The following is a 162,735-nucleotide window of genomic DNA, read 5'->3' as shown; positions in this document are numbered from 1 at the left end:
CGCCACCGAAACGCTCGGCGCCGATCTTGGTCAGTGCGGCGGTCAGCGTGGTCTTGCCGTGGTCAACGTGACCGATGGTGCCGACGTTAACGTGCGGCTTGGTGCGTTCAAACTTACCCTTTGCCATTGTATTAAATCCTAAAAAGTGAAATCAAAAATCGGAAAACCGGAAATGTTCTGACTGTCTGAGATTTGGGGACGCCGGCGTATTTTTCAATCTGCGGCGCCCCCTTTACTCATTCAGTCTTCGACATTACTTCTTCAGAGCGGATTCGGCGATGTTGGCCGGTGCTTCTGCGTAATGGTCGAATTCCATGGTGAAGGTGGCGCGGCCTTGCGACATCGAGCGCAGCGTCGTGGCGTAGCCGAACATTTCACCCAGTGGGATCATCGCGTTGATGACCTTACCCGACGGGCTGTCGTCCTGACCCTGCAGAATGCCGCGACGACGTGACACGTCGCCCATCACGTCACCCAGGTAATCTTCGGGGGTAACGATCTCGACCTTCATGATCGGTTCCAGCAGGACCGGGCTGGCCTTGTTGAAGCCATCCTTGAAGCCCATCGAACCGGCGATCTTGAACGCCATTTCCGAGGAGTCGACTTCGTGGTACGAGCCGTCGAACAGCTTGACCTTGATGTCAACGATCGGGTAGCCGGCCAGAATACCGTTGGCCATGGCTTCCTGAATACCCTTGTCAACGGCCGGGATGTATTCCTTCGGAACCACACCGCCAACGATGGCGTTCTCGAACACGTAACCGGCACCCGGTTCCTGCGGTTCGATTTCGAGCCAAACGTGACCGAACTGACCCTTACCACCCGACTGACGGACGAACTTGCCTTCGGTCTTGACGGCCTTGCGGATCGTTTCGCGGTAAGCAACTTGCGGCTTGCCGACGTTGGCTTCAACGTTGAACTCGCGCTTCATGCGGTCGACGATGATGTCCAAGTGCAGCTCGCCCATGCCGGCGATGATGGTCTGACCCGATTCTTCGTCGGTGCGGACGCGGAACGAAGGATCTTCCTGAGCCAGACGGCCCAGAGCCAGACCCATCTTTTCCTGGTCGGACTTGGTCTTCGGTTCGACAGCCATCGAGATCACCGGTTCCGGGAACGTCATGCGTTCCAGAGTGATGATCGAGTCCTGAGCACACAAGGTGTCACCGGTGGTGACGTCCTTCAGGCCCACGGCGGCAGCGATGTCACCGGCGCGAACTTCCTTGATTTCTTCGCGGTTGTTCGCGTGCATCTGCAGGATGCGGCCAACACGTTCCTTACGCGACTTGACCGGGTTGTACACCTGGTCGCCGCTGTTCAGCACGCCCGAGTAAACGCGGAAGAAGGTCAGCGAACCCACGAACGGGTCGGTCATGATCTTGAATGCCAGAGCCGAGAACGGTTCGGTATCCGAAGCCTTGCGCGAATCTTCTTTTTCGTTGTCGTCGATGCCCTGCACCGGCGGACGGTCAGCCGGCGACGGCAGCAGGTTGATCACGCCGTCGAGCATGGCTTGCACGCCCTTGTTCTTGAATGCGGTACCGCAGAACACCGGCACGATTTCAACGTTCAGCGTGCGCAGACGCAGACCGGAAATGATTTCGGCTTCTTCGAGGTCGCCGGTTTCCAGATACTTGTCCATCAGCTCTTCGCTGGCTTCAGCGGCAGCTTCAACCATGAAGCTACGGGCTTCGGTGGCCTTCTCGACCAGTTCAGCCGGGATGTCCTTGTATTCGAATTTGGTACCTTGCGAAGCGACGTCCCATTCGATGGCCTTCATCTTCAGCAGATCGACCACGCCTTCGAAACCGTCTTCAGCGCCGATTGGCACTTGCATCGGCACGGCGTAAGCGCCCAGACGCGACTTCAGCTGTTCGACAACGTTGTAGAAGCTGGCACCGGTACGGTCCATCTTGTTGACGAAGGCCATACGCGGCACCTGGTACTTGTTGGCCTGGCGCCAGACGGTTTCCGACTGCGGTTGCACGCCGCCGACGGCACACAGCACGAACACGGCGCCGTCGAGCACGCGCAGCGAGCGTTCGACTTCGATGGTGAAGTCAACGTGGCCGGGGGTGTCAATGATGTTCAGACGGTGTTCCGGCAGGGACTTGTCCATGCCCTTCCAGAATGCAGTCGTCGCAGCAGACGTAATGGTGATGCCGCGTTCCTGTTCCTGTTCCATCCAGTCCATGGTGGCAGCACCTTCGTGCACTTCACCGATCTTGTGGCTAACGCCGGTGTAGAACAGGATGCGCTCGGACGTGGTGGTCTTGCCGGCATCGATGTGAGCCATGATGCCGAAGTTACGGTAGCGTTCAATTGGTGTGGTACGGGCCACGGGGAACCTTCCAGTTTGTATTGGGTTTGGGTTTCAAGGCCGCCCCGCGCACGGTGCGCAGGACGGCATTGAAGGTTTTGCAACGACCGCTGATTACCAGCGGAAGTGCGCGAAGGCCTTGTTGGCCTCAGCCATACGGTGCGTTTCTTCGCGCTTCTTGATGGCGCCGCCGCGGTTTTCCGAGGCGTCCAGCAGTTCAGCAGCGAGCTTACGCGGCATCGAATTTTCACCGCGCTTGCGGGCCGATTCGATCAGCCAGCGCATGGCCAGAGCCATACGACGCGACGCGCGCACTTCGACCGGTACCTGATAGGTGGCACCGCCGACGCGACGCGACTTGACTTCGACGGTCGGAGCGACGTTATCAAGCGCCTTTTCAACCAGTTCGAGAGCATTGCTGTTCTTGGCTTCGATGACGTCCATAGCGCCGTAGACGATCTTTTCAGCGATCGACTTCTTACCGGACTTCATGACCATGTTGATGAAACGGGCGATCGTCTCGCTACCGTGCTTGGGATCCGGCAGGATCGAACGCTGTGGGGCGGAACCTTTACGCGACATTTTGCGTACCTTTTATTTGAATTTGATGAAACGGGAAACCTGCAAGAGGCGCTGCCTGCACTGGCCGGTGGGCCACCGCGCCAGGCGGCGCGCGAAATGCAGGTATTAGGCCTTCGGACGCTTGGCGCCGTACTTGGAACGGCGTTGGCGACGCTTAGCGACACCGGCGGCGTCGAGCGAACCGCGGACGGTGTGGTAACGCACACCCGGCAGATCCTTGACACGGCCGCCGCGGATCAGGACCACGCTGTGTTCCTGCAGGTTGTGGCCTTCGCCACCGATGTACGAAATGACTTCGTAACCGTTGGTGAGACGCACCTTGGCCACCTTACGCATAGCCGAGTTCGGCTTCTTGGGGGTGGTGGTGTAAACGCGGGTGCAGACGCCGCGACGTTGCGGGCAGTTCGCCAGTGCCGGCGAAGTGCTCTTGTAGGTTTCAGGGGTACGCGGCTTGCGGACCAGCTGATTAATCGTTGCCATGGTTACCTATGTGCTCTGATAAAGAAAAAAGAAGGTTTGTTTGGATCCTGCTGTCAGCAAAGACATCAGGCTCCGAGGGTAAAGCGAAAAACTGAAAAGCAAAAAGAGGACAGCCTGCGACGGGCCTCTTGGGCCTGCAAGCTAGTCCTTATTCCCGTGCTCGGGACACCCGAAGGCAGCCAAACACAGGGGAAAACGGCGATCCCGCCAATCCATTGGTCCCAACACGCGGCAAGTCCGTTTAGCCGCTTTTGGTGATCTGGGGTGGCCCGAAATCCGTTCGGATCCACCGCGAGGCCACATTCTATCAGAAAATCTAGGGCTGCGCACGTTCCCGGCGCATCGCCTGCTTGGCGCGGTAGTGGTCCTGGGTGGCCACGTACAGGGTTTTGGTCACCCTGGAATAGACCGTGTGCCCGTCCCGATCCGTCAAATCGGTCACCTTTTCCCACAGAATCTCACCCTGCTCCGCCACTTGCGCTCGAATTTCGCTCAATTCGGCCTCGGAGTAAATGAAATTGGCGACCACGTCATTATAGGCAGGCCGACGGAACCGGATCGTGGCCTCCTTGTCCCAGACCACATAGTCATCGCCCAGGATGCGCAGCAGTTGGACCATGGGAATCGGATCCACCGCAGAAAACAGGCTGCCTCCGAAAATCGACCCGACATAGTTCCGGTTTTTCCAGCTGATAGGCAGCTCGACGTGGACGCGGTGCAGGTCCGGCGTCACGTCGGTAATGCGGGCCGTGGTCCGGCGGAACATGGGCGACAGATTGAAGCCCCACTTGAATAAGGTGGCGGGTTCAAAATGGCGCTCAAGCGCTCCCATGATGGCACGGTAGTTCATACTTCCATTCGGGTTCGTACGGTTTGAGTATTGTACCTTTCGCCCAAAGAAAAAGGCCACCGGATTCGGTGGCCTTCTCTTTGACGGACAGTTCGAGGATTACTCTTCGATGATGCTGTCGATGCCGTTATCGGCGACATCTTCCTCGATCATCATGATCTCGGCGGTGTCGGCGACGGGTGCATCGCTGTCATCCACTGCAGCCATGTCGTTGAGGTCGATCATCTCTTCGACAATTTCGCTGGCGGGGGTAGCGGACAGTACGTCGAGGTCGGCATCGCTGAAGCCCAGCGTGGTCGTCTTCTGACGGGCCTTGTGATACGCCAAGCCGGTACCGGCCGGAATCAGACGGCCGACGATGACGTTTTCCTTCAGGCCGCGCAGGGTGTCGCGGGTGCCGCGGACAGCCGCTTCGGTCAGCACGCGGGTCGTTTCCTGGAACGATGCCGCCGAGATGAACGATTCGGTTGCCAGCGAGGCCTTAGTGATACCCAGCAGGACCGGCAGGAACTTGGCCGGGGTTTCGTTCCGGGACACTAGCTTGGCGTTCTCTTCGACAACGCGCTGACGTTCAAGCTGTTCACCGGCAAAGTACTTGGACTCGCCCTGATTGGTGATTTCAACCTTGCGCAGCATCTGACGCACAATCACTTCGATGTGCTTGTCGTTGATCTTCACGCCCTGCAGACGGTACACGTCCTGGATTTCCTTGGTCAGGTACACGGCCAGCGGTTCGACGCCGAGCAGACGCAGGATGTCCTGCGGTGCGGGTTCGCCGTCCACCAGAGTGTCGCCCTTGGTCACGTGTTCGCCTTCGAACACGACGACTTGGCGGTACTTCGGAATCAGTTCTTCGTAATCTTCACCATCGGCAGGCTTGATGATCAGACGCTGCTTACCCTTGGTGTCCTTACCGAAGCTGACGACGCCGGAGATTTCAGCCAGGATGGCCGCATCCTTCGGACGACGGGCTTCGAACAGGTCGGCAACGCGCGGCAGACCACCGGTGATGTCGCGGGTCTTCGAAGCTTCCTGCGGGATCTTGGCGACCACGTCACCCACGTTCACCGGAGCGCCGTCGGCCAGGTTTACGACCGACTTCGGCGGCAGCAGATACTGAGCCGGCAGATCGGTGCCCGGGATGTTCAGATCGTTGCCCTTCTTGTCCACGATGCGGACGGTCGGACGCAGATCCTTGCCTTGCGAACCACGACGCTTCGGATCGGTGATTTCACGCGAGCTCATACCGGTCAGGTCATCGACCTTCTCGGACACGGTCACGCCGTCGACAAAGTCAACGAAGCGGATGAAGCCTTCGACTTCGGAAACGATCGGGTGGTTATGCGGATCCCAGGTCGCGATGGTCTGACCGGCAGTGACCTTAGCGCCTTCCTTGACGGACAGCGAGGCGCCGTAAGCGATCTTGTAACGCTCGCGTTCACGGCCGTGATCATCGAGCACCGAGACTTCGCCCGAGCGCGACACGGCAACCAGGTTGCCCTTGGTCTGTTCGACGAACTTGCAGTTTTCGCTGAACTTGACGCTACCGGTCGTCTTGATGGTGATGTTATCGATTGCAGCAGCACGCGATGCGGCACCACCGATGTGGAAGGTCCGCATGGTCAGCTGCGTACCCGGTTCACCGATGGACTGTGCGGCGACGACGCCGACGGCTTCACCATGGTTGACCAGATGGCCGCGGGCCAGATCACGACCGTAGCAATGTGCGCAGACGCCAAAGTCGGCTTCACACGAAATGGTCGAACGGACCTTGATCGACTGCACACCGGCGTCTTCGAGGACCTGCACCCACTGCTCGTCGAGCAGCGTGTTGCGGGTAACAATCGGATCCACCGTATCGCCCGGCAGGAACACGTCCTCGGCCACAACGCGGCCCAGCACGCGATCGCGCAGCGGCTCGACGACGTCACCGCCTTCGACGATCGGGGTCATGGTCAGACCGTGTTCGGTACCGCAGTCGTCCTGCGTGATCACGACGTCCTGTGCCACGTCCACCAGACGACGGGTCAGGTAACCCGAGTTCGCCGTCTTGAGCGCGGTATCGGCCAGACCCTTACGGGCACCGTGGGTCGAGATGAAGTACTGAAGAACGTTCAGACCCTCGCGGAAGTTCGCGGTAATCGGCGTTTCAATGATCGAACCGTCCGGCTTGGCCATCAGGCCGCGCATACCGGCGAGCTGACGGATCTGAGCCTGCGAACCACGGGCGCCCGAGTCGGCCATGATGTAAATGGAATTCATGGACTTCTGGTCGATGGTTTCGCCTGCTGCGTTCTCAACCTTTTCAGTACCGATGGTTTCCATCATCGCCTTGGCGATGCGTTCGTTGGTACGCGACCAGATATCGACGACCTTGTTGTAGCGTTCGCCGCTGGTCACCAGACCGCCCTGATACTGTTCCTGGATGTCCAGCACTTCGCTTTCGGCTTCGGCCAGAATCGAGGTCTTTTCGTCCGGGATGATCATGTCATCAATACCGATGGACACGCCGGCGCGGGTTGCATAGGCAAAGCCCGTGTACATCAGCTGGTCGGCAAACACCACGGTGTCCTTCAGACCCAGACGGCGGTAGCACGAGTTGATCAGACGCGAGATGTTCTTCTTGGTCAGTTCAACGTTAGCCAGTTCGAACGGCAGACCCTTCGGCAGGATTTCCTGCAGCAAGGCGCGACCGACAGTGGTATCCACCACCGAGGTCTTTTCGGAACGTTCACCGTTTTCGTCAATGACGGTTTCGGTGATACGGACCTTACACATCGCATGCAGTTCAACGGCGCGGTTGTCGTAGGCACGCTTGACTTCGGACAGATTGGCGAAGGCCATGCCCTCACCCTTCTTGTTCACCAGCGCACGGGTCATGTAGTACAGACCCAGCACCACGTCCTGCGACGGCACGATGATCGGCTCACCGTTAGCAGGCGACAGGATGTTGTTCGATGCCATCATCAGCGCACGGGCTTCGAGCTGTGCCTCGAGCGACAGCGGCACGTGAACGGCCATCTGGTCACCGTCGAAGTCGGCGTTGAATGCAGTACACACCAGCGGATGCAGCTGGATGGCCTTGCCTTCAATCAGGACCGGTTCGAACGCCTGGATACCCAGACGGTGAAGGGTCGGCGCACGGTTCAGCAGCACCGGGTGTTCACGGATGACCTCTTCGAGGATGTCCCATACCACCGGCTCTTCGCGTTCCACCATCTTCTTGGCGGCCTTGATCGTCGAAGCGAGATCACGCTGCTGCAGCTTGGCAAAGATAAAGGGCTTGAACAGTTCCAGCGCCATCTTCTTGGGTAGACCGCACTGATGCAGCTTGAGGTACGGACCGACTACGATGACCGAACGGCCCGAGTAGTCAACGCGTTTGCCGAGCAGGTTCTGACGGAAGCGGCCTTGCTTGCCCTTGATCATGTCGGCCAGCGACTTGAGCGGACGCTTGTTGGTGCCGGTGATGGCACGACCGCGTCGGCCGTTATCCATCAGGGCATCGACGGATTCCTGCAGCATGCGCTTTTCGTTGCGCACGATGATTTCCGGCGCATTGAGTTCAAGCAGGCGACGCAGACGGTTATTACGGTTGATGACGCGACGGTACAGATCGTTCAGATCCGACGTTGCGAAACGGCCACCGTCAAGCGGAACCAGCGGACGCAGATCCGGCGGCAGCACCGGCAGCACGGTCAGCACCATCCACTCCGGCTTGTTGCCGGATTCGATAAACGCTTCGATCAGCTTGATGCGCTTAGTAAGGCGCTTCAGTTTGGTTTCCGAACCGGTCGTGGCGATTTCTTCGCGCAGACGGATCATCTCCGACGGCAGATCAATCGAGCGCAGCAGGTCGTAAACAGCCTCGGCACCCATGGCGGCATCGAACTGACCCTGATGTTCCGCGCGAGCCTTGAGGTATTCCTCTTCGTTCAGCAGCTGACCGCGTTCCAGATCGGTCATCTTGGGATCGGTGACGACGAACGCTTCGAAGTACAGGATCTTTTCGATATCGCGCAGCGTCATATCCAGCATCAGACCCATGCGCGACGGCAGGGACTTGAGGAACCAGATATGAGCAACCGGCGAAGCCAGGTCAATGTGACCCATGCGTTCACGACGGACTTTGGCCAGTGCGACTTCGGTACCGCATTTCTCGCACTTGACGCCGCGATGCTTCAGTCGCTTGTACTTGCCGCACAGGCATTCGTAGTCCTTGATCGGACCGAAGATGGCGGCACAGAACAGACCGTCACGTTCCGGCTTGAAGGTACGGTAGTTGATGGTTTCCGGCTTTTTGACTTCGCCGTAGGACCACGACTGGATCTGTTCCGGCGAGGCCAGCGCAATCTTGATCGAGTCGAACTCGAGCGACTGGCGCGCCGGTTGGTACATCTTTAGCAAATCTTTCATTTCTTATCTCCGGATGGAGTGAAGTTGGACGTGGAGGGACCGGAAGGCGATTACGCGCCTTCCAGCTCCATGTCGATGCCGAGCGACTGGATTTCCTTACGCAGGACGTTAAAGGACTCCGGCACACCCGCCACGGTTTCGTACTCGCCGTCCACGATGTTCTTGTACATCTGGTTGCGGCCGGTCACGTCGTCGGACTTGACCGTGAGCATTTCCTGCAGCGTATAGGCTGCACCGTAAGCTTCGAGTGCCCAGACTTCCATTTCGCCGAAGCGCTGACCGCCGAACTGCGCCTTGCCACCCAGCGGCTGCTGCGTGACGAGCGAGTACGGACCGGTCGAACGGGCGTGCATCTTGTCGTCGACCAAGTGGTTCAGCTTGAGCATGTGCATGTAGCCAACAGTGACCGGGCGGTCGAAGGCTTCACCGGTGCGGCCGTCATACAGCGTGGTCTGACCACCGGTCGGCAATTCGGCCAGTTCGAGCATGCGCTTGATTTCGGCTTCGTTGGCACCGTCGAACACCGGCGTTGCCATCGGCACGCCGTCGGTCAGGTTGCCTGCCAGCACCAGCAGTTCCTCGTCCGTAAACGAGCTCAGATCCACACGCGTGCCGTGATCGGCCTTGTCGTGGTTGTAGATGTCGTTGAGGTACGAACGCAGTTCCTTGATGTTGGCGTTGTCACGCAGCATGCGATCGATCTTGCGACCCAGACCCTTTGCGGCCCAGCCCAGGTGAACTTCGAGCACCTGACCGATGTTCATCCGCGACGGCACGCCGAGCGGATTCAGCACCACGTCGACGGTCTGACCGTCGGCCATGTACGGCATGTCCTGCACCGGAACGATGGTGGACACGACACCCTTGTTACCGTGGCGGCCGGCCATCTTGTCACCCGGTTGGATGCGACGCTTGACGGCCAGGAACACCTTGACCATCTTGAGCACGCCCGGTGCCAGATCGTCACCTTGCATGATCTTGCCGCGCTTCACTTCCTTGCGGTTTTCGAACTCGGCCTTGTGGGCGTCGAGTTGAGCCTGTGCGGTTTCGAGAGCTTCGGCAGCCGACTCGTCCTTCATGCGGAACGAGAACCAGTCCTTTTGAGCAACTTGGTCCAGAGTCAGCGACGACAGGGTTTCACCCTTCTTGACGCCGTTACCGCCGTTGACCACCTTGCCCAGCAGCTGCGAGCGCAGACGGGCAAAAATGGCGGCCTCGAGGATGCGGTACTGATCGTCGAAGTCCTTGTTGACCCGAACGATTTCATCGTGCTGGATCTTCTTGGCGCGTTCGTCACGATCAACGCCATCGCGGGTAAAGACCTGCACGTCAATGACGACGCCGTCCATGCCGGGCGGAACGCGCAGCGAGCTGTCCTTAACGTCCGATGCCTTTTCACCGAAGATGGCACGCAGCAGCTTTTCTTCCGGGGTCAGTTGCGACTCGCCCTTCGGCGTGACCTTACCGACCAGAATGTCACCGGCACGCACTTCGGCACCGATGTACACCACGCCCGACTGATCCAGACGGTTCAGTGCAGACTCGGCGACATTCGGGATGTCGGCGGTGATTTCTTCGGAACCGAGCTTGGTGTCGCGAGCTTGAACGGTCAGTTCTTCGATGTGGATGGTGGTGTAACGGTCTTCCTGGACGACGCGTTCCGACAGCAGGATCGAGTCTTCGAAGTTGTAACCGTTCCAGGGCATGAACGCGACCAGCATGTTCTGACCCAGAGCCAATTCACCGATATCGGTCGAGGGACCGTCGGCCAGCACATCGCCGCGTTCGATCCTGTCGCCCACTTTAACCAGAGGAGTCTGGTTGATACAGGTGTTCTGGTTCGAACGGGTGTACTTGATCAGGTTGTAGATGTCGACGCCGGCGTCGTTACCGCCGGTCAGCTCAGGTTCGTTGACCTTGACCACGATACGGGCAGCGTCAATCTGCTCGACTACACCGCCACGCAGCGCATTCACGGTCACACCGGAGTCACGTGCCACGGCACGTTCAATACCGGTACCAACCAGCGGCTTCTGCGAACGCAGCGTCGGCACAGCCTGGCGTTGCATGTTGGCGCCCATCAATGCACGGTTGGCGTCGTCGTGCTCCAGGAACGGAACCAATGCAGCAGCGACCGAAACGGTCTGCATCGGCGAGACGTCCATGTAGTCGATTTCGCTTGGCGGCTTGAGCAGGAATTCACCCTGATAGCGGCAGTCAACGAACGGAGCGGTGATCTTACCCTTGCCGTCTTGCGGGGCGAAGGCCTGTGCAATCACGTACTCGTTTTCTTCGATGGCGGACAGATATTCGATCTGATCCGTGACCTTGCCGTCGATCACCTTGCGGTACGGGGTTTCAAGGAAGCCGTACTTGTTGGTACGAGCGTACACAGCCAGCGAGTTGATCAGGCCGATGTTCGGACCTTCGGGGGTTTCGATCGTACACACGCGGCCGTAATGGGTCGGGTGCACGTCGCGCACTTCGAAGCCTGCGCGTTCGCGGGTCAGACCGCCCGGGCCCAGAGCCGAGACGCGGCGCTTGTGAGTCACTTCGGACAGCGGGTTGTTCTGGTCCATGAACTGCGACAGCTGCGAGGAGCCGAAGAATTCCTTCATGGAAGCCGCAACCGGCTTGGCGTTGATCAGTTCCTGCGGAGTCAGACCTTCGGATTCGGCCATGGACAGACGTTCCTTGACGGCACGTTCGACACGGACCAGACCGACTCGGAAGGTGTTTTCGGCCATTTCACCGACCGAACGCACACGGCGGTTGCCGAGGTGGTCGATATCGTCGACGACGCCGCGACCGTTACGGATCTCGGACAGAGCCCTAATGACTTCGAGGATGTCGGAGCGATCGCCGAACTCTTCGCGCAGAGCAACGCTTTCTGCATCCTTGCGGTCAGCAAAGTACTTGGCGTCATACAGAACCGAAGCGCCTTCGGTCTCTTTACGACCCAGGCGACGGTTGAACTTCATGCGACCGACGCCCGACAGGTCGTAGCGATCGAAGGTGAAGAACAGATTGTGGAACAGGTTCTGTGCAGCATCCTTAGTCGGCGGCTCGCCCGGACGCATCATGCGGTAGATTTCGACCAGCGCATCGGTTTGCGTGCGAGTGGTGTCGGCGCGCAGCGTGGTGGAGATGTACGGGCCGCGGTCCAGATCGTTGGTCCAGATGGTACCGACGGTTTCGATGCCGGCCTTGCGGAACTTTTCGATCAGTTCAGGCGTGATTTCATCGTTCGCGCGGGCCAGCTCTTCGCCGGATGCGGTATCAACGACATCGTGCGACAGGATGCGACCGAACACGAACTCATCGGGCACGGCCAGGGCATCAATGCCCGATTCCTGCAGTTGCTTGACGTGACGGGCGGTGATGCGCTTGCCCGATTCGACGATGATGGTCTTGCCGTCGACGATATCGAAATCAAGGGTTTCGCCGCGCAGACGTTCCGGCACGACTTCCCACTGGACGCCACCTTCGGCGTTGATGTGGAAGGCGTTGATTTCGAAGAAGGCATTGAGCATTTCTTCGTTGGTGTAGCCCAGAGCGCGAAGCAGCACGGTCACTGGCAGCTTGCGGCGACGGTCGATACGGGTGTACAGGCCATCCTTGGGGTCGAATTCGAAGTCGAGCCACGAACCGCGGTAGGGAATAATACGGGCCGAGTACAGCACCTTGCCGGAGCTGTGGGTCTTGCCGCGATCGTGATCGAAGAACACGCCCGGCGAACGGTGCAGCTGCGACACGATGACGCGCTCAGTACCGTTGACGATGAAGGTGCCGTTGTCGGTCATGAGCGGAATTTCGCCCATGTAGACTTCCTGCTCCTTGACGTACTTGATCTGCTTGCTCGACGATTCGCGATCGTAGATGACCAGTTTGACCTTGACCTTCAGCGGGGCGCCGTAGGACAGACCACGGGTACGGCATTCGCGCTCGTCGAATGCAGGTTCACCCAGGGAGTAACCGGCGTATTCGAGCGCGGCATTGCCGCTGTACGAAACGATGGGAAATACGGACCTGAGCGCGGCGTGTAGACCTTTGTCTTCGCGCGCTTCGGGATTTTTGCCGCTCTGCAGGAATTCGCGATACGAATCGACCTGGATAGCGAGTAGGAAGGGGACTTCGAGAATAGAGCCGCGTTTGCCGAAATCCTTGCGGATGCGCTTCTTCTCGGTGAAAGAATACGTCGTCATGGGAGTTGATGCCTCGGTATTTGAATTCAAATTTTGGTGCCACTAACACAAGCGGATGGTCGCTGATATTGCCGGCATCAGCACGCCCTCTCCCACTACCACGACGCTTGTCCTGTTTTACAAAATCACGGTGTTGCCTTAAACGACCAAAGGCCAGGGGCGAAAGCCCCTAGCCTTGGCATGCCAGCACGCCCCCCGGATAACCGGGGAGCGCGAGGCCGGTACAGCATTACTTGAGTTCGACAACCGCACCAGCGGCTTCGAGTTCTTTCTTGAACTTCTCGGCATCTTCCTTCGAAGCGCCTTCCTTGACGACTTGCGGTGCAGCTTCGACCATGTCCTTGGCTTCTTTGAGGCCCAGACCGGTGATGCCGCGGACGGCCTTGATGACTTCAACCTTCTTCGCGCCGGCTTCCTTGAGGACGACGTTGAATTCGGTTTGTTCTTCGACGGCTGCAGCAGCGGCCGGGCCAGCTGCCATGACGACCGGAGCTGCGGCGGTGACGCCGAAGTGGTCTTCCATGGCCTTGACCAGTTCCATGACTTCCATCAGCGACTTGGCGCCGATGGCTTCGATGATTTGTTCGTTCGAAAGGGACATTGTATTTACCTTTGGAAATTGCTTATTGAGTGATGTGGATGAAGGCGGGACCGATTATTCGGCTGCCTTTTCCTCGGTCGTTTCTGCGGCAGCTTCAGCAGCAGGAGCGTCGGCAGCGGCTTCAGCAGCCGGTGCGTCTTCCTGTGCCGGAGCGGCGACGGCGCCACCTTCTTCGAGCTTGTCGCCGATAGCCTTGACCACGCGTGCAACGCGGGTAGCCGGTTCGACAAGTACCGAAAGGAGCATCGACAGTGCCTGATCGCGGGTCGGCAGCGAAGCCAGAACTTCGACATGCGAAGCCGGATACGCGGTACCGCCAACCACCACAAACTTGGCGATCAGCTTGTCGTTGCCCTTGGCGAATTCCTTAATCACGCGGCCTGCTGCGCCCGGTTCTTCAGTCGAGAACGCGTACAGCAGCGGTCCGACCATGGAGTCCTTTACGACTTCATAATCGGTGCCTTCGACAGCGCGAGCAGCGAGGGTGTTCTTGATGACTTTCAAGAACACGCCTTCTTCGCGAGCCTTTTTACGCATAGCGGTCAATTGCTCAACCGTGGTGCCTGCGTATTCGGCGGCGATGAGGGAATGTGCCTTGGCAGCGACGTCAGCCACTTGGGCGACGACGTCTTGTTTTTGAGAGAAATTAAGAGCCATTGCTTCCTCCTATATGAACTCCGCTCACGGCTCCTGCCGCTTGCGGTCCAGATCGACATCCGTCCTGGACATCGGGGGCTTTGAAACCCCACTGGTGGCACCTTTCAGAAAGTATTCCGGAAGGGCGACCATCTACGCCGGCTCACCTTGCGGTGGATTAAGCAGCAGCTGGGTCTACGACGGCGAATCCTTGCCAAATGGAGCATCCTGCCCGTCGTCGTTGACTTTGCTACCGCGCCTGCGGTCTTTGATGACTCACCCGGGCTGAAGCCCGAGTGGCGCCTTCAAAATTGGTTTACAGCGGTATTACTTGAACGACAGCGACGACTGGTCGACGATGACGCCCGGGCCCATCGTCGAGGAGATCGAGACCTTTTGCAGGTATTGACCCTTGGACGTGGCCGGCTTGGCCTTGACCAAGTCGGCGAGCAGCGCATTCAGGTTTTCCTTCAGGCGCTCGTCGGCGAAGTCAGCCTTGCCGATGGTGCAGTGAATGATGCCGGCCTTGTCGGTACGGTAACGGACCTGACCGCCCTTGGCGTTCTTGACAGCTTCGCCCACGTTCGGGGAAACGGTGCCCACCTTCGGGTTCGGCATCAGGCCGCGCGGACCGAGAACGGTGCCGAGCTTACCGACGACGCGCATGGCATCGGGGGTTGCAATAACGACGTCATAGTTCAGATCGCCGCCTTGCATTTTTTCTGCCAGATCGTCCATACCGACGACGTCGGCACCTGCAGCCAGAGCCTCTTCGGCCTTGGCGCCGGCCGGAGCAAACACGGCAACGCGAACGGTCTTGCCGGTGCCTTGCGGCAGCACGGTCGAACCGCGGACTTGCTGATCCGACTTCTTGGCATCGACGCCCAGACGGACGGCAACGTCAACGGATTCAACAAACTTAGCCTTGGTGGCGGTCTTGATGATTTGGATGGCATCGTCGAACGAGTACGACTTGCCGGGTTCCACAGCGGCCTTGATGGCCTTAATACGCTTGGTTTGTGCCATTGTTCAGTCCTCAGCCTTCAACCGTCAGGCCCATCGAGCGGGCAGTGCCGGCGATCGTGCGAACGCCTGCTTCGATTTCAGCCGCCGTCAGGTCGGCTTCCTTTTGCTTCACGATTTCTTCGAGCTGGGCGCGGGTCACCTTACCCACCTTTTCGGTGTTCGGGCGCTTGGAGCCCGAGGTGACACCTGCAGCCTTTTTCAGCAGCACCGCAGCCGGGGTCGACTTGGTGATGAAGGTGAAGGTACGGTCGGAATAAGCCGTGATGATGACCGGAACGGGCAGACCCGGTTCCAGCTTTTGCGTAGCCGCATTAAAGGCCTTGCAGAATTCCATGATGTTCAGGCCGCGTTGGCCCAGTGCCGGACCAACCGGCGGCGACGGGTTGGCTTGACCCGCCTTGACTTGCAGCTTGATATAGCCAATGACTTTCTTTGCCATTTGATTACTCTCTCCGGGTGAAACGCCTTAAAAACAAGGCTCCCCATCGGTTTCCGGGAAGGATCCGCGTCCCGGCATCACGGTTACAACTCCTGACATTTACGAAGGCAAAATGGCCCCGAGGCGACGCAAATCGCCCCAAACGGAGTCAGGGAGTTCGATATTATGCCCCAATTATCACCATTGTTCAAGCTCCTATTCACCACCCTTTTATGAACCGAATTCCGGTTCCAGGCGGAAATCTAATGACTCTTCAACAAATCAGGGCACGAGTAGAGGGCGGCATCACCTCGGTCGGCGCCACTCTGCCAAAAAAACCGGCGACCCTGAGGCCGCCGACTTTTTTGATTTTTGATTTTTGATTTTCGTTTTACCGAAAAGGCCGTCAGGCCTTTTCGACTTGTCCGAATTCCAGCTCGACCGGCGTGGAACGGCCGAAAATCAGTACGGCCACGGTCAGGCGGGACTTGTCGTAATCGATACGCTCGACCACACCGTTGAAGTCGTTGAACGGGCCTTCGACCACTCGGATCATCTCGCCGGGTTCGAACAGCACCTTGGGACGCGGCTTTTCAACACCTTCCTGCACGCGCTGCAGAATGACGTCGGCCTCTTCGTCCGAGATTGGCAGCGGGTTATCAGCGGTACCGCCGATAAAGCCCATGACCTTAGGGGTTTCCTTGATCAAGTGCCAGGATTCGTTGTCAATGCGCGGAATGCCCGAGTCATCGGTAACGGCAATCTGTACCAGCACATAACCGGGGAAGAATTTGCGCTCGCTGCGACGCTTTTGGCCCGAACGCATTTCCATGACTTCTTCAGTCGGGACCAGTACGTCGCCGAAGCGGTCCTGCATTTCAGCGCGTTCGATGCGCTCTTTAAGGGCGCGTTGCACCGACTTTTCAAAGCCGGAATAGGCATGCACCACGAACCAGCGCTTGTTGATCGAATCGTTCATTGACTCAGGAATCTCCGTATGTTTCGAGGGCTTAGCCGCCCAGCACCAGCTTGACGGTTTGCGAAATAATCAGGTCGAAGGCGGCCAGCAGCAAGCTGATTACGGCCACGGCGATGACCACAACCCAGGTGGTTTGCATGGCCTGCTGACGCGTCGGGCGGACCATCTTGCGCAGTTCAAAACGCGTCTCCTTAAGGAAGACGCGAGTGCGCGGGCCAAGGCTCGAGGTCAGGTAGACCAGAGCGGCCAGCACGATACCGCCGATGGACATGAGCAGACGCAGGAACTTGTTAGGCACCTGCGGCTCGTAATAGTTGTAGGCAAAAATGCCGGCAGCCACCAGAGCCACGGCCAGGACCAGCTTGACCCAATCGAGCGGGGACAGCTTAGTACCGGAGGATTTGACGAGTGTGTTCATTGAACGCGTCCAAAAATACTCAAACAAAACGAGCGCGCCACATACACTGCGTCGCGCTCCGCAAAATGGCACGCCAGGAGGGACTCGAACCCCCAACCTGCGGTTTTGGAGACCGCTGCTCTGCCAATTGAGCTACTGGCGTGTAGGCATAACCTCAATAAATAAGTGCGTCCTTGCGGCGCGCCTTGCCCATTAAGGGTTCGATAGTTTAACTGATCGTTCGGGCAAATGAAAGACCGAGCCGATCAACTATAGGGCATGCACCACGAAGGCCACCACAGCGCCCCGGTCCGCGCCAAGGCGGATTTCGGCATCGCCCGTCGCCTGCAACAGCCCCACTGCCCCCTGCGCCACCGGCAGGTCGCCAAGGACACCGTCACCCTGCAGCGCCAGCAAGCCCAGCACATCACCGGCTTTGATCCTCCGTGTGACCGGGCCAGGTAGCGTTTCGGCCTGCACTTGCACGCGCTCACGGCGACCCATCAGGTTCAGATCCCACGATGGTGGGGCGTCGACCTGGCCTTCGAACGGAATACCGCCGTCAAATGCCAGCGCCTGCAGGGGCTGCAAGGTCACATCGGCGCCGCCGCCGCGCAGACGCAAGGTGCCCGGCCCGAGAAACGTCAGCACGCGATCAATCCCGTCGAAGGCGGAAAAAGGGCCGTCCCCGTCCAGGCGCGCCATGGACAGGCGCCAATCCCAATCGTCACCGGCCACGCGCTCCAGCCCGCGGCCGCGAAAGATGTCGAGCGTAATGCCGCCTCCGTTTTTCCACGGAATGGGCACAAAGGAATCAGTGGGGAGCAGCACAGTGGAATACACGATACGGTCCTAACGCCACACGGCGTAAAATGAAGGCAAGTTCATCGTAAGGATACCAACCGTGGATTCCGCTCAAATTAGTGCCTTTGTCGATCGCAAATGGGACGAGGAAATCGTGCCGCAACTGATCGAGTACATCGCCATCCCTAACAAGTCGCCCATGTTCGACAAGGACTGGGTCGCCAACGGCCACATGGACCGCGCGGTGGACCTGATGACCGGTTGGGCCAAGGCGCAGAACATTGAGGGCATGCAACTCGAGGTGGTCCGTCTCGAAGGCCGCACGCCGCTGATTTTTATCGAGATTCCTGCGGCCAACGGCGGTAGCGACACCGATCCGGTCCTGCTGTACGGCCACTTGGACAAGCAGCCGGAAATGACCGGTTGGGATGAAGATCTCGGTCCATGGAAGCCGGTACTCAAGGGCGACAAACTGTACGGCCGCGGGGGCGCGGATGACGGCTATGCCATCTACGGCTCGCTGACCTCGATCATGGCCTTGCGCGATCAGGGTCTGGCCCACAACCGCTGCGTCATCCTGATCGAAGCCTGCGAAGAATCCGGCTCCTATGACTTGCCGGCGTATGTCGATTATCTGGCGCCGCGCATCGGCAAGCCGTCACTGGTGGTGTGTCTCGATTCGGGTTGCGGCAACTACGATCAACTGTGGTGCACGACTTCACTGCGCGGCCTGACCGGCGGCAATCTCGACGTGCAAGTGCTCGAAGAAGGCGTGCACTCCGGTGATGCATCGGGCGTGGTGCCCTCTTCGTTCCGTATTCTGCGCGACTTGCTGTCACGCATCGAAGACAGTGAAACCGGCAGGGTTCTTCTCAAGGAGCTGCATGCCGAAGTGCCGGCCGAACGCATGGTGCAGGCCCGTCGTGCCGCCGAAGTGCTCGACACCGCGGTCTACGGCAAGTTCCCGATGGTCGACGGTCTCAAGCCCATGAACGATGAGCTGCTGGAACTGGTGCTCAATCGCACCTGGCGTCCGGCCCTGTCGGTCACCGGTATCGATGGCATGCCGCCGCTCGAATCTGCCGGCAACGTGTTGCGTCCGCATACCGCCGTCAAACTGTCGATGCGCTTGCCGCCCACTGCCGACGGTGCAACTGCCGGTGAGGCCATGAAGACCGCCTTGCTGAAAGATCCGCCGTACGGCGCCAAGGTCACTCTCGAGCTCGAAAAGGCATCGAGCGGCTGGAATGCACCGGCCATGTCCGAGTGGCTCAGCACCGCCATCGACGATGCATCGCAAGCGACGTTCAAGCAACCCGCCATGTACATGGGCGAAGGCGGCTCGATTCCCTTTATGGGCATGCTCGGCGAGAAGTTCCCGGGTGCCCAGTTCATGATCACCGGTGTGCTGGGACCGCACAGCAATGCGCACGGTCCCAATGAGTTCCTGCACATCCCGATGGGCAAGCGCGTTACCGCCTGCGTGTCCCATGTGGTGGGCCGTCATGCCAAGGCCAGCGCCGACGGTCTGACCGTCGGCGTTGCGGTCGCTGCCGACAGCGGTACGCGACATGGCGATCACGGTTGCTGCTGACTTGCAAATCAGTAATCAAACCGTTGTACTCTAAGCCAGTTGTTCCCTAACCTTTCAAGCGGAGTCAAACAAGCATGAGCATTATTGCAACGATCGTCGGCGGCGCCATCATTGGTGCGGTGGCACGCATGGTCAAGCCGGGCGCAGACCCGATGGGCTGGATCATGACCATCCTGTTCGGCATCGCCGGTGCCTTTATCGGCAGCTACATCGCTCACGGCGGTCTGTGGGGCTGGCTGGTTGCCGTCGTCATTACGGTCGCCCTGCTGTTTGGTTGGGATGCACTCAAGCGCCGCGGCGTCTGATTGCAACACCCCGCCACAGCAAAAGCCCCGGTCCGGTACCGGGGCTTTTTCGTTCTAAAATGAGCTCCTATGACCGCCGACTCGCCCGCCTCCACCGACTTGCGCGCCGATGCACGCAATGCCTTCGCCCGCAACGCCACCGGCAATCCGGAACTGCAACTGGAGCGTGCCTCCATGGATGCCGGTTTTCGCAGTTACTGGCGCGCTGATGATCGCGGCACGTCCATCATCGTTATGGACTCGCCGCCCGACAAAGAAGACGTCAAGCCGTGGCTGATCATTCGCGACCAGCTGGACAATGCCGGCGTGCGCGTCCCGCAAGTACGGGCACGTGATATTGAGGGCGGCTTCCTGCTGCTCGAAGACCTCGGCACGCAGACGATGCTGCAGGCAATCGATTCGCTCGACGTCGACACCTGGTTTGAACGGGCGATTGACCAGCTGCTGAAAATCCAGGCAATGCCGGTGCCGGCGGGATTGCCCTCGTACGATGAAGAACTGCTCAGCCGTGAGCTGCGTCTGTTTGACGAATGGTATCTGGGTCGTCATCTGGGGCTGTCCCCGGACTGCGGCACCATGGAGTCGCTGGATCTGGTGTATCGCCGTCTGATGGATCAGATCCTGCAGCAGCCACGTTCGGTAGTGCATCGGGATTTCATGCCGCGCAACCTGATGCCTGCGGGTGATGAGTTGGCTGTTCTTGATTTTCAGGATGCGGTGCACGGTCCGATCGCGTACGATCCGCTGTCGCTGTTCAAGGACGCGTTTATCTCGTGGCCCGAACAGTTCAGCGAGTCGCACTGGCAGCGGTATCACCAGCGCGCCTTGGCAGCCGGCTTGCCGATCCGTGCGGACTACAACGAGTTCCGCAAAGACCTGGACTACATCGGCATTCAACGTCATCTCAAAGTGATGGGCATCTTTGCGCGTCTGTGTCACCGTGACGGCAAGCCAAAGTATCTGACGGACGCACCGCGTTTCGTCGCATATCTCGATCAGGCCGTGCCGAAGTATCCGGAGCTGGAACCGCTGCAGCAAGTGCTCGACCGACTGGTCAAGCCGTCGCTAGCGGCATCGGTCTAAACCCATGCAGGCACTGATTTTTGCGGCGGGTCTGGGTGAGCGCATGCGTCCGCTTACCAATCACACGGCCAAGCCGCTGTTGCCGGTCGGTGGTAAGCCGCTGATCGAATGGCATCTCGACAACTTGAGCGCCATGGGCGTGTCCGATGTCGTGATCAACATCTCCTGGTTGGCCGAGCAGTTCGAACCGGCCCTGGGTAACGGTGATCGTTGGGGTTTACGCCTGCATTACAGCCACGAACCGTATCCACCGCTGGAAACCGGCGGCGGCATGCTCAATGCCTGGCGTCTGCTCGATCCGACGCAGCCCTTGCTGGCCATCAATGGCGATGTGTGGACCGACTTCGCCTTCGGCGCGCTTGCAGCGCTTGAACCGGGTCAGCTAGCGCAGTTGGTGATGGTCGACAACCCGGTCCACAACGCCGGCGGTGATTTTCACTTCAACGGAAATGGTGTATTGAGCAGCGAAGGCGATCCGCGCCTGACCTTTGCGGGCATCGGCCGGTATCACCCCGAGCTGTTTGCAGACTGGTCAGCGTATGCAGAACCGACCGGTCGCGCAGCCGATGACCTGCCGCGCTTTAAGCTGGCGCCATTGCTGCGCAGCGCGATGCAAAAGGGCTTAGTGCGTGGCCAGCATCATGCAGGACGGTGGACTGATGTCGGTACGCCGGAGCGACTGGCCGAACTCGACACGCAGTTGCGCGGTTAGAACGCCTTAGCGCAGCTGATCGCCAATCGTTTCGCGCACAAACGGCAGGGTTAACTTCTTCTTGTGCACGGACGAAGCGTGATCGAGTTGTCGCCACAGCCCCATCAGCACTGTTAAACGGCGATCTGCGCGGGTCAGCAGCCAATCCAATGCGGCCTCATCGAACTCAAGGCCTTGCGACTGAGCACGTAGACGTAAGACTTCGCGGCGGCCCTCATCGCCCAGCATCTGCAAGGGCACGCGCACGGCCGCATTGAGGCGCGACACCAGATCCGGCAAGCCGATTCCCAACTCGGCCGGTGATCGTTGAGACGCCAGCAGCACACTGGCGCCGCGTGCACGCGCATGATTCAACAGATGAAACAGCGCGACCTGTCCGTTCGAGTCATCGGCCAGACTTCCTAACTCGTCGATCGCGATGAGTTGCGCGTCTTCTGCCGCAGCCAGAGCATGTTCCGCGTGACCGCCGACCGCATTGAGCGCGACGTATGCGACGCGCTTGGATAGCTGCCGCGCACCGTGACAGGCCGCCAACAGCAGATGCGTCTTGCCGGTATCGGCCGCGCCCTGCAGCAGACAGACCGTCGGTTGCACTAATGCGTCCTGCACCACCGCCAACGCCGTTGCGCCGGTCGGCGTCACGAACGTCGCAAAGCGCTGCTCCGGCTGGAAACGCAAATTCAGAGGGATCTGGGCCGCAACGCCCGGAGACTTATCCGACATCAGACTCGTTACGGATGACCTCGGACAACGCGTGCGGATTGGCCAGGACGATGGAGGTCTCGGCCTCGTCCTCGCCGCGGTACAGATCGCTCTGTACGTAGCGCTCGTGCGCATAGCGCAGCAGCACGTTGGCAACGGCAGCAACCGGCAGCGCCAGCAGCATGCCGACAAATCCGAACAGTTGACCACCTGCCAGCACGGCAAAAATGACCGCCACTTGGGACAGACCGATGCGGTCACCGACCAGGCGCGGCGTCAGGAAATAGCTTTCGATCACTTGCCCGATACCGAACACGATCAGCACATACATCACATGCTGGACATCACCGTACTGCACCAACGCCGCCAGGACGCCCAGAATGATGCCGCTAGTCGGACCGAGATACGGTACAAAGGTGGCCAGTCCGGCAATGATGCCGATCAGAAGACCCAGACTGATGCCGGCCATCCACAGCCCTGCACCGTACAGCACCCCCAGAATCGCCATCACCAGGAACTGTCCGCGCAAAAAGCCGCTCAGCACGGCCGACGATTCGCGCGCCAGACGGTCTACGGTTTCAATATGTTCGCGCGGCACCAGTGATGCGATCTTGGTGACGAGTAAATCCCAGTCGCGCAGGTAAAAGAAGGTCAGAATCGGAATCAGCACAAGGTTGCCGACCATCATCGCAACGGCAAAACCCGAGGTAGTCACATACTGCAGTACGGTACCCGCAAATGAACCGGCGGTCGACCAATGCTGACGCAGCATTTCGATCAGATGATCCATATCAAGGGTCGAACGGAGCCGCAAACCCGTCTTGGCATCTATCCATGGCAGCAAGGTCTTGTCGAACCAGGCTTTGTAGGTGGGCAGTGCATCGATCAGATAGACAACCTGCCGCTGCAGCATGGGCAACAGCAGCAGCACCAGGAACAGCGCCAGGAAGCACATCACCAGCGTCACGATCGTGACGCCCTGATTGCGTGTGCGGCCCTTGGCTTCGAGCCAGTCAACCACCGGATCGCCGAGCCAGCCGAGCATGGCGGCGACGATAAACGGCACCAGAATCGGCGAGAGCAGATACAGCAGCGTCAGAATGGCGACCGCAATTGCCACCCACTGCAGACGTTGCAGAAACTGCGCAATGATGGCCAGCGAATTGCGGGCGTGGGGTGATGGCATGGTCGTTAGAATTCTTGGCCGGTATTGGCCGGTGGTTTAGTTTCGGTCGGGGCAGGTGTACCGCCGCTGGCGCCCTTGGTCCCTGCTGCGGGTGTTGCCGATTTCGACTCGACAGGTTTCGTGTCAGCCGGTTTGCTATCACTCGAAGCCGGTGGCACCCGCGCCGCCGGTTGCTGCATGACGCGGGTCGCACCGCTTTGCAGGCCCTGCAACGCGATGGCTGCGCGCAGCGCCGACGGATCGCCCTGATAGGTGATCTCAACCGTCACGCCAGCGGGCGTAGTGGCTACCGTCATCACCGACTTCACTCCATCAATAGCGTTCAGTTTACCCATCAGCACCGAGTAATCGGCACTGTTTTGAATGCCTGTGAACGACTCGCGTACAACGCTGACGCCGGGCGCGGCTGCAGCCGTTTCGGTTTGCTGATCTTCTGCACCTAGGCGCGCCTTTTCGGCTTCCATCTCGGCAAGCTGCTCTTCGGTCAACGGTGGCGGTTCCGGCGGACGACCTGCAATCGCATAACGGCGAATTAGCGCATCGGCAGAACCGTTGCCACCATCAGCCATCACCTCGAACGGATCCGTACCCTCGCTCGACCACTCGCGCAACTTGGTCCCGCGATCCATGAAGGTCCAATCGGCCTTCCAGCCATCGCCGCTGCGACGCATGACGCCGATCAGTTGCGTGTCACCGACATAAGCCGCTGACGCCGCGGAGACCGCACGCCAATCCTTGCGCAAAATGGCGCCGGTCAGAACCTTTTCTGCGGCATTGCCCTTGGGCAGCACAATCCGAATGCCGCGATACAGTCCGCGATCAAGCAAGGCATGCGCTGCACTGCGCTCGCGATAGCTGACCAGTCGCGGGCTCTTTTTGCCGTCATCAACCACCAGCCAGGCTAGCGGTTGCTGCCGCGGCTCCGGCCAGATTTGCAGCCCTACCCGTTTAGCCAGCGCGCGCACCCGATCGGGATAGAACTCCACAATCATGTTGGTACCGAACGAAGGAATCCCCGCCGCGTTCAGTCCCTCTTTCTGGACAAAATCACTGCTCTTGACCAACGAACGTGCCTGCTTGAGCTCCGGACCCAGGTACGGTCGCGACTTGACGCCCGGGTCGCCGGAAACGCGTTCCAGCACCTGCAGCAGCGCACGCGCCGTGCCATTGAGCGTGTCGCCGGGGCTTTGACTCTTAACGCGCACTTCGGCGGTGTACAGCGGATCGGCGGCTGCGGCAAGGAGCGGCAGTACCGACAGCACTACGCCCAGCAGCAGGCCGCGCAAGGAACGGAAACGGAGATTTGGAATGTGCATCAAGGGCCGAATAGTTGGCAGTTCTCTGCAAATGATGCCCCAAAACGGCGCAAGCCGTCACCTGTAGCACCCCTGCGCAGCAGGTCATTGCTAAAATGAAGGCCCCTCCTACCGCCGTGACTGCCCGTGAGCCCGACCGATTCCACCTCTATGACGTACAAGGATGCCGGCGTGGACATTGATGCAGGCAATGCCCTGGTCGAGCGGATCAAACCCTTAGTTAAGCGGAGTTTCCGTCCCGAAGTCATGGGCGGACTCGGTGGTTTTGGCGCCATGTTCGATCTGAGCGGCAAATACCGCGAGCCGGTTCTGGTCTCCGGCACCGACGGCGTGGGCACCAAACTGAAACTGGCGCATCAGCTGAACCGCCATGACACCATCGGGATTGACCTGGTGGCCATGTGCGTCAACGATGTGCTGGTCCAAGGCGCCGAACCCCTGTTCTTTCTCGATTACTTTGCCACCGGCAAGCTCGATGTCGATACCGCCGCCGCAGTGGTTGGCGGCATTGCCGAAGGCTGCATCCGGTCCGGTTGCGCCCTGATCGGTGGTGAGACGGCCGAAATGCCCGACATGTATGCCCCGGGCGAATACGACCTGGCCGGCTTCTGCGTCAGTGCCGTCGAAAAATCCCGCATCCTTGATGGCTCGCGCGTCCAACAGGGCGATGTGCTGATTGGCCTGGCATCAAGTGGCCCGCATTCGAACGGATACTCGCTGATTCGTCGCATTGTAGATCGCGCCGGTGTCACTGCCGAATCGACCCTGTCCGATGGCCGCAAGGTGCTCGACGCGCTGATGGAACCGACGCGTCTGTACGTCAAGCCGATTCTGGCCGCTTTGCAGCAGTTCAATCGTGACGAAGATGGCCAAGGCGATATTCACGCCATGGCGCATGTCACCGGTGGTGGCCTGACCGAAAACATCATCCGCGTGGTCCCCGATGGCCTCGGCCTGGAGTTGTCCAAGGCTTCGCTAACTCTGCCGCCGGTCTTTGCCTGGCTGCAGGAACAGGGCCAAGTGCAGGACGCTGAAATGTGGCGCACCTTCAATTGCGGCGTTGGCTTCGTCCTGATCGTCAAACCGGAACAGGCAGCCGCCGTTGAACAGTGGTGCAGCGATCAGGTGTTGGAACCGCGTCGGGTTGGTGTCGTCACCGACAACGCTGCAACGGATCTGCACGACCGCGTCGTTTACCGCTGAGATCCGGCAGATGACGGCTCGCACTGCTCCGCTGCGCTTAGCCGTCCTGGCGTCCGGGCGCGGTAGCAACCTGCAGGCCATTCTCGATGCCATCGAACAGGATCGCCTGCACGCGCAAGTGGTCGGCGTGTTCAGCGACAAGCCCAACGCCAATGCACTACGCCTCGCGCATGAACGGGCCATCCCGGCGCAGTATGTTGACCCGCTGGCGTATGCCGACCGCAGTGCCTTCGACACGGCATTGTTTGCCCGGGTAGACGAGTGTGAGCCCGATCTGATTGTCTGCGCCGGATTCATGCGCATTCTCTCTCCGGCTGTGGTCGAAGCGCACGCGGGCCGCATGATCAACATTCATCCGTCCTTGCTGCCTAGACACAAAGGCCTGCGCACACATCGGCAGGCGCTGGCAAGTGGCGATTCGGAACATGGTGCCAGCGTGCATCTGGTCACGGCCGAACTCGATGGCGGACCGGTGCTGGCACAGGCGCGTATCTGCATTGACAGTGACGATACCGAGGAGTCGTTGGCCGCAAGAGTCCTGCGTGTAGAGCACCCTTTGCTGATTGCGTGCCTGAACGAATGGCAAAGAGGATACTTCCGATATGCCGCGCCACAGCTGCTATACAGGGAGCGCGTGCTGGAATGTCCACTTGACTATGAATACGACTCGGATTCCCCACTCGCCCCTTTTTAAAGGCAGCCGGAGTAACACCATGCGCAACACCTTGCGAATTGCTTTATCGCTGGCGGTACTGGCGCTGCCTGCGGCCGCCATCGCGCAATCCCAGGTCGCCCTGCCAACGCAGACCACCGCCGATGTCTCGGCCGTGGCCCCGCAAGGCCATGCGCTGACGCCGTTCGTGGCGCAGTACAAAGTGGTGCGCGGTGGCGTCAGTTTGGGTCAGGCCACCCTGCAAGTGCATCCTACCCAAGGTAACCGCTGGCAGGCCGATCTGCGCATGCGCGGAACCGGCGTCATGTCGCTGGTCGGCATCCATATCGACAGCAGCTCCGTATTTGACCTGGTGGGCGAACGGTTCCGGCCGATTTCGCAGGCTACTACGCGACGCGCCAGTCTGTTCGGCAGCAAGCAAGCCGTGGGCATCTATGACTGGACGGCACGCACCGCCAAGTGGAGCGGTGACGTCAAAGAGGCACGCCGTCGTCCGGTCGCGCTCCAGGACGGCGATCTCAACGGCCTGCTGATCAATCTTGCCGTCGTCCGCGATGCGCGACCGGGTGCCGCCTTGAGCTATCGCTTCGTGGACGAAGGCCGTGTCCGCAACCACCGGTACCGCGTCGCTTCGGCTCCCGAGGTGATCACAGTAAATGGCCTTGAATATCAGACCTACCGCGTTACCCGCACCGATGCCGGTCACACCAGTGACGAAACCGTGCTGTGGGTAGTGCCGGGCGGTGACACGCCGATCCGCATGCTGCAGCGTGAAGACGGCAAAGACATGTACGACCTACAATTGCTTGAGTATCAAAAAGGAGCGACGCCATGACGCGCAACCTCAAATCCCTGACCCTGATGGCCGGTTTGGCCGCCACGCTGATCGCCGCGCCTGCAGTGGCCGCCGTATCAACGGTGAATGCCAACTACAAAGCCAACTATATGGGCATGAGTGCCACCGGTAGGATTTCGGTGAGTGCTATGGGTGGCAACAAATACAAGTCCACGCTGAGTGTATCCAACGCGCTCGGGTTCACTTCGCAGGTCACCGTGTTCGACGAAGCGCACGGCACGCTGCGGCCGCTTAGCAGCACCGACTCGAACAAGTTCATGGGCAAAAAGTCCGACGTCAAAGCCAACTACGACTGGAACGGTGGCGTGGCCCGTTGGGACGGTGACGATCTGTCGCCTGAGAAAAAGGGACCGGCGCGGATGCAAGCCGGCGACATGGATGCCCTGCTGCTGAATCTCGCCATCGTGCGTGACTTCGCGGAAGGCCGCCCTTTGACCTATCGCATGCTAGAAAACGGCAAGGCCTCGACCTTGCGCTTTACTCCTGCCGGCAAGGAAACGGTCACCATTGGCGGCAAGACGGTGACTGCCACCAAACTGGTTGGCAGCGGCACCAAGTCGCTTACGGTTTGGGCCGCACCCGGTTATTCGGTGCCGGTCAAGATCGTCAAGGCGATCGACATGGGCAAGCTGACGCTCACCCTGTCTTCGGTCAACTGAGTTTCGCTCCCGCTGTCAGTCGACTCGGCGGATCGTAGCGCCCAGTCCTGACAGCTTGGCTTCGATGTTTTCGTAGCCGCGGTCCAGGTGATAAATACGGTCGACGAGCGTATCGCCGTCGGCCACCAGACCGGCCAGAATCAGCGACGCCGAGGCGCGCAGGTCCGTTGCCATGACCGGTGCAGCGCTGAGCTGCTCCACCCCGCGCACGATGGCCGTATGGCCATCTACACGAATGTCAGCGCCCAGGCGCTGCAGTTCGCTGACATGCATGAAGCGGTTTTCAAAGATGTTCTCGCGGATCACGCCGGCACCTTCTGCGATGCAGTTCAACGCCATGAACTGGGCCTGCATGTCAGTCGGGAATGCCGGATGCGGTGCGGTGGTGATGTCCACTGCCTTAGGACGCTTGCCGCGCATATCCAGATGGATGCGATCGCCGTCAACGGTGACCTCTGCGCCGGCTTCACGCAATTTATCCAGCACTGCATCCATCGTTTCCGGACGCGAGTTGACCGTGGTAATCGAGCCGCGGCTCATGGCCGCCGCAACCAGAAAGGTGCCGCATTCAATGCGATCGGCGACCACATCGTGCGTGGCGGCGTGCAATCGCTCGACACCGTGAATTTCAATGCGCGGCGTGCCGTGGCCAAAAATGTTGGCTCCCATAGCAATCAGGCAGTCGGCCAGATCGACAATTTCCGGTTCCATCGCGGAGTTATCGAGCACCGTGGTGCCTTCGGCCAGTACGGCGGCCATTAACGCGTTTTCCGTGGCGCCGACCGAAACGATTTCAAACGTGTGATGCGCACCCTTCAGGCGATCACCGCGGGTCTTGGCCTTGATAAAGCCGTGCTCCACGGTCACATCGGCACCCAATGACTGCATAGCCTTGATGTGCAGATCAACCGGCCGCGAGCCGATTGCGCAACCGCCCGGCAGAGACACTTCGGCCTGACCGTAACGGGCCAGCAACGGCCCCAGCACCAGCACGGAGGCGCGCATGGTCTTGACCAGCTCGTACGGTGCCACATGCGAATTGACTGTCGAAGCGTTGACCGTCACCTCGCTGTCAGGGCCGCTGCCAAACCGCTCGGGGTCATAGCTGACGGTAGCGCCGAGACCTTCGAGTACTTTCTTGGTGGTCTTGACGTCGTGCAGGTTCGGCACGTTGCGAAGTGTGACCGGTTCGTCGGTCAGCAAGGTGGCGCACAAAATCGGCAGGACGGCGTTTTTGGCGCCGGAGATCAGCACTTCGCCGTGGAGAGGACCGTTGCCGGTGACCAGAATCTTTTGCATGTAGGGATATCCTTGCCCGGAATGGGGGAAAATCAGGCGGCTTCGCCGGCCTCTGCGGGAGTCAGCGTCTTTAGGGCCAGCGCATGAATCTCGTTGCCCATTCGCGTTCCCAACGTAGCGTAGACCATGCGGTGACGTGTCAGTGGCAATTTGCCCTGAAAGGCATCACAGATGACTGTGGCCTCAAAGTGGACCCCGTCATCGCCGCTGACCGTGGCCCGGGCGGACGGCAGTCCGGTTTCGATCAGGGACTTGATTTCCGCTGGATTCACGTAATGGCCTAAAACTTCGTAGAATGAACGGATTAGATTAGCCCAAAAAGGACGCTTTCGCCGAATGGCCAAGCTTGCGGACGCCGCAATGGCATCGAATGCACCGGATTTGCTGGCCACCGCTCGGCGCGTCTTCGCGATTGAGATCGGCGGCTTGCAGGCCAATTCCGATCGCCTCAACGGCGATTTTGAACAGGCCTGCCGGCTGATCCTGGCCTGCCGTGGCCGCGTGGTCTGCCTGGGTATGGGCAAATCCGGCCATATTGCACGCAAAATCGCCGCCACTCTGGCCAGCACCGGCACGCCCGCCTTCTTTGTTCACCCCGCCGAGGCAGGTCATGGCGATCTGGGCATGATCACCGACCAGGACGTCGTACTGGCTCTGTCGTATTCGGGCGAGTCCGATGAGATCCTGATGCTGCTGCCGGTACTAAAGCGCCAGGGCAACCCGCTGATCGCCATGACCGGGCGTCCGTCGTCCTCGATGGCGCAAGCCGCTACGGTCCATTTGGACACCAGCGTGCCCGAGGAGGCCTGCCCGCTGCATCTGGCCCCTACCGCCAGCACCACGGCCGCCTTAGCCATGGGCGATGCGCTAGCCGTCACCCTGCTCGAAGCCCGCGGCTTTACCGCCGACGACTTTGCGCGCTCGCACCCCGCCGGTGCCCTGGGTCGCCGCCTGCTGCTGCACATTACCGATGTCATGCATTCGGGCGCCGCTGTACCGCGCGTGCTGCCCTCGGCCACCGTGTCGGAGGCACTGGTCGAAATCAGCTCCAAACGCCTGGGCCTGACAGCCGTGGTCGACACACAGGACCGTCTGCTAGGCCTGTTTACCGACGGCGACCTGCGCCGCACGCTCGATGACGATGCAGTCGATCTACGCAGCACGCCCATCGAACGGGTGATGACGCGCTCGCCCAAGACCATCCGCTCCGATGCGCTCGCCTCCGAGGCTGCTCAGTTGATGGAATCCCATAAAATCTCCGGTTTACTGGTTGTCGATAAGGACCAGCGCGTCGTCGGCGCCTTGAACATTCACGATCTGTTGCGCGCCCGTGTAGTCTGATGAACGACATGAACTCCGATTTCTCCCCCACCGTCAACGCCTACATGAGCCAAGCTGTCAAGGATCGCGCCGCGCGCATCCGGCTGGCCTGCTTCGATGTCGACGGCACCCTGACCGATGGCCGCCTGATCTTTGACAGCCAAGGCCACGAGCTCAAGGCTTTTCATGCACACGACGGCCAAGGCCTGGTTCTGCTGCAGCGTGCGGGTGTCACAGTGGCCTTCGTTACGGCACGCGTCTCGGCCGTAGTAGAACGCCGCGCCCGCGAGCTGGGTGTCACCCAAGTGCATTTAGGCGCCAAGGACAAACTGGCGACGGTCCGCAAACTGGCCGATGAAATGGGCATCGGGCTCGATCAGGTGGCCTTTATGGGCGACGACGTTCCGGACCTGCGCGCCATGCGCGAGATCGGCCTGTCGGTAGCCCCGGCCGATGCCCACCGTTGGACCTTAGAGGCCGCCACTTGGCGCACCACCCTACCGGCCGGTCGCGGCGCCGCGCGCGAGCTGTGCGATCTGATCCTCGAATCTCAGGGCCAAGTCGAGACATTGCTCAATGGCATCGTTCAAGCCGACAGCAATGTGGATCCGACGCATGTGGCGCCGTTCGTGGTGCCCGAATCGACCGGAGCATCGGCATGAAATTCAACTGGCGCGTCTTAGTCACATTGCTACTGGTTGTCTTTGGCATTGCGGCCACATACAACCTGCTGACGCGCGGCAAGGTCAACACGACCGTGACCTCCACCGGCGGACTGCCCGACTACGTGCTGTCGGATTTCGAACTGGTGGCCCTCGATGCCACCGGCCAAGAGGCATTCACCGTGCGCGCACCCTCGCTAGTACGCGATGAACTCGATCAGCACTTGGACCTGAAAACGCCGGTGTTCCGCATCCCGCCGAGCGCCAAGGGCGGTTATGCCGTTTGGGATGTCATTTCCGAGACCGCCTGGGTCGGCAGCGACAATCAGGAGATCCGCCTGCGCGGCAAGGTGGTGGCCAACACCAAAACGCGCGACGGCAAGCTGCTCAAGGTCAGCACCGAGCAGCTGAACGTATTCCCCGAGAAACAACTGGCTGTTGCCCCTGTTTTGGCGACGGTTAACCAACCCGGACTTACAATCACGGGTCAGAACGGGCTGGAAGCGGAAATGCAAACCCAGCGCGTGACATTTAGAACAATGAGGGCTCACTATAATGGCCGTTAAGGCAATCAACAAGACCGCCGCCGTTGCGGTTGCACTGTCGGGTCTGCTGCTGGCAGGTTCGGCGTGGGCACGCTCGTCGGACCGCAATCAGCCCATCGACATCTCCGCCGATGCCGGCGTGATGGAACAGGCCGCCGGTAAGCCCAGCATCGTCACGGGTAACGTGGTGATCACGCAGGGCTCACTGGTGATCAACTCGTCCAAGGGCACGGTCTACTCCAACGACGGCGATGTCAGCCGTGTGATCCTGACCGGCTCTCCCGTTCGTCTGCAGCAAACGCAGGACAACGGCGATCCGCTGACCGTCAACGCATCGCAAGCGGACTACAACTTGAACACCGATATCGTGGTGCTGACCGGTAACGTTCGCATTTCGCAACCGAGCGGGAACCTGTCTGCCCCGTCGGCCACCTACAACATGTCCACCGGCCGTTTTGTGTCGCAGGCATCGAGCACCGGCGGCCGCGTCAAGATGCGGTTCGTTCCCAAGAGCAATCGCGGAGGCTAAGGCATGCTCGTCGCACAAGGATTGCGCAAGTCCTATCGCAACCGCGAAATCGTCAAGGATTTCGGGCTGACACTGGATGCCGGCGAAGTGGTCGGTCTGCTGGGCCCCAACGGTGCCGGCAAGACCACCTGTTTCTACATGATTGTCGGACTGGTGCCTGCCGATGCCGGCAGCATCGTGCTCGACGGCAACGACATCAGCAACGAGCCCATGTATATGCGCTCCAAGTTCGGTGTCGGTTATCTGCCGCAGGAGCCGTCGGTATTCCGCAAGCTCAGTGTGCGCGACAACATCCGTCTGGTGCTGGAACTGCGAGATGATCTCGATGCCGCAGGACGTGATCGTGAGCTCAACGAACTGCTCGAGGAACTGCAGATTATTCATGTCGCAGATCAGGCGGGTGCGTCGCTGTCCGGCGGTGAACGTCGTCGTGTTGAAATTGCCCGCGCACTGGCCGGCAAGCCGCGTCTGATGCTGCTCGATGAACCCTTCGCCGGTGTGGATCCCATTTCCATCGGTGAAATTCAGCGCATTATTACGCATCTCAAGAATCGCGGCATTGGCGTACTGATTACCGACCACAACGTGCGCGAAACGCTGGGCATCTGTGATCGCGCATACATTTTGTCCGAAGGCCTGGTCCTGGCACAGGGTTCACCGGATTCGCTGCTGGCCAATCCCGATGTGCGCCGTGTGTATCTGGGCGAAACCTTCCGCCTGTAAGCCCGCTCACAATGCGGCTGAACTCCGCCCTGCCGATTCCTCTTCGGCGGGGCTTGTTTTTTTGTACTGAAGTGCCATTCTGTAAGTGTGTCCACAACCGAACAGGAGTAGCTCATGCGTCTGGATATTCATGGCAGCGGCATCGATGTAACAGATGCGATTCGCGACTACGTCAACTCCAAGTTCGAGCGACTCAAGAGGCATTCCGATAAATTGCTCAGCGCCCGCGTTGAACTGCGTGTGGACAAGCAACTGCAAAAGGCCGAATCCAACCTCCATATCGCCGGCAAGGATTTTCATGCCGATTCCGAGGGTCAGGATCTGTACGCTGCCATTGATTTGCTTGCAGACAAGCTCGATCGGCTGATCATTAAACATAAGGAAAAGCAGCTCGACATTTCCCGTCGCAGTGAGGGTCTCGGCCGCGCCATTGATTTGTAGTTCCCGAACTGCAGTTTCATCGGTAGAATGAGGGTCACACGCCGCGATCGGATTGTGACCCTTCTATGAGTGAGTTTCATGCCAGCGTCACTGCCGGCGAAATCTTCGAACGGCAAAAGGAGCGCCTGCAGTTAGTTTGGGCAGCAGGGCGCTCCGGTGCGTTCCGCATCATTGAGTCCACCGACTCCAAATCGCGTCGGCCGTCGCTGGCGGGGTACCTCAATATCATCTATCCCAATCGGGTCCAGATCCTGGGCACCGAGGAACTGGCGTGGCTCGACAGTCTGGATTCGCGCCAACGCTGGGAGACCATCCAGAAAATCATCCATTTCGAGCCGGCTGCACTGATCATCTCCAAGAATCAGGTCGCGCCTTCGGACCTGGTGGAGGCGGCCGAGGAATCCAACACTCCTTTGTGGGTCTCAAGCCAGCGCGGTCATGAGCTGCTCAATCAACTGCAGTATCGGTTGGCGCGCGAGCTGGCACCGCGCATCAGCCTGCATGGTGTCTTCATGGAGATTCATTCGATCGGTGTATTGATTACCGGCGAGTCCGGCTCCGGCAAGAGCGAGCTGGCGCTGGAGCTTATCACGCGCGGTCATCGCCTGGTTGCCGACGACATGCCGGAATTCACCCAGATTGCACCCGATGTGCTGGATGGCACCTGCCCTGAAATGCTGCAGGACCTGATCGAAGTGCGCGGCTTAGGGGTGCTCAATATCCGCCAGATGTTCGGTGATACCTCGGTCAAGAAGAACAAGTACCTGCGACTGATCGTGCACTTGGCCAAGCCAACGACCGAGGTACCGGCCGCCGGTATGGAGCGACTGATCGGTGACAATGCCACGCGCCGCATCCTCGAGCTCGACGTACCGATGATTACCCTGCCCGTGATGCCCGGCCGCAATCTGGCGGTTCTGACCGAATCGGCGGCCAGACTGCACGCCCTGCGCATGAAGGGTATCAATCCTGCAATTGCGTTCGTCGCGCGTCACTCGCAACTGCTCAAGGACAATCGGGCATGAGTACTTCGGCGACCGGCCTGCAGAAGCTAGTGGTGATCAGTGGCTTATCCGGTGCCGGCAAGTCCGTTGCACTGCGCACCTTCGAGGACCTTGGCTACTACTGCGTCGACAACCTGCCGGCCGAATTACTGCCTGCGTTTCTGTCCACATTCGATAACGAGGATCTCACCCGCACGACCTCGCTCGCCGTGGGCATTGATGCCCGCAGTCGCTATGGCCAGTCACGCAATCTGGCGCAATCCCTGCAGGAACTGCGCACCGGCGATCTGGACATGCGCGTTGTGTTTTTCGACTGCAGCGAGCAGGTGCTGCTCCAGCGCTTTGCCGACACCCGCCGTCGCCATCCGCTCAGCAACAGCGGCCTGCCGCTACTCGACGCCATTCGCGAAGAGGCCCGCATGCTGGCACCGGTTCGTGAGATCGCCGACATGGTGCTGGACACGAGCCACCACAACGTGCATCGCCTGCGGCGCGATCTGCTCTCGCATTTCAGCTCCAACGAGGTGGGCAACGTCACCTTGCTGTTCGAATCCTTCGCCTACCGTCACGGCATTCCGGGCGAGGCCGATTTCGTATTCGATGCCCGCGGCCTGAGCAATCCGCACTGGGATCCGGAGTTGCGCGCAATGACCGGTCGCGATCCGCGTGTTATTGAATATCTCAATGCGCAGGACGAGGTCCAACTGTTTACACAGCAGGTCCGCGACTTGCTGGATTCGTGGCTGCCGCGTTTGGCCCGCGACTCCACGCGCAGTTACATCACGGTGGCGTTCGGCTGCAGCGGCGGCAAACACCGCTCGGTTTATCTGGCCGAACATTTTGCGGCCTGGGCCCGCGACAGGCACTGGCCGGACGTGGCAGTGAATCACCGCGAAATTGAATGATCACTTCGCCATCGGATTTCCATAATTACCTGTTATCGTTTTTGTAATGAGTGTCGGTGTTCTGATGGTGACGCACCCCGGGGTGGGGCCCGCCCTCCTCCAGGTCGTCCAACGTATGTTCCCTAATCTGCCGCTGCCGGTTGGCGCGGTGGAGATCGGTTATGACGGCACTGCCGAGCAAATGCTGCCGCTGGCTTCTGCGGCCATGCGCAAGGTCGATCAGGGCGACGGCGTCCTGTTGCTGGTGGATCTGTATGGCTCCACTCCGAGCAACGTGGCCCGTCAGCTGCAGCAGATCAGTACGCGCTGCCGGCGTGTGTCCGCACTCAATCTGCCCATGCTGTTGCGGGTGCTCAACTACCCGGAACTGGATTTAGAGGGCCTGCAGGCCATGGCCGCGCAGGGCGGAAGAATTGGAATTGTCCTGGATGACGCATAGGAACGCTGAATGATCGAAACCAAACTCACCGTTTCCAACCAGCTGGGGCTGCATGCCCGCGCCACGGCTAAGCTGGTTCAGCTGCTGGCACCGGCACAGAGTGCCTGCACACTCATCGCCAAAGGGCGTGAGGTCAACGCCAAAAGCATCATGGGTGTCATGTTGCTGGCGGCCGGTCTGGGCACCGAGGTTCTGTTCCGCGCCGATGGCCCCGATGAACACGAGGTCTCGGCCGCCGTTGCGGATCTGTTCAACCGCAAGTTTGACGAAGAACAGTGACGGACTGACGGATGCGCTACGAATTTCAGGGTATCGGTGCTTCACGCGGAACGGCGCTTGGCCGCGCGCGCGTGCGACTGCCGCACGCCCTGGATGTCGAAGAGACCCATATTGATCCCTCACAGGTCGAGGCAGAGATCACTCGCCTGCACGAGGCCATCGCCTTTGTTAAAAAGGAAATGGATGATCTGCGCGCCCGCCTGACCGGCGCTCTGATCAAGGAAATGGGCGAGTTTCTGGATCTGCATGCGCTCATGCTTGATGATCCGGAGCTGCTCGCCAGCCTGGACCGGCTGATTCGAACCCGCCACATCATGGCCGACTATGCCCTGCGACTGCAGCGCGACAAGGTCACGCAAGTGTTTGCGGCCATGGACGATCCCTACTTGCGCGCGCGGGTGGATGATATTGACCAGGTCATCGGTCGTATTCATGCCGCCCTGCACCGCGATACGCACCTTATCGAAGGCAAGACCGGCGAAATTCTAGTTGCCGAGAACATTGCGCCTGCTGAGATTCCGCAATTGCTTGAGCAAGGCGTGATTGCAGTCGTCACGACGCAAGGCAGCGCGCTGTCACACTCGGCGATCCTAGCCCGTTCCTCGCACCTGCCGCTAATCGTCTCGACGCCCGGCATTTTACCTAAGATCAACGATGGCGATGCGCTAATTATCGACGGCGCCAGTGGCCTCGTGATCCTGGAGCCCAACGCCGCCGACCTCAAGCATCACCGCTCCCGCGAAGCCGCCTATGCGCGCGAGCAGAAACAACTGCATCGCCTTCGTCGCGTCCCTACACGCACGCTCGATGACGTCGAGATTCGCCTCTCTGCCAATGCCGAGTCGCCCGAAGACGTCACCGAATCGCACGCTCAGGGCGCCACCGGCATCGGCTTGTACCGCACGGAATTTCTGTTCCTGCAACGCAATGAATTACCTACCGAAGACGAGCAGTTCCGCGCCTACCGCGATGTCGTGCTGGGCATGGCGGGTCGTCCGGTCACGGTCCGCACCTTGGATCTTGGCGCCGACAAGGCCGATCGCACCGGCCTGGCCTTACGCAACGAACCCAATCCGGCCCTGGGTCTGCGCGGTATCCGCTTGAGCATGTCCCGCAGGGGCATCCTCGAGACGCAGCTGCGCGCCCTGCTTCGAGCCAGCGGTTATGGCCCATTGCGGATTCTCACTCCAATGATCTCCTCCCGCGAGGAAGTCATGTTCATGCGTCGCGAAGTGCGCCGTGTGCACCGCGCCCTCAAGGCCGAAGGCCATGCCGTTGCCGACACCGTGCCGCTCGGAGCCATGATCGAAGTCCCCTCGGCCGCAATCGCACTGTCTACGTTTGTGCGCGATGTAGACTTTATGGCCATTGGCACCAACGATCTCGTGCAGTATCTGCTGGCCGTTGATCGCAACAACGATGCCCTGGCCTCCATGCTGACGCCATTGCATCCGGCCGTTCTGCGCCTTTTGCACCATTGCATTACGCTGGCCGACCGCAACCGGCGTCCCTTGAGCGTTTGCGGCGAAATGGCCGGCGATACGCAGTTCACGCGTCTGTTGCTAGCCTTGGGACTGCGCGAGTTCTCGCTACACCCTTCGACTTTACTCAGTGTACGCAAGCGGATTCGTGAGACCGATCTGGGGGCACTGATGCAAACCGCTCCCGCCCTGTTGCGTGCCCGCTCCATGCGTTCCATTGAACGCTGGGTCGAACGCGCCGACTGATTCTGCAGCAGTAAAGCGTGGGCTCGCAGACGTCACCGTCTGTATGAGTCGATGACGCGTTGTCACGGCCTCGCATCAATTGATGAGTAAAGGGGTTCACGGCTCGCACCGATCAGGGGATAATGGTACGAATTGCTCCGAGGTCTCCGCATGGCCGAAATGATCCGCCAGGACAAAACCGCACGCCAGTTGCGTCTGCTTTCGGACGCAATCGACAGCGGCCGCCTTGGCCCGGTCAAGCGCATGGTGCAGACCCTGTCGCCGGCGGAAATCGGCAACCTGCTCGAATCCATGCCGCCGCACAAGCGCAACGTGCTGTGGGGCCTGGTCGACCCTGAGGACGACGGTGAGGTTCTGCTACACGTAGGTGATGAGGTTCGTGAGGGCCTGATCGCCGACATGGACCAGGACGAACTGGTCGCCGCCGTCGAAGATCTCGATATTGATGACCTTGCCGATCTGGTCGAGGATCTGCCCGACGCCGTCATCAACGAGGTGGTCCGCTCCATGGACCGTGATGACCGCGAACGTCTGGAGCAAGTACTCTCCTACGACGAAGACACGGCCGGCCGCCTGATGAATCCGGACGTGGTGACGGTTCGCGCCGACACCACCATTGATGTAGTGCTGCGCTATCTGCGTCTGCGCGGCGAACTGCCGGATCATACCGACTACCTGTTCGTGGTCTCCAAGCGTCACCAGTACATGGGCCGTATCTCGGTCGCTTCGCTGCTGACCTCGGATCCCAATACGCCCATCAACAAGCTGATTGACGATGCGCAGCCGGCTATCGACGTCAATGAGTCCTCGACCGAAGTTGCCCGCCAGTTCTCCGACCATGACTGGGTGTCGGCGCCGGTTGTTGACGACGGCAACGTCCTGCTCGGCCGGATCACCATCGATGACGTGGTGGACATCATCCGCGAAGAAGCCGAACACCAGGCTTTGAGCGCAGCGGGTCTCGATGAAGACGAAGATATGTTCTCGCCGGTTCATAAGGCGTTCCGCCGTCGTCTGATCTGGTTGACCGTCAATCTCGGCACTGCCTTTTTGGCGGCATCGGTGGTTGATCAGTTCTCGCCCACGATCGAAAAAATCGTTGCTCTCGCTGTGCTGATGCCGATTGTGGCCGGTATGGGCGGCAACTCCGGTACGCAGGTACTGACACTGATGGTTCGCGGTCTGGCGCTAGGTCAGATCGGCGCATCCAACGTTTGGTTCCTGCTACGCAAGGAGTTGTCTGTCGCGCTGATCAACGGACTGGCTCTAGGCGTGTTTCTCGGTGTGATCGTACTGATCTGGTTCCATCAGCCCATGCTGTCGCTGGTGATCGGTTGCGCATTACTGTTCAACGTGCTCACGTCTGCTGCCGGCGGCGTGCTGGTGCCCTTGGCCCTGAAACGCATGGGTTTTGATCCGGCGCTGGCCGGTGGCGTGCTGCTCACCACACTCACCGACACGATGGGCTTTTTGGGATTCCTGGGCCTGGCGACACTGATCCTTACCTAAGGACCTGAAGAACGCCTCACCGTGCCTTAGTGCACCGCGAGCGGCTTGGTCAGTAAGGCTTCCATTACGGCCGACCGCATTGCGACACCATTGGCCACCTGCCGCAGAATCAGCGCCTGCGGGCCATCGGCCACTTCATCGGTAATTTCGACACCACGGTTAATCGGACCGGGGTGCAGCACGACCGCATCGGGCCTTGCATAGGCCAGTCGCTTGGCAGTGAGGCCGTACTGCTCGTGATAATCCTTGAGGGATTCGACCAGCCCTTCTTCCATGCGTTCGCGTTGCAGACGCAGCATCATGACGGCATCAACGCCATCGAGCGCGGCATCCAAATCGTGGGTGACGGTGAAGCCGTCGAGAATAGCATCGTCCATGGGCAGCAGCGTGCGCGGACCGCAGATGCGCACATCGGTAGCGCCCAATGCACGCAGTGCATGCAGATCGGAACGGGCGACACGCGAATGCGCAATATCACCGACCAGTGCGATTCGCATCCCGGAAAAATCGTGGCCCTTAGCCTGGCGCAAGGTCAGCATATCCAGCAAGCCTTGCGTCGGATGGTTGGAGCAGCCATCGCCCGCATTGATGATGGCCGTCTGCGGACCGGCAATGTTTGCCAGCGCCTGTGCGCAGCCGTCTTCGCGATGGCGGATGACGAAACCGCGCACACCCATGGCTTCGATGTTGCGAAAGGTATCAGCTGCCGTTTCGCCCTTAGTGGTCGAGGAATTGGCGGCCTCGAAATTGAGAACCTCGGCACCGAGCTGCTGCGCCGCGAGCTGAAAGCTCAAGCGAGTGCGCGTAGAGGGTTCGAAAAACAGGGTGCAGACTCCAACGCCCTGCAAGGGCTGATAGAGGTATTTGCCGTCGACAAATTCCTGAGCGCGATCCATGAGGCCATTCAGGGTCTCCGCCGACAGCCCCTCAAGGCTCAACAAGTGGCGGAGAGGTGTGCGGATATCAACAGTCATGACGGGCTCGGTGCAGGCGAATCGACTGAAGCTGATTCTATCATGTGGCCTAGGAATCGCCTTGCGACTGCAGCTCGACTCCGTCTTGCGGTGACGCGAGCCAGCGATCCAGAATCACCGCAGCGGCCCAGGCATCGAGCAGTTCGGCATCTTGCCGCTTGGCATTACCCCCGGCGCGACTGGCAGCAAAACGCTGCGCGGCCTCGATCGAGCTGGTGCGCTCATCCATCATCACAACGGGCTTTTTGAAGCGCGTAACCAGATCCTGCGCAAATCGTCGCGCGCGTTGTCGCGACGGCTGATCGCCACCGTCGATGGTCAGCGGATCCCCCACCACGAATCCGGCAGGGCGCCATTCCCTGACCCATTTCTCGCATTGCTGCCAGTCGGGGCCGGCTGCATGCACCATGACCACGCCAATGGGTTTACTGCCCTCGCCGAAGGCGCTGCCGACAGCGACGCCGATACGGCGCGCACCGACATCGAACGACATCACGGGGCGAGTGGGATCCAGACTCATGCGTGACCTGCGTAATCGGTGAGACGCGACAGGTCGACGCCGATGCGACCCGCTGCGGCCTGCCAGCGCAACTCGGGCGGCGTTTCGAACAGCAAGTTGGCATCCGCAGGCGCGGTGAGCCACACGTTGTCCATCAGTTCCTGTTCGAGCTGTCCGGGTGCCCACGCGGCGCACCCTAAAGCAATCAGTGCGTTCTTTGGCCCATCGCCTTTACCCAAGGCCTCGAGCACTTCGCGCGAGGTGGTGAGAAAAAGATGCTCGCTGATCTGCAGTGAGGAGTCCCACGCGAGACCGCCATCGTGCAGTACAAAACCGCGCTCGGTATGCACCGGCCCGCCTTGCATGACCATGCGCGCGCGCAGTTCGGCATCGTGCGACCGAATGCCGAGCTGATCAAACACCTCGCCCACGTTGAGTTCCGCCGGGCGATTGATAATCAGACCCAGCGCGCCATCGGCATCCTGCTGACAGATCAGGGTGACGCTACGCTCAAATACGCCCATGTCCTCGATGTTGGGCAAGGCAATCAGGCACTGGTTCAGCAATTGATTGGTGTCGGTGCTCATGTCATGCCATCGCGCAGGAGTTCATTTCATTATACGAACGCTTGGATACAATGAGACCATGGAATCGAACTCGCAATTGCAACGGCAGTGGGCCGACGTTCAAGCGCAGATCGCTGAGCGTGCAGCTGTGCGTTCTCCGACTCGGCCGGCGCAACTGGTTGCCGTATCCAAGACCCGATCCGCGGCAGAGATTGAACAGCTGCTACAGGCCGGTCAACGCGATTTCGGTGAGAACTACGTGCAGGAGGCAACTGCCAAAATCTGCGCGTTACGCAGTTCGGCCCCGACGCCGGTCTGGCATCTGATCGGCCATCTGCAATCCAACAAAGCCGAACAGGCAGCGCAGCTCTTCGACTGGATACATACTGTCGATCGTCCTAAGTTGCTGGCGCCGTTATCGCGTGGCCGACTCGCGCATGGCGGTGAACCGCTCAATGTACTGATTCAGGTCAACATTGACGATGACGACGCCAAACACGGTTGTGCCCCTGCCGATGTGCCCGCCTTGGCCGAAGCCATCCTGGCAACGCCTGCACTGCGGTGGCGCGGCCTGATGACCATTGGCCGTCAGCACGAACAATCCGACGATGCACGCGCTACCTTCCGGCAAATGAAATCGCTGTTCGATTCGCTGCAAATTCAAGATCCGCAGATCGACACCTTGTCGATGGGCATGAGCGGCGACTACCTGCAAGCCATTGACGAAGGCGCGACGATGCTACGCGTCGGTTCCGCAATCTTTGGCATGCGCCCGATAAAGGATTCTCCATGACGGACACTGCATTCCCCGCTAGCCTTGCGTTTATCGGCGGCGGCAACATGGCCCGCTCGCTGATTGGCGGCCTGCTCAAGAACGGCATGCCCGGCGATCGCATCCACGTTGCCGATCCCAACGAATCCACGCGCGCAGCACTGGCTACTGACTTTGGCGTGCACACACATGCCACAGCCGCAGACGCTGCATTGCAAGCCGAATGCTGGTTACTGGCGGTCAAACCGCAGGTCATGGATAGCGTGTGCGACTCTCTGCGCGATGCCGTTGCACAGCGACAACCTCTGGTGATCTCGATTGCGGCAGGCATTCCGTTGCAGCGCCTGCGTCAACACCTGGGCGAAGGCGCTGCCATCGTCCGCACCATGCCCAACACGCCGGCATTAATCGGTCTCGGTGCCACCGGCATGTTTGCCGCCGACGATGTGAGTGCATCGCAACGCGCACAGGCCCAAGCCGTGATGCAAAGCGCCGGTCTCGTCGAGTGGATCGCAGACGAATCCCTGATGGATGCGGTCACCGCCGTTTCCGGTAGCGGGCCGGCCTATGTGTTTTTACTGGCCGAAGCGATGGCCGATGCCGCGCAGTCGCTTGGACTGCCGCGCGAGACCGCGATTGCACTAGCCAATCAGACGCTGCTGGGTGCAGCGCATCTGCTGTCCGAGTCCACTGATGCCGATGCGGCCACACTGCGCCAACGGGTCACCTCACCCAATGGCACTACTCAGGCAGCTATCGAGAGCTTTGAGCGCGATGCGTTTCGCGACATCGTGCAACGCGCACTGACCGCGGCGCGTGACCGCGGTATCGAACTCGCTGCCGGTTAAATCAGCTGCCGAGATCGGTAAAAATACCGACGGCCAGCTCTGCCCAGATATAAAGCAGCAGCAGACCCATACCCACGGCAAGCAGCGTGCGATATTGCCGCGGCACCTTGCGCGCAATCAGCACAAACAGACTGCCCATTCCGAACAGCAGCACCGCCATGACGGCAAAATCGAAGCCGGTCCAGTTGACCTCCGGTGTGAACTGCATGGCGATCAGCGGCACGGACAGCAACAGGCTCGTGGCCAGGGCTAACCAGCCAAATACAGTGTTGCGCTCTAGCAAGGGCGAAGCGGTGGTGGACATAAATTCGATTCCGGTCGTTCAATGGAGGGGATGGCCTCCTCAGCGTAGCACCGGCAATGGCCCGCGGCGCAGTGACGGTAGTCATGCTTAAAGCATTACTTGAACCACGCCGGGCAAGTGCAAATCTCAACTGGAGCGACAGCAAAGGCGTGTACTGACTCGGTTGACCTTGACCCTTACGAGTGTCCCAATGCCTTCCATGAACGTCAATTCCCTGCTCGATGGCGATACCCTCTGGCGCGGCCACTCGCCGCACCATGGCCCGGATCGCGGCATGGCAGACCGGGTCGCCCGGCAGCCCACCGGTTATGCGGCGCTGGATACCGTCTTGCCTCGCGGCGGCTGGCCCGATCAGGCCCTGAGCGAGATTCTGTTCGGGGCCGATGGGGTCGGTGAAATCCGCCTGCTCTGGCCCACGCTGGCGCGCCTGACGCAGACCGCCGCCGGGCGTCCCGTGGTGCTGATCGCACCGCCCTACATTCCCTATGCGCCCGCCTGGCAGGCCGCCGGCATTGATCTCCGCCACTTGCAGGTTGTCCAGGCCCCCAACTCCACCGAGGCGCTCTGGGCCGCCGAGCAATGCCTGCGCTCGGGCGCGTGCAGCGCCGTCCTGTGCTGGCCGCACAAGGCCGATGATCGCGCCCTGCGCCGACTGCAGGTGGCCGCTCAAACCGGACAGGCCTTAGGTTTTGTGTTCCGTGATCAGCGCGAGTCGCGCAACCCCTCGCCCGCCGCACTGCGCTTACAGATCAGTAGTGAACTGTCGGGCCCCAAGGTGCGCATCCTCAAGTGTCGCGGGGGCACTCCGCCCGCCAATGCCATCCCTCTAAATCCGCAATCTCAGCCGACATTGCGTGTTGCCGCCGTCTGATTACGGGATCGTCTCCATGCACTGGGCCTGTCTCTATTTGCCGCATCTGGCTCTCGATGCGGTACTCCGTAACCACCCCGATCCGGAGCGACCACTGGTGCTGGTCACCGGTCCGACGCAAAAGCGCGTCTTGGCTGCGGTCAACCCGGCAGCACAGGCAGCGGGCTTGCGCCCCGGCATGGGGCTGGCATCGGCGCAGGCCATCGTCGCCGACTTCGGCTGCGTCGAGTACGACCCGGCGCAGGCCGAGCACTGGCGACAGTTCCTGGCGGCATGGGCCTACCGGTTCAGTTCACAGGTCTGCACGGCCTTCGATCAGGCCATTGTGCTCGAGGTCGAGGGCAGCCTGCGTCTGTTTGGTCCCTGGCCTCGGCTCCGTTCGCGCCTGCGTGATGAGCTACAGCAGCTGGGGTTTCGCCATCATCTGGTCGCCGCACCCAATCCGTTTGCAGCGCGTGTACTGGCCAACGCGCATGCCGACTTTGCCGTGGGCGATGGCCACCTGCACTCCGCCTTGGGACAATTGCCGCTGGAACACGCAGGGCTCGATCCGGCGGTGGTCGAGTCCCTGTCGCGAATGGGCCTACGCCGCCTGCAGCAGGTGCTGGATTTGCCGCGCCCGTCCTTGGCCAAACGGTTTTCGTCGGCCTTGCTGCACCATCTCGATGAACTGCTCGGCACCCGCGAGACCCCTCTGACTTTTTACCGCCCGCCCGATCGTTTCGATCTGCGCATGGAGTTCGATCACGAGATCGAATCGTCTCAGGCGCTGCTGTTTCCGTTGCGGCGTCTCACCGGCGATCTGGCTGCTTATCTGGCAGGGCGCGATGGCGGCGTCCAGCACTTCGACATTCTGCTCGAGCATGAAAGCGTACCGGCCACACCCGTACGAGTCGGCCTGCTGAGCCCGCAACGAGAGTCCGCCGCGTTATTCGAGTTCTCCAAGGGGCGCCTAGAGGCGGCCCGTGTACCGGCGCCGGTGCGCGGCATGCGGCTGGTTGCCAATGAACTGCCGCCGTTCGTACCCGCCTCTCGCGACCTGTTCGATCTACGGCCGGCGCAGGCCATCGGTTGGGATGCTCTGCTGGAACGCCTGCGTGCTCGCCTAGGCGATGAGTCGGTGTGCCGCCTCACACCCTTCCCCGATCACCGCCCCGAACAGGCCTGGCGCTCACGGGTGCGCGAGAGCGACCCACACTACCCGACTACCGATGCCGCGGCCATACCCGCGCGTCCGGCGTGGCTGTTGCAGCAACCCGTACTGCTACGCGATACGCGAGTCGAATACCTCAACGGCCCCGAACGCATCGAGAGCGGCTGGTGGGATGGCGATGGGATTCGTCGTGATTACTACCGCGTACGGACTTCACAGGGTCAGCAGGCGTGGGTGTGGTGTCCCGCGGGCATGCAACCCGGCGCCGACGGTTTCGGCTTCATGCTCCACGGCTGGTTTGCTTAGGTGCCAAGCTACGCGACACCGACTGCAGATCTTCTACCGCGCGACGGCGTGCCTTAGGCGACTTGACGGAGCCCGGCAGCCTGCTCAACCAATGGCTGTTCGGGCCATGACCACCACGGCGGGCCGCGGATAGACGACGCGTGGTGGGCAGAGGTACAAGGGACAGCACACGAATCGCTTCCTCCAACTGTGGAGTGGAGGAGAACACGAAGACAAAGCCCTGCGACTCGATACACAGCAGCGGAAACCCTTTGGCCCCATCCGGAACAGGTGCCGGCGGTGAGTATTGCGTGGCCGCGCTCCACACTTCGCCCTCGGCTTCTACGTGAACCCAGTAGGCCATGGGGGCGGTGCGCCAGTGGGCAGTGTGTTCGACCCAGTGCCGCGGCAATCGCTTCAACCCAGGACCTCGGGATTAAGCTGCCAAACCGAGTAATTGAGTGCGCAAGCAAAACTGACCCACAGCAAATACGGAATGAGCAGCGCACCGGCCAATGGTCTGATACGCCAGAAGGCGACTAGCGTTGCCGCAATCAATGTCCAGAGCACCAGAATGTCAGCAAAGGCTAAGCCTCCACGATGCCATCCAAAGAACAGCCAGCTCCATAGCGCGTTGAGCGCAAGTTGCACTAGAAACAGCAGGAGCGCAGTTTTGGCTGCGCGAAAGCCGCCAACCCGCCAAACCAGCCATGCGGCGACACCCATCAGGGCGTACAGCACAGTCCAGACCGGGCCAAAGAGATAGCCCGGCGGTGCCCAATCGGGGCGAACGATCTGCGCATAGAACGGTGCCGCCCGGACCGACGCGGCGCCACCGATTGCTGCGGTGACAAAGCTGACCAGGAGCCATCCTGCAAGGCCAATGATCTGCTTTTGTTTTGTTAGCGGTGCCATACGAATCTCCGATTGTTGTGTTGCTTAACGCTGCATCCTTGAGATTTGCGGTCCCTGATCATTCATGGTTGTGAGACATCCCGCATTGAATGGAGCTCTCATCATAGACCGAAACGAATGCGATTCCGGCGTTGCCTTCGGCACTGAGAATGAGATCTGCCGACGGTGCCGACTATGCGCATCGGACTTAGTCGAACGCAATGAAAATACTGCAATTTGCGCGTAAAACCGCGCTGCGACCGCCCGGATCGGCGCCATTTTTTTTAACTGTTGACGCGCCAGCCCGTGCATTTGCCCAATAGGCACTGAGAACCAGGCTGGCTGCCACGATCGTGAACTACGCGGAACTGCACTGCCTGTCGGCGTTCAGTTTTCAGCGCGGCGCATCGACCGCCAAGGAACTGTTCGCGCGGGCTAAACAAATCGGATACCACGCACTGGCAGTGACAGACGAATGCACACTGGCAGGGATCGTGCGCGCGTGGGAGGCAGCGCGTGAGCATCAGGTGCCGCTGATTGTCGGCAGTGAGATTCGCATCGAAGGCGGCCCCAAGCTGGTCGTGCTGGTTCGCAATCTGCAAGGTTACGAGACGCTCTCGCAGCTAATCACTGTTGCGCGTCGTCGCGCCCCGAAAGGCGAATACCGCAGTCTGTCGTCGGACTATGTAGCCACCGCCTGCCGTCAAGGTCTGATCGCACTTTGGGTCCCGGACGACCATGCAAGCGCTGCGCAGCAGCGTGAACACGCGCAGTGGATCCTGGATACCTTCGGCGACTCGGCATGGCTCAGCGTGCAGCTGCATCGCGGGCCCGATGATGCGACGCGCTGCGCGAGACTGCTCGAGCTGGCCAGGCAGATGCAGATGCCGGCCGTCGCTTCGGGCGATGTGCACATGCATGTACGGGCACGACGCGCGCTGCAGGATACGCTGACGGCGATTCGTCATCACTGCACACTGACACAAGCGGGTGCGTATCTGTTTCCCAATGGCGAGCGGCATCTGCGTACTAAACAGGCCTTGAGCAATATCTATCCGCACGATTTGCTGGCTGAAACTGTGCGTGTTGCCGAGCTATGCACGGCCTTCGATCTGGGCCAGTTGCGCTATGAATATCCGCAGGAGCTGGTGCCGGCCAATAGCACACCTTCGCAATGGCTGCGGACCCTGGTGCTGCAGGGGGCGCGCGAGCGTTGGCCTGCAGGAATCGACGAGCAGACTCAGCAGCAGATTGAGCACGAGCTGGCTGTCATCGCGCAGATGCGCTACGAGCCGTATTTTCTGACGGTGCATGACATTGTGCGGTTTGCGCGCTCGCGCCAGATTCTCTGTCAGGGTCGCGGTTCGGCCGCCAACTCGGTGGTGTGTTATGCGTTGGGCGTTACCGCCATTGATCCGGTACGCATGGGCATGCTGTTTGAGCGTTTCATCTCCGCCGAGCGTAATGAGCCGCCCGACATTGACATCGACTTTGAACACGAGCGCCGCGAAGAAGTATTGCAGTACGTGTTCAATCGGTACGGGCGTGAGCGGGCCGCGCTCACTGCAGTCGTGGCGCATTATCGGGGCCGCAGTGCCATTCGCGATGTCGCCAAGACATTGGGCATGGCGCCCGATCAGGTCAATGCACTCGCTTCGACCATGGATCGGTGGGGCGGTCATGCACCGGTCGATGAATATCTGCGGGAAAAAGGCTTTGATCCCGAGACGCCGCTGATGCGGCGGATCATCAGCCTGACCGTCGAGCTGATCGATTTTCCGCGGCATTTGTCGCAGCATCCGGGCGGGTTCGTGATTTCCGAGCGGCCGTTGAGCACCTTGGTGCCCACCGAGAATGCGGCTATGGATGATCGCACCATCATCCAGTGGGACAAGGACGATCTCGACACCATGGGTCTGCTCAAAGTCGATTGCCTGGCCCTGGGCATGTTGACGGCAATTCGTAAAACGTTGGATTGCCTGCGTCGTTATGGCGAATGCGATCTCGACCTGGCGAGCGTGCCTTCGGAATGTGCGCAGACCTACGACATGATCTGCAAGGCCGATACCGTGGGCGTGTTCCAGATTGAGTCGCGTGCGCAGATGGCCATGTTGCCGCGCTTACGTCCGCGTTGCTATTACGACCTGGTCGTCGAGGTGGCTATCGTTCGACCGGGACCCATTGTCGGGCAGATGGTGCACCCGTATTTGCGGCGACGGCAGGGGCTGGAACCGATTACCTATCCGCCCGCTTTGCGCTCGGTGTTTGAGCGGACACTGGGCGTGCCCCTGTTTCAGGAGCAGGTGATGCAGTTGGCCATTCTCGGTGCGGGTTATACGCCGGGCGAGGCCGATGCGTTGCGGCGCTCGATGGCGGCATGGAAACGGCGCGGCGGTCTGGAACCGCATCGGGAGCGCTTATTGCAGGGATTTTTGCGTAATGGCTATACGGCCGAATACGCCGAGGGCATCTTTACGCAAATCCAGGGCTTTGGCGAATACGGGTTCCCGGAATCACATGCCGCCTCGTTTGCATTGCTCACCTACATAAGTTCCTGGCTAAAGTGCCATTACCCCGCGCACTTTGCCTGCGAGCTGATCAACTCGTGGCCGCTGGGTTTCTACACGCCCGATCAGGTGCTGCAGGATGTGCGTCGTCACGATGTCGCCGTGCTGCCTGTCGATGCCTTGCATAGCGATTGGGACTGCACCATTGAACGTCACGAAGGCCGAGCGGCGATCCGCCTCGGCTGGCGCATGGTCTCGGGGTTCCGGCAGGAGGTGGCGGAGACCCTGATGGCGCAGCGGTCCGTGCGTGCGTTCGATTCGGTTGAGGATCTTTCGTTGCGTTGCGGTCTGGATGCGCGGCATCGTGCCCTGCTGGCCGATGCGGGTGCGCTGCGCAGTCTGGCCGGGCATCGCCATCGGGCGCAATGGGCGGTGGCAGGCATCGAATCGTCGCGGCCCTTATTGGTCAGCGTCGATGCGCAGGCCGATGCCGATGTGCATTCCGTCGCCTTGCCGGCACCAACGATCAGCCAGGATCTGCTGCGCGATTACGCCAGTACCGGCACCACGCTGGGGCCGCATCCGCTGTCGCTGGTACGCCCTGCACTGCGCGCTCGTCGGTTCCGCAGTGCCGTGGAGCTCGAGACCGCGCGTCACGGCCAACTGGTGCATGTCGGCGGACTGGTGACCGTCAAGCAGCGGCCGTATACAGCGGCCGGGGTCACCTTCGTCACGCTCGAGGACGAGACCGGCACGATCAACATCGTGATCTGGAAGGATCTGGCGTTGCAGCAGCGGCGCGTACTCGCAGAGTCGCGGTTGCTGCTGGTGCATGGGCGTGCCGAGCAGGTCCATGGTGTACGTCACGTCATCGCCGGGCGGCTGGAAAATGGCGACGCGCTGCTCGGTGCGCTTCATGCCGTGGTCGCCGACGGCCGCGAGTACCGGTGAGGAGCAAAAAAATGGGGACGGAGGGAATTAATTTTTCTTAACAAATGAATTCGCTGGCGCCAAAGCGCCGTGCATTTGTTAAGAAAAATTAATTCCCTCCGTCCCCATTTTTGATAATCCGGCGCAGGGCAGCGAGGCCGTCCGTCAGCGCGGCGGGGCCAGGCTGCAGAATCTCCACGGATTTGATTTCATGCAGGCGCCCGTTGCGCACCGCCGCGATCTGATCAAAGCCAGGACGCGCCGCCACCTGCTCCGGCCGGAACTTCTTGCCGCACCACGACCCGATGATGATGTCGGGATTGGCCGCCACGACCCGCGAACCGTCGGCCATGATCCGCCCCTTCGCCAGCGACTCCTGCGCCAGATCCGGAAAGATGTCATCGCCACCCGCGATGCGGATAAGCTCGGCGACCCACTGAATCCCGCTGATCATCGGCTCATCCCATTCCTCGAAATAGACCGAAGGACGAGCCAGCCCACGCGACGCATCCAGGGCTACATCGGCCGCCACCGCGTCAAGCCCCGCACGCAACGCATCCACGTACGCCTGCGCCTTCAGCGGCACACCCACCAGCGCGCCGAGCCGCAGAATGTAATCGAGAATGCCTTCGACCGAACGATGATTGGCGATCCAGACCTCGACACCACGCCGCACCAGCTCCGCCGCGATATCGGCCTGAATATCCGAAAATCCGATCGCAAAATCGGGCTGCAGCGCCATGATCTTGTCAATCTTGGCCGAAGTGAATGCCGACACTTTGGGTTTCTCGCGCCGCGCAATCGAAGGCCGCACCGTAAAGCCGCTAATCCCCACGATCCGATCCTGCTCACCTAATGCGTAGAGCGTCTCGGTCGGCTCCTCGGTGAGACAGACGATGCGGCGCGGACCGCTCACGGGAACAGCAACGTCTTGGACCAGTCGCCCGAATTCGCATCGCGCACATAATGCCAACGCTCGTGCAGACGGAACTCGCCGGCGTACCAGACCTCGATCGCGTTCGGCTCGATACGGAAACCGGTCCAACGCGGCGGACGCGGAACGTCCATGCCATCAAAGCGCGACTCGACTTCGGAACAGGCTTCGTCGAATGCCTCGCGACTGGCCAGGGGCTCCGACTGATGCGAAGCCCACGCACCGATCTGTGAACCGCGCGGACGCGACGCGAAATACGCATCGGCCTCGGCATCACTAACGACGCTCACGCGGCCTTCGACACGATACTGCACACCCAAACCGATCCGCGGCCAATGAAACAGCAGCGCGGCATGCGGATTGGCGATCAGCTCGCGGCCCTTGCGCCCATCGAGATGCGTGTAAAACACGAAACCGCGCTCGTCGTGTGCCTTTAACAGCACGGTACGCAGCGAAGGAATCCCCTGCGCATCCGCGGTGGCCACATACATGGCGGTGGAGTCCGGCTCGCCGACGGCGGCCGCTTCGGCCTGCAGACGATCAAACGCGGCGAGGGCTTCTAGATACAGAGGATGGCTGCTCATGCGCTCATTGTAAGCGCGAAATACAAAACCCCCGCGACCGGTCGGCAGCGGGGGCGAAGTCGAACTGAAACCGGAAACTACAGACGCAAATCAGTCGACGACAAAGGTGATGCGCAGATTGACATGCCAGGTGGCGACGGAGCCATCGGCGTTGGTGACAACCTTTTGCTCGGCAATCCATGCGCCCTTGATGTTCTTGACCGTCTCGGCCACTTTCAGCAGGCCCTTACGTACGGCATCTTCAACACCGATTTCGGACGACGACGAGACCTCGATTACTTTTGCTACGGACATGGAATGCTCCTGACTAGTGGTGAACTTGAATTCGATGAGACTGCAGCCAATTGCCGCACCCTGAATTCCACACTACGCTGCAGGCTGTTAAAGTCCTTTGCATAGCCGATCAAATTTCCGTTATGACAGCCCCCTCCTCCATTGTTCTGGTCGGCCCGACCGGTGCCGGCAAATCCAGCATCGGCCGACTGCTTGCCCAGGCCCTGCAATGGCGCTTTACGGATCTAGACCGCGAGATCGAGAGTCGCGTCGGCGTCTGCATTTCCACCCTGTTTACGCAAGGCAACGAAGCGTATTTCCGCGAGCAGGAACATCTGGCGTTGCGCGACACCATCGCCACGCCGGCACAAGTTCTGGCCACCGGTGCCGGTTGCGTCGTACGCGAAGAAAATCGCAAGTTGCTGCACAACGCCTACGTCGTGCATTTACAGGTGCCGCTAGCGAGCCAACTGAAGCGTCTGCAGTGCGATCGTTCACGCCCGTTACTGCAATCAGAGAACCGCGAACAGATTCTGCAGGAGATGGCCCGTATCCGCGCACCGTACTACGCCGAAGTCGCCGACCTGACCTTCTGCAATGACGGCCACCAATCGCCACGGAGCGCATGCGCTAAGCTCCTGACTCAAATCAAGCAGAACTGGCATGACTGAACACACCACCATTCGAGTTGACGGCCCGCGGCCCTATACCGTCACCGTCGGAGCCGAGCTGCTGCGCAACGCCACCACTTGGCAACTGCAGAGCGCCAAACAGTTTGCGCTGATTACCGATCACCACGTCGGCCCCTTGTATCTCAAGGCCGTGCACGAAGGCCTGACCGCCGCTCACCCCGATGCACAGATCCTGAGCCTCACGCTCGACGCCGGCGAAGCCAGCAAGAACTGGCAGCAACTGGGCAACGTACTCGAACAACTGGCCGATGCCGGCATGCGCCGCGATGCGGTGGTGCTTGCACTTGGCGGCGGAGTGATCGGCGACTTGGCCGGACTTGCGGCCGCACTGTGGATGCGCGGTATTGATTGCATTCAAGTGCCCACCAGCTTGCTGGCGATGGTCGACTCCAGTGTCGGCGGCAAGACCGCGGTGGACTTGCCCCACGGCAAAAATCTGATCGGCGCATTTCATCCGCCGCGACATGTAATCGCCGACGTCGCGACACTGACCACCCTGCCCGCACGCGAGTTTGCTGCCGGCATGGCCGAGGTGATCAAGTACGGCGCTGCCTTCGACCGTGAATTTATGCAGTGGCTGCAGCAGCATGCGGCAGAAATCACAGCACGCGATGCCGCTACCCTGACCGAACTGGTCGCACGCTGCATCCGCTACAAAGCCGCCATCGTTGCACGCGATCCGACCGAACGCGGCGAGCGGGCCTTGCTCAATTTCGGCCACACTTTTGGCCATGCGCTCGAAGTGATGGCCGGCTACGGTGACGCCCTGCTTCACGGTGAAGCCGTGGCCATCGGCATGGTCCAAGCGGCCCGCCACAGCGAATCGGCATTGCAGTTGCCGGCGGCCGATACGCAGCAGCTGATTGACACCCTGCAACGCTTTGGCCTGCCAACTGAACCGCCGGCAGGCACCGACCCGCAGACCCAGAAGCACCACATGCGGCTCGACAAAAAGAACACGGGCAGCGCGTTGCGCCTGATTCTGCTGCAGCAGCTCGGCCGGGCTGTCATTCACCAAAGCCCGCTTTAGCGTCGCGAGACGGGCCGTATCCCGTAAAATTGACCGATGACTGAAAACACTATCGCCGCCACGGATGCGGCCCTCGCCAACGATCGCTTCCTACGCGCCCTGCGCCGCCAGCCTGTGGACCGCACGCCCATCTGGCTGATGCGCCAAGCCGGCCGCTACCTGCCGGAATACCGCGAAACGCGCCGCCAGGCCGGCAGCTTCCTGGGCCTGGCCAAGAACCCCGAACTCGCCTGCGAGGTCACGCTGCAACCGCTGCGTCGGTTCCCGCTCGATGCCGCGATTCTGTTTTCCGACATTCTGACTGTGCCCGATGCCATGGGCCTGGGTCTGTATTTTGAAGATGGCGAAGGCCCCAAGTTCGAGCGCCCGATTCGCACACCGCAGGACATTGAACGCTTAGCCGTGCCGGACATGGAAATGGAGCTGCGTTATGTCATGGATGCCGTTCGCACGATTCGCCACGAACTCAATGGCCAAGTGCCGCTGATCGGTTTCTCCGGCAGCCCGTGGACCTTGGCCTGCTACATGGTCGAAGGCGGTGGCAGCAAGGACTTCGCCAAGGTCAAGAGCCTGGCTCTGAATGCACCCGAGCAAATGCACAAGCTGCTGCAAGTGGTCACCGACAGCGTCATCGCCTACCTCAAGGCGCAACGCGCTGCCGGCGCACAGGCCCTGCAGATCTTTGATACCTGGGGTGGCGTGCTGTCGCCGCGCATGTATCGCGAGTTTTCGTTGCAGTACATGGCACAGATTTCCAAGGCCCTCAAGCAAGACGGCGATGCACCGGTCATTCTGTTCGGCAAGGGCAATGGTCTGCATCTCGAAGCGCTGGCCGACACCGGAGCCGATGCCGTCGGCATTGACTGGACCGTCGACCTGGGCGATGCCGCCCGTCGTATCGGCAACAAGGTCGCACTGCAAGGCAACTTGGATCCGGTGACTTTGTACGCCACACCCGAGGCCATCGCCAAAGAGGCCGCCTTCGCCTTGGATTCGTACATGCAGGGCAATGGCGGCAGCCGCGATGGCCACGTATTTAACCTCGGCCATGGCATGTCGCCCGACATGAGTCCGGATCATGTCGCCGCTCTGGTCGAGGCCGTGCACAACCACAGCCGTCGCTAAACCATCACGACAATCCATCAAGGAACCGCGATCATGAGCACTTCTACCGCGCTGCGTCCCACCCAATGGAGCGGCACCAGCAAGTTCCTGCACTGGCTGATGGTGCTGATGTTGTTCGTCATTGCCGTGATCGGCCTGACGCACGATTATTTCCCCGGCGATCTGCGCAAGCTGATCATGGGTTGGCACAAAGCGCTGGGCATTACCGTGCTGGTATTGGCCGCCGTACGTCTGGTCTGGAATTTGTTCACGCCATCGCCTGCTCGCATCATGAGTACACCAAACTGGCAGCACCTGACGGCGCAGATCACTCACGGCCTGCTCTACGTTCTGATGCTGGCCATGCCGCTGAGCGGTTGGATCATGAGCTCCGCAGGTGGAAGGCCGGTCAACTACTTCGGTTTGGGCGAGCTGCCGAATCTGGTCGCCAAAAATCCGGCGCTGCGCGAACTGAGCAGCGAGTGGCACGAGACGATGTTCTGGGTGCTGCTGGCAGTCGTCATTGTGCATGCCGGCGCCGCCATCTATCACCAAATGGTATTAAAGGACGGACTGCTCGATCGCATGCATCCGCGCCGTCGCTGAGCGCAAACTGCGCGCTTACTTTGAGTTCTGATCAACGCCCTGCCGAAAATCGCGCAGGGCGTTTTCGTTGAACGGCCAGCACAGGACGGCGCCGGTGGGCACGTGTCGGAGCACCGGAACGACGGTGCCCCATTGTGCCTCCAAGTCCGCATCGTCATCAATGAACACCGATTCGAACTCGGGGAAGCGAGCGGCGGCCAGCACTTCGAGCGCGAGATCGCACAGATGGCAATCATCACGCTGATACAGAATCCATACGGGATCGTCGGGCACGGCAGCACTCACGGTGGTCACGGTCGGTGCACATAAACGCTAAACTAGAGGTTTGCATTATCGCCGCTTTCCGGAGTTCCGCGCATGGCTGTCAGCTGTTTCGACCTGTTCAAGATCGGTGTAGGACCTAGCTCCTCGCATACCGTCGGTCCGATGCTTGCCGCCGCTCGCTTTGTCGAGCATTGGCTAGTTGACACGCAATGCCTGGACCGTGTGACGCGCGTGCGTGCCGAGGTGTTCGGCTCGCTGGCCCTAACGGGTCGCGGCCACGGTACCGATAAAGCGGTGCTGATGGGACTCGAGGGCCATCTGCCCAATCGCATCGATCCCGACATCATTGCGCCGAGCCTGGAACGCATTCGCGGCAATAAATCGATCTGTCTGCATGGCGAGCGCGAGATTTCCTTCGACGAAAAGCACGATCTGATCATGAATAAGCGGCAAAAACTGCCGTTTCATACCAATGGCATGCGCTTTTTCGCCTACGACGCCAATGGCGAAGTGCTGGCCACGCGCGATTACTACTCGGTCGGTGGCGGTTTTGTTCTCAATCAGGATGAGGCCGCCGAAGACCGTATCGTCGCGGACACCACCGAGCTGCCCTATCCGTTTCACAGTGGCGATGAGCTGATCGCTCAATGCAAGGAACATGGCCTGAGCATTGCGCAGGTCATGATGGCAAATGAGCAAGCCTGGCGAACCGTGCCGGAGATCGAACAAGGTCTCGACGATGTGTGGGCGGCGATGCTGGCTTGTCTCAATCGCGGCATTCGCGAATCGGGCACCTTACCGGGCGGACTGAACGTGTCGCGTCGTGCGCCCTCCCTGTATCGCGAATTGAGCGAACGCCCCGAGGCCGCACTGTGCGACCCGCTGACCACGCTCGACTGGGTCAATCTGTATGCGCTCGCCGTCAACGAAGAGAACGCCGCAGGCGGCCGCGTGGTGACAGCGCCGACCAACGGCGCCGCGGGCATCATCCCGGCCGTGATCCAGTACTACGACCGTTTTGTTCCGGGCGCTTCGGCGCAGGGTATTCGTAATTTTCTGCTGACAGCGGCCGCGATCGGCATTCTGTACAAGGAAAATGCCTCAATCTCCGGTGCCGAAGTCGGCTGCCAGGGCGAAGTCGGCGTGGCCTGCAGCATGGCCGCCGGCGGGCTGACGGCGGCAGTGGGCGGCACTCCGAGCCAGATTGAGAACGCCGCCGAAATCGGCATGGAACACAATCTGGGCCTGACCTGCGACCCGATCGGCGGTCTGGTTCAGATCCCCTGTATCGAGCGCAACGCGATGGGCGCGGTCAAGGCCATCAATGCCAGCCGCATGGCGCTGCGCGGTGACGGCAAGCACAAGGTCTCGCTCGACAAAGTCATCAAGACCATGCGCGATACCGGCCGTGACATGCAGGACAAGTACAAGGAAACCTCGCGCGGCGGGCTGGCGGTCAACGTCATCGAATGCTGAATCGGGCGGGCGCCGGGGCAGCTTGACGCCGCGAATGGCCTTCGACACGGTAAAATGAGCGGTTAACTGCTCCATTTGAGGCATCCGTGTCCACTGACGTATCCATGCAGGCCAAGATCCGCCGGACCTTTGCCATCATCTCCCACCCTGACGCCGGCAAAACCACCCTGACCGAAAAGCTCCTGCTGTTCGGCGGTGCGATTCAGATGGCCGGTTCGGTCAAGGGCCGCAAGGCGGCACGCCACGCCACCTCCGACTGGATGGCGCTCGAAAAGGAGCGCGGCATCTCCGTGACCTCGTCGGTCATGCAGTTCCCGTACGAAGACAAGATCGTCAACCTGCTCGATACTCCGGGCCACGCCGACTTCGGCGAGGACACGTATCGCGTGCTGACGGCCGTTGACAGCGCGCTGATGGTGATCGACGTGGCCAAAGGCGTCGAGGAACGCACCATCAAGCTGATGGAAGTGTGCCGCATGCGCAACACGCCCATCATGACTTTTATCAACAAGCTCGATCGCGAAGGTAAAGATCCGATTGAACTGATCGACGAAGTGGAATCGGTGCTCGGCATTCAGTGCGCTCCGATTACCTGGCCGATCGGCATGGGTCCGCGCCTGAAGGGCGTGGTGCATCTGCTCACGGGTGAGGTGCATCTGTTCGAATCGGGTCGCAATTTTACGCGTCAGGACAGCACCATTTTCCCCTCGCTCGATGATCCGGGCGTGTTAGACGCCATCGGTCAGAACATGCTCGATGAGGTGCGCGAACAGCTGGAACTGGTCGAAGGCGCAACCAATCCCTTCGACATGGAGGCGTACCTGCGCGGTGAACAGACGCCGGTCACGTTCGGCTCGGCCGTCAACAATTTCGGCGTGCAGTTGCTGCTGGATTTCTTTGTTGAACATGCACCCATGCCGCAGGCGCGCGAGACCACGACGCGCAAGGTCGATCCGACCGAGAACAAGCTCACGGGCTTTGTCTTCAAGATTCAGGCCAACATGGATCCGCAGCACCGCGACCGCGTCGCCTTTATGCGCATCTGCTCGGGCAAGTTCACCGCCGGCATGAAGGCCTTCCATCCGCGCGTGGGCAAGGAAATCAAACTCGCCAATGCGCTGACCTTTATGGCCAGCGACCGCGAGATTGCACAGGATGCCTTCCCCGGTGATGTGATCGGCATTCACAACCACGGCACCATTGCCATCGGCGACACCTTTACCGAGGGCGAGAACCTGGCGTTTACGGGCATTCCGAACTTTGCACCGGAACTGTTCCGCCGTGCCCGCCTACGCGATCCGCTCAAGCTCAAGCAGCTGCAAAAGGGCCTGGCACAATTGAGTGAGGAAGGCGCAACCCAGTTCTTTAAGCCAATGATGTCCAACGATCTGATCCTGGGCGCCGTCGGGATGCTGCAGTTCGATGTGGTGGCCTATCGCCTCAAGGACGAATACGGTGTTGATGCTCTGTTCGAGAACGTCAATGTGGCCACTGCGCGCTGGGTCCGTTGCGACGATCCGAAAAAGCTCGAAGAGTTCGTCAACAAGAACGCTTTGAATCTGGCCAATGACGCTGCCGGCGAACTGGTGTATCTGGCCCCGACTCGCGTTAATCTGAACCTGACCCAGGAACGGCATCCGGAAGTGCAATTCCTGGCGACGCGCGAACACGCGCACTCAGTCGATCTCGGCTAAGTTCAAACCTACCGGAGTTATTCCAAATGACTATCCCGCACCACCACAGCCAGTACTCCGCGAGCGAAGAGCTGGCCAATGCGCTGACTCACGGTATCGCTGCCGCTGCAGCGCTGGGTGCGGGTGCGGTGCTGATTACGCTTTCGGCCCTATGGGGCGATGTGTGGCAGCTGAGCGGCGCTATCGTCTATGTGGCGACGCTGTTTGTCATGTACCTGGCCTCGACGGTGTATCACTCGATCCCGCAACCCAAGCTCAAGGCACGATTTAAGGTACTGGATCACTGCGCGATCTACCTGCTGATCGCCGGTACCTATACGCCGTTTATGCTGGTCGGCCTGCGCGGACCCTGGGGTTGGAGCTTGCTCACCGTCATCTGGTCACTGGCCGCTGCCGGCATCGCCTTTAAGCTGTTTTTTACCGGTCGCTTTAAACTGATTTCGACCCTGATCTACATTGCGATGGGTTGGCTGATTGTCGTCGCCGTCAAACCGATGATGAATTCGCTGTCCGCGTTTACGCTGCAATGGCTGCTGGCCGGCGGTCTGTTCTATACGCTCGGCACCGTGTTCTACATGGCCAAAAAAATCCCCTACTCGCACAGCATCTGGCACGGTTTTGTGATTGCCGGCAGCGCCTGCCATTTTGTCGCGGTGATGTCGCACGTTGCGGTCCGCCAAGCGGCCTCCGGCGCTTAAAATACGGCTTTAGTGGCCGCTGCGATCGGGCAACTGCTGGTCAACGAGATACAGCGGCCGCTGCTTGGACTCGTTATACATGCGCCCAAGGTATTCGCCGATCACGCCTAGCGCCAGCAACTGCACGCCACCGATAAAAAGAATCACGGCCATCATCGAAGGCCAGCCGGCCACCGGATCGCCATACAGCGCCGCACGAATCATGACGAAGGCCATGCCCGCAAAGGCAAACAGCGCCGCGACCACGCCTGTATAGGTTGCTAACCGCAACGGTGCCAGTGAGAAGCTGGTGATGCCATCGAGCGCCAGATTCCACAGCCCGCGGAAGTTGAACTTGGTCTTGCCGGCATTGCGAGGCGCGCGTGAGTACGGCACGGAAATGCGGTTGTAACCGACCCAGCCGAACAATCCCTTCATGAAGCGGTTGCGTTCGCGCAATTGACCCAGCGCCTGCACGGCACGCTCGGACAGCAAACGGAAATCACCGGTATCGGCGGGAATCGGCGTGTCCGACAGATGTCCGATCACGCGGTAGAACCACTTGGCAGTGATGCGCTTGAACCACAATTCGCCATCGCGATTGGTGCGGGTGCCGTACACATCGTCATAGCCTTGCAGCCAATACGGCACCAGCGAGCTGATCAAAGCCGGCGGATCCTGGCCATCGGCATCGAGAATGACGACGCCGCCCTGCTCGATCTGATCAAGACCTGCGGTGAGTGCGATTTCCTTGCCGAAATTACGCGACAGACGCAGCACGGAGACCTGCGGATCCTGCTCGCGGAACGATTGCAGAATGGACCAGGTGGCATCGTGACTGCCGTCATCCACATACAGAACGCGCGTCTCGATGCCGTGCGCGGCATGGACATCATCGAGCGCCGCACGGATCAGCGGATGCAGCAAGGGCAGCGAGCTGGCCTCATTGTAGGCAGCAACCAGTACGGTCAGGCGCCGATGAGCTGCATCTGCGTGGGTCGTACTGAAGTTACTCAAATCCGAATTCCGTAGCGGGTTCCATGCAGTATAGCGGGCTTCAGTCCAACTGCTTCAAATAGCCGCGACCGCCGATGCGCCCCATCTGCCGCTCAATCCAGCGCGCACGACGGCTGACATAGGGGCCCGGGTTGGCGGCATTGTAGCGTTTGGGATTGGGCAGCACGGCGGCAAGCCGCGCGGCCTGAGAGCGTGACAACTTGCTCGCGTCAGTACGCCAGAACTTGCGCGCTGCAGCTTGCGCACCGTAGACGCCATCGCCCATCTCGGCAATATTGGCGTACATCTCGATAATGCGATGCTTGGGCCACAAGGTTTCAATCAGCAGCGTGTACCAGGCCTCAAGCGCCTTGCGGAAATAACCGCCGCCGCTCCACAGAAACAGATTCTTGGCGACCTGCTGCGAGATCGTGGAACCGCCGCGCACCCGTTTGCCCTTGGCGTTATTGGCATAGGCCTTTTCGATGGCTACCACATCGAATCCGTAATGCTCCGCGAACAGCTGGTCCTCGGCGGCAACCAAAGCGACCGGCACATTCGGCGACATTTTGCTTAGAGGTTCCCAGTCGTAACGCCAACGGTAGTCCTTGTCGCCGCCGATCCACGCATCCACTTGGCGCCACAGCATGAAGGCCGTCATCGGTGGCGGCACAAAGCGCAGTACCAGAACCTGCAGCACGCTGATCAGCACCAGTACGCCGATGGTCTTGAAGATCAGCGTGGACCAACGGCGCCGGGAGCGAGTGGCAGATGGAGAGACATTTCGAGGAGTCATGGGAACTCAGTTTACGGCAGGACTGACCGAATAATGTGCATCGCAAGGTACACTTCAACCATGAATTCGTCAGACTCCATGGATGCGCTGCGTCGCCAGCAGCAACTCGATCAACAGGTCCATCAGCTGTGCCAGATGGCCATGCAGAATGCCGACCGCGGCCAGTTGCAGACAGCCCGCGAACTGCTGGACCGTGCCGTGCAAATGGCGCCAGGACATGCCCTGGCTTTGGCCTATCTCGGACGCGTGCTGCATCGGCAAGGGCAGATCGAGTTGGCTCGAACGGCATTTGATCAGGCCGTCGCTGCGATGCCTTCGGCATGGGGACCACGCTTTGAAAAAGCACAATTTCTGGAGTCCGTTGGCGACGTGCGCAACGCGGCGCTGATGTGGCGCACCGGCCTGCAGTTCATGGCGCCGGAACAGCAGGCGGATCCGACACTGCGCGACCTGGTGCAACGGGCCGAGGCGGCGCAGGCGCAAGATGCGGAAGCGCTGCACGAACATCTGTGGTCACGGACCGACGAGTTGCGCAACGGCGAATCCGGCAAACACCTGCGCCGCTATCTGCATTGCCTGGACATTGCCACCGGCCGTCGGCCCTTCGTCACGGCTCAGCCGATTCACTTGCCGTTCCCCGAGTTGCCGGCGATCCAGTTCTTTGATCGGACGGACTTTGCATGGGCGCGCGATGTCGAAGCACAGACCGACCGCGTTGTGCAGGAGCTGCTAGCCGTATCGGCCGCCGATGCAGAAGGCTTCGTGCCGTATGTTCAAACCCGCGAGGGTGAATCCTCCGGTCAGTTCGATGCACTCGATCGGGATGACGGTTGGAGTGCGTACTTTTTGTGGAATCAGGGGGTGCGCGTTGACGCCCACTGCGAGCGTTGCCCAGCCACCGAGGCCGCGGTCGCCATGGCGCCGCAGATTCAGGTCAAAGAACGGGCACCGGCTGTGTTCTTCTCGGCCCTGCGACCGCATACCGAGATCCCGCCGCACAACGGCGCGACCAACGCGCGCCTGACCGTTCACCTGCCGTTGATTATCCCGCCCGACTGCGCTCTGCAGGTCGGCGACGAGGTTCGCACCTGGAAACAAGGCGAATTGCTGATTTTTGACGACACCATTCGGCACAGCGCCTGGAACCGCAGCGACCAGCGCCGCGTGGTTCTGATCTTCGATATCTGGAATCCGCTGCTGTCAGACCTTGAACAACAGCTAGTTGCCCGCACTATTGAGGGAATGATTGACTACTACGGATCTTCTAATGACCTTGGCGAACTCTGATCAAGCCACCCGCTTCCTGTTGCCGGAGCTGGGTATTCGCGGCGTGGCCGTGCACCTGGCCGACAGCGCCGAGCGCATCCGTGACCGTCCCGACTACACCGAGGCCGTCTCGCACCTGCTGGGCGAAGCGACTGCCGCCACCGTAATCCTTGGCCACCACATCAAGGTCGACGGCCGCCTGTCGCTGCAACTCAAGACCGATGGCGATCTACGCACTCTCTTTACTGAGAGCACGGCGCAAGGCACCGTGCGCGGTATCGCCCAAATTGCCGAAGGCGCGACCGGCCCCGAAGTGCGCGACCTTACCGCGCTGGGCGGCGACCGCCTGCTGGCCATCACTATTGAGAACAAGGGTGTCGGCAACCGCGAGATGCAGCAGTACCAGGGCCTGGTGGCCGTGGACCGCCCGACCTTGGCCGAAGCCATTGAACAGTACTTTGTGCAGTCCGAGCAGTTGCCGACGCGATTGCTGCTGGCCGCCGACAAGGGCCATGCCGCCGGCCTGATGCTGCAGAAGCTGCCCGGTTCCGACGACCGCGACCGGGACGGCTGGGACCGCGCGCTGGCACTGTTTGAGACGCTGGGCGAACAGGAACTTCTGGACTTGCCCTCGGCCGAAGTATTGCACCGTCTGTTCCACGACGAGACGCTGCAGATTCTGGAACAGTCGCCGGTCACCTTTGCTTGCTCGTGCTCGCGCGAACGGGCGCAGGACATGCTGATTTCGCTGGGCCCGGACCCCGAAGGCGACGGCCTGGACCACCCCACCGACGTCAAATGCGAGTTCTGCGGTGAGGACTATCATTTCACCGCCGGAGAGATGGCCGTCATCCACGCGTCGTCACAAGCTGAACAATCCGGACCTGTCACGCTGCAGTAGCCCTAAAGTCCGATGAACGGGCTGCCGAATTGCCTTGCAATTGACATATTGTTCCTGTTAAATGGTTATTAACAAGTCGTAAACATGGAGTTGGGATCCGGAACTTTTTTCGGAGACTGACTGTCCAACTGAGTACACATGTCAAAGCGCCGTATTGCCATCGCCAGTTTTGCAGTTGCCGCGTCCCTCGCGGCAACGTCGGCGTTTGCGCAATCGTCCAAAAACGCCACCGTTTTGCCCTTGTGGAACGGCAACAGCGGCAAGGTCGAGGCCCTGCTCCTGCTCGAGCCCACCACCAACGGTGGCCGCTGGCAAATGGGTTCTAACTCGCTGAGCGCTTCGCTCGGTTTGAGCGGTGGCGACACGCTCGGCGTCATTTGTAAAAACAGTGCTTCGACTTCGGCCATTTCTTCGTTGTCCGGCAACTGTGTACTCGCCGCAGTCGACGGCGATGGCCGTCGCAACGCCACTAGCGCCTTCAGCGGTGTGAGCCTGACGCGTAACGGCGGCAAGATCGGCGTACTCGCCGGTGGCGGCACGGCATCCCTGCCCAACTGGCTGTCAAACCCCGGCCTGGCGCGCAACAGCCAACTGAACCAAAACAGCCTGACCGTGTTCGGTGCCAAGAATATCGGACGTGAGGCCACCATCTCCATCGGCGGCACGCTCGCCCGCGCACGTCTGGTCCCCGCAAATGATGTGCCGGCCCTGGCCGACCGTTGGGACATGCAATCGCTTAGCGTCGGTGCCGGTTACGGCAACTTCAGCGCCTCCATTGTCGGACGTGTAGTAGAAACGCCAAACCAACCCAAATACCGTAATGTCGGCCTGGGTCTCAACTGGCGCGCCCCCTGGAAGGGCGAATTCTCCATCGGTGCCGAGAGCGTTGTGACGCGCGGCAAGAATCCTTTCGCAGACAACATCAGCGAAGACGAGGGCGCCGTGCCCTACGTCCGTTACCAACAGGGTCTGTAATTTCGATTCACCGCAGCCGACTTCCGGCAACTGAGTCAATGGCGCCTTATCGGCGCTTTTTTTATGCCCAGCGTTTCGGCAGCGTAACCTCAATGGCCCAAGCCAACAGGCCTTCGGCCTGGCGCAACTCATTCACGTTTACCACTGCGTCCGCAGGGAGCGTGGTGCGCAGTGCGTCCATGTCCGCGACACTTAAGGCATGCGAGACCAACTCACCACTGCGCAGCACCGACCGCTCCACGGCGCTGCGCCACTGCCTCAACGTAGACTCCGCGCCAAATGACGGATCCTGAGCAGCGCGCTGCAACAGCTGATGCACGCCCTGCCGCGCCTGGATCATGACATCGGGCGCTACAGATGACGTAATCGCCTGCCCCAGCTCCGTAATCGCTGCGTTGTATGCGATCCTTGCTGCCACCGCCGTGGCATCCGCATTCAAGCGTGTCGCATCCGTACTCGCCAAGCGCACGTACGGCAACAGCGTTATCGCGGCCTGCAACAGCCCCTGCGGGGCCAATAAGCGCGAGGCGCCATCAACCTCTGCCTGCGCCACTTGCGCCAGCCGCCCCTGCGCATGGTGACACACCAAGTACCAACGCGCACCGGGAGCAGAGAGCGCCACAGTCTGCTGTACGGACTCCGGCCGCGGAATGTACTCCCAGCCAAACTGACTAGTTAGCACATCAAACGACCTGCCCTGCGCGGCCAGTGCGGCCAGCGGGGTGTTACCGAGCATCTCGACCTGCGGGAATGCACTTGCGCTCCACCACCCCGGTGCGATCGCAGCGGCATCAATCCCGGTAATTTGCAGATCCGCGCGAAGCCCGGCCAGCAACTTTGGCAACGGCCCGTTGCCGGTGGCAATATCGAGCACCGCTGCACGTTTGGCAAAGGAGTCGGCCGTACGGCGCCAGTAATCACCAATCGCGCCGCCATAGCCCTCGTCCAGACTCCCCACGCACGAATGCAGGGCCCCGCTCTGCCAATATTCGGTCCAAGCCTCGTTTCGGGTGGTCATGCGTAATGGAATTCGCTGAAAAACATCAGTAAGTATAGGCAAAAAGAAAAGGGCCCCGAAGGACCCTTTTCTTTTTCTCTGTTACGTAGGAACTTTCCGTTCCCGCTGCTTCGATTAGAAGCGTTGGGTGTAGCGGAAGTACACGGTACGGCCGTAGGCGTCGTACAGGTAGAAGTTCCACGGACGGCCGCCATAGCCGACCAGTTCCGGGTACCGGTCACCGATGTTGTTCACACCGACTTGGACCGTAGCATTCCACGGAGCATTCCAGGTGGTGAACACGTTGTTCAGCGTGTAGCCGCCAACGGTACCGGTGGAGTCGGATTGACCCTTGATGTAGTTGTGCGAGGTACCGAAGGTCCAGTCGCCCACATTGTAGGTGTTGGTCAGCGTAGCGCGCATGTCCGGCAGACCCTTGGTACCGGCTTGATCGGTGCCACCGTCAATGGTGAAGTCGAGGATCTTGGCGATGGCCAATTGGTTACGCATGGTGCCTGCACCCACGGCAAAGCGGGTACGCAAAACGGCGTCCACGTACTTCGCTTCCAGGTTACCTTCGTTGCCGTAACCGGCGTTGATGCGGGTGATCGAACCGTCAGCAGCGCGGATCACGCCCAGACCGGCAGGAATCGGACCCAGGGTCGGATCGTTGGAGCGGTCGATCAGGGTTTGCGCATCGAACGAACGGATACGGTCGCTGATTTCGATGTTGCGGTAGTCAACGGTCGCGTTGAACCAATCGGTCGGATCGACAGCAAAACCGACGGACCATTGCTTGGATTGCTCCGAAGCCATGTCCGGGTTGGCGCGGAACCAGGTGTCAACTTGGACGCCGGCCTTTTGGCACTGGGCCGCAGTACCACCAAACACTTGGCAGGTGCGCGGATCGATAACCGATTCAGCCGAGAAGGTGTCCTTCTGGGTGATGATGCTCAGGTCCGGAGCGCGGAAGCCTTCGCCGTACGAAGCACGGACGGTCAGGCGGTTCAGCGGCTGCCAGCGCATCGAGACCTTCGGCGAGAAGTCCGAACCGTAGTCGCTGTACCTATCGAAGCGGCCGGCCAGGGTGAAGTCCAAGGTGCGGGCAACCGGGAACAGCCATTCGAAGAAGGCCGAACCGACGGTGCGATCGCCACCGGCCGAGTTACCGGCCGAACCGTCGATCAGACCGGCTTCGGACAGTTGGTCGTACTGATCGGAGAAGGTTTCTTCGCGGAATTCGACGCCAAGCACGGCGTTCGAGGTGCCGCCGGCCATTTCGAACACGTCGAAATTGGAGATGGCGAAGATTTCGTTCACGTCAAAGAACGATTGTTGACCAATGGTTGCGGTCACGTCCGGGTGCGCAGGACCAAACGGGTCCTTGACGTTGTAGCCACCGTTGTCAAACGGCAGTTCCATGGCAGCAACCACCAACGGGTTGACGGTGTAGCCGGTACCCTTCGAAGAGTACTTGTAGGAGCTGCGACGCAGACCGAAGTCCAGGTCAACCTTGTCCCACACGCGGCCCTTGAAGCCCAGCAGGCCGTCATAGACGTTGGCGTCGGTGCTGGTGTCGCGGTTACCGAAGGCGGCCAAACGGTGGTAAAGGGCGGTGGACAGGCCGTCACCCTTGATCACGTCGTTCGGGGTGTTGTCGGCGACCAGGAACAGGCCCGGAACCGGCGCGTAACGGCCGAACGATTCGACGTTATTGACCGAACCGTTCATGTAAACGGACCAGTTGTCGTTGATGTTGTATTCGCCACGGGCGAACATGCCCTTGGTCTTGATGGAGGCTTCGTTGGCGGCAACGGAGTTGAAGTCGAACGAGCAGGTACCGCCCGAAGTTTTCCAGAAACCGTTGGAGTCACAGGCGAAGCCCGGCACGGCAGCCGGTGCAGTCTTGAACGTACCCTTGTTCTGGTCGTAGACGCGGTAGTTGTTGCCGTAAACCGAAACGCCTCGGACATAACCGATTTGGTCACGGGTATACACCATGCCGCGTTCGGTGCTGTTGACGCCGGCCAAGATGTTGCCGCGTTCACCGGAAGCACCGAAGGTGGCTGCGAACTCGGCGGTGTCGCCGCCCTTGACCTTGGTTTGACCGATGCCGTAACGGATTTCGGCGCCGTTGAAGTCTTTACGGGTGATCACGTTGACCACGCCGCCGATGGCGTCCGAACCGTACACGGCGGATGCGCCGTCGGTCAGGATTTCAACGCGTTCGATGGCAGCAGCCGGGATCGAGTTGACGTCGTTGGAGTCCGCGGCGAACGGAGCCTTCGGCAGGCGACGGCCGTCGATCAGGACCAGCGTACGGCCGGAACCCAGACCGCCCAGGTCAACGGTAGCCAGCGCTTGAGCCGACGAACCGGATTGCGGACGGAAGTTACCGGCCGAAGCGGCAGGAACGTCACGCAGTACGTCAGCGACCGAGGTCTTACCGGTTTGATCCAAGTCTTGCTTGGTCATGACGGTGACCGGGGTGGCACCTTCGACATCGGCGCGCTTCAGGCGCGAACCGGTGACGGTGACCTTACCGACCGACTTGGTGGTTTCTTCTTTCTTTTCAGTGGTTTGATCGGTATTGCTGTCCTGGGCGGATGCAACGCCGGCAAAGGCGATCGAAGCGACGCCGGCTACGAGGCCGATCTGGATCGCTTGAGCCAACTTGTTGTTGGTCAGTTTCATTCAACTACTCTCCGAAGGGAATTTTTACGTTTCCGCCCATTTCAGTGACTCCCGTTCAATCCTGAACAAAGGTTCACCAACATGGGGTTGATTCGAGCATAACGCAATTTTCACAGCGTTGCACCACTACCCAGCATTTTTTTGTTTATTTTTTATTAATGCTAGTGAATTCAACAGCTTAAGTTAATTTTCGAACTTATCCGTTCAATTGCTCAGCAATGGCCTGTTGCAAGCTGCGCAGCTCTGCGGGCAGCCTGTCGCCATATTCGTCGAGATATTCGCCGATGGACTCGAACTCGCGGGCCCAGCCTTCGCGGTCAAAATCGAACAAAGTTTTTACGGCTTCCTCACTCAGAGCCAACCCGTTGAGATTGAGATCCTCGGCTTGCGGTAGTGAACCGATCGGTGTGGCAATTGCCGAGGCATCGCCGTTGACACGATTGATGATCCACTCGAGCACGCGCATGTTGTCGCCAAAGCCCGGCCACAGAAACGAACCGTCACTACCCTTGCGGAACCAGTTGACGTGATAGACGCGCGGTAGGTTGTCGGTCTCATCGGCAAACGACAGCCAGTGCCTGAAGTAGTCACCGAAGTTGTAACCGCAGAAGGGTTTCATCGCCATCGGGTCGCGGCGCATCACACCGACCGCACCGGTCGCGGCAGCGGTGGTCTCCGAACCCATCGAGGCACCGATCAGTACGCCATGCTCCCAGTCCCGCGCTTCGAACACCAGCGGCACCAGCGACGGACGACGGCCACCGAAGATGATGGCGCTGAGCGGGACGCCCTGCGGATTCTCGGACTCGGGCGAATACGAGGGGCACTGCTTGGCGCTTACGGTAAAACGCGAGTTGGGATGAGCGGCCGGACCGTTGGCGGGATCAAACACCCGACCATGCCAGTCGAGCAACGGATGCGAATCGCCGCCAATGCCCTCCCACCACGGCTGATTGTCGGCAGTCAGCGCGACATTGGTAAAGATCGTGTTCTTTTGAATCGTCGCCATGGCATTGGGGTTCGACTCGGTCGAAGTGCCCGGCGCCACGCCAAAGAAGCCCGCTTCGGGATTGATGGCATACAGCCGACCGTCCTGACCGGGACGCATCCAGCAGATGTCATCGCCGACGGTCCACACCTTCCAGCCCTTTTCGCGGTAGGCCTCGGGCGGAATCAGCATGGCCAAGTTGGTCTTGCCGCAGGCCGAAGGGAATGCCGCGGCCACATAGTGCGTCTCACCCTCGGGCGTCTCAATGCCGAGGATCAGCATGTGTTCGGCCAGCCAGCCTTCCTTGCGTGCCTGGTGCGAAGCGATCCGCAGCGCGTGACACTTCTTGCCGAGCAGCGCATTGCCGCCGTAGCCCGAACCGTAGGACTTGATGCTGAGCTCTTCGGGGAAATGCATGATGAAGCGGCGCTGCGGATCGAGTTCACCGATCGAGTGCAGCCCCTTGACGAAGGACCCTTCGCGCTCGATACGTTCCAGTGCGGCGGCACCCATGCGTGTCATCAGACGCATATTGGCCACCACGTACGCGGAGTCGGTAATCTCGACACCGCAGCGAGCGAGCGGCGAATCAATCGGTCCCATGCAGTACGGCACCACATACATCGTGCGACCGCGCATGCAACCCTTGAACAGCGCATCCATCTGCGCATGACCGTCGACCGGCGACATCCAGTGATTGTTCGGACCCGCGTCATCGCGCTTGGGCGTGCAGACAAAAGTCAGGTGTTCAACACGCGCCACATCGTCCGGATCCGAGCGATGCAGATAGCTGCCCGGATGGGTGGCCTCGTTCAATTTCTGCATCGTGCCGTCAGCGAGCATGCGACTGATCAGCACCTCGTATTCGGCCTCGCTACCGTCACACCATTGCACGGCATCCGGCTGCGTCAGCGCGGCAACTTGCTCAACCCATTGGCGAAGCGAATCCAGTGTAGTGGGCTGGGTGGGGCTGGCCAATGCGGTTTGATTCATTGCGGATCGTTCCTTTGCAGTCGGTTGGTGGGAGGAGCTTACGGCGCCATGGTCTCAACGATGTGCTCGACGAAGGCGTTGTACTGATCGCGATCCATACGCATGTGCTTGAGGTTGGCGTTGAGCTGGATGAAACCGACGTACGCCGAATAAATCAGGTTGGCACGATGGCGTGCCTCGGCCGGTGCCAGGCCGGACTGCTCATAGGAGCGGGTCAGATAATCCAGACGTCGCGCGCTCATGCGTTCAATCACCGGCATCACGATCGGGTGATCAAAGGCCTTGACCAGTTCAATGAACACTTTGTGCGATTTGTACTCGTGGGCGATGATGTGGATCATCTCGCGCAACCGTTTCGAAGGATCGGCGATATCCTCGAGATGTTTCCAGATGGCATCCATCTCGAGTTGTTCCCAGCGATACAGCGCGGCACCGATCAGCGCATCGCGCGACGGGAAATGCCAATAGAAGCTGCCCTTGGTGACGCCAAGCTTGCGGGCCATGGATTCGACTGCGACTGAGGCAATACCGGCCTCTGCAATCTGGTCCAACGCGGCCTGCGCCCAGTCATCGGCGGAGAGGCGAACGCGACGTCCGCGGAAAGAGGTTTCAGCCGGCGCACTGGCGGGCGGCGTGACTACGAATGCAGGAGGCGTGATCTTCATGTCTAATGGAGAGAATAGTCGGTTTTATGTGGGAAACGAATCGGTTGTCGGACCCTGAGAATTCGTCTAATCTAGTAGTATTCACCATACAGTATCGTATGGTCAGCATGCAAACCCTGCCTCGCCGGAGCGTCGTCTATATATGAGCGTTGTGTATCCCCTTCTTGTTGCCTTATTGGTTACCGGCCTTGCCGCGTATATGCGCTGGCGCTTGCCGGTGTATTTCATCGCCCTGTTGGGCGCACTGGCGCTAACCTGGGTGCTCGGTGGCCATGTCGCCACCACCCTGACCTTGTTGGTCATCGGCGCTCTGGCAGCTGTCGTGCTGCTGGTCGCTCCGCTGCGCAAATCCATCATCTCGGCCCCGGCGCTGCGCATCTTTGCCAAGATTCTGCCACCGCTCAGCGAGACCGAACGCGTGGCGCTCGAAGCCGGCACCGTCGGCTTTGAGGGCGAGCTGTTCTCCGGCAGGCCCAACTGGGACATGCTGTTCGCGCAACCCAAGCCGGAACTGACAGCCGACGAACAAGCCTTCCTGGATGGTCCGGTCGAGGATGTCTGCCGCATGACCAACGACTGGGAGATCACGCACATCCGGGCCGACCTGTCGCCGGAGATCTGGGATTACATCAAGCGCAACAAGTTCTTCGGCATGATCGTGCCTAAGGAATACGGCGGTCTGAGCTTTACGGCGCTAGCTAACCACAAGGTCATCCAGAAACTGGCCTCGGTCTCGAGCGTATTGAGCTCGACCGTCGGCGTGCCGAACTCGCTGGGTCCGGCCGAACTGCTGATGCATTACGGCACCAAGGAACAGAAAGACTATTACCTGCCGCGTCTGGCCGACGGTCGTGAAGTGCCCTGCTTTGGCCTGACCGGTCCGTGGGCAGGTTCCGATGCCACCTCGATTCCAGACTACGGCGTGGTCACGCGTGGTGAGTGGAACGGCGAACAGGTGCTGGGCGTCAAGCTGACCTTTGATAAGCGCTACATCACCCTCGCCCCGGTTTCGACACTGATCGGTCTGGCCTTCCGCATGTACGATCCGGACGGTCTGCTGGGTCAGACCAAGGACATCGGTATTACGTTGGCACTGGTGCCGCGTGACACGGCCGGTGTGGACATCGGTCGCCGCCACTTCCCGCTGAACTCGCCGTTCCAGAACGGTCCTATTCACGGTCGCGAAGTGTTTGTCCCGCTGTCGCAACTGATCGGCGGTCCGGAATTCGCCGGCAAGGGCTGGCAAATGCTGGTCGAATGTCTGTCCATCGGTCGCTCCATTACCCTGCCTTCGACGGCCTCGGGCGGTGCCAAGCTGGCCGCCGTGGTGACGGGTTCGTATGCCCGCATCCGTAAGCAGTTCGGTCTGTCCATTGGCCGCTTCGAAGGCGTCGAAGAAGCGCTGGGTCGCATTGCCGGTCACGCCTACACGATCTCCGCACTGGCCGAAGCCTCCGCTGCAGCCGTGACGCGAGGTGAGTTGCCCGCCGTGCCATCGACCATTTCCAAGTACCACTGCACCGAGATGGCCCGTCAGGTCGGTCAGGATGCCATGGACATTCATGGCGGCAAGGGCATTATTCTCGGACCACGCAACTATCTCGGCCGGGCCTGGCAAGCTGCACCGATCGCCATCACGGTCGAAGGCGCCAACATCATGACGCGCACGCTGATGATCTTCGGTCAGGGCGCCATCCTGTGCCACCCGTGGGTCCTCAAGGAAATGAAGGCCACGCAGATCACCGATCCGCGCGAGCGTCTGGATACCTTCGATGCGGCGCTGTTCGGCCACATCGGCATGGCCATTTCCAATGCCGTGCGTTCGTTCTGGATGGCACTGACGGGTTCACGTTTTGGCGCGGCTCCGGGCGATGCCTACACGCGTCGTTACTTCCGTCGCCTCAACCGCTACTCGGCGGCGCTGGCGCTGGTCGCTGACAGCTCCATGTCGCTGCTCGGCGGCAAGCTCAAGTTCAAGGAAAACCTGTCGGGTCGTCTGGGCGACGTGCTGAGCCATCTGTACATTGCTTCGGCCGTACTCAAGCGTTTCCATGACGAAGGCACGCCGGAAGCCGACAAGCCGCTGCTGGCCTGGAGCTTCCACAACAGCTGCTTTGAAATTGAAAAGGCCATGTCCAACGCCCTGCGCAACTTCCCCGTGCGCTGGGCCGGCTACCTGCTGTGGATTCTGGTGTTCCCGCTGGGCCGTCGTGCGCAATATCCGTCCGACCGTCTGTCGCACAAGGCTGCATCGCTGCTGATGACGCCCAACGAATCGCGCGAACGCATGAGCCGCGGAGTTCACACCGCACCACACGCCAACAATCCGGCCGGTCGCATCATTTCCTACCTCGAAGCCGTAGTGCTGGCCGAGCCGGTCGAACGCAAGTTCGTCAAGGCGCTCAAGAACAGCGATATCGAAGCACTCGACTTTGCCGCTCAGCTCGATGAAGGCGTGCGCGAAGGCTGGATCACCGATGAAGAGCGCGATCTGCTGCGTGCCCTGCGCGAAATGACGATCGACACGATTGCCGTGGACGATTTCGACACCGAAGAACTGCGTTCGGCGGGCTATGCCCGGTTTGCGGCGCTGAATTCGCAGGCCGCGGCTAACGACAGCAACCCCATGCTGTCGTCGCCGGCTACGGATACCGATATCGGCCGCAATATCGCCTAACGGGCTTGCGTTGCCCGCCGGAGTGTCAGTTGCGACACTTCCGGCGGCACGCCAAATCGCAACGACACAATCGAAGTCCCGACGCCGCGCGTTACGAACAACGCGCGACCGTCGGGTTCTCTGTATAGGCCATCGACAAAAGTCGATTCGGCTTTGGGCTTGAACCAGAAGGCGGGATAGCCCCCAATCGGAACATGAATCTGACCGCCGTGGGTATGACCGGCCAAGGTCAGTCCGACCTCTTCAGGAATCTGCTCGAACAGCTCCGGATTGTGAGTCAACGCAATCTTCGGCAAGTTCGGCGCACTGCGTGTCTGCTCCAGCGCGAAGGCAATGTCGGGGTGGCCTTCGTCCTTGTCACCGATACCGACCAGCCAGAACTCGCATTGCCGTACTTTCATGCGGACGGCACGGTTGTCGGTCATGTGAATTCCGGCCTTGCGGAAATCCTGTGCAATCTGCTGGCCGTTCTTCCACCAGTCGTGATTGCCGAGTACGGCGTAGGTCGGCTTCTGTCGCGCCAACGGCTGCAGATGGTGCGCCACCGTAGCGCCGCTGACATAGGTTCCGCCCAGCACACTTAGGATGACGTAATCACCCGCCAGCAAAACGACGTCCGCATCACTGCGCTTCAGGTCGCCAACCAGGCGATCGAGATTGTCTACGCCGTTGTTGAGCGAACCCGTGTGGATATCCGATACCAGATCGATCCGCACACCCTCACAGGCCGCCGGCAACTCGTTGACGCCCACCGAGTGCGGCACCATGTGCAGCTGGCGCGGTTCAACGACGGCGCCGTACACCATGGCGGCTGCGGCCAGTGTCATTGTGCCTAGGACGATCGCCCGAGCGAGCGGGCGTCCACGCAATAAGATCCGATCTTTCACCATGGACGCAGTGTACTTGGGTGTTACTGACTGTCGTCTTGATCAGTATCCGTGCGCGACCGCTCGGCGTTGCGGGCTAGGCGATAGCCAACCCAAGCCGCCGCAAGACCGGCAGCCGCTGCGACGCCGGCAAACTGGCCTACGGTGGTGCCGATGGACTTCATGGCGCTCATCGAGGTGGAAATGGCCAGATCGCCGAAGCGCCACACCGCCGTATCCACCGCGTTCTTGCCCTGATAGCGCAGATTACGCGGCACGGCAGCGAACATGGACTCACGGGCCGGCCCCAGAATGCCGTACATCAGTGCACGACTGACCACCAGGGCCATTACAACCCACGGCATGTTCATCACAAACGGCCACAGACCGCCGGTGAGCTGCGCCGATGCCGCGGCCGAAGAGGCGCCATTGATTGCAGCGCCCGCATCGGGCACCAGAGCTACGGCCAGCAGCGACAGTGTCGCACCGAAGGCCCAGATCAGCACCGCCGGCACAATGCCCCAGCGGGTCAGAATCCAACGCGTCAGCACGAGCTGCGTGATCACCACCAGCGAGTTGGTCGCCAGATCCACATTGGCTGCAAACGCCGTGCGTTCGGCCGCATCGGTAAAGGTCTGGCCGGTGTAATCGGCCACCAGTGCGTAGTTGACGGTGCCGATGCCATCGCCCAGCAACATCAGGATCGCCATGCCCCCGACAAACGGGTTAGTGAAAATCTGTTTGAGGCCGTCAAACATACTGCCGCCCACGCCCTTGTCATAACTGGCGCGTTCGGTTGCCGTGGCCGTTGCGCTGGACCAGCGTGACAGCAGCACGATGCACACAAACGAGCCGCACAGCAGCAGGGCCGAGACCGCCAGCAATGGCGCCACGCCGATAACGTTGACCAGTGAGCGCGTCAGCATCGGTCCGACGATGGTGCCGATGGTGCCGCCCAGAGCGATCATAGGGAATAGGCGCTTGGCCTGTTCGGGTCGCCATATGTCAGTCATGAAGGTCCAGAACACCGACACCACAAACAGATTGAACACACTGACCCAGACAAAGAACAGCGTGCCCAGTTCCCTGGGCGTCATCAGCCCCTGCTGATTAAACAGCGGAATAAAACCCAGCAGGCACGCAATGAAGAAGGCATACACACCCGGCACCACGATGCGCCGCGGATAGTTTGCCGACAGCCATGCGAATACCGGCGTCAGCAGCAAGGTCGCTATAAAGGTGGCCAGATAAAACCACGGCAAGTTGGTGGAGCCAACGGCGGCGGAAAACTGCTCGCGAACCGGTCGCACCACGTAATAGGCGCTAAGTACTGAAAAGAAGTACAGGGCCGACAAGCCGGCAGCGCCCCACTCGCCTTTATGGACACGTTTAGTGGACGAATCCGGAGTTCCTGCTGTTTGCATTGCGATGGCGTCGCCATTCAGTTACCTGAGCGAAGTGTACTCCGTTCAGCAGCAAGATGCTGTTTTCTGTGACCTTTGGGGGTGCCCGTCATAGGAGATCGGGCTATGATGGACTTCGATTTCCGCTACACCGTCGAGGCCTGCGCCCAGTGAGCTCCGTTTTGTTCCGTCGCCTTACCGTCCTGTCCACCGCGCTCACCGCCGCCCTCGTAATCCCCTCCGCTCCAATACGCGCCCAATCGGATTTAACGGTCCGCGCAGGCGCTCTGGCCGCCGCTCAGGCCGGTCCGGCCGCAGGTACAGCACTGCCCTCGAACTTTGAAGTGCGCGAATTCGAGTCACTGGCACAGCAGATTGTCTCGCAGGGAAAGATTCCCGGCATGGCCATGGCCATCGTGCACGACGGCCGCATCATCAGCGCCCGCGGCTACGGTCTCAGCAAACCGTTCGGCGGCACCGGCGTAACGGCCCATACGGTCTATCGCCTGGCATCGGTGTCCAAGAGCTTTGCGTCCACGACAACGGCCACGGTCGTCAACGAGGGCAAGCTCAGCTGGAACACTCCGGTTCGCTCCATCGTGCGCGAGTTCAATCTGATCGATCCGGCGGCAGCGGAGAGCGTTGATGTCGCTGATCTTTTGAGTCACCGTGTCGGGCTGCCTAAGAATGCGCTCGACCGCGATATCGAACATGGCATGGATTTTGCAGCCGCCCGCGCCAAGCTCGCCACCGTCAAGCTCACCTGCCGTCCCGGCACGTGCTTCAATTATCAGAACGTGGCCTACAGCGTCATCGGCGATGTTCTCACCCGCACCACCGGCCAGCCTTACGGCCAACTGGTTCAGCAGCGGGTGCTCAAGCCGCTTGGTATGTACGATTCCAGCGTTGGTCTGTACGGTCTGCGTGGCAGCGCCGCGTGGGCCGTGCCTACGGTGTACCGCAACGGTGGCTGGTCCGCCGTCGAACCCAAGCCCACCTATTACGAAGTGAGCCCCGCCGCCGGTGTAAACAGCAGCGTCTACGACATGGCGCAGTACATGATTGCGCATCTTGGCCATCGCCCGGATATGCTGTCGTCCTCCATGTTGGACACCTTACATCGCGAAGTCGTGAATACACCCAAAGAGGCCGCGTCCAACGAATGGCGTCGAGCTCGTCTGAACTCGGCAGGTTACGCACTGGGTTGGCGCGTACTGAACTACATGGGTCGCGATGTGGTGTTCCATGGCGGCGCCGTGCAGGGCTATCGCACCCTGATTGCCATGATGCCGTCCAAGGACATTGGCATCGTGGTGCTGTGGAACAGCGAAAGCGGTACGCCGTCGGGCCTGATGCCTATGGTGATGGATCGGGCGCTGGGTCTGTCGCCGCGCTCATGGGTCCGCGTCAACGGACTGAATCTCGGTGAGGTTGAATCCGATGATGCCGTACCGCAAAGCGGCAATCAGACCGGTGCGCAACGCGATCCGCTGGGCGAGTTCATCCGCAACAACGTCGACAGCAACCGTCAGTAAGGCGCGCATAAAAAACTCCCCTCCGCCTAGGCAGTCGGAAGGGAGTTTAGTCGCGCGAGCGCGGTATCGGGACTTTCTGTTTTTTACTGCTTGACCTTGCGGGCTTTCGCGCTCGCAAGGTGTCGGGGGCCGCGAACGAGTCGAGCCCCCGTATTACTTACGCCTTCGGTGCGGCCTTCTTGACGGCCTTCTTGGCAGCTTTCTTGGCCGGAGCCTTCTTCACTGCTTTCTTTGCGACCTTCTTGACGGCTTTCTTGGCGACCTTCTTAGCAGCTTTCTTGGCCGGAGCCTTCTTCACTGCTTTCTTGGCGACCTTCTTGACGGCCTTCTTTACGGCTTTCTTGGCGACCTTCTTGACAGCTTTCTTGGCCGGAGCCTTCTTCACTGCTTTCTTGGCGACCTTCTTCACTGCCTTCTTTGCAGCCTTTTTAGCCGGAGCTTTCTTGACTGCTTTCTTTACAGCTTTCTTAGCGACTTTCTTAGTTGCCATCTTTGTATCCTCGTCAGTAGGTAATTGAATCAATTGCCCAGGATTTAAAAATTGTCCATGGCGGGATTGCCATCACAGCAGTTGCCTGCTAAGTCGAAACGTAAACACGTCAATTTGCCCTGTCAACACTTGTTGACAATTTTTTTCATGCGCGAGTCGAACCTCAACTTGCCCGACTACACCCGTGCAACGTCATGTCGTCTGACGATTACTACGATCGATTCACGACGAGGCAACTGAAAAAATCATTTCGATCCTATTTTTACAGATAGTTTTCCTGCATTAGGTTTACGCAATGCAGCTTGCGTCCCGCATGCACTTAACAGGACACACACTCGCTACGGCGTACAGCGAACCCAAACGCCCGCTGAAAATTTTTTTTACGCGCCGCATCAAAGAAACCCGATTCGACTTGTTTGCGTTCGATTTGCGCAAACTTTTCGGACGTCGCAACGCGTCACGATGAGCAGGCTGAGTGACAAAAAAAACGACCGCATCGCTGCGGTCGTTGTGTCTCACGACGGATTTCTCTGCAACACGTATCAGTCGTTCGCAACCGATTCGGCATAAGCATCGGCATCAAGCAGATCGTTGATCTGTTCCTTGTCGCTCAATTCGACAGTAAACAGCCAGCCTTCACCGAATGCATCTTCGTTGATCGTTTCCGGCTTGTCCGACAGGGCTTCGTTCACTGCAACCACAGTGCCGGAAACCGGAGCGTAGACATCGGATGCGGCCTTGACCGACTCGACAACGGCACAGGCAGTGCCGGCTTGCACTTCGTCACCGATCGAAGGCAGTTCGACATAGACCAGATCGCCCAGCAGTTCCTGCGCATGGTCGGAGATGCCGACGGTGGCCTTGTTGCCTTCTTCAACACGTGCCCACTCGTGGGACTTAAGAAATTTCAGATCGTTAGGGATGTCATTCATGGCGGACTCCGAAAAGTAAGGGATGAGTTCAACAGTAAGAAGGGGGCGGGAATTAGTTTACAGCGGTAGCAGGCGGCAATCACTCGGCAAGAATGCCCGGCTGCGCCTTGCCGTCGCGAACAAACGGAATCCTGACGACGCGCACCGGGATCAGCTTGCCGCGAATGTCGACGCTGACATCGCCCGGCTCACCGGCCGGCACGCGTGCCAGTGCAATGCCCTTCTTCAGGGTCGGCGAGAAGGTGCCGGAAAGGATTTCACCTTCGCCGACGGCGGTCTGCACTTTCTGTCCGTGGCGCAGCACACCCTTTTCATCGAGCACCAGACCGATCATCTGACGCTTGACACCACCGGCGTTCAAGGTCTCGAGCACTTCGCGGCCGACAAAGTTGCGCCCCTCATCGAGACTCACAGTCCAGGCCATACCGGCTTCATACGGATTGACGGTTTCGTCCATATCACTGCCGTACAAGTTCATGCCGGCTTCGAGCCGCAGCGTATCGCGAGCACCCAGACCGCACGGACGCACACCCGCCTGCAGCAGCGATTGCCACAGTGCAACGGCCTGACCTTGCGGCACCAGCACTTCGAAGCCATCTTCGCCGGTGTAACCGGTACGGGCCACGAACAGCTCGGTGCCATCTTGCAGTGCGGCGCGCGTTGCCGCGAACTTGCCGAGCTTGGTTACAGCTGCTCGGTCCGACTCCTGCAGCAGGCCGATGACCTTGTCGCGGGCATTGGGTCCCTGTACGGCAATCATGCCGAACTCCGGACGCTCAGAAACGGTGACCGAAAAATCACGGGCTTGCTGTTCAATCCATGCCAGATCCTTTTCACGCGTCGAAGCGTTGACCACCAGACGGAAGAACGAATCATCCATGTAATAGACGATCAGATCGTCGATGACGCCGCCTTGCGGATTGAGCATGGCGGTATACAGCGCCTTACCCTTGACCTTGAGCTTGTCGACATTGTTCGCCACCAGATGACGCAGGAACTCGCGGGTGCGCTCGCCATTCAGATCAACGACGGTCATGTGCGACACGTCAAACATGCCGGCGTCGTTGCGCACGGACTCATGTTCTTCGACCAGCGAGGTGTACTGCACGGGCATATCCCAGCCACCAAAGTCGACCATGCGGGCACCGAGTTCGCGGTGGGCTTCGTTCAGTACAGTTTTTTGCAGCATAGTGGCTCTCAACTAGAAGGGTTAAAGGAAGACGGAAAATAGTTCAGCGGTTTAAGCAACAGGCTCGACAGCAAGATTCATACCGTCGGTGACCGCGACGACGCGAACCGTTGAACCCGCAGGCAGATCCTGATCGGCCCGAACGGTCCAGATCGCATCACCGACACGAACGGTGCCGCGCCCCTGCACCACCGCTGTCTCTAATACATAAGAGTTACCAATCAGCTGATCGGCCCGGCGATTGAGCAAGGGGTTGTCCGAGTTGCGCGTGCGACCGCGGTACTTGGTGCGATAGATCTGGATAAAGACCACGCTAAACACCGCAAACAGAACAATCTGCGCCAGGATCGGCAGGGCCGGCATCAGCAAGGTGACCAGAAACAGGACGCCGGCGGCCAGTCCAAGCCACAGCAGGAACGCGCCGGGCACCAGAATCTCGGCCACGATCAAAACCAGGGACAGGACGCCCCAACTCACAGCAACCCAGTTCAAATCCATGTCCGTCACTCTTAGCGCGAAGGATTGGCGCGACTGTCGGCCGCTTCACGTGCCAGATCGGCAATGCCGGCCAAGGAACCGATTACGCCGGCCGACTCCATCGGCATCATCACAAACTTCTGATTCGGGGCCTCGGCCAGGGCCTTAAAGGCCTCGATATACTTTTGAGCTACGAAATAATTGATGGCCTGCAAGTTGCCCTGACTAATGGCGTCGGACACCAGCTTGGTCGCGCGGGCCTCGGCTTCGGCCAGACGCTCGCGCGCTTCGGCCTGACGGAACGCCGCTTCGCGTTGACCTTCAGCCGTCAGTATGGCGCCTTGCTTCTCACCCTCGGCGCGCAGAATCTCGGCTTGACGATGACCTTCGGCATCCAGAATGTTGGCGCGCTTCTCGCGTTCCGCTTTCATCTGGCGGGCCATGGACTCGACCAGATCGCGCGGCGGCTGGATATCCTTGAGCTCAATCCGATTGACTTTGAGACCCCACGGATGGGTCGCCGAATCGACGGCCTGCAGCACTCGGGTATTGATCTCATCGCGCTTGGACAGTGATTCGTCGAGATCCATCGAGCCGATGGCCGTGCGGATATTGGTCATTACCAGATTGAGGACTGCCACTTCGAGCTGAGCCACCTCATAGGCCGCCTTGGCGGCATCGAGAACTTGGTAGAAAACCACGCCGTCGACCTTGACCACCGCGTTATCACGGGTAATCACGTCCTGACTGGGGACCTCGAGCACCTGTTCCATCATGTTGATCTTGCGACCGACATCCTGGTAGACCGGGACCAGAAAATGTAGGCCCGGCTCCAGGGTATGGGTGTATCTGCCGAAAGCCTCGACCGTCCACGCATACCCCTGGGGCACCATGCGTACGGCCTTGAATAAACCGACTACCAGCAATGCGAGCAGCGCCAAACTCAGTAGCAATCCACTTGAGTACATCCCACTCTCCATGCCGAAGTCAGAACCTCAATTATAGGCAATCGGGCGCCCAAAGCCGCAATGCGTCTTGTTGCGGGGCCCTGCATCGGCTACGCTTCAAGCACTCGGCCCATTTCGGCCCTGATTTGACGGGATTCGCGCGTGAACGTACTTGGCAGTATTGGTTTCGGCCTGTTTGGCCTGGCATGTCTGGTGACATTGGCCTGGCTTTTTTCCAACAACAAGCGCGCCGTCGATTGGCGCCTGGTCCTGACCGGTATCGTTCTGCAAATCGCCTTTGCAGCGGTGGTCCTGCTGGTTCCCGGCGGCCGCGACGTGTTTGATGCACTGGGCCGCGGCTTCGTCAAGATTCTCAGCTTTGTTAACGAAGGCTCGAACTTCATCTTCGGCAGCCTCATGGATGTGCCGCGCAACGGCTTCATTTTTGCATTCCAGGTGCTGCCCACCATTATCTTCTTCGCCGCACTGATGGGTGTGCTGTATCACCTCGGTGTGATGCAAGCCATTGTGCGTGCGATGGCCTGGGCCATCACCAAAGTGATGCGCGTCTCCGGTGCCGAGACCACTTCGGTCTGTGCCTCGGTGTTCATTGGCCAAACCGAAGCGCCACTGACCGTTCGCCCGTACATCTCCAAGATGACGGAATCGGAACTGCTGACCATGATGATCGGCGGTATGGCACACATCGCCGGCGGCGTGCTGGCTGCGTATGTCGGTATGCTCGGCGGCGCCGATCCGGCAGCTCAGGCCTTCTACGCCAAGCATTTGCTGGCCGCCTCGATCATGGCCGCCCCCGCCACCATGGTGGTGGCCAAGCTACTGGTGCCCGAAGTCGGCATGCCGCTGACGCGCGGCACGGTCAAAATGGAAGTCGAAAAGACCACTTCGAACGTGATTGACGCGGCCGCTGCCGGCGCCGGCGACGGTTTGCGCCTGGCCCTGAATATCGGCGCCATGCTGCTGGCCTTTATTGCACTGATTGCCTTGCTCAACTGGCCGCTCACCTGGATCGGCGAAGTCACGGGCATCGCCAATGCCATCGGCAAGCCGACCAACCTCGCCACCATCCTCGGCTACGTGCTGGCCCCGATTGCCTGGATCATCGGCGTGCCGTGGCAGGATGCCAACACCGTCGGCGGTCTTATCGGCCAGAAGATTGTGCTCAACGAATTCATCGCCTACTCGCAGTTGGCCGACATCATCAACGGCAAGACCGTCGGTGTAGCGCTGACCGAGCACGGCAAACTGATTGCCACCTATGCACTGTGCGGCTTTGCCAACTTCTCGTCGATTGCAATTCAGATCGGCGGTATCGGGGGCTTGGCTCCGGACCGTCGTCAGGACTTGGCCCGCTTTGGTCTACGCGCCGTGCTCGGTGGCTCCATCGCCACGCTGATGACGGCAACCATTGCCGGTGTACTGACGCAGTTCGCCTGATTCTGCAGTCGCTATGGTCTGCATCGTCGGCTCCTTCAATGTCGATCACGTCTGGCGCTGCGAAACACTGCCGATGGCGGGGCAAACCCTGCACGGCGAGTACTCCACCGGCCCCGGCGGTAAGGGCTTTAACCAGGCCATCGCCAGTGCGCGCTGCGGCGTCAGTTCGCATTTTATTTGCGCACTCGGCGACGATGCTGGCGCCGCCTGGGCACGCGAGCTCGCCGCGCAAAGCCATCTGCAACTAATTGCTAAGCAGTCTGTGCATCCAACCGGCACCGCCGGCATCTGGGTCGATGCCAGGGCACACAATGCCATTCTCATCAGTGCGGGCGCGAACGCGGATCTCGATCCGACCTTTGTGCTGCAACATGCCGCGGAACTGCAGGGCGCTCGCGTGGTCCTGGCACAGCTGGAGACGCCGCTGCCTTCTGTAACCCAAGCGCTGCGACTGGCCCACGGTGCCGGCGCACTGACTGTGCTGAACCCGGCGCCCGCACCGCTGAGTCACCTGCCGTCGGCCCTGCTCGAAGCGTGTACCGTCATCACGCCCAATGAGACGGAGCTTGCGCGCTTGGTCCCGGACCTCGATCCGACCGCCGACATCAAGGCCTTGCCCGATGCCGAACTGCACGCCCTGTGTCGCCGCGCCTTGCCCCAGGGCACGGTGGTGGTGACCTTGGGCGATCACGGCTGCTTCGTCTCGCACGCGCAAGCCCAACTGCATGGCGACCGTGCCACGCATTACCGGGCGGCGGCTTATCCTGCGCAAGCCATTGATACGACCGGTGCCGGCGATGCATTTAATGGCGCGTTGTGCGCGTCACTGGCCCAACGTTCCGAGCTGCCTTTCGCCGAACATGTGCAATGGGCCTGTGCCTATGCGGCATTCTCGACCGAGCAACCCGGGGCGGCGCTGTCCATGCCTGACCCCGCTGCGGTAGCGCAACGCTACGGGATCGCCTTCACGTAAAATAATGCCCATGCAGATTGGGCCCTACACCATTGACCCGCCGGTGCTGCTGGCGCCAATGGCCGGAGTCACCGACAAACCGTTTCGCATGCTGGTCAAACGGCTTGGCGCGGGTCTGTGCGTATCCGAAATGACGACGTCCGATCCGCGGTTCTGGACTACCTCCAAATCGCTGCACCGCATGGATCATCAGGGCGAGCCGGCACCGATTAGCGTGCAGCTGGCGGGTACTGATCCGCTAGTGCTTGCGGAGGCGGCACGCTACAACGTCGATCACGGCGCTCAGATCATTGACATCAATATGGGCTGTCCGGCAAAAAAGGTCTGCAACGTGTGGGCCGGTTCGGCACTGATGCAGAACGAACCGCTGGTGGCGCAGATTCTCGAAGCGGTCGTCAATGCCGTCGACGTGCCCGTCACCTTAAAGTTTCGCACCGGTTGGGATGCCGAACATCGCAATGCACCGGCCATTGCACGGATTGCGGAGGAATCCGGTATTGCGGCGATTGCCATCCACGGGCGCACGCGCGATCAGCAATACCGCGGTGAGGCCGAGTATCACACCATTGCACAGGTCAAGGCGGAGCGCTCGATTCCGGTCATTGCCAACGGAGATATCAACTCGCCGCAAAAAGCCGCCGAGGTCTTGCGTTACACCGGCGCCGATGCAGTGATGATCGGACGCGCCGCACAGGGACGGCCGTGGTTACCCGGACAGATCGCCGCGTATCTGCAGCATGGCACGCTGATACCTGATCCGTCACCGCTACAGGTACGCGACATTCTGCTCGAGCACCTGGATCGCCTTCACGAATTTTACGGCGAGCTCTCCGGTGTGCGTATCGCGCGTAAGCACTTGGGCTGGTACGCAAAGGATCATCCGCACGCGGCGGAGTTTCGCGCGCGCGTGAACCGAGTCGAGGAAGCGGCACTGCAGCGCCGACTGACCGCAGACTACTTTGAGACTTTAGCCGACGCGGCGTGAGTTGCAATGTAGCGGGCGCGTTTGTGCGGCCGCATGCAGTCGATATCAACTTCGATCAGGCCATCAATAGCGTCGCCGAAATCCGGGTCCACACCAAAGGCCAGAAAGCGCACACCGCCCGGCTCGCACAGTTCGGTGTATTGCTTGTACAGCATCGGCAAGGTCGCACCCACGGCATCCAGGTTCTGACGCAGAATGCGGAAGGCTGTGGCGGGATCCGCGGCTTCGTGCACGGGCGGTGCTGCAAAGTAGGAGAACGGTTGGCGCGAGCGACCCAGCTCATCGACATCTCCGTAGTAGCGGCTGTAGTACGCCACAATCTGATCGCGTGCAGCGGCCGGCAATGCGGCGCTAATGGAGACCGGGCCATACAGATAACGCACACCGGGATGTTGCGCCAGATACGCGCCAATGCCTTGCCACAGATAGTCAATGCTGCGACCGCCCCAGTACGTTGGCACCACAAAACTGCGTCCCAGCTCCATGCCTTGTGCGATCCGCGCAATTGCCTTCTCGGAGTATTCAAACAGGGACGCTGTATACCAGCCGCTGATCCCGCGTTCGGCCAGTACTTGCGCGCCCCGACTGATCCGATACGCACCGGCGACCTGTTTTTGCCGCTCGTCCCACAACACGATGTGTTCGTACCACGTGTCATACGCATCCGTGTCGAAGGCGCGACCGGTACCCTCTCCCACCGCACGAAACGTCAGTTCCCGCAGTCGACCGATCTCACGCAACAGCGGCGAATCCGCATTTAGGCGACCGCACAGGATTTTCTGCCCGTCCGATGTTTGCCCCAGGGTGCGTAGCTTACGGATTGCATGCTCGATCAGTATTTGCGGCACCGGCTCAATGATCGGCTCGGGCCCCATTGGCATAGGCTCCGGTGCGAACTTGCCAATGGCATGCAGTGCATTGCGCACTAGGCTCAATGCATCGTCGGCAGCCATGTCCTGCGGCAGACTCATCGGCTCGCCAACCTGCAGCTGCAGACGGCGCCCGCGGCGTGCAAACATTTCGCGAGCAAGCAAGGTCGTACCCAACGCCTTGTTGATTGTCGATGCCCCGTAAAACAGGGCGGAATTGCGCGCCTTAACCCGCACCGGCAATACACGTGCTCCGGTGCGGCGCGCGAAACGGATAAAGCCACGACGCCACGGTCCGTCCTGGATACCACGCAAGCCCAGCCGCGCTACTTCGCCGGCGGGAAACACGATCACGCATTCATCGCGCAGCAACGATTCCTCGATGGCGTGCACGCTCTCCGCAGTTGGCCTACCGCCCAGAATCCGGACCGGTAACAGCAGATCCCCGAGATTGCCGATCTGCTGCAGGAAATCATTGGCGACGATGCGTACGTCGCGCCGGACGCGCCCGACTTCGTGCAACAAGGCCAGGGCATCGATCGCACCCAGCGGGTGATTCGCAACAATCAGAAGGCGACCCGTCGCCGGGATCCGTCCACGATCGGCATCGGCACACTGATGATGCACGCCGAGAAAATCAAGCGAAGCCTGCACAAAGGCAAAATCCCGCAAGTCGCGGTTACGGGTGATGAACTCCCGGATCTCATCCAGACGGGACCATCGCGAAATGCCTCGCACCAGCGGGCGCGCGATGACTCCGCGTCGGCCTTCAAACCATTGCGGATAGCGGTGTGCCAGTTGCTGCTGCAAGTCCTGCATGGCGCGGATCAGAATTCGGGAGTGTGGATATGGCTTACTTTGCCGCCCAAATGCGAACGCCATGTGGCGATTAGGTTGCGGAAAGATGACGGCCGGGCAAATCGGTAATCGCCGGATTTCTTGCTAACCTAGCCGAACCGTGACAAAATGTGCGGTCTAAATATCTTTCCATCCGTATAAAGGGATATAAGCCCATGTCGAACTACCTGTTCACTTCGGAATCGGTCTCCGAAGGCCATCCGGACAAGATCGCTGACCAGATCTCCGATGCCGTGCTGGACGCCATCCTGGCTCAGGACAAGCGCGCACGTGTCGCCTGTGAAACGTTGGTCAAGACCGGCGCCGCCATCGTCGCCGGCGAAGTGACCACTTCCGCCTGGGTTGATATCGAAGGCCTGGCCCGCGATGTCATCAACAAGATCGGCTATAACAACTCCGATGTCGGTTTCGACGGCCACACCTGCGCCATCATCAACATGCTCGGCAAGCAGTCGCCCGATATCGCTGCCGGCGTCGATGGCACCTCGAAGAAAGCCAAAAAGCCCGAAGAAATGGGTGCCGGCGATCAGGGCCTGATGTTCGGTTACGCCTGCAACGAGGCACCGGAACACATGCCGGCGCCGCTGTACTATTCGCACCGCCTGGTCGAACAGCAAGCCAAGGTCCGTAAGGCCAAGAACAGCAAACTGCCGTGGCTGCGTCCCGATGCCAAGTCGCAAGTCACGCTGCGTTATGACGAAACGCACAACGTTGTAGGCCTCGATGCCGTCGTGCTGTCGACCCAGCACGATCCGGGCGTCAAGCAAAAGGACATCATCGAAGGCGTCCGCGAATACATCCTGAAGCCGGTCCTGCCGAAGAAGTGGTACGACTCGCTGCCTAAGAACAAGGTGCACATCAACCCGACCGGTATCTTTGTGATCGGCGGTCCGGTAGGCGACTGCGGTCTGACCGGCCGTAAGATCATCGTTGATACCTACGGCGGCATGGCCCGTCACGGTGGCGGTGCTTTCTCGGGCAAGGATCCGTCCAAGGTCGACCGTTCTGCGGCATACGCAGCGCGTTACGTCGCCAAGAACATCGTCGAAGCCGGCATCGCCGACAAGTGCGAAGTGCAGGTCTCCTACGCCATTGGTGTGGCCGAGCCGACCTCGATTTCGGTCAACACCTTCGGCACCGGCCGCATCAGCGATGATCAGATCGACAAGCTGATCCGTGCGCACTTCGACCTGCGTCCGTACGGCATCGTCAAGATGCTGGATCTTGTCCACCCGATCTATCAGCCGACTGCTGCATACGGCCACTTCGGCCGCAAGCCGTACGAGCTGAGCTACACCGGCCTCGACGGCAAGACCGAAACGGCAACTGCCTTCTCGTGGGAAAAGACCGACAAGGCCGAAATCCTGCGTAAGGCCGCCAAGCTGTAAGGCGAACCTTCTCGCACATAAAAACGGGATCCATTCGGATCCCGTTTTTTTTCATCCCTACTTGCTGCGATTAGGGTTTCGCGTTCTTGACGTACCGATCCAACCACGCGTCCTCTTCGGCCAGCATATGCAGAATGGATTCACGGGCACGATAGGCGTGCGATTCGTTGGGCAGCATCACCAGGCGCACATTGCCGCCTAATCCCTTCACCGCCGCAAACATCCGTTCGCTTTGAATCGGGAACGTGCCCGAGTTGTTGTCGTCAATGCCGTGAATCATCAGCAGGTTGTCCTTGATGTTTTCAGCAAAGTTGAACGGCGACATCTCGCGGTACACATCTTTCGCATCCCAGTAGTTGCGCTCCTCCGCCTGGAACCCGAACGGCGTCAGCGTGCGGTTATACGCACCGCTGCGTGCAATGCCGCCCTTGAACAGACGCGAATGGGCCAGCAGGTTCGCGGTCATAAAGGCGCCGTACGAGTGACCGCCGATGGCCATGCGATTGCGATCGCCGACGCCACGCCGTACCAGCTCCTCTACAGCTGCCTGCGCGTCATCAACGAGTTGCTTAATGTAGGTGTCATTGGGCTCGGCCTTGCCCTCGCCCACAATCGGGAACGTCGGGTTGTCCAGGACTGCATAACCGCGAGCAAGGAAGGGCAATGGACCCCAGTAGCTAATACTGTTGAAGCGATAAGGCGAGCCCTTGACCTGCGAAGCCGCAGCCGCCGATTTGAATTCCGCCGGATAGGCCCACATCAGCACCGGCAGCGGCTTGTCCTTGCCCGGAGTGAAACCGGGAGGCAAATACAGATTGCCCGACAGTTCCACGCCATCGGTGCGGCGGTACCGAATCAGTTCCTTGCTGATATTCGACAACTGCGGCAGCGGATTTTTGTTCGAGGTCAGCTGACGCACAGGCTTTGCAGTTGCTTCGCCGTTACCGGTGGCGACTACAAAGATATTTGCAGGCTCCTGTTGGGATTCGCGGCTGACCAGCAGTTGCCTGGCATCCGCATCCAACAGCGCGACCGGGGATTCATAGCGCGGTGCCTGCGAGCGGAACAGACGCGTCGTGCTCAGATCCTTGAGTAGCTGACGATCCAGGAACGGACGGTCGCCCTCGGGTGAGGCACCGGCACCGATGCGGTAAATCGACTGACCGTCCGTGCTCAACTGAATTACACGCTTACCTGCTGCATTCGCTTGAGTGACGACAGCGCCGGGGCTCTTGTAACTATCCTCACTGGAGCCCTGATATACGATGGCCGGCTTTACGTCTGCGCGATCGGGAGCAATGCGCCACTGCTTCTGCTCACGGGTCTTCCACCAGAATTCGCTGATCAGCGCAAGATCTGGACCGGACCACAGAACGCCCGCATAACGCGACTGCAGTCGTGCAATCTCACGGGCGGACGCGTTGAACGGTGCCGCCTGCATTTTGACGACATCGCGTACTTCGACTTGCCGTGCCGGATCACCACCATCGGTTGCCTCGGCCCAGACCAGCGTGGCGGGGGCATCCGAACGCCAGCTGACGGAGCGCACGCCCTCACGCACCGCATCATTACCGCTAGGCAAGCCTTCGACCAGGGGCAGGTCCGCAATCTGCTGCACCGTCTTGCCCTGCAGATCCATCACGACTATACGCCTTGGGAACGCCCCCGCCGGCACCGCATAGGAGAACGGCCGCCGCAATACCTGCGTCAGGATATAGCGACCATCCGGCGATACCGAGATCGCATCGTACATTTGCGCGCTACCGAGCTTGCGCTGCGCGCCCGTGTCGGCATCAACGACTGCCAACTGCGTCGTCAGATAGTATTCGAGCAGCGACGCATCTTCTTCGTTAGTCAGCAAGTCCTGATAAGTCCGCAATTGCCGCACACCGGCACCCTGCTCCGACTGCTGGATTACGGGACCCGTAGGCACACCGGCTTTGGGCATGCGGACTTCATTGCTGACCCGCAGCGTGACCAGCAGCTGACGGCTATTGGGCAGCCACTCAAAACCCTGATCCGCTACTGAGTTCAGCGCCACGCCGCTGATTTGGCGCGCACGCCGCGTAGCGACATCGACGATCCAGAGCTGGTTTGAACCCTCTGCAGGACTGACGTGGGTAAAGGCAACGCGCGACTGGTCCGGCGACCAGGCCAGCGCGGCAATGTTCAAATCCTGTGGCAGACCGTCAATCTTGACCTTCTGACCCGTCGCGACATTTAACAGCTCAAAGGACCGGTTAAAGCTAAAGCGACTCGCTGAGAAGTAACGCGGATGAATCCGCATGCCGCCCAGCTTGAGCTCGGGCTGGGCGACCACGCTGATCGGCGGCAATGCCGGTGTATCCGATACCACCGCCCAATCGCGGCGCGGGCTCAAACTCAACGATGGTGGACGCGGGGCATCAACGATGTCTTTTAGAATCGCAACCGGTTCACGATAACCGGCATCACTAACGGCGGCCGCGGGTGTCGTGGCGTCCTGCGCCTGCAGCGGTGCGGCAGCTAGGATGGCGCTCGCCAAGCACAGACTCAGGATGGTTTTGACAAACGGACGATGCATGAAAGCCCCTATAGAAGTGTGTTTAGTCATCCTAGGGCAAATACGCCGTGTCGGACCCATGCCATTAGTCCTGACTTCCCGGCTAACACCTTGATTCTGCGCTGAAATTTGCCCGTATAATGGACCTTCGCCAAGGGACGCTGCGACTCCGACCGGAGCCAGGCTTGGTGACTACAACCGGATTCTGTGCAACTGCGTCCTCCCTCATTTTTCCAATTTGATAGGAGACTGCACGCATGAATGCGCCCGTTAAAACTTTTTCGCAAGACGGTGACTACAAAGTTGCCGATATTTCGCTGGCCGACTGGGGCCGCAAGGAACTCGACATCGCTGAGCACGAGATGCCCGGCCTGATGTCCATTCGCCGCAAGTACGCCGCTGAGCAGACGCTCAAGGGTGTGCGCATCACCGGCTCGCTGCACATGACCATTCAAACCGGCGTGCTGATTGAAACGCTGGTCGATCTCGGTGCCGACGTGCGCTGGGCCAGCTGCAACATCTTCTCGACGCAGGACCATGCGGCCGCGGCCATTGCCAAGGCCGGCGTGCCGGTGTTTGCCTGGAAAGGTGAATCGCTCGAAGAATACTGGGACTGCACACTCAATGCCCTGTCCTTCCCCGATGGCAACGGCGGCTTCCTGGGCCCGCAAATGGTGGTGGACGATGGCGGCGACGTCACCTTGCTGATCCACAAGGGTTATGCGCTGGAAACCAAGGGCGACACGTGGGTGGACACGCCTTCGTCCAATCACGAAGAACAAGTGATCAAGAACCTGCTGAAGCGCGTTGCCGCTGAGCGTCCGGGCTTCTGGACCACTGTCGTCAAGGACTGGAAGGGCGTTTCCGAAGAAACCACCACCGGCGTGCACCGTCTGTATCAGCTGTCGCAGGAGGGCGAACTGCTGGTGCCGGCCATCAACGTCAACGACTCCGTCACCAAGTCCAAGTTCGACAATCTTTACGGTTGCCGCGAATCGCTGGCTGACGGCCTCAAGCGCGCCATGGACGTGATGCTGGCCGGCAAGGTTGCCGTGGTTTGCGGTTATGGCGATGTCGGCAAGGGCTCGGCCCACTCGCTGCGTGCCTACGGTGCCCGCGTCGTGGTCACCGAAATTGACCCGATCAACGCCCTGCAGGCTGCGATGGAAGGCTTTGAAGTCAACACCGTTGAAAGCACCTTGGGCACCGGCGACATCTACGTCACCACCACCGGCAACAAGGACGTGATCACGCTTGACCAGATGAGCAAGATGAAGGACCAGGCCATCGTCTGCAACATCGGCCACTTCGACAACGAAATTCAGGTTGATGCACTGAAAGAATCGGGCGCTACCCATCTGAACATCAAGCCGCAAGTCGACAAGTTCACGTTCGCCACCGGCAACAGCATCTTCCTGCTGGCCGAAGGCCGCCTGGTCAATCTCGGCTGCGCCACCGGTCACCCGAGCTTTGTTATGTCGAATTCGTTCTCCAACCAGACGCTGGCGCAGATTGATCTGTGGCAGAACAAGGACAAGTACGAGAACAAGGTCTACATTCTGCCCAAGAAGCTCGACGAAGAAGTGGCACGTCTGCATCTTGAAAAGATCGGCGTGGTGCTGACGCGTCTGACGCCGGAACAGGCTGCGTATCTGGGTGTCGATGTTGACGGGCCGTACAAGCCCGAACATTACCGTTACTGATCGGGAGTCCACCATGAAGGTGCCCGTCAGTTTTGAGTTCTACCCGCCCAAGACCGACGACCAGCGTGCACAGCTCGATCGAACTGTGCAACGGCTGGCCCGCTTCCGCCCCGAGTTCGGCTCCTGTACGTTCGGGGCGGGCGGTTCCACGCAATCGCACACGCCCGCCACGGTCCGTCATCTGCGTACGCAGTTCGGCTACAACATTGCACCGCATTTGAGTTGCGTCGGTGGCAACCGTGACGAGTTCAAGGCCCTGCTTGATGAATACATCGAAATGGGCGTTGATCGCGTCGTCACACTGCGCGGCGATATTCCGTCGGGCATGGGCAATGCCGGTGAGTTCCGTCAGGCGATCGACCTGCTGCGTTACATCCGAGAGCAGTACGGCGATCGTTTCAAGTTGCACGTGGCAGCGTATCCGGAGATTCATCCGCAGGCACGTACTGCCCGGCACGATCTGCAGCATTTCGCGGACAAGGCGAAGGCGGGCGCGGACTCGGCAATTACGCAGTATTTTTACAATGCCGATGCGTACTTCCGCTTTGTCGATGACGTGCGCAAATTGGGTGTCGACATTCCGGTCATCGCGGGCATCATGCCGATTTCGGACTTTCACAAGATCCGGCAGTTCTCGGCCAGTTGCGGTTCGGAAATTCCGCGCTGGATGGTGCAACGCATGGAGGCGTACGGCGAGGACATGCAGGCCCAACGCGATTTCGCCACGGAATGCGTGGCCGACCTGTGCCGTCGTCTGACTGACGGTGGCGCTCCGGGCTTCCATTTCTATACACTGAACCTCTCCAAGCCAACGGTCCGCGTATTGGACCTGATCCGGTGAATTGAGCGGTTTACGCACACTACTGGCAGTATTACTGGGCTGGGCGATCTCTTTAGGGGTCGCCCAGTCTGCTTTCGCGCAGAATTACGCCCGCTACTGCGCGCGTGACACCGATCAGCTGGCCAACGATCTGACGCTGGCCATCACTTCGCAAGATGCCAATTACCTGGCCACCCTGTATAACTGGGCCGGCTTTAGTGCCGACACGGCCTATCAGCGCATGGACCGCTATGCCGAACTCGTAGAGCAGCGGCTGGAGAGCGTGGATCCGCTGTGGCCCGGCATGACCATGCAACGGACGCCGCAATGGGCCCGCGGGCCTCTGCTGGCGGTTAGCGCGGTCCTTCTGGCCTGGTTCCAGTCCGTGCCCCCGGTCGATGAGACCCCGGAGATCGGCCCCTATCCGGACCCGACGTACCCCGACGAGCGAGGCCTTGGCGACCTGCCCCCCTTGCCTCAGGAGGCGCCTGAGGAGCCCCTGAGCGACACCGACACTATTTTGGCCGAATCCCGTCGCCGCGCCGCCGAGTTCGACCGCAATCTGCAGCAGGAGCTCGACCGCATGGCCGCCGCCGATCCGATCCCGAGCAGTCCGATCTACTTCGGCGAAGGCATCCCGGTCGCCTCAGCCATCCGCGTCATCACCGAAGAAGGCCGCATCCGCCCACGCCGCCACGTCCTGACGTTCAAGGTCATGCGCTTCGAAGACTGCTACTGGCTGACCGGCGGCTAGAGCCGGCACCTGCCCGGACCGCGTTTGGTAAACTACGGCAATTCAAAACAGCAGTAGGACCGGCGATGAACTACCCCGAGTGGATTTGGCAAAACGGCGAAGTTAAACAATGGGCCGATGCCACGACGCATGTGATGTCGCATGCCCTGCACTACGGTTCGTCCGTGTTCGAAGGCATCCGCGCCTACGACACCCCCAAGGGTCCTGCCATCTTCCGCCTGACCGACCACAACAAGCGCCTGCACGACTCGGCCAAGATCTACGACTTTGAAATCCCATACTCAATCGAAGAGCTCAACGCCGCCTGTAAGGAAATGGTCAAGCGCAACGGCCTCAAAGACGCCTACCTGCGTCCGGTCGCCTATCGCGGTCTGGGCGGGTTCGGCCTGAGCGCCGACACTCCCATTGATGTGGCCGTCGCCACCTGGGAAATGGGTGCCTATCTCGGCCCCGACGTGCTCGAAAACGGCATCGACGCCTGCGTCTCCTCGTGGCAGCGCTTTGCACCGAACACGATTCCGGCAGGCGCCAAGGCCGGCGGCAACTACCTGTCCGGCCAGCTCATCGCCCGTGAAGCCCGTCGCTTAGGCTTTGGCGAAGGCATTGCCCTGGCCTCCACCGGCCTACTCTCCGAAGGTGCCGGCGAAAACCTGTTCCTGGTCTTTAACGGCGCGCTGCACACCACACCGGTGTCGGCGGCGTTGCTCAACGGCCTGACCCGCAACACCATCATGACGCTCGCACGCGACATGGGCATCGAAGTGGTCGAGCGCGACATGCCGCGCGAATACCTGTACCTGTGCGACGAGCTGTTCATGTGCGGCACCGCTGCCGAGATCACGCCGATCCGTTCCGTCGATGGCCGCAAGATCGGCAAGGGCGTGGCCGGCGAACTGACCCGCAAGCTGCAGCAGGCCTACTTCGATCTGGTCAAAGGCAAGACCGAAGACAAATACGGCTGGCTGGAACTGGTCTAAGCCCTAGCGCTGAACTCAGGCCCCGGTCGGTGTCGGCCGGGTCTTGTGCGGATCGAAGTACAGCGACGCCTCGACCCCGCGCGGGTTATGCGGCAATACGCTGACCTCCCAGCCATACAAGGCACACAGGCGACGCACGATCGACAGACCGATACCGCCACCTTGCGAATGACCCACATGGGTCCCGCGATAGCCGCGCTGGAACAGTTTCGACATGTCATCCACGGACAGGCCGGGGCCGTTATCAATGACGCGCACGATATCGCCTTCGAGACGGACGAGCACTTCGCCTTCCTGCGTATATTTGACGGCATTGCCGATCAGGTTACCCAGCGCCACCGAAACCGACGACTCAGGGGCATTCACGACGAGGCCCGGTTCGCCTTCGAAGCGTAAGACCACGGGCTTGCGGCCCACCTGCTCGCGATGGGCATCAATCAGCTGTTCGCACAACTTGGCGACATCGACGTTGCCGGTACCGCGTTCATTGCGGGACAGCAGCAGCATCGAACTGATCAGGTCCGTACATTGCTGTTCGGAGCGTTGAATGCGCTTGATGCGCGTGCGAGTGCGATCGTCCAGATTCGGTGTGGTGAGCAACAGCTCGGTGGCGCCGCGAATGACTGCCAAAGGCGTGCGCAGTTCATGGCTAACGTCTGCGTTGAACTCCTGATCGCGCTGGACCACCTCGCGCAGGCGCTCTGAATAATCATCGAGGGCTTGAGCCAGCTGCCCGACTTCGTCGTTAGGGATGCGGTCGGTTTTGAATTTGGCGTCGGGCGAGCGACTGGATTTTTTCAGATCGGCCGCCAGCTCCGTCACCGGTCGCATCACGGTATTGGCCAACCACCAGCCCACCAGCAAAGTCACCAGCAGCGCCGTCAGCCCCATTGCAAACAGAATGACAGTGACGCGGCGCTGGGTCTTGATCGCCTGGGTCTGATCCATCGCAATGAAGAACCACTGCTGCGGATCCTTGCGCACCGCCAGGCGGTAATTGAACTCGTGGCCGTTCTCGTCAATGCTCGAGACGTGGTAGACGCCGTTGGAATACATGGCCCAATCCGGATTGAACAGCTGGTCCGGCTGATTCGGCGGATAGCGATATGCGCGCAGATTGCTCAACTCGGCGAACGGGGAGCGCGGGTTGCGGTAAAACGCATCGGCACTGCGATTGACGCTGCTCTGCAAAAAGCCACGCGTATCGGCGTCCAGCAAGGTGCTGAACCAGTACGTCGTAAAAATAAACGAGGTGATCAGTAACAGGCCCAGCAAGCCAAAGGCCAGGATCAGACGTGTCCGCAGTGTCCGCCGGAATCTGGCAGCCGCCGTCGTCCCCCGATGACCGGGAATGCTCGCCATGGATTACCGATCAGGCTTCGGGTTCGGGGACAGCGATGCGGTAGCCGATACCGTGACGCGTCTGGATCATCGCATCCTTGAACGGCTTATCCACCAGTGCCCGCAACCCGTGGATGTGCACGCGCAGGCTGTCGGAGTCCGGCAGCTCTTCGCCCCAGACGCGCGTCTCGATATCCTGACGCGTGACGACGGCCGGCGAGGCCTCCATCAGTGCCTGCAGAATCTTGAGCGCAGTCGGGTTGAGTTGCAGCAGCTTGCCCTCGCGACGCACTTCGAGCGTGTCGAGGTTGTATTCGAGATCGCCGACATTCAGTACGCGGGTCTGCACACCGCGGCCGCGACGTTGCAGGGCGTTGAGGCGCACTTCGACTTCCTGCAGAGCAAACGGCTTGATCAGATAGTCGTCGGCACCGCTATCAAAGCCGGCCAGCTTGTTTTCCAGCGAGTCGCGTGCAGTCAGCATCAGAATCGGCGTTTGCTTGCGCGCTTCGTTGCGGAGCTTGCGAGCGACATCAAGACCATCCATGCCCGGCAGATTCAAATCCAGCACGATGGCATCAAAATCGTTCACCACGGCCAGATGCAAGCCCGTGATCCCGTCGGCAGCAAAGTCTACGGTGTGGCCGCGCTCCTCGAGAAAGTCGCCGAGATTGGCGGCGATGTCCTGGTTGTCTTCGATGACAAGAATGCGCATGACAGTGGTGACTCCGGGGGATTGTCTCTAGGGTTCAATCACTCTATAGGAGCCATTTAACAATTGGAACTAGAAGCCTGAACATAAAAAAACCGGACTGTCGAAACAGTCCGGTATGAAAGGCGTATTGCCCCGATACCACGCTACGCGAGGCCTTGAATCGGTTGACTGACGGGCCGCCGATCCAAGCAGCATGTAGCGCGGAGAATCGAAGCTAAGCCCCCTTGGCTTAAAATTTCGTTAATCGAACCTTAACTAGGTCCGCTTGGCGTATAACTTGCTGATTTTATTTGGTTTTTTGGTTTCTCGGGCCGGTGATTTCTGCGCCATCTCGACCGGTGACCTAGGTTTTTGCGACGCGACCGGGGCCACCTGCTTTTCGATGAATCGGATGATCAGCCCGGCGACATCTTTGCCCGAAGCCGCTTCAATGCCCTCGAGTCCCGGAGATGAGTTGACCTCGAGTACCAAGGGTCCGCGTTTGGACCGAATCAGGTCCACACCGGCAACATTCAAGCCCAACGTGTTGGCCGCGCGCACTGCGGTCTCGCCTTCCTCGCGTGTCGGGCGAATGCCTTTGGCACTGCCGCCGCGATGCAGATTGGAGCGGAACTCGCCTTTCGGTGCCTGACGACGCATCGCCGCCACCACTTCACCGCCGACTACAAAGCAACGCAAGTCAGCGCCTTTCGCTTCGGCTACAAATTCCTGCACCAGGAACTGCGCATACAAACCGCGTAACGCCTCAATCACCGACTTGGATGCCGACAGTTTTTCGGTGAGCATCACGCCGGCGCCCTGTGTGCCTTCGTTGAGTTTGATGACATGCGGCGGCGGACCGAGCATGGACAGCAGATCGGCCGTGTCATCGGGGTTGTCGCCAAACACCGTGTCGGGCAAGCCGATGCCCTGCGCACACAGCACCTGGTGCGTGCGCAACTTATCGCGCGCCGTCAGAATTGCCTGCGACTCATTGGGCGTATAAACCCCCATCAGCTCGAACTGCTTGAGCACCGCCGTACCGTATTTGGTAACGGACGCACCAATGCGCGGGATCACTGCATCGACCTTGAGCACGCTCTTGCCGCGGTAATGGATCTCGACACCGTCGTTGGCGATACGCATGTAGCAACGCAGGGGATCGAGCACGCGAACGACATGTCCGGCTTCGCGACCCGCCTCGACCAGGCGGCGCGTGGAGTACAACCGCGGATTGCGTGAGAGTATGGCGATCTTCATGAGAATTCCGTGGGTTTAGTGCGAAGGTTACCGCCATGCATGAATGAGCGGTTGGCATCGACCAGGTAGCGCGTGCGAATGGCCGTGCGTCCTAACAGCATGGGGTACGTCATGGTGCGGCGGGAACACAAATTGATCTCTACCGGTCGAAGTTCGCCGGCCAGCAAAATGGTGGTCGAGATAAACGGTCGTAAGGCGCGATGACCGCCGGAATCCGTCACCGGTCGGCGATCCAGAATGCGCGCCTGACCCTGAATACTTGCCGACCCTTCGTGCAGGTTATGGATCACAAAGCCAATCCACGGCTCTCCCGCTTCGGCGAACTCCCACTGCTCATCTACATGCAGAGCACTGCTGCGGGCGCCGGTATCCACCTTGGCGACGATGCCGCGGATACCAAGCTCGGGCAAGGCAACCCATTCTCTCCAGCCTACCGGTGTTTTGATTCGTGTCATGTGTTCGGAAACGGAAAAGCAAACGGCGCGGCTCACCCCGTACGGGATGAGACCGCGCCGATCGCGGTTGAGGTCGGCATAGCGTAACGCTTTAGACCGATACGCGCATGACAGTCCGGTTAGAAACTGATCGTCGCGTAGAACGTTGCCTGCTGCTGTTTGCTCTCCGAGACATTGGCGCTGATGCCGAGATCGGCATCGTGGCCCAGCAGATGCGTGCGGGCTCCTAGGTTAATCGTGCCGTAGTCGCGGTCGAAATCGTAACCCGGGACGGCGTAGGTGCTCTTAGTGGAGAGCGAAGTGGCCGTCAGCTGGGCTGCCGGTTCCTTGAACTCACGGTTCCAGGCAACCGAAGCATAGGGACGCAACGGGCCGTGTTGACCGAACTGCGCTTGCCAGCCAACGCGCCCCTTGACCGAATCCGCATCCTGCTCGGCGATGCTCAGTGCAGTCGAAGCGGTCGAATCGCTTTCGGTAAATGCGTCAATGCTGACCTTTTGTGCCACGACGCCGATGAACGGACCGTGCTTCCAACCGCTACCGTTAAACAGCGCACCCATTTGCAGACCGCCGGTCACGTTGCTGCCATCGGCGGAAGCGGCGTGAATACGGGTTGTGGGGCCCAGTTTGACGCGGCGATCAAAGTCCGTATCCGTCTTGCTGTACGAAGCCTGTGCCGAGACCCAGATCGGTCCGCGGCTGTAACGCAGCAAGCCACCGACGGTGACATCATTCTGGTCGAAGCTGCCGGCAGCATCGCCCATGTTATTGCCGCGCTTATCAAAGCCAACGTACGGGCCATAGCTCAGGGTCTCATTGCCCCAGTTCAGACCGGCCATGACGCCAACGCCGTTGGACTTGTACAGATCACTGGAATCGCCATTCTGATAGTTGCCATGGACATCGAGCCACAGACGACGGCCGTTGTTCGGCAACAGATTCGCAGCGGCAAATACGCGGTCGGCACGTGACGCGCCCGCATTCACTGCGGCGACCGGTGCCAGAGCGAGCTGACGCGGACCCTCGATCATGGAGTAAGCCAGATCGGCCATGATGGTATGCAGCTTGCCCGTGGGGTGCACGCCATCGGCGAACAGGTAGGTTTCAGCCACGCCCGGCGCCACGTAGTTCGACGGCGAGCACTGCACCGAGCTCACAGTACCGCAGGCGGTGGCCGTGGTGTTAGTGATGCCGTAGAGCGACGGGTTCGCGACGATTTCGCGCAGCAGGTTAAAGGTATCCACCGGAATGTAGCTGAGACCGGCTGACGTCAGGCCACCGTAAAGTGCCGTGTTGTACGCGGTGGAGCCGCCGGTCGCAGCCGCCATGCCACCCGCGCCTAATGCACGTGCCGTCGGGGTCAGGCCCAGATCCGGCAGGGTCGGGACCAGAATGTACTGAGCACCTGCTGCAGCCAAGGCGCCAACAGCCTGAACTTGCGAGGCCACGGCAGCACCGATGGTAGCTTGCGCGGGAGCGCCGGACAGCACGGCCAGCATGTCATTGCCGCCGGCCCATACCGAGTAAAGGGCATTGGCATCGGCTCGTCCGCCGTTGGCACTCAGGTAGGTGGACACTTGCGAAGTCACCGAAGGAATCGCACCGAAGGGACCGGTGGCCGCCGCACCCGCGCGGGCGCCGCCGACAGCATAGTTGGTACCGCCCTGATTCGAAGGCGCCAATTGCACCCCATAACGACGCGCCAGCTGTTCGGACCACACCTGATAAGGATTGGTGGTGAACTTGCCGACCGTCGCCGCCCCGGGCCCTGCAATTTGGATCAGTGCCGGAATAAACGTCCCGCTATCGGTGAGGCTGTCACCAAAGTAGATCGTGTTGCTGAAAGTTTGGGCAGTAGCTGGCATGGCCATGGCAACGCCAAGGGCAGCCACCAACGCAGAGGGGCGGAATTTCATGAAAAGTCCTTAGGGGCGAATTTGGAATTTCCATCGAACCACCAATTGAATGGGTTTGCAACGGCCGAAGGTCCTGCCCGCCCCTGTCCCGAGCGTGGCGGTCATGCGAGAATAAGCGGATGAACGTGATCTTGAACGGCGAAACGCTCACTTTGCAGGAACCCTGCACCATCGCCGACCTGCTTGACCGCCAACAGCTGACGCAACGGCGAGTGGCCGTTGAACGCAACGGCGACATTGTTCCGCGCAGCTTGCATGCCAGCACCTTACTGCACGATGGCGACGCCATCGAAATCGTGCATGCCCTCGGCGGCGGCTGAGCGAACCCCCAGTGACGGAATCTTCAGTGCTTAATAATGACTCTCTGACTATCGGATCGCGCACCTTTCGCTCGCGACTGCTGACCGGTACCGGTAAATTCGCCGACCTACCGCAAACGCGCGCTGCCACCTTGGCTGCAGGTGCGCAAATCGTGACGGTTGCGATCCGCCGAACGAATATCGGTCAGAATCCGGGCGAGCCGAATCTGCTCGATGTGCTCCCGCCCGACGAGTTCACTTTGTTGCCCAATACCGCCGGTTGCTACACCGCGGAAGACGCAGTGCGCACTTGCCGCCTAGCACGTGAACTGCTCGACGGCCATAACCTGGTCAAGCTCGAAGTGTTGGGCGATCAGAAGACGTTATATCCCGACGTGTTAGCGACCGTACAGGCCGCCGAACTGCTGGTCAAAGACGGCTTCGAAGTCATGGTCTACACCAGCGACGATCCGATTCTGGCCAAACGTCTCGAATCGATCGGTTGCGTTGCCGTAATGCCGCTGGCAGCACCAATCGGCTCCGGCCTGGGCATCCAGAACAGATACAACCTGCTCGAAATCATTGAAAACGCCAACGTGCCGATCATTGTGGATGCCGGCGTCGGCACCGCATCCGATGCGTCCATTGCAATGGAACTCGGCTGCGATGGCGTCCTGATGAATACCGCGATTGCCGGCGCCAAAGACCCGGTCCTGATGGCGCACGCCATGCGCCTGGCAGTCGAAGCCGGACGTGCCGCCTTCAAGGCAGGACGCATTCCGCGCAAGCGGTTTGCTTCGGCCTCGTCGCCGATTGACGGTCTGATCGGTTGATTTGCGCATGAGCAGCAAGCCCTACACCAGCACCGAAGGCCACCGCCCTATTCGCAGCTTTGTCTTGCGGCAAGGACGCTTCACCGAAGCCCAGCAACGCGCCTTTGACGAGGAATGGTCACGCTACGGCGTCGACTACACCGGTCAGCCGCGCGATCTGTCCACTCTGTTTCCGCGCGCTGCCGAAACGGTCATGGAGATTGGTTTCGGCAACGGCGAGGCGCTGCGCTTTGCCGCCGGCAACGAACCGGACCGCAATCTGATCGGACTCGAGGTGCACGCCCCCGGAGTGGGCCGCCTGCTCAACTGGGTGGCAGAAGATGGCCGTACCAATGTACGCGTCTATCACCACGATGCCGTCGAAGTGTTGACCAACGAAGTGGCCGATGGCGCGCTCGATGAGGTCCGTATTTACTTCCCCGATCCGTGGCACAAGAAGCGTCATAACAAGCGCCGACTGGTGCAACCGGAATTTGCCACGCTGCTGGCGCGCAAGTTGCGCGTTGGCGGCCTACTGCATCTGGCAACCGACTGGGAGCCTTATGCCGAGCACATGTGGGATGTACTGGATGCCGAACCCATGCTGCGCAATCGAGCCGGTCAACGCGGTTTTGTACCCCGCCCGTCATGGCGACCGCAGACGCATTTTGAAACGCGCGGACAGAAACTCGGTCACGGCGTGTGGGATTTGCTCTACGATCGGGTAGAGCCCGGCGCATAAGGGCGGAGCGGAACAGGACAAGACGTCAACCCAATGGACAGTCAGCTGATTCTTACCGGAGACATGAAACTGGCGCTGGCGCTGGTGGTCTTTGCAATGATCATGCTGATGTTCGAGCGCATCCGTGCCGATGTGGTGGCCATCGTCGTGCTGGTTCTGCTTGGCTTGTCCGGCCTGGTCGCGCCCGAGGAGATCTTTAACGGCTTCTCATCCAACGCCGTGCTGAGCATCATGGCAACCATGATCATGAGCGCCGGTCTGGATCGCACCGGTGCATTGAACCGCCTGGCGGAATGGATCATGCGTCGCGGCGGCGGCAACGATGCGAAATTGCTGGTGCTGACTTCGGGTCTGGCCGGTCTGCAGTCCTCGGTGATGCAGAATCCCGCCGTCATGGCCCTGTACATGCCGGTTGCCGCACGCATCTCCGCACACTCGGGCCTGACGCTCAAACGACTGCTGCTGCCTTTGGCCACTGCCATTGTGTGCGGCGGCTCGATCACGATGGTCGGCAGCTCGCCGCTGATTCTGCTCAATGACTTGCTGATGGCGGCCAACAACAATCTGCCGTCGGGCGCGGCCAGCATCGAACCTCTGCAGATGTTCTCGACACTGCCGGTCGGCCTGGCTCTGCTCGGACTGTCGTTGCTGTATTTCCATCTGCGCCTGCGCCGCATGGAGCGGCAGAACCGCTTTGCCGGTCAGGACATCACTCCGGTGCGGCCGCAGAGCTATTTTTCCAAGGTCTACGGCATCGAAGGCGATCTCTTCGAACTGACGGTTACGGCGGATTCGCCCATGGTCGGCATGACCTTCGGCGAGGCCGAAACGCTGCCGGGTGCACCGCGTCTGCTGGCACTCAAGTCCGACGATGCCGCGCGATTAGCGCCCGGTGCCGACACACGCATCTGGACCGGCAACATTCTTGGCGCGATGGGAACCTCTTCGCAAGTGACGGACTTTGCAGCCAACAACATGCTGCGGTTGAGCTCACGACTGCGCGCCCTGGGCGATCTGTTCAATCCTTCGCGCGCCGGCATTGCGGAAACGGTCATCCCGCCCACCTCAAGTTACATCGGTAAAACTGCCGCGCAACTGGGACTGCGTCGCCAGCATGGCCTGAGTCTGCTGGCCATTAACCGCAACCGCAAGATCCTGACTGACAACCCGCGCGAGGAACCGATCCGCGCCGGCGACATGCTGGTCATGCATGGGGTCTGGACCGATTTGGCGGAGACCGCTAAAAACAAGGACTTTGTGGTGCTGACCGAGCACCCCAAGGCCATCCAGCGTCCGCACAAACTCAAAATTGCCCTGACCATCTTTGCCGTATCAATGTTGCTCGCACTGTCTTCACGCTTGCCGGTTTCGATTGCACTGATGACCGGTGTGGCCGGCATGCTAGTAGCCGGTGTCATCCACATTGACGAGGCGTATAACGCCATCTCATGGCGCACTATCTTTCTGATGGCCTGCCTGATTCCCTTGGGCTGGGCGATGGACTCCAGCGGTGCTGCAGCCTGGGTTGCGGGGCACAGTATCGAACAGTTGCCTGCGGCGACTCCGCAATGGCTGATCCAGTTTCTGCTGGGTGTGTTTACAAGCCTGTTCTCGGTTGCCGTGGGACATGTCAGCGCAACCATTATCGTGGTGCCGATTGCCATCAACATGGCCCTGGCCTCGGGCGCCGATCCGGTGGTGTATGCACTCATCACCGGTATGGCTGCCTCAAATAACTTCATGACCTCGTCGAACCCGGTCGTATCAATGGCGATCGTGCCCGCCAAATACACGGCGCAACAGTTGTGGACGATTGGCGGCCCTTTGAGCCTGCTGTATATCGCGGTCTCGCAGCTGGCAGTCAACCTGCTGTTCTAAGGCGCCAGATAGACCCCACCGTCGCGAACCTCGACGGCCACGCTTAGTAGCGCCTCGCCGCGGCAGGGGCCGGCGACGCATTCGCCGTCGTCCATGCGAAAGCTGGCGCCATGTGCGGCACAAACCAGCAAGCCGTCTTTGGTGGCGAGAAACTGACCCGGCGACCAATCCAAGCGCCGACCGGCGTGTGGACAGGTATTCAGGTAGCCGCGCACCGTATCGCCTTGGCGATACAGCAGAATCGAAGAGTGAATGCCTTCGACTAAACCTTCGGCCTCGGCAAAATCGCCGGCAGGCCAGTCATCGAGTCGAATCAGCGGGGATTGTGAGGTCATTGCAAATGAGTGTATTGCGATCGGATGGATCTCATTATGAGCCGTCCGACGCCTGAATCAACCGCGGGCTGCCAAAGTGCGCAATCGGTTGCGGAATGCCGTGCGGGCTCTGGGGCGTGTTTAAATAGGATGCCCGCCGCTTTAGCGGGCTCAAATAACTAAATCCACTGGAGAACAAGAGCATATGGGAATGATTGCAGAGTTTAAGGAGTTTATTGCCAAAGGCAATGTCGTCGACCTGGCCGTCGGTGTGGTGATCGGTGCGGCCTTTGGCAAGATTGTGACTTCATTGGTAGACGGCATCATCATGCCGGCCGTTGGTGCCCTGACCGGTGGTACCAGCGTGTCCGACTTGAAGTACGTCATCACGCCGGCCACCGTCGGTGCAGACGGCAAGGAGACCATGGCAGAACTGGCCATCAAATACGGTGCATTTCTGCAAACTGTAATTGACTTCCTGCTGATTGCGTTTGTGATCTTCCTGTTCCTGAAGGCCTACAACCGCATGCGGACCCCGGCAGCCGATGCCGCCCCGGCCGAAGAAGTTCTGTTGCTGCGCGAAATTCGCGACAACCTGAAGCGCTAAGCCGCGCATCGTTTCATTGCGATTGCAGCGAGACCGCAATCGGCAATGTGAAAGGAGTGGCGCTGCGGGGCCACTTTTTTTTGGCCGCCGTTTTAGTGGTGTGCTTGCGTGCGGTATGCTGGGAAATTACTGTCCCCTTCGGAGCCTATCCATGCCCACACGTCGTTCCCTCGCCTTGGCCTTGAGTCTCGCAATCGGTTCGGCGCTGTTGCCGGCCGGGACGGCGGTCGCAGCACAAGCACTGACGACGATTCCGGATGCGGCGATCAAGGTGGCGGAGTCGCTACGCGACGGTGCATTGAAGGACGACACGGGCTATCGGATTGTCGAATCACTGACGACCGAAGTCGGACCGCGGATGGCCGGCGGCCCGAATGATTTGCGCGCCGTGGCCTGGGCCGAAGCCAAGTTCAAATCCCTGGGTTTTGACAGGGTCTACAAGGAACCGGTGACGTTTCCGAAATGGGAGCGACGCTCGGAATCGGCCGAGGTATTGGGCTCCTACGCACAACCACTAGAGATCACTGCACTGGGCGGCAGCGCCGGTGGCGATGTACGCGGTGAGATCGTGCGCTTTGATTCGCTGCAGGCGCTGCAGGATGCACCGGAATCCGTAGTACGCGGCAAGATTGTATTTCTCGATGTCAGCATGGAGCCGTATCGCGATGGCCGTGACTACGGCAAGGGCTCGCGCGCACGTGGGGCCGGTCCCGGTGCTGCCGCAACTAAGGGTGCCATCGGTTATGTCATGCGCTCGGCCGGCACGGACTCGCATCGCTTTCCGCATACCGGCATCACGCGCTATCCCGAGGGCATCAAACCGATCCCGGCTGCCGCACTTTCCACGGTCGATGCCGAGCAGCTGACACGTCTGCTCAAGCGCGGTCCGCAGCAAATCCGCCTGCAGCTCGATTGCGGCTGGAACGGTACGTTTACTTCGTACAACGTCATCGGTGAAATCACCGGTTCGAGCAAACCCAACGAGGTCGTCGTGATTGGCGGCCACCTGGATTCCTGGGATCTGGGCACGGGTGCCATTGATGACGGTGCGGGCGTGGCCATCACCATGGGTGCCGGCGCGCTCATCGGCAAGTTGCCGAAAGCACCGGCGCGGACCATTCGCGTCATTGCCTTCGCCAACGAAGAACAGGGACTGTTTGGCGGCAAGGCCTATGCGCAAGCGCACATGGCCGATGTCAAACAGCATCAGATCGCTGCAGAAAGTGATTTCGGTGCCGGCCGCATCTATGCCTTTATGACCAGCGCACCCGATTACGCCAAGGATGCCGAACGTCGCATTGCTGCGGTGCTCAAGCCCTTAGGTATTGCCAATAAGATCGGCGAAGGCGGCCCGGGCCCCGACATCAGCCCGTTCGCGGAAAAGGGTCTGGCCTGGGCATCGCTGAGCCAGGACGGTACGGATTATTTTGATCTGCACCACACGGCCGATGACACGCTGGACAAGATCGACCCGTCTGCACTGGCGCAGAATATGGCCGCCTATGCAGTGTTCGCGTATCTCGCCGCCCAGGCCGACGGCGATTTCGGCAGCGCTGCGACTACTCCGTAGCCGCGAAGCTCGCGGCCAGCAGCACCGCCGCGGCGTTAGCCACATTCAAACTCTCGACGTGACCCGTGCCGGGGATCGAGATCCGTGTGTCGGCCAGTTCGGCCAGCGAACGGTCCATGCCCTCGCCTTCGGCGCCTAGCATCCAGACGGTCTTGTCAGGCAGCTCGGCGCGGAACAGATTGGTACCGCCCTCGACCACGGTGGCGAGCGCACGATAGCCATGCCGACGCAGAATGGTCAGATTGTCGATAGGACGCTCGCGCAGCGCGACGATGCGCACGTGTTCGGCCCCACCCTCAGCGACGCGCGCAGCGGCACCTGAGATCCCCTGCGCTGCACGGCTTGCAGGTAGCAGCAAGGCACTGGCACCGAAATGCGCTGTCGAGCGCAGGATCGCGCCGAGATTGTGCGGATTGCCGACGCCATCCAACCAGATCGCGCAATCGCGCGTAGCCGGCGCCTTATCGAGCCACTCCTGCAGATCGAGCACGGGGAGCGGCAACACATCGGCGACCAGGCCTTCGTGATGTTGCGCCTTGGTCAAGCGCTCGAGATCGGCATCATCCACCACACGGTAGCCGATGCGGTTATCGGCACACCACTTGAGCAGATCGGCCGCATCGCGCAAACGCGAGCCGCTGACATAGACCTTGCGAATCGCTTCGGGTCGCTGTGCAAACGTTGCCAGCACCGCATTGAAACCGTACCAGCGCACTTCATCGCGCGAAGGCCGTGCCGGCGATTCACCCCGCTCGGCACCCTCCGCCGCACCGATTGAACGCTCTGCGGGTTTGCGCGACCGTTCGGCATCGCCCTTGTTTTTTAGCCATGGATTGCTCATGCCGACTCCGTATGGGTTGCCGTGTGTGTATCCACCGGCTTGATAAGGGACTCGAGCTTGTCGAGATTGCGACCCACCGTCTCGGGCGAGCGAGTGAACTTGGCGAGCGCCGCGTAGAACGCGGGAACCACAAACAGCGAGAACAGCGTCGAGAACGAGACCCCGAACACGATCACGATGCCGATGGTGGAACGCGAGGCCGAACCCGGACCGCCTGCAACAATCAGCGGCACCGCACCAACCACGGTCGCGATGGATGTCATCAGGATCGGACGCAGACGGACGGTGGCCGACTCGAGAATGGCCTGGTGGATGTCACGGCCTTCGTCACGCAGCTGATTAGCAAACTCGACAATCAGGATGCCGTTCTTGGCGGCCAGACCGACGAGCATGACGATACCGATCTGGCTGAAGATGTTGAGCGTGCCGCCACTGACCCACAGGCCAAGCAAGGCACCCAGTACGGCCAACGGCACCGTCAGCATGATCACGAACGGGTGAACGAAACTTTCGAACTGCGCCGCCAGCACCAGATACACAATCAGCAGGGCCAGAGCAAACGTCAGCATGACCGAACTGCCGGCAGCGTTGTACTCGCGCGACTCGCCCTTCCAGTCTATTTGCGCCTGACCCGGTAAGACTTCGGCTACGGCGGCCTTTACATCGGCCACGGCCTGACCCATCGGATAGCCCGGTGCGAGACCGGCACTGATCGTAATGGCGCGCAGGCGGTTAAAGCGATTGAAGCTGCTGGGCTCGGCGGTATTGCTCAGGGTCACCAGATTGCTCAGCGGGATCATGGCACCGCTGCGACTGCGCACCTGAATGGATTCGAGATCTGCGGGCGATGCGCGTTCTTCGCGGCCGGCTTGCAGCATGACGTCGTACTCTTCGCCGCCTTGCACAAAGGTGGAGACCTTGCTGCCGCCAAGTAGAGATTCGAGCGCGCGACCGATATCGGTCTGGCTGACGCCCAGGTCGGAAGCGCGCTGAGAATTCACAGCAATGCGCAGTTGCGGCAAGGTTTCCTTGTAGTCCGAATCGGGGGACTGGATGTTGGGGTTCTGCTCGAGTCGCGTCAGAATCGCATCGCGCCAACGCGTCAGCTGGGCATAGTCCGGACCCTGCAATACCAGCTGCAAAGGTTGGCCACGCGTGCGTACCAGCCCGCCGCTAACTTGCGGACGCGCCTGCACGCCACGCAACTTGCTCAGCTCGCCGCGCAGACTATCGGCGACCTCCTGTGTCGACTGATCGCGCGAACGCCAATCGTTGAGGAAGACCATGATGCGACCGACATTCATGCCGCTACCGCCGCCACCGAAACCGCCAGGCACGCGCGGGTTGTATCGGGTGATGACTTTGTCCTCGCCGGTGAGCGGTGCCAGGATGTGCTCGGCTTCCTGCACTTGCTTGACGGTGTAGTCAAAACCGGCACCCTCGGGCGCGGTCAGCGTGATGCTGAAGCTGCCGCGATCTTCGGCCGGCGCCAGTTCGCTCGGCACCACTTTGAGCAGTAGTACGATCAGGCCGACGGAAACCACCACCACGCCGACAAACACCCACAGGCGTTCCACGGTGTGATTGAGGAAACGGCGATAGCGCTCGGTCGTCGCATCAATCAGGCTGTTGAATTTGCGCACAATCCACAGCGATTTCTCTTCGGTATGCGGACGCACCAGCAGCGACGACATCATCGGCGTCAGCGTCAGCGCGATGAAGGCGGAAATCGCAACGGCACCCGCCATGGCGACGGCGAGCTCGCGGAACAGGCGGCCGGTGTTGCCTTCCATAAAACCGACTGGCAGGAACACAGCAACCAGCACGGCCGTGGTGGCAATGACGGCAAACGCCACCTGCTTGGTACCTCGTGATGCGGCCAACAGCGGTGGCTCGCCCAAGTCGGCGCGACGCTGGATGTTCTCCAGCACCACGATGGCATCGTCGACCACCAGACCGATACATAGGATCAGTGCCAGCAAGGTCAGCAAGTTAATTGAGTAACCGAACGCATACAGCGGAATAAACGCGGCGACCAGACAGATCGGCACAGTAACCGCAGGCACCAGCGCGGCGCGCACACTGCCCAGGAACAGCCAGATTACGATCAGGACCAGCACCAGCGCTTCGATCAGTGTGTGATACACCCGCTCAACCGAGGACTCGATAAACAAAGTGGTATCGAAGGCGACAAAAATGCGCGTGCCCTGCGGCAGCGTGGTCTGGATCTCGGCAGCGGCGGCACGCACGGCCTTGGCGACGTCGAGACTGTTTGCGGTCGAGGTTTTGACCACGCCTAGGCCGATATTCTGCTGGCCATTGCTGCGATAGTACGAACGACGCTCGGCGGTGGTCAGTTCAACCTTGGCCACATCGGCAAGTCGCACGACGTAACCGTTGGCGGCCTTGGCAATCGGCAGCGACTCAAAGTCTGCAGCCGTACGATACTGGCGCTCAACGCGCACAGCGAAATCACGATCGGCGGATTCGATGCTACCTGCCGGCAGCTCGACGTTCTCGGAACGCAAGGCCGACTCGACATCGGAGATCGCCACTCCACGCGCCGCCATCTGATCGCGATCGAGCCAGATGCGCATGGCGTAACGCTGCTGACCACCGACCATTACCGAGGCCACGCCATCAATCGAGGACAGACGATCGGTCACATAGCGGTTGGCATAATCGGTCAGCTGCAACGAGTCCATCCGATCGGAACTCATGTTGAGCCACAGGATCGGATCGGAGTCGCTCTCGACCTTGGACACCTGCGCCGGTTCGGCCTCATCGGGCAACCGATTGATGACCCGGCTGATGGCACCACGCACATCGTTGGCCGCCGCCTCGATATCGCGCGCCAGCGTGAATTCAATGGACACCGAAGCGCGTCCTTGCTGACTGCGCGACTCGATGGTGTTGACGCCTTCGATGCCCGATAGCGCATCTTCGAGAACTTGGGTCACCCGCGTTTCAATCACCGCGGCCGAGGCGCCTGGGTAATCGACACTGACCGACACCACCGGCGGATCAATGGCCGGCAGTTCGCGCAGAGTCAGGCGCGAGAACGCCATCATGCCCAGGACGATGATCAGTAAGCTCATCACCGTGGCGAACACCGGCCGCCGGATGCTGAGCTCGGACAAACCCATTAGCGAGTCCCTTGCGCGGACACTGCGGCAGGAGCAACACCGCTCGCAGCGGCTGCAGGTGCCACACCCGGGGCGCCGCGATACGGCGAGGCCTTTACCTCACCGCCGTCGGTCACTTTGCCCGATCCATCCACAACGATGCGATCGCCGGCCAGCAAGCCCGACCGAATTTCGACCCAGCCATCGCGACGTTCACCCAACTGCACCACGACGGACGATACCTTGTCGCCATTGCCGATGCGGAACACGCTACTGTCGGCACCGTTCTGCACGATGGCAATCTCGGGAACCACCAGCGCCTGGCGCGGATGCTGAGCCAAACGCACCGTCATCAGCATGCCGGGACGCAGCGCATAACCCGGATTCGCAAATGCAGCACGCACGGTGGCGGCACGGGATGCGGGGTCGACGCGGATATCAACGTTGCGGACCGTGCCTTCGAACGGGCGATCAGGGTATGCCTGCGAGGTCGCCGTGACCGCTTGTCCTTGGCGTACCGCAGGCAGCTTGAGCTCCGGCACCGGGAAATCGACGTAGACGGAGCCGATACTGTCCAAGGTGGCGATCTCGGTTCCCGGCGTAATCAGCGCGCCAGGGGAAATGCGGCGGATTCCGAGCACACCGGCAAACGGGGCACGAATCACGCGGTCGCTCAAATTGGCGCGAATAGTGGCGACCTGGGCTTGCGCGGTTTCAAGCGCGGCCCGCTGGGTATCCAACTGGGCTGCAGAAATGTACCGGTCTTTGGCTAGTGCCGCATAGCGGTTGTACAGCGACTGGGCCTCGCGCAATTGAGCTTGCGCCTGGGCAAGCGAGGCATCCTGCTGCTGACCGGTCAGCGTCACCAGCGGCGTGCCGCGACCGACAAACTGGCCGCTGGCAAAGTGCACGCGGCTCACGGTCTCGGACACCTTGGCAGCAATCGTCACCGACTCCAGTGCTTGAACCGTACCCAGAGCCGACAGGCCATCGGCCCAGGATTGCGGCTGTACTGTGAGCGCAGTAACCGTTTGCGGTCGGCCACCGCCGGCACCCGGACCACCCGCCTTGCCGCCGTTGTTCGCGGCCGCATCCTTATCCGCATCGGAACACGAGGCCATCGCCACCGTGAGAGTCAGTGCAAGCGCGCAGTTAGTCAGTATTCGCAGCATAGCCTCACATTATAGATTGAGCGATCGACGTCATACTCCGTTTTGAACGATCAAACTGGCGATGCGTTGACATGAAATGCAAAACGCCGACCCTGAGGCCGGCGTTCTGTATTTGCAATGCGCGAAGTTCGCGTCGGCGCTTAGGCAGTCCACTCACCGAGAGCGGCCAGACCGTTGGCACGAGCACGGTCAAACACGGTTTGCTGTGCAGCGGCCAGGTTGCCGGTCAGGTCCTGCGCCCAGATCTTGAGTGCAGCCGACTGCATGGCGCGGCCGTACGAGAACGTCAGCGGCCACGGTTGTTCGCCCATTTGGTTCATGGCGTTCAGGTGGGCCGTGGCCTTTTCATCGGACTGGCCGCCCGACAGGAACACGATGCCCGGCAAGGTAGCCGGCACGGTGGAACGCAGGCAGTGCAGCGTTGCAGCGGCGACTTCTTCGACTTCGGCCTGTTCTTCGCAGGTGGTGCCGGAGATAACCATGGAGGCCTTGAGGATGGTGCCTTCGATCATGACGCCTTGTTCGCGCAGCGCATTGAACAGCGACAGCAGCACGGCCTCGGTCACGTCGTAGCACTCGTCCAGATCGTGCGAGCCGTCCATGATGACCTCGGGCTCAACCATCGGCACCAGGCCCTGTTCCTGACACAGCGAAGCGTAGCGGGCCAGCGCATGGCAGTTGGCATCGATGGCGGTTTGCGACGGCGCATCATCGCTGATGTTGATCACGGCACGCCACTTGGCGAAACGGGCGCCGAGCTCGTAATACTCTTTCAGGCGATCGCGCAGGCCATCGAGACCCTCGGTCACGACCTCACCCGGGAAACCGGCCAGCGGGAACGTACCCTTATCAACCTTGATGCCCGGAATGATGCCGTTGTCCATCATGATCTTGGTGAAGGGCACGCCGTCCTTGGTGGATTGGCGAATGGTTTCATCAAACAGGATCGCGCCGGAGACGTGCTGATTCAGGTTCGGCGTGGTCAGCAGCATTTCGCGGTAGGCGCGGCGATTTTCCTCGGTGCATTCGACACCGACGCCGTCGAAGCGCTTTTTAATGGTGGCGTTGGACTCGTCAATGGCGATGATGCCCTTACCGGGGGCGACCATGGCCAGTGCGATTTCGGCTAGCGTTTCGATGCTCATGAAAATCCTCAAATCTGGGCGAAATTGGCTGCGAAATTATACCCTGCATACCAATGCAAAGGGAGTTTCCCGGACGACTTTCGGATGATTGAGAGGAATTCAGCCCCTCAGCCACGCACTACGGCTGCAGCGGGAGGTGCCATCGTGCCGATTACAGGCTAGCCAGGCCTACTGCCTGCCCGTTGACGCCGACCTGCAGCAGACGCAGGGTATTGGTGCCGCCTCGGCGATCCATCTCATCGCCATTGGTGACGATGACGTGGTCGCCGACATTGAGCAAACCGGCCTCGAACAGTTGACGAGTAGCAAAGCGGGTCGCCTCACGCGCCGAGATGCCGCGATACTCAAAGGCAACCGGATTCACATCGCGCATCAGGGCCATGCGTCGCCGCGCCGAGGCAAAGCCCGACATTGCATAAATCTGCGCCGGGGAGCGGAATCGCGACAGGAATCGAGCCGTGCCTCCGGTATCCGTCATGGCGACAATGGCACGCACCTGCATGTGCTCGCTCAGGAACATGGCCGCCATGGCGATGGCCTGATCGGAGCGCTGCAAGTTGCGCGGCGCTTTTTCAAAATCGGTGTCGTGGTCAAACTGTCGTTCGGCACCCAGACAGATGCGAGCCATCGCCTCGACCGCCTTGACCGGGAACGAGCCGGCCGCCGTCTCCTGCGAGAGCATCACGGCATCGGTGCCGTCAATCACGGCATTGGCCACGTCCAGCACTTCGGCACGCGTCGGAATCGGGCTTTCGACCATGGACTGCAGCATTTGTGTGGCTGTAATCACCACTCGATCCTGCTCCAACGACGCGCGGATGATCTTTTTCTGCAGGCCGGGCAATTCGGCATCGCCAATTTCCACACCGAGATCCCCGCGGGCCACCATCACCACATCGGAGGCCGCCACGATCTCGTGCAGATTTTCGATCGCTTCGGCCCGCTCAATCTTGGCGACCAGGTGGGCATCGCTACCGTGTGATTGTGCGACGCGGCGCGCCTCGTTCATGTCCTCGGCATTGCGGCAGAACGAGACGGCAATAAAGTCCGCCTTCAGTTCCGCAGCTACCGCGATCAGCTCCTTGTCGCGCTCGGTCAGCGCGCCCAGCGACAAGCCACCGCCCAACTTATTGAGCCCTTTACGGTCACTCAGATAGCCATCGTTCTGCACAATCGTATGGATGACATCGCCTTCGATCTGCGTCACCCGCAGCTGCATCATGCCGTCATCCAGCAACAGCAAATCGCCGGTTTTCACGTCGCCCGGCAGATCGAGGTAGCTCACACCGACTTGCTGTTCATCTCCCGCCGGCGCATCATCACGCGCAATCAGGCGGAACGGCTCCCCCGCCCGCAGCGCCACTTTGCCCAGAGCAAAACGTTCGATGCGGATCTTGGGGCCGGGCAGATCGCATAGGATGCCGACTTCGCGCCCGACCTTGGCGGCCGCCGCACGGACGGCCTCGGCACGAGCCACCTGCGCCGACGGATCACCGTGGGAGAAATTCAGGCGCACGACATCGACACCAGCGGCCAAAATGGCATCGAGCACGGCGGGGTCATCGGTCGCAGGACCGAGTGTGGCGAGAATCTTGGTACGGCGGTTGGTCAGCGGAGTGCTCATGTGCAGCATTTAAGAACCGAATAGGGGTTCCGCCACGCTAGCACACTGCGTTTACCGCGCCACCTGCATACGATTTCCGTTTAGCCGCGCGCTTCGAGCGCCGCCACGGCCGGCAAGGTCTTGCCCTCAAGAAACTCAAGGAAGGCTCCACCACCGGTCGAGATATACGACACCTCATCGGCAATGCCGTACTTGTCGACTGCGGCCAAGGTATCACCGCCACCGGCAATCGAGAACGCCTTAGAGGCAGCAATGGCGCGGGCCATCGCCTCAGTCCCCTTGCCGAAGGCATCAAACTCGAACACACCGACAGGCCCGTTCCAGACCACCGTACCGGCCTTGGCGATCAGTTCGGCGTACTGCTTGGCCGTCTCCGGTCCGATGTCCAGAATCATGTCCTCGGCTCCGACCGCATCTACGGCTTTGACCGTGGCCTGCGCATCGGCAGCGAATCGATCGGCCACTACGACATCAACCGGCAGCGGGATGTTGGCGCCACGCGCTTGCGCATCGGCCATGATCCGGCGCGCGGTATCGAGCAGGTCCGGTTCCACCAGCGACTTGCCGACCGAGTGCCCCATGGCGGCGATAAACGTATTGGCGATGCCACCACCGACGATTAGCTGATCGACCTTGTTGACCAGCGAGCCCAGCAGTTCCAGCTTGGTGCTGACCTTGGAGCCGGCCACGATGGCCAGCAGCGGCCGTGCCGGTGCCTGCAGCGCCAGATGCAGCGCATCCAGTTCGGCCATCAGCAAGGGACCACCGGCGGCCACCTTGGCCTGCCGAATCACGCCATGGGTCGAAGCCTGCGCGCGATGGGCCGTGCCGAACGCATCCATCACGAACACATCGGCCAAGGCCGCGTACTTTTTGGAGAGGGTCTCATCATCCTTGCCCTCGCCGACGTTCATGCGGCAGTTTTCCAGCAACTTGATCTGACCGGGTTCAATGGCCACGCCATCGGTCCAGTCGCGCACGAGTTCGACATCCTGACCCAACAGCTCGCTCAAGCGCGCGGCAACGGGGGCGAGCGAATCCGCTTCGGACCATTGGCCCTCGGTCGGGCGACCCAAGTGCGAAGTCACCATCACGGCAGCGCGCTGCTCCAGCGCCAGACGCAAGGTCGGCAGGCTCGCCACAATACGCTGCTCCGAGGTCACGCGGCCGTTTTCAATTGGCACATTCAGATCCTGACGAATCAGTACCCGCTTGCCTTTGAGATCCAAGTCCGACATCCGCGCAATGGCCATGCACCGCTCCCGCTCGTTTATGAATGAGGGCTTATTTTAGCAGTCCGAACGGAGCCGGCCGACGACCCGCGATTTAGGCACGCTTCGGTTTGGATATGCTTTACTGCGGTTTATGAACACAAACCGCAACACGCTAATTCTTGTCTCCGCCGCCATGGCCTTGGCGACGGCATTGCCGGCCTCCGCGCAGAGTGTGCGCCTTAAGGGCAACACCATGGCTTCACCGGAGCTGCAGTCTGCTACGGTCACACAACTGATGGAACGCTTCACGCCGGCCACCCGGTGCCAGCGACCCGAACGCATCGAGCCCAAGACGCTGGCCCTTCAGCCGCGTTTGGATAAGGCCAAAAAGCCCATCGGACTGGCCAAGGTCAAGGAGCAGTGGACGATCAATGGCTGCGGCAAGCAACGCAGCTACCAGGTGATCTACACGCTCGATGAGAAAAAGGGCACCCACATCGAGATCGTCGACGCCAAGTAAGCGCTCGCTTACTGCCCCACTACGGGCAGGCCCAAATCGCGCCCGCCATGGGCTCCCGTCAGGCCGAGTCCGTACTTGAGGCTATGTCCAATGCGTTCTGCGTAATGCTGCAACTCGGTCGCGGCATCGGGCTCGAGCAGTTCATCGGTGGTTTGTCGCCACAAGTCCAGCCACTGCGCAAAGTGCTCAAAGCGCACGCCCTTATTGAAATGCTGACGCATCGGATTGCCGCGATAGGTTTGCGTCTTGAGCGCAACCGAACTCCAGAACGAGCTCAGCAGCGCTTTGTGCTCGGGCCAATCGTGCACAGCGGCATTGAACACCGGCCCCAGGTCAGGATGCACACGCACGCGGTCGTAAAACACATCAATCAAAGTGGCGATATTCGCTTCGGTCAGCGGTAAGCGCGACGCACCGGGCGTGGACTTAACGGTCATGCCGCACACTCCGAAAAAGCGACCGGACAGTTCATGGCGTCTCCTGACTTTTGTGAGCGAGCGCAGCGGCGTTTGCTTCCCAGTTTTCGCCATCGAAGGCCACCACGGTCACCCGCTCCGGCTCCGTGTCCAGACAGCGCAGGTTGATGTCCATGCCGTCGGGATTGGAGCGCGGGACGTAGAACGGCTTGATACCGCAGACGCGACAAAACAGATGCTTGGCCACGCCGGTATTGAAGGTGTACTCGGCCAGCGACTCCTGCCCCTGCAACAGAGTGAAGCGCGAGGCCGGCACGATCAGATGCAGAAAACCGGACTTGCGGCAGATCGAGCAGTTGCAGTCCTCGACCTCGACGAAGGCGGGAATCTGCACCTGAAAGCGAACCGCACCGCAGTGGCAGCCGCCGGTTCTGGTGGTCAGTGTTTCCATGTCTCCATGGTACCAAACGCACAACAGCCAACCGAAGAGCCTGTCGAAGGCGGTATTGGTTTCGGAGTTCGGTTCCGCGGTAAGATCGACCACGAATACGTTACAAACATTTGGAGTCACAACATGTCACAGGTCACGTTAAGCGGTAACCCCATTCAAGTCGACGGCACCTTTCCTGCCGTTGGCGATCAGGCCAAGCCATTCGAACTCGTCGGCGCGGAACTGAAGCCCGTCGCATTGAGCGACTTCGGCGGTCAGCGCAAGGTGCTGAATATCTTCCCCAGCGTCGACACCGGCGTCTGCGCGACCTCGGTACGCAAGTTCAACGAAGCGGCCAGCACGCTGGAAAACACGGTGGTGTTAGGCATCTCAGCCGACCTGCCGTTTGCGCAAGCACGTTTCTGTGGCGCCGAAGGTCTCACCAACGTGCACATGGGTTCACTGATGCGCCATCCTTCGTTTGCGAATGACTATGGCGTTGCGATTGCCAACGGCCCCTTACAAGGCGTTACCGCACGCGCCGTGGTGGTCCTTGATGAAAACGACAAGGTGATCCATTCCGAACTGGTGCCCGAAATCAGCTCGGAACCCAACTACGATGCCGCATTAGCCGTTCTGAAGTCCTAAGAACTTTTAACTGCGCGGCGTCAGACGCCGCTGGCTCGTCATCTTGTTGCGCGCCTAGTCTCCATGGTGCCAAACGTGCAACGTCCACCCGAAGGTGGCCGTTGCAGATAACGCGCGTTTGTGAAAAGGTGCCGGCGATTAGCCTGCGATCACTTTGCACATTTCCAGGCACTTGTTGGAGTAACCCCACTCGTTGTCGTACCACGACACCAGCTTGACGAAGGTCTTGTCGAGGGCGATACCGGCTTCGGCATCGAAGATCGAGGTGCGCGTGTCACCGCGGAAATCGGTGGCGACGACCTTGTCCTCGGTGTAGCCGAGCACGCCATTAAGCGCGCCCTGCGACTGGGCCTTCATTTCGGCGCAGATGTCTTCGTAGCTGGCTTCGGAGTTCAGTTCGACGGTCAGATCGACCACGGACACATCGGAAGTCGGAACGCGGAACGACATGCCGGTCAGCTTGCCCTTCAGGTCCGGCAGCACAACGCCAACGGCCTTGGCCGCACCGGTGCTGGACGGAATGATGTTTTCCAGAATGCCGCGGCCGCCGCGCCAGTCCTTGTTCGAAGGACCGTCAACGGTTTTTTGCGTCGCCGTGGCAGCGTGCACGGTGGTCATCAGGCCGCGCTTGATGCCCCACTTGTCGTGCAGCACCTTGGCGATCGGAGCCAGACAGTTCGTGGTGCACGAGGCATTGGAGATGATGGCCTCGCCCTTGTAGGTGTCGTGGTTGACGCCGTACACGAACATCGGGGTGTCGTCCTTGGACGGAGCGGACAGCAGCACCTTCTTGGCGCCTGCATCGAGATGCTTTTGCGCGCTGGCCTTGTCCAGGAACAGACCGGTCGATTCGATCACCACTTCGGCGCCGACTTCGTCCCACTTCAGGGCGGCCGGATCGCGCTCCTGGGTCAGACGGATCTTTTTGCCGTTGACGATGAGGTTGTTGCCTTCGACCTGGATATCGGCGTCAAAACGGCCATGCACGGAGTCGTACTTGAGCATGTAAGCCAGGTAGTCGGGCTCCAGCAGATCGTTAATGCCCACAATCTCGATGTCATCACCGAAGTTCAGGAACGCCGAACGGAACACGTTGCGACCGATGCGACCAAAACCGTTAATCCCTACCTTGACTGCCATTTACGACTCCAACAATGCGGATTGAATGTGCGCATCATTGTACTGGATTGTGACCAATGGCACCGTGGCGTGCACCGCGGTTTAAGGCTACGCTTGCACCATGAGACGAATTCTTACGGTGATGTTGATCTCGATGGCGCTGCTGCCATCGTCGGGTTGGGCTTGGGGCAAACAGGGTCACCGCCTGGTGGCGGTATTGGCCCAGGAACAGCTGACGCCGCAGGCGCTGGGCCAAGTTCGCGCCCTGCTCGCCGGCGAATCCGACCCGAATCTCGGTGCCATCGCCAACTGGGCCGATGAGCTGCGCGACTCCGATCCGCAACGGTTCCGGGCCACTTCGGCCTGGCATTACATCAACATGGGCGAAGACGGCTGCGTCTATCTGCCCAAGTCACGCTGCGCCGACGGCCAGTGCATCGTCAGTGCGCTCACAAGTCAGGCCGCTCTACTGGCCGACCCGTCGCAATCGTTGGCTACGCGTCGCGATGCGCTCAAGTTCGTGGTGCATCTGACCGGCGATGCGCATCAGCCGCTGCACGCGGGCTACGCCCACGACAAGGGCGGCAATACAGTGCAGCTGCAGTTCAACGGCAAAGGTACCAACCTGCACCGCGTGTGGGACAGTGACATGTTGTACGACCGTCACCTCAACGACGCGGCCTATCTCGATGTCCTGCGTCCCCTGCTCAAGACCACACCGACACTCCCCGTCGAGCATCGCAACAGCGCGTCCATGGTCGTTGCGGCCTGCAATATCGATCTGAAACCCGCGCTCTACCCGCGCGGCGCCCAGCTGGAGCGCAGCTATATTGAGCAGTGGCGCCCGGTTGCCGAACAGCAGATCGTTTCCGCATCGAAGGAACTGGCGGAAATCCTAAACGCGATACTGCGCTGATTGACTAGCGGCTAGCGGGCTTGGCCGGCGCCACAGTAGCGGGCGCCACAGGCACACCGGTTAGCACGCTCTGCACGGTCGGCGCCAGACCGGTAAGACCGGCCTGACGACCAAAGGTCATCGCCTCGGTCACGGACATGCCGCCGCCGTAATGCGCGGCCAGAGTCAGCAGGGCCGATGCCCGATTGCCCGAGGCACAGTGCACCAGCACCCCACCCTTGGCGTCCTTGAGCTGTTGCCACAGCAGTTGGGCCTTGGCGCGGGTCAAATCGTGCGGCCCGGCCACCGGGATCTCGACATAACGCAGGCCTGCGGTACGGACCTCGGCGCCTTCGTCACGAATACCGAGCTCGGATGCCGGGCGCAGATTAATCACGGTCCGCACACCGGCGTTGGCGGCATGCTCCCACGCGCTCGGCGTCGGCTGTCCGCCAACCAGCAAGGCCACAGTCGGCCGCCGCAAGTTCGGGATGTTCTGCTGCAAGCGCTGCGCCAGGGTGGAGATGTTGTACACCGGGTTGGCGGGCAGATAGGTGGTGACGCGCGTGGGCTCCTTGAAAGCGCCCACACGCAAATCGCTCTGATTCACCACCGGCGCATCATTTACCGGGGCGGTTTGGGCTTGTACAAGCGGCACGAAGGCCAACCCGACAGCCAAGCCCAGCCATCGCAGGATATGGATCCGTGTCATCCCGACATGATGCCATAGCCCTGCAGGCCGCACCTGAGCCGCACCCAAACCGGGAATTAACCCAGTTGGCGCGCCGCTTCGACGACCTTGTCGGTCGTGAAGCCGAAACGCTCGAACAACTGATCGGCCGGAGCCGAAGCGCCGTAGCCGTGCATGCCGATCACGGCGCCATCCAGGCCCACGTACTGACGCCAGAACTCGGCCGTAGCGGCCTCAATGGCGACGCGCTTGCGCACCGCACGTGGCAGCACCGATTCGCGATACTCGGCCGACTGACGGTCGAACACATCGGTCGAGGGCATGGACACGACGCGCACGCCATCGCCCAGCTGTTCGGCGGCTTGCATGGCCAGTCCGACCTCGGAACCGGTGGCGATCAGAATCAGCTCCGGCGTACCGACACTGTCCTTAAGGACGTAACCACCGCGGGCGATGTCGCGCACCTGCGCATCGGAACGGGCCTGATGCGGCAGGTTCTGGCGCGAGAACACGAGGCAGGACGGGCCTTCCTCACGGACGATGGCCTGCTGCCAGGCAACCGCCGACTCGACCGCATCGCACGGACGCCACACGTCGTTGTTCGGGATGTAGCGCAGCGCGGCCAGATGCTCGATCGGCTGGTGGGTCGGGCCGTCTTCGCCCAGACCGATGGAGTCGTGGGTGTAGACGTGGATGGCCTTGGTGCCCATCAGTGCCGACATGCGCACGGCATTGCGGGCGTAGTCGCTAAAGACCAGGAAGGTCGCATCGTACGGAATGAAACCACCGTGCAGACGCAGACCGTTGCTGATCGCGGTCATGGCGAATTCGCGCACACCGTAATACACGTAGTTGGCATCGCGGTCGGTGCCGTTGACGGAACGGCTGCCCTTCCACAAGGTCAGATTGGAGTGAGCCAAGTCGGCCGAGCCGCCGATCAGTTCCGGCAGCAGCGGGGCAAAGGCTTCGATCGCCATTTGCGAGGCCTTGCGCGAAGCGACGACCGGGCCTTCGGCTTGCAGCTTGGCAATGTAGGCAGCGGAGTCCGCCGCAAAGCTAGCCGGCAGCTCGCCGCGAATGCGGCGTTGCAGTTCCTCGGCTTGCTGCGGCTGGGCCGCGGCATAGGCCTGCAGCGCGGCATTCCAGTCGGCCTCGGCTTGTGCCTGCGCCTGCGGGTTGCGCCAGCCGGCGTAGATCGACTCGGGGATTTCGAACGGACCGTAGGTCCAGTTCAGTGCCTCGCGCGTCTTGACGATTTCATCGGGGCCGAGCGGCGCACCGTGGGCGGATTCCTTGCCGGCCTTGCCGGGCGAACCGAAACCGATCGTGGTGCGGCAGCAGATCAGCACCGGCTTGTCGCTGACTTGCAGCGCGGCCTCAATGGCGGCCTTAATGGCATCGGCATCGTGACCATCAACGCCACGGATCACTTGCCAGCCGTAGGCTTCAAAGCGAGCCGGCGTGTCATCGGTGAACCAGCCCTGCACGTCACCGTCAATGGAGATGTGGTTATCGTCCCAGAAGGCGACCAGCTTGTTCAGACCCCAGGTCCCTGCCAACGAGGCGGCTTCGTGGGAGATGCCTTCCATCAGGCAGCCGTCACCCAGGAACACCCAGGTACGGTGATCGACGATGGCGTGGCCCTCGACATTGAAGCGATTGGCGAGCACTTTTTCAGCCAGCGCCAGACCGACGGCATTAGCCAGACCTTGGCCGAGCGGACCGGTGGTCGTTTCAATGCCGTGGGTGACAAAGTTCTCGGGATGGCCCGGCGTGCGCGAGCCGAGTTGGCGGAAATTCTTGAGCTCTTCGATGGGCAGGTCGTAGCCCGTCAGGTGCAGCAGCGAGTACAGCAGCATGGAGCCGTGACCGTTGGACAGCACAAAGCGGTCGCGGTTGAACCAGTCGGGGTTGGCCGGGTTGTGCTTGAGGTAATCGGTCCACAGCACTTGCGCGATGTCCGCCATGCCCATGGGCGCACCCGGATGTCCGGAGTTGGCCTGTTGGACGGCATCAATGGAGAGGAAACGGACGGCGTTGGCCAGTTCGCGGCGGCTTGGGGTCGTCATACGGCTCACTTGGGCTGCGGAAAGAAGAAGGGGCGCTCAAACGAGCGCCCCATATTTTCGCACGATCACCGGACCTTGCGGGCCCTGCAGTGACGGATTAGTCGGGATACAACGGCGGCAGACCGGACCGACGTGACTCATTCGAGCGCCACTGCGGCCCATGAGCAAAGACCCGACGCAGTTCCTGCAGCGCCTGCGACTCGCCGCCCCGGCCCCAGCGGGCCCGCTGCCAATAGTCCAGCGTCTTGACCTGCTCGGCATCCGCCAGCCACGCCATCACCGTCTCCAGACCGGTCGGATTGGCAATGGCCTTGGCCTCGCCGGGTAACAGCGCAATCAGGGCCGCTTCAATGCGGCCGGCATCGCCTTCGGCAAGCGCTTGGACCCAGGACTCGGCCACGGTTCGGTCGGATCGTTTCCCCCACGGCATCACAGGTCTCCCTGCGCCTGCAGGCGCCGCAGATATTCAAGATAAAACTTGGCCCGCAACAGACCGCCCGGATCGTCTTTCACTTGCGCCAGCCGCTTGCGCAGATCCTCGCGCGACTGCTGTTCCTTGGCGGTATAGGGCTTGCCGGTAAGCGGATTGATATGGTCATCGCGTTTTTGCATCTGCTTGGCCTTTTCCTTGGCCCGCTCAGCCCTGGCCTTCGCCTCCGCCTCGCGCTGTTTGCGTAGCGCCTCCTGCTGTTTGCGCAAGCGGTCCGCGTCCTTCTGCGATTGGCCCTGTTTGGTTTGCGGTGCCTTGGGCTTGTCGAAGGCATTGAGCTGCGCCTTCAACGCCGCCTCGACGATGGCCTTATTGATCTTGGCGTCGCGGTTGGCCGGATCGGCAGCCAAGGCTTGCCGGTACTGTTCGATGGCCGGTTTCAGCTGACCCGACTTGGCCAGTGCGTTGGCCTGGTTGTAGCGTGCTTGCGCGCCGGACACACCGGCGTAGGCGCTCGCCGCTTCGGCATAGCGTCCGGCCGCGTACGCGTCATCACCGGCCTGTGCCAGACGAGCCTGGCTTTGCTCCATGGTGCTCCACCATGTGGCGCGCGGAGCGGGCGCCGGTGCCACCTGCGCCTGCGCAGCGGTCGGATTCAAATACATCGCGCCGGCCAGCAGCGCCCCAAGCAGCGGTACGTTCAAGGCCAACTGGCGACGGCGAAACGCCAACGGTGCGAGCAGCAGAATGAAAGGCAACAACCAGAACCCGTTGTCCTGGCGCACATACCCGTTGCGCACAGTCTGCAAGCCTTGCGCCAGCCGACTACCCGCTGACTTTTCCGGTCGCAGGTGGTCCCAGTCGGATTGACCGGCGGGATCGACACGCGCGTACCGCCCACCGCCCGCCGACGCCACGGCCTGCAAGGCCGACTCATTAAGCGTCGCGGCGGTTCCCAGGCCCATAACCGAAACTGTGAAGCCACGTGCGCTCGCCTTGGCTGCCGCGTCGGCAGCCGCCGTGTCCGCATCGCCGGTCAACACCAGCAGTGTGCCGCCGACCTGGCCATCGCGCTGAGCCAATTGACTGGCGTAGTCCAACGCCATGGCCAGATTGCGCCCGTTGCGCGGCATGATATCCGGCGACAGCTGATCCAGATACACCTCGACGTTCGCGGGATCCTCGGTCATTGGCGAAATGGTGAAGGGCTGATCGGCATACACAACCATCCCGACATCACCCGCCCAGTCCTTGAGCAAGCCGCGCAGTTTGGCACTGCCCAGTTCAAGCCGCGAAGGCGCCACGTCGTCGCGCAGCATGTCGGTGGACAGATCCATCACCACGACCAGCGGATCGTTGCGATCCCACAGCGGCTGTTCGGATTGGCGCACGCTAGGTCCGGCTAAGGCGAGCAACACCAACGTCATCATCACGCTGACCCACAGGGCGGCGCCCCACCCGCGTGAACTCGCAGCAGGCTCCAGCACCGCCGGCTGCAGCTCCGGATCCACATAGCGCTCCCAGATGCCGGCCTGACCGCGCTGGCGCAGCACCAGCCACGCGCACAAAGGCACTAGCGGCAACAGAAACAACCAGGCGGGCCGCAAGAACAGAAACGGTGCGGGATCGAAATTCATGCACGCCTCCGCTGCAGTGCATCCCAGCACAGCGCACCAAGACTCAAGGCCAAAGCCAGCGCCAACGGCCAGTAGTAAAGACTGATTACCGGACGAATCGATTTCGACTTACGGGTTATCGGCTCCAACTGCTGAATCTCGTTGTAAATCTGCGCCAGTTCCTCGGTCTTGCGGGCGCGGAATGCCTTGCCCGATGTGGCAGCAGCAAGCCGTTGCAATGCCTGTTCGTCAATGTCATCGCGCGGCATGTTGATGGGCAGGCGGAAACCGAAGATTGTCAGCGCCGGATCGTCACCGAAGCCAACCGCATACGTTCTGACACCTAGGCGAGCAGCCAGATCGGCGGCATCGTCGGTGGTGAGCGTGCCCGCGGTGTTGTACCCGTCGGTCAGCAAAATGACAACCCGTTGCGATTGCATCGGAGTATCCAGACGCTTCACTGCCAGAGCCACGGCATCGCCGATGGCCGTAGCCGGCCCGGCCATCGCTGCCTCTAGCGTCGCCAGCTGGGCCTGAACCGCTTTCAGGTCGCGCGTCAGCGGCGTCACCACATACGCATTACTGCCGAAGGCAATCAATCCGATCCGATCGCCCTCGCGCCGTTCCAGAAATTCATCGAGGATGACCTTGGCGGCCGTGAGTCGATCGACCTGCCGCGCGCCCACCGTCATGTCGTCCGCCGTCATGCTTGCCGACAGATCGAGTACCACCATCAGATCGCGCCCCATGGCCGGCGGCGTCACCGGCGGTCCCAGCAGGCGCGGCAAGGCAGCCGCCACCACCAGTGCGCACCAGGCCAACCACAGCAACGGATTGGCGGCGCGACCGCGACCACGTAGGGCCCGATGATCCCGCACGGCCGCCACGTCGGCGGTCGGCATGATCAGCGCAGCGCTTTGCTTCTTGCGCGCCGGCAACAGAAAATGCACCAGCAAGGGCACGGGCAGCAGCCACAGCATCATCGGCAATTCAAACTGGATCTGCCGCCACAGGGACAGGTCGAACAGTTCCATTCCGGCCATCGCGATCATATGTTTCGCACCCACCGCATGAAGCGCCGTTCCACGGCATCGCGCAACCGGTCGCGATCGGCCACCGCCACATCGCGGCGGAAACCGCCATCCAGAATCAGCGCACCGAGTTCGTCACGGAACGGTCGGTCCTTGAGTCCGCGATTCAACACGGCCAGCCACTCTTCGCCCTGCAGATGTGCTGCCTGCGGCTGATGCAGGCGGGCGGCACGACGCAACAGTTCGGACATCATGCCGACTTGCGCTGCCGGTGCCTCAAAGCGTTCGAGCTCCTGATCAAAGTAGCCACGTACGCGGGCACGCCGTTGCGCTTGCGCGCGCCGCCACCACCACACCGCGGTCGCAACGAGGATCGTGGCGGCGATCAGTAGCCACCAACCGGGAGCCAATGGCCACCATGGAATCGATTCGGTGGCATGAATGTTCCGCAGTGGCAGATTGGGCGTTGCCATCAAGCTACCTGCGACACGGATTGACGCACCAGATCGAGCCAGGCATCAGGGGCGTCTGCAGTTGAGACGGCAGCAGCCCGTACGCCAATGCGAGACAGATCTGCCATCGCCTGGCGCAAGGGCGCAGCGAACTGCGCATCCCATGAATCTCGCGTAGCCGCAGCGCTCAGGTCCAATTTGACCGCTTGGCCCTGGCTGCGGAATGCGGCGTAGGCGGATGGCGGTTGCAGCTCGAGCGGATCCGTCAGCAGCAGTACCAGCAATTCCTTGTGCTGCGACAGAGCCGCCCACTGCGAGGATTCGATATCCAGCACGCTGCGCGGGTCGGCCAGAACCACCACGCGGGTGCCAGGCTTGGCCAGACGAATCGCGTGACGAACCGCCATCGCCAGGCCACCGTCGTCCGTCGGCGGTTCGGTATACCAGCGGCGCAGTGCATTGAGCACGGGCAAGGCGCCACGCATACCCGAAGCGGGCCGCTGGGGTTCTTCGGCACGACTGCCGCGCAACGCCGCAACGCGATCGCCATCTTTGATCGCTTGCCACACGGCGACAGCACCGAGGCGGGCAGCCTGCACGGATTTAAAGCAGACGCGGGTGCCGAAATACAGACGCGGCGAGGTATCAGCGACCAGCAGCGTCAGTCGCTCGCGTTCAACCTGGAACACCTTGCTGTGGGCTTTGCCGGTCCGCGCCGTCAGGCGCCAGTCCATATGGCGCGCATCGTCACCATGCTGATACTCACGCGATTCAGCGTATTCCATGCCGCGGCCGCGCAAGGGCGACATTGAGGGTCCGCTGACGCCGACTCGTCCGCGTTTGGCCGGCTTTCGGCGCTGCACCAGCTCGCGCAAGCCAATCAGCTGAGCGAGTTGCGGTTGCGTACCCGAATTAGCGGCGGGCGATGCGGGAGTCTTGACGGCCAAGTTTGCGGATCCGGATTACGGCAATGGCACCACGCGCAGCACCTCATTAACGAGGCGCTCGCCATCCCAGCCTTCGGCCGTGGCTTCGTAGCTCGGCAAAATACGATGCCGCAGCACGTCGACGGCGACCGCGCGCACATCGTCCGGGGTCACATAGTCGCGACCCTCGAGCCAGGCACGCGCACGTGCACAGCGTTCCAGTGCAATGGTTCCGCGCGGACTGGCACCCCACGCAATCCGACGATGCAACTCACCGTCATAACGTTGCGCATTGCGCGATGCCAGCACCACTTCAATCAGATAGCGTTCCACGGGTTCGGACAGATGCACATCCAGAACCTGCTGACGCGCGGCCTGCACTTCATCGGCAGTGAGATGCAGACCGTCTGCGCCTTGTTGATTCGGCGTGCCCGAGGCTTGCTCACGTCGTGCCCGCTCACGGGCAATCGACAGAATCTTGGTTTCCGCACCCGCATCGGGATAGCCGATCACCACATGCATCAGGAACCGGTCCAGCTGTGCCTCTGGCAGCGGGAAGGTGCCCTCCTGCTCGATCGGATTTTGCGTCGCCATCACCAGGAACAGCGACGGCAGCGCATACGTCCGACCGCCGACGCTGACTTGTCGCTCGCCCATCGCTTCGAGCAGGGCCGACTGCACCTTGGCGGGCGCGCGGTTGATTTCGTCAGCCAGCAGAATCGGGTGAAACACCGGACCCGGCACGAACTCAAATCGCCCCTCGTTAGGGCGCCACACGTCGGTACCGGTCAAGTCGGCCGGCAACAGATCCGGCGTGAACTGGATCCGCGCAAACTCCGCATCCAGACGCGAAGCCAAGGCCCGGATGGCCGTGGTCTTGGCCAGGCCCGGCGCGCCTTCGACCAATAAGTGGCCATCGGCCAGCAGCGCGATGATCAGCCGCTCCACCAGATGGGACTGCCCGACAATCTCCTGGGCCAGCGCATCGCGCAGAGCACGGAAACGGTCAACCAATGGAGGCGTACGGGGTTGGACGGCAATGGGGTCGGACATAAGCGCGTTCGAATTGGCGATGAAAGCGCCATTATGGCCAATGCCTCGTTAAGTTGTCATGCGCACATCGTCACTCTCAGAAGTCTTCATTGCCGTTGATTCAGCTTTGAGTCGGCTGCGCAGGCAATACCGTCGGCGTCAGAAAGATCAGCAATTCGGCCCGATCGTGTTGCGCCCGGGTCTTGCGAAACCACGCACCGAGCCACGGTAAATCTCCAAGGAACGGCAACCCGCTGCGCGCGTCCTGGCGCAGATCCTCCTGCACGCCACCAACCACCAAGGTCTGACCGTTACGCAACAGCACCGACGTTGTCACTTCGCGCTTGTTGATCTGCGGGATATCCCCCACGGTCGTCTGCACATAGCCGTCGAGCTCATCCTTTTTCAGCTGCACCTGCAGAAAGACCTCGCCATCGGGCGTGATGGTCGGCGTGACTTGCAGCTCCAACAGCGCCTCCTTAAACGCCACATTGGGCGAAGGATCCCCGTTACCGTGATTTTGCAGGGTCACGTAGCCGATCTCACGACCTTGGGCGATTCGCGCCGATTGCTGGTTGGTGGTAATGATTCGCGGTTGCGAAATAATCTGTCCCTGCCCGGTGGCCTGCATGGCCTGCAGTTCCAGGTCGACTTGTGTGCCTGCCCGCAACACACTCAGGGCGGCGGCACCGGCGGGACTTGCCAACGCCAGACCCGTCATCAGCGCCGATTTGGCCAAGGAGCCCTCGCTTATATTCTCTGCGGTCGTCTCCAGATTCCCGCCCAGCGCATAGCGACCACGTTGCGCATTGACGCCGAAACGCGAACCGAGCTCGCGACCGAACCGCTCCGAAGCCACCACGACCCGCGCCTCAATCAGCACTTGCTGAGCCGGCACATCGAGCTGCCGGACCAGCGCTTTGAGCTTGGTGATCTTTTCGGGTACATCGCTAACGACCAGCATGTTGCTGCGCTCGTCCGCAAACAGCCGACCGCGTGACGACAAGAACGCCCCGGCGGTGTCTGTCGCATTCACTGCAGCGCCCGCAGTCGCCGCAGTCGCCGAGGCCAGACCTTTTGCATCAGTAATCGCTTTGGCAATTTGCGCGGCACTGTGGAATCGGATCGGGATCGTGACGGTTTCCAGAGGCACATCGCCATCGTCGCTGAGCGGACCCGGCCCTACCCACAGCACACCGTTTTGCTCACGCACGACCAGTCCTTTGCTACGGGCGATTACGGTCAGTGCGTCTCGCCAAGGAATGCGGTCAAGCTTTAGGGTCACGGTACCGACGACGCTGTCGGCCGTCGCGATGCTGACCCCCGCCTCCTGCGCGACCAGCTGCAGCGCGATGCGGACGGGCAGATCCTGCGCATCCACGGAAATTAGACGCTCCTGGGCTTGCCCCGTTCCGGCCAGCCACAACAGGACAAACAACCAGGCAGACTTCATGGTGATACTCCTAAAGATTGCGGTGGCAGGGCCAGCACGGTCTCACCGGCGATGAGACGGTCAGCAGCAATCGCAGTAATGCGCGCACGCTCCATGCCGATGCGATCCCCGACCGCGACGCGATACAGCGTGTTGCCGGCAAGCAGCAAGCCTTGCCGTTGGGCGGCGACTCCGATCGTGCCGACATATCGCAGATGGCTGAGCGACTGCTGCGATAAGGGCAAGGGCGGCCAGGCAGAAGTCGCGTCCGCGACCGTCGCTACTGCACCGGGTACCGATACGGTGCCAATTGATGGCACCGGCAAGGACGCCTCGGGCGGCGCAAACGGATCCCGATCGGCGCGCGCCGCATGCCCTAAAGGATCAAATGCGATGGCCTTCGTTTTGCCTGCACTCCATGGGTCGAGTTGTCCATCCCATTCCAGGCCTTGGCCGCGCCATTCCACCCGCAGCTGTCGCCACCCGGCCAGTAAGGGATCGGATGGCGTCGCCGCACCCTGTAACCAACCCATCAGGTCGCTAAATCGGCCACGCCCGTTGACTTGCAGTGCGCCCTGGTCCTCCAGCGCCGCTACGCCACCCGTTGCAGCCCTGCGCACCAGCACTGCCATTGCCGTCGGAAGCGCACCCTGCCCGCCAAACCTCTGCAACTCCAGTCGTTGTTGCGCCACGCCCCGGACACGCTCCTGTGCACGGCCCTGCTCCGCCGTCGCTGCCTGTAGGGCCAGTTCGGCCCGCTGCCGTGCCTGATAGGCCGGCCGCGCCAGTAGCGCTACCGCTACGGTCGCTACCAGTAACGCGCATAGAACCATCGCCGCTGCACGCAAGGGCACCGGCCAATCTTCGGGAGTGCGCCAGTTCACATCCGCCAGTTGCTGTTTCAACCATTGCCGGTTCATGCGGTCTTGTCCTTACTCGCGGCTTTGACCTTGGGCTTGATGAGCAACTGGAACCCACGCAATTCACCGTTAGCGGAGCCCACCATTGGCGCCGTCGTTGGCCATCCGCGCGCCTTTAAGGCCCGCACGAAATCGAGCGCCAGCGCCTTGCTGCTGACCGTCCCGGCAATCTGCACCGCATCGCCCTCGATCGCGACCGACTCCAGCCGCACACCCTCGGCAGCATGTGCGCTGAGATCCCGAAACAAGTACAGGATCCGCGAATGCTCCAGTGCCGCCGCCTGTCGCCAGGCCGGTACCGAACGCCAGCGTTGCAGCGCCTGCTCCACGGCGGCCGCCTCTGCCAGGCCGGGTGCCATCGCTCTTAGTTCTGCCTGGACGGCCTGCTGTCGAACGCGAGACTGCGCAGCGATCTGTAGCCAATGCCAACGCAGGGCCCACACCGCCACCAGCACCAACGCGCACAGCACCAAGGTGATCGCGATCAGATTGCGAAGCGATCGCCGCCGGCTGGTACCGCGCCAATCGGCCAGATTCACGCCGGAGCCGATGCGCAAATGCACAGGCACACTCATTCGAAACCCCGCAAGGCCAGCGATAGCGGGACAAAGGCCTGCGAACGCAACTGCAGCGGATCCATCTCCTGCACTCCGCGGCCCAGTTGCACCACCGCCTCCGCGCGCCACGGTTCGACCGGCATCCCGATCCAGTCGGCCAGTTCGGTGACCCAGTGCGCATCCAGACTCAGACCACCCGTCACCTGCAGCTGATCCAGATGCTCGATCCCGGTATGTCGATGAAAAGCCTGCACCAGCGACCGCACGGTATCAATAAAGGACTCACTCGAAGGACCTGCCAGCACATCGAACCGGTCAGGATCCCAACGCTGCGCGCGGTGAAACAGCGGATGATCACCGCGCAGCACACTCAAATGGATGCCGCCCGCGCCCAGATCAAACACCGCAACAACCGGCGCACCGCTGTCGTAGTGCACTAGCGGATGGCCGATGCCATGCCGAGCGACCATGCTGTCCACTTCGAGAATGGTCGGTTGCCAGCCCGCACGGCGGAACAGTTCGGCGTGGTGGCGCACATCCACCGTCTTGGCGGCGACTAGCAGCAAGTCGCGTAATTCGTCGTCGATTCGAGCGCTGCCAAGCGAGGCGACATCCACAGCCAACGGAATCTGTGGATCCCGGATCAATGTGCGGGCCTCACGCCGGGCCAGGGCCATGGTTTCACGCGCGGGCAGATTGCGCTCCACCCGCAGCACTTTGAACTGCACCGCCGCATCCGGCAAGGCGGTGACAATCTCGGTGCGCGGCAAGCCGCTTTTGACGCGCAGGCGGCGCAGGGCCTCCACCACGGCCTCAGGGTTGCGGATCCGGCCATCGACGACGGCACCATGCGGCAGCGGCTCGACCAGAAAGCGCTCTAGGGTCCGGTCCTGCGCATGGCGACGAACGGCCGCCAACTTGACGGCGGACTGGGCAATCTCAATACCGATGCGCAGGTCACGCGACTGGCGGGTGACGGCGGTTTGTAGCAGACGTTGCATGGACGGCGCTCCCAAGGACTTACAGCCAGTCTGGTGCGGCGCCAAACGCGGGTCGATCAGCACATCGCTGAGCGCATTGTCAGCAAGCCGATCACAACGGGCGACCGAGCGGACTTCCGTATAATCGAGGAATGACTGAACCGACCTCGACTCCGACCGGCCTCAGGGCCCGCATGCCTAAGAACAAGTACTGGCGCTGGGCGCTGCTGAGTGCAGCCGGTTTGTTCCTGCTGGGGCTGCTGACCGTAGTCGGCATCTACACGTTCCTGACACCGCGCATGCCCGGTGCCGCGGAGCTGCGCGAGATGCAGCTCGAGGAGCCGATGTACGTCTATTCCGCTGACGGCAAACTCATGAGCCTGTATGGCGAAGGCCGCCGTTATCCCGTCGCGATCAAGGACGTGCCCGACCGTCTCAAGCAGGCCTTTATCTCGATCGAGGATCAGAATTTCTACAAGCACCCCGGTATTGATGCCAAGGGTATTGGCCGGGCCGTGTGGCTGTTGCTGACCACCAGCGATGACCGCGTACCGGGCGGTTCCACCATCACGCAACAAGTGGTGCGGCAGGTCTTTCTGACCAACAAATACAGTTACTCGCGCAAGCTGTCTGAAATCTTCCTTGCGCTCAAGATTGAACGCGAGCTCAGCAAGGATGAGATCTTCGAGATCTATCTCAACAAGAGCTTCTTCGGTAACCGTGCATATGGCGTGGGTGCCGCGGCCGAATTCTACTTCGGCAAAAAACTCAAAGACCTGTCGTTGGATGAGATGGCCTCGTTGGCCGGCGTGCCCAAGTTCCCTTCGAGCGGTAACCCGCTGGATAATCCCGAACGCGCCAAGATCCGCCGCGACTATATTCTGCAGCGCATGAGTGAGCTGGGTTACATCAGTGCGGACGAGATGCGCTCTGCGCAGGCTGTGCCGATGCATGCCACACCGCACGAGCGCCAGATCGAGGTGTATGCCCCGTATGTGGCCGAAATGGTCCGCCAGGAGATGATCCAGCGCTACGGCAAGGACATCATGAAAAAGGGCCTGCATATCACCACCACGGTGGACCCGAAGCTGCAGGCCGCTGCCGACCGCGCCCTCACCTTTGGCCTGGATCTTTATCAGCGCCGTCACGGCTGGGCCGGTGCCACCAAGAACTTTGAGTTGCCCCGCAACGAGGACGTCGCCGACACCGCCGAACGTCTGCAGGATTACTTCCCGCAGAACACCATGGTGCCGGGCATCGTGCTGGCCACTCCGGGCGGTGGCGCCGATGTCGTGCTCAAGAACGGCAAGGTCCATAAGCTGCTCGCGGGACAGGGCTATCGTGGGGCCAACCCCGCCGGCCAAGTAAAGCGTGGCGACTTGGTCTATCTGCGTCCGGAGCGTGATGCGGCCGGCAAGGTCATCAACCCGGACAATCCGCGGTACACACTGGGCCAAGTGCCGCGCGCGCAAGCCGCCCTGATTTCGATCGATTCGGATACCGGTGAAATTCGAGCTCTGACCGGCGGTTACAGTTTCGAAGGCAACAAGTTCAATCGCGCGATCCAGGCGAAGCGTCAGCCGGGCTCTTCGTTCAAACCGTTTGTGTATGCAGCGGCACTCGAGCGCGGCATGAATCCGGGTTCGATCGTGCAGGATGCCCCGCTGGAACTGCGCATGGGCAAGGGCAAGATCTGGCGCCCGCAGAACGATGGCGGCGGGTTCTCCGGACCGATTCGCATCCGTGATGCGCTGGTCCGCTCCAAGAACCTGGTTTCGATTCGTCTGCTCAAGACTATCGGTATCGACTATGCCATCAAGTACATCAGCTATTTCGGTTTTGATGCCAAGACGCTGCCGCGCAACCTGACGATGGCTCTGGGCACCGCCGATCTGCCGCCCATGAAAATGGCCGAAGGTTTTCTCGCCTTCAATAACGGTGGCTATCACGTCATTCCGTGGTTTATCTCGGAGATCCGTGATCGTCAGGGCAACCTGATCTACAAGCACAAGCCGGCAGTCGCCTGCTCCAACTGCGACAGCGGTCTGGGCAACGGCCTCAACACGCCGGCGCCGACCAGCTACCAGCTCGATGGCTTCGACTTCTCCCCGGCGCGCAAGCCCAAGGTTGCCGGTGATTCGGAACAGGCCAAGGCACAGAATGCGCAGGCCGATCAGGACGCTGCCGATGCGCCGACCAAGCTGCCTGAGGGTTTTGATCCCAAGACGGCCACCATTGCTCAGCGGGCTATGGATCCGCGCGTGGCCTTCCAAGTGAATTCGATGATGCGCGATGTCGTGCAACGCGGTACGGCAACGGCGGCGTTGGTGCTGAACCGGCCGGACATCGGCGGCAAGACGGGTTCCACCAACGATCACCGCGACGCCTGGTTCGCCGGTTTTGGCGGTCGCTACACCACCGTGGTCTGGGTCGGACGCGATGACTTCAAGACACTGGGGCGCGGCGAATACGGCGGTGCGTCGGCCTTGCCGATCTGGATCAACTTCATGCGCACTGCGCTGAACAAAGAGCCGGTCAAGAAGCTTGAAGTACCTAAGGGCATGATCAAAGTGGCGCAATCGGGCAGCCGCATGAGTACGGTCAACAAAGATGCAGCGGGCGAATGGGTCAAGGAAGAAGATCTCGATATGAGCGACTTCTATGTCGATTTCGGCGAGAAGCAGCCTGAAGTGCCTACGACCGGCGCCAAACCCGCCGCCGCGCCGCGCGAGGAATCCTCGACGGCGGCTCCTGCAACGGCACCTGACGCCACAACGGAACCGGTGACACCGCCGCAGGTCGAGACGTTCTAAGCGTCACTACCTTGTGCTATGGTTGCGGGGACATCGTGTTGTACGGTGTCCCCGTTTTCATTACGGGTCGGCGCCGCCATCGCGAGGACATGCAGATGCCCAACGCACGCCAGCACGCCATCGAGCATTCGCAGACGCGAACGCGTGAGCGACGCCATCGCGTCGCTACTGAAGCCGCCAAGATTATTGCCCAGGGCGGTACCCGCGATTATCTTCAGGCCAAACATAAAGCGGCCGAACGTCTGGGTATTTTTGATGATGCCTCGTTGCCGCGGAACACCGAGATTGAAGCGGCTCTGCGTGAATATCAGCGCCTGTTTGTGACGGGCCAGGATCGCGCGCTGCAGCGCCGGCGAGAGGCCGCAGTCGAGGCCTTACAGTTCTTTGCATCATTTGACCCGCGCTTAGTGGGCCCGGTGCTCGAAGGCACGGCCGATCATCGTTCGCCGGTCACGCTGCATGTGCATAGCGACGAACCCGAAGCATTGGATCGCTGGCTGGATCAGCATCGCATTGACCACGAAGTGCGATCGCGACGCATTCGGTTGGATCGGGAGCGCGAACTCGAAGCGCCGGTCTATCGCTTTGAGGCCGACGAGCTGCCGATTGAAATCATTGCCTTGCCCGCTACGGCCTTGCGTCAGGCGCCGTTATCGGTAATCGACGAGCGGCCGATACGACGGGCGAATCTGGCGCAGGCACAGGCGTTACTGGCAGACGATGAGATCACGGCGTTTTTTGGTCGCTAAGCCGATGGGCAGTCAGGCCTTATCAGGCACCTAGGAACTGCCGACCGACCAGTGCGCAGAGTGCGACCACGATGATCGGTGGCATGCGCCGCCATTGCAGTAGCAGAAACGCCAATACGGCCACGACTGCATGCGCAGCGCCCGGCACACCGCTGCTGACAACGGGATTGATCCAAGCGGCGATCAGCAAACCGACTACGGCCGCATTGACGACATTGAGCGCATTGCGCATGCGCGCATTGCGACGAAGGCGTTGCCAGTACGGTAACGCGCCGCACACGAGCAGAAATGACGGCAGGAAAATCGCGATTAGGGCCAGCACGCCCACCCACAGTTTGCCGCCGGCAGCCACACCGAGATACGCAGCGAGGGCGAACAGCGGCCCGGGCAAAGCCTGCGCGAGACCATAGCCGGCCAGGAACCGATCAGCGTCAATCCAGCCTTCGGTCACGTGTTGGAGCAACGGCAGCACCACGTGCCCACCGCCAAAGACCAAAGCGCCAGTGCGGTAAAAGCCGTCGGCGATTTGTACCGGCAGCTCCTGCAGTTGCGAACCGAGCGTCGTCAGCAGAATCAGTAGCGCTACAAACAGCTGCAGAAAAGGAAAATCCGAGCGCGAATGATCGACGGGCTCCATCGTCCAGGTTTCGGGTTCCCCGCGACGATTCGCGAACAGCCATCCCAGTAGCGCAAAGCTCGCCAGTACAGCCAGCTGCGCCACCGGTGTCGGGAACATCAGCATCAGTGTAGCCACAGCAATGGCGATCACCTTGCGCGCCGACGTGGTGCACAGCGAGCGCCACATACTCAGCACGGCCTGCAGCACGATGGCCACCGCCGCGATCTTGAGCCCCTGTACGACGCCGGACTGCGCCCAATGCGGATGTCCGATTAGCAGATAGCCGGCCGCCAACATGACGATGGCCGACGGCAAGGTGAAACCCAGCCATGCAAGCAGCGCGCCCGGTACGCCGTGGAAGCGATAGCCGATCGCCATGCCGACCTGGCTGCTGGCCGGACCGGGCAGGAACTGGCACAACGCAACGAGATCGGCATACTCTTCGTCGGTTAACCAGTGACGGCGTTCAACGAAAGCGCGGCGGAAGTACCCCAGATGCGCAATCGGCCCGCCGAAACTCGACAGGCCGAGGCGCAAAAACAGCAGAAATAGCTGTATGCGGGTGGGCAAGAGACTTAGCGCTTATCGACGGGCACGTAGTCGCGGCTGACGGCGCCGGTGTAAACCTGACGCGGGCGGCCAATCTTGCTTTCCGGATCCAGCTGCTGTTCCAGCCAATGTGCAACCCAACCCGGGGTACGGCCAATGGCGAACATCACGGTGAACATTTCGACCGGAATACCCAGAGCCTTGTAAATCAGGCCCGAGTAGAAGTCGACGTTCGGATACAGCTTGCGCTGCACGAAGTACTCGTCCTTCAGTGCCGCTTCTTCGAGGCGCATGGCGACTTCGAGCAGCGGATCGTTGACGTTGAGCTGAGCCAGCACATCGTGAGTCATCTTGCGGACCAGAGCGGCGCGCGGATCGTAGTTCTTGTACACGCGATGGCCAAAGCCCATCAGGCGGAAACCCGAATCCTTGTTCTTGGCCTTTTCGACGGCAGATGCCACGTTTTCGGGCTTGCCGATTTCCTTGAGCATCTTGAGCACGGCCTCGTTGGCGCCGCCATGTGCAGGTCCCCACAATGCGGCAACACCCGAAGCCACCGAGGCATACGGGTTGGCACCGGTCGAACCGACCAGACGCACCGTCGAAGTCGAGGCGTTCTGTTCGTGATCGGCGTGCAGAATCAGCAGCAGATCCAGCGCCTTAGCAGCGACCGGATTCAGTTCGAACTCTTCCGAGGGCACTTCGCGCAGCATGGTCAGGAAACGCGAGGCGTAATCCAGATCATTGCGCGGGTAGCTCTTGGGGAAGCCGATCGAATGACGGTACGAAGCGGCAGCGATGGTCGGCACCTTGGCGATCAGGCGGATAGCAGCCAGACGGCGCTGTTCCGGATCGTCGAGATCGAGATCGTTGTGATAGATGCCCGACAGTGCGCCCAGCATGGAGATCAGCATGGCCATCGGGTGGCCATCGTGCATGAAGCCCTTGATCACCGAGTTGGCGGACTCGTGCACCATGGTGTGGTGCGTGATTTCATCTTCGAAGGCTTTGAATTCTGTCGGCGTCGGCAGTTCGCCGTGCATCAGCAGATAGGCGACTTCGAGGAAGTTCGAATGTTCCGCCAGCTGTTCAATCGGGTAGCCGCGATACAGCAGCACGCCCTGGTCGCCATCGATATAGGTGATGGCCGACTTGCACGATGCCGTGGCGGTGAAGCCCGGATCATAAGTGAACATGCCGGTTTCTTTAGGCAATTTAGCAATGTCAACGCAATCGGCGCCGATGCTCGGCTTAACGACGGGCAGTTCAACTTGCTTATCGCCTGCGTTCAAGGTCACGTTGTCGAGATGATTTACAGCCACTGACAGACTCCGGTTCAATGCATTTTTACGTACTGTATTATCGCACATTCGCCCCCGTGCGGATTTACACCAGACACAAAAAAGACCGCTGTTTCCAGCGGTCTTTGGTATCACGAACAGCGCAAGCGGGGCTTACTTGCCGTAGCGCTTACGGAACTTGTCCACGCGGCCGGTAGTGTCAACAATCGAGTGCTTGCCCGTATAGAACGGATGCGAAGCCGACGAAATGTCCACCTTGATCAGCGGGTACTCGTTGCCGTCTTCCCACTTGATCGATTCTTTAGCCGTGGTGGCGAGATTCGAGCGCGTCAGGAAGGAGAAGTCGGTCGTCACGTCTTGGAAGACCACTTCGCGGTATTCGGGATGGATGCCTTCTTTTGCCATGGCAAACACCATTCGGTTAAAGTGAAAGACCGCTATTGTACCGAGGATTCTACGGTTCTGCAAGCCCTAGGCTAAGAAAATCCGTTTTATCCGCCCAGAGCCCGTTTCACGCGGCCGAAATAGGCGCCCGTATCCACTTCTCGGGCAATTTGCACGTTGTCTGCGCGGCCCGTCTGGCGGTTCCAGTCGATGACCGTAGCACCTCGGGTCCACTCGCCTCGGGTCTCCACCATCAGCGGCCGGCGCTCCGTACGCAGCGCAGCCGTGGGCTCCAGAGCCACCGTCATGGCCAGCGAATCGGCCGAGTGCCAGTCGCCAAAGCCACGCAGGGATTTGGCCCAGTTGCGGGTACGCCGTGAGATCAGCTCGTAAAAACACGCCGCCTCACTGTCCTGCTCCAGCCAAGTCTCGATCTGATCGTGCGGCAGTCCATGCGCAATCGTAGCCTCCCAGTCGACCAGCTCGGTCATGGGGAAGGCATCAAACACAACCTTAGCGGCCTCAGGATCGAACGCAATGTTGAACTCAGCAGCCGGCGTCAGATTGCCATGCGCCGTGACCGCACCACCCATCACCACAAAGCGGGCAATGCGTTGCGGCAACGTCGGATCGATCTTTAGGGCCGCCGCGATATTGGTCAGCGGACCTAAGGCCACCAGCAGCAATTGACCGGTGTGTTCGTGCGACAAGCGCAGAATGGCCTGCACGGCATGCTCATCGTGCACAGTACCGTTGGCCTTGGGGTAATTCACATCGCCAAAACCATCGGCGCCATGAACATCGGCCGCATCGGGCGAGGGATGCACGAGCGGCGCATCGCAGCCCTTAAATACAGGCACTTGCGGCGCGTTGCCGACTTCGACCAGCTTGAGTGCGTTGGCTACGGTGTGCTGCAAACCGACATTGCCGGCGGCCACCGTCAGCCCTACGACTTGGACCGATGGCTCGTTGAGCGCCATCAGGATCGCGAGGGCATCATCGACACCTGGATCCGTATCAATCAGCAGAGGAATCTTGGACATCGGCCTAGTGTATCGCAGCTGCGTTTTACGCCTGTGCGTAACGCAGCGAAGACCCGATCCAGCGCTGCAGCAGCCGATCCACAACCGGCGCGTCGTCGGCCATCAGCTGTTGCGCCACCTGCTGCACGACCGGCAACAAATCCGCATCGCGCATCAGATCCGCGAAGCGGAAGCCGGCCAGCCCGGTTTGCCGCGTGCCCAGAATCTCGCCGGGGCCACGCAGTTCCAGATCCTGACGCGCAATCACGAAGCCATCATTGGTCTCGCGCATGACCTGCAGCCGCTGCTTTGCCATCGCCGACAAGGGCGCACGGAACATCAGCACGCAATCGCTGACCGCACTGCCCCGCCCCACACGTCCACGCAACTGATGCAACTGCGCCAGGCCCAGACGCTCGGCATTTTCAATCACCATTAGCGATGCATTGGGCACGTCAACGCCGACTTCGATCACGGTTGTTGCCACCAGCACATCGAGCTGATGATCTTTGAAACCCTGCATCACCGCCTGTTTCTCAGCGGGCTTCATGCGGCCATGAACCAGTCCGATGCGCAAACCCGGAGCCTGTTTCTGCAGCTCGGCATATGCGGCCTCGGCAGCCTGGGCTTCGATCTCGTCGCTTTCCTCGATTAGTGTGCAGACCCAGTACGCCTGCCGTCCCTGCGCGCAGGCATCAATCAGTCGTTGCGTGAGTTCATCGCGTCGCGTATCAGGCAACACCACCGTGCGTACCGGTGTTCGACCCGGCGGCAGTTCGTCGATCGAACTCACATCGAGATCGGCATAGGCCGTCATGGCCAAGGTGCGTGGGATTGGCGTCGCCGTCATCACCAGCTGATGCGCAGTGTACTGATCGGTGGATCCTTTATCGCGCAGCGCTAAGCGCTGATGGACACCAAAACGATGTTGTTCGTCCACGATGACCAAGGCCAGGTTCGCGAATTCGACACCCTCCTGCATCAGCGCGTGCGTGCCAACTACGACTTGAGCCTCGCCATTGGCAATGCGCTGCAGCGCCTGTTCGCGCTTGCGCCCGGTGATCTTACCGGCCAACCATTCGACCTTGATCCCCATCGGCTTCAGCCACTGCGAGAAATTGCGCAGATGCTGCTCAGCCAGCAGTTCCGTGGGCGCCATGACGGCGACTTGCCGCCCTTTGGCCACTGCAAACAAGGCACTTAGCGCCGCCACGATGGTTTTGCCGGATCCGACATCGCCCTGCAACAGACGCAGCATGGGCGTATCACCGCTGAGGTCGTTGCTGATCTCGCCCAGTACGCGTTGCTGCGCACCGGTCAACTGATACGGCAGTTGCTGCAGCAGTTGCTCTGCCAAGCGCGAATCATTCAGTACCGGCGCTTTTTTGGACTGTTGTGACAGGCGCTGCCGTCGCAGACTCAAGTGATGCGCCAATAGCTCCTCGAACGCAAGACGTTGTTGTGCCGGATGCAGACCGTCTTTAATGGAATGGACGTCGGTCCCGACCGGCGGATGATGCACGAACAGCAAGGCCTCGCGCAGCGTCGGCAATTGCAGCGCTCGCGAAATGTGGGCCGGCAACAGCTCCAGCTCCTCTCCGGTCGGCAGCTTTTTGAGCGCTTGCTCAACCCAGCCCCGCACCGTGCCCGGACCGGCACCCTCGAGTTCCGGATACACCGGCAACAGTCGATCGCCGAGCACCACCTGTTCGTGATCGCCCAACAGACGATACGCAGGATGCACGAAATCACGACCCAGCAGACGAACGCGAGGTGCGCCGTAGACTAGGACACGAGCCCCTTCGCGAAACGAACGACGTTGCGCTTCGTTGAAATGGAAGAACCGTAGCGTGACGCGATCGCCATGTTCATCGGCAGCCTCAACCAGCAACTGCTGCCTGCCGCGGAATACGCGTTCGGCGGATTGAATGGTGAGCAGCACTTGCGCCGGAATGCCGTCGCGCAAACCTGCAGCGGAGGTCAGCTGCGTTCGGTCCTCGTAACCGCGCGGCAGAAAGAACCACAGGTCCGATAACTCGCGGATATCCTGGGCCGCCAGGCGCTCCAGCACCTTGGGACCGATCCCGCGCAACGCGCCAAGCGAGGCGCCGGCCATGCCTTACTCGAGAACGAGAATGCCGTCCACTTCGAACTGCACGCCGCGCGGCAATGCAGACACCTCGACCGTGGAACGTGCAGGATACGGCGCTTCGAAATAGTCAGCCATCACCGAGTTGACCGCCGCAAAGTCACCCAGGTTTGTCAGAAACAGGCCCAGCTTGACCACATCATTGAGCGAGCCACCGGCCGCCTCACACACCGCCTGCAAATTGTCGAAGGCACGACGGGCTTGCGCGCTGATATCGCCCTCAACCACGAGACCGGTTTCCGGATCCAATGGGATGCACCCCGAAAGGTACACGGTATTGTCGACGCGCACGGCCTGCGAATACGGACCGATCGCTGCCGGTGCATTGGTGGTTTGAATGATTTGCCTGTTGCTCATGATTAGATCCGGTTGATGCCCAGCACCACCTTAAGGCGGCGCAGACGACGAATGATATCTGCAAGATGCTTGCGATCGCGCACTTCGATCACGAAACGGACGATGCCAACCAGCGAATCCCGATCGACATATTCGACACGATCAATGTTGGAATCCGCTTCGGCAATGGCCGCCGCCACCTGAGCCAAGGCCCCTTGGCGGTTATCGAGTTCCATTCGCAGGGCTGCAGTATAGTCGCCAGCCACCTTGCGATCCCAGCCGACGTTGACCCAGCGCTCGGGATGTTTGCGATAGTCGGGCACGTTGGCGCAATCGATACGGTGCACCACAATGCCCTTGCCGGCGGTATGAAAGCCCATGACTTCATCGCCGGGGATTGGTGTGCAGCACGAAGCAAAACTAATGACATTGCGCTCGGTGCCGTTGATCAGCAGGCGATCACGCGGGATATAAATCGGCTTGCCGTCGGCGCCCGACTGCTCTGCAGACGTTTGCTGCACCAGGGACGACGCAACGAGCGACGGCAACCAGTTGCCCAGTGCAATCTCCGCCAGCAAGGCCTCGAGCCGATTCATCTTGTTGTCCTGCAGATACGACTCGAGACGTCCGGCCGGGATGCGCTCAATGGAACTGCCCAACTGCTCCAGAGCGCGATCGAGCATGCGATGTCCGATCTCGATGGCGTCTTCGTGCTCGAGCTGTTTCAGTTGCTGGCGAATGGCGGTGCGCGCCTTGCCCGTGACGACAAACTCTAACCATTGCGGCTTGGGGATCGAAGCCGGCGTCGTCACAATCTCGACGCGGTCCCCATTACCCAACTGTGTTCGTAGCGGCGACAGCTTGCCGTTGATGCGTGCGGTGACGGCATGATTGCCGACATCGGTGTGAACCATGTACGCGAAATCCAGCGCCGTGGCATTGCGCGGCAAGCTGAGAATGTCGCCCTTGGGCGAGAACACGTAGACCTCTTCCTGGAACAGGTCGATCTTGACGCTCTCGTAAAACTCGACCGACGACTGGGTGTTGAGCTGGTCACTGAGCAGCGACTCGATCCAGTTACGCGCCCGCATCTCTGCGGAGCTCTGACGGCCGCCGTTCTTGTACGTCCAGTGCGCCGCAATGCCGCGCTCGGCCACCGCATCCATTTCCTCAGTGCGGATCTGCACCTCGACATGCGCACCATACGGCCCGAACAGCACGGTGTGCAGGGACTGATATCCGTTGCCCTTAGGAATCGCAATAAAGTCACGGAAGCGCGTATCCACCGGCTTGTACAGTGAATGCACGACCCCCAGTGCGTGATAGCAATCGGCGACGTTGCGCATTACCAGGCGGAAGCCAAACACATCCATGACTTGAGCAAAGGTTTTATGCTCGACGCGCATCTTGGTGTAGATGCTCCACGGCGATTTAACGCGACTGATCAGCCGATGCTGCAGTTTTTCGCGCGCCAGGCGCTGTGCCAGCGAGGATTCGATCTGGACCATGGCCTCGCGCCGCACCACCGGCTGCGAACGAATCCGTTTTTGCAGCACCGCATGGCGCCACGGATGCATCGCCTTAAAGCCCAGATCCTGCAGCTCGGCCTTGAACAGGTTCATACCGAGACGCTGCGCGATGGGTGCATAGACCTCGAGCGTTTCGCGGGCTATGCGATGTCGCGCCTCTGCACTTTGAGCACCGAGCGTGCGCATGTTGTGCAGTCGATCGGCCAGCTTGATCAGGATCACGCGCAAATCCTGCGCGATGGCCAGCATCATCTTGCGGAAGCTTTCCGCCGTGGCCTCATGCCGGTCTTTGAACTGGAGCTTGTCGAGTTTGGTCACGCCTTCGACAATGTGAGCGACATCCTCACCGAATTCGCGAGCCAGATCGTCACGCGTGATCGGCGTATCCTCGATCGTGTCGTGCAGGATGGCGGCAATAAGGCTGTCACCATCCAGACCCTGCTCGGCCAGGATCTTGGCGACCGCAACCGGATGCGTGATGTAGGGCTCGCCCGATTTGCGCATCTGGCCGACATGGGCCGACGCACCGATCTCATAGGCACGACGCAAACGCTTGAGCTGCTCAGCGCCCAGATAGGCGGCGGCGCGCTCCAGATCGAGCACATAGTCCGGCACCACCGTTGACGGTGGCGACGGTGCTACCGGTGTGGTCAGAATCGGCTCGATCGAAGTCATATCTAAGATTAACAAAAAAGGCCCTGATGACACATCAGGGCCTTTGTACCTTTGCAATGCAATGCAAGCCGGACCACTGTCCGACCCGGTGCATCGAACTCAGTCGTCGCCGCGGGCGAGATCTTCGTCGCTGACGACTTCGGCAGCCTTCCATTCGATGGCTTCGCGTTCGCGACGTTCGCGTTCGGCCTTTTCGACTTGGTTGACATAGTCTTCGGTGATCAGACCTTCGGCGATTTCGCGCAGGGCCAGCACAGTCGGCTTGTCCTTGGTTTCGCGATTATCGAGCGTGGCTTCCACGCCGTTGGCGAGCTGACGGGCGCGCTTGGCAGCCACCATGACCAGCTCAAAGCGGTTATCGACCTTTTGCAGGCAATCTTCTACGGTAATACGGGCCATGAAATGGAGATCCTGCCGGATTGCGGCACTGTGAATTTCGAACTGAACATTATGACGCTAGACCGGCATCCGGTCAAGAGGCGCGCCGCGCCGGGTCCGGAGCGCTCATCGTAACCCATTGTTTTTAAAGACTATTCCGAAAAACTTCGGCCGTTCTCAGTCGGACAGCAGCTCACTGATCAGGGGCTGATGGCGGGCCACCTGCTGATCCTTACGCAGACGCGAGGCCGTAAAGATCGAGCACATCTCATCGACCGCCACCGCAAAATGCTCGTTGACGATGAGGTAATCGAACTCGCCGTAGTGCGACATTTCATCGCGGGCGGCAGCGAGACGCTGGCGAATCACATCGTCACTGTCCTGACCGCGGTTGCGCATGCGCTGCTCCAGCGCAGACGTTGAGGGCGGCAGAATAAACACGCTGATGGCACCCGGCATTTGTGCGCGAACCTGGCGCGCGCCTTGCCAGTCAATCTCCAGTAGCACATCGCGACCGGCGGCCAGTTGCGGCTCGACGGACTGCTTGGCGGTGCCCTTCCAGTCGCCATGGACCAGCGCGTGCTCGAAGAACTCGCCCTCTTCGATCATCTGCTCAAAGGTGGCCCGATCGACAAAGTGATAGTGCTCGGAGTGACGCTCACCCGGCCGCGGAGCCCGCGAGGTAAAGGAAATGGACAGCGAGATGTTCGGATCGCGAGCGATGGCCGCGTTGACCACGCTGGATTTACCGGCACCCGAGGGCGCGGCAACGATGAATAGTGTGCCTCTCATAAACTCACTTTACTCGATGTTCTGGATCTGCTCACGGGCCTGATCAATCAGCACCTTGAGCTCAACCGCCGCGGCGCCCGTGCGCGAATCGACGGACTTGGAGCCCAACGTATTGGCTTCGCGGTTAAATTCCTGCAGCAGGAAGTCCAAACGGCGTCCGACCGCCTCATCGCGCGCCAGGACTCGGCGAGCCTCGACCACATGCGAGTCCAGACGATCCAACTCTTCATCGACATCGAGCTTGGTCAATGCCAGCACCAGCTCCTGTTCCAGGCGCGAAGGATCAACCGACGCGGCCATTTCCCCTAGCCGATCCAGCAAGCGGGTGCGTTGCGCCTCACGAATCATCGGCACCCACTCGCGAGCCTGCGCAGCGATGGCGGCAATGCCGTCAACCCGTTGCGTAATGGCCTGCAACAAGGCTGCGCCCTCTCGCTCGCGCGACTCGATAAACGCAGCCAGCGCGGTTTCGGTGACGGCCAGCACATCGGTCTCGACTTGCTGCGGTTCGAGATCGGGAACTTGCAGCACGCCGGGCAATGCCAGCAAACGACCGAACTCGGTGGTCAAGCCGGGAAACTGATCACTCAGCTCGGTTGCCAACTGTGCGTAACGGTTGAGCGCATCGCGATTGACCGAGGTATCGGCACTCGACTCGCGTTTGACGCGGAAATTGACCTCGACCTTGCCGCGCTGAACGCGTGCCTGCACCAGACGACGAACCTGCGGCTCGAGCGCACGAATCTCATCGGGCGCACGCACGAACAACTCCAGATGCCGTGAATTGACGGAACGGATCTCGCAGCTCAAGCGCCCCCAGTCACATTGAAGGTCGGCGACGGCATAGCCGGTCATGCTCTTGATCATGGAGTGCGCGGGCGTTCTAAATAGTCGAGGAATGTCCAATGGTAAACTTGAACCCCGTAATTTGACAGCGAAATGGCCATGTCCAGCGATTTTTCCCGACCCAGCGGCCGTGCGCCGGACCAACTGCGCCCTGTCACCCTGCAGCGCGGCTTTACCCGCCATGCCGCCGGCTCGGTACTCGTTTCGTTCGGTGATACCCGCGTTTTGTGCACGGCTTCGGTTGAGAATCGCACTCCCGGCTTTTTGCGCGGCACCGGCGACGGCTGGGTCACCGCCGAATACGGCATGCTGCCCGGCTCCACTCACACGCGCGTTGACCGCGAGGCGGCACGCGGCAAGCAAGGTGGCCGCACGCTCGAGATTCAGCGCCTGATTGGCCGTTCACTGCGCGCCTGCATTGACCGCAAGGCCCTGGGCGAACGCACCATCACGCTCGACTGCGATGTTCTGCAGGCCGATGGTGGCACCCGCACCGCCGCTATTACCGGCGCTTACGTGGCACTGTGCGATGCCATCAGCGTTCTACGTAAACGCGGCGACATCAAGACCAATCCGCTGTTCGGTGCGGTCGCTGCCGTTTCGGTTGGCGTGTACCGCGGCGTGCCGGTCCTTGATCTCGATTACGCCGAAGACAGTGACTGCGACACCGACATGAATGTCGTGATGAATGACGGCGGTGGCTTTATTGAAGTGCAAGGTACGGCCGAAGGCCATGCCTTCCGCATGGAAGAACTGCAGCAGATGACCGCACTCGCATCGGTGGGTATCACCCAACTGATTGAACTGCAACGGCAGGCATTGGAGTCAGTTACTGCATGAAAACTCGCATCGTCATCGCGTCATCCAATAATGGCAAGCTGGCCGAGTTTCGGGATCTGCTCACTGACACCGACTGGGAGTGCATCCCGCAGCAGGAATTGGGCGTGAGCGATGCCGATGAAACCGGCTTGAGTTTTATCGAGAACGCCATCCTCAAGGCACGACATGCTGCGCAGGTAACAGGCTTGCCCGCCATTGCCGATGACAGCGGATTGTGTGTCGAAGCCCTGGATTTCCGCCCCGGACTCTACAGCGCGCGTTTTGCCGGTGAACATGGCAATGCACAGGCCAACATGACCAAGTTGCGTGAGTTGCTGCGAGCCACGCCGACCGATGCTCCGTTTTCGGCGTTCTATATTTCTGCCATTGCCATGGTGCGCAGCGCCGACGATCCGGCGCCGATTGTGACCGAGGGTCGCTGGTACGGCGAAGTCATCGACGATCAACGTGGCCAAGGCGGCTTTGGCTACGACCCGATGTTTCTGGATCCGCGCTTTGGTCAGACGGCTGCAGAGCTCGACAGTGCCTTCAAGAACGGCATTAGCCATCGCGGCATTGCCATGCGCAAACTGCACGAGCGCTTGCGCGCGCCCGATCTGTTGGCCGACTAAGCGCGCCCACACATGTTGCGTACCCCGCCGCTCAGTCTGTATGTCCACGTACCGTGGTGCGTACGCAAATGCCCCTACTGCGACTTCAACTCGCATGAGCGCCGCGGCGAGGTGCAATGGCGCGAGTATGTTGACGCGCTGATCCGCGATCTCGAACAGGATTTGCCCTTAGTGTGGGGCCGCGTGGTGCATAGCGTGTTCTTCGGCGGCGGCACGCCCTCGCTGATGCCGCCGGAATTCATGGACGATTTCCTACAACGCGCGTCTGCCCTGCTATCGCTGGCGCCCGGTTGCGAGATTACTTTAGAGACCAACCCCGGCACCGCAGAACATGGCCGTTTCGAAGGCTACCGCGCCGCCGGCATCAATCGCCTGAGTTTTGGTATCCAGAGTTTTGATGACCGCGCTCTGCAGACGCTGGGCCGTATTCATAACAGCGGCGAGGCCGAACGCGCCGTAAGCATGGCGCAGGATGCAGGCTACGACAACATCAATCTCGATCTGATGTATGCACTGCCCGAGCAGGACCTGGCCGGCGCACTGCACGACATTGAGCGCGCCCTAGCCCTGAACCCCACGCACATCTCGCACTACCAGCTGACGCTGGAACCCAACACCGTGTTCTACGCACGCCCACCCGAACGCCTGCCCGACGACGACAGCGCCTGGGATATGCAGATGGAATGCCAAAGTGCGCTCGCCGCCGCGGGCTTCAAGCAATACGAAGTCTCCGCCTATGCGCGCGACAACCGCCGTTGCCAGCACAATCTCAATTACTGGCAATACGGCGACTATCTGGGAATCGGTGCCGGCGCCCACGGCAAGATCACCGAAGGCGCCGCGCAGCAGATTCGCCGACGCGACAAGCTCAAACATCCCCGCGTCTATCTGGACACTGTCGGCACGCCCGCCAACTTCGGGACCGATGAGATGGTCACCGCGGACCGTTTACCCTTCGAGTTCATGATGAACGCCTTGCGTTTGAACGACGGCTTTCCGTTGAGCATGTTTGAACTGCGCACGGGACTGGACCGCGCCGTCATCGCACAACCGCTGGCCATGGCGCTGGAACGCGAGCTGATCACCGTCGAAGGCGATCTGGTCTGCCCGACCGAACTGGGCCGCCGCTTTACCAACGATCTGATGGAACTGTTCCTGTAGAGCCCCGCCTATAGGCTCTGCGTTTGCCAGCAGCGAGCGCACGTTCAATAATGAAGGCTGATGTTTGCCCGTTGACCGTTGCCATGACCGACACCCTTGATAGCACCCTCGCCTCGCTCTATCCGGAGCATCTGAGCATTCTGCAGCAGCGCGCAGCCGAGGCCCTGCAGCGTGCCGAACTGGATCACCTGGTCGTTCCGGCGGGCGTGCTGCGCTATCAGTACTTTGATGATCGCGATTACCCGTTTGCCGTCAACCCGCAGTTCAAAGCCTGGCTGCCGGTCACGCAGGCACCGGGCAGCTGGCTGGTGATCACGCCCGGCAGCAAGCCGCGCCTGATTTTTATGCAGCCACACGATTACTGGCACACCGTCCCCAGCGATCCGACCGGCTACTGGCCATCGGAATTTGAAATCTCGATCATTCGCACGCCGGATGAAGCGCTCAAACTACTGCCCTCCAATCCTGCACGTTGCGCCATCCTCGGCGAGGACAATGCCGCACTCGGACCGTTTGTGCCGAACAATCCGCCGGCGGTGCTCGATTACCTGGAATTCCATCGCCACGCCAAAACGGCGTACGAAATCGCCATGATGCGCGAGGCGACACGCATTGGCGTCATCGGTCATCGGGCGGCCGAACAGGCCTTCCGCGACGGCTTGAGCGAATTTGATATCCACCTGGCGTATTGCGCCGCTACACGTCAGGATGCCAACGATCTGCCCTACTGCAACATCATTGGCCTCAACGAACATGCGGCCGTGTTGCATTACATGACCCGCGATCGCCAAGCGCCAACGCAGACACGCTCATTCCTGATCGATGCCGGCGCCTCGTACCAAGGCTATGCCAGCGACATCACACGGACGTACTCGACGCAGCAGGATGAATTCCAGGCACTGATTGATGCCGTGGACCGCGTGCAACTGGATCTGTGCGCGCAAGTGCTGCCCGGCACCGACTACCGCGACATCCACATGAATACGCATACAGCGCTGTCACAGGTGCTGCGCGATTTCGATCTGATTCGCTGCTCGCCCGAGGCCGCACTGTCCTCGCGCATTTCCAATGCGTTCTTCCCGCATGGCGTGGGTCATCCGATTGGTCTGCAAGTGCACGATGTGGCGGGCTTCCATGCCTCCGATCGCGGCGGTCGCATCGATCGTCCCGAAGGCCAACCGTATCTGCGCATGACCCGCACGCTGGTAGAAAACAGCGTCGTCACCATCGAACCCGGACTGTACTTCATTGACATGCTGCTCGACGAGCTCCGTCCGACGCCTGCCAATTCCGATGTGAACTGGGATCGCGTAGCGGCCTTCAAGCCCTTCGGCGGCATTCGCATCGAAGACAACGTGGTCGCAACGCGGAACGGAGCGGTCAACCTGACGCGCGAGGCCTTTGCGGCCGACTAGGCCCTTCACAGCGGTCATCAGAATGCAGTAAGTTCGACTGATGACCACTGAACTCTCGCCAGTTGACCGATTGCAGCCTGTTTTCACGGCTCAGCAACGCGCCCACTTACAGAACCTGTCGCCGGATGTCGCGGCCCGTCGCGCCGCACTCGAGCGCCTGGCAGCCATGCTCGATACGCATTGGCATGACATGACGGCCGCCGTGCAGCGTGATTTCGGCGTACGCAATCCATTTGAAACCGAGCTCACCGAACTGGTGCAGGCCAAGGGCGCGATCCGCGAGGCCAAACGCGCACTGCCCCGCTGGTGTCGCCCGAAAAAGCGCAAGCTCAGCCTGCTCGAGTTTCCAACCGCCAGTGCCTGGACCTTTCCGCAACCGGTCGGTGTCGTCGGCATCATCGTGCCGTGGAATTTCCCGATTGCGATGGCCGTGCAACCCATGATCGGCGCACTGGCCGCCGGCAACCGCGTCATGGTCAAGATGTCCGAGAACTCGCTCCACCTTGCCGAACTGCTGCAACGGGTTTCGCCGCAGTTCTTTGATCCGAACGAAGTCTCCTTCTTTGCCGATGACGGTACCGGCACACTGGGTCCTGCGTTTTCGGCACTGCCGTTTAACCATCTGTTCTTTACCGGCTCGGCGGACACCGGCCGCAAAGTCATGGCTAGCGCTGCAGCCAATCTGACGCCGGTGACTTTGGAACTCGGCGGCAAGTCGCCTGCCATCGTCGCCAAGGACTATTCCGCTGAACGCGCGGCAGAACGCATCCTGTGGTCCAAGATGCTCAACTCCGGCCAGATCTGCACCAGCGTCGATCACGTCTATGTGCCTACCGACAAGGTCGATGCATTTGTCCGCGCCGCTAAGGCCTGGGTCCGCAAGCACATCCCGAATGTCAACAACGGCGATTTCACTTCGATCATTGATACCCGCTCGTTCGCACGTCTGCAGGACACCATCGCCGATGCCAAACAGCACGGCGCTGAGATTGTTGAACTCTACGAAGGCCCTGCCCCCACCGGCGAGACCCGCGTGCTGCCACCCAAACTGGTGCTCAAACCCACCACCGCCATGCGCATCATGCAGCGTGAGATCTTTGGCCCGGTGCTCCCGGTCATCGCCTATGACGACATCAACGCCGTGGTCGCCGAAATCAACTCCCGTCCACGCCCGCTCGCGTTCTACGTATTCAGCGATGACCGCAAACTGCAGTATCAACTCGTGCAATCCACCATCAGCGGCGGCGTCGGTATCAACGAACCCGTCGTGCAGGCCGGCATTCACGACTTGCCGTTTGGCGGCAGCGGCGACAGCGGCATGGGCCATTACCACGGCCACGAGGGCTTTCTGACCTTTTCCAAGTTGCGCCCCGTGTTCCGCCAAGGTCCCATCCGCGCACTCGATTTCGTCCTGCCGCCGTATAGCGGCCGCGCAGCGCAAGTGCTGTCCATCATGAAAAAGCTCGGGGGCTAAGCGCATGTCGGCCTATTGGATTCCGCGTCTGCAAATTGCAGTCAACAAGATCGCGTTAAAGGTCCTGCGTTTCCCGGTGCCGGAGACCATACGTGGCGTGGATTCATCGCTAACCCTATGCGATGAGATGGCAGCCGCCGGTTTGCAGCGCGTTCTGCTGGTCACCGACGGCCCCTTAATGCGCACCGGTATCCCGGAACGACTGGCAGCCCATTTGCGGCAACGTGATGTCGCCGTTGAGGTCTTTAGCGATGTCGAACCCGATCCCGACTATGCGTTAGTACTACGCGGTGTCGAGCGACTGAATGCATTCAATGCCCAGGCAGTTTTGGCCGTTGGTGGCGGTTCGCCGATTGACTGCGCCAAGTCCATGCTGATGTGTCAGGCCACCGGCAAGCATCCTTCAAAGCTCACCGGCGTGTGGCTGTATCACCTGCCGCGTCCGCACGGGCTTCCTCTATACGCCATTCCAACTACATCCGGCACCGGCTCCGAGGCGACCGTAGCTGCCATCGTCTCGGACCGCGCCGAGCAAACCAAGTACAGCATTATTGACCCCAAACTGCTGCCGATTAAGGTGGCACTGGATCCTGCGCTCACCGTTGGCTTGCCACCTGCTGTCACTGCGGCCACCGGGATGGATGCGCTTACGCACGCCGTCGAGGCCTATATCGGCACCATGGGCACCAAGGAGACCAATGCCTGGGCCTTACGCGCCACGGAACTGATCGGCGCCAATCTCAGCAAGGCCTACGCGCTGGGAACGGACATGGAGGCGCGCGCCAATATGCAGGAAGCGGCACTACTGGCCGGGCTCGCATTCACGCGCGCCACCGTGGGTTATGTGCATGCGATTGCGCATCAGCTCGGCGGTCTGTATCACGTGCCGCATGGTCTGGCCAACGCCATCGTGATGCCGCATGTTCTCGATTTCTGCAAATCGGCGTGCACCGATCGCCTCGCCGACTTGGCGCGCGCGGCCGGCATTGCCGTCGCCGGAGCCAATGACACCGAGAACGCCGACCGCATGATTGCGTGGATTCGCGAGATGAATGCGGCGATGGGTATCCCTTCGACCGTGAATGCTCTGCGCGAAGCGGATTTTGATCGGATCATTGCGCACGCGTTGACCGAAGCACACGGCACCTACGCCATTCCGCGTTACATGCAGAAGGACGACGCGCGCGGCATCCTAAGGCAGTTGCTGGCTACGAATTAAGCCTTGCGAACGAACTCGGACTTGAGTTTCATGGCGCCGAAGCCGTCGATCTTGCAGTCGATATCGTGATCTTCGTCGACTAGACGAATGTTGCGCACCTTGGTGCCGGCCTTTACGGGCGAACTGGCACCCTTGACCTTCAGATCCTTGATCACAGTGATGGAGTCGCCATCCTGCAGGACATTGCCGACGGCATCCTTATGGATACGCGGACCGTCTTCCGGCACGGCGACGGCCTCGCCTTCGACCCATTCATGGCCACATTTCGGGCAAACGAAAATGGTGCCATCGGAATAGCTGAAGTTCGATCCGCATTGCGGACAATTCGGCATGTCAGTCATAGCCGCTATTTTAGCGCGTCGCGGCAGTCCTGTCGGAATTAGCAGCTGAGCTCCGGGGCGAGGCCAGCCGCTATTGGCTTACAGATTGGCAGTCAGGGCGCAACCGGGCCGCATACAGACTCGTTAGTCCGGATCTTCTGACACGCGTCAAGAGCCGCATCATAGCTGGCCTGCAGCTCGCTCAGGCGCTCGGCATAACCGACACTATTGGGACAGTAACGCCAGATTGTCTCGGACATTTTCTGCGTCGCCCACATAATGACCTGCAGAGTTGGCGTTGCTACGGTGGCATTTCTCCCGCGTGGCGAATCGAGAAAGGTGCCAAGTCGCGCATCGATCTCATCCATAGCAGCATTGGCGACCGCCGCATTCTTGGCAGAACAGGCTGAAGGAACAGAAGGGGTTGCAGGCTGATTGGAAGTGGCCTTCGAAGAGGATGCGGACGCGTTCGACTTGCCACCACCCAGCTCAATTCGACGCGCTTCAAAGTGGCAGGCCTTCATGCGAGCTGTGGCAATCCACATTTGGTAGGTTTCGGGTCTGAATCGAGTATCACCCCTAGCCATACCCTGATAGGGCCTGGAGCTAAAGCCAGCGAGCTCGTCCTCGTATTGTTGCGCCAACTTATAAGGCCGAGGATGGGGTCATTGCTGTCAAGGCAGCAGCCAGAGTAAAAGTTGCAAGCCCAATAACATTGATCATGCGATCCCCCGATTCGGCTTAATTGCGGCCGGCTACTGCATCGTCGCCGAGCTGGATAACTTCGGCCAGCCTCGAAGTAAGATCCTCGGACCATCTCCAGTTGGCCGTCGAAGGCAGCGCTCGAAACCGGCGTCCCGTATTCCAACACGATACTGGCCACCCATTAGCTTGCGCTGGATATCGCGCCAACGGCCGCAATGGGTCGGAAGCTGCCATGCCATCGGCCTCCCCGATAAACATCCTTAACCTCCTTTCCTGCATGCGCAGTACGGCCGTAGACGCCACCAGGGCATCGCTGTCCGACAAGTGCAGGAGGGAATCATTGGAAGCAGATCCTGCGATCCAGACGCTTAGCGTCATACGCAGTGCGTCAGCCGCATCGTGAATGTCCAACTCGCTATCACTAGTTGCCCCTCGCAGGAAGGATATGACGTCCACGCTCCACGCAACGGATGTGGCGCTGGCCCTCAGGATGTTTTTCTCTGGCTCGTTCATCCGTCGCAGGATAGCCCACGCCTGTCAATACTTTGAAAAACATGCCTCATGGAGCACCTCTCCCCAGCTTCGATCGAAAGCGGGTTACAAGCTGTGCCCCAACGGGTTGGAAACCCGTCGCTAATGTCGGCCTGAAGGTCGGCCTTAGCCGTAGTACTTTCGACACGCAGTTGCATACTCGTTTATCTACTTGGGGCTACAAGTGGACACCCACCTCTGGGAGCGAGTTCAGCTCTCTCGAGAGTCAAAATTAGCTTGCCTGTATCTGAATCAAGCGGTGACAGCGAACTGTCCGTCGGTTATCGCTCGAGTGGCGTCTCTCGAATCGACCAGTGTCGATTTCATCGGGTGACGTGTAGGCGCACTTCAACGCGGCGGTTCGGGATCAGGCACTCGCGCAGCGCGGCCTGAGGCTTCACGCCGTCGCACTGCTGCACCTGATCACCATCGCCCTTGAAGCTGTAAGTGACGTTGGCGGCATCAATGCCACGCTCCAACAGCAGCGCACGCACGGTCTGCGCGCGACGCTCGGACAGCGCTTGGTTGTAGTCGTGGCCGCGACCCTGCAGACGGTCGGCATGGCCGACCAGTTCGACCTTGGCCAGGGTGAGGCCTTCCTCGCGCAGGCGGGCCAGTTCGCGGTCCAGGCTCTGCAGCGAATAGGCGCGGATGTCGCTGCGACCGGAGCGGTCGAACTCGAACAGCACGTTCGCCGTCAGCACCGTGTCCACCGGCAGCACCGCCGGCACCGCGCCGCATTGGCGCGTGGAGGCTTCGGCATCGCTCACCCAGTCTTCGGCGATCTGGATGTACGGCTTGGCATGCCGCCACTGCTGCTGGTTGAACTCGTTGCCCGCATGGACCAGTTCAACCTCGCCGCAGGCCACGGCCTGCTGCGCACACGCAAAGCCCGGCGTGCCATGGATCGCGCCCAGGCGCTTCCACAGGTCTTCGCGCACGCGGGCGGCACCATTGACCAGCGGCGTATCGGTCGGCAGCGGCGTGACGCCCTGCTCCATGCCCACGATCAGCTTCTCCGACTCGGTCAGCGCTTCCTGCGGGAAGGCGCTGCGGTCGTTGCGCGAATACTCGTGGAAGGACACGTCCAGCCAGCATTGCGCCTTCGACAGATGGTAGTCGCGGATCGGGCGGCCGCCGTCGTTCAGCGCCTGGATACGGCCCTGGGTGTGCTCGTAGCCGGTCAGGTCGGCGTGGATCGCCTCGTCGGTGATCCGATCGCGCGCCGGCGTCAGCTGGGTCTGCTGCGCACCGGCGGTGAAGGCGGTGAAGGCGATGCAGGCCAGCACGGCCGCGCACAGGAGGGAGGTTTTGGTAGTGGTCATGTCGGTAATCCTCAGCGCACCGGATCGCGGTAGCGGGCGTCTTCCCTGCGGAAGAGGTCTTCGTCGAACTTGAAGCGCAGGCGGATGAACGCGCCCTGCTGCGTGTACTCGTAGCCGGTCAGGTCGTTGTCGCCGCGGAAGCCGGTGGCGTTGTAGCCCACCGACAGCCACAGGTTCTGCCGCAACAAGCGACCCACTTCCATGCCGAACGCGTATTGGTTGGCACCGTCCTGGCCGCGAAACGTCGAGGCCAGCACGCCGATGTCCCAGTTCTCGGTGATGTCGTAGACGATGCGGCCGGACAGCAGCACGGCGTTGAAATCGTCGTCGACGCGACCGGTGTCGGCGTAGAAGAAGCTGTCCTGCTGCCACTTCGCGGCGACGCGACCCGTCAACCACCACGGACGCGAGGGGTGCCAGTCCGCGTGCGCCGAGATGATGTGCGCGCTGCTGCGGATGTCCTGGCCGGTGTCCGAGCCGAAGCCGGTGCCGTCCATGCCGCTTTCGTCCTTCTCCAGCTTGTACTCGTAGCGGGCCAGCGCATTGACGCGGTTGGTGTCGGTGTCGCGGTAGGCGGCGCCGATCTGGAACCGGTCCTGCAACACGTCGCCGCGCGCGTCGTACTCGGTGCGCAGCAGGTAGTTGCGCGCCAGCAATGTCCAGTCGCGACTCAACTTGCGCGCCGCCAGGAACTGCAGCAGCGTGGTGTTGTAGGCCTCGTTGGTCGGAGTACCGGCGACGTCGTCGGAGATGCGGTGTTCCAGTCGCACGTTGCCGCGCCATAGCGGGTTGGCGCTGTAGTCCAGCGCGAAGCCGATGCCGGTGGAGTCACCGATGTTGCCGGAGATGACGTTGGTGTGTTCCAGCGTCGTGTCCAGGCGCAGGCCTTCGCGCAGGTCCCAGCGGTTTCGCATGCCCGAGGCGGCCTGGATGTCGCGGCCGGCGATGGCATCGCGCAGGCGGTACTCGGAGAACAGCTGCGTGTCCTTGATGAAACTGGTGTCCACGCCCAGCGCCACCGTATCCGCCTCGCGCCCGTCCTGGGTCAGGCCGTTCACGCCGCTGATGCCGGTCTGCTTCTCGTAGCGGCCGTAGAGGCGGCTGCGTTCGCGCAGCTGGTAATCCATGCCTAGCGCCACGCGGCTGCGGTCTTCGCCATGGATGTCCTGCTCGACTTCGCCGCCGATGCTGAAGCGGTCGCTCGCGCGGTAGCCCATGCCGATGCGCAGCATGTCCGACGACAGCTTGGTGCCGATCGGCAGGCCGCTGCCCACATCGTTGGGATTGCCGCTGCTGATGATCGGCAGGCCGGTCAGCGGATCCAGCGGTTGCTGGCCGTAGCCGAGCGCACCACCGCCGGATCCCGTGGCGTAGCCGCCCGAGAGTCCGCCGATGTTGCCGTAGCCCGTGCTCGTGGCCCAGGTGTAATAGGCGCCCACGGTCTCCCGGATGGTGCGATAACCGACGTCCAGCGTGAGCTTGTCGGTGAGCTTCACGCGCGTACCCGCACTGGCGGCTTCACGCTCGCCGCCATCGGGGTTGCGATCTTCGCTGCGCAGACCTTCCGCATACAGCTCGAAGCGGTCGTTCAAGCGCCAGCGCGTGGTCACGCTGTACTCGCCGCGGCCGCCGTACAGCGGCGACGACGGGTTGTTGAACGCCGGGTCGGACTGGCCGGCGAACAGCTTCAGGTCCACGGCCTTGCCGGCGTGGCCGAGTTCGACGCGCCACGCATCGCCTTCCACCAGCCCGCTCAGGCTCTGCAGGCCCGGCGTGCCATACTGGTTGACGCTGTTGGTGTTCACTTCGCTGCGCGTGCGTGCGGCTTCGGCCACCAGCCAGGTGTTGGCGCCCAGCTTGTAGCCGACGTTCGCGCTGCCCATCTCGAACGCGGCGAAGGGATTGCGGTCGTCGACGTAGGACCCCCCGATCTCGCCCCGCTCGCCCACCCGCAGCTGCGCGTCGGCACCGACGACCAGGAACTTCTCGGTACCCTGGTCCAGTTCGTAGGTGATGCGCAGCGACACCGGATTCAGGTCGCTGTCGAACGAAGGCAGGAAGCTGTTGAGCAGGATGCGACCGGAGAACGGTTCGAAGCTGTAGTCCACCAGGCGGCCGAGCGGACGCACCGAGACGATGCGTGACGGCTGGTTGCGGTCGCGCACGACCACTTCCACGCGCTCGCTGCCTTCCAGCACCGCGTTGTTGCGCAGGCCGTAGGGACCGCTGCCGGCAGCCGTCAGTTCCTCAATCACCTGGCGCAGCGAATCCTCGATGGCGAAGACGTTGCCGCGAACGCGGCCGTTCTCGAAGTGCCAGCCCAGGCCGGTCGCGGTACGGTTGTAGGTGCCGAGTACGCGCTGGCCCGCCTGCGTGCCGAAGTCCACGCCAGTCTGCGTGGCGATGTTGTCGCCGGTCTGGAAGTCGCCGTACAGCAGGTAGCTGCGGTCCTTGTCCACACGCACGTACAGGCGTTCGGCCGAACGCGCATCGAAGCCGCGCAGCGAGGCGTCGCCGTACACCGGATAGAACTCTTCCGGCTGGATGTCGCGCAGCAGGCGCGCCCGCACGTCCTTGTCGGAGTCGTAGGCGGCGGTCAGAAGGTACTCGCCCTTGATCGTGCCCTTGACGAAGAACGCGGCGCGCGCGGCACCATTGGCCTTGCCGCTATTGAACTGCTTCTCCCAGCGCCGGATCTCGCGCTCGAACCCATCGCCCTGCTGGGTCCCGTTGACGAGGTTGTCGCCCTTGCGGCGGAAGTTGATGACGCCTTCGATCAGGCCGGTGGCGATCAGCTCGCGCATTTCCGGCACGAAGCCGACGACGCCTTCGGCACTGTGGCTGCCCGAGGTCACGCGCAGCAGCACATCCTGCGGATCGTGCGGCGCCAGCAGTTCGAACTCGGCGCGGCCGTCGCGCACGGCCAGCTGGATGCCAGGCGTCACTTCGTCGGCATCCAGTCGACCCGGACCGAATTCATCGGTGCGGCCATCGGCCAGCTTGATGCGACCGCCGCTGTGTTCGATGGTGGCGAAGGACTCGCCCGCCATCGGCTTGCCGTCCGCGCCGTACAGCTGCACGACCACCTTCACCGGCGACTGGCCATCGGCCGGCACGCCGTCGCGATCGACCTCGACCACCACGCGGTCCACGCCGGCATTGACGCTGTAGTCGACGTTGCCGGGCTGCGCGTACAGCGGTTGCGGTGCGCGGTCCTGCGAGGTGGGTGATTGCGGGTACAGCGGCGTGGCCTGGCCCAGTACCGGCGTGAAGCGTCGGTCGCCGGACACGGCTTGCGCGTGCACCAGCGACGGCGTCACCGCCAGGGCCAGCGCCAGCGCGAGGGGATGGAACGAGGGACTCGAAGCACGCATGGCAGGGGATTCCAGTGAGGTCGACGGAGGCGGGGCGGAGCGGCTCATGGCTGCACCTCCCCGTTGCGTGCGCCGTCCGTGCCGGTCGGTGCGCTCGTCGTGGGCCTAGGTTCGACGATCGGCCGCTGGTTGGCCGAATCGGTGGCCTGCTGCGGCGCGCGTGCCGGCTTGCTCTCGAAGCGCAGCGGTTGCTGGTTGCGCTCGGTTTCCGGGGCGCGGATCTCGCCCTGCGTGCGGCGCGCCTTGACCTGCTCGATCACCGGGTTGGAGCAGCTGCCCTCGATGAAGTCGGCGCGGTGCAGCTCGCCGTTCTTGAGATCGATGAACAGGCTGTCCGCGTCGCCCAGGTTGCGGTTGCTGCTGGTGGTCAGGCGCGAACCCACGGGCAGGGTCGAGGGATCGACCTTCAGCGTGTGGCTCTTCGGCGGCAGACCGCAGTAGCTGTACTTGCCTTCCGAGTCGCTCACCATCCAGGTGCCGTCCTCGAAGAACATGCGCACGCCGGGGATGCCGAGCTCTTCCTTGTCCTGCACGTGGTTGACGTTGCAGTCCACGAAGATCTTGCCCAGCACGCAGCCTTCGTCGGCGAACACGCCGCCGCTGACGATCACGCGGTACTCGGCCGGGTTGGACGGCACCACGCCCCCGTTCGGATACGGCGTCAGCGTGGTCGGATCCACGCAGCCGCCGTCGATCGAGCAGCCCCAGGCGCGCGCGCGGTTGATGCCGTCGCCCTGCTGGCTGCCCACGCCCACGCGCACGCGGTACGTCAGCACCTTCTGCTGGCCGACGGCGAGCGCGCCGACGTCGAACACCAGCGTCGGGCCCGGCTTGCCGAGCGGATTGGCGATGCCGGCGTTGTCGACGCGCGCGGTGCCATCGATGTAGGTGAAGCCGTGCGGCAGGCGGTCGATCACGTTGACCGTGCGCATCGATGCACCCGCGGTCTGGCGGATGGTGATCGTGTAGACCAGGCTGTCGCCGACTTCCACCGTCTTGCGATCGCCGGTCTTGGTGATGACCAGGCCGGGCGCGATCTGCGGATCCAGCGGAATGTGGTTGTGCACCGGCACCGCCACGCCCGAGCCCAGGGTCAGCTCCAGGTAGTACGTGGTCGAGGTACCCACCGGACCGGTCGGCGCGGTCGCATTGGTCTGCACCGGGTAGCCCTTGCCCGGCGTGGACGGCGGCGTCAGTGGCGACGTCTCCGCCGGGATCATGCCGGACTCGAACGTGTAGCCTGCCGGCGGCGTCACCGCCAGCTGGAAGCGGCACGAGGCCGGTGCATCCGGGCCCAGCAGGAACTGGTAGAAGCCTTCCGCACCGACCGTCATCGATACCGACGTGCCCTGCACCGTGTAACCGCCGAGCGCGGCGTTCAGCACGTGCTGCTCGGGCGTGTAGCCCGCGCAGGTACCGATCGGCGTCAGCGTGACGCGCGAACCGGGCACCGGGGTGCGCGTCGTCGCGTCATAGACCACGCCGCCGGGATTCAGCGGCAGGCTCTGCTGCGGCAGATTGGCGCCCGGCGCCAGTACCACGGCCAGGTGTGTGCTGCCGCCGTCGTTGCTGCGGCAGGAACTCGCCGTGCCGTTCGCCAGGGCGCCGTCGGCGTCGCAAGGCACCGGCGGACCGGCGATCGTGTCGCCGCTGACCGGCAGGCCCCACACCACGCCCGTGGACGGATCGCGGAAGCGGATGCTCAGCGGGATGCCCGGCACCTGGTCGGCGATCGAGTAGCTGCCATCGGCTCCCGTGGTCGCCGTGCCGACGATCTGGCCGCTGTCGTTGACGACTTCCACGATCCAGCCCGACAAACGACGGTCGCCGCTGTCGATGCGGCCGAAGTCGCTGCCCTGGTCGAACCACACCGTACCCGAGACCAACGCCGACAACTGCACGGGCGTCGGGAGGCGGCACGCGTTCTGCGTGATCGCCGGGTCGCATACCGGCAGGTCGCCCGGATTGCCCTCGAAGTCGGCGCGTTCGTCCGGTGTCGGCGTGCGGAACTCGTTCTCGCCGCCGCCCTCGACGATCACCACGTTGTTCACCGGCGAGCCCGTCGCGGCCGAGGCCGCCACGCGCACCTGCGCGACGATGCTGTCGGCCGAGGTCGCACCGGCGGCGATCACCGTGCTGCTGGCGCAACGGAAACGGTCCTCGCCCAGCGCACCGGTACAGGTCCAGCCCAGGCCCACCGGCGTGGCCGCCAGCGTCAGGCCGGCCGGCAGCCGGTCTTCCACCACGTACTCGCCCGCGCTGGGCTGCTGCCCGATGTTGCGCACGCGCAGCGTGTAGGTGGCGGTGTTGTTGACGGTGAAGATCGTCGGCGTGGCGGTCTTGCTGACCACCAGGTCGGGCGAATCGCCGATCTCGCCGAAGTTGTTGTCGATCGATTCGCCACCCGGCGGCAGCACGATGCCGCTGATCGCCGATGGCGTGGTCGTCACCGGCGTCGCGGTGCCCACGACGGTGCCGTCGATCGTGCCGGCACTGGTGATGCCGTTGAGCGTTTCCACCGGCTGCGTCGGCTCGGTCACCGTGTAGGTGCCCGGACGCAGGCCTTCGAAGCGGTAACGGCCTTCGGCGTCGGTGGTGACGGTGACGTTCACCGCCTGGCCCAGGTCGTCGGTGCCGGTCAGCACCACCTGCACGTTCGCGTAGCCGCCCTCGCCCGCATCGATGGCGCCGTTGTTGTTGCCATCGTTGTAGACGCGGCCGCTGATCGCACCGGCCGGGACTTCGCCGAAGTCGTTGCCGGTGATGTCTTCGCCCACGCCCAGCGTGATGCCCGTGATGACGGACGGCGTGGACGTCGGGGGCGTCGCGGTACCGCCCCCGGTACCGGCATTGGTGATGCCGTTGAGCGTGCCCGCAGGCTGCTCGGGTTCGGTGATCGTGTACGTGCCCGGCGGCAGGTCGGTGAACGCGTACGTGCCTTCCGGCTGCGTGCTCACTTCGCGCGTGATGGTATTGCCGGCCGGGTCGGTGCCGGTCAGGCGCACGACGACATTGCCGATGCCTTCCTCGGACGGATCGACGACGCCGTCGTTGTCGCTGTCGCGCCACACGCGGCCGCCGATCGAGCTGTTGAGCGGGATCTCGCCGAAATTGTTGCCGATCGAGCTCGCGCCCGGCGTGGTCAGGTCGATCGCCGCGATCGCACTGGGCACAGTCGTGATCGGCGTGGCGGTGCCCGACGGCGTGCCACCGATGGTGCCGGCCACGGTCTGACCGTTGCTGGTGCCGGTCGGCTGGGTCGGTTCGGTCACCGTGTAGGTGCCGGGACGCAGGCCGTCGAACGCGTAGTCGCCGTTGGCGTCGGTCGTGGTGGTGAGCGACACGCTGGCGCCGGTGTCGTCGGTACCGTTCAGCGTGATGGTCACGCCGTCGATGCCGGTTTCGGCCGCGCCCGACTGCAGACCGTCGTTGTTCGCGTCGAAGAACACGCGACCCGACAACGCCACGCCCAGTGTCTCGCCGAAGTTGTTGTCGATCGATGCGCCGCCTGCAGGCAGCACGATGCCGGCCACCGCGCTGGGCACGGTCGTCACCGGCGTGGCGGTGCCACTGGGGCTGCCGCCGACGGTACCGGCCACGGTGATGCCGTTGATCGTGGTCGCGCCACCAACCACCGGCTGCGCCACCTGCTCGCTGACGGTGTACGTGCCGGCCAGCAGATCGTCGAAGCGGTAGTTGCCGTTGGCGTCGGTCACGACCGCCGCCACCGCATTGCCCAGCGCATCCACGGTGCCGGCCGGCAGCGAGATGCTGACCCCGGCGATGCCGTTCTCGCCCGCCTCGCGCACGCCGTTGTTGTTGGCGTCCAGCCACACGCTGCCGCCCAGCGACGCGGCGCGCTCGCCGAAGTCGTTCCCGCCGGAACCGCTCGCCGGCAGGTTGGTGATGGCGATGGTGTTGGTCGGATTCTCCTGGCCGTCGGCCAGCCCGCTGCGCTGCGTTTCGACGATCCGGTAGTTCTGACCGGTGATGCCGCCGGCGTAGCTGT

Annotated in this window: 147 protein-coding genes, 1 tRNA gene, 1 pseudogene and 1 riboswitch; of the genes and pseudogenes, 62 read left to right on the top strand and 87 right to left on the bottom strand. The window is 60.9% G+C overall.

Going from position 1 to position 162,735, the window contains the following annotated elements:
• From V3390_RS05120 to V3390_RS05050, 15 genes and pseudogenes are all read right to left on the bottom strand, one after another.
• On the bottom strand, window positions 1-127 hold a 127-nt coding region (locus V3390_RS05120), incomplete at its 3' end, for a GTP-binding protein (RefSeq protein WP_049472805.1).
• A gap of 126 nt (window positions 128-253) precedes the next feature.
• On the bottom strand, window positions 254-2,341 hold the full coding sequence (gene fusA, locus V3390_RS05115; protein ID WP_331703610.1) for an elongation factor G: 2,088 nt from the start codon (window positions 2,339-2,341) through the stop codon (window positions 254-256).
• Window positions 2,342-2,434: 93 nt separating this feature from the next.
• Window positions 2,435-2,902, bottom strand: coding sequence for a 30S ribosomal protein S7 (gene rpsG / locus V3390_RS05110; protein WP_331703609.1), 468 nt, complete (start codon window positions 2,900-2,902; stop codon window positions 2,435-2,437).
• 105 nt (window positions 2,903-3,007) lie between these two features.
• Window positions 3,008-3,382, bottom strand: coding sequence for a 30S ribosomal protein S12 (rpsL, locus tag V3390_RS05105; protein ID WP_331703608.1), 375 nt, complete (start codon window positions 3,380-3,382; stop codon window positions 3,008-3,010).
• A gap of 316 nt (window positions 3,383-3,698) precedes the next feature.
• The gene (locus V3390_RS05100) at window positions 3,699-4,232 is read right to left on the bottom strand and encodes a DUF4442 domain-containing protein (RefSeq protein WP_331703607.1); all 534 of its coding nucleotides are present in this window, start codon (window positions 4,230-4,232) and stop codon (window positions 3,699-3,701) included.
• Window positions 4,233-4,475: 243 nt separating this feature from the next.
• Window positions 4,476-8,648: pseudogene (gene rpoC / locus V3390_RS05095) on the bottom strand (DNA-directed RNA polymerase subunit beta'); the annotation flags it as partial.
• Between the two features lie 50 nt (window positions 8,649-8,698).
• On the bottom strand, window positions 8,699-12,853 hold the full coding sequence (gene rpoB / locus V3390_RS05090) for a DNA-directed RNA polymerase subunit beta (protein WP_331703605.1): 4,155 nt from the start codon (window positions 12,851-12,853) through the stop codon (window positions 8,699-8,701).
• Window positions 12,854-13,082: 229 nt separating this feature from the next.
• Window positions 13,083-13,454 (bottom strand): 50S ribosomal protein L7/L12, encoded by a 372-nt coding sequence (gene rplL, locus V3390_RS05085; protein WP_331689282.1) that lies wholly within the window; start codon window positions 13,452-13,454, stop codon window positions 13,083-13,085.
• Window positions 13,455-13,508: 54 nt separating this feature from the next.
• Window positions 13,509-14,111, bottom strand: a complete 603-nt coding sequence (gene rplJ / locus V3390_RS05080; RefSeq protein ID WP_331689281.1) for a 50S ribosomal protein L10 — start codon at window positions 14,109-14,111, stop codon at window positions 13,509-13,511.
• A 306-nt stretch (window positions 14,112-14,417) separates the two neighbouring features.
• Entirely contained in the window at window positions 14,418-15,116 is a 699-nt protein-coding gene (rplA, locus tag V3390_RS05075) for a 50S ribosomal protein L1 (RefSeq protein WP_331689280.1), read from the bottom strand.
• A 10-nt stretch (window positions 15,117-15,126) separates the two neighbouring features.
• The gene (gene rplK / locus V3390_RS05070) at window positions 15,127-15,555 is read right to left on the bottom strand and encodes a 50S ribosomal protein L11 (RefSeq protein WP_331689279.1); all 429 of its coding nucleotides are present in this window, start codon (window positions 15,553-15,555) and stop codon (window positions 15,127-15,129) included.
• Window positions 15,556-15,940: 385 nt separating this feature from the next.
• A complete protein-coding gene (gene nusG / locus V3390_RS05065; protein WP_331689278.1) occupies window positions 15,941-16,513 on the bottom strand; it encodes a transcription termination/antitermination protein NusG in 573 nt (190 codons plus the stop codon).
• Between the two features lie 31 nt (window positions 16,514-16,544).
• Window positions 16,545-16,931 carry a preprotein translocase subunit SecE gene (secE, locus tag V3390_RS05060; RefSeq protein ID WP_331689277.1) on the bottom strand — a complete coding sequence of 129 codons (387 nt, stop codon included), beginning with the start codon at window positions 16,929-16,931 and terminating at the stop codon, window positions 16,545-16,547.
• 66 nt (window positions 16,932-16,997) lie between these two features.
• Window positions 16,998-17,073: transfer RNA gene (locus V3390_RS05055), tRNA-Trp, on the bottom strand.
• Window positions 17,074-17,180: 107 nt separating this feature from the next.
• Window positions 17,181-17,753 carry a HutD/Ves family protein gene (locus tag V3390_RS05050; RefSeq protein ID WP_331703604.1) on the bottom strand — a complete coding sequence of 191 codons (573 nt, stop codon included), beginning with the start codon at window positions 17,751-17,753 and terminating at the stop codon, window positions 17,181-17,183.
• Between the two features lie 61 nt (window positions 17,754-17,814).
• On the opposite strand from V3390_RS05050, the gene V3390_RS05045 reads away from it, so the two are divergent.
• The 4 genes from V3390_RS05045 to murU all read left to right on the top strand — a co-directional run bounded on the left by V3390_RS05045 (window position 17,815) and on the right by murU (window position 21,408).
• Window positions 17,815-19,308 (top strand): M20 family metallopeptidase, encoded by a 1,494-nt coding sequence (locus V3390_RS05045; RefSeq protein ID WP_331703603.1) that lies wholly within the window; start codon window positions 17,815-17,817, stop codon window positions 19,306-19,308.
• A 74-nt stretch (window positions 19,309-19,382) separates the two neighbouring features.
• A complete protein-coding gene (locus V3390_RS05040) occupies window positions 19,383-19,613 on the top strand; it encodes a GlsB/YeaQ/YmgE family stress response membrane protein (RefSeq protein WP_331689274.1) in 231 nt (76 codons plus the stop codon).
• 69 nt (window positions 19,614-19,682) lie between these two features.
• Window positions 19,683-20,696: an aminoglycoside phosphotransferase family protein gene (locus tag V3390_RS05035; protein ID WP_331703602.1), complete on the top strand. Its 1,014-nt coding sequence runs from the start codon at window positions 19,683-19,685 to the stop codon at window positions 20,694-20,696.
• Window positions 20,697-20,700: 4 nt separating this feature from the next.
• Window positions 20,701-21,408, top strand: coding sequence for an N-acetylmuramate alpha-1-phosphate uridylyltransferase MurU (gene murU, locus V3390_RS05030; RefSeq protein WP_331703601.1), 708 nt, complete (start codon window positions 20,701-20,703; stop codon window positions 21,406-21,408).
• Window positions 21,409-21,414: 6 nt separating this feature from the next.
• On the opposite strand, the gene V3390_RS05025 is transcribed toward murU, so the two are convergent.
• Genes V3390_RS05025 through V3390_RS05015 form a run of 3 tightly spaced genes read right to left on the bottom strand, consistent with a single transcriptional unit; the run spans window position 21,415 to window position 24,612 of the window.
• Window positions 21,415-22,131, bottom strand: coding sequence for an HdaA/DnaA family protein (locus V3390_RS05025; RefSeq protein ID WP_331703600.1), 717 nt, complete (start codon window positions 22,129-22,131; stop codon window positions 21,415-21,417).
• Window positions 22,121-23,296 carry an AI-2E family transporter gene (locus V3390_RS05020; protein WP_331703599.1) on the bottom strand — a complete coding sequence of 392 codons (1,176 nt, stop codon included), beginning with the start codon at window positions 23,294-23,296 and terminating at the stop codon, window positions 22,121-22,123. The genes V3390_RS05025 and V3390_RS05020 overlap by 11 nt, the downstream gene beginning before the upstream one ends.
• 5 nt (window positions 23,297-23,301) lie before the next feature.
• On the bottom strand, window positions 23,302-24,612 hold the full coding sequence (locus tag V3390_RS05015) for a DUF2066 domain-containing protein (RefSeq protein ID WP_331703649.1): 1,311 nt from the start codon (window positions 24,610-24,612) through the stop codon (window positions 23,302-23,304).
• 150 nt (window positions 24,613-24,762) lie between these two features.
• On the opposite strand from V3390_RS05015, the gene purM reads away from it, so the two are divergent.
• Genes purM through V3390_RS04995 form a run of 4 tightly spaced genes read left to right on the top strand, consistent with a single transcriptional unit; the run spans window position 24,763 to window position 28,003 of the window.
• A complete protein-coding gene (gene purM / locus V3390_RS05010) occupies window positions 24,763-25,815 on the top strand; it encodes a phosphoribosylformylglycinamidine cyclo-ligase (protein ID WP_331689269.1) in 1,053 nt (350 codons plus the stop codon).
• A gap of 10 nt (window positions 25,816-25,825) precedes the next feature.
• Complete coding sequence (gene purN, locus V3390_RS05005; RefSeq protein ID WP_331703598.1) at window positions 25,826-26,509, top strand: phosphoribosylglycinamide formyltransferase; 684 nt, start codon at window positions 25,826-25,828, stop codon at window positions 26,507-26,509.
• A gap of 19 nt (window positions 26,510-26,528) precedes the next feature.
• On the top strand, window positions 26,529-27,323 hold the full coding sequence (locus V3390_RS05000; RefSeq protein ID WP_331703597.1) for a DUF3108 domain-containing protein: 795 nt from the start codon (window positions 26,529-26,531) through the stop codon (window positions 27,321-27,323).
• The gene (locus tag V3390_RS04995; RefSeq protein WP_331703596.1) at window positions 27,320-28,003 is read left to right on the top strand and encodes a DUF3108 domain-containing protein; all 684 of its coding nucleotides are present in this window, start codon (window positions 27,320-27,322) and stop codon (window positions 28,001-28,003) included. The genes V3390_RS05000 and V3390_RS04995 overlap by 4 nt, the downstream gene beginning before the upstream one ends.
• A 15-nt stretch (window positions 28,004-28,018) precedes the next feature.
• On the opposite strand, the gene murA is transcribed toward V3390_RS04995, so the two are convergent.
• Window positions 28,019-29,302 carry a UDP-N-acetylglucosamine 1-carboxyvinyltransferase gene (murA, locus tag V3390_RS04990; RefSeq protein WP_331703595.1) on the bottom strand — a complete coding sequence of 428 codons (1,284 nt, stop codon included), beginning with the start codon at window positions 29,300-29,302 and terminating at the stop codon, window positions 28,019-28,021.
• Window positions 29,303-29,334: 32 nt separating this feature from the next.
• Window positions 29,335-29,574, bottom strand: coding sequence for a BolA family protein (locus V3390_RS04985; RefSeq protein WP_331689264.1), 240 nt, complete (start codon window positions 29,572-29,574; stop codon window positions 29,335-29,337).
• Window positions 29,575-29,638: 64 nt separating this feature from the next.
• On the opposite strand from V3390_RS04985, the gene V3390_RS04980 reads away from it, so the two are divergent.
• From V3390_RS04980 to mgtE, 12 genes are all read left to right on the top strand, one after another.
• Entirely contained in the window at window positions 29,639-30,643 is a 1,005-nt protein-coding gene (locus tag V3390_RS04980; protein WP_331689263.1) for a KpsF/GutQ family sugar-phosphate isomerase, read from the top strand.
• Between the two features lie 8 nt (window positions 30,644-30,651).
• Window positions 30,652-31,284: a KdsC family phosphatase gene (locus V3390_RS04975; protein ID WP_406805122.1), complete on the top strand. Its 633-nt coding sequence runs from the start codon at window positions 30,652-30,654 to the stop codon at window positions 31,282-31,284.
• On the top strand, window positions 31,281-31,850 hold the full coding sequence (gene lptC, locus V3390_RS04970; RefSeq protein WP_331703594.1) for an LPS export ABC transporter periplasmic protein LptC: 570 nt from the start codon (window positions 31,281-31,283) through the stop codon (window positions 31,848-31,850). Before V3390_RS04975 ends, lptC begins: the two co-directional genes overlap by 4 nt.
• The gene (lptA, locus tag V3390_RS04965; protein WP_331703593.1) at window positions 31,840-32,358 is read left to right on the top strand and encodes a lipopolysaccharide transport periplasmic protein LptA; all 519 of its coding nucleotides are present in this window, start codon (window positions 31,840-31,842) and stop codon (window positions 32,356-32,358) included. Before lptC ends, lptA begins: the two co-directional genes overlap by 11 nt.
• Window positions 32,359-32,361: 3 nt before the next feature.
• Entirely contained in the window at window positions 32,362-33,081 is a 720-nt protein-coding gene (gene lptB / locus V3390_RS04960; protein WP_331689260.1) for an LPS export ABC transporter ATP-binding protein, read from the top strand.
• Window positions 33,082-33,195: 114 nt separating this feature from the next.
• A complete protein-coding gene (gene hpf, locus V3390_RS04955; RefSeq protein ID WP_331703592.1) occupies window positions 33,196-33,522 on the top strand; it encodes a ribosome hibernation-promoting factor, HPF/YfiA family in 327 nt (108 codons plus the stop codon).
• Between the two features lie 65 nt (window positions 33,523-33,587).
• Complete coding sequence (gene hprK, locus V3390_RS04950; RefSeq protein ID WP_331689258.1) at window positions 33,588-34,547, top strand: HPr(Ser) kinase/phosphatase; 960 nt, start codon at window positions 33,588-33,590, stop codon at window positions 34,545-34,547.
• Window positions 34,544-35,431: an RNase adapter RapZ gene (gene rapZ, locus V3390_RS04945; RefSeq protein ID WP_331703591.1), complete on the top strand. Its 888-nt coding sequence runs from the start codon at window positions 34,544-34,546 to the stop codon at window positions 35,429-35,431. The genes hprK and rapZ overlap by 4 nt, the downstream gene beginning before the upstream one ends.
• A 46-nt stretch (window positions 35,432-35,477) precedes the next feature.
• Entirely contained in the window at window positions 35,478-35,870 is a 393-nt protein-coding gene (locus V3390_RS04940; RefSeq protein ID WP_331689256.1) for a PTS sugar transporter subunit IIA, read from the top strand.
• Between the two features lie 9 nt (window positions 35,871-35,879).
• Window positions 35,880-36,149, top strand: a complete 270-nt coding sequence (locus V3390_RS04935; RefSeq protein ID WP_331689255.1) for an HPr family phosphocarrier protein — start codon at window positions 35,880-35,882, stop codon at window positions 36,147-36,149.
• A gap of 11 nt (window positions 36,150-36,160) precedes the next feature.
• Complete coding sequence (ptsP, locus tag V3390_RS04930; RefSeq protein WP_331703590.1) at window positions 36,161-37,876, top strand: phosphoenolpyruvate--protein phosphotransferase; 1,716 nt, start codon at window positions 36,161-36,163, stop codon at window positions 37,874-37,876.
• 150 nt (window positions 37,877-38,026) lie between these two features.
• Complete coding sequence (mgtE, locus tag V3390_RS04925; protein ID WP_331703589.1) at window positions 38,027-39,385, top strand: magnesium transporter; 1,359 nt, start codon at window positions 38,027-38,029, stop codon at window positions 39,383-39,385.
• 26 nt (window positions 39,386-39,411) lie between these two features.
• Here the strand turns inward: mgtE and V3390_RS04920 are convergent, their stop codons facing one another.
• The 3 genes from V3390_RS04920 to V3390_RS04910 are packed head-to-tail and all read right to left on the bottom strand — an operon-like array spanning window position 39,412 to window position 41,445.
• The gene (locus V3390_RS04920; RefSeq protein ID WP_331689252.1) at window positions 39,412-40,359 is read right to left on the bottom strand and encodes an aspartate carbamoyltransferase catalytic subunit; all 948 of its coding nucleotides are present in this window, start codon (window positions 40,357-40,359) and stop codon (window positions 39,412-39,414) included.
• Window positions 40,360-40,408: 49 nt separating this feature from the next.
• Window positions 40,409-40,879 (bottom strand): Holliday junction resolvase RuvX, encoded by a 471-nt coding sequence (ruvX, locus tag V3390_RS04915; RefSeq protein ID WP_331689251.1) that lies wholly within the window; start codon window positions 40,877-40,879, stop codon window positions 40,409-40,411.
• Window positions 40,876-41,445, bottom strand: coding sequence for a YqgE/AlgH family protein (locus V3390_RS04910; protein WP_331689250.1), 570 nt, complete (start codon window positions 41,443-41,445; stop codon window positions 40,876-40,878). The genes ruvX and V3390_RS04910 overlap by 4 nt, the downstream gene beginning before the upstream one ends.
• A 58-nt stretch (window positions 41,446-41,503) precedes the next feature.
• On the opposite strand from V3390_RS04910, the gene V3390_RS04905 reads away from it, so the two are divergent.
• Both V3390_RS04905 and proC read left to right on the top strand, forming a co-directional pair.
• Window positions 41,504-42,217, top strand: coding sequence for a YggS family pyridoxal phosphate-dependent enzyme (locus V3390_RS04905; RefSeq protein ID WP_331703588.1), 714 nt, complete (start codon window positions 41,504-41,506; stop codon window positions 42,215-42,217).
• Window positions 42,214-43,044, top strand: a complete 831-nt coding sequence (gene proC, locus V3390_RS04900) for a pyrroline-5-carboxylate reductase (protein WP_331703587.1) — start codon at window positions 42,214-42,216, stop codon at window positions 43,042-43,044. Before V3390_RS04905 ends, proC begins: the two co-directional genes overlap by 4 nt.
• Before the next feature lies 1 nt (window position 43,045).
• Here the strand turns inward: proC and V3390_RS04895 are convergent, their stop codons facing one another.
• Window positions 43,046-43,348, bottom strand: a complete 303-nt coding sequence (locus tag V3390_RS04895; protein WP_331703586.1) for a hypothetical protein — start codon at window positions 43,346-43,348, stop codon at window positions 43,046-43,048.
• Window positions 43,349-43,538: 190 nt separating this feature from the next.
• Here V3390_RS04895 and imuA point away from each other — a divergent pair, with 190 nt between their 5' ends.
• Together imuA and V3390_RS04885 are read left to right on the top strand one after the other, a co-directional pair.
• Window positions 43,539-44,219 carry a translesion DNA synthesis-associated protein ImuA gene (gene imuA / locus V3390_RS04890; protein ID WP_331703585.1) on the top strand — a complete coding sequence of 227 codons (681 nt, stop codon included), beginning with the start codon at window positions 43,539-43,541 and terminating at the stop codon, window positions 44,217-44,219.
• A gap of 16 nt (window positions 44,220-44,235) precedes the next feature.
• On the top strand, window positions 44,236-45,678 hold the full coding sequence (locus tag V3390_RS04885; protein ID WP_331689245.1) for a Y-family DNA polymerase: 1,443 nt from the start codon (window positions 44,236-44,238) through the stop codon (window positions 45,676-45,678).
• On the opposite strand, the gene V3390_RS04880 is transcribed toward V3390_RS04885, so the two are convergent.
• Complete coding sequence (locus V3390_RS04880) at window positions 45,653-46,021, bottom strand: hypothetical protein (protein ID WP_331703584.1); 369 nt, start codon at window positions 46,019-46,021, stop codon at window positions 45,653-45,655. The two genes, V3390_RS04885 and V3390_RS04880, sit on opposite strands and share 26 nt — an antisense overlap.
• Window positions 46,022-46,074: 53 nt before the next feature.
• Window positions 46,075-46,572, bottom strand: a complete 498-nt coding sequence (locus V3390_RS04875) for a TspO/MBR family protein (protein ID WP_331689243.1) — start codon at window positions 46,570-46,572, stop codon at window positions 46,075-46,077.
• A 317-nt stretch (window positions 46,573-46,889) separates the two neighbouring features.
• Between V3390_RS04875 and V3390_RS04870 the strand changes: the two genes are divergently transcribed.
• Entirely contained in the window at window positions 46,890-50,009 is a 3,120-nt protein-coding gene (locus V3390_RS04870; RefSeq protein WP_425493015.1) for an error-prone DNA polymerase, read from the top strand.
• Between the two features lie 88 nt (window positions 50,010-50,097).
• Here the strand turns inward: V3390_RS04870 and V3390_RS04865 are convergent, their stop codons facing one another.
• The 3 genes from V3390_RS04865 to V3390_RS04855 form a co-directional block, all read right to left on the bottom strand.
• Window positions 50,098-50,904 carry an ABC transporter substrate-binding protein gene (locus V3390_RS04865; protein WP_331689241.1) on the bottom strand — a complete coding sequence of 269 codons (807 nt, stop codon included), beginning with the start codon at window positions 50,902-50,904 and terminating at the stop codon, window positions 50,098-50,100.
• Complete coding sequence (gene pdxH, locus V3390_RS04860; protein WP_331703581.1) at window positions 50,901-51,506, bottom strand: pyridoxamine 5'-phosphate oxidase; 606 nt, start codon at window positions 51,504-51,506, stop codon at window positions 50,901-50,903. The genes V3390_RS04865 and pdxH overlap by 4 nt, the downstream gene beginning before the upstream one ends.
• Window positions 51,507-51,596: 90 nt before the next feature.
• Window positions 51,597-51,800 carry a dodecin family protein gene (locus tag V3390_RS04855; RefSeq protein WP_331689239.1) on the bottom strand — a complete coding sequence of 68 codons (204 nt, stop codon included), beginning with the start codon at window positions 51,798-51,800 and terminating at the stop codon, window positions 51,597-51,599.
• A gap of 122 nt (window positions 51,801-51,922) precedes the next feature.
• Here V3390_RS04855 and V3390_RS04850 point away from each other — a divergent pair, with 122 nt between their 5' ends.
• Genes V3390_RS04850 through V3390_RS04835 form a run of 4 tightly spaced genes read left to right on the top strand, consistent with a single transcriptional unit; the run spans window position 51,923 to window position 55,211 of the window.
• Window positions 51,923-52,450 (top strand): shikimate kinase, encoded by a 528-nt coding sequence (locus tag V3390_RS04850; RefSeq protein WP_331703580.1) that lies wholly within the window; start codon window positions 51,923-51,925, stop codon window positions 52,448-52,450.
• Window positions 52,443-53,501, top strand: coding sequence for a 3-dehydroquinate synthase (gene aroB, locus V3390_RS04845; protein ID WP_331703578.1), 1,059 nt, complete (start codon window positions 52,443-52,445; stop codon window positions 53,499-53,501). Before V3390_RS04850 ends, aroB begins: the two co-directional genes overlap by 8 nt.
• 36 nt (window positions 53,502-53,537) lie before the next feature.
• Window positions 53,538-54,626, top strand: a complete 1,089-nt coding sequence (gene hemE / locus V3390_RS04840; RefSeq protein ID WP_331703577.1) for a uroporphyrinogen decarboxylase — start codon at window positions 53,538-53,540, stop codon at window positions 54,624-54,626.
• A gap of 33 nt (window positions 54,627-54,659) precedes the next feature.
• Entirely contained in the window at window positions 54,660-55,211 is a 552-nt protein-coding gene (locus V3390_RS04835; RefSeq protein WP_331703576.1) for a cytochrome b, read from the top strand.
• A 15-nt stretch (window positions 55,212-55,226) separates the two neighbouring features.
• On the opposite strand, the gene V3390_RS04830 is transcribed toward V3390_RS04835, so the two are convergent.
• Complete coding sequence (locus V3390_RS04830) at window positions 55,227-55,496, bottom strand: glutaredoxin family protein (RefSeq protein WP_425493014.1); 270 nt, start codon at window positions 55,494-55,496, stop codon at window positions 55,227-55,229.
• Window positions 55,497-55,568: 72 nt separating this feature from the next.
• Between V3390_RS04830 and V3390_RS04825 the strand changes: the two genes are divergently transcribed.
• The 3 genes from V3390_RS04825 (at window position 55,569) to trhA (ending at window position 59,343) form a co-directional block, all read left to right on the top strand.
• Complete coding sequence (locus V3390_RS04825; RefSeq protein WP_331703575.1) at window positions 55,569-56,951, top strand: L-serine ammonia-lyase; 1,383 nt, start codon at window positions 55,569-55,571, stop codon at window positions 56,949-56,951.
• A 104-nt stretch (window positions 56,952-57,055) separates the two neighbouring features.
• Complete coding sequence (locus V3390_RS04820; protein WP_331703647.1) at window positions 57,056-58,645, top strand: peptide chain release factor 3; 1,590 nt, start codon at window positions 57,056-57,058, stop codon at window positions 58,643-58,645.
• Between the two features lie 26 nt (window positions 58,646-58,671).
• Window positions 58,672-59,343, top strand: a complete 672-nt coding sequence (gene trhA / locus V3390_RS04815; protein WP_331703574.1) for a PAQR family membrane homeostasis protein TrhA — start codon at window positions 58,672-58,674, stop codon at window positions 59,341-59,343.
• A 9-nt stretch (window positions 59,344-59,352) separates the two neighbouring features.
• On the opposite strand, the gene V3390_RS04810 is transcribed toward trhA, so the two are convergent.
• Entirely contained in the window at window positions 59,353-60,339 is a 987-nt protein-coding gene (locus tag V3390_RS04810; protein ID WP_331703573.1) for a glycosyltransferase family 2 protein, read from the bottom strand.
• A gap of 40 nt (window positions 60,340-60,379) precedes the next feature.
• Window positions 60,380-61,114: a monofunctional biosynthetic peptidoglycan transglycosylase gene (gene mtgA, locus V3390_RS04805; protein ID WP_331703572.1), complete on the bottom strand. Its 735-nt coding sequence runs from the start codon at window positions 61,112-61,114 to the stop codon at window positions 60,380-60,382.
• Between the two features lie 60 nt (window positions 61,115-61,174).
• Here mtgA and V3390_RS04800 point away from each other — a divergent pair, with 60 nt between their 5' ends.
• The 3 genes from V3390_RS04800 (at window position 61,175) to V3390_RS04790 (ending at window position 64,256) form a co-directional block, all read left to right on the top strand.
• Window positions 61,175-62,401, top strand: coding sequence for an aspartyl/asparaginyl beta-hydroxylase domain-containing protein (locus V3390_RS04800; protein WP_331703571.1), 1,227 nt, complete (start codon window positions 61,175-61,177; stop codon window positions 62,399-62,401).
• Window positions 62,388-63,281 carry an Hsp33 family molecular chaperone HslO gene (gene hslO / locus V3390_RS04795; protein ID WP_331703646.1) on the top strand — a complete coding sequence of 298 codons (894 nt, stop codon included), beginning with the start codon at window positions 62,388-62,390 and terminating at the stop codon, window positions 63,279-63,281. Before V3390_RS04800 ends, hslO begins: the two co-directional genes overlap by 14 nt.
• Before the next feature lie 138 nt (window positions 63,282-63,419).
• Window positions 63,420-64,256, top strand: coding sequence for an XOO1806 family protein (locus V3390_RS04790; protein WP_331703570.1), 837 nt, complete (start codon window positions 63,420-63,422; stop codon window positions 64,254-64,256).
• A gap of 61 nt (window positions 64,257-64,317) precedes the next feature.
• Here the strand turns inward: V3390_RS04790 and V3390_RS04785 are convergent, their stop codons facing one another.
• The 4 genes from V3390_RS04785 to V3390_RS04770 form a co-directional block, all read right to left on the bottom strand.
• A complete protein-coding gene (locus tag V3390_RS04785) occupies window positions 64,318-65,274 on the bottom strand; it encodes a class I SAM-dependent methyltransferase (RefSeq protein WP_331703569.1) in 957 nt (318 codons plus the stop codon).
• Between the two features lie 114 nt (window positions 65,275-65,388).
• On the bottom strand, window positions 65,389-67,947 hold the full coding sequence (locus V3390_RS04780; RefSeq protein ID WP_331703568.1) for a TonB-dependent receptor plug domain-containing protein: 2,559 nt from the start codon (window positions 67,945-67,947) through the stop codon (window positions 65,389-65,391).
• A gap of 196 nt (window positions 67,948-68,143) precedes the next feature.
• A complete protein-coding gene (locus V3390_RS04775; protein WP_331703566.1) occupies window positions 68,144-69,928 on the bottom strand; it encodes a phosphoenolpyruvate carboxykinase (GTP) in 1,785 nt (594 codons plus the stop codon).
• A 38-nt stretch (window positions 69,929-69,966) separates the two neighbouring features.
• Window positions 69,967-70,593 carry a TetR/AcrR family transcriptional regulator gene (locus tag V3390_RS04770; protein WP_331703565.1) on the bottom strand — a complete coding sequence of 209 codons (627 nt, stop codon included), beginning with the start codon at window positions 70,591-70,593 and terminating at the stop codon, window positions 69,967-69,969.
• A gap of 142 nt (window positions 70,594-70,735) precedes the next feature.
• Between V3390_RS04770 and V3390_RS04765 the strand changes: the two genes are divergently transcribed.
• The gene (locus tag V3390_RS04765) at window positions 70,736-73,270 is read left to right on the top strand and encodes an acyl-CoA dehydrogenase (protein ID WP_331703564.1); all 2,535 of its coding nucleotides are present in this window, start codon (window positions 70,736-70,738) and stop codon (window positions 73,268-73,270) included.
• Here V3390_RS04765 and V3390_RS04760 read toward each other — a convergent pair.
• Window positions 73,267-74,097, bottom strand: coding sequence for a metallophosphoesterase (locus V3390_RS04760; protein WP_331703563.1), 831 nt, complete (start codon window positions 74,095-74,097; stop codon window positions 73,267-73,269). The two genes, V3390_RS04765 and V3390_RS04760, sit on opposite strands and share 4 nt — an antisense overlap.
• An 83-nt stretch (window positions 74,098-74,180) precedes the next feature.
• Window positions 74,181-75,560, bottom strand: a complete 1,380-nt coding sequence (locus tag V3390_RS04755; RefSeq protein WP_331703562.1) for an NTP/NDP exchange transporter — start codon at window positions 75,558-75,560, stop codon at window positions 74,181-74,183.
• A 149-nt stretch (window positions 75,561-75,709) separates the two neighbouring features.
• Between V3390_RS04755 and V3390_RS04750 the strand changes: the two genes are divergently transcribed.
• A complete protein-coding gene (locus tag V3390_RS04750; protein WP_331703561.1) occupies window positions 75,710-77,074 on the top strand; it encodes a serine hydrolase domain-containing protein in 1,365 nt (454 codons plus the stop codon).
• A gap of 157 nt (window positions 77,075-77,231) precedes the next feature.
• Here V3390_RS04750 and V3390_RS04745 read toward each other — a convergent pair whose 3' ends face one another.
• The 5 genes from V3390_RS04745 to V3390_RS04725 all read right to left on the bottom strand — a co-directional run bounded on the left by V3390_RS04745 (window position 77,232) and on the right by V3390_RS04725 (window position 81,130).
• Complete coding sequence (locus V3390_RS04745) at window positions 77,232-77,564, bottom strand: hypothetical protein (protein ID WP_331689220.1); 333 nt, start codon at window positions 77,562-77,564, stop codon at window positions 77,232-77,234.
• A gap of 542 nt (window positions 77,565-78,106) precedes the next feature.
• The gene (gene gcvH / locus V3390_RS04740; RefSeq protein ID WP_331689219.1) at window positions 78,107-78,496 is read right to left on the bottom strand and encodes a glycine cleavage system protein GcvH; all 390 of its coding nucleotides are present in this window, start codon (window positions 78,494-78,496) and stop codon (window positions 78,107-78,109) included.
• A 79-nt stretch (window positions 78,497-78,575) separates the two neighbouring features.
• Entirely contained in the window at window positions 78,576-79,685 is a 1,110-nt protein-coding gene (gene gcvT / locus V3390_RS04735; RefSeq protein WP_331703560.1) for a glycine cleavage system aminomethyltransferase GcvT, read from the bottom strand.
• 51 nt (window positions 79,686-79,736) lie between these two features.
• A complete protein-coding gene (locus V3390_RS04730) occupies window positions 79,737-80,177 on the bottom strand; it encodes an NfeD family protein (protein ID WP_425493013.1) in 441 nt (146 codons plus the stop codon).
• Window positions 80,178-80,194: 17 nt separating this feature from the next.
• A complete protein-coding gene (locus V3390_RS04725) occupies window positions 80,195-81,130 on the bottom strand; it encodes an SPFH domain-containing protein (protein WP_331703558.1) in 936 nt (311 codons plus the stop codon).
• 141 nt (window positions 81,131-81,271) lie between these two features.
• Between V3390_RS04725 and V3390_RS04720 the strand changes: the two genes are divergently transcribed.
• Genes V3390_RS04720 through dusB form a run of 3 tightly spaced genes read left to right on the top strand, consistent with a single transcriptional unit; the run spans window position 81,272 to window position 84,525 of the window.
• Window positions 81,272-82,567, top strand: a complete 1,296-nt coding sequence (locus V3390_RS04720; RefSeq protein WP_331689215.1) for a NupC/NupG family nucleoside CNT transporter — start codon at window positions 81,272-81,274, stop codon at window positions 82,565-82,567.
• 13 nt (window positions 82,568-82,580) lie between these two features.
• On the top strand, window positions 82,581-83,540 hold the full coding sequence (locus tag V3390_RS04715) for a ribokinase (RefSeq protein WP_331703557.1): 960 nt from the start codon (window positions 82,581-82,583) through the stop codon (window positions 83,538-83,540).
• Between the two features lie 10 nt (window positions 83,541-83,550).
• Entirely contained in the window at window positions 83,551-84,525 is a 975-nt protein-coding gene (gene dusB, locus V3390_RS04710) for a tRNA dihydrouridine synthase DusB (protein ID WP_331703645.1), read from the top strand.
• Here dusB and olsF read toward each other — a convergent pair.
• Window positions 84,495-86,213 (bottom strand): bifunctional ornithine lipid synthase OlsF, encoded by a 1,719-nt coding sequence (gene olsF / locus V3390_RS04705; protein WP_331703556.1) that lies wholly within the window; start codon window positions 86,211-86,213, stop codon window positions 84,495-84,497. The genes dusB and olsF overlap by 31 nt on opposite strands.
• A gap of 194 nt (window positions 86,214-86,407) precedes the next feature.
• Here olsF and metK point away from each other — a divergent pair, with 194 nt between their 5' ends.
• Window positions 86,408-87,640, top strand: a complete 1,233-nt coding sequence (gene metK / locus V3390_RS04700) for a methionine adenosyltransferase (RefSeq protein ID WP_331689212.1) — start codon at window positions 86,408-86,410, stop codon at window positions 87,638-87,640.
• Between the two features lie 70 nt (window positions 87,641-87,710).
• On the opposite strand, the gene V3390_RS04695 is transcribed toward metK, so the two are convergent.
• Window positions 87,711-90,203, bottom strand: coding sequence for a S9 family peptidase (locus tag V3390_RS04695; RefSeq protein WP_331703555.1), 2,493 nt, complete (start codon window positions 90,201-90,203; stop codon window positions 87,711-87,713).
• Window positions 90,204-90,329: 126 nt separating this feature from the next.
• A riboswitch (S-adenosyl-L-homocysteine riboswitch) is annotated at window positions 90,330-90,410 on the top strand.
• Between the two features lie 29 nt (window positions 90,411-90,439).
• Here V3390_RS04695 and ahcY point away from each other — a divergent pair.
• The 4 genes from ahcY (at window position 90,440) to V3390_RS04675 (ending at window position 94,436) form a co-directional block, all read left to right on the top strand.
• Window positions 90,440-91,885, top strand: a complete 1,446-nt coding sequence (ahcY, locus tag V3390_RS04690) for an adenosylhomocysteinase (RefSeq protein WP_331689210.1) — start codon at window positions 90,440-90,442, stop codon at window positions 91,883-91,885.
• 13 nt (window positions 91,886-91,898) lie between these two features.
• Window positions 91,899-92,726: a methylenetetrahydrofolate reductase [NAD(P)H] gene (metF, locus tag V3390_RS04685; protein ID WP_331703554.1), complete on the top strand. Its 828-nt coding sequence runs from the start codon at window positions 91,899-91,901 to the stop codon at window positions 92,724-92,726.
• A gap of 1 nt (window position 92,727) precedes the next feature.
• Window positions 92,728-93,459 (top strand): hypothetical protein, encoded by a 732-nt coding sequence (locus tag V3390_RS04680; RefSeq protein WP_331703553.1) that lies wholly within the window; start codon window positions 92,728-92,730, stop codon window positions 93,457-93,459.
• Window positions 93,460-93,524: 65 nt separating this feature from the next.
• Window positions 93,525-94,436 (top strand): branched-chain amino acid transaminase, encoded by a 912-nt coding sequence (locus V3390_RS04675; RefSeq protein ID WP_331703552.1) that lies wholly within the window; start codon window positions 93,525-93,527, stop codon window positions 94,434-94,436.
• 15 nt (window positions 94,437-94,451) lie between these two features.
• Here V3390_RS04675 and V3390_RS04670 read toward each other — a convergent pair whose 3' ends face one another.
• The 5 genes from V3390_RS04670 to V3390_RS04650 form a co-directional block, all read right to left on the bottom strand.
• Window positions 94,452-95,798, bottom strand: a complete 1,347-nt coding sequence (locus V3390_RS04670) for a sensor histidine kinase (RefSeq protein ID WP_331689206.1) — start codon at window positions 95,796-95,798, stop codon at window positions 94,452-94,454.
• Between the two features lie 10 nt (window positions 95,799-95,808).
• Window positions 95,809-96,492: a response regulator transcription factor gene (locus V3390_RS04665; RefSeq protein ID WP_331689205.1), complete on the bottom strand. Its 684-nt coding sequence runs from the start codon at window positions 96,490-96,492 to the stop codon at window positions 95,809-95,811.
• Window positions 96,493-96,747: 255 nt separating this feature from the next.
• Window positions 96,748-97,731 carry a 30S ribosomal protein S6--L-glutamate ligase gene (rimK, locus tag V3390_RS04660; RefSeq protein ID WP_331703551.1) on the bottom strand — a complete coding sequence of 328 codons (984 nt, stop codon included), beginning with the start codon at window positions 97,729-97,731 and terminating at the stop codon, window positions 96,748-96,750.
• Window positions 97,728-98,186: an ATP-dependent zinc protease family protein gene (locus V3390_RS04655; RefSeq protein WP_331689203.1), complete on the bottom strand. Its 459-nt coding sequence runs from the start codon at window positions 98,184-98,186 to the stop codon at window positions 97,728-97,730. Before V3390_RS04655 ends, rimK begins: the two co-directional genes overlap by 4 nt.
• Before the next feature lie 119 nt (window positions 98,187-98,305).
• Window positions 98,306-100,102 (bottom strand): autotransporter domain-containing protein, encoded by a 1,797-nt coding sequence (locus V3390_RS04650; RefSeq protein WP_331703550.1) that lies wholly within the window; start codon window positions 100,100-100,102, stop codon window positions 98,306-98,308.
• A gap of 119 nt (window positions 100,103-100,221) precedes the next feature.
• Here V3390_RS04650 and thiS point away from each other — a divergent pair, with 119 nt between their 5' ends.
• The 4 genes from thiS to V3390_RS04630 are packed head-to-tail and all read left to right on the top strand — an operon-like array spanning window position 100,222 to window position 103,833.
• Window positions 100,222-100,422: a sulfur carrier protein ThiS gene (thiS, locus tag V3390_RS04645; protein ID WP_331703549.1), complete on the top strand. Its 201-nt coding sequence runs from the start codon at window positions 100,222-100,224 to the stop codon at window positions 100,420-100,422.
• Window positions 100,423-100,448: 26 nt separating this feature from the next.
• Window positions 100,449-101,234 carry a thiazole synthase gene (locus tag V3390_RS04640; protein WP_425493000.1) on the top strand — a complete coding sequence of 262 codons (786 nt, stop codon included), beginning with the start codon at window positions 100,449-100,451 and terminating at the stop codon, window positions 101,232-101,234.
• Window positions 101,235-101,241: 7 nt separating this feature from the next.
• Window positions 101,242-101,955 (top strand): tRNA (guanosine(46)-N7)-methyltransferase TrmB, encoded by a 714-nt coding sequence (gene trmB / locus V3390_RS04635; RefSeq protein ID WP_331703547.1) that lies wholly within the window; start codon window positions 101,242-101,244, stop codon window positions 101,953-101,955.
• Between the two features lie 33 nt (window positions 101,956-101,988).
• The gene (locus V3390_RS04630) at window positions 101,989-103,833 is read left to right on the top strand and encodes an SLC13 family permease (protein ID WP_331689198.1); all 1,845 of its coding nucleotides are present in this window, start codon (window positions 101,989-101,991) and stop codon (window positions 103,831-103,833) included.
• On the opposite strand, the gene V3390_RS04625 is transcribed toward V3390_RS04630, so the two are convergent.
• Window positions 103,830-104,168 carry a Rieske (2Fe-2S) protein gene (locus V3390_RS04625; RefSeq protein ID WP_331703546.1) on the bottom strand — a complete coding sequence of 113 codons (339 nt, stop codon included), beginning with the start codon at window positions 104,166-104,168 and terminating at the stop codon, window positions 103,830-103,832. The two genes, V3390_RS04630 and V3390_RS04625, sit on opposite strands and share 4 nt — an antisense overlap.
• Before the next feature lie 184 nt (window positions 104,169-104,352).
• Between V3390_RS04625 and mscL the strand changes: the two genes are divergently transcribed.
• Entirely contained in the window at window positions 104,353-104,754 is a 402-nt protein-coding gene (gene mscL / locus V3390_RS04620; protein WP_331689196.1) for a large-conductance mechanosensitive channel protein MscL, read from the top strand.
• 151 nt (window positions 104,755-104,905) lie between these two features.
• Complete coding sequence (locus V3390_RS04615) at window positions 104,906-106,324, top strand: M28 family peptidase (RefSeq protein ID WP_331689195.1); 1,419 nt, start codon at window positions 104,906-104,908, stop codon at window positions 106,322-106,324.
• On the opposite strand, the gene V3390_RS04610 is transcribed toward V3390_RS04615, so the two are convergent.
• From V3390_RS04610 to V3390_RS04585, 6 genes are all read right to left on the bottom strand, one after another.
• Window positions 106,314-107,165, bottom strand: coding sequence for a TrmH family RNA methyltransferase (locus tag V3390_RS04610; RefSeq protein WP_331703545.1), 852 nt, complete (start codon window positions 107,163-107,165; stop codon window positions 106,314-106,316). The genes V3390_RS04615 and V3390_RS04610 overlap by 11 nt on opposite strands.
• Window positions 107,162-110,311: an efflux RND transporter permease subunit gene (locus V3390_RS04605; RefSeq protein WP_331703544.1), complete on the bottom strand. Its 3,150-nt coding sequence runs from the start codon at window positions 110,309-110,311 to the stop codon at window positions 107,162-107,164. The genes V3390_RS04610 and V3390_RS04605 overlap by 4 nt, the downstream gene beginning before the upstream one ends.
• Window positions 110,311-111,462 (bottom strand): efflux RND transporter periplasmic adaptor subunit, encoded by a 1,152-nt coding sequence (locus V3390_RS04600; protein ID WP_331703543.1) that lies wholly within the window; start codon window positions 111,460-111,462, stop codon window positions 110,311-110,313. The genes V3390_RS04605 and V3390_RS04600 overlap by 1 nt, the downstream gene beginning before the upstream one ends.
• Window positions 111,463-111,602: 140 nt before the next feature.
• On the bottom strand, window positions 111,603-112,607 hold the full coding sequence (locus tag V3390_RS04595) for a class I fructose-bisphosphate aldolase (RefSeq protein ID WP_331703542.1): 1,005 nt from the start codon (window positions 112,605-112,607) through the stop codon (window positions 111,603-111,605).
• 151 nt (window positions 112,608-112,758) lie between these two features.
• A complete protein-coding gene (pyk, locus tag V3390_RS04590) occupies window positions 112,759-114,231 on the bottom strand; it encodes a pyruvate kinase (RefSeq protein WP_331703541.1) in 1,473 nt (490 codons plus the stop codon).
• 80 nt (window positions 114,232-114,311) lie between these two features.
• The gene (locus V3390_RS04585; protein ID WP_331703540.1) at window positions 114,312-115,484 is read right to left on the bottom strand and encodes a phosphoglycerate kinase; all 1,173 of its coding nucleotides are present in this window, start codon (window positions 115,482-115,484) and stop codon (window positions 114,312-114,314) included.
• A 112-nt stretch (window positions 115,485-115,596) separates the two neighbouring features.
• On the opposite strand from V3390_RS04585, the gene V3390_RS04580 reads away from it, so the two are divergent.
• On the top strand, window positions 115,597-115,965 hold the full coding sequence (locus V3390_RS04580; protein ID WP_331703539.1) for a hypothetical protein: 369 nt from the start codon (window positions 115,597-115,599) through the stop codon (window positions 115,963-115,965).
• An 8-nt stretch (window positions 115,966-115,973) separates the two neighbouring features.
• On the opposite strand, the gene V3390_RS04575 is transcribed toward V3390_RS04580, so the two are convergent.
• Together V3390_RS04575 and V3390_RS04570 are read right to left on the bottom strand one after the other, a co-directional pair.
• The gene (locus V3390_RS04575) at window positions 115,974-116,402 is read right to left on the bottom strand and encodes a group III truncated hemoglobin (RefSeq protein ID WP_331703538.1); all 429 of its coding nucleotides are present in this window, start codon (window positions 116,400-116,402) and stop codon (window positions 115,974-115,976) included.
• A 31-nt stretch (window positions 116,403-116,433) separates the two neighbouring features.
• Entirely contained in the window at window positions 116,434-116,832 is a 399-nt protein-coding gene (locus tag V3390_RS04570; protein WP_331703537.1) for a GFA family protein, read from the bottom strand.
• Window positions 116,833-116,955: 123 nt separating this feature from the next.
• Between V3390_RS04570 and tpx the strand changes: the two genes are divergently transcribed.
• Window positions 116,956-117,459 carry a thiol peroxidase gene (gene tpx, locus V3390_RS04565; protein ID WP_331689185.1) on the top strand — a complete coding sequence of 168 codons (504 nt, stop codon included), beginning with the start codon at window positions 116,956-116,958 and terminating at the stop codon, window positions 117,457-117,459.
• Window positions 117,460-117,597: 138 nt separating this feature from the next.
• On the opposite strand, the gene gap is transcribed toward tpx, so the two are convergent.
• Window positions 117,598-118,599 (bottom strand): type I glyceraldehyde-3-phosphate dehydrogenase, encoded by a 1,002-nt coding sequence (gap, locus tag V3390_RS04560; RefSeq protein WP_331703536.1) that lies wholly within the window; start codon window positions 118,597-118,599, stop codon window positions 117,598-117,600.
• Between the two features lie 100 nt (window positions 118,600-118,699).
• Here gap and V3390_RS04555 point away from each other — a divergent pair, with 100 nt between their 5' ends.
• On the top strand, window positions 118,700-119,494 hold the full coding sequence (locus V3390_RS04555; RefSeq protein WP_331703535.1) for a S1/P1 nuclease: 795 nt from the start codon (window positions 118,700-118,702) through the stop codon (window positions 119,492-119,494).
• 4 nt (window positions 119,495-119,498) lie between these two features.
• Here the strand turns inward: V3390_RS04555 and V3390_RS04550 are convergent, their stop codons facing one another.
• From V3390_RS04550 to pilM, 12 genes are all read right to left on the bottom strand, one after another.
• Window positions 119,499-120,185 carry a protein tyrosine phosphatase family protein gene (locus V3390_RS04550; RefSeq protein WP_331703534.1) on the bottom strand — a complete coding sequence of 229 codons (687 nt, stop codon included), beginning with the start codon at window positions 120,183-120,185 and terminating at the stop codon, window positions 119,499-119,501.
• A gap of 56 nt (window positions 120,186-120,241) precedes the next feature.
• A complete protein-coding gene (tkt, locus tag V3390_RS04545) occupies window positions 120,242-122,233 on the bottom strand; it encodes a transketolase (protein ID WP_331703533.1) in 1,992 nt (663 codons plus the stop codon).
• A 97-nt stretch (window positions 122,234-122,330) separates the two neighbouring features.
• Window positions 122,331-122,633 carry a hypothetical protein gene (locus tag V3390_RS04540; protein WP_331703532.1) on the bottom strand — a complete coding sequence of 101 codons (303 nt, stop codon included), beginning with the start codon at window positions 122,631-122,633 and terminating at the stop codon, window positions 122,331-122,333.
• Between the two features lie 29 nt (window positions 122,634-122,662).
• On the bottom strand, window positions 122,663-124,300 hold the full coding sequence (locus V3390_RS04535; protein ID WP_331703531.1) for a vWA domain-containing protein: 1,638 nt from the start codon (window positions 124,298-124,300) through the stop codon (window positions 122,663-122,665).
• Window positions 124,297-125,313: a VWA domain-containing protein gene (locus tag V3390_RS04530; RefSeq protein WP_331703530.1), complete on the bottom strand. Its 1,017-nt coding sequence runs from the start codon at window positions 125,311-125,313 to the stop codon at window positions 124,297-124,299. Before V3390_RS04530 ends, V3390_RS04535 begins: the two co-directional genes overlap by 4 nt.
• A gap of 14 nt (window positions 125,314-125,327) precedes the next feature.
• Window positions 125,328-125,783, bottom strand: coding sequence for a DUF4381 domain-containing protein (locus tag V3390_RS04525; protein ID WP_331703529.1), 456 nt, complete (start codon window positions 125,781-125,783; stop codon window positions 125,328-125,330).
• The gene (locus tag V3390_RS04520; protein WP_331703528.1) at window positions 125,783-126,709 is read right to left on the bottom strand and encodes a DUF58 domain-containing protein; all 927 of its coding nucleotides are present in this window, start codon (window positions 126,707-126,709) and stop codon (window positions 125,783-125,785) included. The genes V3390_RS04525 and V3390_RS04520 overlap by 1 nt, the downstream gene beginning before the upstream one ends.
• Window positions 126,710-126,724: 15 nt before the next feature.
• Window positions 126,725-127,741 carry an AAA family ATPase gene (locus V3390_RS04515; RefSeq protein ID WP_331689175.1) on the bottom strand — a complete coding sequence of 339 codons (1,017 nt, stop codon included), beginning with the start codon at window positions 127,739-127,741 and terminating at the stop codon, window positions 126,725-126,727.
• A 100-nt stretch (window positions 127,742-127,841) separates the two neighbouring features.
• Complete coding sequence (gene pilQ, locus V3390_RS04510) at window positions 127,842-129,173, bottom strand: type IV pilus secretin PilQ (RefSeq protein WP_331703527.1); 1,332 nt, start codon at window positions 129,171-129,173, stop codon at window positions 127,842-127,844.
• Window positions 129,170-130,072: a pilus assembly protein PilP gene (locus tag V3390_RS04505; protein ID WP_331703526.1), complete on the bottom strand. Its 903-nt coding sequence runs from the start codon at window positions 130,070-130,072 to the stop codon at window positions 129,170-129,172. Before V3390_RS04505 ends, pilQ begins: the two co-directional genes overlap by 4 nt.
• On the bottom strand, window positions 130,069-130,635 hold the full coding sequence (locus tag V3390_RS04500; protein ID WP_331703525.1) for a PilN domain-containing protein: 567 nt from the start codon (window positions 130,633-130,635) through the stop codon (window positions 130,069-130,071). The genes V3390_RS04505 and V3390_RS04500 overlap by 4 nt, the downstream gene beginning before the upstream one ends.
• Window positions 130,636-130,643: 8 nt before the next feature.
• Window positions 130,644-131,630: a type IV pilus biogenesis protein PilM gene (gene pilM / locus V3390_RS04495; RefSeq protein ID WP_331689171.1), complete on the bottom strand. Its 987-nt coding sequence runs from the start codon at window positions 131,628-131,630 to the stop codon at window positions 130,644-130,646.
• Window positions 131,631-131,803: 173 nt separating this feature from the next.
• Here pilM and V3390_RS04490 point away from each other — a divergent pair, with 173 nt between their 5' ends.
• A complete protein-coding gene (locus V3390_RS04490) occupies window positions 131,804-134,422 on the top strand; it encodes a penicillin-binding protein 1A (RefSeq protein WP_425493012.1) in 2,619 nt (872 codons plus the stop codon).
• A gap of 95 nt (window positions 134,423-134,517) precedes the next feature.
• Window positions 134,518-135,171 (top strand): hypothetical protein, encoded by a 654-nt coding sequence (locus V3390_RS04485; RefSeq protein ID WP_331703523.1) that lies wholly within the window; start codon window positions 134,518-134,520, stop codon window positions 135,169-135,171.
• A gap of 22 nt (window positions 135,172-135,193) precedes the next feature.
• Here the strand turns inward: V3390_RS04485 and chrA are convergent, their stop codons facing one another.
• The 10 genes from chrA to V3390_RS04435 all read right to left on the bottom strand — a co-directional run bounded on the left by chrA (window position 135,194) and on the right by V3390_RS04435 (window position 145,772).
• The gene (chrA, locus tag V3390_RS04480) at window positions 135,194-136,360 is read right to left on the bottom strand and encodes a chromate efflux transporter (protein ID WP_331703522.1); all 1,167 of its coding nucleotides are present in this window, start codon (window positions 136,358-136,360) and stop codon (window positions 135,194-135,196) included.
• Window positions 136,361-136,365: 5 nt separating this feature from the next.
• Window positions 136,366-137,661 (bottom strand): citrate synthase, encoded by a 1,296-nt coding sequence (locus V3390_RS04475; protein ID WP_331703521.1) that lies wholly within the window; start codon window positions 137,659-137,661, stop codon window positions 136,366-136,368.
• A 132-nt stretch (window positions 137,662-137,793) separates the two neighbouring features.
• Window positions 137,794-138,045: a type B 50S ribosomal protein L31 gene (locus V3390_RS04470; RefSeq protein WP_331689166.1), complete on the bottom strand. Its 252-nt coding sequence runs from the start codon at window positions 138,043-138,045 to the stop codon at window positions 137,794-137,796.
• Window positions 138,046-138,131: 86 nt separating this feature from the next.
• Window positions 138,132-139,067, bottom strand: a complete 936-nt coding sequence (locus V3390_RS04465; RefSeq protein WP_331703520.1) for a nucleoside hydrolase — start codon at window positions 139,065-139,067, stop codon at window positions 138,132-138,134.
• Window positions 139,068-139,092: 25 nt separating this feature from the next.
• The gene (gene recG, locus V3390_RS04460) at window positions 139,093-141,162 is read right to left on the bottom strand and encodes an ATP-dependent DNA helicase RecG (protein WP_331689164.1); all 2,070 of its coding nucleotides are present in this window, start codon (window positions 141,160-141,162) and stop codon (window positions 139,093-139,095) included.
• Between the two features lie 3 nt (window positions 141,163-141,165).
• Window positions 141,166-141,552, bottom strand: a complete 387-nt coding sequence (locus V3390_RS04455) for a RidA family protein (protein ID WP_331689163.1) — start codon at window positions 141,550-141,552, stop codon at window positions 141,166-141,168.
• Window positions 141,553-141,554: 2 nt separating this feature from the next.
• The gene (locus V3390_RS04450; protein ID WP_331703519.1) at window positions 141,555-143,735 is read right to left on the bottom strand and encodes a RelA/SpoT family protein; all 2,181 of its coding nucleotides are present in this window, start codon (window positions 143,733-143,735) and stop codon (window positions 141,555-141,557) included.
• A gap of 99 nt (window positions 143,736-143,834) precedes the next feature.
• The gene (rpoZ, locus tag V3390_RS04445) at window positions 143,835-144,134 is read right to left on the bottom strand and encodes a DNA-directed RNA polymerase subunit omega (RefSeq protein WP_331689161.1); all 300 of its coding nucleotides are present in this window, start codon (window positions 144,132-144,134) and stop codon (window positions 143,835-143,837) included.
• Between the two features lie 156 nt (window positions 144,135-144,290).
• Entirely contained in the window at window positions 144,291-144,905 is a 615-nt protein-coding gene (gmk, locus tag V3390_RS04440) for a guanylate kinase (protein ID WP_331689160.1), read from the bottom strand.
• Between the two features lie 9 nt (window positions 144,906-144,914).
• Entirely contained in the window at window positions 144,915-145,772 is an 858-nt protein-coding gene (locus tag V3390_RS04435) for a YicC/YloC family endoribonuclease (RefSeq protein WP_331703518.1), read from the bottom strand.
• A 78-nt stretch (window positions 145,773-145,850) separates the two neighbouring features.
• Between V3390_RS04435 and rph the strand changes: the two genes are divergently transcribed.
• From rph to V3390_RS04405, 6 genes are all read left to right on the top strand, one after another.
• Complete coding sequence (gene rph / locus V3390_RS04430) at window positions 145,851-146,591, top strand: ribonuclease PH (protein WP_331703517.1); 741 nt, start codon at window positions 145,851-145,853, stop codon at window positions 146,589-146,591.
• Window positions 146,588-147,202, top strand: a complete 615-nt coding sequence (gene rdgB, locus V3390_RS04425) for an RdgB/HAM1 family non-canonical purine NTP pyrophosphatase (protein ID WP_331703516.1) — start codon at window positions 146,588-146,590, stop codon at window positions 147,200-147,202. The genes rph and rdgB overlap by 4 nt, the downstream gene beginning before the upstream one ends.
• A gap of 12 nt (window positions 147,203-147,214) precedes the next feature.
• Window positions 147,215-148,363, top strand: coding sequence for a radical SAM family heme chaperone HemW (hemW, locus tag V3390_RS04420; protein ID WP_331703515.1), 1,149 nt, complete (start codon window positions 147,215-147,217; stop codon window positions 148,361-148,363).
• An 83-nt stretch (window positions 148,364-148,446) separates the two neighbouring features.
• A complete protein-coding gene (pepQ, locus tag V3390_RS04415; protein ID WP_331703644.1) occupies window positions 148,447-149,778 on the top strand; it encodes a Xaa-Pro dipeptidase in 1,332 nt (443 codons plus the stop codon).
• A 40-nt stretch (window positions 149,779-149,818) separates the two neighbouring features.
• On the top strand, window positions 149,819-151,252 hold the full coding sequence (locus V3390_RS04410) for an aldehyde dehydrogenase family protein (RefSeq protein ID WP_331703514.1): 1,434 nt from the start codon (window positions 149,819-149,821) through the stop codon (window positions 151,250-151,252).
• 4 nt (window positions 151,253-151,256) lie between these two features.
• Window positions 151,257-152,471, top strand: a complete 1,215-nt coding sequence (locus V3390_RS04405) for an iron-containing alcohol dehydrogenase (RefSeq protein WP_331703513.1) — start codon at window positions 151,257-151,259, stop codon at window positions 152,469-152,471.
• Here V3390_RS04405 and V3390_RS04400 read toward each other — a convergent pair.
• From V3390_RS04400 to V3390_RS04380, 5 genes are all read right to left on the bottom strand, one after another.
• A complete protein-coding gene (locus V3390_RS04400) occupies window positions 152,468-152,812 on the bottom strand; it encodes a zinc ribbon domain-containing protein YjdM (protein ID WP_331703512.1) in 345 nt (114 codons plus the stop codon). The two genes, V3390_RS04405 and V3390_RS04400, sit on opposite strands and share 4 nt — an antisense overlap.
• A 92-nt stretch (window positions 152,813-152,904) precedes the next feature.
• Window positions 152,905-153,336: a hypothetical protein gene (locus tag V3390_RS04395; protein ID WP_331703511.1), complete on the bottom strand. Its 432-nt coding sequence runs from the start codon at window positions 153,334-153,336 to the stop codon at window positions 152,905-152,907.
• Between the two features lie 1,014 nt (window positions 153,337-154,350).
• Entirely contained in the window at window positions 154,351-155,352 is a 1,002-nt protein-coding gene (locus tag V3390_RS04390; RefSeq protein WP_331703509.1) for an OmpA family protein, read from the bottom strand.
• Between the two features lie 11 nt (window positions 155,353-155,363).
• Window positions 155,364-158,726 carry a hypothetical protein gene (locus V3390_RS04385; RefSeq protein ID WP_331703508.1) on the bottom strand — a complete coding sequence of 1,121 codons (3,363 nt, stop codon included), beginning with the start codon at window positions 158,724-158,726 and terminating at the stop codon, window positions 155,364-155,366.
• Between the two features lie 44 nt (window positions 158,727-158,770).
• Window positions 158,771-162,735 (bottom strand): SdrD B-like domain-containing protein (locus tag V3390_RS04380; protein ID WP_331703506.1); only part of this gene is annotated, 3,965 nt, incomplete at its 5' end.

The organism is Aquilutibacter rugosus, from assembly GCF_036541335.1.
GTDB classification, from domain to species: Bacteria; Pseudomonadota; Gammaproteobacteria; order Xanthomonadales; family Xanthomonadaceae; genus Aquilutibacter; species Aquilutibacter rugosus.
This window is presented reverse-complemented; position numbering and strand designations above follow the sequence as displayed.

Bases quoted from the DNA above. Each gene is read 5' to 3' on its own strand.
- rpsG (WP_331703609.1), bottom strand. From the start codon at position 2,902: ATGTCGCGTAAAGGTTCCGCCCCACAGCGTTCGATCCTGCCGGATCCC.
- rpsL (WP_331703608.1), bottom strand. From the start codon at position 3,382: ATGGCAACGATTAATCAGCTGGTCCGCAAGCCGCGTACCCCTGAAACC.
- V3390_RS05100 (WP_331703607.1), bottom strand. From the start codon at position 4,232: ATGAACTACCGTGCCATCATGGGAGCGCTTGAGCGCCATTTTGAACCC.
- rpoB (WP_331703605.1), bottom strand. From the start codon at position 12,853: ATGACGACGTATTCTTTCACCGAGAAGAAGCGCATCCGCAAGGATTTC.
- rplL (WP_331689282.1), bottom strand. From the start codon at position 13,454: ATGTCCCTTTCGAACGAACAAATCATCGAAGCCATCGGCGCCAAGTCG.
- rplJ (WP_331689281.1), bottom strand. From the start codon at position 14,111: ATGGCTCTTAATTTCTCTCAAAAACAAGACGTCGTCGCCCAAGTGGCT.
- rplA (WP_331689280.1), bottom strand. From the start codon at position 15,116: ATGGCACAAACCAAGCGTATTAAGGCCATCAAGGCCGCTGTGGAACCC.
- rplK (WP_331689279.1), bottom strand. From the start codon at position 15,555: ATGGCAAAGAAAGTCATTGGCTATATCAAGCTGCAAGTCAAGGCGGGT.
- nusG (WP_331689278.1), bottom strand. From the start codon at position 16,513: ATGAACGATTCGATCAACAAGCGCTGGTTCGTGGTGCATGCCTATTCC.
- secE (WP_331689277.1), bottom strand. From the start codon at position 16,931: ATGAACACACTCGTCAAATCCTCCGGTACTAAGCTGTCCCCGCTCGAT.
- V3390_RS05040 (WP_331689274.1), top strand. From the start codon at position 19,383: ATGAGCATTATTGCAACGATCGTCGGCGGCGCCATCATTGGTGCGGTG.
- V3390_RS05035 (WP_331703602.1), top strand. From the start codon at position 19,683: ATGACCGCCGACTCGCCCGCCTCCACCGACTTGCGCGCCGATGCACGC.
- murU (WP_331703601.1), top strand. From the start codon at position 20,701: ATGCAGGCACTGATTTTTGCGGCGGGTCTGGGTGAGCGCATGCGTCCG.
- V3390_RS05025 (WP_331703600.1), bottom strand. From the start codon at position 22,131: ATGTCGGATAAGTCTCCGGGCGTTGCGGCCCAGATCCCTCTGAATTTG.
- V3390_RS05020 (WP_331703599.1), bottom strand. From the start codon at position 23,296: ATGCCATCACCCCACGCCCGCAATTCGCTGGCCATCATTGCGCAGTTT.
- V3390_RS05015 (WP_331703649.1), bottom strand. From the start codon at position 24,612: ATGCACATTCCAAATCTCCGTTTCCGTTCCTTGCGCGGCCTGCTGCTG.
- purM (WP_331689269.1), top strand. From the start codon at position 24,763: ATGACGTACAAGGATGCCGGCGTGGACATTGATGCAGGCAATGCCCTG.
- purN (WP_331703598.1), top strand. From the start codon at position 25,826: ATGACGGCTCGCACTGCTCCGCTGCGCTTAGCCGTCCTGGCGTCCGGG.
- V3390_RS05000 (WP_331703597.1), top strand. From the start codon at position 26,529: ATGCGCAACACCTTGCGAATTGCTTTATCGCTGGCGGTACTGGCGCTG.
- V3390_RS04995 (WP_331703596.1), top strand. From the start codon at position 27,320: ATGACGCGCAACCTCAAATCCCTGACCCTGATGGCCGGTTTGGCCGCC.
- murA (WP_331703595.1), bottom strand. From the start codon at position 29,302: ATGCAAAAGATTCTGGTCACCGGCAACGGTCCTCTCCACGGCGAAGTG.
- V3390_RS04980 (WP_331689263.1), top strand. From the start codon at position 29,639: ATGGCCAAGCTTGCGGACGCCGCAATGGCATCGAATGCACCGGATTTG.
- V3390_RS04975 (WP_406805122.1), top strand. From the start codon at position 30,652: ATGAACTCCGATTTCTCCCCCACCGTCAACGCCTACATGAGCCAAGCT.
- lptC (WP_331703594.1), top strand. From the start codon at position 31,281: ATGAAATTCAACTGGCGCGTCTTAGTCACATTGCTACTGGTTGTCTTT.
- lptA (WP_331703593.1), top strand. From the start codon at position 31,840: ATGGCCGTTAAGGCAATCAACAAGACCGCCGCCGTTGCGGTTGCACTG.
- lptB (WP_331689260.1), top strand. From the start codon at position 32,362: ATGCTCGTCGCACAAGGATTGCGCAAGTCCTATCGCAACCGCGAAATC.
- hpf (WP_331703592.1), top strand. From the start codon at position 33,196: ATGCGTCTGGATATTCATGGCAGCGGCATCGATGTAACAGATGCGATT.
- hprK (WP_331689258.1), top strand. From the start codon at position 33,588: ATGAGTGAGTTTCATGCCAGCGTCACTGCCGGCGAAATCTTCGAACGG.
- rapZ (WP_331703591.1), top strand. From the start codon at position 34,544: ATGAGTACTTCGGCGACCGGCCTGCAGAAGCTAGTGGTGATCAGTGGC.
- V3390_RS04940 (WP_331689256.1), top strand. From the start codon at position 35,478: ATGAGTGTCGGTGTTCTGATGGTGACGCACCCCGGGGTGGGGCCCGCC.
- V3390_RS04935 (WP_331689255.1), top strand. From the start codon at position 35,880: ATGATCGAAACCAAACTCACCGTTTCCAACCAGCTGGGGCTGCATGCC.
- ptsP (WP_331703590.1), top strand. From the start codon at position 36,161: ATGCGCTACGAATTTCAGGGTATCGGTGCTTCACGCGGAACGGCGCTT.
- mgtE (WP_331703589.1), top strand. From the start codon at position 38,027: ATGGCCGAAATGATCCGCCAGGACAAAACCGCACGCCAGTTGCGTCTG.
- V3390_RS04920 (WP_331689252.1), bottom strand. From the start codon at position 40,359: ATGACTGTTGATATCCGCACACCTCTCCGCCACTTGTTGAGCCTTGAG.
- ruvX (WP_331689251.1), bottom strand. From the start codon at position 40,879: ATGAGTCTGGATCCCACTCGCCCCGTGATGTCGTTCGATGTCGGTGCG.
- V3390_RS04910 (WP_331689250.1), bottom strand. From the start codon at position 41,445: ATGAGCACCGACACCAATCAATTGCTGAACCAGTGCCTGATTGCCTTG.
- V3390_RS04905 (WP_331703588.1), top strand. From the start codon at position 41,504: ATGGAATCGAACTCGCAATTGCAACGGCAGTGGGCCGACGTTCAAGCG.
- proC (WP_331703587.1), top strand. From the start codon at position 42,214: ATGACGGACACTGCATTCCCCGCTAGCCTTGCGTTTATCGGCGGCGGC.
- V3390_RS04895 (WP_331703586.1), bottom strand. From the start codon at position 43,348: ATGTCCACCACCGCTTCGCCCTTGCTAGAGCGCAACACTGTATTTGGC.
- imuA (WP_331703585.1), top strand. From the start codon at position 43,539: ATGCCTTCCATGAACGTCAATTCCCTGCTCGATGGCGATACCCTCTGG.
- V3390_RS04885 (WP_331689245.1), top strand. From the start codon at position 44,236: ATGCACTGGGCCTGTCTCTATTTGCCGCATCTGGCTCTCGATGCGGTA.
- V3390_RS04880 (WP_331703584.1), bottom strand. From the start codon at position 46,021: ATGGCCTACTGGGTTCACGTAGAAGCCGAGGGCGAAGTGTGGAGCGCG.
- V3390_RS04875 (WP_331689243.1), bottom strand. From the start codon at position 46,572: ATGGCACCGCTAACAAAACAAAAGCAGATCATTGGCCTTGCAGGATGG.
- pdxH (WP_331703581.1), bottom strand. From the start codon at position 51,506: ATGAGCAGCCATCCTCTGTATCTAGAAGCCCTCGCCGCGTTTGATCGT.
- V3390_RS04855 (WP_331689239.1), bottom strand. From the start codon at position 51,800: ATGTCCGTAGCAAAAGTAATCGAGGTCTCGTCGTCGTCCGAAATCGGT.
- V3390_RS04850 (WP_331703580.1), top strand. From the start codon at position 51,923: ATGACAGCCCCCTCCTCCATTGTTCTGGTCGGCCCGACCGGTGCCGGC.
- aroB (WP_331703578.1), top strand. From the start codon at position 52,443: ATGACTGAACACACCACCATTCGAGTTGACGGCCCGCGGCCCTATACC.
- hemE (WP_331703577.1), top strand. From the start codon at position 53,538: ATGACTGAAAACACTATCGCCGCCACGGATGCGGCCCTCGCCAACGAT.
- V3390_RS04835 (WP_331703576.1), top strand. From the start codon at position 54,660: ATGAGCACTTCTACCGCGCTGCGTCCCACCCAATGGAGCGGCACCAGC.
- V3390_RS04825 (WP_331703575.1), top strand. From the start codon at position 55,569: ATGGCTGTCAGCTGTTTCGACCTGTTCAAGATCGGTGTAGGACCTAGC.
- V3390_RS04820 (WP_331703647.1), top strand. From the start codon at position 57,056: ATGCAGGCCAAGATCCGCCGGACCTTTGCCATCATCTCCCACCCTGAC.
- trhA (WP_331703574.1), top strand. From the start codon at position 58,672: ATGACTATCCCGCACCACCACAGCCAGTACTCCGCGAGCGAAGAGCTG.
- mtgA (WP_331703572.1), bottom strand. From the start codon at position 61,114: ATGACTCCTCGAAATGTCTCTCCATCTGCCACTCGCTCCCGGCGCCGT.
- V3390_RS04800 (WP_331703571.1), top strand. From the start codon at position 61,175: ATGAATTCGTCAGACTCCATGGATGCGCTGCGTCGCCAGCAGCAACTC.
- V3390_RS04790 (WP_331703570.1), top strand. From the start codon at position 63,420: ATGTCAAAGCGCCGTATTGCCATCGCCAGTTTTGCAGTTGCCGCGTCC.
- V3390_RS04785 (WP_331703569.1), bottom strand. From the start codon at position 65,274: ATGACCACCCGAAACGAGGCTTGGACCGAATATTGGCAGAGCGGGGCC.
- V3390_RS04780 (WP_331703568.1), bottom strand. From the start codon at position 67,947: ATGAAACTGACCAACAACAAGTTGGCTCAAGCGATCCAGATCGGCCTC.
- V3390_RS04775 (WP_331703566.1), bottom strand. From the start codon at position 69,928: ATGAATCAAACCGCATTGGCCAGCCCCACCCAGCCCACTACACTGGAT.
- V3390_RS04770 (WP_331703565.1), bottom strand. From the start codon at position 70,593: ATGAAGATCACGCCTCCTGCATTCGTAGTCACGCCGCCCGCCAGTGCG.
- V3390_RS04765 (WP_331703564.1), top strand. From the start codon at position 70,736: ATGAGCGTTGTGTATCCCCTTCTTGTTGCCTTATTGGTTACCGGCCTT.
- V3390_RS04760 (WP_331703563.1), bottom strand. From the start codon at position 74,097: ATGACACTGGCCGCAGCCGCCATGGTGTACGGCGCCGTCGTTGAACCG.
- V3390_RS04755 (WP_331703562.1), bottom strand. From the start codon at position 75,560: ATGCAAACAGCAGGAACTCCGGATTCGTCCACTAAACGTGTCCATAAA.
- V3390_RS04745 (WP_331689220.1), bottom strand. From the start codon at position 77,564: ATGGCAACTAAGAAAGTCGCTAAGAAAGCTGTAAAGAAAGCAGTCAAG.
- gcvH (WP_331689219.1), bottom strand. From the start codon at position 78,496: ATGAATGACATCCCTAACGATCTGAAATTTCTTAAGTCCCACGAGTGG.
- gcvT (WP_331703560.1), bottom strand. From the start codon at position 79,685: ATGCTGCAAAAAACTGTACTGAACGAAGCCCACCGCGAACTCGGTGCC.
- V3390_RS04725 (WP_331703558.1), bottom strand. From the start codon at position 81,130: ATGTACTCAAGTGGATTGCTACTGAGTTTGGCGCTGCTCGCATTGCTG.
- V3390_RS04715 (WP_331703557.1), top strand. From the start codon at position 82,581: ATGGTCTGCATCGTCGGCTCCTTCAATGTCGATCACGTCTGGCGCTGC.
- dusB (WP_331703645.1), top strand. From the start codon at position 83,551: ATGCAGATTGGGCCCTACACCATTGACCCGCCGGTGCTGCTGGCGCCA.
- olsF (WP_331703556.1), bottom strand. From the start codon at position 86,213: ATGCAGGACTTGCAGCAGCAACTGGCACACCGCTATCCGCAATGGTTT.
- metK (WP_331689212.1), top strand. From the start codon at position 86,408: ATGTCGAACTACCTGTTCACTTCGGAATCGGTCTCCGAAGGCCATCCG.
- V3390_RS04695 (WP_331703555.1), bottom strand. From the start codon at position 90,203: ATGCATCGTCCGTTTGTCAAAACCATCCTGAGTCTGTGCTTGGCGAGC.
- ahcY (WP_331689210.1), top strand. From the start codon at position 90,440: ATGAATGCGCCCGTTAAAACTTTTTCGCAAGACGGTGACTACAAAGTT.
- metF (WP_331703554.1), top strand. From the start codon at position 91,899: ATGAAGGTGCCCGTCAGTTTTGAGTTCTACCCGCCCAAGACCGACGAC.
- V3390_RS04675 (WP_331703552.1), top strand. From the start codon at position 93,525: ATGAACTACCCCGAGTGGATTTGGCAAAACGGCGAAGTTAAACAATGG.
- V3390_RS04670 (WP_331689206.1), bottom strand. From the start codon at position 95,798: ATGGCGAGCATTCCCGGTCATCGGGGGACGACGGCGGCTGCCAGATTC.
- V3390_RS04665 (WP_331689205.1), bottom strand. From the start codon at position 96,492: ATGCGCATTCTTGTCATCGAAGACAACCAGGACATCGCCGCCAATCTC.
- rimK (WP_331703551.1), bottom strand. From the start codon at position 97,731: ATGAAGATCGCCATACTCTCACGCAATCCGCGGTTGTACTCCACGCGC.
- V3390_RS04655 (WP_331689203.1), bottom strand. From the start codon at position 98,186: ATGACACGAATCAAAACACCGGTAGGCTGGAGAGAATGGGTTGCCTTG.
- V3390_RS04650 (WP_331703550.1), bottom strand. From the start codon at position 100,102: ATGAAATTCCGCCCCTCTGCGTTGGTGGCTGCCCTTGGCGTTGCCATG.
- thiS (WP_331703549.1), top strand. From the start codon at position 100,222: ATGAACGTGATCTTGAACGGCGAAACGCTCACTTTGCAGGAACCCTGC.
- trmB (WP_331703547.1), top strand. From the start codon at position 101,242: ATGAGCAGCAAGCCCTACACCAGCACCGAAGGCCACCGCCCTATTCGC.
- V3390_RS04630 (WP_331689198.1), top strand. From the start codon at position 101,989: ATGGACAGTCAGCTGATTCTTACCGGAGACATGAAACTGGCGCTGGCG.
- V3390_RS04625 (WP_331703546.1), bottom strand. From the start codon at position 104,168: ATGACCTCACAATCCCCGCTGATTCGACTCGATGACTGGCCTGCCGGC.
- mscL (WP_331689196.1), top strand. From the start codon at position 104,353: ATGGGAATGATTGCAGAGTTTAAGGAGTTTATTGCCAAAGGCAATGTC.
- V3390_RS04615 (WP_331689195.1), top strand. From the start codon at position 104,906: ATGCCCACACGTCGTTCCCTCGCCTTGGCCTTGAGTCTCGCAATCGGT.
- V3390_RS04610 (WP_331703545.1), bottom strand. From the start codon at position 107,165: ATGAGCAATCCATGGCTAAAAAACAAGGGCGATGCCGAACGGTCGCGC.
- V3390_RS04605 (WP_331703544.1), bottom strand. From the start codon at position 110,311: ATGGGTTTGTCCGAGCTCAGCATCCGGCGGCCGGTGTTCGCCACGGTG.
- V3390_RS04600 (WP_331703543.1), bottom strand. From the start codon at position 111,462: ATGCTGCGAATACTGACTAACTGCGCGCTTGCACTGACTCTCACGGTG.
- V3390_RS04595 (WP_331703542.1), bottom strand. From the start codon at position 112,607: ATGAGCATCGAAACGCTAGCCGAAATCGCACTGGCCATGGTCGCCCCC.
- pyk (WP_331703541.1), bottom strand. From the start codon at position 114,231: ATGAGCACTCCGCTGACCAACCGCCGTACCAAGATTCTCGCCACACTC.
- V3390_RS04585 (WP_331703540.1), bottom strand. From the start codon at position 115,484: ATGGCCATTGCGCGGATGTCGGACTTGGATCTCAAAGGCAAGCGGGTA.
- V3390_RS04580 (WP_331703539.1), top strand. From the start codon at position 115,597: ATGAACACAAACCGCAACACGCTAATTCTTGTCTCCGCCGCCATGGCC.
- V3390_RS04575 (WP_331703538.1), bottom strand. From the start codon at position 116,402: ATGACCGTTAAGTCCACGCCCGGTGCGTCGCGCTTACCGCTGACCGAA.
- V3390_RS04570 (WP_331703537.1), bottom strand. From the start codon at position 116,832: ATGGAAACACTGACCACCAGAACCGGCGGCTGCCACTGCGGTGCGGTT.
- tpx (WP_331689185.1), top strand. From the start codon at position 116,956: ATGTCACAGGTCACGTTAAGCGGTAACCCCATTCAAGTCGACGGCACC.
- gap (WP_331703536.1), bottom strand. From the start codon at position 118,599: ATGGCAGTCAAGGTAGGGATTAACGGTTTTGGTCGCATCGGTCGCAAC.
- V3390_RS04555 (WP_331703535.1), top strand. From the start codon at position 118,700: ATGAGACGAATTCTTACGGTGATGTTGATCTCGATGGCGCTGCTGCCA.
- V3390_RS04550 (WP_331703534.1), bottom strand. From the start codon at position 120,185: ATGACACGGATCCATATCCTGCGATGGCTGGGCTTGGCTGTCGGGTTG.
- tkt (WP_331703533.1), bottom strand. From the start codon at position 122,233: ATGACGACCCCAAGCCGCCGCGAACTGGCCAACGCCGTCCGTTTCCTC.
- V3390_RS04535 (WP_331703531.1), bottom strand. From the start codon at position 124,300: ATGAATTTCGATCCCGCACCGTTTCTGTTCTTGCGGCCCGCCTGGTTG.
- V3390_RS04530 (WP_331703530.1), bottom strand. From the start codon at position 125,313: ATGGAACTGTTCGACCTGTCCCTGTGGCGGCAGATCCAGTTTGAATTG.
- V3390_RS04525 (WP_331703529.1), bottom strand. From the start codon at position 125,783: ATGGCAACGCCCAATCTGCCACTGCGGAACATTCATGCCACCGAATCG.
- V3390_RS04515 (WP_331689175.1), bottom strand. From the start codon at position 127,741: ATGTCCGACCCCATTGCCGTCCAACCCCGTACGCCTCCATTGGTTGAC.
- pilQ (WP_331703527.1), bottom strand. From the start codon at position 129,173: ATGAAGTCTGCCTGGTTGTTTGTCCTGTTGTGGCTGGCCGGAACGGGG.
- V3390_RS04505 (WP_331703526.1), bottom strand. From the start codon at position 130,072: ATGAACCGGCAATGGTTGAAACAGCAACTGGCGGATGTGAACTGGCGC.
- pilM (WP_331689171.1), bottom strand. From the start codon at position 131,630: ATGCAACGTCTGCTACAAACCGCCGTCACCCGCCAGTCGCGTGACCTG.
- V3390_RS04490 (WP_425493012.1), top strand. From the start codon at position 131,804: ATGCCTAAGAACAAGTACTGGCGCTGGGCGCTGCTGAGTGCAGCCGGT.
- V3390_RS04485 (WP_331703523.1), top strand. From the start codon at position 134,518: ATGCCCAACGCACGCCAGCACGCCATCGAGCATTCGCAGACGCGAACG.
- V3390_RS04470 (WP_331689166.1), bottom strand. From the start codon at position 138,045: ATGGCAAAAGAAGGCATCCATCCCGAATACCGCGAAGTGGTCTTCCAA.
- V3390_RS04465 (WP_331703520.1), bottom strand. From the start codon at position 139,067: ATGTCCAAGATTCCTCTGCTGATTGATACGGATCCAGGTGTCGATGAT.
- recG (WP_331689164.1), bottom strand. From the start codon at position 141,162: ATGGCCGGCGCCTCGCTTGGCGCGTTGCGCGGGATCGGTCCCAAGGTG.
- V3390_RS04455 (WP_331689163.1), bottom strand. From the start codon at position 141,552: ATGAGCAACAGGCAAATCATTCAAACCACCAATGCACCGGCAGCGATC.
- V3390_RS04450 (WP_331703519.1), bottom strand. From the start codon at position 143,735: ATGACTTCGATCGAGCCGATTCTGACCACACCGGTAGCACCGTCGCCA.
- rpoZ (WP_331689161.1), bottom strand. From the start codon at position 144,134: ATGGCCCGTATTACCGTAGAAGATTGCCTGCAAAAGGTCGATAACCGC.
- gmk (WP_331689160.1), bottom strand. From the start codon at position 144,905: ATGAGAGGCACACTATTCATCGTTGCCGCGCCCTCGGGTGCCGGTAAA.
- V3390_RS04435 (WP_331703518.1), bottom strand. From the start codon at position 145,772: ATGATCAAGAGCATGACCGGCTATGCCGTCGCCGACCTTCAATGTGAC.
- rph (WP_331703517.1), top strand. From the start codon at position 145,851: ATGTCCAGCGATTTTTCCCGACCCAGCGGCCGTGCGCCGGACCAACTG.
- rdgB (WP_331703516.1), top strand. From the start codon at position 146,588: ATGAAAACTCGCATCGTCATCGCGTCATCCAATAATGGCAAGCTGGCC.
- hemW (WP_331703515.1), top strand. From the start codon at position 147,215: ATGTTGCGTACCCCGCCGCTCAGTCTGTATGTCCACGTACCGTGGTGC.
- pepQ (WP_331703644.1), top strand. From the start codon at position 148,447: ATGACCGACACCCTTGATAGCACCCTCGCCTCGCTCTATCCGGAGCAT.
- V3390_RS04410 (WP_331703514.1), top strand. From the start codon at position 149,819: ATGACCACTGAACTCTCGCCAGTTGACCGATTGCAGCCTGTTTTCACG.
- V3390_RS04405 (WP_331703513.1), top strand. From the start codon at position 151,257: ATGTCGGCCTATTGGATTCCGCGTCTGCAAATTGCAGTCAACAAGATC.
- V3390_RS04400 (WP_331703512.1), bottom strand. From the start codon at position 152,812: ATGACTGACATGCCGAATTGTCCGCAATGCGGATCGAACTTCAGCTAT.
- V3390_RS04395 (WP_331703511.1), bottom strand. From the start codon at position 153,336: ATGTGGATTGCCACAGCTCGCATGAAGGCCTGCCACTTTGAAGCGCGT.
- V3390_RS04390 (WP_331703509.1), bottom strand. From the start codon at position 155,352: ATGACCACTACCAAAACCTCCCTCCTGTGCGCGGCCGTGCTGGCCTGC.
- V3390_RS04385 (WP_331703508.1), bottom strand. From the start codon at position 158,726: ATGCGTGCTTCGAGTCCCTCGTTCCATCCCCTCGCGCTGGCGCTGGCC.